Consider the following 225,904-nt stretch of genomic DNA (forward strand, 5'->3'; position numbering starts at 1 on the left):
CGGATTCATCGGCCTCGGCGACCAGCCAGTCGCCACCACCGAGCTTCGCGTTCGCGCCGGCGGCGAGCAGCTGGCCGCCGATCACGAAGGTCGGATCGATGCCGCCCTCGCCCAGCACACTGGCGGTGAGCGATGTCGTGGTGGTCTTGCCGTGCGTGCCGGCGATCGCGATGCCACGCTTGAAGCGCATGAGCTCGGCGAGCATTTCCGCGCGCGGCACGATCGGGATGCGCTGGTCGCGCGCGGCCATCAGCTCGGGGTTGTCGGCCTTGATCGCGCTCGACACCACGAGGCATTCGACGCCGTCGACATTCTTCGCGTCGTGGCCGCGATGCACCGCGATGCCAAGGCGCGCGAGGCGGCGCGTCACCGCGTTGTCGGCGTTGTCCGAGCCCGACACCTGGTAGCCGAGCGTGCACATCACTTCCGCGATGCCGCTCATGCCGACGCCGCCGATGCCGACGAAGTGCACGCGCGCGCCGCCGTCCGCGGCGTTGTCGAGCAGGCGGTGGCGGTGCGTGGCGATCATGCGGCGCGTTCCATGGCGATCTGTTCCATTACGAGGTCGGCCACGCGCGACGCGGCATCCGGCTTGGCGAGCGAACGCGCAGCGTCAGCCATCGGGCGGAGCGCGTTGCGCGTGTCGAAGGATTCGAGGGTGTCGGCGAGCGCCGCCGCGAGATGCTCGTCCTGACGCAGAAGGCGCGCGGCGCCGCGGTCGACGAGGAACTGCGCGTTCTTGGTCTGGTGGTCGTCCACCGCCTGCGGGAACGGCACCAGCACGCTGGCGACGCCGACCGCGCAGACTTCCGCGAGGGTGAGCGCACCCGCACGGCAGACAACGAGGTCCGCCCACGCATAGGCCGCGGCCATGTCGGCGATGAAGGGTTCGACGGATGCATCGACGCCTGCGTCGCGATATGCGGCGTTTGCCGCGTCGAGCATCCTTTCCCCGCACTGGTGACGGACCTGCCAGCGCGTGCGATCGCGCAACGATGCGATGGCAGCCGGCACCGCGCGATTGAGCGCCGCGGCGCCCTGGCTGCCGCCGAGTACCAGCAGGCGCAGCGGGCCTTCGCGACCATCGAAGCGCGCCGAAGGCGTCGCGACGTCGGCGATCTCGTTGCGCACCGGATTGCCGACCACGTCTTCGTTGGCGAACGTGTCCGGAAAACCGGTGAGCACGCGACGCGCCATCTTCGACAGCACGCGGTTGGTCATGCCGGGTGCGCGGTTCTGCTCGTGCACGAACAGCGGAACGCCGGCGAGCTTCGCGGCAAGGCCACCCGGGCCCGCCGCGAACCCACCGAAACTGATCACCGCCTTCGGGCGGCGGCGTGCGAGCACGGCACGTGCCGCGGACACCGCAGACATCAACTTGAACGGCGCGGCGAGCAAGGTCGCGACGCCCTTGCCGCGCACGCCACGGATCGCGATGGTGTCGACATCGATGCCGTGCTGCGGCACCAGGCGCGTTTCCATGCCACCTTCGCTGCCGAGCCAGCCCACTGCGACGCCACGACGGCGCAGCTCATGCGCGACGGCGAGGCCCGGGAAGATGTGCCCGCCCGTGCCACCGGCGAGGATCATCACGCCGGCCTGTGCATTCGCGTTGGTGCGCGCGTCGGTCATGCGCTGTGGCGCCCGAACAGCGGTTCGATGCGCGGACGCAGGCGATTGGTGCCGCGCGGGTCCGCGCGACCGATCGGTGCAGCAGCCGGCGTCGACGCTGTCGCAACGGCTGGGCGCGAGACGACATCCGCCTGGGCCGCCCCCGGTGCGACGCCGACGGTGTCGCGACGCAGCGCGACCTGGCGACGCGCGCGTTCGAGTTCATACGAGATGCGCAGCAGCAGGCCCATCGCCACCATCGTCATCGCGATGGACGAACCGCCGTAGGAAATGAGCGGCAACGTGAGGCCCTTGGTCGGCAGAAGGCCAAGGTTGACGCCGATCGACACCGTGCTCTGGATGCCGATCCACAACGCGATGCCGAAGGCGCAGTAGCCGGCGAAATGGCGGCGCATCTCGATGCACTGAAGGCCCACCCACAGCGCACGCGCGACGAGGCCTGCATACAGCGCGATGACCAAGCAAACGCCGACGAAGCCGAGCTCCTCGGCGATGACCGCCATGATGAAGTCGGTATGCGCTTCGGGCAGGTACGACAGCTTGTGCACGGACGCACCGAGCCCCGCGCCGAACCATTCGCCACGTCCCACCGCCATCAGCGCGTTCGCCAGCTGGTAGCCATCGCCGAACGGATCGGCGAACGGATCGGTGAACGAGGTCAGGCGACGCACGCGATACGGCTCGAGCAGGATCATCGCGCCCGCCATCGGCACCAGCGCGAGCACCGGGCCGACCAGGCGCGGCAGATTCGCGCCACCGAGCACGAGCATGCCGGCGGTCATCGCGAGGATGAGCGCGGACGAACCGAAATCCTTCTGCACCGCGAGCAGCACACCCGCGAACGCGAGCGCGACGCCGATGACCTTGATGATCGCCTTCCAGCTGGCACTGACCTCTTCGCTGAAGCGCTTGAGGTAGGCCGCCAGCCACACCACCATCATCAACTTCACGGCCTCGACCGGCTGGAAGTTGACGACGCCGAGATTCACCCAGCGCTTGGCGCCCTTCACCGTCACGCCGAGGCCCGGCACCACCACCATCAGCAGCAGCACGAGGCCGACGATCGGCATCCACTGCGCATAGCGTTCGACGGTCTTGAGCTCGAGCCGCATCACCCACGCCGCGGCAATGGAGCCGGCGAGCAGGAAGAACAGATGCTTGGTGAGGTAGTACGTCGGGCTCGCCGCCTGCGCGACCGAGCTCGAACCCACCATGACGATGCCCAGGCACAGCAGCCCGCCGATCAGGCCGAGCAGCCACGGGTCGTAGCGTCCGGTGATCGCGTCGAGGCGCGTGGCCTGGCGGGACATGTCCATCAGCGCACCTTCAGCGTCGCGAGGCCGATGAGGACGAGCACCACGGAGATGATCCAGAAGCGCACGATCACGCGCGGCTCGGGCCAGCCCTTGAGCTCGAAGTGGTGGTGGATCGGCGCCATCTTGAAGACGCGCTTGCCGGTGAGCTTGAAGCTGGCGACCTGGATCATCACCGAGAGCGTTTCGATGACGAAGATGCCGCCCATGATCACCAGCACCAGCTCCTGGCGGACGATCACCGCGATCGTACCGAGCACAGCACCCAGCGCGAGTGCGCCGATGTCGCCCATGAACACCATCGCCGGATAGGTGTTGAACCACAGGAAGCCGAGCCCGGCACCTGCGATCGCCGCGCAGATGACGATGAGTTCACCGGCGCCGGGCACCTGCGGGATCTGCAGGTAGTTCGAGAACACCGCGTTGCCCGACGCATACGCGAACACGCCGAGCGCGCACGCGACCAGCACCGTCGGCATGATCGCGAGGCCGTCGAGGCCGTCGGTGAGGTTCACCGCATTCGAGAACCCGACAATCCACAGGTACGCGATGAACACGAACGACACGCTCACCAGCGGCAGCGCGACCTGCTTGAACAGCGGGATGTAGAACGTCGTCGCGGCCGGCACGCTCGGGTCGGCGGTGTAGTAGAGGAACAGGCCGGCGCCGAGGCCGAACACCGACTGCAGGAAATACTTGGTGCGCGAGCGCATGCCGTTCGGGTCGCGGCGGACGATCTTGATCCAGTCGTCCCACCAGCCGATCGCGCCGAACGCCACCATCACCGCGAGCACCAGCCACACGTAGCGGTTGCGAAGATCGCCCCACAGCAATACCGACGCGAGCACGGTGAGCAGGATCAGCGCACCGCCCATGGTCGGCGTGCCGGCCTTGGAGAAATGCGACTGCGGGCCGTCGGTGCGGATCGGCTGGCCGCCGGCCTTGAGCTGGCCGAGGCGGCGGATTACGCCGGGGCCGACCCACAGCGAGAGGAACAGCGACGTCAGCGCGCTGAGGATGCCGCGGAACGTGAGGTAGCTGAAGAGCCCGAAGTGGCTCTGCAGCTGTTCGAGCCAGCGGGTGAGTTCAAGCAGCATGCGTATGTCCGTTGAGAAGGGCGGCGACGATGCGATCCATCGCACTGCCGCGGGAGCCCTTGACGAGCACGCGCACGTCGGCGGACAGGTCCGCACGCAGCGACTCGGCGAGCGATTCGTGGGTTTCGAAATGACGCGCACTCGCACCGAACGCGTCGGCGGCAGCGGCGCTCAGCGGTCCTAGCGTGTACAGCCTCGCGATGCCCGCTTCGCGCGCGCGCGTGCCGGCCTGCGCATGCAACGCGACCGCATCGTCGCCGAGTTCGCGCATGTCGCCGAGCACCAGCCACGCTTCGCCGGGCGTCGATGCCAGCGTGTCGATGGCCGCGGCGAGCGAGCCCGGGTTCGCGTTGTAGCTGTCGTCGATGAGCGTCGCGCCGCTGCGCAGGCGATGCGTGACGAGGCGGCCGGCGACCGGTCGCGCGGCCGACAGTCCGCTCGCGATCGTCGCCAGCCCGACGCCGGCACCGATGGCCAGCGACGCGGCGGCGAGTGCATTACGCACGTTGTGACGGCCCGGCATCGCGAGCTCGACCGCCGCCTCGCCGTCCGGCGTGACGAGCGTGAAACTCGAACCGGCTTCGGTCAGCACGATGTCGCGCGCGGTGACGTCGGCGCTGGTCTCGAGGCCGAAGCGGATGTGGCGACGTCCCGCCGCGCGTTCGGCGAAGAACGGCGCGAAGCTGTCGTCGGCGTTGATCACTGCGACGCCATCGGCGGGCAGCGCGTCGTAGATCGCGGCCTTCGTGTCGGCGACACCGAGCAGCGAGCCCATGCGCTCCAGGTGCGCCGGCGCGATGTTGTTGACGATGGCGACATCGGGACGCGCGATCGCCGTGAGATATGCGATGTCGCCCGGCTGGCCCGCGCCCATTTCGTAGACGGCGAACTGTGCGTCTTCCGGTGCGTCGATCACCGCGAGCGGGAGGCCGATCTCGTTGTTTCGATTGCCCGGGTTGCCGTAGGTGCGACCGGCGAGTTCGAGGATGGCGAGCGTCAGCGTCTTCACGCTGGTCTTCCCGTTGCTGCCGGTGATCGCGACGACCTTTGTCGATCGCGACGCCTGCAGGCCGCGCGCGATATCGGCAAGCGCGAGCTGCGTGTCGCCCACCAGCACCTGCGGCAGCGCGCCGTCGACGCGCGACACCAGCGCAGCGCCAATGCCCGCATCGGCCGCTGCGGCCACATGGTCGTGTCCGTCGAAACGCGCGCCCTTCAGCGCGACGAACAGGCTCGATGCACACACCGACGGCTCGACACAGGTCAGTCCGCGGGTGTCGGTCAGCAGGCGATCGACCACGATATCGTCGCCGGCGACACGGCCGGCGGTCATCGCGGCGATCTCGGACAGGCGTAGCGGCCTCATGCACGCACCTCCAGCGCTTCGCGCGCGATGCGGGTGTCGTCGAACGGATACTTCACACCGGCGATTTCCTGGTCGGACTCGTGGCCCTTTCCGGCGATCAGCACCACGTCGTCCGCGTCGGCACCTTCGACCGCGTGGTGGATCGCAGCGCGACGATCGCGCATCACGATCGCGCGGTTGCGATCGGAAAAACCCGCGAGAATGCCGGCGACGATCGCATCACCGTCCTCGCCACGCGGGTTGTCGTCGGTAACGATCGCGACGTCGGCCAGGCGCTCGGCGATCGCGCCCATCTGCGGACGCTTGCCGGTGTCGCGCTCGCCACCGCAACCGAACACGCAGATCAGGCGGCCCTTGGTGTGCGCGCGCAGCGTGGACAATGCCTGTTCGAGCGCATCGGGCGTGTGTGCGTAATCGATGACGACCAGCGGTTGGCCGGCGTCGCCGAGCCGGTTCATGCGGCCGTGGATCGGCTGCAGGCGCGACAGCGTGGCTGCGACGTCGGCCACGCCCGCACCGAGCGAATGCAGGACGCCCGCCACGGTCAACAGGTTGTCGACATTGAAGCGGCCGAGCAGCGACGACTGCACCGGCGCGCGCACGCCGTCGCCGACGAGATCGAACGCGATGCCGCCCGCGTCGAGCCTCACGTCATCGGCGCGCAGCGTCGCATTCGCCGCGCCGCGCGAGCTGACGCCGATGCCGCGCACGTGCGACGGCAAGGCATCGAACAATTGCGCACCGTACTCGTCGTCGAGATTGATCACGCCGGCCTTCAGGCCCGGCCAGCCGAACAGGCGCGCTTTCGCGGCGCCGTACGCGGCCATGGTGCCGTGATAGTCGAGGTGGTCGCGGGTGAGATTGGTGAATGCAGCGACGTCGAAACGCACGCCGTCGACGCGACCCTGGTCGAGCGCGTGCGAGCTTACTTCCATCGCCAGCGCTTGGGCGCCAGCGTCGCGCATGTCGCCGATCGACGCGTGCAGCTTGAGAACGAGCGGCGTCGTGAAACCGGTCGGCACGGCGTGGCCGTACAGGCCGACACCCAGCGTGCCGACCGTGCCCGCGGTGACGCCGCGCAGCGTCCACGCCTGCGCGATGAGCTGCACCGTCGACGTCTTGCCATTGGTACCGGTGACACCGACGACGGTCATCGACTCCGTCGCGCGGCCATGGAAGCGATGCGCCATCTCACCCAGGCGCGAACGCAGGCCCGGCACGGCGATCGCATCGGCCGGCGCGGGATGTTCGGCCGGTGACGGCGGCTCGAACAGGATCGCCGACGTGCCGCGCGCTTTCGCTGCATCGACAAAACCGAGGCCGTGCGCGCCGAAACCACCGATGGCGACGAATGCGTCACCCGCGTTGATTTCGCGGCTGTCCTGCACGAGGCCGGAAACGACCAAGTCGACGGGGATACCGTCGACGTCGGGAAACAGCTCGGCCAGTCGCATCGTGCGCGTCATGGCGTCACCGGCAGCGCGTCGAGTGGCGTGTCGACATCGTCGTCGGATGCGGCTGGAACCGTCGTCGCGACCTGTGTCGGAACGGCGTGGTCACCGTGCGCGTTCTTGTCCTGCGCGGCCAGCCACGTTTCGATGTCGTCCGGCGGCACGTCCATGAGGCGCAGCGAGCCTTCCATCACCGACTTGAACACCGGCGCGGATACAAGACCGCCGAAGTAGCCCTTGCTCGGATCGGGATCGTTGACGATGACGACGGTCGCGAAGCGCGGGTTGTCGACCGGCACGATCCCGGCGAAGTACGCGAGGTAGCGCAGCGAATAGCCGCCGCGGCCGTTGAACATGCGCGCGGTGCCGGTCTTGCCGGCGACGTGGTAGCCGAGGATCGCGCCCTGCGTCGCGGTGCCGCCCTTCTCGGTGACCGTCTGCATCATCTTCATGACCTCGTGCGCGACGGCGGGATCGAGCACCTGGCGCGTCGCGCCATGCTCGCCCTTGATGAAGGTCGGCGTGGTCATGACGCCGTTGTTGGCGATCGCCGCGTATGCGACGGCAATCTGCAGCGGCGTTGCCGACAGGCCGTAACCGTACGAGATCGTCGCCTTCGACGTACCGCTCCAGCGCGACGGCGCCGGCAGCACGCCGGCCGATTCGCCCGGGAAACCGCTGCCGGGCTTTGCGCCGTAGCCGAAGCGACGGATGAAGTCGTAGAAGTACTGGTCCTTGAGCTTGGCGGAGATCTTGGTCGCGCCGATGTTCGAGCTCTTGGTGATGACGCCGGTCACCGTCTGCAGGCCGTAGTTCTGGTGATCGCGGATCGTGTAGCGGCCCAGCTTGAGCCAGCCGGGCGACAGATCGATGGGCGTGTTCGGCGTGACCACGTGCGCGGTCAGCGCCGCGGCGATGGTGATCGGCTTCATGGTCGAGCCGGGCTCGAAAACGTCGGTCACGGCGCGATTGCGATGTGCTTCGCGATCACTCGTATTCACCGCGTTCGGATTGAACGTCGGTAGGTTGGCCATCGCCAGGACTTCGCCGGTGGCAACGTCGAGCACGACGATCGAGCCGCTCGCCGCGCCGTGCTCCATCAGCGCGTTGCGCAGCTCGCGATACGCGAGGAACTGCACGCGGCGATCGATCGTGAGCGTGAGATCGCGACCCGGCTCGGTGGCGCGCACGAGGTCGACGTTCTCGATGATGCGACCGTGGCCGTCGCGCAGGACACGCTTGGCGCCCGGCTTGCCGCGCAACCATTCGTCGAATGCGAGCTCGAGTCCTTCCTGGCCTTCGTCATCGACGTTGGTGAAGCCGAGCACGTGCGCCATCGCTTCACCCTGCGGGTAGAAACGGCGGTACTCGCGCTGGCTCGCAACGCCGGGAATGCCGAGCGCGAGGATCTTCTTCGCCTCGTCCGGATTGATGCGGCGCTTGAGGTAGAGGAATTCCTTGCCGGATTTCTGGCTGAGCTTGCGCTGCAGCACGTCCACCGGCACGCCGATCGCGTCGGCAAGCTGCGGCAGGCGATCCGGATTCTTCAGCAGTTCCTGCGGGTTTCCCCACACCGATTCCACCGGCGTCGACACCGCCAGCGGCTCGCCGTTGCGGTCGGTGATCATGCCGCGCGACGTCGGAATCGGAATCTCGCGCAACGAACGTGCTTCGCCCTGCGCGACGTAGAAGTCGCGGTCGAGCACCTGGATGTAGAACGCGCGCGCGACGAGTGCGAACGAGCACAGGCCCATCGCCGCGGCGAGGCACAGCAGGCGCATGCGCACATCCATCCGCGAACGACCGCCGCGCGACGCACCCGCACCTCCGAGCAGGGCGCGCACGCGACGCGCGAATTCGCCGCCCTTCGTGCGCTCGTTGCGATCGCGCCGGGAATCGCCCACGTTTCTCATGGGCGGATCACCACGATGTCATTCCCTTCCGGAAACTTCATGCCGAGGCGATCGCGCGCGACCTGGTCAATGCGATTGGACTCGGCCCACGTCGCCTGCTCCAGCTGCAGGCGACCGAATTCGATATTGAGGTCGTCGCGAGCGCGCTCGAGCTTGGACACCTGCATGAACAGCTGGCGATGGCGCTGCCGCGTCTCGACGATCGCAAGCGCCGTCACGACGTTCGCCACGATCAATGCGGCAAGGAGGACGCGCAGGATCACGCGGCCTCCGGCAATTTTTCTGCGACGCGCAATACCGCGCTTCGCGACCGCGGGTTCATCGCGGTTTCCGCGTCGTCCGCTTTCATCGCGCCCGAGATGTCGCGCAGCGTCGGCGTGAACTCGACTTCGACCGGCATGCGGCGATTGCCGGCCGGCGCCTTGGCATGGCGCGCGATGAACTGCTTGACGATGCGGTCTTCCAGCGAATGGAAACTGATCACGGCGAGGCGACCACCGGGCTTGAGGCGCGCCATCGCGGCATCGAGACCATCTTCGAGATCGCCGAGCTCGCGATTGATGTGGATGCGGATCGCCTGGAACGAACGCGTCGCGGGGTGGATCTTCTGGTCGCCACGCGGGACGACGGATGCGATGAGATCGGCGAGCTGCGCAGTCCGCTCGATCGGCGTTTCGCCACGGCGTGCAACGATCGCGCGTGCGATGCGGCGGCTCTGGCGCTCTTCGCCGAACGTCCACAGCACGTCGGCGATCTCGCGATCGGTCGCGGTGTTCACCCACTCCGCGGCGCTGATGCCCGACTCCGGGTCCATGCGCATGTCGAGCGGGCCGTCCTTGCCGAACGAGAAGCCGCGCTCGGCGACATCGAGCTGTGGCGACGACACGCCGAGGTCGAACAGGATGCCGTCGACACCACGTGCGGTCGCGTCCCACTGCGCCAGCTCGGCGAAGCTGCCGCGATGGATGGACACGCGCGGATCACCGCCGAACTCACGTTCGGCGACGGCGATCGCGTCGGGATCCTTGTCCATCACGAGCAGGCGACCTTCGGGTCCGAGCCGCTCCAGTACGCCGCGGGCATGCCCGCCGCGACCGAACGTGCCATCCAGATACGTTCCATCCCCAACGACACGCAGACCATCCAGGACCTGCGCGTACATCACCGGGAGGTGGCCTGCGAGCGCGGCGCGCTCCACGCCACCGGCCGTCACAGCGTCAGATCGAGCAACCCATCGCTCAGATCGTCGTCAGAGATCGTCTGGCGGATCTGCGCGTGGTGGGCCTGCTCGCTCCACAGTTCGAATTTGTCGCCCATCCCGAGAAGCACGGCGCGCTTTTCGATGCCGACCGCGGCGCGGTGGCTCGCCGGAACGCTGATGCGGCCGTTGGCGTCGGGCTCGACGAAGGTGGCCGCGCCGACCAGCTTCAGCTGGAAGATGCGGCTGGTGCGCTTGGTCTTGGGCAGCGCGTTGACCTGGTCGCGCACGCGCTCCCAGATCGGCTGCGGATAGAGGTAGAGCGAACCGGACTCGAACGGGTTGTACGTGAACACCAGGCGGCCGCCGCACTCACGCGCGATGACGTCCCGGTACGCGGTGGGAACCGCGAGCCGGCCTTTGTCATCGATGGTGATGGCGCTTTCGCCCTGGAACACGGACCCGTCCCCTTCCGGTCGCCCGTCTTCACGCGGGCTTGATGGCTACGGGAAAACCACGAAACACCCGGTTTTCCCACGTGGAGCCACCTTATGCCCCACCCAAAGGGTTGTCAACAATCCTCGACGGTCATTTTTGTAAGTGAAGTCAACGACTTGCGGCGTACTTGAGAGACTTGTTCAAGCTTTATCCACAAGCTGCTGTTTTGTCTCAAATGTTGAGACAACAATCACTTGCGAGTGGATCGTCACCGAGTGTCCACAGGCGCCACAGCCGGCTTCACGCGGGCGACCATTGGTCGGCACGCACCGGCTAGCGCTGCTTGGCTCAAGTGACTGATCGGAAAGGAAAGTGGCGGAGCCGGCCGGTAAGCCGGGTTCTGTCGTGGACAGTCATTCCTCTAGGCGACGCGTCACCGCGTCGCTCAAGCAACCTACCCGGAGACACCGCGGGCCGCGGCATCGTCTCCCTATTTGGTCTTGCTCCCGGTGGGGTTTGCCGTGCCGGTCCGTTGCCGGACTCGCGGTGCGCTCTTACCGCACCGTTTCACCCTTGCCTGTGCCCTTGCGGGCCATCGGCGGTCTCTCTCTGTTGCACTTTCCGTCGGCTCGCGCCGCCCAGGCGTTACCTGGCACCGTGCCCTGTGGAGCCCGGACTTTCCTCGGCATTCTTGCGAATGACGCGACTGTCTGGCCGACTCCGCCGCGCACAGTGTACCGGCGCGGCACACCTGCCCACGCCGCGCGCTCGGTCACCCTTCGCCGCCGTACAGCGCCTTGCGCGGCGCGCCGGTGAGTTCGGCGGCGATCTTGGCGGCCTGCGAGGGCTTGAGATGGGCGCACAGCGTCGCGTAGACGCGGCGGCCTTCGGCGAGCGTGGCGTCGGCGTCCTCGGGTGCGCCTTCGACCACCAGCACGAATTCGCCCTTGCGCTGGTTGGGATCGGCCACGACTGCGGCATGCAGCGCCGCCAGGTCGCCGTCGAGCACCGTCTCGAACAGTTTGGTCAGTTCGCGCGCGAGCACGGCACGCCGGTTACCGAAGACGTCGGCGAAATCAGCCAGCGTTTCCTCGATACGGTGCGACGCCTCGTAGAAAATCAACGTGCGCGGCTCAGCGGTCAGCGACGTGAGGCGTTCGCGTCGCGCACCGGATTTCGCCGGTAAAAAGCCTTCGAACGCGAACCGGTCGGACGCGATGCCAGCCACGCTCAGCGCCGCGATCGCCGCGCACGCACCCGGCACGGGCGACACGCGGAAGCCGGCCTCGCGCACCGCACGGACCAGCCGGAAGCCGGGATCGCTGACCAGCGGGGTGCCGGCATCGCTGACCAGCGCGAGGGACTGCCCCTCGCGCAGACGCCCGACGAGCTGCGCGACCTGCGCCTCCTCGTTGTGCTGGTGAAGCGCGACCATCGCCTTGTCGATGCCGAAATGGGCCAGCAACTGGCGCGTATGGCGCGTGTCCTCGGCGCAGATCGCATCGACCGAGCGGAGCACGTCCTGGGCGCGGGCGCCGAAGTCGCCGAGGTTGCCGATCGGGGTGGCGACGACGTGGAGCGTGCCGGGAGTCTGCATCGTGGTCCTGCACGGGGGCGCGGGTAGAATCGTACCCGGTCCCCGACGACGTCCGTGCGCATGCCCAACGCCGCTCCCCGCGCTTCGCTCCGCTCGATCACCCGTATCGCCACGCTGACGCTGGCGACCGTGCTCGTCTTCGGCTGCGCGCAGTCGCCCACGCGACCGGCCCAACCGGTCGAGACCTCCAACGCCGCGACGCGCGACGTGATCCGGCAGGCGAGCGAACTCGCCGCGGCTGCCGGCGCGCAGACGGGCACGCAGCGACACGACACCGACGCGCAGATCGACCGCGTGCTCGGCCAGCTTGACGACGCCACGCTGCAGCACGAAGCCGCGCGCCTGGCCGCAGAAGATCCGCTGTACGGCTATGTCGGGCGCGCATTGCTGCGTCGCGGCCTGCCGCTGCCGCATGCATTCGCGCGGGGCTGGAATTTCGACAATCGCCCGCCGGCCGAGAGCGACGGCTATCGCCCGCCGGTCAAGCTCGCTGTGCTGCTGCCGCTGTCGGGGCCGCTGTCGGTCGCCGCGCGTCCGGTGCGTGACGGTTTCCTCGCGGGCTACTACGGCGAAACGCGGCGTCGCCCCGACGTGCGCTTCTACGACACGGTCGGCACGTCGGCCGGCGCGATGTCCGCCTACGACCGCGCGACCGCGGATGGAAACGATTTCGTCGTCGGCCCGCTCGGCCGCGATGAAGTGGCGGCGCTGTTCGGTCGCGCCGAACTCGGCGTGCCCATGCTCGCGCTCAATCGCGGCACGCAGTCGACGCCGAAGGGCCAGTCGAGCTTCTCGCTGACCCCGGAAGACGAAGGCCTCGCCGCCGCCGACTTCCTGCTGCGTCGCAATGCACACAACGTGCTGGTGATCGCATCGAACGACGACAGCCAGCGCCGCGCGGTGGCCGCGCTACGCGAGCGGCTGACGGCACGCGGCGGCAACGTCGTCGCGGTGGCCAATGACGACACTGCAGACTTCGCGCCGGTCGTCGCCGGCAAGCAGGTCGACGCCGTCTTCCTCGCGACCAAGGGCGGCGTCGCGCGCGCCGTCGTGCCGCGCCTGTCGATCGCGAACCTCGGCGACAAGCCGCGCGTGGCGACGTCGCAAATTCTCTCCGGCACCGGCAAGGCGGAGGACGATCGCGTGTTGGACGGCATCGCGTTCCCGAGCGAATCGTGGGTCACGCACGGCGTGCACGGCCTCGCGACCGCCGAAGCCACCGGCGAGCGCCTGCCCAGCGCGAAAGGCCCGGCCGGCAGGCTGTTCGCCTTCGGTTTCGACGCCTGGTTGCTGACCGCCTATCTCGACTCGCTCGGCCACCGGGCCGATGCCGCGGTCGAAGGCGCTACCGGCGTGCTGCGCCTCGACGGCTTCGGCAACGTGCAGCGCACGCCGGCGTGGTCCACGTTCGCCAACGGCGATCCCGCGCCGCTGGCCGACGCCGCGCGCTGACGTGCCCGCGGCCGCGTCCACGCGCTCGCGCGGTGCGCGCGTGGAAGCAGCGGCGCGCGAGCATCTGATCCGCGCGGGCCTGGCGCCCGTCGCGACGAACGCGAACTACCGCTTCGGCGAACTCGACCTCGTGATGCGCGACGGCGTCGTGCTGGTGTTCGTCGAGGTCCGCTATCGCGCCGACGATCGTTTCGGCGGCGGCGCGCAATCGATCACGCATGCCAAGCGCCGCAAGCTGGTGCAGGCCGCGAGCGCGTTCCTCGCATCGCATCCGCGCTGGACCGACGCGCCGTGCCGGTTTGACGTCATCGACGCCAGCGGCGATGTCGAGCGGCCCACGCTCGCGTGGCTGCGCGACGCGTTCCGCGCGGACGACGCCTGATGCCGAGCTTCGTCGGCCATTTCGCCATTCCGCTCGCCGCGCGAATCGCCCGAACGATTCCGCCACGTTTGCTCGCCGCGGGATTCGTCGCGGCCATGCTGCCCGATGCCGACACGGTCGGCGCACTGTTCGGCGTTGAACGCGGAACGCTGTTCGCGCACCGCGGCATCACGCATTCGATCATCTTCGCGGTCATCGTCGCACTTGCGACTACCGTGCTGGCGCGTTGGCTGCGCTCGACGCCGCGCGCCACGTTCGCGTTCGTGCTCGCCTGCGCGTTGTCGCATCCGCTACTCGACGTATTCACCAATGGCGGGCCCGGCGTGATGCTTGGCTGGCCGTTGTCGACAGCCCGCGTTTTTGCGCCGTGGCGACCGATCGAGGTGTCACCGATCGGTGCTGCGTTCTTCAGCGCACGCGGGCTCGACGTCGTGTTGTCGGAACTCACCTGGGTGGTCGCGCCCGCTTTCCTGCTCGCGGTTGCCGCCCGCGCCGCGCGGCGGGCGTCATGAGCGGTTTGCCGGCTGCGCTCGATGCGCACCTCGCCTCGCTGCTCGGCGATGCCTGGCGCACCGACCCCGCCGAGCGCCTGACCTACGGCTACGACAACTCGCGACGCGAGGCGATGCCGGACGCAGTCGCGCTGCCCCGCGATCGCGACCAGGTCGTCGAGCTGGTGCGTGCATGCCGCGCGCACCGGGTGCCGGTCGTCGCGCGCGGCCGCGGTACGAATACGACGGGCGCGGCGGTACCCGTCCAGGGTGGCGTCGTGGTCTCGTTCGAGCGCATGGATCGCATCCTCGACATCCGTCCAGGCGATCGTTGCGCGATCGTCGAGCCCGGCGTGCTCAACGGCGACCTGCAGGCGGCGCTCGCACCGCATCGCCTGTTCTGGCCACCGGATCCCACCAGCGCCGCCTTCAGCACGGTCGGCGGCAACCTCGCCTGCAATGCCGGCGGCCCGCGCGCGGTGAAGTACGGCGCGAGCCGCGACAACGTGCTCGCACTCACCGCTGTCACCGGCACTGGCGAGCTCGTGGTTTGCGGCAGCGCCACCACCAAGGGCGCGACCGGCTACGACCTGCAACGACTGCTCGTCGGCAGCGAGGGGACGCTCGCGTTGATCGTCGAAGCGACGTTGCGACTGGTGCCCAAGCCCGCCGCGCGACGGGCGTTGCGCGCGATCTATCGCGATGTCGCGAGTGCAGCGGCCGCGGTCGCACGACTCATGGCGCAGCCGGTTACGCCGTCCATGCTTGAGTTCATGGACGCGCACGCCGTGCGACTGGCGCGCGACGTCGGTGGCGCGGACCTGCCGATGGATGCGGGCGCATTGCTGATGATCGAAGCCGACGGCGACGGTGCGCAGCTCGACGCCGCGATCGACGCGTTGTCGCGTGCAGCCTCGGGTGACGGCCTGCTCGCGCTCGATGCCGCGGCCGACGAAGCATCGCGTGAACGCCTGTGGGCCGCGCGCAAGGCGCTCTCGCCGTCGCTGCGCACGCTGGCCGCAGGCAAGATCAACGAAGACGTCGTGGTGCCGGTATCGCGAATTCCCGCGCTCGTCGACGGTGTGCAGCTGATCGCGCGCGACGCCGATCTTCCGATCGTCTGCTTCGGCCACGCCGGCAACGGCAACCTGCACGTCAACATCCTGTACGCGCCGGATGACGGGTCGCAGTGCGCGCGCGCCGACGCCGCGCTGTCGAAGGTCTTCGCACTCACGATATCGCTCGGCGGAACGCTGTCGGGCGAACACGGCATCGGCCTGGCGAAGCGCGAGTTCATGCCACAGGCCGTGTCGCCCGCGACGCTCGCCCTTATGCGCGCGGTGAAAACCGCGTTCGATCCGGACGGCATCTTCAATCCGGGCAAGTTGCTGCCGTGAAGCCGGCGCGTTCCGACGTCGCGCGGGCGCCGCTCGACGCACTGCTCGACTCCATCCGCGCATGCCGGCTGTGCGAAGCGCACCTTCCGTTGGGTCCTCGGCCCGTTCTGCGCGCATCGCCGACGTCGCGCCTGCTCATCGTCGGGCAGGCGCCGGGCACGCGCGTGCATGCCAGCGGCGTACCGTGGGATGACGCCAGCGGCCGGCGACTGCGCGACTGGCTGCAACTCGATACCGAAACGTTCTACGACGAAACACGCGTGGCGATCGTGCCGATGGGGTTCTGTTATCCCGGACGCGCAGGCAGCGGCGACGCACCGCCGCGTCCGGAATGCCGCACGACCTGGCACCCGCAGCTTCTTCCGCTGTTACCGGACATCGGCCTGACGCTGGTCATCGGCCAGTACGCGCAGGCCTACTTCCTCGGCGACCGCCGCAAGGCAACGCTCACGGAAACGGTGCGCGCATGGAGCGACTACGCACCGGACGCCATCCCGCTGCCGCATCCGAGCCCGCGCAACGTCGCTTGGTTCAAGGCGAACCCGTGGTTCGAGGCCGAGGTGCTGCCAACGCTGCGGGAGCGTGTTTGTTCGTCGCTACGGCGCGATCCGCCGCGTACAAATTGCAGCTAAGGTAGCGTCAACGAATCAAGGCTTCGTCATGCGTCGCGTCGCTCGCCTGGTAGCCATACTGCTGTTCATCGCTCCTCCGGTGCGCTCAGCCGAACGGACGCCGACGCCGACGCCGACGCCGACGCCGATGCGGGTGATGTTCGTTGGAAACAGCCTGACCTACGTCAACAATCTGCCGGGCGTTGTCGCTGCGTTCGCGCGTGCACAGCCAAACGGCGCCGTGATCGAAACGATCACGTACGTCGCACCGGGCGGCACCCTGCACGAACGCTGGACCGATGGCGTCGCCGCGGCCGCATTGCGCGATCACCGCGTCGATGTAGTCGTTCTGCAGGAGCGAGGTGGCGTTCTGGGCTGCGTCCAGTCGGATGTCGACCGGGTGTCCGTCGACTGCCGCGACGCTCTAACAGCGCATCGCGCGTTCGCAAAGCTCGCGCGTGAGGTCGGTACGCGCGTTCTGCTGCTGGAGACGTGGTCGACGAATGAAGAGGGCCAAGCGGCGCAGCACGCGGGTGCCTTGCGCGTTGCTGGACGCACCGGTGCGACCGTCGTGCACGCTGGTGACGCGCTGCAGGCAGAGGCGCGAGCTACGTCGCGCGCTGCGACGTTCCCGGATGGCGTGCATCCCTCGCTCGGCGGAACGCTGCTGATGGCCGCGCAGATCTACCGCGCGATCACAGGCGTTGCGCCCACGCCGCGTAGCTTGCGAATCGACGTGGCCTTACTTCCGATTACGACCGCGATCGATCCAAAGGTTCCGATGGAAACACAGCAGCCGACCAAAGCGCCGCCGGTCTATGTGCTGGAACACGATGCACTCGCGCCCATACTGGAACGCGCCGCGCGTTATCGCTGAGCGGGAGCCGCGAAGTGGTCGAAGCCCGAGCGATCGTGGCTCCATTCGTGACCGTTCGCATCGAGCGCGTCGACGCGACGTCCCTGAGCTACGATGCCGATCCGCGTAACTGCGACCGCTGACTTCGTCGCGACATCGGCAATGCGCCGTGCGTTGTCCGGAGCCGCGGTAAAACACAACTCGTAATCGTCGCCGCCGGTCGCCTGCAGACGTCGCAGCGACTCGCCATTGAACATCTCGCGCAGCGCATCGGATGCGGGCAGCGCGTCGACATCAATACGCACGGCCACCCCGCTGGCCCGGGCAACGTGGCCGAGGTCGGCAAGCAGCCCGTCCGACACGTCGATGCACGAGGACGCGATGCCCGACAGTGCGCGCCCGAGCTCGACACGAGGCGCCGGTCGGTCGAGACGATGCGCGAGCGCGTTCGCGTGCTTCTTGTCGATGTGCAGCGGAGGCGCGATCGGGCCGATGCCGCGTAGGGCGAGCGAGCCGGCTGCATCGCCAAGCGTACCGCTGATCCAGACGTCGTCGCCGACGCGCGCGCCGTCTCGACGCAATGCGCCGCCAGGCTCGACGAAACCATGCGCGGTGACGCAGATCGACAACGGCCCACGCGTGGTATCGCCACCGACAAGCGCGACGCGATGCATGGACGCAAGTTCAGCGAATCCGTCGAGGAACGCGTCGAGCCACGCGTCATCCGCCTCGGGCAACGACAACGACAGCGTGCACCACGCCGGTTCGGCGCCCATTGCCGCGAGGTCGGAAAGATTCACTGCGAGCGCTTTCCAGCCGATGTCGGCGGGCGCGGTGTCGAGCGGGAAATGCACGCCGGCATTCAGCGTGTCCATCGCGACGACCAACTGTCGGCCGGCGGGCACGTGGAGCAACGCGGCGTCGTCGCCGATGCCGAGTGCCACGTCATCACGCGCAAACACGCGACGACGGATGCGATCGATCAGGTCGAATTCGCCGGGCGCGTTCATGTCGATGTGCGCGTCGCGGCGATCTTGCGCGGGGTCAGCGCGGTCGACGCGCGGCCTGCACTTCCGGCGCGCGCCATTCGGCGGCGGCGTGGTCGAGCACGCCATTGATGTAGGTGTGGCCGTGCTCGGCGCCGAAGCGCTTCGCGGTTTCGATCGCCTCGTTGATGACGACGCGGTACGGCACGTCCGGACGCATGCGCAGCTCGTAGGCGGCGATACGCAGCACCGCGCGCTCCACCGGGTCGACCTGGTCGACATCGCGATCGAGGAACGGCTGCAGCGCTTCGTCCAGCGTCACGTGGTTCGCATCGACGCCGCGCACGAGGTCTTCGAAGTATTCGAGGTCGGCAATTTCGCGCGCCTGCTCGTGCGCGAACTGGGCGATCACGTCCGGGACCGGCGCGCCCGACAGCTGCCAGGCGTACACGGCCTGCAGGGCGCGGCGACGCGCGCGCGAACGCAGTACGGGATCGATGCCGTCGCGGCGGGGACTCTTGTTCATTCGTTCGCTCCGGGCAGCTGCGTCAGCAGGTGCGCCATTTCGATGGCGACCAGCGCCGCTTCTTCGCCCTTGTTGCCGTGGCTGCCGCCTGCGCGTGCTTCCGCATCTTCGAACCGGTCGACGGCCAGCACGCCGTTCGCGACCGGCACGCGATGTTCCAGCGCGACGCGCATCAGCCCGTCGGAACAGCCGTCGGCGACCTGTTCGTAATGCCGCGTGTCGCCGCGCACCACGCAACCGAGCGCGACGATCGCCGCATGCGAGCGCGCCTGTGCGAGCCGCGCCGCCGCGATCGGAATCTCCCACGCACCCGGCACGCGGATCACGTCCACCGCCGCGTCGTCGACGCCGTGGTCGACGAACGTCTTGCGCGCGCCGGCCACCAGCGTGTCGGTGATGCGCGGGTTCCAGCGGCTGGCGATGATGGCGTAGCGCGCGCCGGCGGGGCTGCGCAGGTCGCCTTCGAGATGCGGCATGGCCGGGGTTCCGGAGAGGGTCGGCAATTCTAACGGGTGGGGCCGGTCCGGCCGGTGAGACGCCGGCTCAGCGCGTCGGGTCGACGTACTCGGCGACCTCCAGCCCGAAGCCGGCGAGCCCGATCTGCTTGCGCGGCGTGCCGATCACCCGCAGCCGGCCGAGGCCGAGGTCGGCGAGGATCTGCGCGCCGGCGCCATTGCGCCGCCATTCGGCCAGCCCGCCGCGATCGGCCTCGCCCGCCGGCTGCTCGCGGATGCGGGCGAGCAGCGCATCGGCGCTGGCCGGCTCGGACAGCAGTACCAGCGCGCCGCGACCCTCCGCCGCGATGCGCGCAAGCACGTCGCCCACCGCCGGCCCGAAATCGGCGCGACGCCAGTGCAGCGCGTCGGCCAACGGGTTGAGCATGTGCACGCGCACCAGCGTCGGCGTCGCGGGGTCGATCTCGCCGCGGACCAGTGCGTAATGCAACGCATGGCTGACGCGATCGCGATAGACCGCGAGGTCGAACGGCCCGTACTCGGTGTCGATCGCACGCGTTTCCACGCGCTCGACGGTGTGTTCGTTCTCGAGCCGATAGCGGATCAGCTCCTCGATCGAACCGATCTTCAGGCCGTGCTCGCGCGCGAACACTTCAAGTTCCGGACGACGCGCCATCGAGCCGTCCGGATTGAGGATTTCGACCAGCACGCCGGACGGTTCCATGCCCGCGAGCAACGCGAGGTCGCTCGCTGCTTCCGTGTGGCCGGCGCGGCTCAGCACGCCACCGGGCTGCGCCATCAGCGGGAAGATGTGCCCGGGTTGGCTGAGGTCATGCGGCGCGGCATCCGGGCGCACCGCGGTGCGAACCGTGTGCGCGCGGTCGTAGGCGGAGATGCCGGTGGTGACGCCTTCCGCCGCTTCGATGCTCACGGTGAAGTTGGTGTGGTGCGGCGAGGTGTTGTCGCGCACCATCGGCGGCAGGCCGAGCTGGCGGCAGCGCTCGCGCGTGAGCGACATGCAGACCAGCCCGCGCGCATGCGTGACCATGAAGTTGATGTCCTGCGGCCGCACGAGCTCCGCGGCCATGATCAGGTCGCCTTCGTTCTCGCGATCCTCGTCGTCGACGATGACGACCATGCGGCCCGCGCGGATCTCGTCCAGCAGTTCGGGAATCGTCGCGAAGCTCATGCGCGCTCTCCGGTGAGCAGACGTTCGACGTAACGGGCGACTAGGTCGATCTCGAGGTTCACCGCATCGCCAACATTCGTCGAAGAAAACGCGGTATGCGCCACGGTATGCGGCACCAGCGCCACCTCGAAGCCATCGTCGTCGACTTCGTTGACCGTAAGGCTCACGCCGTCGACACAGATCGAGCCCTTCTTCGCGATGTAGCGCAGCAATGCGCGCGGCGCGGAGAAACGCCAGCGTTGCGCGCGCGCGTCCTCGTGCACGGACACTACCGCGCCGACGCCGTCGACGTGTCCACTGACCAGATGACCGCCGAGGCGATCGCTCGGCCGCATCGCGCGTTCGAGGTTCACGGGAGAGTCGACTGCGAGGCGGCCGAGCGTCGTGAGCGACAGCGTTTCAGTCGACGCGTCGGCCTCGAACGACGACGCATCGAACGCAACGACGGTGAGGCAGACGCCGTTCACCGCGATGCTCTCGCCGAGACGAACCTCGTCGAATGCGAGGGTGCCGGTGCCGATGCGCAGGCGGACGTCGCCACCGCGTGGCTCGACGGCGGCGATCGCGCCGACGCCTTCGATGATGCCGGTGAACATCAGCCGGCCTCCTGCATGGACGCGGCGAAGCTGGTATTGCGATAGCTGGGCATGAAACGTTTCTCGCGGAATGAAGTGGCGAAAAACGACCCAAGGCATGAGGCGCACGCACGCAAGGCCGAAGCCTGCATGCGAACGCCGTCTTCTTTCATCCGGACTGTGACCGTCGGCTCCGGCGTTCGACCGGATCTGCTGACCCTCCGCATCGCGAAGGCGCTCGCGGGCTCGCGCGTGTCGCGCCTACCGCCGGTGGGGAGTTCCGCCCCGCCCTGAAGACGTCATGGAAGCCGGCGAACCGGCCCGCGCAGTTTACCGCGGCGCGGCGCCCGGGCCGTCAAATCGCCAACCGCACGCCACGTGGAACGACGGCGCCCCTACGACTTGCGGCGCACGTGCAGGAACAGCGGCCAGGTGATGCGACGGACCGATGCCGGATCGCCCCATGCTCCGCGCAGGGCGTCCAGGTGCGATGCGACGGCATCCCCTCCGGTTCGCGCCTGGTGTTGTACGACGGCCGAGAAGCTCGAGAGATAGCCGATGAAACGTTCGAACGGCCAGTCGGCGGCGAGCGTCATCGGCGGCGTGTCGATGCGCTCGAATGGCCAGTCGTAGTCGGCGTAGTGGCGCTTGATGGACTCGCGCTCCGGCGGCCAATCGCCCTCGATGTCCGCGCGGAACGCCGTGACCGCCCCGTCCATGCCGTCGGGCACGTCGAAATCGTCGTAACCCCACGCCGCCAGCACGCCGCCGGGACGCAGCACGCGATCGCATTCGGCGAAGAACGCCGGCACGTCGAACCAGTGCATCGCCTGTGCAACCGCCACGAGGTCCACCGAGTGATCGAACAGCCATGTGCGCTCGGCCGGCTCGACCGTCAGCGTGACACGGTGGTTTTTCGCGTCATGCGCCGCGTGCTGTGCGATCTGTTGCGCGCTCGGGTCGGTGGCGTGCACGTGCGCGAACCGCGCCGCGAGGTCGCGCGTGGCTTGCCCGCTGCCGCAGCCCGGTTCCCAGACGTGCGCGGTGGCTGGCACGTGCGTGGCGATCACATCGAACAGTGCCGCCGGATAGTCCGGACGCGCCGCCGCATAGGCCTGCGCCACGCCCGAAAAATGGTCCTTCACGCTCACTGCGCGGGGCGCATCAACAGGCGCAGGTCGTTGCCGGTGTGGCGCGAGTCGACGATGCGCATCGCGAGGCGTTCGCTCATCTGCTGGACGTCGATGCCGTCGAAGAGTGGACGCGCGCCCGCGCCGAGCAGCACGGGCGCGACGTACAGCAGCAGTTCGTCGACGAGCCCGGATGCGACGAACGCACCGGCCAGCGTCGCACCTGCTTCGAGCTGCACCTCGTTGATGCCGCGGTCGCCGAGCAGCTTCATCACCGCGGCCAGGTCGAAGCGCCCGTCACGCACGGGTGCCGCGGCCATCTGCGCACCGCAGTCCTTCGGAACGCGCGCATCCGGCGCGTGGATGTACAGCGTCGGTGCATCGCCTTCGCGCACGTGCCCGCGACGGATGGTCGCCAGGCCCGGATCGAGGACGACGCGCAACGGCGGCACGAATGGCGTGTCGTCGCCGAGTCGCACGGTCAGTTGCGGATCGTCGGCGAGCACGGTGCCTGCACCAGTCATCAATGCGGAGGCGCGCGCCCGCCAACGCTGCACGTCGAGACGCGACGCTTCACCGCTGATCCATTTCGAATCGCCGCTGGCCAGGGCGGTGCGGCCATCGAGACTGGTCGCGAGCTTGACGCGAAGCCACGGGCGGCCGCGCTCGACACGCGACAGGAAACCGCGATTGAGTTCGCGCGCCTGCGCTTCCATCAGGCCGGCCTGCACCGCGATGCCGGCTGCGCGCAGCTTCTCGAAGCCCGCGCCGTCGACCTTGGGAAACGGATCGCGCATCGCGGCGACAACACGCACGACGCCCGCAGCGATCAGGCTGTCCGCGCAGGGCTCGGTGCGCCCGGTGTGCGCACACGGCTCGAGCGTCACGTAGGCGGTCGCGCCGCGCGCCTGCTCGCCAGCCTCGCGCAACGCGAACACTTCGGCATGCGGGCCACCCGCGCGCTCGTGGAAGCCCTCGCCGACAACCTCGCCGTCGCGCACCAGCACGCTGCCGACCATCGGATTCGGTCGTGTCGTGTAGGCGCCGCGTTCGGCGAGCCGCAGCGCGCGCGCCATCATCGCGTGGTCGAGGGCGGAGAACGCGGCGTCGGTCATGCGATGGGCTCGATGTCGGGACGATGCGACGCCTGCGGGCGTATCGCGGTCGCCGGAAGGTTGCGGGAGTCGGTCGAACGCTGCGCGGCAGTCGCGCCGAACCTCGTGCGCGGCGCGCGCGGACTCAACGGCGTCGACCCTTCTCGGGTTTCGGCTCGTCTTCGGCGAGCAGCGGCAACTGGCCTTCCGCCGGTGCGACATCGCGTTCGAGGCGATCGAGTTCCTCGCGGAAATCGGCAACGTCCTCGAACGCGCGGTACACCGACGCGAAGCGTACGTAAGCGACGTGGTCGAGCTTGCGCAACTCACCCATCACGAATTCACCGATGCGACGCGACGGCACTTCGCGTTCGGTGGTCATGCGCAACTGGTGCACGACCGAGCGCACGGCGGCCTCGATCTGTTCCTCGGCAACCTGGCGCTTCTGCAGCGCACGGTCGAAACCGACGCGCAGCTTGCGCGCATCGAATGCCTCGCGTCGGCCGTCGCTCTTAACGATCGCCGGCAGCTTGAGTTCGATCGTCTCCAGCGTGGAACACCGTTCGCCGCAGGCTTCGCAGACGCGACGACGACGGATCGTCGCGCCGTCTTCGGACACGCGCGAATCGATCACGCGGGTGTCCTGGTGCTGGCAGAACGGGCAATGCATCAGGGACGGCGGCGCGTGAGCGGCATCACACCGCCCCGGAAGTACTTCACGACCACGACGTCGGCGCTCGTCTTCGCGACGCCGTCGAAGCGCGCCGGCGCGAAGCGGCTGGCCAGCACCGTGCGCGCTGCCGCGGCGTCGAAGCCGGCGCTGGTGGAGCAGATCGGCTCGGCGCGGAGCGGCTTGCCGGTCTCGTCGACCAGAGTGGCCACGACCACGAGAACGTCCTTCGGTGCAAGGCCGGCGGGCATGACGGGTTTGTTCGCCCAATGCGCAACCGCGGCCGGCTCGCGTTGCGCGGCGACCGGCGTCGCGGGCCATGCGTCACCGAACAGCTGACCCAGCGTCTCGCCCGGGTGACGCGCCAGATCGCCGTCCTTGCATGCGATCGGACGATCGCGCTGGGCCGGATCGGTGTAGTCGCGGTGCGAGGAGATATCCGCGGTCGGATCCGACATGTCCTCGTAGGACTGTGCCGATGCCGCTGCCGGAAGCAGAAGGGCGGCAAGCAACAGGACGCGGATCATGCGTGCGCTCCGTACACCGGGAAATTCGCGCACTGCGACTGCACCGCATCCGCGACACGCGCGATCACCGCTTCGTCCTTCGGGTTGTCGAGCACGTCGGCGATCCAGTTGGCGAGCGCGATGCATTCAGCCTCGCGATAACCGCGGGTGGTCACCGCCGGCGTACCCAGGCGCAGGCCCGAGGTCACGAACGGCGAACGCGGATCGTTCGGCACTGCATTCTTGTTGACGGTGATATGCGCGCGGCCCAGGGCCGCTTCCGCGTCCTTGCCGCTGACGTCCTTGCCGATCATGTCGACCAGCATCAGGTGGTTCTGCGTGCCGCCCGAGACGATGTTGTAGCCGCGCTTGATCAGCGTCTCCGCCATCGCCTGCGCATTCTTCACGACCTGCTGCTGGTAGGCCTTGAAGTCGTCGCCCAGCGCTTCCTTGAACGCGACGGCCTTGGCGGCGATCACGTGCATCAGCGGGCCGCCCTGGATACCGGGAAACACGATGCTCTGCAGCTTCTTCGTCAACTCTTCCGACGGCGCCTTCGCGACGATGATGCCGCCGCGCGGGCCGCGCAGCGTCTTGTGCGTGGTGGACGTCACGACATGCGCGTGCGGCAGCGGCGACGGGTACACGCCCGCGGCGACCAGGCCGGCGATATGCGCCATGTCCACGAAGAACAGCGCGCCGACCGAATCGGCGATCTGGCGCATGCGCGCCCAGTCCACGACCTGCGAGTACGCGCTGAAACCGGCGACCAGCATCTTCGGCTTGTGTTCCTGCGCGAGGCGCTCGACCTCGGCGTAGTCGATGAAGCCGTTCTGGTCGACGCCGTACTGCACGGCGTTGTAGATCTTGCCGGACAGGTTGACCTTCGCACCGTGCGTAAGGTGGCCGCCGTGCGCGAGCGACATGCCGAGGATCGTGTCGCCGGGATTGAGCAGCGCGAAGTACACCGCCTGGTTCGCCTGCGAACCCGAATGCGGCTGCACGTTGGCGTAGTCGGCATCGAACAGCTGCTTGCAGCGGTCGATCGCGAGCTGCTCGGCGACGTCGACGTACTCGCAACCGCCGTAGTAGCGCTTGCCGGGATACCCCTCGGCGTACTTGTTGGTGAGAACGGAACCCTGCGCTTCCAGCACGCGCGGGCTGGCGTAGTTCTCGGACGCGATCAGTTCGACGTGGTCTTCCTGGCGTCGGGCCTCGTCCATGATCGCCTGGGCCAGTTCGGGGTCGAATCCTTCGATACGGGCGTCGCGAGCGAACATCAGGGGCTCCGGAGGGACATGGGCAGACGTGAATTCTAGCCCGGCGACACCCCGGCCCGGGCCCGCGAAGGACCGCCCGGCCTTATAATTTCGGGCTATTCCGAATCCCACGGCTCCTGCCCTGCGCAGGCGGCCGTCGCCTGCCCCACGCCGCGCCCGGCGCGCCGTGCTTCACCGGAGCCCCCATGCAATACATCTACACGATGAACGGCGTCAGCAAGACCGTTCCTCCGAAGCGCCAGATCATCAAGGACATCTCGCTGTCGTTCTTCCCGGGCGCCAAGATCGGCCTGCTCGGCCTGAACGGCGCCGGCAAGTCGACGGTGCTGCGCATCATGGCCGGCGTCGACACCGATTTCGCCGGCGAAGCGCGGCCGCAGCCGGGCATCAAGGTCGGCTACCTCGCGCAGGAGCCGGAGCTCAACCCGGAGCACACCGTGCGTCAGGCCGTGGAGGAAGGCCTGGGCGAGATCATCAACGCGCAGGCCGCGCTGGAAGCGGTCTACGCCGCGTACGCCGAGGAAGGTGCGGATTTCGACGCGCTGGCCAAGGAGCAGGAGCGCCTTGAGGCGATCCTCGCCGCCGGTGATGCGCACACGCTCGAGAACCAGCTGGAAGTCGCCGCGGATGCGCTGCGCCTGCCGCCGTGGGACGCGATCGTCGGCAAGCTGTCGGGCGGCGAGAAGCGCCGCGTCGCGCTGTGCCGCCTGCTGCTGCAGAAGCCGGACATGCTGCTGCTCGACGAACCCACCAACCACCTCGACGCCGAGTCGGTCGAATGGCTGGAGCAGTTCCTCGCGCGCTACACCGGCACCGTGGTGGCGGTGACGCACGATCGCTACTTCCTCGACAACGCCGCCGAGTGGATCCTGGAACTCGACCGTGGCCGCGGCATTCCGTGGAAGGGCAACTACACCGAGTGGCTCGTGCAGAAGGACGAGCGCCTCAAGCAGGAAGAGAACCAGGAGAAGTCGCGCCAGAAGGCGATCCAGAAGGAACTGGAATGGGCGCGGCAGAACGCGAAGGGCGGCCGCTCCAAGGGCAAGGCGCGCCTTGCGCGCATCGAGGAGCTGCAGTCGGTCGACTACCAGAAGCGCAACGAGACCAACGAGATCTTCATTCCGCCGGGCGAGCGCCTCGGCAACAAGGTCATCGAGTTCAAGAACGTCTCGAAGAAGTTCGGCGATCGCCTGCTGATCGATGATCTGTCGTTCTCGGTGCCGCCCGGTGCGATCGTCGGCATCATCGGCCCGAACGGCGCCGGCAAGTCGACGCTGTTCAAGATGATCATCGGCAAGGAAAAGCCGGATTCCGGCACGATCGAAACCGGCCAGACCGTCAAGCTGGCCTACGTCGACCAGAGCCGCGACGCGCTGACCGGCAACCACAACGTGTTCCAGGAAGTCTCGGGCGGCCTCGACATCCTCAACATCAACGGGATCGAGATCCAGTCGCGCGCCTACATCGGGCGCTTCAACTTCAAGGGCCAGGATCAGCAGAAGATGGTCGGCTCGCTGTCGGGCGGTGAACGCGGCCGACTGCACATGGCGAAGACGCTGCTGCAGGGCGGCAACGTGCTGCTGCTCGACGAACCGTCGAACGACCTCGACATCGAAACCCTGCGCGCGCTCGAAGACGCGCTGCTCGAATTCCCGGGCAACACGTTCGTGATCTCGCACGACCGCTGGTTCCTCGACCGCATCGCGACGCACATCCTCGCGTTCGAGGGCGACTCGCACGTGGAGTTCTTCCAGGGCAACTACCGCGAGTACGAGGAAGACAAGAAGCGCCGCATGGGTGCCGAAGGCGCGGCGCCGCATCGCCTGCGCTTCAAGGCGCTGAAGTAAACGCGACACCGACGCCCGCCTTCATGGCGGGCGTCTCGCATGCGGAGTCGGACATGGCACCGGACGTCAATCGAATGCTCGTAGTCGCCGCGGCACTGAGCGCGCTCGCGGCGGTGCTGCATGTCGCGGTGATCGCGGGCGGCCCCGACTGGTACCGCTTCTTCGGCGCGGGCGAACGGATGGCGCGACTCGCCGAAGTGCGCAGCCCGGTGCCGACGATCGTGACGCTCGGCATCGCGTCGGTGCTGGCGGTGTGGGCGGCGTACGCAGCGTCCGGTGCAGGGCTCATCCGGCCGCTGCCGCTGACCGCCGCAGCGCTCGTCGTCATCACCGGCATCTACGCGCTGCGCGGGCTCGCGATCGTGCCCGCCGCTGCGATGCCCGCATTGCGAACTCCGTTCAACCTCTGGAGTTCCGCGATCTGCCTCGCGATCGGCGCCGTGCACGCGATCGGACTCTGGCAGGTGTGGAAGCGACTCTGATTCGGACCATGGGAGATCCTCGATGAGCTTCATGACCGCGCTGCGCGCGCGCTGGCAGCAGGCGAACACGCTGGTGTGCGTCGGCCTCGATCCAGAACCCGCGAAGTTCCCCGCAAAGTTCGCGAACGATCCCGACGCGGTGTTCGCGTTCTGCCGTGACATCGCAGACGCCACTGCCGATTACGCCTGCGCGTTCAAGCCGCAGATCGCGCACTTCGCCGCGATCGGTGCGGAGAACGCGCTGGAACGTTTGATCGCGCACCTCAAGTCCGCGCATCCGGACGTTCCGGTGATCCTCGACAGCAAGCGCGGCGACATTGGCAGCACCGCGCAGCATTACGCGACGGAAGCGTTCGATCGCTACGGCGCGGACGCGGTGACTGTGAATCCGTATCTCGGACGCGACGCGCTGCAGCCGTTCCTGGATCGCGCCGATCGCGGCGTGATCATCCTGTGTCGCACGTCGAACCCCGGCGCGGGCGAGCTGCAGGACATGCTGGTCGGCGGGCGCCCGCTGTACCAGCACGTCGCCGAGAAGGCCGCGCTGGAGTGGAATACGAACGGCAATGTCGCGCTTGTCGTCGGCGCCACCTGGCCGGAACAGTTGGCGGAGGTGCGCGCGCTGGTGAAGGCCGTGCCATTGCTGGTGCCGGGCGTGGGTGCGCAGGGCGGCGATGCCGCAGCGGTGGTCGACAACGCGAAGACGCCGGATGGTACCGGCCTGATGATCAGCTCGTCGCGCGCGGTCCTCTATGCGTCGTCCGGCGAGAATTACGCAGACGCGGCCGCGGCCGCCGCGCGCGAGCTGCGCGACACCATCAACGCGAGCCGCTGACGTGGGCGAGGCGGTCGTCGTCGCACCACTGACGTCCAGCGATCGCGCCGACTGGCAGCGCCTTGCCGAAGGTTACAAGGCGTTCTACGCGACGCCGACCACACCGGCGGACTACAACGCCGCGTGGGCGCGACTGATGGCCTCCGACACCGTGCGCGGATTCGGTGCGCGGCTCGACGGCCGACTCGTCGGTATCGTCCACTTCATCTTCCATGCGAGTACGTGGGCCGATCGCGTCTGCTACCTGCAGGATCTTTTCACCGACGAATCCGCTCGCGGCCGCGGTGTCGCGCGTGCGCTGATCGATGCCGTCGCCGACGCCACCCGCGCGAACGGCGCGTCCCGCCTGTACTGGATGACGCAGGCGCACAACGCCACGGCACGCGCGCTGTACGACCGCGTCGCGATGAATCGTGGGTTCATCCGCTACGAGCACCCGCTGGGCTGATTCAGCTTCGCGGCGTCGGCGTGAGGTCGCGCGGCACGACCGGCTGCTAGCGTTCCGTCGAACGACGGAGACCGCCATGACGAACCGCGTCGCACCCGCGCTGCTACTTCTTGCCATCGCGTCGCCTGCACTGGCGCAGGAGGCTAGCTCCGCGTCGCGCCCCGAGTGGTGGGTGGACGTCAACGTCGCCTCGCATCACTTCGAGAGTGCCGACGACTATCTCGGGCCGGGCACGCACTTCAACCAGAACAATTACGGCGCGGGCGTGGAAGTGCAGTGGCAGCCGCGGCACGCGGCGTCGGTCGGCTATTTCCGCAACTCGGTGTACGAGGACTCGTGGTACGCGCTTTACCACTACACGCCGCTGTCGCTGGGCCGGCACGTGCGACTCGGCGCGATGGTGGGCCTGGTCAGCGGCTATCCCGGGTACAACAACGGCAATGCGGCGCCGGCGGGCGCGCTGGTGGCCAAGGCCGAATACCGCCGTGTCGGCTTGAACCTGATCTACCTGCCACGCATTCCCGGTTCGACGCCGAACACGCTCGGCCTGCAGCTCAAGTTCAAGCTGAGCCCGTGATCAGCTGACGCTGCGCCACCATGCGCGCAGCGACGCCACGACGAAGCGCGCCGCGATCACCATCGCGATGACGATGCGCAACGGCGCGCTGCGATGCGGGGCCTCGAAGCGCGAGAAGTAGCGCCACAGGCCGCGATGCTTGTGCCATTCGACGAAGAACGGCCGCGAGCGACTCGACACGCCGCGCAGGTGCACCACGCGCACGCCATTGGCGACGGCGACGGTTGCGCCGGCATCGCGCACGCGTCGGCACAGGTCGAGATCCTCGGCGTGCAGGCGGTAGCCTTCGTCGAAGCCGTGCACGGCGTCGAACAGCGAACGCGGCACCAGCATCAGCGCGCCGGACACGGCGTCGACGCGCTGCACAGGTTCGCCGGTCGACGGTATCGACAGGTCCGTGCCCTCGCCCGCCAGCATGCGCGCGAAGTCGGGATCGCGACGCCGCGCCGCGGCATCGGGGACGCCGTCTTCATCGACGAGCTCGCAGCCCAGCAACGCGGGCGCGATGCTGCCGGCGACGGTGCGCATGCGCGCGAGCGTGTCACGTTCGACCAGGCAGTCGGGATTGACGAAGGCGATCCACGGCGCATCCGTATCGCGCGCGCCCTGGTTGCAGGCGACGGCGAAGCCCGGGTTGTCGGGATTGGCGACGAACTTCAGGCGCGACTCGCGCGCCGCGAAGCGCTGCACGATTCCGAGCGTCCCGTCGTCCGATGCGTTGTCGACCACGCGGATCGCGGTGACACCGTCGGCCGTGCGCAGGCGTTGCAGGCAGAGTTCGATCGTCTCCGCGCTGCGGTAGGTGACGACCACGACGGCGATGCCATCACCGCTCATGGCACGACACCGAACAGATCGGCTTGCGCATCGCCGCTGGCACGTTGCGCGAGCGCTTCGACGATGTGGTCGCGTTGTCCGCGCAACGGATCGTCCATCAGGAATTCCGCGAGCCGCGTGTTCCAGTGTGGCCATCGCGCGGCGACGCGATCGAGATCGCCGTCCGACGGGCGGCCTTCGTCCACGCGACCGACGTAGGCCTGCATGCACAGCAGGTCGACGCCACCGAACGCCTGCAGGCGCAGGCAGAGATCGATCAGCGCCGCGTACCACGATGCGTAGCTGGTGGCGTCGATGCCGCCGACGGAGCGGGACGCGCCACCGCGGATCAGTACGGCATGTCCCACCGCGGCCGGCAGTGGCGCCGGTTCGAGTGCAGCTTCGACAAGCACGTCGGCCAGCCGCGCTGAATCGTCGGGGAGCGGCGCGACATCGCCCAGGCGCGGCCATGCCGCGGTCTCGCCCGCGTTGCTCCACGGTGTGACCGTCGACGCCTTCGGGTTGTCGTGCAGGCAGCGCGCCATGCGCGTCAGCCAGCCGGGCGCGGGCCGTGCGTCGTCGGCGAGGACCACGACATCGGCGTCGCCGCATGCACGCAGGATCTCGGCGAGATGCGCGGCTTCGCCGAGTGGTCGCGCGCGTCGGCTGTAGTCGGCGCTCATGCGTGTCGTCGCTCGCCATGCATCGATGACGGCCCGCACGCGCGGTCCACCGCATGCATCATCGGCGAGCCACACCCGCGTTCCGGCAGGCGTGGTGGCTTCGAGCGCGGCGAGGCAACCGTCGAGCGCGGCATCGTCGACGCCCACCGGGATCACCACGATGGGCAGGGCGTCGCCGTGCGCCGCCGCGGCCATGTCGGTCACCGTGTCAGCGCACCTCGATGCCGCCGCGCACCTTCTGCTTGCGGTGCAGCGGCTCCATCGCGCGGAAGCGTCGGGTGTAGTCGTCGGTGAGGTCGCGCACTTCCTGCGGATTGCGCACGACGGTCGGCGTCAGCAGCACGATGACTTCGTTGCGATCGGTGCGCGAGTTCTGTCGACCGAACAGGCCACCCACCACCGGGATGCGGCTCAGCCCCGGGAAGCCCGACGAACCGCGCTGCACGCCATCGCTGATGAGGCCGGCGAGCATCACCGTGTCGCCGCTCTGCACCGCGGTTTCCGTCTTCACCTTGCGGGTGTCGATGCGCACGTTGCCGTTGCGGTCGGCGACGGTGCCGGGCGAGCTCACTTCCTGCACGATGTCGAGGAACACCATGCCGTCGCGCGTGATGCGCGGACGCACCTTGAGGATGATGCCGGTGTCGAGGTACTGCACCTGGCTGTAGGTCACGCCGCCGGTGCCGGTGCCCGGATCGACCGTCACCGACGAGATCGGGATGCGACTGCCGACGTTGAGCGTGGCTTCGGCGTTGTTGCGCACGAACACCGACGGCGTCTGCAGCAGCTGCAGGTCGGTGACCTGGTCGAGCGCGTTGATGACGGCCGCGGCGTTCTTGCCGAGGAACGTCCACGCCAGGCCGGGATTGGTGACGTCGGCGGGGCGGATGCTGCCCTTGAGATCGCCCCAGATGTTGCGTCCGGCGGCATTCGGCAGGCCCGCGCCGCCGGACGATACCGGATCGCTCACCGCCTGTTCGAAGAACCAGTTGACGCCGTACTGCAGCGCGCCGCTCAACTGCACTTCGACCACCTGCGCTTCGATCTGCACCTGCATCGGCATGACGTCGAGGCGTTCGATCACGTCGCGCATCGACGCCCACGCCTGCGGCGTGCTGCGCACCAGCAGCGAATTGGTTTCGTCGACCGCGGACACGCCGACGTGCTGGCCGTCGACGTCGAACGTCACCGAGCCATTGCCGTTCTGGCGTGGATCGAGCGAAAGCGACGACGACATTCCGCCGCCCGTGGAACCGGTACCGCTGGTGTCGGACGACGTCGGCGTCTGGCCGATGCTGGCGCTGGAACCGCCGTCTGTGTCGCGCAATTCAGTCGAATCCAGCCCGGGCATCAGCGTCGGCTGCGCACCGGTGTCGCCACCGTTGCCGCGCGCGCCACCGCCGAATACTTCCGACAGGCGATCGGCCAAGTCCTTCGCCTTGATGTATTTCAGTTCGTACGAATACAGGCGCGGTTCGCTGCCGGCGCCATCGATGCGTTCCAGCCACTGCTGGATGTCGTCGAGATACGCGGCCTGCGGCGTGATGACCAGGATCGCGTTCGCGCCTTCCAGCGGCATGAAGCGGAACATGCCGGACACCGGCGACTTGCTGGTCTCGCCGAATACCTTCTCGAGATCGGCGACCACGCGCGACGCGCGGCCCGACTGCAGCGGGAAAACGCCGACCGACATGCCGGCCAGCCAGTCGACGTCGAACGTCTCGATCGTACGCAGGTAGTTCTCGAGTTCCGCGCGCGTGCCAGCCACGGTGATCACGTTGCGCGCGTTGTCGACATTGACGATGGAGTTCGGCCGCGCATACGGCTTGAGGATCTTCTCCATCTCCGTCGCCGACACGAACTTCAGCGGCACGGTGCGCGCTTCGAAGCCACGTGCGGTCGACGCGGGGCCGGTGCGCGGCGCGACGGTACCGGCCAGTGCCTGGTCGGCCGGCACGATGTTGTAGCGGCCACCGCTGTAGACCATGCGCGCGTTGTTCCAGCCCAGCACCATCTCGAGCAGGTTCAGCGCTTCGGCCGGGCTCACCGGCTTGGGCGTTGCGAGCGTCACCGTGCCCTGCACGCCCGGCGCGATCACGTAGTTCTGGCCGAGCATGTCGCCGAGGATGGCCTTGACCACCGCCTGCACCGACTCGCCCTCGAAGTTGAACGTCGCCGCGCCGCTGCTGCCGCCCAGGCGCGACGGTGGCGCACTGGCGACGCGGTTGTTGATGACGGTTCCCGTGCCGCGACGGATCTGTGCGCGCGGGCCCTCGTCGTGCGTCTCCAGCGGCGCGGTGGTGACGCCGTCGTGCGAGGTCACGACCGCGTCGGTCGGCGCGGACGACGTACCGGCGACGGGGCCGTCGAGTCGGCCGTCGCGACGCACGACCGGCGGCGTGACCGTGGTGCAGCCGGCGAGGATCGACACGATCGCGAGCGCGACGGTCGAATGGCGCAACGCCGGGCGGAGGACGGAGGTGGCAGGCAGGAAGGTCATCGCGGGACTCAGCGGGTCGACGGCGGCGGTGCGGCCGTCGCGGGCGGGTTGGCGTGCTGTGCCTGCCGGCGCATTTCCTCGCGGCGGGCTTCGATGCGCTGGCGGATCTGCTCGATCTGCGCGGGATCGGGCGCGGAGGTGGCGTCGGTCGGCGGCGCGGGTGCGGCGGCGACCGGCCCGGGCATCTGCACCGGATTGATCGGCGGCGCGGTCATCGGCGACGTCGGCGACGCGCCGCCCTTGCCGTCATACACGCGCAGCGTGAGTTCCTTCTGCCCCTCGGGGCCTTCGAACACGGCGCTACGCGGGTGCAGCGATACCAGACGCCATGCCGGGCGCGAATCCGGCGCATCGCCGATCTTCACCCGCCACGACTCGCTGCCGTCCGGTTTCTGCACGATCGCCATGCTCGTCTGCGGCGTGATCAGCACGCTGGTCAGCACCAGGTCGAACTCGGTCGGCGTGTCGGCGGCGCCGTTTTCGGCGACCAGCGAGAACGGATGCGGGCGGCGATCGGTCGCGAACAGTGGTCGCGCGGCGATCTCGCCGTACTGGGCGATCGGGCCGAGTGCGGGCGACGCGTTGTCCGCCGGCAGCGTGGGGATGCGGCTGCCCTCGATCGCACCGCCCTTGCCCTCGGGCAGGTGCGCGCCCATGCCGGCCAGCGCCAGCACCCAGGCGAGCAGCGCCCAACCGGCGAATGCGCCGAGCAGGAGCGTGCGCGGGGCGACGTGATCAAGGCGCACCGGGGCCTCCTGACGGCGGAGTCGCATCGGGCGGGTTGGCAGGCGTTGGTGCGCCCTGCGGCGCGGCCGGCACCGGCAACGGCGCGGGCGGCGGCAACGACGGCCCGGTGATCATCGAGCGCGGCGGTGCGGCAACGTCGGCGGGATTGGGAGGCGGCATCGTCGTCGCCGCGGGCGCGGGAACCGGGCCGGCCGACATCGGTGCAGGTGCCGGCGTGGTCACCGGCATCGCCGCGGATGATGGCGAAACGGCACCGTCAACGATCGCGCCGGCGGGACGCAGGTAGCCGACGAGGTCGAAGCTCACGTCGAGCCCGCCGTCGCGCGCGTTCGCTTCCATGCCACCGAAGAAACGCTGCGCGAGGATGTTGAGGTTCTCGACGAACAGTCGCGGCGTGCCGGCTTCCAGCGCGTGCAGCACCGCGGCGAGTTCCGGGGTGCCGCAACGCAGGCGCACCTGCACGGCGACGCGTGTGTACGTCTCGCCGGATTCGTTCTGCAACGGTGAGCGATTGCTGATCTGGCAGCTGCGATTGCCCGGACTCGCCTGCGCGACGACCGTTTCGAGCCGCTGCACGAGCCCGGCGACGGCGAGTTCCGGCGTCGCTTCGGGCAGGAAACCGGGGCGCGTCGCGAGGCGCTGCTGCGCTTCCTGCAGTCGACGCTGCACGGCGGGCGCCTGCGCGAGTTCGGCGCGAAGCCGCGCGTCGCGTTCCTGCAACTGCTCGATGCGTGCGCCGACCTCGCGCATCGGCACCGTCCACCATGGATGGATCAGCACGCCGTACGCGATCAGCAACGCGGCGACGAGCAGGCCGAGCGCCAGCCAGCGTTCGCGATCGGTCACGACCGGCGTCACTTCGACGCCTCCGTCTTTTTCGCGGCGCCGCGACCGAGTTCGGCGGTCAGCGTGAAGCGATCGCGGTTGGTCGCGGGATCGGGCTGCAGCGCGCCCGCCAGCGCGGGCGAACGCCACAGCGGCGCGCCTTCCAGGTTGTTCACCAGCGACGGCGCCTGGTTGCTCAGGCCGATCAGCGTCAAGCGATCCCCTTCCATGGCGAGCTTTTCGAGATAGGTGCCGTCCGGCAGGCGACGGCTCACTTCGTCCATCACCTCGATCGCGGTCGGCTGTTCCGCGCGGCGCTTGTCGAGGAAGGCCTGGCCGGCGACGAGCTCGACCAGCGCCTCGCGTTGCTGCGCAGCCATGCGTGCCGGCGCGCCGTGGGCGCGCACGTCGTGTTCGAGTTCGTCGGCGGCGCGGCGACGGTTGTCGAGCACCGTCACCAGCATGAAGGCGATCGCGATGACGCCGACACCGGCGAGCACGCGATTCCACACCTGCCACGGATCGCGCTGGCGACGACGCGCCGCGGGATCGAGCAGGTTGACGCCGCGCGGCGTGCCGTCGACATCCAGCACGTCCACGCCAGCGAGTCGTCCGGCAAGCGGGCCGAGTGCTGCGAGCATGGGTTCGGCGCGAACGCGCGGCGCCGCAACGAGTTCCACGTCGAGCTGGCCATCGGGGCGACGACCGGCGAGACGCGCGTCGTACAGCACGTCTTCCGCCGCGAACGGCGTCTGGCGGTCGAGTTCGAAGCGCATGACGTCGCGCAGGCGATCGCTAGCGGCGGACGGCAGCGCGAGTCGACGCACGAGCGCGGCGGTGGCCGGCAACACGAGCCAGCGCGGCAGGTCGACCGCGTTGGAGCTGAGGACCGTGGCGAGCGGGTCGTCGCCCGGCGCATCGGCCAGCGCCGGCAGGCGCCCGAGCTCGCGCAGTTCGCCGTCGCGCTGCAATTGCAGGCGCACGTCGCCGTCGGCGAGCGGCATCAGGAGAAGACGGCCGCGATCGACGCCCAACGCGCGGCGCACGCGCACGGGCAGCCACGCGGCGAGCGCATGGCCCCACCAGGCGAGCAACCCGCGCAGGCTGGTGGCCTGCGGGCCCAGGCGGGCGGCGAACCGCCCGAGGCCGCGCATCCGGCCCTCGAGAACCGAGGTCATGGTGACGGAACCCCCTCCTCCCAACGCAACGGTGTGTAGGCCATCCCCGGAATGGCGCTGCCCCCGGTGCGTACTACCGCGCCCAGCGTGGCGATGCGTCCGCCACGAAGCCGGGCCCGGCTCTCGATACTATACGTTCCGCTTCCGAACGCCTGCGAGCTTTCGCCGCCCGGAATACCCGGCAGGGGTTGCCCGCTGGACGGATCCCACGCCTCGCGTTGCTGGACGATCGCTTTGCCGTCCATGCCCATCGCGGTGAGCACCGGGGCCGCGGCGAATGCGGGTTCCGGGCGTCCACGGCCACTGAACACCGTCACGTAAGGCGCGAGCTTGCGGAAATCGTCGCCGGTGAAGCCCAGCACCTGCAGCAGTTCGGCGCTGCTCTCGAAGTCGGCGTCCTTCGCACCGTAGTCGAGGCCGGCGGACGCGTAGTCCTGGTCCTCCGCGCCGCCCGACGGCTGCGTGAGCTGGTCGACATCGCGCCAGTCGACCACGGCACCGGCGAGTTTCTCGGCCCGCGGGCGCTCGATGCCCACCGCGGTGAACAGCCCGACCAGCAACGGCGGATCGGCGTGGTTGAGATCGACCTTCGCGTCCTCGTCGACGATGCGGATCTCGACGTCGGCGTCGTCGAAGGTCCATTTGTAGGCGCGCCCATCGGGACGCCACTGCTGGCGCGGGTCAGGTTGCGATACGCGGGTGAGCGCGTATTCAAGTCCCGCACGCGCGATCTCGTCCCCCTGCACGCCGTCGACCAGCGCGCGCCCCTGCATGCCTTCGGTGCGCGCGGTAAGCGAGAACGCGCCGACCAGCGCGATCAGCAGCACCATCAGCCACAGCACCAACAGCAGTGCGGCGCCGCGCGACTGACGCGTCATCGCGTAATCCCCGTGGCGTACGCGGCGGCCAGGCGTGGCGCGACGTCGAGCACCGGCCACGGCTTGCCGTCAGCGCCGGTGACGCGGATTTCGACGAGCAGCGGAAGTTGCTCGGTGGTCGTCCAGTCGTCCTGCCATTCGGCGGGCTTGCCGTCCTCGGCGACACCGCGATAGCGGAACTCCACGCTGCGCAGGTTTTCGGCGAGAAGCTCGGGCGCGCGATCGGGGACCGTCGCCGCCGCATCGCCCGGCTGCACGACGGCGAGACCGAGCGTCAGCCGCACGCCGTCGCCCGACGGCATGCGCTCGACGCGCAGGTCGTGCACGCTCGGGCCGCCGCGGCCGATGTAGTCCGGCAGGTCGGAAACGAAGCGCATGCGCTCGCGATCGCCGGCGAAACGCATCGGTTGCCCCGTCGCCGAATCGATCTGGAACGGCACGGCGCGCGCGCTCGCGATGCGTCGACGCAGGAAGCCCTGCACCGCGCGGATGTGTTCGCTGCTCGATGCCATCGCTTCGCCACGACGCGCGGCGCTGGTCGCGCCGGTGATCGTGGCGAAGGCGAGCGTAAGCCCGAGCGCGAGCAGCACCGTCGCGATCAGGATCTCGACCAAGGTGAAACCGCGCGCGTGCTTCACGTCGACGGTGCTCCGCCGAGATTGGCCGGCACCAGCCGCAATGAATGCAGTTCGAGCCGCTCGCGCGGGCCGCCGTCGCCCCATCGCATGGTCAGGTCCAGCGCGAGCAGCACCGGCGCGTTCGGATCGACGGGTTGCTGCATCGCCGGCGTGTTCGCTTCGTAGCGGTGCACATGCAGCTGCCAGTGGTAGCGGCCATCCTCGAGTTCGCCGTCGCGATCGCCTTCGTGAAGCGGGCCGTCGGTGTCGACCTGGTCGAGCACGGACTGCGCGAGCAGCGCCGCGCGACCGGCATCGGCGGACCAGCGCACCTGGCGGCTCGAATTGGTCAGCGTGCCGAGCAGCAGCGTCAACGCGATGGCGAGCACGCCGAATGCGACGACGACTTCGATCAACGTGTAGCCGCGTTCGCGTCGCATCATCGCGCCTCCGCCTGCACCAGCTTCACTTCGCCGGTGAGCCATGCGACATCGATGTTCCATGCCGCAGCGTCGCGCGCGACCTGCACGCGGCCGCCGGTCGACGCGCCGTCGGCGAAGAACAGGATCGCGCCTTCGTCGGGTGACGGCCGCGTCTGCCGCGCGCCGACGAACGATACGCGCAGCGTCGATGGAATCTCGCCGTGGCGGCCTTCCGGCGCCTGCCACGCGTGCGTGCTCGGCTGGATAACGAAGCGCTGCGTCTGCCCGGTCGCGATCGCGCGCGTGCGGGTGAAACGCAGCTGCGAGGCGATCTGCTTCGCCGTCGAACGCAACTGCATGCCTTTGAAACCGCCGGTCATCGCGGTGGCGGCGAGCACGCTCATCACCGCGATCAGCACGATGACGATGATGATCTCGATCAGCGACATGCCGCGCGCACGTCGGGCGGCGGGTGCTGCCGTCCGTCGTGGCGCGATGCGGATCATTCGTTGCGCAGGTCGGTGTCGTAGCTCGAGCCGCCGGGCTTGCCGTCCTTGCCGAGGATGATCACGTCGAACGCGTGGCCATCGTCGCCCGGCGCCTTGTAGCTGATCGCATTGCCCCACGGATCTTTCAGCTCGCCTTCCTTCGCATACGGACCGAGCCAGCCGGTCGCGCCCTGCGGCGCCGCGGCGAGGTCGGACAGTGCCGTCGGATAACGACCCACGTCTTCCTTGTACTGCTCGATCTTCTGCGCGAGCGTCTGCACTTCGGACTTCGCGAGATTGGCCTTCGCGCGATCCGCGCCGCCGAGGATGCGGCTGCCGACGAACGTCAGCACCACGCCGATCAGCACGATGACGATGATGATCTCGATGAGGCTCATGCCGCGCTGCATGGCGCGCGGGGAGGGCGATCGGGTCAGGGAACGGCGATTGCGCATGGCGGGTGGATTCGTGGGGAAGGGCGACTGTTTACCAAATTCGTGACGTGAAGCGGGAATTCTGGCCGGGCTGTTCAGGTTTTCGCGTGGCGCAACCGCTCTGTGGATGGACCTGCGCGGAGGTCGTCGGTTCCCGACGTCGCAATGCGGGGGCGGATGGAGTCACGAGCGCGGAGTCGCGCTGTGGTGCCGGCATCGCACTGCCGGGTTCATCGCACGCCGGCTTCTTCGAACTCCGGCCCGGCGCAGCGCGCCGGACGTTCCGGCAGTCACGCGGCAGTGCCGCATCACTATCGCGTTTCGCCTCGCACGCCGGCTTCTTCGAACTCCGGCCCGGCACAGCGCGCCGGGCGTTCGCGACGCCACGCGGCGTGGCCGCGCAAGCGGGCATCGCTCACCCGATCTGCCCGGTGAGGTCGTACATCGGGACGAGGATGCCGAGGATCACCGTGCCGATCACGAACGCGAGCACCATCGTCACGATCGGCACCAGCGCCGCGAGCATGCGGTCCAGCGCCAGCCCCGTTTCATGCTCGAAGGTTTCGGCCGTGCGCAGCAGCATCGCGTCGAGCGCGCCGGATTCCTCGCCGACCTGGATCATCTGCAGCGCGAGTCGCGGGAAGCGCTTGCCGCGACCGAGCGCGGTCGACAGCGCGACGCCATTCTTCACTTCGTCGGCCGCTTTCTCCACATCGTCGGCAAGCACGCGGTTGCCGAGCACGTTGCGGCCGATGCCGAGCGCGGTGATCAGCGGCACGCCGTTGCGCACAAGCGTGCCGAGCGTTCGTGCGAGGCGCGCGACCTCGATGCGCGCGACCAGCAGCCCGGCGAACTTGCGGCGCAGCAACCAGCCGTCGAACGCGAAGCGGAATGCCGGATCACGACGCTTGCGTTCGATCCACCACAGCAGCGCCGCGGGCGCGGCCACGATGACGATCCAGAAATCGCGAACGAAATTGCCGACGCCGAGGATGATCTTGGTGAACAACGGAAGCTGCGCGCCCAGGCTTTCGTACATCTGCGCGAACTGCGGCACCACGTAGCCGAGCAGGAACAGCAGGCTCAGCGTGACCATCACCATCAGGATCGCCGGATAGATCATCGCGTTGATGACGCGGCCCTGCAGCGCGCGCGCGCGTTCGAGGTAGTCCGCCAGGCGCGCAAGCGTGTCGGACATGTTGCCGCCCGCCTCGCCCGCGCGAACCATGTTGATGTACAGGCGCGAGAACGTGCCGTGCTGACGGTCGAGCGCGGTCGACAGCGCCGCGCCACCGCGCACCGATTCGCGGATGTCGGCGATGGTGCGACGCGCGGCTTCGTCGTCGGGCAGTTCAAGGAGGATCGACAGCGCGCGATCGAGCGGTTGGCCTGCGCCGAGCAGCGTCGACAACTGCTGCGTGAACTGCACGAGCCGCGCACCGCCGAACGGCTTGGGCTTGAACAGGCCCTGCCAGAACGCAGGTCCGCCGCCTTCGCTCGCCGGTTTCGCTTCTACGGGAAGGTGCCCCTGCCCCTGCAGGCGCTGCACGACCTCGTCGACGCTCGCGGCCTCCATCTGCCCGTCGAGCATTTCGCCGCGCGGGTTGAGCGCCTTGTAGCGATACAGCGCCATGCGTCGCTCAGGCCTCTTCCGTCACGCGCAGCACTTCCTCGATGGTCGTCAGCCCCGCGAGCGCCTTGGCGATGCCATCCTCGTACATGGTGCGCATGCCAGCGGCGCGTGCGATCTGTTCGATCTCGCCCATGCCCGCGTGGCGCATCACCGCACGACGCAACTCGTCGTTCATGACGAGGAATTCCATGATCGTCGTGCGGCCCGCATAACCGGTCGGCGCCAGCGGCGACGGCTTCGGTCGATACAGGTAGATGTCGCCCTGCGGCTGCAGCCGGCGCAGGCCGAACTTCTCGATCTCTTCCGGCGATGCGGGATAGCGCTCGGCATGTGTCGGCTCGAGGCGACGCACCAGGCGCTGCGCGAGGATGCCGTTGATCGTCGACGTGAGCAGGTAGTCCTCGACGCCCATGTCGAGCAGCCGCGTGATGCCGCCGGCCGCGTTGTTCGTGTGCAGCGTCGACAGCACCAGATGGCCGGTGAGCGCGGACTGGATCGCGATGCGCGCAGTCTCGAGGTCGCGCATTTCGCCGATCATGATGATATCCGGATCCTGGCGGACGATCGATCGCAGCGCGTTCGCGAAATCGAGGCCGATCTGTGGTTTCACCTGGATCTGGTTGATGCCCTCGATCTGGTATTCGACCGGGTCTTCGACCGTGATGATCTTGACGTCCGGCGTGTTGAGCTTGCTGAGCGCCGTGTACAGCGTCGTCGTCTTGCCCGAACCGGTCGGGCCGGTGACCAGCAGGATGCCGTGCGGCTGGTCGAGCACGCGCTGGAATTCGGACAGGAAGTTGTCGGTGAAACCCAGCTTCTCGAAGCTCAGCACGATCGACTCGCGATCGAGCAGTCGCATCACCACGCTCTCGCCATGCGAGGTCGGCACGGTGCTGACGCGCAGGTCGAGTTCGCGACCCTGCACGCGCATCTGGATGCGGCCGTCCTGCGGCAGGCGGCGCTCGGCGATGTTGAGCCGCGCCATGATCTTGATGCGACTGATCACCGCCGCGGTGAGGTTGGACGGCGGGCTTTCGCCTTCGTGCAACACGCCGTCGACGCGATAACGCACCTTCAGCTGGTTTTCGAACGGCTCGATATGGATGTCCGACGCGCGAAGTTCGACCGCGCGCTGGATCACCAGGTTCACCAGGCGGATGACGGGCGCTTCGGATGCGAGATCGCGCAGGTGTTCGACGTCGTCGAGTTCGCCCTCGCCTTCCGCGGTGTCGACGATCGCACCCATCGCACTGCGGCCCTGGCCGTGCCAGCGCTCGACCAGCGCGTCGATTTCCGAGCGCAGTCCGACAACCGGATTCAGCGGACGTGCCAGTGCAAGCCGCAGCGCATCGAGCTGGTACGCATCCTGCGGATCCGCCATCAATACATCGATCGCGGTGTCGCCTTCGCGGATCGCGCACAGATGGAATTGCCGCATGAACTTCGGCGACAGCACGAGGTTCTCGGGCGGCAGGTCGGGCAGGTCCTTCGTGGCGATGATCGGCAGGTCGAGTACTGCCGCGACGGCTTCGGCGTGGTCGCGCTCGGACACCAGGCCAAGGCGACCCAGCAACGCGAGCAGCGAGCCGCCGGTTTCGGCTTCCAGGCGACGCGCGCGTGCGAGGTCGGCGTCCTTCAGGCGGCCGCGCTCGATCAGCAGCGCGACGATGCGCGCCTCGACGGGATCACCGCCGATGGGTTCCTCGATGGAGTCGACGACCGCGTTCACCCGCACCTCCCTGACGACGGCCGGACTGTAGCAGGCCGGCCGCACGCTCAGCCTTGCCGCGCGCTGTTCACGCGCGTGAAGTCCATGGTCCAGTTGGTCTCCCACGTGGCACCGCCATCCGCGGAAAACGCCTGCTCCCAGCGTGGATGGTCGGCGTCGACCGTCGTCCAGATGAAGCGGATGCGGATCGGTCGACCGTCCAGTTCAGCTTCCGCGAAGAACGTGCCGATGCCGGCGTCGAATCGGCCGACGACGGGCACGTCCAGCTCGCCCGGCGCACGCCCGTCGAGCCACCAGATCGACCACACACCGCGATCGCGGTCGAACGAGCGCAACGCGACCGCGCGGTAGGCGTCGCCGGGAAGTTCGAGCAGGTTGTCCTCGACGTTGCCGAAGCCGCCAAGCACCTTGCGGGTGGACATCGTGCCGGGGAATTCGACCCACTCGGTGCTGCCTTGCAGGCGTGCGGCGAGGCGGCGATGGACGACGGTCCATTCGCCGACGGCAAAGTCGAAATCGGTGGGCGGTGCGGCGTTGACGTCCATGTCGTTTCCTTTTGGTCAGTGCGCGCCGACCCACACGCGCGCGTTGCGGAACATCCGCAGCCACGGCGAGTCGGCCGGCCAGTCGCGCGGCGCCCAGCTCAGGTTCGCCGTGCGCAGCGTGCGTTCGGGGTGCGGCATCAGCAGGGTGACGCGACCATCGCGGCTCGTGAAGCCGGCGATCGCATCGTGCGCGCCATTCGGGTTGAGCGGGTACTGCGACGCCTGCTCGCCACGGCCGTCGACGTAACGCGCCGACACGGCGATCGCCGTGCGCGCGGCCGGGTCGTCGAAATGCACGCGGCCTTCGCCATGCGAGACGGCAACGGGAATGCGCGAACCTTCCATGCCCTTGAGGAAGATCGACGGCGACTCGTTGATCTGCAGCAACGCGAGGCGCGCTTCGAACTGCTCGCTGCGATTGCGCAGCAGGCGCGGGAAATGCTCGGCACCCGGAATCATCGGCGCGAGTGTCGACATCATCTGGCAACCGTTGCAGACGCCGAGGGCGAACGTGTCCTCGCGACCGAAGAAGGCGGTGAAGGCATCACGCACCGTGGCACGTTCCAGCGCACTGGTCGCCCAGCCGCGGCCCGCACCGAGCACGTCGCCGTAGCTGAAACCACCGCACGCCGCGAGACCGGCAAAATCAGCGAGGTTCACGCGCCCTGCGATCAGATCGCTCATGTGCACGTCGACTGCGCTGAAACCCGCCTTGTCGAACGCCCACGCCATTTCGATCTGGCCGTTGACGCCCTGCTCGCGCAGGATCGCCACCTTCGGCCGCGCGCCGGTGCTCACGTACGGTGCGGCGACGTCGTCGGCCGGGTCGAACGTCAGCTTCGGCACCAGGCCCTTCGCCTCGAAGTCGCGCGCGATCTCGCGCTCTTCGTCCGCGCAGTCGGGGTTGTCGCGCAGGCGCTGCATGGCGTGCGTCACCGACCACCATGCGTCGAACAGCTCCTGCCAGCTCCACTCGGCAATCGTCTCGCCCTCGCGACGCACGCGGATCTGCGCCGAAGTGGTGGGCTTGGCAACGCGCTGCGCGCAGTCGATCAGACCGTGCTGCGCAACGAGGTCGGCGAACTCCGCGCGATCCTCCACTGCGACCTGCACGATCGCACCGAGTTCTTCGTTGAACAGGCAACGGAACGGATCGTCGCCCCAGGCGTCGAGCGAAATGTCGAGGCCGGTACGCGAGCAGAACGCCATCTCCGCGAACGCGGCGAACGCGCCGCCGTCGGAGCGGTCGTGGTACGCGCGGATCAGGCCGGCCTGGCGCGCGGCGCGGATGAGCTCGAAGAACTCGACGAGGCGCTGCGGATCGTCGACATCGGGCACGCCGAAATCATCGTGCCCGGAGGCACCGGCGAACGCGGGGAACGCGGCGTCGCCACCGGACTGCGGATGGCATTGCGCGAGCACCGAACCACCGAGGCGCTGCTTGCCCGCACCGAGGCCGATCAGCCACAGGTCGCTGTCGACCTCGCGGTCGAGCAGCGGCGTGGACTGCAGGCGCACGTCGGTCACCGGCGCGAACGCGGTGACGACCAGCGACACCGGCGACACCGACTTCTGCGGCGCGCCGTCGGCATGCCACTGCGCCTGCATCGACAGCGAATCCTTGCCGACCGGGATCGCGAGTTCGAGCGCGGGGCACAGCTCCATCGCGATCGCCTTGACCGCGTCGAACAGCAGCGCGTCCTCGCCGGGGTGACCGCAGGCGGCCATCCAGTTCGCCGACAGCTTGATGCGGTCCAGTGATTCGACCGGCGCGGCGCACAGATTGGTGAGCGCTTCGCCCACCGCCATGCGCGCGGCGGCCGCGGAGTCGAGCAGTGCCAGCGGCGTGCGCTCCCCGAGCGCCATCGCTTCGCCGACGTAGGTGTCGAAGCCGCTGAACGTGATCGCGCAGTCGGCCACCGGCAACTGCCACGGACCGACCATCTGGTCGCGCGCGGTAAGTCCGCCGACGCTGCGATCGCCGATCGTGACGAGGAAGTTCTTGCAGGCAACGGTGGGATGCGCGAGCACGCGCAGGCCGGCGTCGCGCAGGTCGAGCCCGCCCCATTTCAGCGACGGCCACTTCGCCGGCGCCGCGTGCGCGGTGTCGCGATGCATCTTCGGCGGCTTGCCGAACAGCACGTCCATCGGGATGTCGATCGCCCAACCGGTTTCGCCGGCCGCGACGCGCTCGCGCGTCGCGCCATGCCCGACGACGAGTCGCTCGTCCGACGTCGCGTAGCCGACCACCGCGAACGGGCAACGCTCGCGTTCGCAGATGGCCGCGAATTCGTCGACGCGCTCCGGCGGCAGGCCGAGCACGTAACGCTCCTGCGATTCGTTGCTCCACAGCTGCATCGGCGACAGCGACGGATCGTCGCTCGGCACGCGATCGAGATCGATCACGCCGCCGAGGTCGCTGTCGTGCAGCAGTTCGGGAATGGCATTCGACAGGCCGCCCGCACCGACGTCGTGCGCGGTCGCGATGGGGTTGTTGTCGCCGAGGCCGACGCAGCGGTCGATCACTTCCTGGCAGCGACGCTCCATCTCCGGGTTGTCGCGCTGCACGCTGGCGAAATCGAGCGCTTCCTGGCTCTCACCCGACGCCACCGAGCTCGCGGCGCCACCGCCGAGACCGATCAGCATCGCCGGGCCGCCGAGCACGACGACGGCATCGCCGTCGCGCAGGCCGTGCTTCTGCACCTGGATGCGATCGATCGCACCGAGGCCGCCGGCGAGCATGATCGGCTTGTCGTAGGCGCGCGCGATGTCGCCTTCGGCAAGTTCGAAGCTGCGGAAGTAGCCGAGCAGGTTCGGACGGCCGAATTCGTTGTTGAACGCCGCGGCGCCGATCGGGCCGTCGAGCATGATCTCGAGTGCGGGCGCCATGCGCGGGTTGAGCGCGCGCGGCGCTTCCCACGGCTGCGGCAGTGTCGGAATGCGCAGGTGCGACACCGAGAAACCCGCGAGGCCGGCCTTCGGCTTGCCACCGCGACCGGTCGCGCCTTCGTCGCGGATCTCGCCGCCGGCACCGGTCGACGCGCCGGGGAACGGCGCGATCGCGGTCGGATGGTTATGCGTCTCGACCTTGATGCAGAACGCCGACTCGACCTCGCCTTCGCTGCGATAGGTGAAGTTCGGGCCGGACGGACGGAAGCGCCTGGCGCGATAGCCTTCGACCACCGCGGCGTTGTCGCTGTACGCGCTCAACGTGTGCGCAGGCGTGGTCGCGTGCGTGTGGCGGATCATGCCGAACAGCGACTTCGGGCGGTCGACGCCGTCGATCGTCCACGTCGCGTTGAAGATCTTGTGGCGGCAGTGCTCGGAGTTCGCCTGCGCGAACATCATCAGCTCGACGTCGGCCGGTGCGCGGCCGAGCGCGGAGTATCGGTCGCGGAGATACGCGATTTCGTCGTCGGCGAGTGCCAGGCCGAGTCGCGTGTTCGCGTTTTCGAGGTCGTCCAGCGCGATGCGTTCGAGATCGCCGCGCGACGGCGCTTCGAACAACGCGACGGCATCCTCGCGCGCGTCGAGCAGCGACTGCGTCATCGGGTCGTGCAGCACCTTGGCGAGCGCGCCCTGCGTGGTCGCGTCGGTCGGCCAGCCGGCGACGTCGATGCGCATGCCGCGCTCGACGCGCTGCACCGGCAGCCCGGCGCCCTGCAGCAGTTCGGTGGCCTTGCTCGACCACGGCGAACGCGTGCCGAGCCGCGGCGTCACGTAGCGCGAGACGGCAGCGTCATCGCGGTCGGCGAACGCATCGCCGGCTTCGAGGATCTGGCCGAGCTTGGCGGCGTCCGGCTGCGCGCCGGGCTCCGGCAGCACCCAGTAGGTGTGCCGGGTGCCGAGCAGGCGAACGTCGGGGTGGAGACTGCGGAGACGGGCTTGGAGCCGCTCCAGGCGAAACGGCGACAGGGCGGGTGCGCCCTCGAGGACGATCATGTCCGACGGACCGTGCGACGGCAGGGCCCGCAATTGTACCCGCCCGTGGCCGCTGGCCGGCCCGGCTTCAGCCGGCCGGCTTGGCCGGCTCCATCTTGTCGAGGATCTCGCGCAGCTTGTCCGGCGGGACGTAGCCGCCGAGCTGCGTGCCGTCGTCGGCGATCACCATCGGCGTGCCGGTCAGGCCGGCGCGCTGGCCGATGTCGTACTCCATGTCGACCGGGTTCCTGCAGCTGCGCATCGGCGGCAGGCGGTCGTTCTTGGCGTCGGTGAGCGCCTTCTTGCGGTCGGGCGCGCACCAGACCGACACCATCTGGCGGTAGTCCTCGCTGCCGATGCCGGCGCGAGGAAACGCCACGTATTCGACCGCGATGCCCTGGCGGTTGTACTCGGCGATCTCGCTGTGGAACTTGCGGCAGAAGCCGCAGCTGATGTCGGTGAACACCGTGACGCGGTGCTTCGGATTCGGCGGCGCGAACACGATACGGTCGCTGACGGGGATCTGCTGCAGCAGCTTCTGGCGCAGGTGGCCGAGCGACGCCTCGGTGAGGTTGTCCTGCTTGACCGTGTCGTACAGCGCGCCGCCGGCGCCGGGAATGAACATGTAGTGGCCGTCGTCGGTCACGTAGGCGACCTGGCCACCCACCACGACCTCGCGGAAGCCCGGCAGCGGCGCGGTGCCGACGTGTTCGACCACCGCGCGCGGCTCCAGCACGTGAATCGCGTCGACGGCCCGGGCCTCCGGCGTACCGGCGGCCGGTTTCACTTCGACCGTCGAGCCGGCGGTGCGCGCGAGCGGCGTCGCGGCGTTCGGCGCTTGCGCGGCCTTGTCGGACGGAACCTTGGCGCAGGCGGCGAGGCTGGCGATGCCGAGCGCGGCGATGACGAGCGAGGAGCGGAAAGGACGCATCGGAAACCGGGGCTGCGACAGGAGCCCGGATTGTGGCACGCAGGTGGCGAGCGGCCGTGAGGCGGGGTTGGCGGGGCTTCAGTGAGGAAACGAGGCGTAGTGCCGAGCGCTCCGGCAGGTCACGCGGCAGTGCCGCCCGTAGCGATCGATTTGCTCGTCGCGACCCGATCCCCACGAACACCCTTCCCGCGGCGCCGCGGCGGGCGTTCCGGCAGGCCACGCGGCAGTGCCGCCGTCGCGATCGATTTACTTGGCGCGACCCGATCTCCGCGAACGCCCGGCCCGCCGCAGCGCGGCGGGCGTTCCGGCAGGCCACGCGGCGGTGCCGCCGTCGCGATCGATTTACTTGGCGCGACCCGGTCTCCACGAACGCCCGGCCCGCCGCAGCGCGGCGGGCGTTCCGGCAGGCCACGCGGCGGTGCCGCCGTCGCGATCGATTTACTTGGCGCGACCCGGTCTCCACGAACGCCCTGCCCGCCGCAGCGCGGCGGGCGTTCCGGCAGGCCACGCGGCGGTGCCGCGTAAGCGGCCTGCCGTCACCCCCTCGGGTGATGTGTGCGATGGAGTTGCTTGAGCTTCTCGCGCGCCACCAGCGTGTAGATCTGCGTGGTCGACAGCGAGCTGTGGCCGAGCAGCATCTGCAGTGCGCGCAGGTCGGCGCCATGGTTGAGCAGATGCGTCGCGAAGCTATGGCGCAGGCCGTGCGGCGAAATGCGCGACGGATCGATGCCGGCGACCGCGGCCATGCGCTTCACCGTCAACCAGAACTGTTGCCGCGTGAGCGGCTCGCCGTGCGCATCGAGGAACAGGAACGGCGATGTGCGGCCTTTGCCGACGAATACGGGACGTGCCGTCGCGGCGTAGCGCTCCAGCCAGTGCTGCGCTTCCTCGCCCATCGGTACGAGGCGCTCGCGACTGCCCTTTCCGGTGACGCGCAACGCGCCCTGCCGCAGGTTCACCGACTGCGCGACCAGTCCGACGAGCTCGCTCACGCGAAGTCCGGTGGCGTACATCAGTTCGAGCATTGCCTTGTCGCGCAATCCTGTCGGCGCTTCGACGTCCGGCGCGGCCAGCAACGCGGTGATCTGCGATTCGGTCAGCGCCTTGGGCAGGAGGCGCGGCAGCATCGGCGTACCGAGCAGCGCGGTCGGATCGTCCGCGCGCAGGCGCTGGCGTATGCACCAGGCGAAGAAGCCGCGCAAGGCGGACAACAGGCGCGCGTTGCTGCGCGGCGAGTAGCCGTCGCGTGCGCGTCGCGCGAGGTATTCGGACAGGTCGGCGGGCGTGGCGGCGGCGAGCGCGCCGTCGCAATTGCGCCATCGCGCGAAGCCCCCGAGGTCGCGCCGGTAGCTGTCACGCGATGCCATCGACAGCCCGGTTTCCGCCCAGACCGCATCAAGATGGCGATCGATCAGCTGTGCATCCGACGCGCCGAGTTCCGGCATCGCCCTCGCTGCCTGTCGGCGCGCGGCCACCGCGCCGGCGCGTCGCGTTCCGCGGTCTGCATCCATGCGCGGCAGCTTAGCCATTATCCTGATCGCATGGCATCGACGACTTCCTCCACGCGCCCCTACATCGGCTGGCGCCTGTTCGCACTGGCGTACGACTTCTGGCCGGTCGCGGCGCTGTGGATGGTCGCGTCGCTGCTATTCAACATCGTCTATTCGATCGCGATGCATGCCGAGCGCGCATACGTCCGACCCGTATCGTGGACGGCGCTGTTGTTGTGGATCGTCTGCTGGCTCATTGCCGGCGTGTATGCGGTGGCGAGCTGGTCGCGCGGCGGACAGACGCTCGGCATGCGGCCGTGGCGCCTTCGCGTGGTCGGCATCGACGGGGCACCGGATAGACGCGCGCTGATTCGACGCTACGCAGTCGGCACGCTCTCGCTGCTGCTCGGCGGCATCGGCTTCTGGTGGGCGTGGTTCGACCGCGACCGCATGACGTGGCATGACCGCGTCAGCCGCACGCGGGTTGAGCGGATGGCGAAGCACGGTTGATTTCGAACGTCGTTGCGACGACGTGTCTGGTTGATGTCGTGGGTGGCGTCATCCAGTCGACCGGCATTCCGCGGCGCGCGCCGTTTGGCGCCGTGTATCGGTCGTCCACCCGCCCGATCGATGAGCTACGTGGTCAATGCGACGTGGGCTCGCAACGCCTGCGCGGCAGCGCGCTGCGGCTTGTCGCAAAGACCGCGCGGCAGCGCGCAAACGGTCCTGACTACCCCGATCGTCGGCGGAACAGGACGGACGAGAGCACCAGCATCAGGATCGTGGGGGCGACGTAGGCAACGCGGTAGTCCATCTGGAACGCACGGGCGGCGCGCACGAACGTTTCCTGCACCAGCCAGAAGCCCAGCGAGAACACGATGCCGAGGAACAGGCGACGGCCCATGCCGCCGCTGCGCAGCGTGCCGAACGCGAACGGCACTGCGGCCAGGCACAGCGCGAGTGCGTTGAATGGATAGAACCAGCGGCCCCAGTAGTGTTCCTCGAACTCGTTGGCGTCCAGGCCGTTGCGTTCGCGATATTCCATCGCTTGGCGCAATTCGTTGGACGCGAGATAGCGCGGGCTGTCGAGGTCGGCGGTCAGTGCCGCGGTATCGAGGCGCGACACCCATTGCTGTTCCGGAATCGTCTGGGTGCGCACGGACTTCGCGTCGAACATCGTGCGTTCGACGTTGCGCAGCAGCCAGCTGCCCGGACGGTGCTCGGCGACCGCGGCGTGCGAGATCGACTTCAGTCGTCCATCGGTCTCGAATTCGTAGAGGCGGACGTCGCGCAACTCCAGCCACTGCTTGCCGTTCTCGCTGCGTTCCTGCCCGCCCTGCGCGTTGAGGATGACTTCGCCCTCGCGTGCCCAAAGGCCCGAGTAGCGCGCGATCACCGTGTCGCGATTCGTCGCGGTCTGCTTGACGATGTTCGACATGCGGTCGCCCCACGGGCCGAGCGTCTCGCCGTCCACCACCATCAGCAACGTCAGGAACGCCACGGCGCCGGCGACGCTGATGCCGAGGCGTCGACGCGATAGGCCGAGTGCGCGCAGCGCGGTGAGTTCGGACGACGACGCGAGCTGACCCAGCGCCATGAGCGCGCCGATCACCGCGGCAGTCGGGAACAACGTGTAGGCACGACGCGGCGCGGTGTACGCAACATGCGCGACGGCCTTGCCGAAGCCGTAGTCGCCCTTGCCGATCTCGCCGATCTCGTTGACCAGCGCCAGCATCACGTCGAGGCCGAGCAGCACCATCCACGTCAGCAGCACCGTGCCAAGCACCGCGCGGGCGACGTAGAGGTCGTGGATCTTCGGGAACGGCTTCATCGCGCGACTCCGCTACGGCGCGGCGCACGCACGCGTCCATCCGTCAGGTACATCCATGTCCCCAAGGCGAGCAGAGGCAGCACCAGCCACCACTGGCCGAGCGCGACCGGAATCTTGCCCTTGGTGATCCAGTTGACGCTGGCCAGCGAGAGCATCGTGGCGACGAGGTAGATGAGGAAGCCGACGGCGATGCGGCCGAACCGGCCCTCACGCGGCGAGCTGCGCGCGAGCGGCACGGCAAGCAGCGCGAACGCGATCGCCAGCAACGGTGGCGCGATGCGCGAATGCAGTTCCGCCTTCGCCGCGGGGCGCGCGTCGACGAGCAGCCGCGGCGTCGACAGCATGCGCGGGTCGTTGGCGTCGTAGCGGCCCTTCGATGCCGGCATCTCGGCCTCGTTCGCGCGGTAGCTCATCAACCGGTAGTCCTGGTTCGGCCCCTGGCGCGGGCCTTCGACCTCGAAACCGTTGTCGAGCACCAGGATGCGGTGGCCGTCGTTGTCCACCTCGAGATGGCCGGTCTTGGCGGTCGTCACGTCGAGGCGGTCGTTCTTGTGGCGATAGATGAAGACGCGTTCGAACCGGGTGCCGTCGGTCGACATGCGGCTCACGAACACCACGCCGCCGTTGCCGATCGGCGTGAAGCGGCCGGGTTCGAGCCCGGCGACCAGGAGGTTGCGCGTGGCCGCGTTGACCATTTCCTTGGAGGTGCGCTCGGCCCACGGCGCCAGCCACAGCGAGCACACGGCGATGATCAGCGCGATCGGCGCGACCAGCCCGAACAGCGGCCGCAGCATGCGCTTCGGGCCGATGCCGACCGACGCCAGCACCGGCATCTCGGAATCGCGATAAAGGCGCCCCAGCGCGAGCATCAGGCCCAGCATCAGCGCCAGCGGGAGGATGATCGGCAGCCAGTTGAGGAACAGCAGGCCCAGCTGCGGCAGCAGCATGTCGGCGGGGAAGCGGCCCTCGGCGATGTCGCGCAGCACGTCGGCGAAGACCGCACCGAACGCCACCATCAGCAGCACGAGGGTGGTCGCCAGCACGGCCTGGACGAATTCGGAGAGCAGGTAGCGATCGAATTTCAGCATTCGCGGGGGCTGTTTTAGACTCGTCGTTCGTTCAACGGCCCGACGCGTCGCCAGATGGCGCGGTCGGGTTCGTGGCCCGGCAGTCGCCGGCGTCTTCGGCCCACAAGGGTCGGCGATTGTACGTAAATCCCTTTTCACACCCCCGGGAACCCTGGATGGCCCTCGAATTCGATCTCACCTCCGACGCGCCTGCTTCCGTCATCGCGGACTGCATCGTCGTCGGCGTGTTCGCCGACAAGTCCCTGACCGAGGCCGGAGCGGCGATCGACCGCGCCTGCGGCGGACGCCTGTCGGCGCTGATCGAACGCGGGGACGTCAGCGGCAAGGCGGGCAAGACCGCGCTGCTGCATGACCTCACCGACGTGAAGGCGCCGCGCGTGCTGGTCGTCGGCCTAGGCGACGCCGCCAAGTTCGGCGTCCCGCAGTACATCAAGGCGATCGGCGACGCCGCCCGCGCGCTCAAGGTCGGACCGATCTCCCACGCCGTCACCACGCTGCCGCAGGTCCCGGTGAAGGGGCGAGACACCGCCTGGGCCGTACGCCAGGCCGTCGCCTGCACCGACCACGTCGTCTACCGCTACACCGCGACGCTGGGCGAGAAGTCGCGCGCCAAGATCGAGTCGGGCCTGACCCGCCTCACCGTCGCCACCGACGACGCGCAGGCGCTCGCGCAGGGTCGCGCCATCGCAGCCGGCGTGCAGTTCGCCCGTGAGCTCGGCAACCTGCCGCCGAACATCTGCAACCCGGCCTACCTCGCGCAGCAGGCGCAGGAGTTCGCGTCGCGCTTCGCCGAGTGCTCGTGCGACGTGCTCGACCGCGAGCAGATGGAAGAGCTCGGCATGGGCTCGCTGCTCGCCGTCGCGCGCGGTTCGGCGAACCCGCCCAAGCTCATCGTCCTCAAGTACACCGGCGCGGGCGATGCGAAGCCTTACGTGCTGGTCGGCAAGGGCATCACCTTCGACACCGGCGGCATCAACCTCAAGGTGCAGGGCGGCGTCGAGGAGATGAAGTTCGACATGTGCGGCGCGGCGACGGTCATGGGCACGTTCGTGTCCGCAGTCGGGCTGAAGCTGCCGATCAACCTCACCGTCGTGGTGCCCGCGGTCGAGAACATGCCGGACGCCAACGCGTATCGCCCGTCCGACGTGCTGACGTCGATGTCGGGCAAGACCATCGAAGTCGGCAACACCGACGCCGAGGGCCGCCTGATCCTCTGCGACGCGCTCACCTACGCGCAGCGCTTCGAGCCGGCCGCGCTGGTGGACGTCGCCACGCTCACCGGCGCCTGCGTGATCGCGCTCGGCAAGTACGCCACCGGCCTGATGACCAAGGACGACGACCTCTCCGCCGAGCTGGTCGACGCGGGCGAGAACGTGTTCGACCGCGCCTGGCGCCTGCCCCTGTGGGACGAGTACCAGACGCAGCTCGAATCGACCTTCGCCGACGTCTACAACATCGGCGGCCGCTGGGCCGGCGCGATCACCGCGGGCTGCTTCCTCGCGCGCTTCACCGAGGGCCAGCGCTGGGCGCACCTGGACATCGCCGGCGTCGCCAACGACGAGGGCAAGCGCGGCCTGGCGACGGGCCGCCCGGTCGGCCTGCTGTCGCAGTGGCTGATGGATCGGGCCGCGCAGGCCTGATCGCGGAAGCCCCCGCCGGATGGCCCGCGCCGATTTCTACCTGATCACCACGCCGCGGTTCCGCTCGGAGCCGCTGCGCCTGGTCTGCGAACTCGCCCGCAAGGCGTACGACGCAGGCCTGCCCACGCTGGTGCTAGCGCGTTCGCAGGACCAGGCCGAAGCGCTGGACGACCTGCTCTGGGACATGGGCGACGAGGTCTACATCCCGCACCAGATCGCGGGCGCGGAAGAGGACGACGACGAAGCCGAGGTGCTGATCGCCTCGCCCGACACCGACGCCGCGCTGCGCCCGCTGGTCATCAACCTTCGCGATGCCGCGGTCGACGGCGCGTTCGATCGCGTGCTCGAAGTCGTCCCCGCCGACGAATCCGCCCGCGGCCCGCTGCGCGAACGCTGGAAGCAGTACCAGTCGCGCGGGCTGGAGTTGAAGAAGCACGACATGTGACGGCGGGCCTCCGGCCCCCTACGAATCACCGATCACCGGAGACACGACATGGAGTCACGTCTCGCTGCCGCCTTCGCGGTTGCGTTGCTGTTGAACGGATGCGCCACGCATGCCGCGTCGGTCGCGCCATACCTGCCGCTGGAAGCCCCGCCACCACCCGGCGTGGGCGTGGTTGCGCTGACGGCGGCGTCATTCGGCGTCCTGGTGGTCGATCACGGCTGCGTACGCGTCAAGAATGGCCGGAAGCTCCACACGGTCATCTGGATGCGGAACACGCGGCTCGGCCACGACGAGGCGGGCTATTTCCTCACCCGGATCGGTAGCGACCGGCGGTATCGCATCGGCAGCTACATCGAGTTCGGCGGCGGCGGTCTGGGCAGCGGCTCCCCGGACAGTGCGGATCCCGACGCCGTCCAACGCTGCGGCCCGCCCTACGCGCAGGGCTACCTGACCGACTGACGCCGCGCCCGCGCAAGCCCGTCCGGTATCCTGCGCAGTCCGCGCGGCGCAACGCGTCGCACGTCCCCTTCTGCACAGTTCCGCCTCCGCGGAGCGCCGACCGTTCGCCGCCATGTCCCTCGCCCCCGGTTACGACCCCACGCAGTTCGAAACGCGCCTCTACCAGCAGTGGGAGGCCAGCGGCGTGTTCAAGCCGCGCGGTACCGGCGAGCCGTATTCGATCCTGCTGCCACCGCCGAACGTCACCGGTACGCTGCACATGGGCCACGCGTTCCAGCACACGCTGCAGGACGCGCTGATCCGCTACCACCGCATGCGCGGCTTCGACGTGCTGTGGCAGATGGGCACCGACCACGCGGGCATCGCGACCGAGATGGTGGTGTCGCGCAACCTCGCGCTCGAAGGCAACGGCGAAACGCGCGATTCCCTCGGCCGCGAAGGTTTCATCGCCAAGGTTTGGGAGTGGAAGCAGAAGTCGGGCGACACCATCGAACGACAGATGCGCCGCCTGGGCACGTCGGGTGACTGGACGCGCAGCGTCTTCACCATGGACCCCATGGCCGCCGACGCGGTGCGCGAAGCCTTCGTGCGCCTGCACGAGCAGGGCCTGATCTATCGCGGCCAGCGCCTGGTCAACTGGGATCCGGTGCTGAAGACCGCGATCTCCGACCTCGAGGTGGTCAACGAGGAAGAGGACGGCTCGTTGTGGTCGATCCGCTATCCGCTGGCCGATGGCGCCACCTACGAATACGTCGAGCGCGACGAGGACGGCAACGAGGTGCTGCGCGAGATGCGCGACTACCTCGTCGTCGCGACCACGCGCCCGGAAACCATGCTCGGCGACACGGCGGCGATGGTGCATCCGGAGGATGAGCGCTACACCGCGCTGCACGGCAAGTTCGTCGAGCTTCCGCTGACCGGGCGCCGCATTCCGGTGATTACCGACGACTACGTCGACCGCGCGTTCGGTACCGGCGTGGTCAAGGTGACGCCTGCGCACGATTTCAACGACTACGCGGTCGGCCAGCGCCATTCGCTGCCGATGCTCAACATCTTTACGCCTGACGCGAAGATCCTCGACGGCGTGCTCGCTGACGAGATGGGCATTGCGGCTGCGTACCGCGGGCTCGATCGCTTCGACGCACGCAAGGCCGTGCTTGCCGACCTCGAAGCGCAGGGTCTCCTGGTCGAAACGAAGCCGCACAAGCTGCAGGTGCCGCGTGGAGATCGCACGGGTCAGGTGATCGAGCCCTATCTCACGGACCAGTGGTTCGTGAAGATGGAAACGCTCGGCGCGCGCGGTCTTGAGCTCGCGGAAACCGGCGCGGTGAAGTTCGTCCCGTCGAACTGGATCAACACCTACCGCCACTGGATGGAGAACATCCAGGACTGGTGCATCAGCCGCCAGCTGTGGTGGGGCCATCGCATCCCGGCGTGGTACGACGCGCACGGTCGCGTCTACGTCGGCCGCGACGAAGCCGAAGTGCGCGCGAAGCACGGCATCGACGCGTCGATGCCGCTCACGCAGGACACCGACGTGCTGGAGACGTGGTTCTCGTCGGCGATGTGGCCGTTCAGCACGCAGGGCTGGCCGAACGACGACCTGATGCGCGAGCGCGGCTTCGGCCGCTACGTGCCGTCGAGCGTGCTCGTCACCGGCTTCGACATCATCTTCTTCTGGGTCGCCCGGATGATCATGATGACCGACCACTTCACCGGCGACGTGCCGTTCAAGGACGTCTACATCACCGGCCTCGTGCGCGATTCGCACGGCCAGAAGATGTCCAAGTCCAAGGGCAACATCCTCGACCCGCTCGACCTCATCGACGGCATCTCGCTCGACGATCTCGTGGCCAAGCGCACGAGCGGCCTGATGCAGCCGAAGATGGCGGAGAAGATCGAGAAGGCCACGCGCAAGGAATTCCCGGACGGCATTCCGGCGTTCGGTGCCGACGCGCTGCGCTTCACCATCTCCGCGCTCGCGACGCACGGCCGCGACATCAAGTTCGACCTCGGCCGCGCCGAGGGCTACAAGAATTTCTGCAACAAGCTGTGGAACGCGACGCGCTTCGTGCTGATGAACACCGAAGGCTTCACCGCTTCGGGCGTGCCACAGCCGAAGACGGATGCCGAGCGCTGGATCCTCGCGCAGCTCGCGCGCGTCGCCGCCGAAGCCGAACAGCACTTCGCCGACTACCGCTTCGACCTGCTCGCGCAGGCGCTGTACGAATTCGCGTGGAACCAGTTCTGCGACTGGTTCGTCGAACTCGCCAAGCCCGCGCTCAACGGCGACGACGACGACGCCAACAGCACGCGCCACACGTTGCTGTTCGTGCTCGAGCGCCTCCTGTCGCTACTGCACCCGCTGATTCCGTTCGTGACGGAAGAGCTGTGGCAGGCCGTGGCGCCGAAGCTCGGCATCGCGGAAACGACGATCATGCTGCGGCCTTATCCGCGCGCCGCCGAACTGCCCGCAGGCGATGCACAGGCGGAAACCGCGGTCGAATGGTTGAAGTCGGTGATCTCGAACGTCCGCCGCATCCGCAGCGAGCTCAACGTGGCGCCGTCGAAGCAGGTACCGCTGCTACTCGCGGGCGGCGACGCCGACGATGCAGCGCGCGCGACGCGCTTCGCCTCGCAATTGCGCTTTCTCTGCAAGCTCGAGTCGATCGAGCGCATCGCCGATGCGGACGCTGCGCCGGCCTCGGCGGCCGGTGTCGTCGGCGAATTGAAGTTGCTGGTCCCGCTCGAAGGCTTGGTCGACCTCGGCGCCGAACGTGCGCGCCTGGACAAGGAGATCAAGCGCGTGGACGGCGAGATCGCCAAGGCGAAGGGCAAGCTGGCCAGCGACACCTTCGTCAGCAATGCACCGCCCGCGGTCGTCGAGCAGGAGCGCAAGCGACTGGTCGACTGGACGTCGCAGCGCGAGGCGCTGGCGGCGCAGCACGCGAAGCTGGGCTGATCGCGTCCGCGATCAGTTCGTCGCGGTGCCTTCCATCGGAACCGGCGCGCCGCGACCGCGGACCGCGCGCTTCTGCAACTCCTCCGGGTCCTGCACGCGCACCGTGCAATGCCCGGGATCGGCGAGCCGCACCGCGACGCCGTTGAGCACGATGTAGACCGGCCGCGGCGACGGCACGTTGCCGCGCGTGTAGAAGCTCGCGTTGTGTGCGGTCAGCACCACGGCATTCGCGCCCTTCGCGGCGCCGGCCTCGGACATCTCGCGCAGCGCGCGTTCGTAGCTCGCGGTGCCCATGGCGATTTCGCGCGCGTTCGCGACCGGCTCGCGGCCATCGCGCCCCTCCACGCTGCTCACACGTTGCAGCGGACACAGGGGCATCGACGACAGCACCGGGACGGACGACCCGGGCTCGCGTGCGGCGATCGGTAATGCGGCCAGCGCCAACACGGCGATGGAAGCGAAGGTTGCAACGCGCATGTCCGTATCCTGGCTGGCCCGTCGCGATCCTACGTCTCCGGCGGCAGCAACTCCATCGCCATCACGATCGCGTCCTCGCGCCCATCGCGCGCCGGGTAGTAGCGCGGACGGCGGCCGATCTCGTTGAAGCCTTCCTCGTCGTACAGCGCGATCGCGCCACGGTTCGACGGCCGCACCTCGAGGAAGATGCGCTGTGCGCCGCGCGAGCGGCCAAGTTGCACGAGCGAACGCAACAAGCGGCGTCCATGGCCCTGCCCCTGGAATTCCGGTGCGACGCAGATGTTCAGCACGTGCGCTTCGCCGGCCGCGAGGCTCATCAGGAAATAGCCGGCGATCGAGCCGCCGACGTCGAGCACCCATGCGAGGTAATCCGCGCGCAGGCAGTCGCGGAAGATGCCGGCGGTCCACGGGAATTCGTAGGCGCGGCGCTCGACGTCGAACACGGCGTCGACGTCCTGATCGCGCATCGGCCGCAGCGATGCGGGACGACTGCTCGCGGACGGCTGCGCGCTCATGCGTTACGCGCGGCCTTTCGCAGCGGGCGCAGTGCGCGCCAGAACGCGCGGCGCGTCGTCACGTCCCGCGGCGTGCCGGTCGATGCCAGCAACGATGCGATATCGGCCCCGCGCGCGGCACGTGCGAACGCAGCCGGCACGCTGCCGGGCGCGGACACCGTTGACGGCGACACTGACGCGCCGGCGTTGACCGGGCGCTGCAGCACCTCAAGGCCCATCGCCTGCAGCCATTCGATCTGCTGCGCGCTCCACGGCAGGCTCACACCGCCACCTCCGCCGGCCGCCGCGTGCGTCGCCACACCCAGTACGCGGGGCCCGACAGCGCGTAGAGGGCGAATACACCGAGCAGCACCGTCGGCGGGTCGATCGCCACCGCGACCAGCACCGCCACGACGATCACGATGGCGAGGAAGGGCACGCGGTCATTGCGCGGACCGCCGCCCTTGAAGCTGGAGTAGCGCATGCGGCTGACCATCAGCAGCGCCGCCACGACGGTCACGCCGAGCGCAACGTAGCGCAGGTCGCGCCCCGCGAATTCGAACTTGTCGCAGGTCCAGACGAAGCTGGACACCAGCCCCGCGGCCGCCGGGCTCGCCAGGCCGATGAACCAGCGCTTGTCGACCTGCCCGACCTGCGCGTTGAACCGCGCCAGGCGCAGCGCGGCACAGGCCGCGTAGAGGAAGGCCACGATCCAGCCCAGCTTGCCGGGGGTCGCGCCGTCCATCCGCATCGACGAGAGCGCCCAGTGGTACATCACCAGCGACGGCGCCAGGCCGAAGCTGATCAGGTCGGCCAGCGAGTCGTACTGCACGCCGAACTCGCTCTGGGTATTGGTCAGCCGGGCGACGCGGCCATCGAGCCCGTCCAGGATCGCCGCCACGAAGATCGCCACGCAGGCGTCCGGGAAGCGGCCCTGCGCGGCCGAAATGATGGCGAAGAAGCCGGCGAACATACCGCCGGTGGTGAAGAGGTTCGGCAGCAGGTAGATGCCGCGGGCGCGCGGTCGGGCCGTCGCGGGCGGTGGCATGGATTCCATTTGTTCAGTGTATCGCTTGCCCCGCCGCCCCGGCGGTGCTGCAATCGGGTCGGGATCCCCCGTCTTTCTGGAACTGCCGACATGCGCCGGCTCTCGACCCTTGCCCGCCTCACCCTGCCGCTTGCCCTGCTTGCCGCCCTGCCCGCCGTGGCCGGTCAGGTCTATACGTGGAAAGACGCCAAGGGCGTGACCCACTACGCCGACGCGCCGCCCGCCGGCCAGAAGATGGCGCCGCGCAATTACGGCGACCATCCGGTGACCCCGGCCGCGCCGAAGGCCGTCGCCAACGCCGACTGCAGCAACGCGCGCGGCAACCTCACGCTGCTTCAGGGCACCGGCAAGGTCGGCGTCGACGAGAACAAGGACGGCAAGGCCGACCGCGAGCTCACCGCCGCCGAGCGCGCCGCGCGCCTGAAGGTGGCCGAAGGCCAGGTCGAGCTGTACTGCGCCGGGCCGGCCGCCAATGCGGTGACGACCAAGCAGACCTGATCCGCGCGCGTCGCGCTTCGCGACGCGCCACGCGATCGACGTTTCGGGGCGGCTGCCACGCATCGCGTGGCAGAATGCCGGTCTTTCCGCGCCCGAAAAACCGCCGATGCGCCTGTCGCAGTTTCATCTCCACACCACGAAGGAAACGCCCGCCGACGCGGATGTCGTCAGCCAGCAGTTGATGCTGCGCGCGGGCATGATCCGCAAGCTGGCCGTCGGCCTGTACACGTGGAGCCCGCTGGGGCTGCGCGTGCTGCGCAAGGTCGAGCGCATCGTCCGCGACGAGATGACGAATGCGGGCGCGATCGAGATGCTGATGCCGTCGGTGCAGCCGCGCGAGCTGTGGGAAGAAACCGGCCGCTGGGAGAAGTTCGGCGGCCAGCTGCTCAAGATCAAGGACCGCAAGGACGCCTGGTACTGCTACGGCCCGACGCACGAGGAAGTCATCACCGACTTCGCGCGCCAGGAGCTGTCGTCGTACAAGCAGCTGCCGGTCAACTTCTTCCAGATCCAGACCAAGTTCCGCGACGAGATCCGCCCGCGCTTCGGCGTGATGCGCGCGCGCGAGTTCCTGATGAAGGACGCCTATTCGTTCCACGCGAACGACGAGGACCTGACGCGCGAATACCGGAACATGTACGACACCTACGGCCGCATCTTCACGCGGCTGGGCCTGAAGTTCCGCGCGGTGGTCGCCGACACCGGCGCGATCGGCGGCGCGGTGTCACACGAGTTCCACGTGCTGGCCGATTCGGGCGAGGACGCGCTCGCGTTCTCCACCGGCTCGGACTACGCGGCGAACGTCGAGCGCGCCGAAGCCGCGGCGCCGGGCCCGCGTCCCGCTGCGACCGAAGCGATGCGTCGCGTCGACACGCCGACGCAGAAGACCTGCGAGGACGTCGCCGCGCTGATGGGCATTCCGCTCCCGCGCACGGTGAAGTCGATCGCCGCGATGGGCGTCGACGCGGAAAACAATCCGCGCTTCATGCTCGCACTGGTGCGTGGCGACCACGCGGTCAACGAGATCAAGCTCGCCAAGCTGCCGGGCATGAGCGAATACCGCCTCGCGACCGAGGACGAGATCCGCGCGCACCTAAATGCATCGCCGGGCTTTCTTGGCCCGATCTCGCCGGCCAAGGACATCTTCGTCGTCGCCGACCGCGAGGTGGCCGCGATGGCGGACTTCGTCGTCGGTGCGAATGCCGACGGCTTCCACATCGCCGGCGTGAACTGGGGCCGCGACCTGCCCGAACCCGCGCTGGTCGCCGACATCCGCAACGTGGTCGAAGGCGATGCATCGCCGGACGGCGCTGGCACGCTCGGCATCGCCCGCGGCATCGAGGTCGGCCATGTGTTCCAGCTCGGCCGCAAGTACGCCGAGGCGATGAAGTGCACGGTGCTGGACGAGACCGGCAAGGCGACCACGCCGGCGATGGGCTGCTACGGCATCGGCGTGTCGCGCATCGTCGCCGCCGCGATCGAACAGAACCACGACGGCAACGGGATCATCTGGCCAGACGCGATCGCACCGTGGCAGGCGGTGGTCTGCGTGATCAATCCGAAGAACGTCGAGGCGGTGGACGACGCTGCGCTCGCGCTGTATCGCGACCTGCAGAAGGCCGGCGTGGACGTCGCGCTCGATGATCGCGGCCTGCGTGCGGGCCAGATGTTCGCGGATATCGAGCTGATCGGTATCCCGCACCGGATCGTGGTATCCGAACGCGGCCTGCAGGCGGGCACGTACGAATACCGCCATCGCCGCGCCAGCGAGGCCGAGCAGCTCGATCGCGACGCCGCGATCGCACGCGTGGCCGGCGCCTGATTATCTGCGCGCGTTTACGCGATTAATAACGATGGTTACGATGGGCCGTCCGCGATCGGGCGGCCCATTTTATTTCCGGTTATTGGAGGCAGCACCATGGCAGTCGATCTGAACAGCATGTCCGCGAAGGAACTCGAGGCCCTGATCAACCAGGCCAAGAAGCGGCGCACCGTGCTGAGCAAGCGCAAGCCCATCGCGACCGTGCGCAGCCGCCTCGAACAGATCGCACGCGCCGAGGGCTATTCGATCGCCGAGCTGTTCGGCGCGCGCGGTACCGCCTCGTCGGCCGACCCCGCGGCCCCAGGTGCGAAGGGCACGCGCAAGCCGTCGAAGATGGCGGGCATCAAGGTCGCACCGAAGTACCGCAACCCGGACAATGCGAGCGAAACCTGGAGCGGTCGCGGCAAGCAGCCGCGCTGGCTGCAGGCGCATACCGACAAGGGCCGCGCGCTCGACGAGTTCCTGATCCGCTGATCGCCCTTGATTCGCAACGACGCCGGCCCCGTGCCGGCGTCGTCGTTTCCGGCTCATCGAATGCTCACCCGTCCGCGGCGAGGCTTGCGGCCATGTCGATGACATCGCGCCTGCGCGGCTGGGCCCGCGCGCTCAAACGGGACACGCTGGTCGTGTACTTCGCCGCGCGCGACCCACGCACACCGTGGGGCGTCCGGTTGCTCGCACTGGGCGTCGCCGCGTATGCGTTGAGCCCGATCGACCTGATACCGGACTTCATCCCGGTGCTCGGTTATCTCGACGACCTGCTGATCGTCCCGCTCGGCATCGCGCTGGTGATGCGTTGGCTGCCCGCCGGGATAAAGGCCGATGCGCACGCGCGTGCCGCGGCGATGGCGGAACGCCCGACAAGCCGCGGCATGGCGATGGTGATCGGCGCGATCTGGATCGCCGCGATCGCGTTGGTCGCGACGTGGGGTTACGGCATCTGGCGCGCGCATCGCGCCTGAGTCAGAGGTTGCGTCGCGGCGGCAGCAACAGGTTGCCGAACAGCAGGCCGGCGACGAGCGCCGCGAGCGCGTTCATCACCGCCAGCATCGCACTCTGCCCCGCGCCGACGTCCTGGCTCTGGATCAGGCTCAACAGCCCACGCATGCTCGTACTGCCTGGCACCAGGGTGATGATGCCCGGCACGCGGATGATCGCGCCGGGGCGATGCCACCAGCGCGCGTAGGCGTTGCCCATCGCGGTGATCGACAGCGCGGCGATGAACACGCCAGCGGGGCTGCCCACCGTCGAACCCACGAAACGCGAGATCAGGTAACCCGCCGCCGCGGCGCCCATCACGCGCAGGTAATCGCGCGTACTCGCCCGGAACAGCACGGCGAACGCGAACGACGCCACCGCCAGCGCGACCCATTCCATCCACGCCGGCTGCGGCCGCGACGCATGCGCAACCGGATCCAGCCCGATCACCTCGAGCGCGTAGATCGCGACAAGCACGCCAATCGCGAGCTTGAGCACCGTCGTCAGCGCACCCGCGAAACGCGCGGTACCCGACACCAGCTGCTGGCCGGTGAGTTCGTTGACCGCGTTGGTGAGCGTGAGGCCCGGCAACAGCACGATCAGCGACACGATGATCACGGTGTTCTGGTTGAGCGGCGCGATGAAACTGCCCACCAGCACCGCGATCGTGCCCGCCAGCATTCCCGACAGCGCCTCGAAGCCGGCGCGCACGCGCGGATGCGTTTCGGCGAGCACGTCGAGCACGCCGATCAGCAGGCCGGTCAAACCCGCGACGCCGATGTCCAGCCACGGCAAACGCAACAGGCCCGCGACCGCCGCGGCCGCGAGCCCGAACGCGACGACTTCCGCGTACCGCATGAACGGCGTCGCCGGCGCATCGAGCGCGCGGAGTTGCACGCCGGCGTCGGCCAGGTCGAGCCGGCCCGCGAGCACGTCCTCGGCGATGCGATCGGTCTCGGACAGTCGATGCAGGTCGACGTCGCCGGGCGACAGGCGCAGCACGCGGGTGATGTCGCGCAGGCCGGTCGCGCGCCCGGGGTCGCTGAAGGTCAGGATCAGGCCCGTGGGGTTCGACCACGGCTCGCAGCCCAGCCCCAGCCGCGACGCCACGGCGATCAGCGCGCCCTCGAGGCGTTCGGCCGTGGTGCCGTAGCGGTGCAGGCGCGACGCCAGCTCGACCATGAAGTCGATTCGCGCGACGTAGGCGGCTTCGCTGAGGGGCGCGGTCATGGGTGAAGGATCGCATGCCTTCCGCGCACAGCCGAGCCGGTATGCTCCGTCACGCGCATGACAGACCCGACCTCCGCCCCACCCACCCTCGACACCAACGCCGATGACGGCGCCGTGCGTCTGGGCGGACAGTGGACGCTTGAACACGCCGAGCTGATCGGCGACGTGCTCGCCGCCGCGCCGTGCCCGGTGCAGCAGGTCGACGCGCGCGGGATCACCCGTCTGGATTCGCTGGGAGTGCTGCAACTGCTGCGCTGGTCGCGACGTTGCGGCGTCGAGTTCGAGTCATTCGACTTCCGCGACCAGCACCGCGCGCTGGTCGCGGCGATCGAGGACGTCGCCGACGACCGTCCGAAGCGCAAGAAGGAATACGGCCTGGTCGCCGCGCTCGGGCGACTCGGCTTCGCCGTGCTCGACAACGCGAAGGAAGCGGTCGCGCTGGTCGCGTTCCTGGGCGAGGTGCTGGTCAAGATGGTGCGCACGGTGAAGGAGCCGTCGCGGTTCCGGCCCATCGCGCTCGTGCACCACATGGAGCAGGTCGGCCTCGATGCGACGCCGCTGGTGGCGTTGCTGTCGTTCCTCGTCGGCGCGGTGGTGGCGTTCCTCGGCGCGAACGTGCTGCGTGACTTCGGCGCGGAGATCTACGTCGTCGAACTGGTGAACGTGTCGTTCCTGCGCGAGTTCGCGGTACTGCTGACGTCGATCATCCTCGCCGGCCGCACCGCCAGTGCATTCACCGCACAGATCGGCGCGATGAAGAGCCGCGAGGAAGTCGACGCGATCCGCACGCTGGGCATGGACCCGATCGATCTGCTGGTGATCCCGCGCGTGCTCGCCCTGCTCGCGATGCTTCCGCTGCTGACGTTCGTCGCGATGATCGCGGGCCTGCTCGGCGGCCTCACCGTCGGGGCGTACGCGCTCGACATTCCTCCGCAGCAGTACCTGGCGCGCATGCAGGACACGATCGAAGTACGGCATCTGTGGGTGGGCCTGTCCAAGGCGCCGGTGTTCGCGATGATCATCGCGCTGGTCGGCTGCCTCGAAGGCCTGCAGGTGGAAGGCACGGCGCAGTCGGTCGGCGAACGCACGACGTCGGCCGTCGTGCAGGCGATCTCGCTGGTGATCATCCTCGACGCGGTCGCCGCGCTGTGGTTCATGGTGATGGACGTCTGATGGCGACCACGGACGACGCGCCCGATGCGCACGACGCGCCCTCGCCGATCATCCGCGTGCGCGGCCTGGTCAATCGTTTCGGCGAACAGGTCGTGCACGACGGGCTGGATCTCGACGTCATGCCGGGCGAGATCCTTGGCGTGGTCGGCGGCTCGGGTACCGGCAAGTCGGTGCTGATGCGCTCCATCCTCGCCCTGCGCACGCCGGACGAAGGCGAGATCGAAGTGCTCGGCGTCGATGCGCGCAGCAGCGACCCGAGCGCGCGCCGCCAGATCGAACGCAATACCGGCGTACTGTTCCAGGACGGTGCGCTGTTCTCGTCGCTCACCGTCGGCGAGAACGTCGAGGTGCCGCTGAAGGAATACCACCGCGACCTGCCCGACTCGCTGCGCCACGAGATCGCGCTGCTGAAGGTGAAGCTCGCCGGCCTTCCGGCCGACGCGATCGACAAGCTGCCCTCACAACTGTCCGGCGGCATGCGCAAGCGCGCCGGCCTGTCGCGTGCACTCGCGCTGGACCCGCCGCTGCTGTTCCTGGACGAGCCCACCGCCGGCCTCGACCCGATCGGCGCCGCCGCGTTCGATCACCTGATCCGCACGCTGCAACAGGCTCTTGGGCTCACGGTGTTCCTGATCACACACGATCTGGACACGCTTTACGCTATCTGCGACCGGGTAGCGGTGCTCGCCGACCACAAGCTGATCGCGGCGGCGCCCATCGAAGAGATCGAACAGCTCGACCATCCCTGGGTGCGCGAGTATTTCCACGGCCCCCGCGCGCGCGCCGCGCAGGCCGGCCGCGAACGCACCCACAACGACTGACCGCACGACAGGACCGCGCCCATGGAAACCAAGGCCAACTACGTCCTCATCGGTGCCTTCACCATCATCGTGACGGCGGTGCTGCTGCTGTTCGCGCTGTGGGCCGCGAAGTACTCGTCGGAGAAGGACTGGCAGGAATATTCGGTCGTCTTCAACGAACCGGTGACCGGCCTGTCCGAAGGCAGCTCGGTGCAATACAACGGCATTTCCGTCGGCACGGTGGAAAGCCTGCGGCTTGCGCCGGAAGACCCGCGCCGCGTGCTCGCCACGCTGAAGATCCAGTCCGACACGCCGATCAAGACCGATACGCGCGCCAAGATGTCGCAGAGCGGCATCACCGGCCCGCCGTTCATCCAGCTCACCGGCGGCAGCCCGCGCGCGCCGCTGCTGGTCAGCGTCGATCATCGCGACACGCCGGTGATCGTCACCGAATCATCGGCGCTGCAGAACATCGCCGACACCGCGAACCGCCTCGTCGCCCGGCTGGACCAGGTGCTGAGCGAGAAGAACGTCCAGCACGTGTCGAACACGCTCAACAACATCGACGCGCTCACCGCCTCGCTGGCGTCCGAGCGCGAGGACCTGCGCGCGGTCATCGCCAACGCACGCGCATCGAGCGCCGAACTCAACGCGACGCTGGTGCAGGCGCACGGCGTGGTGAACGGCGTCGATCGCGATCTCGCGCAGAAGCTGCCGGGGCTGGTGAACAAGCTCGACGGCACGCTCGACAAGCTGCAGTCGGCGGCGAACGGCGCGAACGGCATCGTCAACGAGAACCGCGCGGCGATCCACAGCTTCGCCAACGACGGCCTCGGCCAGGTCGGCCCGACGCTGACCGAACTGCGTGCGCTGGTGCGCGACCTGCGCCAGGTCAGCGACCGCCTCGACAACGGCCCGACCAGCTATCTGCTCGGCCGCGATCGCCCGAAGGAATTCGAACCCAAATGAGTGCGCGCATGCCGACCAAGACGTCCTTCGCCCGCGTCGCAATGATCGCGGCCGTGTTCGCGCTACCGGCGTGCTCGCTTCTGGGCGGCAGCAAGGAGCCGCCGCAGCAGTTCGCACCCATGGCGCAGGTAACGCCGGACGCCGCATGGCCGCGCGTCGACGCGCAACTGACTATCGCACCGGTGCAGATCGCTCGCCCGTACGACAGCCTGCGCATCGCCGTGCGCCCCACGCCGCAGGAACTGCAGGTCTACAAGGGCAGCGTATGGGCGCAGCGCCCGTCGGACATGCTCACCAATTCGCTGCTGCGCACGTTCGAGGAATCCGGGAAGCTGCGCGCGGTCGCGCGCGCGGGCAGCGGCGTCAACGGGGATTACCGGCTGCTGATCGACGTGCGCCGTTTCGAGGCGGATTACGCGGGTGGCGCGACGCCGAACGCGACGATTGAAGTCAGCGCCAAGCTGTTGCGCCCCGATGCCACGGATGTCATCGCGTCCCGCACGTTCAGCGTCGCCGAACCGGTGTCCAGCACCGCGGTACCGCAGGTGGTCGACGCGTTCGATCGCGCGATGATCAAGCTCGATCGCGACGTCGTGGGCTGGACCCTGGTGACGATGAGCGGCGGCCGGTAACGTGATCCAGGCGTGTTGGGAGAGACACGACTGGATCAGCGACGCGTCAGAGGTTGAAGCCGCGCACGAGGAAAACCGCCATTTGATCACGGGTGACCACTGAGCCCGGGCAGTACAGTTTTGGCGCGGCGGAACATCCTGAGGTCACACCCTCCCTCGCCAACTGTTCAATCCATGGAGCAGCCCAATACTCCACGGGCACATCTTCGAACACTCCGATGGCGGCAGGAGGCTGATAAGAAGGACCGTGCACTGCGCGCAGGATGAAGACCGCCATCTGGTCGCGCGTGACCGCCGAGTCGGGGCAATAGAGACGCGGCGCGGCGGAACAACCAGTTGTAATCCCGTCGCGTGCCAATTGCTCAATCCATGGCGCAGCCCAATGGGTGGTCGGAACGTCCTGAAAGGTCCCAATTGCCGCGGAAGGCACGAACGAAGTGCCACGCGTCGCCCGCTCGAGGAACACGGCCATCTGGTCGCGCGACACCGGAGAGTCGGGGCAGTACCTCCTCGGCGACGCGCCGCAGCCCGAGGTCACGCCGGCCCGGTAAAGGCGGCCAATGAAGTTGTAGGCCCAGTGATAGGTCGGGACATCCGCGAAATCGGTCGATTGGGGAAGCTCGCGCATCCATATGCCACGACCATAGGTGAAGGCGAACAGTCGTGCGCCGCCATCACCGTTGCGCTCCAAGGTGACCTTGCTCACCGGAACACCGCCAAACGGAGAATTAGCGAGTGTCCATGTGTTGCCCCGATCAGTCGTGACGTAGAGACCCGCTGGAGTACCCGCGTACAGGACAGCCGAATTGTTGGGGTCGACGGCGATGCTGGTCATGCCCACGTAGTTCGGCAGACTTCCAGCCTGCCCGGGGTGATCAAGGGCCTGCCATACGCGCCCATCAGCGGAGTAATAGACCTTGGCAGCAGCGCGATCGTTCCCCGCGCCGTAGAGCCCGTTACTGCCCGGTACGGGATCGCGCACCAGATTCTGCATCCGTGCGCGCTCCGGCGCGCAGGAGCTACCTGAGCCGATCACGCAGCCATTCAAATCGCGCTGCTCCCAAGCACCCTGTCCCGGAACTGCTTCGCTCATGATGCGGCCGTCACTGGTGACGCCCAAGAGACTGCCATCGCTCCTGAACGCAACCGCCGCCAGCGACACAGAAAGTCCGACGCCTTCCCACGTCTCGCCGCCATCCGTTGAGACCATCGCTCCACCGGCGGTGGGAATGGCCAGCTTCGAGGTAGTCGCAGGATGTTGAGCGACAGGATAGCTGTTGCGGGTGTAGACGACGTTTGAGTTTTCAAGGCTGGGAAACACGAACCCGCCGGCCGCTATGCTCCCCGGGAACCAGTAGTCTCCTGACGCCCAGACCGGTGGTGGAAGGTCAATCAGCTGCGATTGCTGCACGTAGTTGCCGCCGCCCATGTAAACCGTCGGTGCGGACTCTCGACCGAAGAGCACCGAGCCTTCACCGACGTTGACGTGCGACCACGAGTTCGCCGAACCGTCATTCCCTACGATCGTCTCTCCGTAATAGGTGCTCGGGTTGTAAGAGACAGCTGCGTAGCTTTGATAGTCCCGTGTGGACCCGTCGATTATCTCGCCGGCGGAGTAACCGTCGACCATGTCTGCCCAAGTGACCGATGGGCCAGCGCCAGGCTGGTCGCAGGTGCTCGCTGGATAGGCCTGCAGCGCATCGCGCGCATTGTCCGTGCGTTTCACTCCGTCTGCACCCGCAGTGAACACGCGATTATTCGCGCCGCTCGCGTAGCCTGTTGCAAACGCAATGGCGGCGTTCGACTCGACGGCAGTGCCAGCCAAGCCGAACGTGGCGGCACCGTCGTCGGAGCGGTAGATCTGGCCTCCTGCAATCCAAACAACGTTTGCGTTGCGGGGATCGACCGCGAGTTGATATTCCTCGAAATAGTTGTACGGGGACGGGTTGGCGCAGTCACGACCGAAAATGCCGGGAAGCGCGATATTGAACGGGTTATTCGAGTTGACAGGCGGCGTGTTTTCCCCCGCCAAGGCACGCTGGAAAACCGTTTGCCACTGCACACCGCCGTCCGTCGAACGGTAGATTCGATCGATCAGTCGACTATGGCCTTGGGGAGTCTTGGTCGCCGCAACGTAAAGGACATTTCCATCGGTCGGCGCCACGGCGAGCTTCAGACGATCGCTGGTATCCGCAAGGCCGGACGACGTCAACGGCGCCAGCAGCGGGCTGTCGATCGGAGACCACAGCACCTGCGTGGCACAGACGGCGTAGAAGCGATTTCGGTCCGGTGCGAGTTCCAGCGCGCTGCAGTCATTGGCGGGCTGGCCGTTGCCTTTGAGAACCGCCGACCATGTGGAACCGCCATCGACGCTGCGAAGTATGCCGGCATCGCGCGATGCGGCGAGCAGCAGACCGCTTCGTCCCGCAACGGTGCGCACACGGTCGACTCGCTGAAGCGCTGCGGCATCCTTCGGGCTGGCCGGGCCCGGAATCACCTGGGACCACGTTGCGCCGGCGTCGGTCGACTTGAAGATGCCCGACGTGGGATACGTTTCGTCGCGATCCGCGTTCGAGTAGGCGTATAGCGTGTCCGCATCGGTCGCGGAAATCTCCAGACGGCCCAGCTGCATGGCGAGCTGGCTCACGAACGTCCAGCGGCCCCCCGCGTCGTCTGTGCGAAACACGCCGCCCATGGTGCTGAGGGCATACAGCCGCGATGGGCGAAACGGGTCGACAACCATACTCGACGTCGGGCCACCAACGCCGTTGGGGCCCAGGTACGTCCAGCCCGACTCCGGCTGCAGCTGGGAAGATGAGAGGCTGGCCGTTGCCGCCGTGTGTGTACGCGCCCCCGTAGCTTCTGTCGGCTGTCCCCATCCATTGGCCGATGAGCCGAATATCGTGAGGCCATACACAGCGATGGCAGACGCAAACGCCACGCCGCCGAAGGCCACGACAGCCGTCCCTACCACGCGTCGAACGCGCGTGCCCTTCTCCAAAAGCGCCATACCACCTCCCCAAGTGGACGCGCATCATCCCAAATGCAAGGAGATGGCGCCACCAGAGCGCCCAGCGCACGGGCTCGACGGCTCTGCTCTATCGACCCTGCACGCGCTTCAACGTGATCGGGGGACGCATCCCGCTAGACTGGTAACGCGATATCCGACCGACTTCGCTGTCGACCGACCACCGGGGCGCACTGGTCCGCAGCCTCGGAGAACGGGCTTGTTTTCTTCGCGGCGCGCGAGCCGCTAGAGATTGAAGTTCCTGACAAGAAAAACAGCCATCTGATCGCGTGTTACCGCTCCGGAAGGACAGAAGAGTTTCGGCTGTGCGGAGCAGCCCGAAGTCACGCCTTCGCGCGCCAACTGCTCGATCCAGGGAGCTGCCCAGAAGTCGGCGGAAACGTCCTGAAATACGCCAGAAGCCGCGGGAGGCTGATAGCCCGCGCCGTGCTTTGCGCGCAGCAGAAACACTGCCAACTGGTCTCGAGTCAACGTCGCAGCAGGGCAATAGAGCGCGGGTTGGACGGAGCAGCCGGTCGTAACGCCGTCCCGCGCGAGTTGCTCGATCCAACTCGCGGCCCAGTTGGTGGACGGAACATCTGCGAAAACGCCTGCAGCAGCCGGGGGTGTATAGCTTTGGCCGTGCACGGCCCGGATGAGAAATACCGCCATCTGATCGCGCGTGACCGTCTGATCAGGACAGTAGATGAGCGGCGATGTGCCGCAGCCCGAAGTGATGCCGGCGGCAAACAGGCGACCGATGTAATCGTACGCCCAATGGTTCGCGGGCACGTCCGCAAACAGCGTCGAGTACGGGAGCCATTGCGACCAAGCACCGCGTCCCACGGTGAACACGTATAGCAGCCGCTGCCCAGTTGCACTCTTGCGGACAACCAACTGACTCACGGGTATTGGACCAAAAGGCGTGGCGTACGGTACCCACGTCGCGCCACCATCTTGGCTGGCGAAGACGCCCCGCCCTGTACCCGCGTAGAGCCAAGCGGAATTATCCGGATCGACCGCGAGTCGCATGCTGCTACGCCCGTGCGGCAGATCGCGCTCGACCCCTGCTAGGGGTGTCCAAGTGACGCCATCCGCTGATCGGTAGATCCCCGGTGTGTCTGACGACACATCGGACTTGGAGGTAACAGCGTAGACATCCGTGCTGCCAGCTACCGGGCTAGCCACGAGGTCATCGATCGCCGGCCTGTCCCCGTTGCAAGTTCCGCTGGTGATCAAGCACCCCGTCAAATCGCGTTCCGTCCAGCTGTCGCTGTCCGGTGCGGTCTCCATCAGCAACGTCCCGCCCGAGCGCACCATGAGGAGACGACCGTCCGCCCGGAAGATCACGCGGGTCGCGTTCGTCACCGTGCTGGTGCGACGCCAGGTAACCCCGGCATCGTCCGAACGATTTACCCCATATTGGCTGACGACCGCGAGCTGGGAAGGTCGTGAAGGATTTTGCGCGGGATGTGGGAAGGACGCGCCGCGACCAACCTCGTTGTCATGCGCTGAATAGACGTATCCCAGCGTGTTGGAATAGCCCATCGTCGCAAACGTTTTCGTCCAGCTGCCGCCGGATCGGTCCAGACGATAAGCGTAGGGATCTGACGCGAGCAACAACCTGTCCACGCCACCAAGGGAGGGAAGGACAACTCGGCCTACGCTGGCATCGAGAAGGGCCCACGACGGGCTGCCTTCAGATCCCATGTAAGTGCCGCGCTCCAGCACAGCCGCAAAAAGTGCGCCATTGCCATCGGCCTCACCGTCCAGGACACGGCCGGTGGACAGCCCATGGTGCAACGTTGTCCACGCAACAGCCGGTGCGGGATTATTCGTCCCCTTGCAGGTCGAGGAAGGGTAGGTCTGGACGGCCTGTCGAGCATTCAGCGTCCGCATCAGACCCGAGGGGCCTGCCGCATACAGAGTGGAATCGACTGAATAAGTGGGCGAGAACGAGATCGCACTCTCGCCGATTCCATCCAGCAGCGACGCGCGCCCCATGGTGCGCCCACCATCGTCGGACCGATAGATTTCTCGGCCGCCTACCCACAGGGTTTCCTGATTAAGCGGATCCACCGCCAATTGGAAAACTTGGTAGCCGTCGCTATGGATGCCATCGCAGCCCTTATCGAAGTCCGCGGGCAGCGCAATGTTGAAGGGATTCGTCGTGGCTGGTCGATCGAAGCGAATCTCCCACGCGTTGCCCCCGTCGATGGAACGATATATCCGATTGATGCGCGAGCCGCCGCCGCCGTCGTTCCAGTACGTCGAGGCGGCATAGATCACATCCGGATTCGACGGAGCGACTGCGATCTTGAGCTTCGCGAAATCATCTGCATGGACGTTGTTCAGGACTGTCACTGTGGAGCCATTGAGCGGTGCGGAGACGACCGTGCCGCCACAGGAAGCGATGACACGCCCGCGCGCAGCGACAGCGATAACGTCTCCGCACGAGCTGCCCGGTGTCAGGTAATTGCCGACTTCCGTCCAGTGGGCACCTCCGTCGGCGCTGCGTATCAGCCCGCTTCCAGAAGCACTTGGCAGCGTCGCGAAAAGCAGTCCCGGAGTCTGGGCAACCGATCTAATCTGCGTAGCGCGCCCAGTTAGCACGTAGCCTCGAACTAGCGAGTCGTTGGCCACGCCCAACCGGGTCCAGTGCGCGCCGTTGTCGTGCGTTTGCATGACGTCCTGGAGCGCCAGATAGTCGCTTCCGGACCAGGCATACCAAGTAGCCGGGTCATTTGCGTCCTGTTCAAAGCGGGGCGAGGCAAACGGCAGTTGGACGACAAACGTCCAGTTGTCGCCGCCATCCACGGACTTGAACACCGCACCCAAGTCTGTCGCCGTCAAGACGAAACCGGAATCCACTCGGCTGGTCGAAATGGCGGATGTCGGGACGCCGATGTCGTCCGGGCCGAGATACGTCCAGCCACCGATGCTGTCCGCTTGCGCCGCCGAAGGCGTTCGCTGGGCGTTCGTCGACTTCTGCGTGAGAGGGGCAGAAGCGAGGCCTTCGCTAGCGGACGGAGACAGATGAGCCGACCCGCCGGCACTAGCGGCGAGCAGGACAATCAATGCAACAGAGCCGACCGCACCTGTCGCCGCGAGCTCCCCAAGCCCACGAATCAAACGCATAGCAACCATCGCGCGCCTCCCCAGGCGATTGCAAGCGCGGGAGTCTACCCGAGTGGCACCGCGCCGTTGCGGCGCGGTGCCAAAAGGCGACAATGACGCCTTATCCGCGGAGACGCACGATGGCTGATATGCCCGAGATCGAACGCGACGTGATGGAGTACGACGTCGTCACCGTCGGCGCGGGGCCGTCGGGCCTGGCGTTCGCGATCCGCCTGAAGCAGCTGAATCCCGAGATCTCGGTCTGCGTGATCGAGAAGGCGTCGACCATCGGCGCGCACATCCTCTCCGGCGCCGTCATCGAAACCGGCCCGCTCGACGCGTTGCTGCCGAATTGGCGTGACAACCCGCCGCCCGTGTGCGTGCCCGCGACCGACGACGAGTTCTGGCTGCTGTCCAAGACCGGCGCGCGCAAGCTGCCGGTGCCGCCCGGCATGAACAACCATGGCAACGTCATCGTCAGCCTGAGCGCGATGTGCGCGTGGCTCGCGCCGCAGGCCGAGGCGCTGGGCGTCGAGATCTATCCGGGCTTCGCCGCGAGCGAAACGTTGCATGACGAAGCGGGCGCGGTGGTCGGCGTGCGCATCGGCGACATGGGCGTCGCGAAGGATGGTTCGCACAAGCCGGGCTATACGCCGGGCATCGACATCCGCGCGAAGGTCACGGTGCTCGCCGAAGGTGCGCGCGGCCATCTCACCAAGCGACTCGTGCGCCAGTTCAAGCTCGACGAAGGCCACGACCCGCAGACGTATTCCATCGGCATCAAGGAGTTGTGGCAGGTGCCGGAAGAGCGCGTCACGCCCGGCAAGATCGTGCACACGCTCGGCTGGCCGGCCTCCAATGACATCTACGGCGGCAGCTTCCTGTATCACCTCGAAAAGGGCCGCATCGCGCTCGGCTACGTCAGCGGTCTCGATTACAAGGACCCGGAGTACAAGCCGTGGGAAGCCTTCCAGCAGTGGAAGAACCACCCTTCGGTGAAGCCGCTGCTGGAAGGCGGCAACATCGTGTCCGCCGGCGCGCGCGCGATCGTCACCGGCGGCTGGCAGTCGTTGCCGACCTGCGAAATGCCGGGCGCGATCCTGATTGGCGACACCGCGGGTCTACTCAACGTGCCGAAGATCAAGGGCACGCACCAGGCGATCCGCTCGGGCATGCTCGCCGCCGAACATCTCGCATCGACGCAACTTTCGCCGCAGGGCTGGGACGCGAAGTTGCGTGCGTCCGACGCGATGGCCGAATTGCGCGAAGTGCGCAACATCAAGCCCGCATTCAAGCGTGGCCTGTGGTTCGGCCTGCTCAACGCGGCGTGGGAGACCGTCACGCGCGGCAAGTCGCCGTGGACCCTGCGCAACAAACCGGACTGGTCGCAGCTCGAGAAACTTGCCGCGCACGAATCACCCAAGCGCGACTACGTGGAACGCACGCTCGCCCCGCGCGACCGCCTCGCCGGCGTCTACTTCGCCGCGACCGAACACGACGAAGACCAGCCCGTGCACCTCAAGGTGCTCGACACCTCGATCTGCGTCACCCGCTGCACCGTCGAATACGGCAACCCGTGCACGCGTTTCTGCCCCGCCGGTGTCTACGAGATCGTCGAGGACAAAGCCGCCGGCAAGCGCCTGCAGATCAACGCCGCCAACTGCGTGCACTGCAAGACCTGCGACATCAAGGACCCGTACGAGATCATCAACTGGGTGACCCCGGAAGGTGGTTCGGGTCCGAATTACCAGATGCTTTGATAGCAACGAAGTGGCGCGCACCGCGCAACAGCGATGCGCGCTTCTGGACTACAGACCGTATGCCCTGACCAAAAAAACGGCCATCTGGTCGCGCAAAACTGCGTTGTTGGGACAGTAGAGCTTCGGTGTCGTCGAGCAACCCGACGTGATGCCGTCGCTCGCGAGCTTCTCAATCCACGGCGCTGCCCAGCTTCCCGCCGGGACATCCTGAAACACTCCAGCTGCAGCCGGCGGCGAATAAGACGCGCCGTACTTCGCGCGAAGAATGAACACTGCCATTTCCGCGCGCGTGACGTTGCCCGAGGGGCAGTAGAGCGGAGGGGATGCTGAGCATCCGGCGGTAATTTGATCCGCTGCAAGCTTCTCGATCCAATTGATCGCCCAATAGCCGGCTGGGACATCCGTGAATCTGGAGGATGCGACCGAGGCCGGAGCGAATCCCGAGCCATACTTTGCGCGCAGCAGGAACACGGCCATCTGATCGCGCAGCACCGGTTGGGATGGGCAGAACACGGGCGCCCAAGGCGAGTTATCCCCGCAACCACTCGTGATTCCGGACACGTTGAGTCGTTTGATCTGGTCGTATGCCCAGTAGTCCGGTGGGACATCCGAAAAAACCACGACGCTCGGCGCGAATGTCGCGACAACAGGCATCGTCTGCCGGAGGCTGCGCGCGTTGTCCGCCTGATTGGCCACGCCGCAGGAAAAACCGCCGCACGCGGTAATATCTGGCGACGAGAACACACGGTACCGGTTCTGACCGCTATCGCCGTACGCCATGACGGTATAGAAATTGCCGCTTCCCGCGCCGGTCTTGTAACCAAACGAATAAGGGTAGCGACCGTATTCGCCGGCCTCGAGCGTGCCATTGCTGCCCTTGGCGGTCGCTACATCGTGAGCCGAACCCATGTTATGACCCAACTCGTGGGCTAGCGTTTCATCTCGACAGATGTAACCGTTGCTGGGAAATGTTCCGGGCTCTCCTGTGCCGTTACTGTCGCTTACGACCGACATTCCGAACTCGACGTCGCCGGACGTGATAGCCCGTTGTCCTTGACCGAGAATCCATGCCACGCCACAGCTGCCGTTCTCGGAGTCGTAAAAATTTCTAACCAGCGACACAAGATCCGCGCCGTACTGATTGCGGGCAAGGTGCAACGGCTCAAGCGCCGGGTTGATGTTCGTGGAGCTGCAGCTTGATGGGCCGCACGTGTAGCCAGTCAGGTCGTACAGCGTCTGATCATTGCTAGTGTTATCCGGGTAGTTCACTGGAACTGTCTTTACAAGCCGCACACGCGAGTTGATATTGCTGTTGAGGTAGGCCTGATTCGCGATGTCGACGATGTTGGTAAGACGCGTGTTCGCCTGCGAATCGCCGCCTAGACGCGATGCGAATCCGGTCGTGTATCCGAGCACGAGATCGACCACTGTCGGCGCCGCGATAGGCACGGCTTCGGCAACTGCAGACTGTGTGGTTGTCGAAATTCGCGCGCTAACGAGCGCGCTGGACCGTGGCGGGGACAGCGCATCGGTAATCTGCGGATTGGCGCCCGGAAGCGCCGCCACGACACTCGAATCCGTGGCGATGACATAGCTAACACCGCCCAGAGACGTTATCTTGAGGCTCGGCCCGCCGCCGTCGGGGATGGTGCCGAATACTGCTTTCTCGCCGAAGGTAATAATCGCTTCGGTGCCAGGCTTAGTCCCTGCAGGGCGGCCCACCCACGTCCAGTCGCCATTCGGATGCTCTACGTGATGATCGTAGCGAAGTCGGATCACGTGTCCGTCAGGCGCTTCGATCGACATCGTGCCGCCAATGGCGTTGAGCGCATGCTCCTCGCTTAGGAAGACTTGCTTCCATGTGTAAGCGCGTGTGCGCAGCTCCGCCGCGCCCACCGTGTAGGCGAGCAACTCGCCCCGGTCCGGTAGCGACGCATAGCGCTGCCCTTTGACGACATGACCACGGATCGCCGCGAGCGCCGACGCGGAACCTCCTGCGGAGCGTCCGGCGACGGCGGTGCTAGCCGCCGCGTGCGCCACCTGTCGTGAATCATCCGAGCGGACGCAGCCGGCCAGCAGAATGACCAAGGCGGCGAGAGGCAGAAGCTTGCGCATGACGGAAGCCCTATTGGCGGTAGGCAGCGGCGCTCCCGGAGAGCGCACGTTATGCGCCTACCCTAAGTCTGCCCGCGCACCCCTACAAGGCGATTCCGTCAGCCGCTAAGCGGCCCGACAGCCACACCGGTCCGTTCCGCCAACTCGTCCGCAGAAACGCCGGGGGCCAGTTCCACGAGCTTCAAACCCTGTGGCGTGACGTCCATCACAGCTAGGTCCGTGATGATCCGGTTGACGACGCCGACGCCGGTCAGCGGCAACGTGCACTCGGGCAGGATCTTATGCTCGCCGTTCTTCGCGGTGTGTTCCATCAGCACGACCACGCGCTTGACGCCGGCCACCAGGTCCATCGCGCCGCCCATGCCCTTCACCATCTTGCCGGGCACCATCCAGTTGGCGAGATCGCCCTTATCGGTGACCTGCATCGCGCCGAGAATCGCGAGGTCGATGTGCCCGCCACGGATCATCGCGAACGAGTCGTGGCTGCCGAAGAAGCTCGCGCCCGGTTGCGTGGTGACGGTTTGCTTACCGGCGTTGATGAGGTCTGCGTCGAGTTCGGCTTCGGTCGGGAACGGGCCAATGCCGAGCAGGCCGTTTTCGCTCTGCAACCAGACGTCCATACCGTCGGGAATGTAATTCGCCACCAGCGTCGGCAAGCCGATGCCCAGGTTCACGTATGCGCCATCGCTGAGTTCGCGTGCGGCGCGCTGCGCCATCTCGTCGCGGGTCCAGGCCATCTCAAACTCCTCCCTGGCGCACGGTGCGCTGTTCGATGCGCTTCTCGGGCGTTGCATTGACGACGATGCGGTCGACATAGATGCCGGGCAGGTGCACGTGATCAGGATCGATGTCGCCGATCTCGACGAGCTGCTCCACCTCCGCCACGCACACCTTGCCCGCCATCGCGCAGGCCGGATTGAAATTGCGCGCCGTCTTACGGAACACGAGGTTGCCGGCCTTGTCGGCTTTCCACGCCTTCACCAGCGAAACGTCGGCGTGCAACGCCGTCTCCATCACATACATCTGCCCGTCGAACTCGCGCGTTTCCTTGCCGTCAGCCACCACGGTGCCGTAACCGGTGCGCGTAAAGAACGCCGGAATGCCCGCGCCGCCGGCGCGCAAACGCTCGGCGAGCGTGCCCTGCGGATTGAATTCGAGTTCGAGTTCTCCGGAGAGGAACTGGCGCTCGAACTCCTTGTTCTCACCGACGTACGAGGAAATCATCTTGCGGATCTGCCGCGTCTCCAGGAGCAGGCCGAGGCCGAAGCCGTCGACGCCCGCGTTGTTGGAGATCGCGGTCAGCCCCTTCGCTCCGGAGTCGCGCAGGGCCGCGATCAGCGCTTCGGGAATCCCGCACAGGCCGAACCCGCCCACTGCGAGCGTCTGGTTGTCGGCCACGAGATCGGTGAGCGCCGTCTTCGCGTCGGGGTAGACCTTGCTTCGCGCGGCCATGCGGACACTCCGTGTTCTGGACTTGCGGATTCTAGCGATCGCGCTCCCGAGCCGCACCGTACCTTCGGCCGATGCCGCACCGCGGACGTCGTACGCCGTGGATCAAGAGCGTCCGTAGACGTCCTCGAGCCGCACGATGTCGTCCTCGCCGAGGTAGTGCCCGGACTGCACCTCGATCAGCTCGACAGGTTCCACGCCGTTGTTGCGCAGCCGATGCACGCTGCCGAGTGGGATGAACGTGCTCTCGTTTTCGTGCAGATCGAACACGCGGTCATCGCAGGTCACTTCGGCAACGCCCGACACCACGATCCAGTGCTCGGCACGCTTGTGATGCTTTTGCAAACTCAAGGCAGCGCCCGGCTTGACGACGATCCGCTTTACCTGAAAGCGCTCGCCCATATCGATCGAGTCGTAATTGCCCCATGGCCGGTACACCTTTCGATGGAACAGGTGTTCCTGACGTCCGGCGCTCTTGATCTGGTCGACGACTTTCTTGACGTCCTGCACGCGATCCTTGCGTGCTACCAGCGTGGCGTCAGGCGTGTCGACGATCACCAGATCCTCGACACCGATCGTCGCGATCATGCGGCGCTCCGAGGCTCGAACGAGATTGTTGCGGGTGTCGATCGCCAGTACGTCGCCCTCATGACGATTGCCGTCGGCATCGCGCGGGGCAGCCGCCCACAACGAAGACCACGAACCGATGTCGCTCCAACCGCAACTTACTGGAACGACCGCGGCGCGATCGGTCTTTTCCATGACCGCGTAGTCGATGGAGTCGCTCGGACTCGCAGCAAACGCAACTGGGTCAACGCGCACAAAATCGAGATCGCGCTTTGCGGCGGCGCACGCCTGCTTGCACGTCGCTAGGATCTCGGGGCGCAGTCGGCCCAATTCTTCGAGATAGCGGTCTGCGCGGAACATGAACATCCCCGAGTTCCAAGCGTATTCGCCATCAGCGACGTAACCCTCGGCGGTCGCCAAATCAGGCTTTTCCACGAAACGTTCCACGCTATAGACGTCGCGTGTGATCGCGCTGCCCCGGCGTATGTATCCGTAGCCTGTTTCGGGGTAGTCAGGACGTATGCCGAACGTGACCAACCACCCCTGATCCGCCACGCTGGCGGCCTGTTCGACGGCGGCCCGGAACGCAGCCTCGTCTTCAATCAGGTGGTCTGCCGGCATCACAAGCATGACCGCGTCGGAATCACGGGCGTTGAGATGCAGCGCAGCCACAGCGATCGCCGGGGCCGTATTACGGGCCTCGGGCTCGAGAAGGATGCCGCCGTTGGCAACGTCGATTTCCTGAAGCTGCTCCCCCACCATGAACCGATGGTCCTCGCTGCACACCGTTACCGGCGCCTGCATGCCGTCGAGCCTGCTCGCGCGCAGCACCGTTTCCTGGAATAGCGACCGGTCACCTATGAGGGCGAGGAACTGCTTGGGCTGGTTCTGGCGCGACAGCGGCCAGAGTCGGGAGCCGCTACCGCCGCTCAGGATGACGGGATGGAGCATGGGAGGTCCAACTTCCTTGGCCCTACAGGGTACCCGATCGATTTGGTGTGACTGCTGGACAGAGCGTGGCGATTACAAGGGTCGGCTAGAATTCCGATCCTGGGCCGACCGGCCCGACCGTTACTAGGAATCCGCCCGATGAAAATCCTCGTCGCCTACAAGCGCGTGGTGGACTACAACGTCCGCATCCAGGTCAAGCCCGACGGCAGCGGCGTCGTCACCGAGGGCGTCAAGCTGTCGCCCAACCCGTTCGACGAGATCGCGCTCGAAGAGGCGCTGCGCCTGCGCGACAAGGGCGTCGCGACCGAAGTCGTGGTCGCCACGATCGCCCCGGCCGACGCCCAGCCGCACCTGCGCAACGGCCTCGCGATGGGCGCCAGCCGCGCGATCCATGTGGTGGTCGACGCCGGCACCGACGTGCAGCCCCTCACGGCGGCGCGCGCCCTGCTCAAGCTCGTCGAGCGCGAGCAGCCGGACCTCGTCATCCTCGGCAAGCAGGCGATCGACGACGACGCCAGCCAGACTGGCCAGATGCTGGCCACGCTCTGGGGCCGCCCGCAGGCGACGTTCGCATCGAAGCTAGACGTCGCCGACGGCAAGGCGACCGTGACGCGCGAAGTCGACGCCGGCCTCGAGACGCTGGAAGTCGATCTGCCGGCGGTCGTCACCACCGACCTGCGCCTCAACGAGCCGCGCTTCATCAAGCTGCCGGACATCATGAAAGCCAAGAGCAAGCCGCTCGAGACGCTGCAGTTCACCGAGCTCGGCGTCGATGCGGGTGCGGGACTGAAGACCACGTCCTACGCGCCGCCGGCCAAGCGCTCGAAGGGCATCATGGTCAAGGATGCGGCCGAGCTCGTCGCGACGCTCAAGCAGCGCGGCCTGCTGTAACACCAGGCCAGGCGGCCCGCGCATCGCGCGACCGCCTGACATGTCGGTCCCGGATTGCCGGGACAACGGAATCCGAGGAACTCACGATGTCGAAGGTCCTGATCGTCGCCGAACACCTAGGCGGCCACCTCAATGCGTCGACCGCCAAGTGCGTCACCGCGGCGAAGGCGCTGTCGCCCGAGGCGATCGATGTGCTGGTGCTGGCGGATGATGCGTCAGCCGTCGCGGCCGAAGCTGCGAAGCTCGTTGGCGTCACGCGCGTGTTGGCGGTGTCCAACACCGCGAACGCCAACCCGATCGCCCAGGTACTTGCGCCACAGGTCGCGAAGATCGCCGCGGGCTACACGCACGTGTTTGGCCCGAGCACGACGTTCGGCAAGGATGTGATGCCGTGCGTCGCCGCGCTGCTGAACGCACCGCAGGTGTCGGACGCGATGGCTGTTGAAGGGCCGCGTACGTTCAAGCGCCCCATCTACGCCGGCAACGCGATCGTGACCGTCGAGGTACCGGAAGGCGTGGTTGTCGTCGCGACGATCCGTACTGCGTCGTTCGCGGAAACCGCGCGCGATGGCAATGCGCCGGTCGAAGCGATCACTGTCGACGCCTCGTTGCCGACGCATACACGCTTCGTCGGTCTCGCCGCCGGCTCGAGCGATCGTCCGGACCTGCAGAGCGCCAAACGCGTGGTTTCCGGCGGCCGCGGCGTCGGCTCGGCCGAGAACTTCAAGATCATCTACGACCTCGCCGACAAGCTCGGCGCGGCGGTTGGTGCGTCGCGTGCGGCGGTTGATGCGGGCTACTGCCCGAACGAGATGCAGGTCGGTCAGACGGGTAAGATCATCGCCCCCGAGCTCTACGTCGCAATAGGTATTTCCGGAGCGATCCAGCACCTCACCGGCATCAAGGATGCCGGCACCATCGTCGCGATCAATAAGGATGCCGACGCGGCGATTTTTGAAATCGCAGATATCGGGCTAGTAGGAGATCTGTTTCAGATCCTGCCCGAGCTGGGCGCTTTAATCGCCTAGCTTCGGCGTTTGTTATGCGACAAATCGCAACGCGTCGGCGGCCTATCGGCCGCAAGAGCGAGCGGGGCGCAACCACGCAGACCGCCTCTCATCCCGTACCGTAGCCGATCACTGGCGGGGCCTTGCGACCCTAGCGAGCCCGCTCCTGCGGCAGCGGGCCCAGCGGTTTTCCCGAGCGAGTCATCGATTGGCGCATGGCATCAGGCAACGGCGGGCCGCCATACGAATTGGCCTGCTCTACGTCCCAAGCATGCTGTTCGCGCGCCAACGCCGCGTTGGGCACCGGGGCGCGCGTTCCAGGAGCCAAGTGCTGCGTGGACACGAATCCTTGCCTACCATCGGCGGTGACGCGTGTTGAAGCATTGAGAGGCGGCTGCTCATAGCCACCGTTCGTTTCCATACCAGGCGTGTCGTACACACCGAAATTCTCGTCCGATCTGCGGTAAACGACAACCAGCCCCAAGATCGCCACAGTAACGGCGACCACTTTTAGCACGCTCTTCATTTGCGCCTCCAATTCACCCCCGCGCCGAGTAGGTCACGGGGGCGACGATCAGCTAAGGGGCGTCGGTGTAATAGTCCCACTGCAGGCCCAAAGCGCGAGTAAGGAACGCCGCCATCTGAGCGCGCGTCACCGCCGAATCGGGGCAGTAGTTCCCTCCGCCGCAACCGGCGGTGACTCCGGACTTAGCCAGCTGGCCGATCTCGTTGAAGAACGGGTGGGATGTCGGAACGTCATTGAAGCTCGCACTCGCCGGAGCGGGAGCGATCTGACGCTGCCAAAACACCCATACTCCTCTAAAACGCAGGTTTGCACTTACGGGCATCGCTAGGCGAACCGCGTAGTCCTGGTGCTGTCCGGAGGATATGTAGGTATCAACTACGCCGTTGAAGGTTGGGGCGAAGCCCGTCTGGTTGTACACCTGCGCGCCCGCGGACGTATAAGTCGAATTCGTAAGGCTTGCATACGAGGCTGTGCCCACCGTCCCGCCGTACAGCTGGTAATTGCGATTGACCGTGACGGTCAGATCGTTGGACGCGTCATTGTCATAATAATAGACGGCATAGCTAATGATCTTCGCGCCTTCGGGCAAGCCAAGCGGTGCCTCATACCAATGGCAGTAGGAGCCACCACTTCCCGTTGCCGTGTAGAAGTAGTTGGCGTCGTACGTCAACGGGCAGGCCGGATCGTCAGGCGAGAACATGTAGGCCGGAATGTAGTGCCCTTGCTGCTGCAGGCCATACGATTCTTCCGCCTGGACTACAGGCGCGCCCACCAGCGCGGACGCACATGCGCTAGCCACTACCCACTTTCTGAATGACATAGGATCTCTCCCCTGAAGGGCCCGCGAGGTGCAGGTCCGAAACCGAATGGTAGACTTTCGTCACGGTTTCTTAAGCTCAATTCGACCGTTAAAAATTTGTCTGCCGACGAGCGGGTGGGGACAGGATGAGATTGCAATCGCGGCACACGAGGGCAGCGCTCCGCTGGGTAGCGATACTTGCAGCCGGGGCGATAGCATCCGCATGTTCGGATCGGCATCGAATCGCGCAGGGGATCGATCTTTACGGTTCCGGCCGCGCCAAGGAAGCCGTCGCTGTCTGGCAGCCACTCGCCTCCGCTGGAAACGCCGATGCCGAATTTTTTCTGGCTACCGCGTACGCGGAGGGCAAGGGCGTGGCGCGTGACCCCCTACTTGCAATGGACCTCTATCGCAAGTCGGCGGAAGCCGGTCAAGTGCGCGCGCAATACAATCTCGGCGTGACCTACCTCAAGGGTGACGGAGTACCATCGTCGCCGCGTGAAGCACTGCGGTGGTTGAAGCAGTCCGCTATGGGTGGCTACGCCGACGCGCAGTATGCGCTCGGCCTGTTGTACGGCGACGGGATGGAAGACGTCGCGCAGAATCTCGAGCTCTCGCGAAAGTGGCTGACGAGTGCGGCGGCAAAGAACCATCCGCGTGCGCAGTTTCTTCTCGGACGCTTGTACCTCACGGGTAGCGGCGTAACGCGCGACCGGAAGAAGGCGACATTTTGGTTCGTGCGCGCGGCAAAAAACGGTGAGCCCGACGCCGTGTACCAGCTGGCTGTCATGCGCGACCCCGGGAATCGTATTCCGGGTGGGCGACAAACGTCAGCACTGAGCACGGCCGCGCGATCCGGATTTCCTAAGGCTCAATATGACCTTGCTACGTCTCTCTTGGCCGGCAAGGGCATGGCAAAAGATCTCGCAGCCGGCGCAGATTGGATGTCGAAAGCAGCTGACGCCGGCTACGCGCCGGCGCTATTCGACTACGGCATCATGCTTCGCGACGGCGTCGGACGCATGCGCGACAGCGCCGCGGCAGCCCACTATATCGAGCGATCGGCGAACGCAGGTTACGGTCCGGCGCAATATGAATTCGGTCGTTCATTGCAGTCTTCTCGCGAGGGCGCGCATCAGGCCGAAGCGGTCGAATGGCTGCAGAAGGCTGCAACTCAAGGAAATGCCGAAGCGATGAACGCCGTCGGCTACGCGTATTTCGACGGCGTCGGCGTGCAGCGCAACTTGGCGAACGCACGCGAGTGGTTTGAACGCGCCAGCGCGGCCGGACACGCTGAAGCGACGTACATGCTGGGGACCATGTATGCGAACGGCGAGAGCGTAGCGAAGGATGGCTCGCAGGCCATGAAGCTCTACTGCGCGGCGGCACAGCTAGGTAGCGACCGTGCCCGCGCTATGGTCGCCTCAAAACGCAATGGCGGACTGGCTTGCGAGCAGCGCCTGTAGCCCCATTTTGGAGCCGGCAGTGCGCGGCCAGCTGTGGTTCCGCGCACGCCGGGTTCATAGCCGCAGCTCGGCCTGATGCGCGAGAAACCACGAATAGGTGTCGCGAATTCCTACATCAAGGGACGTCCGCGCGTGCCAGCCAAGCGATGCAAGACGGGTGACATCGAGGAGCTTGCGCGGCGTGCCATCCGGCTTGGATAGATCGTGCGCAATTTTCCCACGGTATCCGACGACTTCGCTTACAAGATTCGCTAGCTCCAAAATACTGACATCGGAGCCCACACCAATGTTCACGGGATCGCTACCGTCGTAGTGGCGCATCAGGTACAGCGTCGCGTCGGCCATATCGTCCACGTGAAGGAACTCACGTCGCGGTGTTCCAGTCCCCCACAGAACGACGCACTCGTCGCCGCGCACATGCGCCTCGTGGAACTTGCGGATGAGCGCGGGCAACACATGCGAACTCTGCAGGTCGAAGTTGTCGCCGGGCCCGTAGAGATTGGTCGGCATCAGCGAGATCGCGTCAAAACCGTATTGCTGCCGGTAGGCCTGGCATTGCTTGATGCCCGCGATCTTCGCAATTGCGTACCACTCGTTCGTTGGCTCGAGCGGACCCGTGAGAAGTGCCTCCTCGCTGATCGGCTGCGGTGCAAGGCGGGGATAGATACACGACGACCCGAGAAACGCCAACTTCCGAACACCGCTGCGCCGGGCAGCGTCGATGACGTTGGACTGGATCATGAGGTTCTCGTGCAGGAATTCCGCTGGACGAGTCGCGTTGGCGTGAATACCGCCGACCTTTGCCGCGGCGAGAAAAACGAAGTCCGGACGCTCGAGATCGAAGAACGCCCGCACCTCCGCCTGTTCGGTAAGGTCCAGCTCTTTCCGGGATCGCACGAGCAAATTCGAATATCCGTCGCGTTCTAGGCGGCGAACGATCGCACTACCGACTAGTCCGCGGTGACCGGCAACAAAAATACGAGCGTCGAGCGGAAGCTCGGTAACCACCGACGTGCTACTCATAGTGATGGTACGCCCGGAAACCGGCCTCCCTCACGAGCGCATCACGTTGAGCCAACGCGAGGTCCTCGCGAACCATTTCGGAAACGAGCTCATCGAACGTGATCTTCGGCGTCCAACCCAGTTTTTCGCGCGCGCGCGTCGGATCACCCAACAGTGTGTCCACCTCGGACGGACGGAAATATCTCGGGTCGACTGCGACGACGCGCTGACCGACGCTCACGGCCGAACCCTCCGGTGCTGCGGCGACCACGCCATATTCATCGACCCCGGCTCCCCGCCACTCAATCGCGATGCCAAGCTCCGCCGCCGCGCGCGAGACAAACTCACGGACAGACACCTGATACCCCGTCGCGATGACGAAATCCTCGGCAACTTCTTGCTGCAACATCAGCCACTGCATTTCCACATAGTCCTTCGCATGGCCCCAGTCGCGCCGCGCGTCGAGGTTGCCTAAATAGAGGCAGCCCTGAAGACCCAGGTGGAGACGCGCGAGCGCACGCGTAATCTTGCGAGTAACAAACGTTTCGCCGCGCAGTGGTGATTCGTGGTTGAACAAAATCCCGTTGCACGCGTACATGCCATACGACTCGCGGTAGTTAACCGTGATCCAATACGCGTACAGCTTGGCGACCGCGTACGGCGAACGCGGGTAGAACGGTGTCGTTTCGCGCTGAGGGATTTCCTGGACCTTGCCGTAGAGCTCGGATGTCGACGCCTGGTAGAACTTCGTCTTCTTTTCGAGCCCCAGGATGCGGATAGCCTCCAGCAAGCGAAGCGTGCCGATGGCATCACTGTTCGCCGTGTACTCGGGACTTTCGAACGAGACCGCCACGTGACTCTGCGCGCCGAGGTTGTATATCTCGTCCGGCTGCACCTGCTGCACGATTCGAATCAGATTCGTCGCATCCGTCAGGTCGCCGTAGTGCAGCACGAACCTGACCGCATCTTCGTGCGGGTCCTGATAGAGATGATCGATGCGATCGGTGTTGAACAGCGAGGATCGCCGCTTGATTCCGTGAACCTCGTAGCCCTTCTCGAGTAGAAGTTCCGCGAGGTATGCACCGTCCTGGCCGGTGACGCCGGTGATGAGAGCGCGCTTCATGCGTGTCAGGTTTTGATGAACGGGCACGGCCCGGAGAGCCCGACAGCCTATCATTCTCGTGGGAAAACGGCGCGCCACAGCGGGTGCCAACAATGGCCAACTCTGGCAACATCTCGGATCCGCCCGGAAATGGCCGTCCCAGTATGTCGCTCGAGACTCTCGCCGCTGAATATGCGGCCCGTTACGGCGTCGCCGCCGGATTCTGCGAACGCTACCTGCGGGATCGATACGTTGATCGCGTCGGACTTGATCCGACGGATTTCGACGCGTCGCTGGGTCCGACCGAAAAGCTTTACCTCGAGTACGCGTTCGCGACGAACCAACGTGGCGCAGCAGCGTTGGCGCGCCATCCGCGCGATGAAGGTGCGCCGCGGCGGGTGCTCGATATCGGATGCGGATACGGCGGAACGGTACGAGCGTTTGCAGACGCGGGTGACGTAGCGCTCGGACTCGAGATCGACCCGCAACTTGCCGAGTACGCAGCGCTGAACGTGGAGGATCTTCCAGGCGCCGAGGTGCGCTGTGCAGACGTCATGGCGGCGGACCCGACCACGCTCGGTGAGTTCGACCTGATCTTCTGCAGCGACGTGATAGAGCACGTGAGCGACCCGGACACGCTCCTTCGCGCCGTGCCGCGCCTTCTCGCGCCAGGGGGCACGTTTGTCATGCACGTCCCCAACAAGGACAGCATCCACCAGGTTCTTTCTGACGAGCACTTCTGCCTGTTTGGCTTCACGTTGCTGGGACGTCAGGAAGGCCGTGAGCTCAAGCGCCAACGCCAGAAATGGGATGACCCCTATCACCATATGGGGCAACTTCTCCCGCTGCCGTACTACGAAAGCCGGCTTCGTGAGACGGGACTGGAAGTTGGTACTGAGGTCGCTCACTGGATCGCGAAGCGCGAGGGCGCGCTGGAACGACTTGGAGAAGCATTGAAAAAAATGGAAGAGGTCCAATCGGACTCGACATTGTCGTGGTTCACAAAACGGGCTCTGGCTGAGGCCTTTGCGCGGTACGTGAACGAGTTTATGACGGCATGGTGCGAGGCAAATTTCTCAGGCGACGAGCGCGCATTCGCACGCCGCTTTGTGGCGCCTACCTGGACTGTTTCGGCAATGAGAGTCGCTTGACCGCGGGCAAGAACACCCGCTTTAAGTCCGGCCACATTGACTGGGCGATACCAGAGGACGTCCAAGCATGCTGCAAAACGAACTACCCACGTCCGGTGTAACGGTCGAACAACACAACGTCGAGATCGCCGAAAATCTGCGCGCATGGGAGCGCAAGCCGTTACTGCGTCGCATCTACCGCGACATGCATTTGTCTATCGCGGCGAAATGTGCGCATGTTCCCGGGATTGCGGCGGAGCTCGGATCGGGCATCGGCAACATCCGCGAAGTGCTGCCCGGTTGTCTGCGGACGGATCTCTTCCCTAACCCGTGGCTCGACCAGACTGAAAACGCATACACGTTATCGTTTGACGATGAGAGCGTCGCCAATCTAATCCTCTTCGACGTATTCCATCACCTTCGATACCCTGGAAACGCGCTTCGCGAATTCCATCGCGTGCTCGCTCCCGGCGGTCGTGTGTTGGTATTCGAGCCAGCGATGAGCGCTCTCGGCCGTCTTGTATTTGGCGTTTTCCATCATGAGCCGATCGCGCTCAAGCAGCCGATTGCTTGGAACGCGCCTGAACATTGGTCTCCGGCCAACGTGGACTATTACGCAGCGCAAGGCAATGCGTCTCGCCTATTTCGTCGGGTCGGGGCGACGTTTGAAAAACTGCACGTTCAATCGATCAGCCGCTCTGCCCTTTTCTCGTATGTCGCGTCCGGCGGCTATTCCAAGCCACAGCTTTATCCGGAGTCCGCCTACGGCATAATGCGCCGCCTTGATCGGATCCTGGACACCTGCCCGGCGCTCTTCGCCACGCGGATGCTAGTCGTGCTTGAAAAGAAGGCGGCTATGGCGTCGGCTCTCTGAGCCGAACCCGCGTTGTAGCCGCCTCGCCCCACGCCGGGCCCGCATCCGGCCGTACCGCTTGGATGCGGAAAATGATTTCCGTGTCGCGCGTCGCCGACAGCGACAGTGGCGTCTCCCACCAGCCGGCGCCCGCTTCAGCCGAGATGTCGTGCGAAAGCACGTTATTGCCACCGATGCGGACCTCTTGGCGCAAACGGTCCGGGAAACCTCCGGGCGCGTATGCGTCTTCGACGCCGAGAAGTATCGAAGCATCTGCGCCGCCAGCGGCGCGTACCAAGCAGCGCACTTCTGCACGCTCGCCGGGTGCCGGGTCCGGATGTGCGACCTTGAAGCGAAATGTAGACGCCGCGCTGTCGACCAGTACTCCGGAAGCGAGCGAGCAACTCGCGCGCGCGTGCTCCAGTCGCAGTAGGAATGTATCGATGTGCATCGCAGGGTCGGCTGCCTTCACTGCAGCTTCCCACCGCGGTAGCACATGCACCACCGCGAACACGGCTGTCGCGGAAACCGCCGCAGCGGTCAACGCCCACGCCCGCGACACCTTCGCATGCGCGACATCCACAGCAGCCAGGCCTACGGCAAGCGCCTCAAGGGTGTTCGCGACCAGCATGAAACGCGCCTGCGTGGCGAACAGGACGTGCAGTGCCGCCTTCAGCGCAATCGCCGCGGCGATTGCGAGAACGGCTCGGTTGCGCGTTCTGACCGCGACCGCGACTGCAGCGAAAAACGCAGCGTGAAGCAGACAGAGACCGGCGAGGACCCACGGCCCGAGACGCTGCGCGAGCAAAAGCGCATCAGCTCGGCGGCTGGGCTTTTGTGCCTCGTCCAAGAGTGACCAGTAGACGAGGGTGCCGTCAGCGTTCACGGACGACGCAAACAGGGCACCGACGCGCCGTTGCAAATGAAAACCAGGTCGACGCTTGATCTCGTTCCACGCCATCGGCCCAGCCACCGCCATCAACTTCTGCGTGTCATCCTGCAACTCCGGGTGCTTCGCGGCCACGAATGCGTCGTATTGCAGCCAACCAAACCCGGCGCCAGGCATATACGAGCCGAGCATCGCGGCGCCACCGTGTGCGGTCGTCAACGCAAACCGGTCGGTTGCTGCGTGCCGTTGCCACGCGACTAGAGAAAGAAGAATGGCACCTATCCCACCGAATACGTACGCTCGCCGACGCCATTCGCGAGGCTCGCCCCAAGGAAAGACAGCGAGCAGAACCAGAGGAAATGCGGCGAGCCACATTTCCTGGCGAATGTATCCGGACAGTACCCACAGTACCGAAGCGGAAGCCGCAAAGCCGCGCTTCGCGCCAAATGCGTTTCGAACACCGATGCAAGCGAGCGCGAGGACGGGCAACTGCACCCAGTTGTCCTGGGCCACGACCCCCGAGAAGATGACTTGCGCCGGTTGGAGAGCGATTAGCGCCGCGACGAGCACCCGAGCCCACGTCGGGACTACACCGCGCAATACCACCAAGGGCAGCAACGGTAACGCCGACATCAGTAGCATCGTTGCAGTGCGCGCTACAGCAACTGGGTCACCCGGTACGACGCGGAGGATGACCCCCAGGAGCGTCGATGTTCCCGGGCTCAGCAGCAGCCAATGCCACGTGGGCGCGCCGAAGTCGCGCGACAGCATCGTCGCAAAATCGACCACACGCAGAAAATCGGACACAGGAATCGTCGGATAGCGCAACATCAAAGTAGCGCGCAGGGCCAAACCAAGAGCGACGACTACGCCGCCCACGCATGTCCACAACGTTTCGATTCTCGAGTTGTCGGCCATCGCTGATCTCACGTGAATTTCAAACGGCGGCTCGAGAACACGAGCATTGCCAGTAGCAGCGCGCCGTGCCGCCAACGCGAAATGTTGGTCGTCCCGTAAGTACGCTCGCGATAAGTGATCGGAACTTCGATCACGCGTAGCCCCATTCGCGAAGCTCCGAAGATCAGATCGAAGTCACCGAACGGATCGAACTCGCCGAAATACGCGCGATTGGCCGCCAGTCGAAGGTAGTTTTCCCTCGTGAGGACCTTGGTACCGCAAAGTGTGTCCTTGAAGCGCTGACCCAGGACAAACGAAAAGGCTGCAGCGAAGAAATGGTTCCCCAGGATGTTGAGAAAGCGCATCGCTTCTTTCTCCATGGGGTAAACGAGTCGCGAGCCGTTAATGAACTCGCCCTTTCCGGATGCGATGGCGTCGTAAAACTTCGGGAGATCTTCGGGCGGCACGGTGAGGTCGGCGTCGAGGATCATCAGGATCTCGCACGTTGCCATGCCGTATCCCTTGCGCACCGCGTCGCCTTTGCCTTTTCCGGCTTGCTGGCCTACGAGTATTCGCCGTTCGGGATTGGCCGCTTGCGCCGTCAAAATGCGCTGCCAGGTGTCGTCGGTCGAATTGCCTTCAATGAAGATGAGTTCGTCGTTCGGCCCCATCTGCGGAACGCGACGAACGATATCGTCGATATTGCCCGCTTCGTTTCGTGCGGGAACCACGACAGACACGGACGGAAGCTCCTGCAGAGCTCCAACAGGGCGCGGGCGAGCAACGAACAGGTTCACCAGCGTTAACGCGCGGATGCCGGGCAGCGGCGCCAGATAGCGATTTACGAGATCGGATATCAGAGGAATCCAAACGGGTATCAGCACGCGCTCGTCCTTGCGCACAAGCTCGAAATCCGTAAGACGAAAGAAGTTCTCGAGGTCGGTGTCGTCCAACCAATTCGACTCGAGCGTCTTGCGACGCAAACCCAGCGCCGTCGCGAGCGAAATGAACGGACGCCACAAGGCGCTGTAGGTTACGACGACGAGACGCGTGCGCGGATTCAGACGTTCGCGAAGACGCCCGAGATATGCCTGAACGTCCTTTTCGTAGTGGAGGTTGCCATTCAGTACCGCGTAATCGAGCGTCGCTGCATCTACGCCGTCGAGCGATTGCGAGACGCGTGCGATGTGGGACAGCGCGTTGCCGAGGTCGTCGGACATCGCGTCGATCTCCACGACGTTATCGGACGGGCGGGCATACATGCCGACGTAGCGTCCCAGCAATCGATACAGATACTTCCTCACGCGCGTCTCCCCTCAGCTTTTTTCGAACGATCGCCCGCGGCGATCAAAGATCTTGCAGCGACGTCCCGTCCGCGACCTGATACCGACCTACGAGCCACGTGAAGGCTCCCGGTAGCGTGGCCAGCGCGCTACCGAAACCAAACAGGATCGAGATCGCGAGCGCGGTCGCCTTCGGCACGCCGAGAACGGAAAGACCTAGGACCATCGCGCCTTCCCGAACACCCCATCCATTGACGGAGATCGGCAACATCGAAGCGAATACCGCCATCGAAACCACGGCTAGTACATCGACATAGCTGACCCGCATGCCCAGAGCCTCGGCGATCAATGTAACGGCTCCGTTTCCGGACAGGTAGATCGCGGCGCTCACGACGAACGCGATCAGGACGTGGCGGGACAGAAGGCTTCCGCGTACTGCGAAGACGAGCTCGATCAGCTTTCGCCGCTTGCCGTGCCCAGCGAGATCGCGCAACCAATTCAAGTGGCGCAGTCCCCACATGCAACCCAAGCCGCCGACAGCGCCGATGATCAGGGCCACGGCGAATAGCCGCAGCACGTGGGGAAGCAACGACCAGATGTGGGGAAGCCCCGCAGCCATCACGGCCACCACAGTCAACACGCCAACAAGGCGATCCAACAACAAGGACTGAAGCGCCGCGCCCAGCCTCGCCTGCCGATGCAGGACGAAACCGAGTCTAACGGCGTCTGTGCCAACCCCGGCGGGAAGAAATTGGCCAGCGAACGTTCCGGCATAGGTCGCCCGCATGAAGAATCCCAAGGGAAGCTCCATCCCGGAGGCGCGCGCGCACCGGCTCCACCGCCACGCTGACAGCGGCACGGTCGGCAGGACGACCAGGAATGCCGCAGCCAAGAGCGCGCGGTTTGCTCCTCGCACCGTCGCACCAACAGCGCGCCAGTCGGCCCACCACGCCAACGCGACCACGAGGCCCGCCGACAACGCCAGCTTGCCGAGCGCAATCACGACGCGGCGCCAGCGCGGCGCCTGCGCGCGATGTGGTGACGGCGAACTCACGTCGCCACCGGGTCTACGTCAGCGGCCGATTCGCACACGCACAGATCGCGCTTCAGAATGCGCACAATCCGCTCCGACGCATGGCCGTCGCCGTACGGCGACACGCCACGTGCCATCGCGCGATACGCGTCGGCATCGGTCAGCAACGATGAAGCCGCTTGCACAATGTCATCCGCATTCAGCCCCACAAGCCGCACCACACCTTCACGCACCGCCTCGGGCCGTTCGGTCTCGCGTCGCAGCACCAGCACGGGCTTGCCCAGCGCCGGGGCCTCTTCCTGCACCCCACCGGAGTCGGAAAGAATCAGAGTGGCGCGCTGCATGGCCGCGACGAACGGTAGATAGTCCAACGGCTCGCAAAGCGTGATACCTGGGCGGTCGCGCAACATCGCGTCCGTGACGCGGCGAACATTGGGGTTGGGATGGACGGGAAACAGAATCTCGACATCAGGATGCGCGTCCACGAGTCGGAGCAGCGCCACGCAGATCTCCTCCAGCGGAGCACCAAAGTTCTCACGTCGATGCGCGGTGACGAGCACTACACGCTTTCCGTCCGGAATCGGAACGCCAATTTCGTTGGGACGGGATGCGACCTGCTTGAGCGCATCAATCACGGTGTTACCCGTGACAGCGATAGCGTCCGCGGCGACGCCTTCGCGCTCAAGATTTTCGCGCGCGGAGTTCGTCGGCGCAAAGTGCCATCGCGCGAGACGACCGGCAAGCACGCGGTTCATCTCTTCTGGAAAAGGATTGCGTAGATCGCCCGTGCGAAGCCCAGCTTCAACGTGACCCACCGGAATACCATGATGGAAAGCTGCAAGCGCCACTGTCATAACAGTAGTGGTATCGCCCTGCACCAGAACTGCATCGTAGCGACGCTGCACCAGCACTTCATCGATCCGCGCGAGTATCCGGGCACTCAACTGGTTGAGCGACTGATTCGGGCGCATGAGATCAAGGTCGACGTCGGGCACGATGCTAAAGGCCGAAAGAACCTGATCGAGCATCTGTCGGTGCTGCGCCGTTGCAAGCACCGTGACGTCCGCCCATGGTTGCTCCCGAAGGGCCAGGATGAGGGGTGCCATCTTGATGGCTTCGGGGCGTGTGCCGACTACCGCGAGAATTTTCTTGGACTTCATGCTGCAACCGTCTTCTCACACGAATCTTCGAGTAGGACGCGCCAGTCCTCCAGAAAAGCGGAGGTGTCAAAGCGTTTTGCGGTGGTAGTCATGCGCGCGGAGGCTTCGTCGTAGCCTTCGAAAAGCGCCTGCAGCTTTCGCGCGCCGCCGGAGGCGTCATTGAGATCGTAAAGATGCCGCTCGTCGCCACCCACGAGCTCCATGTGTTCCGGCAGTCTGGATAGCAGGACAGGAACCCCGGCGGCGATGCTTTCGGCCGCTGCCAAACCGAACGATTCGCCCCACGAAGGTGACACCATGATCCCGCGCGCCCGTCGCCAGGCGGCAAGAAAATCGCCGGTATTCAGGAAGTCGAGCGGCGGCATCTGAAACGCCCGGCCACGGAGGCCCGCGCCCTCAATGCGCTCGCGCATGCCATAACCAGCCAACTCGGGGCCGAGGAAGACGGCTGCACATCGTTCGGTGCCGAGCTTGTCATGCTCCTGAACGAGATCGAGAAGGCCCTGCGGATTCTTCAGCTCGTCAAGCCGGCCGAAATAGAGAGCAGCTTGAGGGCGCCACGCCGGCAGCATGACGCGCCCCGAATCCGGACGCGGCGACACGCAGTTCCGCAACAACTTCAAGCGAGCATCGAGTGCAGGGCGCTCCGCCACGACGGTTCGGCGGAACGTTTCGGATGGAACGACGACACGGTGGACAATCGGGGCCAGCGCATCAAGGTAAACGCGATTCTGCGCGTACGGTGTGTGGCACTCGATGATCCATCGCGTCGTCGGCCGTTCGCTCTCGCTGATGAGTTCCGGCGAATCGATGACGAATACCGCGTCATATCTGCTCGCTTCAAGCTGATCGACGATGTTTAGTTGACCGTCCAGGCCGAGCGTTGAAATCGCGCGCCGGAACGGCGACAGCCCGCCGGCGTCGGCTCCGTAGTAAACATCGACCGAGACGTCAAGCCCCGCGTCCCGAAAGGCCTGCGCGCGATTGAGAAATACTCGCTCGACCCCGCCGTAGGTCGCCCATCGATATGCAAAACAAACCCTAACGGACATAGATGTCCCTCACGCTTGCCTGGCTCGACAGCTCCGTTAGGCGGTCAAAGCGCGCCTGCCACGTTGTCGAGCCGAGAAACGCTTCGAGCTCTTCCTCGCTGGACGCCGAGTCGGCAAGTTCGATACAGGCCGAGGACAGCGCATCCGCGCCTTCGACGACCCGGACACCGGGATAGTCACGCAGATGGGGGATGCCGGTGCAAACCACTGGCAGACCAAAATAGAGGTATTCATACACCTTGATCGGGTCGATCGCCTCAGCCAGCAAGCCAGGCCGGAACGGCGCGATCGCCACGCTCCATGCATTTGCGAACTGCCACAGATCCTTGGGCGGCACCTTGCCGACCATACGAACGTTTTCGAGCTGCTCGACCTCCTGCCGCACCCACGCCGGCTCGCCGTAACCGATGAATTCGAAGTCGAATTGCGGGAGCAGTCGCGCCGTCTCGAGCACTACTTGCCAGTCGAACCAAGCGTCCGTGAGGTGCCCGAAGTAGCCGACACAGCGTCGAACCGCACCGTCACGGGTACGACGAGCAGCGAACCTATTTTCCACCCCTAGCACTTCGGGCGTATAGCCGTTACCGATGACAGCGATATCGCGCCGCAGACCAGCGAATCGATCGGCAAGAGCAGGAGACACGGCCGCCACTACATCAGCGGCGAGCACCATTTCGGCCTCGGCCGCACCGTCGTACCAAGGCGCTTGCCCGACTTCATGAAACCCGCGCCAGTCGTCGAGGATGTCGTACACGATGCTAAAACCTCTCGCCCGCGCAACGGTGTGGAGGCTGACGAGTTCCGGGGCGGGAAGCGTGAAAACGAAGAGCGAGTCGCGGTCGGAACGAACATCAACTTGCTCCAGTCGATCCAGAAGAGAATACAGATCGACCTGCACTACGCCGGGATACACCTCTTGGTTCGACCTCTGCAGTCGCTCTTCTCGACTCCACTGCCACGCCGCAAAAATCACGCAGTAGCCGCGCGACGCTAGATATTTGGCGAGGTTGATCGGTCGCTGATTGACCAGCTCATCAAACTCGAATGCGGAAGGCACGATGGCGACCCGAACAGCGTCGTTCGCAAGCGCGGGCCAATCGAAATGCGATGGTGTGCCAAACGAATCGACAGGCCGAGTAGGCAGGCGGCGCGTGTGTCCGATAATCTTTCGGAGTGCGCTCGGCATGGACCAATACATCGAGCGAAGTGCGGAAGCCGCCAATTTCCTCCGCGCATCACCCCGTAGAACGAGAAGGCCACGCAAGACTCGAATCGGATGCGTGGCGCGCCACGACAAGCTCGACACTATCGTCTTGAGTTCACTAGTTACACCCGCCAGGTCTCGCTGCGCGACCAATAGACCATAAGACGCGGTCGCAGCCTCGGCCCGCGCCGCAGCAAGACGATCGACCAACACGTCGCGCGCAGCAGCCAACTCCTCCAACGCCACACCGCCAGCGGCTACCAAGCGGCGTTCTTGATCGAGGTGGTCGCTAAGCGCGCGCGCGTTCTGCTGCTCGGTTGCGAGTTCGAACTGCAATTGGGCGAGTTCCTCCCGAGCCTCCGAGAGGTCGCGCTCGACCGTCGCCAGGCGCTCACATTCAAGCCGATCATGTTCGGCCCTAGGTCGGAGATCCTGATACGCCAACGCTATCGGCGCCAAACGTTCGAGCTCGATCCGGTCACCTTCCACCTGCGAGCGCAACTGGTGAACGAGTTTATCGGCGACGCCAAGTTTGCCGTGCAATTCTGCCAGCTGCCCGCCTTGTTGCTCGCACATCTCACGAAGAGCCGCTATACGCCCTTCACGCTCGGAAACCAGTTGATTCGCTTCATCCGTCGACCAAGTATTGATCCAGTCAAACTGATTCTCGCGCCAATGTTGCGCGCGGGTTGCACCTCGCACCTCGTTGATCGCGCGATGCAACACGGCGCGATGCACAAGTGCAGTCTCCTCAAGCGTCCGCACGCGCTCTGGGTCGACCGTGTGCTTCGCAACCAAAAGGTGTCGAACCTTTTCAGCCCAAACGTGAGGCGCGGCATCAAGCTTTAAACGAACATGATCGGCCAACCCCGCCATCTGCGAGGTCACGACCATCTTCTCGTCGTATTCCAGACACAACAAAGGTTTTTGCAAACGCAATGCGAGAATCTGAGCATGAAGCCGCATGCAAATAAGCGCGTCACAAGAAGCGAGTTGCGACCACGCATCATCAGGCCGGCGAATCCGCACCGTTTCGTGCAGAAATTCGGGCAAAGCGGCCTGCAGGCGTTCCATGACGAGACAGTCAGCTTCGAAGCCCTCAGTCGCCTGAAAGCCGAGCCAGACGAGCGTGGTGGACGCAGGATCAACTGAGCAACGAATTGCGTTGGACAGCGAGTGCTCCCAGCTCGCTGGCGCCCAAGGCCGGACAGCAATCCCTAGACGACTACGAAGACCGGAAGATGGCGCTGTCACGAAATCTGGGATCGGGTTTGCCCACACAGGATCCGCACCGACATCGACCCGCCGCTCCACACCGATCGTGCGAACGAGCGCGGCCGACTCGTCGTCCCGCACGCTTACAGCCAGCGCGCGCTCGACGACGTGCCTAACAATCTCGCGGGGACCGTCACCCTCCAACGGGCCGATGCCATTCGCCCAGACGATATAGGGAACACCGAGCTGCTCCGCCATCAGGGCGGGGCGAGCGTATGCCGCAATGTCCCCAGAGTTGAAGCGAAAGAGCCCCGGCACGGTAAAGGAATGGTGTGTCTGGAATAAGCCGCCTCCGCCGATGACAACCAGATCGCAGCTCGCCATCCGTTGCGCGATGGCAGGAAGGTCCCGCGCGTTGACCGCGTCCAAGCCGTGGGTGTGGCGCGTGTGCTCAGGGTTTACGCTAGCTACGCAGACTTCGCCGCCGACCTCCGAGGCCCACCGCGCAATCGTTGCAAGCAGCAGCTCGTCGCCGACGTTTCCGGCGCCATACCATCCGTGCACGAACAGACGGACCGTAGCGGTCATTCGCGGACCCCGTCTGCAATTGCGCGTCGGCCAAAGCTCGGCTGCGGCGCCAGCCAGCCGTCACCCGAATGAGGCGGCACCAGCACGTCGAAATGACCCGCGTAGCCGACTCGGTGACTCCTTCGATATTCGCCGTTCACTATTTCGCCGACCCCTACCGCTACAACGTAGCGGCTTCCGCCAAAGTCAGCGCGCAAGGTCCATTCGACCTCGCATAGCCCAGCTTCGATCGGCGCGACCTCAAACCCAGTCGATTGCGTCGTCGCGCTCCACAGAGAAATTCCATCGACACTCGATATCTGCATCCCAAAGCACGGGTAAGCGATGTCGCGATTGGCCAGCATTCGTAGACGGATCTTGAATTCGGTGCCGTGCATTACCGCACTGCAAGGGTTCCCGAGCGCATCGACGAACGTGATCGTTTGAACGACGAGCGCCGCGTCCTGCTTGTCGTCTCCACCAGAGGCAATCGGTTCGCAAGCGCCGCCGTCACGACACGCGGACTCGATGACGTCTGCTTCGGCAAGCTCGGGGACAGCTACATCACCGCCTTCGTCCAGGACCAGATCGTCCGCATATGCCTTCACTACGTCGCGGCACGGCCCATCCAGAACGAGGCGACCTCGCTTCAGGAACAGCCCGCGGTCGCAATATTCGATCAGTGCGTTGGTCGAATGTGTAACCAAGAGAATTGAGACACCACGCTTCTGCAACGCGCGAATCCGATCCAAACACTTCTGCTGAAACGCGACGTCGCCAACGGCAAGCGCCTCATCTACAACGAGAATGTCCGGATCGACGTGAATCGCGGTTGCGAATGCCAACCGAACAACCATGCCACTGGAATAGGTCTTGATGGGTTGATCGAGGAAGTCTCCTATATCGGCAAACCTGACGATATCGTCGAACACGGCGTCGATCTCGCGTGCAGCCAGACCAAGAATCGCCGCATTGAGATAGACATTTTCACGGCCGCTGAATTCGGGATTGAAGCCCGACCCGAGTTCGAGCAACGCGGCAATGCGGCCGCGCGTACGCACGGTGCCCGATGTGGGGGATAGCGTGCCGCACAGTATCTGCAAAAGAGTGGATTTCCCCGAGCCGTTACGGCCGATGATTCCCACTGTTTCTCCCCGTTTGACCTCAAACGAGACGCCCTGCAAAGCCTCGAACGGGTGGTAATAGCGACGCGCGGAAAGTCCCAGCAGTTTTCGCACGCGCGGCAGAATGAACTGCTTGAGGCGATCGTGTGGCTTGGGGAAAAGGAGATACGACTTTCGCACTCGCTCAACCGAGATAACGGTGTCAGAGCACATCTGCGAAGCCCCGTCGAGTCGCTCGGAACCACGCCAGACCCGCCCATGCCACGAGCAAGCCAATAGCAACGCTGACTAGCCAACGTTGAACATCCAAGCCCGCTCCGGCCACCAGGACCGCGCGCGCCTGCTCAATGACATCAGTCAGGGGGTTGAGGTGCATCAATGTCTGAAGGTGGGTGGGTAGCACGCCCACCGAGTAAAAAACGGGGGACAAGAAGAGCAAGACGGTGGTAACGATACCGACCACCTGAGCAACGTCCCGCACATAAACACCAAGCGAAGCCAAAAACCAGCTGACGCCAAGAGTGAAAAGTATTAGGGGAAGCAATACGAGTGGCAGAAGCAGTCCGGTAACGGGCGGCAGACCGAAATAGAGCAAATGGAATACGTACCAGACGGACAGGCTAACTGCCGCGTGGAACAGCGCCGATAGCATTGATACGATCGGCAGCACTTCCAAGGGGAAGACGACCTTCTTAACGTAATTCACGTTACCGAGGACTAGGTTTGGCGCGCGGTTTATGCATTCGGAAAACACACTGAATACGACCAAGCCAGTGAAGAGCATCAACGCGAATTCAACGCGGTTTCCGGATCCGCCTGGCCACCTCGATTTGAACACGACGGAAAACACGAACGTGTAGACCGCGAGCATCAATAGCGGATGCAGGAACGACCACATAACACCCATGACCGATCCGCGATAACGACCGATCACCTCGCGCCGAGTGAGCGCGACGATGAGTTCTCGGCTTTGGAGCCAGCCGCGAGCAGGGCCGGCCAAACGTGACGCGTCTAGAAATTGCATAGGGTACGGATCGACTCAACCACGATGCGCGAGCGCTGATTGCACGTCGGACCTGAGGTCCGCCGCGTCTTCCACGCCCACACTCAACCGCACGAGGTTGTCCAACAACCCCAGCTGCGCCCGCCGTTCCGGCGGCACGGATGCATGCGTCATGATCGCCGGATGGTTGACGAGGCTTTCGACGCCACCAAGTGACTCCGCCAGCGCGAACAACTCCGTGCGTTCGCAGAAACGCTTTGCGGCATCGAGCCCGCCCTTCACGAAAATCGTCACCATCCCGCCAAAGCCATCCATCTGGCGCTTCGCGAGTTCGTGCTGCGGGTGCGACGCAAGGCCCGGATAGATCACGCGCTCGATCGCAGGATGCGACTGCAGCCACTCCGCCAGCGCCATGGCGTTCTCGCAATGCGCCTTCATGCGCAGGTGGAGCGTCTTGAGGCCACGCAATGCGAGGAAGCTGTCGAAAGGCCCCTGCACGCCACCGACGGCGTTCTGCAGGAACGCCATCTGCTCGGCGAGCTCGGTGTCGTCGCCCACCACCGCCATGCCGCCGACGATGTCGGAGTGCCCGTTGAGGTACTTCGTCGCGGAATGCATGACGATGTGCGCCCCGAGCGAGAGCGGGCGCTGCAGCATCGGCGAGCAGAACGTGTTGTCGACGACGACGATCAGGCCGCGCTTGCGGGCAATGGTCGCGATCTTTTCGATGTCGACCAGCTTGAGCAGCGGGTTGGTCGGCGTCTCGATCCACACCATGCGTGTTTCGGGGCGGATCGCTGCCTCGAACACGGCAGGATCGGTGAGGTCGACCCAGCTGAAGTCGAGCGCCGCGCTGCGACGACGCACGCGTTCGAACAGGCGATACGTACCGCCGTAGACGTCGTCCATGGCGATGACGTGGCTGCCGGCATCCAGCAGCTCAAGGATCGTCGACGTCGCAGCCAGGCCGGAGGCGAACGCGAACCCGCGGGTGCCGCCTTCGAGCGCGGCAACGCAGCGCTCGTAGGCGAAACGCGTCGGGTTGTGGCTGCGCGAATACTCGAAGCCCTGGTGCTCGCCCGGGCTGCTCTGCACGTAGGTCGACGTCGCGTAGATCGGCGTCATCACGGCGCCGGTGCTCGGGTCGGGCGACTGGCCCGCGTGAATGGCGAGCGTGCCCAGTCCAGGCGTGGAGCGGTCGTTGTGCATGCGGTCGCGAGGTCCTTACGGCGACCGACGATTCTACCACCGCCGGTTTGGCGCCCAACGGCGCCGTTCAGGCGACGAAGGTGGTCAGCGCGTGGCGCGTGCCCTGCGTGATCGGCGTCACCTCGTGGAGCAGCGAGCACGAGAAGACCAGGGCCGCGCCGGTCGCCGGGCTGTACGGCGCCGGGCCGAATTCAGGAAAGCGGAACTCTCCGCCCGAGTAGGCACCGGCGTCGAGGTTTACCGATATCGCGAAGCGCCGGTACGCGACATCGGGCGTGTCGTTGTCCCGATGGGCGTGGAAGTAGCCCGCGCCTTCCGCATAGGCGAGCAGCTTGAACGGATCGCGCCGCGCCACCTGGAACTGGAATACGCGCGCGATTTCCGGAACCACGCGGCGCAGCAGACGGGCCTGGACGGCCGCCTCCAGCGCCGGATCGCGGATCGGGCTTTCCCGGCGCGCCTTGATGTCGGGCGCCAGATGCGGCGTCCGGACGCCGTTCTCGATCACGAGCACGTGTGATGAATCGCCGCCCTCGCAGTCGCGTTCGAAATGCTCGATGAGCGCGACGCACAACTCCGGTTCAAGCACACGCGGCAACTGCAGGACAGGCGCGTTCGGTGTCGCGGGATGCTCATCTTGACGAGCTGCGTGCCCACCCCCGGCGTGAGGGCCGATGACACGCAAGTTGGCGTCGACGTCGAAGATCGTCGTCGCAAACAGCGCGCACCAGTCGGAGTCGGCCGCGGCGAGACGCCACCCGTCAGGCACCTCGCCGCGAACGTTCACCGCGAGAGCGTCCGCAGCCGGTGCAACGGCGAGACCGCGCAACGCCTCAGCCTCGATGCCCACCGCCAGCACCATGGCCCGGCCACCGAACACCTTGTGCAGCCTGACGCGTTCGCCGTCCCCGAACCGCAACCACACGTCCGGCAGGCGATCACCGGGCTGCGCGGTCGGCGGCAGCGCGAACGACGTCACTGCACGCGGCGACGCAGGTAGTTCAGCAGGTCGATGCGAGTGATCAGGCCGAGGAAACGCGGCCCGTCGGAAATGATCGCGACATGCCCGCGGTCGAACACGGGCAGCAGCGATTCGATCGGGGAACGCACGTCGATCTTGTCGAGCTTGCTGACCATCGCGGTCGACACCGGATCACGGAAGCGTTGCTCGTCGCCATACACATGCAGCAGCACGTCGGATTCGTCGACGATGCCGACGAGCTCGTCGCCATCCATCACGGGCAGCTGCGAGACGTCGTACAGCTTCATGCGCTGGTAGGCAGTGACGAGCAGATCCTTGGGGCCGACGACGACCGTGTCGCGCTGCGAGAACGGACGCAGGATGAGGTCGCGCAGGTCGCCGTGCTGCTCACGCTGGATGAAGCCGTTGTCGAGCATCCAGTAGTCGTTGTACATCTTCGACAGGTACTTGTTGCCGGTGTCGCAGACGAACACCAGCACCTTTTTCGGCGTTGTCTGTTCGCGGCAGTACTTGAGCGCGGCGGCGAGCAGCGTGCCGGTCGACGAACCGCCCAGAATCCCCTCTTTTTCCAGCAGTTCGCGAGCGGTGAGGAAGCTCTCGCGATCCGAAATCGCGTACGCCTTCCTGACGCGGGTGAAGTCGGAAATCGGCGGCAGGAAATCCTCGCCGATGCCTTCCACCATCCAGCTGCCGGACTTCTCCGACAGCGTGCCGCGGTTGATGTATTCCTCCAGGATCGAGCCGACCGGATCGGCGAGCACGAGCTCGGTATGCGGCGACTTCTCGGCGAAGCAACGCGACAGGCCGGTCATCGTGCCCGAGCTTCCGCAACCGAACACGATCGCGTCGACGCCACCGACATCCGCCATCTGCGCGAGGATTTCCGGGCCGGTGCCGAACTCGTGCGCGGATGGATTGTCCGGATTGCCGAACTGGTTGATGAAGTACGCGCCCGGCGTTTCCGCGGCGATGCGCGCGGCCATGTCCTGGTAGTAATCCGGATGGCCCTTGGCGACATCGCTGCGCGTCAGCACGACCTGCGCACCCATCGCCTTGAGGTTGAAGATCTTCTCGCGGCTCATCTTGTCGGGCACGACAAGAATGAGCTTGTAGCCCTTCTGCTGCGCGACCAGTGCGAGGCCGATACCGGTGTTGCCAGCGGTGCCTTCGACGAGCGTGTCGCCAGGCTTGATATCGCCGCGTGCTTCCGCGGCCTCGATCATCTTCAGACCGATGCGGTCCTTGATCGATCCGCCGGGGTTCTGGCTCTCGAGCTTCAGATAGAGCTCGCAGACGCCGGTATCGAGGCGCTGGGCCTTGATGACCGGCGTTGCGCCGATCAGCTCGAGAACGGACTGGTGTAAAGGCATGGCGGATCCGTGCTGCCGGGAAGCGCGCCATTCTACCGGCCGCCACGTCGGCGGCCGGCAGCCGTCGCCAACCCGCGGCTGGCGACGGCGCTTTGGATGTCCTCAGTGAAGCAGCGTGTCCGCCATTCGGACCAGCCGGTCCTTGGCGTGGAGCTTTTCGCGCTTCATCCGCGTGAGTTCGAGGTCATCGACGGGACTGATGCCGAGTTCGGCGTTCATGACCCGACGGTCGAGATCCTGGTGTCGCTGGTACAGCTGTTTGAACTCGGAATTGGCCTTGATGAGCCCATCGAGCTCGTTCGCGGATCGGTCTTCGAACATGCAAACCTCCTCGGCACATGCTTCCGGCGGCATCGACCGCCGGAGACGGTGATGGCCGCGTCGCACGACCGCGGAGTTGACGCGATGCGCGACCCGGCGTCGCGACGGGGCGGAACGGCCCCGACGAATCGACCGTACTCCCCCTTCCGGGCGCGCAGCAAGCGGCGCTAACCCGGTGCCGACAGCCGGTCGTCACATGCCTGAAGGTGGCGACAAAACGCCGTTAAAGCCGCTAAAAACGCGCTATTTCTGCGTGAGGACCACTTCGACGCGCCGGTTCTTCGCGCGACCCGCGGCACTGCCGTTGTCCGCGACCGGCTGGGCCGCACCGTGACCGGCGGCGTCGATGCGGACATTGCCGGCGCCGGCCGCGGCGAGTGCCTGACGGACCGCAGCGGCGCGCCGCTGCGACAACTGCTGGTTGGCCGCGGCGTCGCCCTGGTTGTCGGTGAAGCCGTCGATGCGGACGGCCGTTGCGCGCGAGACATCGATGTAATGCGCGAGCGCCTTGAGGCTGCCGGTCGCGGCGGCGGTGAGGGTCGCCTGGCCGGACGCGAACGCGTCGCCGGCCAGCGTGAACACCTCGCCGCGCGGATCGCGCTTCATCGGCGGAAGCTTGGCGTCGGCGACGAGTTCGGCTTCCTCGCGGGCGAGCTTCAGCTCCTTCTCGCGGGCGGCGGAAAGCTTGGCGGCCTGCGCGGTGGTCGCGCCCTGCAGTGCGGTTTCGGCGTCGACGCGGGCCTGCTCGGTTTCGGCGGCCTGCTGGCGCAGGCGCTCGGCCTCTTCCGCCTGCATCTGGGCTTCCATGCGCAGGCGGTCGGCCTCGGCGCGGGCGGCGGCGGCGTCGCGGCGGGTCGATTCCAGCTGCAGTTCGGAATACGTGCGTTCGAGGCGGTCGTTGTCGCGCTGCATGGCCTGCGCGTAGGCCGCGAGTTCGGCGGCGCGGACGCGACGCTCGGCCAGCGCTTCGGCGGCCGGGCGCTGCTTGCCCTTGACCGTCGCCAGCGCATCGACCGCCTGCTGCGCCTGCGCGCGTTCCAGCGGTGCGGCGTCGGCGAGACGCGGGTCGGCGGCCAGTACCTGCAGGCGGCCGGCGTAATTGCCGGCAGCGTCGGCTGGCGCGGTGGGAAGCCGGACGGCGGCGTCGGCCTCGATACCGAGCGTCGCCTGCAGTTCGGCGACCTCCGTCTGGCGCTGCGCCCGGGCCGCCGCGACCACCGACGCACGGCTGCGCGCGGCAGCGAGATCCGCATCGGCCGACGCCATCAGCGCGAGCCGGCGGGCGTCGTCATCCTTGCCGGCCGACATCGCGGCCTGTGCCTGCGATAGCTCCCGCTGCGCGGCCGCCAGCTCGGCGCCAGCGTACTGGTCCGCATCGACCTGCGCGGCCCGCGCCACCGCCTGCTGTGCCGCGGTCAGCTCGCCGGTCGGCGGTGGCAGCGTCGCGCAGCCTCCGAGTGTCGCGGTGAGAACGGCAGCAAGAAGCGCGTTGCGCGGATATGCGAAGCTTGGACGCATTGGGGACCCGGATCGTGGCGTTGGGGGACGCGCGGTCATTGTGGCCATGCCGGCTGTACCGGCGCAAACCTGCATTGCCATACGAGGAGACTGCATGGACATCGGCTACTTCCTGAAGCTGATGACGGAGAAGAACGCGTCGGACATGTTTCTGACGACGGGGGCTCCGGTCTATATCAAGGTGGAAGGCAAGCTTCAGCCGCTGGGCAATACGGGCCTGCCGTCGGGCATGGTCAAGAAAATTGCTTATTCGCTGATGGACGAAGGCCAGGTGCCGGAATTCGAGACCAATCTCGAACTCAACATGGCCTATGCGATTCCCGACTCGGGCCGCTTCCGCGTCAACGTGTTCAAGCAGCGCGGCGAAGTCGGCATGGTGATCCGCGCGATCAAGAACGTGATCCCGTCGATCGAGGAACTGCAGCTCCCGCAGGTGCTGAAGGAAATCATCACCTCGCCGCGCGGGCTGGTGCTCATCGTCGGCAGCACGGGCTCCGGCAAGTCGACCACGCTCGCGTCGATGATCGATCATCGCAACAGCAACATGGCGGGCCACATCCTCACCATCGAGGATCCGATCGAGTTCCTGCACAAGCACAAGAAATCGATCGTCAACCAGCGCGAAGTCGGCCTGGATACGCACAGCTTCCACGCCGCGCTGAAGAACGCGATGCGCGAAGCACCGGACGTCATCCTGATCGGCGAGATCCTGGACGCGACGACCATGGAAGCGGCGATTTCGTTCGCGGAAACCGGCCACCTCTGCCTGGCGACGCTGCACTCCAACAACGCCGACCAGACGCTCGAGCGCATCCTCAACTTCTTCCCGGAACCGGCGCACAAGAACGTGCTGATGAACCTCGCGCTGAACCTCAAGGCGGTGGTGAGCCAGCGCCTCGTCGTCGGCGTCGACGGTCGCCGCCTGCCGGCGACCGAAGTGCTGATCAACACGCCGCACGTTCGCGACCTCATGCGCCGCGGACAGGTGCACGAGATCAAGCAGGCGATGGAAGAGTCGCTGGAAGACGGCATGGAGACGTTCGACCAGTGCCTGTTCCGGCTCTACAAGGAAGGCCGCATCGACATGGAAAGCGCGCTGCGCGCCGCCGACTCGCGTGATGGCCTCGCGCTCAAGTTCCGCCTCTCCGAAGGTGCGGGCACCGAGCACGATCCCTACGCGGAGATGTACAACCCGGCGTTGTAAGCGCAACGTTCGACGCCAAAACGGCGGCCTTCGTGGCCGCCGTTTCTGTTTGCGCGATGCTGCCGTGTTTCAGGCGCGCTGGGTTTCCGGACAGTCCGGCTGGTTCTCCGGCCGCGCGATGTCGAACGCCGGCAGCGCGAGGCAGGCTTTCTCGATGCGCGCGATGGTCGCCCAGCGCTCGATGTCGACGCCGAAACGCCGCGCGTTGTAGAGCTGCGGCACGAGGCAGCAGTCGGCCAGCGTCGGCGCATCGCCTTCGCAGAATTCACCCGTGGCGGGATGGTCGACGAGCGACATCTCCATCGCCTCGAGGCCCTTCACGATCCAGTGCCGCACCCACTCGTCGCGTTCGGCTTGCGGCACGTTCCACTCGCGCTCGAAGTACTGCAGCACGCGCAGGTTGTTGAGCGGATGTACGTCGCAGGCGACCAGCTGCGCAAGCCCGCGTGCACGCGCGCGATCGCGCGCCAGCGAAGGCAGCAGCGGCGACTCCGGCCACGTCTCATCGAGGTATTCGAGGATCGCCATCGACTGGCGGTACAGCCGGTTGCCGTGCTGCAGCACCGGCACCAGTTCCTGCGGATTGGTCTCGTGGAAATCCGCCGCGTGCTGCTCGCCGCCGTCGCGCAGCAGGTGCACCGGCACGGTCTCGTACGGCAGCTCCTTGAGCGCCAGGCCGATGCGCACGCGATAGGCGGCGCTCGACCGCCAGTAGGAGTACAGGCGCAGCGGCTCGCTCACGACACGTCTCCGCGAAGGAAGGCAGTCACATTAACCGGCCGGCGCGAAGACCGCGTGCCGGCCATGCGCCGTCCGTCGTCGCTGCCGGTCAGCGCGTGTGCGCTTCGATGCGCTGCTCGATCGCACCGAAGATGCTCGCGCCGTCACGGCCGAACATCTCGATGCGCACGGTGTCGCCGAACGACATGAACGGCGTGGACGGCTTGCCCTGCTCCAGCGTTTCGACCACGCGCTTCTCGGCGAAGCACGATGCCCCGAGCGACGTGTCTTCGTTCGCCACGGTGCCCGAGCCGACGATCGTGCCGGCCGACAGCGGGCGCGTCTTCGCCGCGTGCGCAACCAGCTGCGCGAAGTCGAACTGCATGTCGACGCCAGCTTCCGGCGCACCGAACCACGCGCCGTTGATGTGCGTCGTCATCGGCAGGTGCACCTTGTTGCCCTGCCATGCGTCACCGAGCTCATCCGGCGTCACGAATACCGGGCTCAGCGCCGAGCGGGGCTTGCTTTGCAGGAAGCCGAAGCCCTTGGCGAGCTCGTCCGGAATCAGGTTGCGCAGGGAGACGTCGTTGACCAGGCCGATCAGCTGGATGTGTCCGGCGGTTTCCTCGGGCGTCGCCGCCATCGGCACGTCGTCGGTGATCACCACGACTTCGGCTTCGAGGTCAATGCCGTAGGTCTCGCTCGGCACGCGCACGGCGTCGCGCGGTCCGTAGAAGCCGGCGCTGGTGGCCTGGTACATCAGCGGATCGACGTAGAAGCTCTGCGGCACCTCGGCGCCACGCGCGCGGCGCACACGCTCGACGTGCGGCAGGTAGGCGGAGCCGTCGACGAACTCGTAGGCGCGCGGCAGCGGCGCGGCGAGCTCGGCCATGTCGACGTCGAACGCGCCGTCGGCGGTGCCCGCGTTCAAGGACTCGTAGAGCGCGTTGAGGCGCGGCGCGGTGTTCGACCAGTCCTCGAGCGCGCGCTGCATCGTCGGCGCGATGCCGTTCGCGCGCACGCCGCGTGCGAGGTCGCTCGAGACGACGATCAGCGTGCCGTCGCGGCCGCCTTCCTTGAGGGATCCCAGCTTCATCGCATGCTCCAGAGTCGGGCGCCCGCGGCGCGATGGTTTCAATTGTAACGGTCGCCCCGGAACGCGCGACGCGGGATCAGTCGTCGCCCTGGAACGCCTGCGCGCGGTAGGTGAGCACCAGCGTGTCGCGATGTCCGGCGTCATCGCCGTCGTCGGGCTGGATCGGCGTCGATTCGTGGATTACGCGGGTGTCGTCGAGCAACAGCGCCGACCACGGCTCCTCGAGCGTGAAGCGCTCGCCAGCCGGGCCGTTGGCGTCGAACACGCGCGTCTCGCCGCCCTTGATGCCGTGCCGGCCGACCAACACCACCGCGACGAAATCGACGCCGTCACGATGCGCGCCTTCCGGCGTCGGCCGGCCGAGTCCGCCGGCGGTGTCGATGCGGAACTGGTGCGCTTCGACGAACCAGCGTGGCTGAGGACGGATGGAGGCGAACATCGCGCCCAGCCCACGCAGCAGGCCGGCGAAACCCGGCGCGGCGATGACGCCATCGTCGATCGGGTCGAACCACCGGTGCATGCCGCCGTGCAGTGCGTTGTAGTCGAGTGGCTGCCAGTGCGCGCGGTGCGGCGCCTGCGCGATCGAATCGCCGTCGACGACGAAGCACGAATGCCGACGATGCCGGTAGCGGCCGCCGTCGCGCAGGTAGGTGTCCGGCGGGAGTGCGTCCCAGCTTGGCGCGAGCGCGTCGAGCGCCTCGACGGCGGATGCCGCGAGTGTCGCGATCGAAGCGGCATCGACCACTGCGTACCCGCGCTCGCGCAATCGTTCGCCGGCGACATCGAGTGGCACGACTGGCGGCGGAAAGCGGGCGACCATGGCGGCTCCTGATCCCGAAAACGCGAAGACCCGCACGCGGCGGGTCTTCGGTTGGCTTGTTCAGCCATGTATGGCAGCCCCGGATGGATTCGAACCACCGAATGCCTGAGTCAGAGTCAGGTGCCTTACCGCTTGGCGACGGGGCTATGTAACGAATTTTACCGCGATGGATGCTGACGGCAAGCCCGACAGCATCCAGTGAAACGCGATTAGCGCTTCGAGAACTGCGTGGCGCGGCGAGCCTTGTGCAGGCCGACCTTCTTGCGCTCGACCTCACGGGCGTCGCGCGTCATGAAGCCGGCGCGGCGCAGGTCACCCTTCAGCGCTTCGTCGTATTCGACCAGTGCGCGTGCGATGCCGAGGCGGATTGCACCGGCCTGGCCGGTGATGCCGCCGCCGGCGACGGTCACGACGACGTCGAACTGCTCGGTCGACTTCGTCAGCTCGAGCGGCTGACGCACGATCATGCGCGCCGTCTCACGGCCGAAGAACTCGTCCAGCGGACGCTGGTTGACGGTGATCTGCCCCGAGCCCTTGCGCAGGAACACGCGGGCGGTGGAGGACTTGCGGCGGCCGGTGCCGTAATTCTGCTGGGTTGCCATGTTCGTCTGACCTTAGATGTCGAGCGGCTGCGGCTGCTGCGCGGCGTGCGGGTGCTCGGCACCCTTGTAGACCTTGAGCTTGCGGTACATCGCGCGGCCCAGCGGGCCCTTCGGCAGCATGCCCTTCACCGCGATCTCGATCACGCGCTCCGGATGGCGCTCAAGCGCCTGGGCGAGCGATTCGGTCTTGAGGTTGCCGACGTAGCCGGTGAAGCGGTGGTACTTCTTGTCCTGCAGCTTGTTGCCCGTGACCGCGATCTTGTCGGCGTTGACGACGACGAGATAGTCGCCGGTGTCGACGTGCGGGGTATAGACGGGCTTGTGCTTGCCGCGCAGGCGGCGGGCGAGCTCCGAGGCCAGGCGGCCCAGGGTCTTGCCATTGGCGTCGACGAGGTACCAGTCGCGCTGGACGGTCTCGGACTTGGCGATAAAGGTCTTCATGACAAAACTCTTGGTGGGTGCATGGTCGGGCTGATTGGGAGCGCCGGATGGCGTCCGAACTTCGCCGCGCGTTGTGGGGACCGGGGTCCCGCGAACAAAGAAGCGGAATTCTAGCCGCCCGGGCCGGCTTCGTGCAAGCCGCGCCAAGACCGCGCTAGGATCGGCCGCCATGCCCCTGCCCCGACCGCCCTCGGCCGACCCGCTGGTCGCGCTGGCCGACCAGTGCGTGCAGTGCGGCCTGTGCCTGCCGGCCTGCCCGACCTACCGGCGCGACCGGCTTGAGACCGAATCCCCGCGCGGACGGATCGCCCTGGTGCGCGGCTGGGCGCTCGACGCGCTGGAGCCGACCGGCGCCGGCGACACGCATCTGGACCACTGCCTCGCCTGCCGCAGCTGCGAGGCCATCTGCCCGGCCGGGGTGCGCTACGGCACGCTCCTGCAAGCCGCGCGCGAGCGACAGCGCGATCGACGCAGGGTCGGCTGGCGACAGGCCGTGCTCGAAACCCTCGCCGCTCGACCGCGACTGCTCGCCGCCCTCATGACGCTTTACCGCGGTCTGCATCCGCTGCTTCCGGCCGCTTGGCAGCCGCTGCCGAGGCCGCCGCAGCCGAAGCAGTCCCGCACTGTCGTAAACGAAGCGGCGACACGCGCCGCGTTGTTCGTCGGCTGCGTCGCACGGGCGTACGAGCCAGCCGCCCGCGACGCCCTGAGCCGCCTGCTCGTGGCATGCGACGTCGAACTCGTCGCGCCCGACGCGCAGACCTGCTGCGGCGCCCTGCACGCGCATGCCGGTGCGAGCGAGGCCGCGAATGCCCTCGCCCGCACGAATGCGAACGCGTTCGCTGATGCACCGCTGGTGCTGACGCTCGCCAGCGGTTGCCATGAAGCGGTTGCCGAGGCAATGCCGGCGTCGAGCGAAACGCTCGACGCGATCGAGTTTCTCGCGCGCCACGCCGATCGCCTGCATTTCCGCCAGGCGCGCCATCGCGTCGCGCTGCACCTGCCGTGCACGCAGCGCAATGTCGTGCGTAGCGCGCCGGCATTGCGACGGCTGCTTGCACGCGTGCCGGATCTGGACATCGTCGACCTCGATGCCGGCTTCGGCTGCTGCGGCGCCGCTGGAACGGCGATGTTGACCGATGCCGACCGCGCTGCGTCGTTCCGCGCGCCGCTTGTCGCGCACGCCCATGCCGCCGGCGTGAGCGAGGTGCTGAGCGCGAACATCGGTTGCCGGTTGCACCTCGCGAACGGCACCGCGTTGCCGGTGCGCCATCCGCTCGAATTCCTCGCCGACCATCTCGACAGCGCGCGCGCATCACCGCAGTAGACTGCGCGCATGCAGACCCGACGTCTTTCGCCGCTCGATCGCTGGATCGACACCGCGCAGCGCGCGCTGGAAACCGTGGCCGGTGATCCGCCCGCGATGCGCGCGAATCCCGCCGCCACGCAGGGCGACCTGGTGCTCGACGACGCCGAGCGTCGCCACGCCGCCGGCCTCATGCGCATCAACCACGTCGGCGAGGTCTGCGCGCAGGCGCTGTACGTCGGCCAGGCGTCGGTCGCGCGCGATTCGCGCACGCGCGATCACCTTTTGCACGCGGCGCAGGAGGAAACCGACCACCTCGCCTGGTGTGCCGAGCGCCTGCGCGAACTCGATAGCCGGCCGAGCCTGCTGAATCCCCTGTGGTACGCGGGTTCGTACGCGATCGGGCTCGCCGCCGGCCTGCGCGGCGACGGTTGGAACCTCGGTTTCGTGGTCGAGACCGAGCGCCAGGTCGAAGCGCACATCGACGAGCACCTCGCCTCGCTGCCGCCTGCCGACGTGCGCAGCCGCGCGATCCTCGAGGTGATGAAGGACGACGAGATCCGCCACGCCGACAATGCCGAAGCCGCCGGCGCGCGCGTGCTGCCGATCCCGATTCCGCAGGTGATGGCTGCGGCGTCGAAGCTGATGAAGACGGTCGCCTACCGCATCTGACCGGGCAACCGCCGCAACGAAAAAGGCCGGCGAGCGCCGGCCTTTTCTTTACGTCGCGAACCTCGATCAGTCGACGAGGTTGCGGCCGTGGTAGAGCTCTTCGATCTCGCGCTTCAGGCGCGCTTCGATCTTCAGGCGATCCTTGAACGACAGGTTCTTCGCCTTCTCCTCGAAGAGATACGTGTCGAGGTCGAATTCCTTCAGGTGCATCTTCGTGTGGAAGATGTTTTCCTGGTAGACGTTGACGTCGAGCATCTCGTAGCGGTTCTTGATGTTCTTCGCCAGGTAATCCTGGATCGAATTGATCTTGTGGTCGATGTAGTGCTTCTTGCCCTTGATGTCGCGGGTGAAGCCGCGCACGCGGTAGTCGAGCACGACGATGTCGGACTCGAAGCTCTCGATCAGGTAGTTCAACGCCTTCAGCGGCGAGATCACGCCGCAGGTGGCCACATCGATGTCGGCGCGGAACGTCGCGATGCCATTGTCCGGATGCGTCTCCGGATACGTGTGCACCGTGATGTGCGACTTGTCCATGTGCGCGACGACCGCGTCGGAGATCAGCTCCTTGCCGGCGTCCTTGCGCTCGATCACCGGTTCTTCCGAGATCAGGATCGTCACCGACGCACCCTGCGGGTCGTAGTCCTGGCGCGCGATGTTGAGGATGTTGGCGCCGATGATCTCGGCGACGTCCGTCAGGATCTGCGTGAGGCGGTCCGCGTTGTACGCCTCGTCGATGTACTGGATGTAGCGCTGGCGCTCATCCTCCGATGCGGCGTAGGAGATGTCGTAGATGTTGAACGACAGCGCCTTGGTCAGGTTGTTGAATCCCTGTAGCCGCAGGCGCGGCAGTGGCTTGACCACGTGCGTGGATCCCGGTGAATGAACGAAGGCGCGGGATTATGGGGCAACTGGGGTGATGGGGGAACGAATGGCGCCCAACGCCATGCCATCAGGCTTGGAACCGCGGGCAAAAACGAAGAGTGACGGGATTGGCCCTTTGCGCCCAATCGTCTATATAGTCGGTTAATTCCCATAGAGCCCGGCCCATGTCCCCCGACCTGGCAACCCCGCACGTTCCGCGTCGCCCACAGAGCCCGTTGATGCCCGACAACGCGGCGATCGACCGGTTCCTCGCCCACTGTCACCGCCGTCGCTACCCGTCCCGCACGGACGTGTTCCGCCCGGGCGACTCGGCGACCACCCTGTACTACGTGATCTCCGGCTCGGTGAGCATCATCAACGAGGAAGAGGACGGTCGCGAGCTGGTGCTGGGTTATTTCGGCCCGGGGCAGTTCGTCGGCGAAATGGGCCTGTTCATCGAAAGCGACCGTCGCGAGGTGACCCTGCGCACCCGCACCGCGACCGAGCTGGCCGAGATCGGCCACGAGCGCTTCTACGACCTGCTGATGACCCGGCTGTCGACCGACGCGCCCAAGCTGCTGTATTCGATCGGCGCGCAGATTTCCCGTCGCCTGCTCGACACCAGCCGCAAGGCCGGCCGCCTGGCCTTCCTCGACGTCACCGACCGCATCGTCCGCACCCTGCACGACCTGTCCAAGGAGCCGGAGGCGATGAGCCACCCGCAGGGCACCCAGATCCGGGTGTCGCGCCAGGAGCTGTCGCGGCTGGTGGGCTGCTCGCGCGAGATGGCCGGCCGCGTCCTCAAGAAGCTCCAGGCCGACGGCCTGCTCCACGCACGCGGCAAGACGGTCGTCCTCTACGGCACACGCTGAGCGATGACCCGCTTCGAGGAAGCGCCCGACGGGATCCGCGTGCGTGACGCGCGGATCGGCGACGCCAGCGACGTCGCCCGCCTCCTCGAACTCCTCGGCTACCCCTGCAGCCGCGACGACGCCTCCGAGCGCATCGCGGTGGTGCTGTCCGACCCCCGCCAGCGGCTGCTGCTCGCCGAGATCGGCGGCCACGCCTGCGGGCTGGTCGGAGTGGAATTGCGCTATTCACTCGCCCGCGGCGCCGAACAGGCGCGCATCACCGCGCTCGTGGTGATGCCCGAATGCGAGCGACAGGGCGTCGGCCGTCGTCTGCTGCGCGAGGTCGAATCGATCGCGCGCCAGGCCGGCGCGGCGCGGATCGAGGTCACGGCGGCATCGAGCCGCGACACCGCGCACGCCTTCTATCGCGGCTGCGGCTATACCGACACCTCACTGCATTTCGCCAAACTGCTGGGCGACTGACACCGGACATTGGATTCGACGCGACACCACGCGCGTCGCACCAGGAGGCGGCATGTACACGGGAAGCTGTCATTGCGGCGCGGTGGCCTTTCGCGTCGACGGGACGATCGAGCGCGTCATCGAGTGCAACTGCTCGCACTGCAGTCGCAAGGGCATGCTGCTCTGGTTCGCCCCGCGCGACGCGCTGCACATCGAACGCGGCGAAGATGTGTTGACCGAGTACCGCTTCAACAAGCACGTCATCCAGCACCTGTTCTGCCCGACCTGCGGCTGCCAGCCGTTCGGACGCGGTACCGGCCCGGACGGCAAGCCGATGGCGGCGATCAACGCGCGCTGCCTCGAGGACGTCGACCTCGAGACGATCGAGCGCGTGCCGTTCGACGGCCGATCGCGCTGAGGCGACTCAGGCGTCCGCGCGCACCGCGTCGCCGGCCCGGCCCGGGCAGCCCCAGTTGAGCATCGGCGTACCGGCCGGCAGGCGTTCGCGGAAGAACGCGACGCCCTTGGGCTTGGGATTCACCACCACCGGATGCCGCGCCGCCTGCAGCAACGGCAGATCCGCGGTGCTGTCCGAATACGCAGCCGCGACGTCGCCGACGAAACCGGCGTCGCGCAGCATCGTCATCTTCATCGCGTGGTGGCAGTGGCGCGCTGCGCGAATGCCGCCCAGCACGCGCCTGACCTCGGTACCGATCACCGGCACGTCGTCGTGTTCGACGAACGCGAGGATCGAACGCGCCAGCCGCGGTGGCGCGCCGGTCGCCACCACGACGCGGTCGGCCGCCGCACGGTGCCGATGGAAAACCTCGAGCGCGACCGGTAGCAGGCGCGCGCGGATGCCATCGACGTTTTCGGCGACGTAGCGGTCGATCAACGCATCGAACGACTCGCGTTCGAACACGGTGCCTGCCCACACGAACGCACCGATGCCGTGTCGGCGTGTCGGCAGGAACGCGATCATCGGGCCGGCTATCGGCGCGATCAGCAGCGCGAGCAGCATGCGCCACGCGCTGCGACGGATCAGCCACGCGAACAGATGGCTGCCCGAATCGCCGTCGTACAGCGTGTGGTCGAAATCGAACACCACCAGCGGCGCCGTGTCGGCCACCGGCGGATAGCGCGGCGCATCGAGCGTCATGCGAACAACCGCTGCAGCGCCGCGCCGGGATCCTTCTCGCGCATGAAACTCTCGCCGACGAGGAACGTCTCGACGCCCGCGCCACGCATCTTGGCGACGTCGGCCGGCGTCGCGATGCCGCTTTCGGTGACGAGGATGCGGTCGGTCGGCACCGCGCGCTTGAGGTCCAGCGTGGTGTCGAGCGACACCTCGAACGTGCGCAAGTTGCGATTGTTGACGCCTATGAGCGGGCAGTCGGTCTGCAATGCACGTTCGAGCTCGTCGATGTCGTGCACTTCGACCAGCACATCCATGCCGAGCTCGCTGGCGAGGTTGCCCATCTCCACGAGCGGGCCATCGTCCAGCGCGGCGACGATCAACAGGATCGCGTCGGCGCCGATCATCCGTGCTTCGTACACCTGGTAAGGATCGATCGTGAAATCCTTGCGCAGGATCGGCAGCGTGCACGCGCGATGCGCGAGGCCGAGATAGAGATTGCTGCCCTGGAAGAAGTCGACGTCGGTCAGCACCGACAGGCAGGCCGCGCCGCCGGCTTCGTAACTGCGCGCGATCTCGGCGGGATCGAAGTCCGCGCGGATCAGGCCTTTCGACGGACTCGCCTTCTTCGCCTCCGCGATCACCGCCGGCATGCCGGCCGCATGTTTCGCGCGGATCGCATCGACGAAACCGCGCGCCGGCGGCATGTCGGCGGCGCGCGCCTTGAGGTCGGCCAGCGAACGAACGCGACTGCGCTGCTCGATCTCTTCCGCCTTGCGCGCGAGGATGGTGGTGAGGATGTCGCTCATCAATGCTTCCCGAAACCGTAGGCGCGCTCGACCCGCGCGACGCGCACTTCGAAATGTTCGTACCAGTGCGTGCGTCCGTACTCGCGCACCGGCGTGTGTTCCGCGTGTCGACGCCACGCGGCGATGGCCGCTTCGTCGGTCCAGTACGACAGCGTGATACCGAAGCCGTCATCGCCGCGTACCGATTCGACGCCCAGGAAGCCGGGCTGGGTCGCGGCGAGCGTGATCATGCGATCGGCCGCTTCGGCGTATTCCTGCATACCGACATCGTTGCGCTGCGAGGTGAACGTCACCATCCAGTACGGCGGCGCGGGCGTCTTGGCGAATCCTGTGCTCATGCGGCCAGCTCCTTCGTCGTCGCGACGAATTCGTGCAGCTTGTCGCGCGCAGCGCCGGAGGCGATCGTGCGACGCGCCAGCACGATGCCGTCGGCGATCGACTCGGAAAGACCGGCGACGTACAGCGCGGCGCCTGCATTGAGCGCCACGATCTCGCGCGGCAGGCCGGGCGAATCGTCGAGTGCGAGCATCAGCATCGCGCGTGATTCGCCCGCGTCAGCGACACGCAGGTTACGGCTGGCGGCCATCGAGATGCCGAAGTCCTCGGGATGCACTTCGTACTCGTGCACCACGCCGTCGCGCAGTTCGCCAACAAGCGTCGCGGCGCCCAGCGACAGCTCGTCCATGCCGTCGCGCCCCCAGACCACCATCGCGCGCTCGGCACCGAGTTCCTGCAGCACGCGCACCTGGATGCCGACGAGGTCCGGATGGAACACGCCCATCAGGATATTCGGCGCGCCGGCCGGGTTGGTCAGCGGGCCGAGGATGTTGAACAGCGTGCGCACGCCCATCTCGCGACGCACTGGCGCGACCTGCTTCATCGCCGGATGGTGCAACGGCGCGTACATGAAGCCGATTCCGGTGCGCTCGATACAACGCGCCACTTTTTCCGGCGAAAGCTCGATGCGCGCGCCCAGCGACTCGAGCACGTCGGCACTCCCCGAGCTCGACGACACGCTGCGTCCGCCGTGCTTGGCGACCTTCCCACCGGCCGCGGCGACCACGAACATGCTCGCCGTCGATATGTTGAACGTGCTCGCCCCGTCGCCGCCGGTGCCGACGATGTCGATCATGTGCGTGCGATCGGCGACATGGACCGGCGTCGCGAACTCGCGCATCACCTGCGCCGCGCCGGCGATCTCGCCAACCGTTTCCTTCTTCACCCGCAGGCCGGTAAGGATGGCCGACGTCATGGTCGGACTCACCTCGCCGCGCATGATCATGCGCATCAGGTCGACCATTTCGTCGTGGAAGATCTCGCGATGCTCGATCGTGCGCTGCAGCGCCTGTTGCGGCGTAAGCGGCATCTCAGCGCTCCAGGAAGTTCTTCAGCAGCGCGTGGCCGTGCTGCGTGAGGATGGATTCGGGATGGAACTGCACGCCTTCGACCGGATGCTCGCGATGGCGCAGCCCCATGATCTCGTCGAAGCCGCCGTCGGTGTCCTCGGTCCATGCGGTGATCTCGAGCGATGCGGGCAACGTGTCGCGTGCCACCACCAGCGAGTGATAGCGCGTCGCTTCGTACGCATCCGGCAGACCGGCGAACACACCCTGCCCTTCGTGGCGGATGCGCGACGTCTTGCCGTGCATGATCGTCTTTGCGCGCACCACGTCGCCGCCGTAGGCCTGCCCGATCGACTGGTGGCCGAGGCAGACGCCGAGCGTCGGAACGCGCGTACCCAGCTCCCGGATCACGTCGACGCAAACGCCCGCTTCGTTCGGCGTGCATGGCCCTGGCGAAATGACGATGCGCTCCGGTGCCAGGGCATCGATCTGTGCGACCGACAGCTCGTCATTGCGCACCACCTTCACCTCGGCCCCGAGTGACTGCAGGTACTGCACGAGGTTCCAGGTGAAGCTGTCGTAGTTGTCGATCATCAACAGCATGGGTCAATCCGCCAGCAGGAAGACCGCGTAGATGCGGTCGGTGTAGGTGACGTAGCCGGCTTGGAGCGACATGCGGCTGTTGGGGCTTGCAACGCGTGAACCAGTGACCTCGACCCGGTCGAGCTGTTCGCGTTCTCGGTTCCATTCGTACAGTGCCGGCCAGTCGCCTTCATTCACGCCGTAGTCGAACTGCGGCGCCACGTCGGAAACGCTGTAGATCGAGGCAATCTTCGCGCCATACGCCTTCGCGATCGTGTCGGCCTTTTCCTTCGTCGATGCGATTGCTCCGGCGCGAAGCGCCGCCCGCATTTTCGCTTCCGATGACAGTTCGGTGCGTACGTCGGACACCGACAGTTCCTGCGACGTGCGCAAGCCGGAGAGAAATGACTCGAGCGCCTCTTTGCGGTCGAACGTCGCGGTCAGCGAACGGCGAACTCGCGTGCCGACGAACATCTGGCTCCGCGTCTTGTCGTCGTACCGCGTCTCGGGCGCGATGGACAATGCGGTCGCCACGATGTCGCCATCTTCCAGGCCGGACTTTCGCAACTTCGCCACCACGCTGGCCAATCCGTCCTCGACTCGCTGGCGTGCGGCGCCCGCATCGACATCGATCGCGCTGAAGTTGACGTCGATCTTGAAACGATCCGGCACCGCTCGCGCCTGCGCATCGCCGTAGACGAGGATGTGGCGCGTCGGTGGCAGCGCGTTGACCTGCGCGTGCACAACCGTGGCCATGAGCAGCAGGGCGAACGTGGCGAACAATCGGCGCATCGATCTCTCCTTGGGTCGCGGGGTGGTCGCGGCGCGAGCCGCGGCAGGAAACGATCGGACAGCCACGGCGTGGCCGACTGCCTTGCGGCGGTCGGTTGCGAGGAGGCTGAACAGGGTTGGATCAGGACGTGGGGCAGACGGCACGCGCGGGTTCCTCGGATGGCGACGGGGCGGGGCGGACGATGGCGCGGGGCCACCATCGCCAACCGGCGTCGGCATGCGGGAACGGAACGGGCGCGGTGCGGTGCATGGGCCTACTGTAGCGGCTCGGGCCGGACGGCGCGACCGCATGGCCGTCGCGTCACGTCGACCGCACCCCGACGGCGCGCAGGATGTCGGCGTGCCGTCCCGCGGTGCTTAAATCACCGTCCGCTCCCCCGCCATCGCCCATGACCGACCGCACCGTCAAACCGTATACGCGCCCTGCTGGCGGCTGGGATTCGCTGCGCCGCTCATGGCAGGCATTGCGCGACGAGGGGATCGTCGCCGGCGGCACGCGTGCGCTGCTGCGCACCAACCAGGACCACGGCTTCGACTGCCCCGGTTGCGCATGGCCGGACCGCAATCCGAATTCGACGTTCGAGTTCTGCGAGAACGGGGTCAAGGCGGTGGCCGCCGAAGCGACGGCGCATCGCGTGACGCGCGAGTTGTTCGCGCAGCACACGGTCACCGAGTTGGCGGCGCAGACCGACCACTGGCTGGAAGCGCAGGGCAGGCTGACCGAGCCCATGCGGTATGACGCGGCGAGCGATCGCTATGTGCCCATCGACTGGGACGCCGCGTTCGCGTTGGTCGCACGGCATCTCAACGCACTCGCGAGCCCCGACGAAGCACTGTTCTACACGTCGGGCCGCACATCGAACGAAGCGGCGTTCCTCTACCAACTGTTCGTTCGCGAGTTCGGCACCAACAACCTGCCCGACTGCTCCAACCTGTGCCACGAGGCGTCGGGCGTCGCATTGACCGAGCAGATCGGCAGCGGCAAGGGATCGGTGACGCTCGAGGACTTCGAGCACGCGGATGCCATCTTCATCTTCGGGCAGAACCCCGGAACCAATCACCCGCGCATGCTCGGCGAGTTGCGTGCGGCGGCGAAGCGCGGCTGTCGCATCGTCGTGTTCAACCCCCTGCGCGAGCGCGGGCTGGAGCGCTTCGCGCATCCGCAGAGCCCGACCGAGATGCTCACCGGCGGCAGCACGAAGATCGCGACCGACTACTACACGCCCCGCATCGGCGGTGATCTCGCAGCGCTCACCGGCATCGCGAAGGCGCTGCTGGAACGCGGCACGCTGGATACCGCGTTCATCGACGCGTACACGATCGGCTTCGAAGCCTTTGCCGCGCATCTCGCCGCGCAGGACTGGATCGCCATCGAGACGCAGTCGGGGCTGACGCGCGCACAGCTCGAGGAAGCGGCGGCGATCTACGACGCCAGCCCGGCGACCATCTTCTGCTGGGGCATGGGCATCACCCAGCACCGGCGCAGCGTGGCGACGATTCAGATGCTGATGGCGCTGTTGCTGCTCAAAGGCAATGTCGGCCGACCCGGCGCCGGCCCGTGCCCGGTGCGCGGGCACTCCAACGTGCAGGGCGACCGCACGATGGGCATCTACGAAAAACCGTCGGACGCGTTCCTGGACGCGATCGCCGCGGAGTTCGGCTTCGCGCCGCCGCGTGCGCCCGGGCACGACGTCGTGTCCGGCATCGAAGCCATGCTCGATGGTCGGGCGACGGTGCTGTTCGCGATGGGCGGCAACTTCGCCGCCGCGACGCCCGATACCCAACGCACGGCGCGCGCGCTGCGCAATTGCGCGCTCACCGTGCACGTGTCGACCAAACTCAATCGATCGCATCTGGTGCACGGCGACGATGCATTGATCCTGCCGTGCCTGGGGCGCAGTGAGATCGACGAACAGGCGGACGGACGGCAGGCGGTCAGCGTCGAGGATTCGATGAGCATGGTGCATCTGTCGTCGGGCATGAAAACGCCGGCGTCGCAGCACCTGTTGTCGGAGCCGGCGATCGTCGCGCGACTGGCCACGGCGACCCTGCCGACGAGTCGCGTGCCGTGGATGGAGCTGGTCTCGCACTACGACCGCATCCGCGAACGCATCGAGCGCGTGGTGCCGGGCTTCGAAGGTTTCAACCAGCGCGTGCGACATCCCGGCGGTTTCCACCTGCAGCATCCGGCACGCGATCGCGTGTTCCCGACCACGACCGGGCGTGCGGGCTTCTTCGTGCATCCGTTGCAGGACGACGCGAACGTCGCGCCGTTCAAGCTGATGACGGTGCGCTCGCACGACCAGTACAACACCACGATCTATGGCCTGGATGACCGCTACCGCGGTGTGCTCGGCTTGCGCCGCGTGTGTTTCATCAATGCGGCCGACCTCGCGCGCAACGGCTGGAGCGACGGGCAACTCGTCGATATCACGTCCGTATGGCACGACGGCGAGCGGACGGTGCACGGTTTCACGCTGGTCGAGTACGACATTCCGGACGGCTGCCTAGCCAGCTATTTCCCCGAGACGAATCCGTTGGTGCCGCTCGACAGCGTGGCCGAACGCGCGGGCACGCCGACGTCGAAATCGATCGATGTGCGGCTCGCGCCGAGCGCCCCAGGCACTACCGCGTCGTGAACACCGCGGCTGGATTACGCACGCTGCGCGCGTTGCGCATCGACGCCGGCACGCGCCACGAGTTCGATGACCAAGCCGTCGTCGAAACACCGGTGGGCTTCGCCTACAACGGCATCGCGCATGCGGTGATGCTGGCCACGCCGACCGACCTCGAGGACTTCGCGCTGGGCTTTTCGCTGGGCGAAGGCATCATCGACGATGCGACGCAGCTGCAGATCGTCGAAGTGCGGCATGGCGTACAGGGGATCGCGCTGGAACTTGCGGTCCCCCAGGCGTGCTTCGATCGCCTCGCGTCGCGCAGCCGACAATTGGCGGGTGCAAGCGGATGCGGCCTGTGCGGACTCGAGTCCATCGAGCAGACGTTGCGGCCTGCGCCCACGGTTGGCGACGAACGACACGTTCGCGTCGGCGACATCGTCGACGGCATGCATCGCCTCGAGGCCGCCCAGCCGCTCAATCGCGGAAGCGGTGGCGTTCACGCCGCCGGCTGGATCGCCACTGGTTCGCTGTGCGTGCGCGAGGACGTCGGTCGTCACAATGCGCTCGACAAGTTGATCGGTGCGTTGGCGCGCGACCCGCGTCCGCACGGGTTTCTGGCGCTGAGTTCGCGTGCGTCGTACGAGCTCGTGCACAAGGCGGCGTGCGCGGGCATCGGCGTGGTCGCCGTGATCTCCGCGCCGACGACATTGGCGATCGCGCTGGCCGAACGTTGCAACGTCACGCTGGTGGCATTCGCACGCGGCGCGCAGATGAACGTGTATTCGCACGCCTGGCGACTGGACGACTGAGACCGCGCGTCGCAGAGCCCAACGGCTGACTCACTCAGCCAACGGCAGCGCCACGCGAACGCCGAGGCCCGGCCCGCGATCGACCAGCCGCACCTGCCCGCCATGCCGAACCACGATCGCGCGCACCAGGCTCAGCCCCAGCCCGATGCCCGGCGAGCCGCGATGCGTTTCCAGGCGCTGGAAACGGTCGAACACCCGCTCGCGTTCGGGCTCGGGAACACCCGGTCCCTCGTCGTCGACGGAGAGCAGCGCCATGCGGTCGTCACGCAGCAGGCCGATGCGCACGCGGCTGTTTTCCGGTGCGTACTTCAGCGCGTTGTCGAGCAGGTTGACGATGACCTGGAACAGCTGGTCGCGATCGCCGCGCACGAGGCACGACACCGCCTGCGACTCGAGATCCAGCCCACGCTCGAAGGCGCTCGGTGTGTAGAGCTCCGCGGCATCGGCGACGAGTTCGGCGAGGTCGAGCACCGGCTCATCGGCGACCGCCGGCTGCGCTTCGATGCGCGCCAGCCGCAGCAACGCGCCGAACGCCTGCAGCAGCTGGTCGGTTTCGACCAGCGCGGCGTCGAGCGCGCGGGTGCGTGCATCGTCGTCACGATGGCGCGCTTCCTCGAGCCGATTCCGGAGGCGCGTGAGCGGCGTGCGCAGGTCGTGCGCGATGTGGTCGGTGGCATGGCGCACACCGCCCAGCAGATCCTCAATGCGATCGAGCATCGCGTTGAAGCGTCGCGACAGGCGATCGAACGCGTCGTCGCTGCCGTCGACCGGCGCGCGCAGGCCGAGCTGTCCGTCGCCGACGCGCGCGGCGGTGTCGTCGAGGTCGCGCAGGCGGCGCGACACCCATCGCGACGTCAGCGCGCCGGTAAGCGCACCCAATGTCGCTGCGACCAGCGCGGCGGCGAGCGCGGTGCGCAGCATCAGCGCGAGGAAGCGATCCTGTGAGCGCGTGCGCTGGCCGGTGAGCAGCGTCCAGCCGTCGTTGAAGCGGTGCACGCGCGCGATCACGCGCACGCGGCCGGTGTCGTCGCGTTGCGCGAATTCGAGCCAGCCGCGCGGGTCGCGCGGCGCGGGCATGCGTGCGAGTGGACCGGCGATGCGGCGGCCCGCGGCGTCGAACAGGCCATACACCGCCGCGTCGTCGTCGGAGTCGACGCGATTGCGGACTTCGTCGATGAATTCCTTGCGACCATCGTCGCGCGCGATCTCGAGCAGGCCGGCTTCGTCGGCTCGCACGACGTCGCGCGTGTCCCCATCCAGCAGCGTGGACACGGTGAAACGCACGCCCACGCCGAGCACCACGAACGCAACGAGGAACGACAGCGTGACCGCGATGGCGAGCCGTGCGCTGGTCGATCGCAGCGAGACGATCACGCGTCAGGTACCGAGCCGGTAGCCCGCGCCGCGCACGGTGTGCAGCAGCGGTTTCGGAAAGCCCGCATCGATCTTCTGCCGCAACCGGCTGATGTGCACGTCGATGACGTTGGTCTGCGGATCGAAGTGGTAGTCCCACACGGCTTCGAGCAGCATCGTGCGGGTGACGACGCGTTCGGCCTGCTTCATCAGGTATTCGAGCAGGCGGAATTCGCGCGGCTGCAGTTCGATGCGTTTGTCGCCGCGACGTGCTTCGCGGCTCAGCAGGTCGAGTTCGAGATCGGCGACGCGCAACTTCGTCGGTTCGCTGCCGCCCGCGCCGCCGCGACGTGCGATGGAATCCAGTCGCGCACTCAGTTCCGAATACGCGAATGGCTTGACCAGATAGTCGTCGGCACCGGCGCGCAGGCCTTCGACGCGATGGTCGACGTCGCCGAGTGCCGTGAGCAGCAGCACCGGCACCTTGCTGCCCGCGCCGCGCACGGTCTTGAGCACGGTCAGCCCGTCGACGCCGGGCAACATGCGGTCGAGCACCAGCGCGTCGTAAGGCTCGGTGGTGGCCATGAACAGGCCGTCGCGACCGTTGTCGGCCTGGTCGACGGCGTGGCCGTCCTCGCGCAGGCCCTTGGCGATGAACGCGGCGGTGTGCGGATCGTCTTCGACGAGCAGGATGCGCATGAGCAGTACGACTTTGCGTCCGGTGAAAAAAGATACCCCGCCGGCGGGGACCGGCGGGGTATCGCGGACCCGGGGGTTTCGGGTCCGGGGGACGCCGTACTCAGCCCGTCTTCTTCTCGTCCTTCTTCGGGGCGGCCTTCTTCGCGTCCTTGGCGGCCGCGGTGGTCTTGGCCGGAGCGGCCTTGGTGGTCGCCTTGGCCGGCGCGGCCTTGGCCGTGGTCTTGGCCGGAGCAGCCTTGGCCGGCGCGGCGGCGGCGGTCTTCGGCGCTTCGGCCTTGGCCGGAGCCGGGGCGGCGGCGAACGCGGAACCGGTGAACGCGACGGCGGCGACAGCAAGCAGAGCGGTGCGGAAGTTCATGGTGGTGTCCTCACGACGAGTGATGGTGCGGAGTGCCGGCGGTGCGGTGCCGCCTTGGTGGACACGGTGCGCCGCGGCGGTTGGCCGGGCGATGGCCTGTGGATGAAAGTTCGGTAATGAAGCCGCGCAAGAAAAAACCCCGCCGAAGCGGGGCTTTTCCGGCATCGGGCGATCAGCCCTTGTTCGACGCCTCGGTCTTCTTCGCAGCGGCGTGGTGGTGGTGATGCTTCGCATGGTGCTTGGCGTGGTGCGTGCCTGACTTCATCGGCGCCGCCGGCGTGGCGGGCGTCGCCGGAGTGGCAGGGGTCGCCTGCGGGGCGGCGAACGCGGCGCCGGCGACGGTGGTCAGGGCAACGGTAAGCAGAGCGGTACGCAGCTTCATGGTGGGCTCCTGGAACTGGGTGGGATCGACCGGGCGGACCATCCGTCCGCCAACCCAAGGTGCCTCCGCGCGTTTGCGCGGGAGATGGCCCGTCCATGAATCTTTTTTAATGCGGACGCGCGGCTCGACTGCGCCTAGCCGACCGCAACGATTGAGAGTTGCGCGAGGTCTACTTTCGGTCGGCCCGACGGCGGTTGTGCTCAAGCAAAACGGGGCTTGGACCGTTGGCGCACTGGTTAACCATCTCTGGGACGTCAGCGGCGGCGACAACCGCATCTGACGAGATCGCAGCCAGCGGCTCAGGTCGGTGCGTGCCCGCCGCGCACGAGGTGGCGGTAGCGCAAGTTGAGCAGCACATAACAGATCATCGTCGCTGTCAGCCCCACCAGCATGCCGTCGAGCCCGAGCGGCAACATCAGCACCAGAGCCGTGAGGGCGAACACGGCCGCGGTGTTGGTCAGCAGGTAAGGCCGCAGCTCGGGCACCTCTATGTAGTAGCCGTACTGCTTGCCCATGAAGAACAGCACCGTGCCTGCGGCGGCCAGCTGGCGGAAGTCGCCCGGGTCGAGGTCGTCGAGGATCGCGTGCCGGATCAGCGAAGCCAGGATCGCGAGGCCGATGAACAGGAAGAAGTGCGAATAGAGGATCGAGTGCCCGGTCGCCAGCTTGCGATGTTCCAGCAGGTGGAAGCTGTCGTAGTAGATCCACCAGATGGCCGATACCATGACGAAGCCGCTGACGGCAGCGATGACGCTGGACCGGTCCCAAGCGATGCCCGCCAGCGCCGCGGAGATACCGATCACCGATTCGCCGAGCATGATGATGGTAAGCAGGCCGACGCGCTCGATCAGGTGCGGCGTGTGCGCCGGTACGACATGCAGCCGCCGGTTCAGCAGCACCAGGGCCGCCATGTCGAACACAATCCCGGCTTGGAAGATCAGGTAGCTCCACGGCGGCTCCAGCAGGACCGAGGAAAAGCTGATCACCGCGCCGACGGCGAATACGCTGCCCACCGTTGTCGCGATCCCACCCCGGTCGTGGTGCTTACGCTTGGAGGCGAAATACATCCCGGCGATGATCAGCCGTGCCCCGCAGTAGCACGCCACGGCCAGCGCGTAATGGCCTTGCACGCCGGCCGAGAACAGCGCGGAGATCACGATCAGCAGGAACATGATCAGCAGTGTCGACAGGCGATGCTGGCGGCTGTCGGTGTCGAAGCGATTGGCGTAGATGGTGTGGCCTGCCCAGATCCACCAAAGCGGCAGGAACATCAGCACGAAGTACAGGAACTGCTGCGCCGTGACGTGGCGTTCGTGCGCTTCGCTCAGGAGTTCGCTGACATCGGTCAGGGCGACGACGAAGATCAGGTCGAAGAACAGCTCCAGCCAGGTCGCGCGCCGGTGCGCATCGAAATACTTGAGTTCCTTCATGCGGCCACCGTAGCTCGTCGGGCACAGTCATCGTGGCATACGCCGGCGTGCATAAGGTCTGCCTGACAATTCTCCCAAGCCGGCGCCGCTTCGCGACCGGCTCAACTCACACGTTCAGCCGAACGTCCGCTTCGGGTCGGAAGCGGACGTCGGCATGCCACAGGCAGCGGCGCTATAAGAGAGCGGACGGCTAGAGGCGATCCCCCGAACATCTGGGCCGAAACCAGCGTTGGAAAGACATCAGGCGCGCTGCCAGACAAGGCAGCGGTTGTTCGCCGGCATTGCCACGTCGTCGACAAGCCGCAGACCAGCGTTCCCCGCAAGGATCCGCACCGACTCAACATCTCGGATCCCTGAGCGCGGATCACGCGCTTTTAGCCAAGCATCGAAGTCGCGGTTACTTGGGCTCGTGTAGATGCCGTCTTCGTTGAAGGGGCCGTACACGACGAGCACACCCCCATCGCCGAGTACGCGTCCGACGCCGTCGAAGAACTTCTCGACGCCTGGCCAGTCGACGATGTGCAGCGTGTTAGCGCTGAACACAGCGTCGTACGGCCCGGTCGGCCAATGCCCCAATACATCGAGCGGGATCGGCGTGGGCGTATTGGAAAGTTTCGCCTCGTCCAACCATTGCCGGATACCAGGCAACTGCGAAGGGAGATCGGCGCATTGCCACGACAACCATGGCATCGCGGCAGCGAAATGCACGGCATGTTGGCCGGTGCCGCTGCCGACCTCGAGCACGCTGCGGCGGTCTATGAAGCGGGTACGCAGCACATCGAGGATTGGATCGCGATTGCGCTCGCAGGCGGGCGCGAAAGGCTTGGTCGTCATGTTGCCAGCATGCCGCAGGCCCCGTGTGCGGCGAGTACGCCAATGTCCGCTTTCGGCCAAGAACGGACCGCCGTCATCAATTCAGCGTCACGCGACCGGGCGATTCATGATCAGCAGTTCTCCAGTCGGCTGCTTCGGGCCAGGTTGGTGGCCGACGGGATACGAGATTCGCGAACGTCGACGGTCAATCGGTAGTGCTTGCCCGGGCGAAACCCGACAGCACCTGCGACGCAAAGGCTTCGGCATCCATCGGCCTGCCGAGCAGAAACCCTTGGAGGGTGTCGCAACCCAGCAGCTGCAGCGCGCGGTCCTCGTCCTCGGTCTCAACGCCTTCGGCGGTCACTTGCATGCCTAACGCATGCGCAAGCTCGATGATCGCGTTGCAGATCGACAACGCATGCGGGTTCCGCGTCAGACCGCTGACAAAGCTGCGATCGATCTTGATCGCGTCGACTGGAAGCTTCGCGAGGTAGTTGAGAGAGGAATAGCCGGTTCCAAAATCGTCTATGTCGATTCTGCAGCCCAGTTGGCGTAGCGCTTCCAGCGTCGAAATATTCCGGTTGATGTCGTCCATCAGGACGCTTTCGGTCACCTCGATGTCCAACGGCCGACTACTGGCATAAGGCTCCAGCAGGCGTGTCGCTTCCTCGAGAAAATCCTTGTGTCGCAGTTCGCGCGCCGACACGTTGACGGCGATCGGTATGCCAGGCGAGTACGTGCGTCGCCAATGCAGCGAGGTTCGGAGAGCCTGCGCCATGACCCAGGCCCCGACCGGCACGATCAATCCAGTCTCTTCCAGGGCGGCAATGAAATGCAGCGGGGAGATCATGCCCTCGCGCGGATGACGCCAGCGCAGCAGCGCCTCGGCACCTGCAAGTCGTCGGGTTCTTGCGTCGAACTTGGGCTGGTAGTGCAGCTCGAATTGCTCGTGCTCCAGGGCTTGCCGCAGGTCGCGCTCCAAATCCACGGCGCGGGCAATCCGCACTCGGAGCGCCTTGTCGAACTCTGCGAGGCGCTGATCGCCCTTGATCGCAGACGACAAGGCGGAATTGGCATCACGTTCAAGCTCTTCAGGGCTTCCCGCAGCTCCGGCCGCGATGCCCGCCCGGAGGGTGATGTGAATCAGCTCCTCGCCAACGATCAAGCCGCGCTTTTCCAGATCTTCGAGGCGCACATCAAGTTTGGCTGCCTCCGCCTGAAGGCCTTGCTCCTGCTGCCAGGTCAGAAGAAACGAACCTTCAACGTGGGCGGTGAATCCACCCACGGCGTCGAGGCTCCTGCCCACCCGCGAGACAAGCTCATCCGTGAAAGCCCGACCACGTGCGCTGGCAATGCTTCCCAGGCGAGCGATCTTGACCGCCGCGATGAAGATGGGCGTGTCCGCGGCATGGCCACCAAGATGATCGAGGAATGCATGCCGATTTGGCAGGCCCGACACTGGATGATGAAGCGCGAGAAACCTCAACTGCTCGCGCTTGGCAAGAAATTCCAGGGCGAAGTCGATTTCATCGGCCAACCGGCGCAGCAATCCGATCTCGTCGATGTCGTAATCGAGCTGCTTGTCCGAATACAGGCTCAACAATCCCCAAGGTCTTTCGCCGAGGGGTAACGAGACCTGCGAGCGGATGCCCTGCGCGATCATGTCCTTGGCAACGCCCGATTGCAGGTCACGGTCGGTGTAATCGAAGACCGCTACGGCCCTGCAATGTTCGAAAGCGATCGCGCTTGGCGGGCCTTCCTCACGCGCCTTCGAGTGCGAATAGATGAGCGGGCCGCGAGCAACCGACTCCAGCAACTCGTCCGGGCCGCTGCGTGCGACGACCGTAAACGCGGTGCTGTCGCCGACGCGCTCTGCCACCACGGCCGCCTTGAAGCCTGCCTCGCCCACGGCCGCATCGCAGGCACCGTTCAGAAGTTCATCGCGGCTACTTGCTCTGAGCGCAATGTTGCTGATTGCGCTCAAGACGGCATGGATCCGATTGAGACGCTCGATCTTCTGGATGTTCTTGAGCTTTTCAGTCAGGTCCGGGCTCACGCCCCGATAGCCCGATACCTTTCCGTGTTCGTCGTAGATCGCGACGCCCGTGCTCTCGAGTGTTTTCCAGTACTTGTCGCGATGCAGCCACTGGAGGCGCCAGTTGCTGAAGGTGCCCCCGGCAGCGGCGATCCTCGGGAACTCCGTCTCGACTTCCTTACGGCTTTCCTCGCCGAGGAATTCCGGCACATAGACGCCAAGCAGGAACGCGGGGTCATACCCGAGGATGCCTTTGACCGCCTGATTGGAATACGTCAGTTTGATGTTCCGGTCGATCTCCCAGACCCAGTCCTTGCTCGTCTCGGCCAACGCCCGGAAGCGTTCCTTGCTTGTCGAAAGCTCGTTCTGCAGAGCTTCGATGTGTCTGCGCCGTTCGGCTTCGGTTCGGACGGCGCGTTCAATCGTCCACGGCAAACGCACGAGGTTCTGTTGCGCAACGTAGTCCGCGACCCCCTCGTCCAACGCGTGTATCGCGTCTTCTACGTCAGCCGACCGGCCAATCACGACCAAAGGCACGCCCGCGCAAAGCTCCGCGACAAGTTCCATCGCACGCTTGCGCTCCATGACCGGCGCGACATCGTCGAACAGTACGGCGACCGGATTTGCACCGCCTAGTTGCTGCCGTATTTCGCGTTCGCTGCCCGCGCTCAGCAGCCGGAATTGTTGCGGTGCGCTACGCAGCGCATTCGAGATCGCGGTCGTCGACTCGGCATTCGCGACGATAAGAATGTCCGCGGACATGTGCGACGCACTCCCCGGCCGTATCAGTGCTCAGTGGGAGAGTGCGCCTCGTCCGTTAACGCTTCGTTATTGGCGCTTGCGCGAGCGCGGCCCGGGAAGCGCGCGCCGCTCCAAGCGTGGCGAACACGGTTAGGACGTCATCGGCCTGCTCAGCCACGACGCGCCAGACGACCTACCTGCCTGATGCCCTCCAACGCGCGCTTGTTGAGCGGATGGCCAAAATTCACGCGAACAAAGTTCTTGAATCCGCCCGAGGCGGAGAACATCGGCCCCGGCGCCAGGCTGACGCCGAAGGCCATCGCGGCCTGACGCAGGTCGAGCGCATCCGTAGCTTCCGGTAGCTCGACCCAAAGGAAATAGCCTCCGCATGGGCGGCTGACCCGTGTCCCGGCGGGAAAGGCCTGCGCGATCGCTTCGGTGTACTCGTCGCGCTGCGCTTCCAGCGTTGCCCGAAGCTGGCGCAGATGCCGTTCGTAGCTCCCGCGTTCGAGATACCGGGCCAAGGCCAATTGCACCGGGATCGACGTGGCGAGGGACAGCGTGAGCTTGTGCTGCGCGATACGCGCTCCGAAGCGCCCGGGCGTCACCCAGCCAACGCGATATCCGGGCGCGAGCGTCTTCGAGAACGAGCTGCAGTGGAGCACCCATCCGTCGGTGTCGAACGCCTTGGTGACGGCAGGTCGCCGGCTACCGAAGTAGAGCTCGTTGTAAACGTCGTCCTCGATCAGCGGCACCTGGTACCTGGTGACCAGCTCGACGAGCGCGCGCTTCTTGTCGTCCGACATGGCGCTTCCGAGCGGGTTCTGAAAGTTCGTCATCACCCAGCATGCCTTCGGCTGGTGGCGCTCGAATGCCAGTTCCAGGGCTGCGAGGTCGATGCCTTCGCGCGGATCCGTCGCGACTTCGATCGCGTGCAGGCCCAAGCGCTCCAGCGCCTGCAGGCATACGTAGAAGCACGGCGACTCGACGATTACGGCGTCGCCCGGGTTGCACACGGCCGACAGGCACAGATTTAGCGCCTCCATCGCGCCGTTCGTGACGACGATTTCGTCCGGTCCCACCCGGACCCCATCGAGCATGTAGCGCAGTGCGATCTGCCGTCGAAGCTCGAGGCTCCCCGGCGTGAGGTCGTCGACCGTGCTCCACGGGTCCATGTGCGTCGCCGAGTTCGCCAGGACGCGGCCGAGTTTCTCCAGCGGGAACAACAATGGGCTGGGAAAGGCCGATCCCAGTGGCACCACGTCCCGGGTCATGGCCGAGCGCAGGATGTCGAACACCATCGCGCTGATCTCGACCGGTCGCGCCTCGCTATCCGGCGTGGACGCGGTCTCCGGCTGGGCTGGCAGCCGCTTGGGCTTGTCGACGACGTAGTAGCCGGAGCGCGGTCGGGACTGGATCAGCCCCTGCGCCTCGAGCAGGTAGTAGGCCTCGAAGACGGTCGCCGGGCTGACGTGCCGGGTGGCGCTCATCTCGCGCACCGACGTCAGCCGCGCGCCGGACTTCAGCAGTCCGTTGTGGATCGACGCCGCAATGTCGGCCGCCAATGCTTCGTAGCGCTTCATTCGAGGCTCGCACTCAGGCCATCCAAAACCCGGACTGATCCGGTTTTTTTCAGTAAATCTGCCACTGAAAAAACTGATCCGGTCGGACTAGCCTAGCACCTGCCAAAACGGTGCTTCGAAGGCCAAGCCATGAACGCTGACGTCCAGCTCAATCTCGCGCTGATCCTGTTCCTGCCCTGGTACTCGATCCTCGCCGGCCTGTACTGGTTCTACCCCCGGCAGCCGCGCACGCTGACCCGCTGGTCGTTCGACGTGGCAGCGCTGACGGCCACCACGCTGCTGTCGGCCGCGAGCATGCAGTGGGGCTACCTGCACGCCGATGTCTCGGCCGGGCCGATGTGGAAGCAGATCCTCGCGACGTCCGTCTGCTACGGCGTATTCCTCGCCGCCATGACCGCAGCGTTCTATCTGCGCCGGGCCTGGATCATTCGGCCCTATGACAGGCGATCGCAGAACGACATCACGCCTAACCTTCCGCAGGTGAACTCATGAAAACGCTTCTGGTCGTCGGCTTCCTTGGCCTGATCATCTACAACCTCGGTGCAGGCCTGTATTACATGCTGACCGACAAGGGCAGCAGCAAACGCACGGTCAATGCACTGACCAAGCGCATCGTGTTGTCGGTCGTGCTGATCCTTCTCGTTTGCGCGGGTATCTCGACGGGCTACATCAAGCCGCATGGTGTGGGGTCGAACCCGTCCGGCGCGCTGACTACGCCTCCGGTACATGCAACGACGGTTTGAACGGGAGCCGTCCAGACGGATGGGCCGTGACAGCGGACGGAACCCGTCCATCCATTTCTGCCGATGACGTCCGCCCACGGTCCGCAGCGGCGACCAGAACCGGCGCTGCAATCGAATGCGAGCACGTTGCTGAGATGCAAGGCCAGCATCCCGCGTAGCGTGCGCAACTACCTGGCGGTGGACGAAACCACTCTCCCGCGAGAGTGGTCGGCATCACGGCGGACGTCGCGATTTTCGCGGCTTGCCTGGCAGTCCGGGATGATCGTCGTCACTTGCGGCGAAGCACCCCGCTCACCTCGTCAGGGCCAGCATTGCATCGTCGATGCTGGCGGCGAGATCGGTGAACGAGTGATCGGCGTCGTGGCGGACACCATTGACGAAGAACGCGGGCGTGCCATTGACTCCACTGCGTACGCCGCCCAGAAAATCGGCTTGCACCTTCTGCGCATGCAACCCCGAAGCCAGCGCGTCCTGAAATTCCAGGGGTGACAGCTCGAGCGCGCTGACCAGCGTCAACAGCAACTCGGGACTGAGACGCGGCTGGTTGACGAAGATGGCCTCATGCACATCCCAGAAACGACCGTGACTGCCAGCGAATTCGGCCGTCTCGGCCGCCATGCGCGCCATCGGGTGTACCTCGGTCAACGGAAAATGCCGGAATACGAGACAAACCGTGCTGCCGTAGTGCATCAGGATTTGTTTGACCGGCAGTTGGGCGGCGGCGCAGTGGGGACATTGATAGTCGCCATACTCGACCAACGTCACCGGCGCCGTGGATGCACCAAGGATGTGATCGGAACTCGTCACCGGAACTTTGAGGACGGCCATCGTCATTCTCCCGGCTTCGGCATCGCGTCGAGCGCGTCAAGAATTCCATCTGCGCCCGGGTTCACTGCGATCGGCGAGCAGTAACTCCAAACGATTGTCTGCTTCTCGTCGATCACGAACAGGGCACGTTCGCAAACGCCTTCCGACGCCCGGTAGGCGCCATAGGCACGCGCCATCTCGCCCTTTGGCTCGAAATCCGCGAGCAGCGGAAAATGCAGGTTCCTGGCCTGCGCGAATGCCTGATGGCACCACGCACCGTCGACCGAGATGCCAAAGATCTCGGCACCCCGACTGCGGAATTCCGGAAGCACCTGGTTGTACAGCGCCATCTGGTCGCCGCAGACCGGACTCCAGTCCGCGGGGTAGAAAGCAAGCACGATGCGTTTGCCACGCATCTCGTCCAGCGAGAGCCACTGGTCGGGAGTCACGTGGAGCTTGAAATCTGGCGCCTGGACGCCGGGGCCAAGAATCGTCGACATGTCGTGTCCTCAAGAGGTGCCGGAGCCATTGCGGCGGGCTGATCCTCATCGCGCCGTTTCCTCAGCCGAAATACCAAGGCCAGCAGTGCGACACCGAACACGGACGACTATGCGCCCGCCCGCCCGCGGCCGAGGTGACGGCTTGCCGACGTCGAGCATGCAAGGCGTACCAACAACCGGCCAAGCACTCGGACAGCAATCAGCGGCGCTGCCGACAGCAGAACGCCGTTGCCACCGACAGTACGACGCCCGCGACGATCGGACACTGCCGCGAACTTTTCAGCTTGATCGCAGCGGCTGGTAGCACCACGCCGGAGACGGCCACGATGAAAAGAAGAACAGCACTGACAAGCCCGACCACAGCGTAACTGGCCGAATGACCCCTTTCGGCCAGAAGCGGACCCGGCCACTTCGCCGCGCAAGACGCCGGCATCCAGGCCCAGGAGGGACCAAGATTCCGTACCGCGACGTGTAGGTACAGCAGTGTCTTCCAACTGGCCTGCAATGCCTCGCGATGGCAAGCTTTCAGCGCCGTAGGGGTACGGCCTGCTCGACGCACCAGCGCGTCGACCGACCATTCAGGGGAAACGATGGAATTGCAGAATCCGTACAGCGCCGGCGACGCCGCCATCGCTGCCGCGCCGCGCGCGCAATACACAGGAGAGATGGCAGGCAAGGGGCGACGCTTCCTGACCATGCTGGTCGACAACATCCTCTACTACGCAGCCTGCGTCGCAGCGGTGATCGTCGTGATGACCTTTGCCGGCGCAGACGCGATCAACGGCGCGCGCGTCTACGCCGTCACCCTCCCGATGTTCGTCCTCTACTACAGCGGATTCGAAGCGCTGTTCGGCCGCACGCCGGGCAAGTTCATCTGCGGCACGCGCGTGGTCACCGAGCATGGCGCGGCGCCTTCGTTCGGTCAGGCTCTGGGTCGAACGATTTCGCGGATGATTCCGTTCGAGCCGTTCTCGGTGCTCTTCTCCGAAGAAGGCCGCGGCTGGCACGACTCGATCGCGAAGACGAAGGTCATCCGCGCGGGCTGAGCACGTCGGAGGCGCCTTTCGAACACTTCTCCAGAAGCAGCGCGGCATCGACAGACTGCAATGACTGTCCCGGGTCGGAAACGGACATCAGCCGATCATGGACCGCGACGCGGCGCACGGGCCGATTGCCTTACAGCCCCTTCGCCGCCTGTGCCACCGCGCGGAACAACGCGCGCCCCTTGCTCATCGTCTCTTCCCACTCGGCGGCGGGATCGGAGTCGTGGACGATGCCGGCGCCGGCCTGCACGTGCAGTCGGCCGTCCTGGATGACGGCGGTGCGGATCGCGATCGCGGTGTCGGCGTCGCCGTGCCAGCCGATGTAGCCGATGCTGCCGGCGTAGACGTTGCGCTTGATCGGTTCGAGTTCGCGGATGACTTCCAACGCGCGGATCTTCGGTGCGCCGCTCACGGTGCCGGCGGGGAACGTCGCGCGCAGGACGTCGGCGTAACTCAGGCCGTCCTTCAAACGCCCCGTGACTTCACTGACGATGTGCATGACGTGGCTGTAGCGTTCGATCACGAACTGCTCGCCGACTTCGACGGTACCCGCTTCGCTGACGCGACCGACATCGTTGCGGCCGAGGTCGATCAGCATCAGGTGCTCGGCGCGCTCCTTGGGATCGGCCAGCAGCTCAGCCTCGAGCGCGGTGTCTTCCTCGGGCGTCGCGCCACGGCGGCGCGTGCCGGCGATAGGGCGCACGGTGACGTTGCCGTCTTCTAGCCGAACGAGGATTTCGGGCGAACTGCCAACCACCTGCATGTCGCCGACGTCGAGGAAATACATGTACGGCGACGGGTTGAGCGCACGCAGTGCGCGGTAGACATCGACCGGCCGCGCGGTGAATGGCACCGACAGGCGCTGGCTCAGCACCACCTGGAAGATGTCGCCGGCGCGGATGTACTCCTTCGACTTCTCGACCGCGGCGATGAAGCCGTCGCGGGTGAAACCCGAGACGAAATCGCTTTCGTCGAGCGCCGCGGCATGCAGCGTTTCCGGATAGCCGGGGCCGCCCTGGCGCAGGCGATGCGTCAGCTCATCGAGACGCCGGTTCGCGCGCGCGAATGCATGCGGCTGCGACGGGTCGGCATGCACGATCAGGTACAGCCGGCCCTTGAGGTTGTCGAACACCGCGACTTCCTCGCTGAGCATCAGCAGGATGTCGGGCGTGCCGAGTTCGTCGTGCAATTGCGGCCGGGCGAAGCGCGGCTCGATGTACTGGATGCATTCGAAGCCGAACCAGCCGACCAGGCCACCGGTGAATTCCGGCAGGCCGTCGAGCTTGGGCACCGAGAACTGCGCGCGCAGCGCTTCGACTTCCGCGAACGGGTCGCCGACTTCGCGCGAGTCGATCAGTTCACCGTCTTCCGTAACGAACAACATGTTCCCGGCAAACGCATAAACGCGGCGCGCGGGCAGGCCGATGATCGAATAGCGACCGAACCGTTCGCCACCTTCCACCGACTCGAACAGGTAGGTATGCGGCCCGTCGGCGAGCTTGAGGTAGACCGACAGCGGCGTGTCGAGATCACTCGGCACTTCGCGCACGACGGGGATGCGGTTGTGGCCCTGTGCGGCCAGCTGCTGGAACGACTCGGACGATGTCACGCGGTGCTTCCTCGGAGAGACGACGGGTGCGATGGACGACGGTGGCTCAAGGCCACCATCGCCAACCCGTGGCGAGGACATGCAGGTGCGCGTGACGGTTCATGGGCGCGACTATAGCGGCTCGCCCTGCAACGCGCGATCCGCGGCCGGGTCAGGGCGATCCGCCATTGGTCAGGGTGCCGTGTGACCGCTGATCGCCGTGCAGCCCGGCGCCACACTGTTGAGGATCGCGCCGTTGGCGCACAGGGAGCGTGGCCTTGATCAATCCGCTGTTCGACCCGAAACACCGCCTGCGCAATGGATGGTGGGCGTTGCTGTTCTTCGTGGTACTCGCCGCATTTGTGATCCCGGCTCAGCTGTGGGCGACGCCGCGCGGCGCGCAGGTTCCGTTGCCGGCGCAGGCGTTGATGGCACTGTTCGCAACGGCCGCCTGCACTGCGATGCGACGCGAGCCGATGTCCGCAGTGTTCGGCCGCGCACGCGGCGTTCCGCGCAACGTCACGTACGGTGTGGTGGCGGGCTTCGCCCTGTGGTCGCTCACCGCGTCCATGCTGTGGATGACAGGCTGCGTCCGCTGGTCGGCGAATCCGGATGCCTTCGCCGTCATCGCACCCGCCCTGCTGGGTTGCGCGGCGACTGCCATCACCGAAGAACTGATTTTCCGCGGCTTCGTATTCCAACGCCTGGTCGACGGACTGGGCGCATGGCCGGCGCAACTGCTCATGGGCGCCTACTTCGTGCTCAACCACTGGAACAACCCGGGCATGACCGGCGTGACGCGCGTCATCGCCACCGTCGACATTTTCGCCGCGTCACTGCTGTTCGGCCTGGTTCGGTTGCGCACGCGCGGACTCGCGCTGCCGATCGCCCTGCATTTCGCGCTCAACGCGACGCAGGGCGTGCTGCTGGGCTTCGGCGTGAGTGGCAACGCATCGACGGGCTTGCTGACGCCGCACCTCGCCGGTCCGACGTGGTGGACCGGCGGTGCATTCGGGCTGGAAGCCAGCTTGCCGGGAACGGCCGTCATCATGCTGGCGACGATCGCGCTGGCGCGACGTCGCCACCGCCTCGTCGGAATGCAGACGCTCGACACCAGCCGCCTGCAACGCGCCTGAGCCGCGCGTGTCATCACGCTGTCACCGCCGACGCGGAGCATGGAAGGCCATTGCAGGGACGATCGCCGAGGCAGGATGCCTCCACTTCCCCGGCCGGTGCGTTCGCGCGCCGGCTTTTTCTTGGTCGGTCAGCGACGGCGCGCGTCGTCCACCGCGGACTTCATGCGTGTGATGACATCGGCGTAGTCCGGCGAGTTGAAGATCGCCGAGCCGGCGACGAACGTATCCGCACCCGCCGCGGCGATCTCGGCGATGTTGTCGGCCTTGACGCCACCGTCGATCTCCAGCCGCACGTGGCGGCCGCTCGCATCGATCATCGAACGCACGCGGCGCAGCTTGTCGAGCGCGGACGGAATGAAGGCCTGCCCGCCGAAGCCGGGGTTCACCGACATCAGCAGCACCATGTCGATGTCCGACAGCACGTAATCGAGCACGTCGACCGGCGTTGCCGGATTCAGCACGATCCCGGCCTGGCAGCCGAGCGACTTGATCAGCTGCACGGTGCGATGCACGTGCCGGCTCGCTTCCGGATGGAACGTGATCATCGACGCGCCGGCCTTGGCAAAGTCGGGGACGATGCGATCGACCGGCTCGACCATCAGGTGCACGTCGATCGGCGCGGTGACGCCGTGCTTGCGCAGCGCCTCGCAGACCAGCGGGCCGATGGTGAGGTTGGGTACGTAATGGTTGTCCATCACGTCGAAGTGCACCCAGTCGGCGCCCGCCTTCAGCACGTTGTCGACTTCCTCGCCGAGCTTCGCGAAGTTCGCGGACAGGATGGACGGGGCGATGACGGTCGATTGCATGGCGATCTCGGAGGTCAGCGACGCGGCTTGCGCAGCGCCTGGATGCGGTCGTAGGCGCCATTGATCTCGCGCGCCTTGGTCTCGGCGCGACGGCGCAGCTCGGGTGCGGCCGTGGCGAACTTGTCGGGGTGGTACTGCGACATCATCCGGCGATAGGCCTGGTCGATGTCGGCGTCGCTGGCGTCGTCCGGTACGCGGAGCACGCGGTAGGGGTCGTCGCGCAGGCGAAACCAGTCCGCGTCGAAGGCGTGGCCGATCAACAGGCCGAGCAGCGCGCCCAGCGGCGGTTCGGCGCGCAGCAGCGCGGCACCCGCGAAGAAGCCCAGCAATTTGCCGTACCACCGGGTCGTTCGCACGCGGCGGGCCCTGCCTGCAGGGTCGGGGATCGGGCCGGCAGTGTACCTGCAGCACGACGGCGGCCGGCGTACACTGCCCGGCCCGCCGCCGTCAGGCGGCCGTGCTCGACAGGCCCATGCGCCATTCGTTGCTGACGTCCGATCTTCCCGGGCTCCACCTGCGCCACCGCGGCAAGGTCCGCGACGTGTTCGACGTGCCGGCCGAGCGCCTGCCGACCGAAGCGCGTGATGGCGACCACCTGCTCATCGTCGCGACCGACCGCCTCAGCGCGTTCGACGTGGTGCTGCCCGACCCGATTCCCGGCAAGGGCGAGATGCTCTGCCAAATCAGCAACTTCTGGTTCGGCAAGACCGCGCACATCGTCCCCAATCACCTCACCGGCATCGACGTGGCGAGCGTGCTGCCCGAGGGTGTCGACGCGGCGCTGTACTCGAAGCGCGCAGTGGTGACCCGCCGCCTGAAGCCCGTACCGATCGAATGCATCGCGCGCGGCTATCTCATCGGCAGCGGCTGGAAGGACTACCAGCGCACCGGTCGCGTGTCCGGCATTGCACTGCCCGACGGCCTGCGCCAGGCCGAGAAGTTGCCCGAGCCGATCTTTACGCCGTCGACGAAGGCCGCGGTCGGCGACCACGACGAGAACATCGACTTCGACGCCGCGGTGCGCCTGTGTGGCGCCGAGCTCGCCGAAGCCGTGCGCGACGCGACGCTGCGCCTGTACGCGTATGCGGCCGACTACGCGGCGCAGCGCGGCATCCTCCTCGCCGACACCAAGTTCGAGTTCGGCACCGATGCCGACGGCCGCCTCTACGTCATGGACGAAATGCTGACGCCGGATTCGTCGCGCTACTGGCCGGCGGATTCGTACGAGGTCGGCACCAGCCCGCCGAGCTACGACAAGCAGTTCGTGCGCGACTACCTGGAAGCGGTCGGCTGGGACAAGACGCCGCCGGGGCCGACGCTGCCGGCCGAGGTCATCGAGAAGACGCGTGCGAAGTACGCCGAAGCGCTCGATCGGCTGGCGGGTATTTCGGTCGACTGAGGCGTCGCGGTTCCGTAGCGGCTGTCCCATTGCTGCAACGCCGGCGCGTGCGCCGCTGCGGCATCATCAACGCTCAACCCGGGACCGCGCCATGAACGCCACCGCCGACCGCCCCATCGACCGCTGGTTCGCGAGCTACAGCGACGACCACCGCAACCACACCAACCAGCACATCCACGTGCTGTGTGTGCCGGCGATCCTGTGGAGCGTGATCGCGTTGCTGTGGTGCATCCCGTCGCCGTCGTCGATGTTCAACGATGGCGTGTTCGCCGGCGCGGCGATGCTGCTGGCGGCGCTGTTCTACTACCGTCATTCGCGCAGCCTCGGGCTCGGCATGGCGATCGTGTTCGTGGCGCTCGGCCTGCTCACGCGCGTGCTGTTCATGGTGCTGGGCGCGAAAGGCCTGCTGACGCTCGCGTTCGCGGTGTTCGTCGTCGCGTGGATCGGGCAGTTCGTCGGCCACAAGATCGAAGGGCGCAAGCCCAGCTTCCTCACCGATATCACCTACCTGCTGATCGGTCCGGCCTGGGTGCTGGCCAAGCTCTATCGCCGCATGGGCATCGGCTACTGATGACGCGCAGCGCCGGCCTCGGCGGCCGCGACCTGGCGCTCGTCCTGCTGATCTGCCTGGCGTGGGCAGGCAACTTCCTCACGTCCGCGCTCGCGCTGCGGGAGATTCCGCCGTTCCTGTTTACGGCCCTGCGTTTCGCGATCCTCGGATTCGCGTTGCTGCCCTTCATCAAGCGCCCCGCCGAAGGCCAGTGGCCCCGACTGCTGACCGTCGCGCTGTGCCTGGGCGTGCTGCACTTCGGGTTGAGCTTCACCTCGCTCAAGCTCGCGGGCGACCTGTCGTCTCCCGCGATCGTGATGCAGAGCTACGTGCCGATGACCGCGCTGCTGGGCTGGTTCGTGCTTGGTGAGCGATTCGGATGGCGCACCTCGCTCGCGATCGCGGTGAGTTTCGGCGGCGTTCTCGTGCTGGGCTTCGATCCGATCGTGCTCGACCATCCGGCGTCGCTGGTGTCGATGCTGATCTCCGCGGTGTTCCTCGCGACCGCCACCGTGCTGATGAAGCGCCTGAAAGGTCTCGACGTGTTCAGCCAGCAGGGCTGGATCGCGCTGATCAGCATGCTGCCGTTGCTCGTGGTCAGCCACTTCGTTGAACCCGGCGCGATCGCGAAACTGCCGCAGGTGTCGTGGGTCGGCTGGGTGGGCGCGGCGTACGCGGCGTTCGTGTCGTCGCTGCTCGGACACGGCCTCTACTACGTACTCGTGAAGCGCCATCCGATCGCACAGGTCACGCCGTGGCTGCTGATCTCGCCAGTGCTGGCGGTGATTCTCGGCGTGCTGTTCTGGGGCGATCGACCGGGGCCGCGACTGCTCGTCGGCGGCGCGATGGTGCTGGGCGGCGTGCTGATCATCGCGCTGCGCACGCTGGCGAAGTCGCGCGAGGTCGTGCGCGATCCGGTCGAAATCTGATCAGCCCGCGCGCGGGAACATCGACGCCTTCGGCGCGAATGCGCGCGGCGCATAACCGAACGCTTCGCGCGCCGGGGTCGCATCGAACACGAGGTCGCGCCGCATGCGCTCGATCGCGGCGTCGCCGAAACCCGTTGCAATGCCGCGCGACTGCGCCATCCGCACCGCGAACTCGAACACCGGCAGCGGCAGCTCGAGCAGGTGTGCGGGCGGTTCCAGCACGCGCAGGACGCGGCGCACCATGTCGCGATACGCGAGTGTCTCGCCGCCGGGCAGGTCGAACGCGCGATCGTGCGCGGCCGTCGCGCCGATGCAGTCGACCGCGGCGGCCGCGAGATCGCCGACGTGCACCGGCTGGCGCAGGCCGGTCGCTCGGCGGGGCAACGGAAACCAGCGCATGCGATGCGCGATGCGCGCGATGCGACTCAACGTGGCATCACGCGCGGCGCCGTAGACCAGCGTCGGGCGCAGGATGGTTACCGCTGCGGCGCGTTCGCGTGCGGTGGTCATCAACCGGTCTTCCGCGAGTTGCAGGCGTTGCGCGACATCGCGCTCGTCCGCATCGACCGAATGCTGTTTCACCACCACGCTGGTCGACCCGAATGCGATTACGCGCGATGCCTGCGGCGCGCCGCGTGCATACCAGTAGGAGAACGCATCGAGCGGGCCGCAACTCACGATCGCATCGACTTCAGCCGGCAGCGCCGGCATTGCATCGAAGGCGCCCTGCAGCCACGTCAGCCCGGGCTCGTCGCGCTGCGGATTGCGCGACACGGCGGTGATGCGCCAGCCGGCGTTGCGCAGGCGGTCGATGAGTGGCTCACCGATCTGCCCGGTGCCGCCGAACACCAGCGCGTGCCGCATCAGTGCATGCCTCGCGCCAACGCCGGCCGCAGCCATGCGTATCCGAGCAACGCCGACAGCACCGATGCCGCAAGCACGCCCAGCACAGCCTCCTCGTAGCGCAGCGCGTCGTCATAGGCGAGCGATGCGATGAACAGGCTCATCGTGAACCCAATGCCGCACAGCAAGCCGAGGCCCAGCGTGGAGCGCACATCCATGCCCTCCGGCAAGCGCACCACGCCGAGCGCGCGCAGGCCGAGCGCCGCACCGGCGATACCGATCGGCTTGCCGACCACGAGTCCCAACACGATGCCGAGCGGCAACGCGTCGAACATGTCACCGATGGCGAGGCCACGCACCGCCAGGCCGGCGTTCGCGAACGCGAACAGCGGCAGGATCGCGTACGCCACCCAGGGGTGCAGCGCGTGTTCCAGCGTCTCGAGCGCCGAATGCTCGACTTCGTCGTCGATCGCATTGCGCTTGTCCACGTGCGGGATCATCAGGCCCGTCGCGACGCCGGCCAGCGTCGCGTGCACGCCGGACTTCAGCACGCAGACCCAAAGCACCACGCCCAGCACCAGGTACGGCGTAAGTGCGGTCACGCGCAGGCGGTTCAGCACGAACATCGCGAGCAGCGCGAGCGCCGCGAAACCGAGCGCGAGCAGCGACATTCCATGCGAATAGAAGACCGCGATGATCAGGATCGCGATCAGGTCGTCGACCACTGCGATTGTCGACAGCAGGAGCTTCATGCCGACCGGCACGCGCGGGCCCAGCAGTGCGAGCACGCCGAGTGCGAACGCGATGTCGGTCGCGGTGGGCACCGCCCAGCCGCGCATCGCACCGGCATCCCCGTGGTTGAACGCGACGAAGATCAATGCCGGCACCGCGACGCCGGCGACCGCGCACGCCAGCGGCAACATGAGCTGGCTACGCTCTGCGAGCTGCCCGCTGATGGCCTCGCGCTTGATCTCCAGCGCGACGAGCAGGAAGAAGATCGCCATCAGGCCGTCGTTGATCCACAGCAGCAACGGCTTGGCGAGGCCGATGTCCCCGATGTGCACGGCGAACGGCATGCGCCGGAACGCATCGTAGGCGCCCGCAAGCGCTGAATTCGCGCAGACCATCGCGACCACCGCGGCGGCGATGAGCACGATGCCGCCGGCCGCTTCCAACCGGAAGAAGTCGGCGAGCGCGCGCACCGCGCGCGGCCCGATGGCCGAAGGACTGCGCATTCCACCCATGCGGCGAGTATATCGACCGCGTTTGGTGCGTCAGCGGTGCAGCAGGAGGATCTCGAAGACGATCCAGCCGAGCAGCGCGACGGCGAGCACCGCGCCTTCGCCGCGCGACACGCGCATGTCGCCGCGCACGATCGGCAGCATCAGCGCGCAGAACACGAACGCCGCCGGCAGCTCGTAACGCACGAACGACGCCGGGATCGTCAGGCCGTGCGCGAGCAGCGCCATGCCGCCCAGCACCAGCAGGATGTTGACCAGACTCGAGCCGATCACGTGGCCGGCGACAAGGTCGCCGTGGCCGCGACGCGCGGCACGCACCGCGCCCGCCATCTCCGGCAGTGCGGTGCCGATCGCGACCGGCAACAGGCCGGTCACCAGCGGCGTCAGGCCGATCGCCTGGCCGAGCGCGGGCGCGTGCGCTACCAGGATCACCGCGCCGCAACCGAGGAACACCGCGGCGAGTACGACGAAGAGAAGATTGAGGCCGAGCGAACCGCCGGCCGGCGCCGCATTCTCGATCTGCCCATGCACTTCGGGTGCCTCGCTACCACCGCGCATCAGCTTGGCGACGAACACCACCACGAACGCGACCACCAGGATCACGCCGTCGAGCATCGAGAGACGCCCGTCGAGCGACATCAATAGCACCAGCGCCGTCGCCGCGAGCAACACCACCAGCAAATGCGCGAGCGCGCGCCAGCGCACCAGCACCGGCGTCACCATCGCGGCGACCGCGAGCGTCAGCCCGACGTTGACGACGTTGCTGCCCACCGCGTTACCCAGCGCGAGCTCGCCCTGCCCTTTGGCCACGGCATAGAAATTGACGACCAGTTCGGGAATGGACGTCGCCAGCGCGACGATCGCGATGCCGACCGCGAATGGCGGCCAACCGAGCCGTCGCGCCAGGCCCGCCGCGCCGCGGACGACGATGTCGCCGCCGATCGCCAGCAGTACGAGGGCGAGCAGGAACCACGACGCGGAATAGGAAAGGCTGGGCATGGGCGATCCTCAGGAACAGCCTTCAACGTAGTCGACCTGCGGTGCGACGCCCGCATGCCATTCGGTGACCTTGCCCTTCGCATCGGTCTCGAACACCACCGCACCGCCGTCGCCGGTCACCTTCAGATACTTGCCGCCGTCGACGTACTTGTGCGGCGTTTCGGTGACGCGACCCGCGTAGAGGCGCTTGATGTCGTCGGCGCTCATGCCACGACGACCGCCGCCCGGCGCCACTTCCTTGTCGTTGCCGACGTCGTAGCGGACGAACTTGCCGCCCTCGAACATGAAGGCGAAATACGACGGGGACTTGTTGCCGACCGGGTTGAGGTAGGTGCAGGCGTTGCCGTTGACCTTGCCGTTGAGGTCACCGCCCCAGGCCTTCTTCGCCTGTTCGACGTTCATGCCGAACTTCATGTCGCCGTAGCCGTCGAAATGCGCGAGGCCGCTGGCCGGGGGCGTTTCGTCGGCCGGATGGAAGCCGCCCGGCGCGCTGGGATTCGGTTCGCCGACGGCGATGCCCTGCGCGCCCGCGGGCGGCGCGGACGATATGCTGTCCGGCGTCGGCGCGGCGGGCTCGTTGCGCACCGCCGCGTCGGCGGCGGCATGGTCGGCTTCCGAGGACGCATCGGTTGACGGCGCTGCGGGGGTCGACGTCGGGGACGTCGCCGCGCGGTCGTCCGCGGGGCGGCCCGAGCAGGCGCACAGTCCGGCGACCAGGATCAGCGACACGGCATGCTTCATGGAGCGCTCCACGCAGGGGTTCGCGGCAGCCTAGCCGGCGGCCGTGAATCCCTCGCGAAGCGGCGCTCGGCGTCACGACGCGCACGTGCGATGGCCCGATCCCGGCGCGCGCCTCGCGTCATGCCGCGTCGGCTCAGCGCGCGTCGAAGTTCTTCTTCAGTCCGGACCAGCAGGCCTGGTAGTCGCGCTGGCGGTGCGCGGCGTCGATGGCCTGCTGCGTCGGGCGAATCACCATGCGCGCCTCGAACATGAAGGCCATCGTGCCCTTGACGACGTCCGGCTTCGACAGGTCGGCATTGCTGGCCTTGTCGAATGTCGCGGCGTCGGGGCCGTGGCCGGTCATGCAGTTGTGCAGCGACGCGCCGCCGGGCGAGAAGCCTTCGGCCTTGGCGTCGTACGCGCCATGGATCAGCCCCATGAATTCGCTGGCGATGTTGCGGTGGAACCACGGCGGACGGAACGTGTCCTGCGCCACCAGCCAGCGCGGCGGGAAGATCACGAAGTCCATGTTGCCGACGCCTGGTGTATCGCTCGGGCTGGTGAGCACCAGGAAGATCGACGGGTCTGGGTGGTCGAAGCTGATCGACCCGATAGTGTTGAAGCGGCGCAGGTCGTACAGGTACGGCACGTGGTTGCCGTGCCAGCCGACGACGTCGATGGGCGAATGACCGATGGCCGCGCGCCAGAGGTGCCCTTGGAATTTGGCGACCAGCTCGTAGTCGCCTTCGACATCCTCGAACGCGGCGTTAGGCGTGAGGAAATCGCGCGGATTGGCGAGGCCGTTGGAACCGATGGGGCCGAGGTCCGGAATGCGCAGGAACGCGCCGAAGTTCTCGCAGACGTAGCCGCGCGACGCGCCGTCGGGCAGCTTCACCGCGAAGCGGATGCCGCGCGGAATCACCGCGACCTGCTGTGGCTCCACGTCGAGCACGCCGAGTTCGGTTTCGATGTGCAGGCGGCCCTGCTGCGGCACGATCAGCAGCTCGCCGTCGGCGTCGTAGAACCAGCGGCCCTGCATGTCGCCATTCGCCGCGTACATATGCACGCCGATGCCCGACTGCGATGCGGCGCAGCCATTGCCGGCCATGGTGAACAGGCCATCGAGGAAATCGACCGACGCATCCGTCGGCAACGGCATCGGGCTCCAGCGCATCTGGTCGGGACTGACCGGGCCGGTGTCGAAATCGTTGTGGAACGTTTCCGACGCGCGACCTTCGTATCGCGCAAACGGGCCATGCATCGCCGCGGGCCGGATGCGATACAGCCAGCTGCGACGGTTGGCGTGGCGCGGCGCGGTGAACGCGGTGCCGGAGATCTGCTCGGCGTAGAGCCCGTGCGCGACGCGCTGCGGCGAGTTGCGGCCTTCCGGCAGCGTGCCGGCGCGCGCCTCGGTGGCGAATTCGTTGCCGAAGCCGGACTGGTAGCCGGTGGATTCAATCGTCATCGGAATGTTCCGTCGCGGATACGAAAGGCCCCTGCGAGCAGGGGCCGGTGGATCGTGTCGGTTACAGCACGCCGCGCTTCATCTGGTCGCGCTCGATGCTCTCGAACAGCGCTTGGAAGTTGCCTTCGCCAAACCCTTCGTTGCCCTTGCGCTGGATGATCTCGAAGAAGATCGGGCCGAACGCGTTCTGGGTGAAGATCTGCAGCAGCTTGCGCTGCTTCGTTTCGAGATCGGCGTCGATCAGGATCGCGTTGCGACGCAGGCGCTCGACGTCCTCGCCGTGGTTCGGCACGCGCGCATCGATCACGTCGAAATAGGTGTCCGGCGTGTCGAGGAAGGCGATGTTCTTTTCGCGCATCGCTTCGATGGTCGAATAGATGTCGTCGGTGAACAGCGCGATGTGCTGGATGCCTTCGCCGTTGTAAGCGCGCAGGTATTCGTTGATCTGGCTCTTCTCGTCGCTCGATTCGTTGAGCGGGATGCGCACGACGCCGTCCGGCGCGGTCATCGCCTTCGACAGCAGGCCGGTCTTGGCGCCCTTGATGTCGAAGTAGCGGATCTCGCGGAAGTTGAACAGGCGCTCGTAGTAGTCCGACCACTTCTGCATGTTCCCGAGGAACAGGTTGTGCGTGAGGTGGTCGATGAAGGTCAGGCCGAAACCGCGCGGGTTCTGATCGACGCCCGGGATCGCGACGTAGTCCTCGTAGACGTTCGCGCCGTCGTCGATCAGGTACAGCATGCAGTCGCCGATGCCGTTGATCTTGAGCGCATCGACCGCACCGACGCCATTGATTTCCTCACCGCCGTTCGAGGTTGCGTGCGCCAGCACCTCGGTAGTCGGCTTGGTGAAGCGGATCGCGAAGCCGCACGCGGACGGGCCGTGCGCTTCCGCGAACTTCGAGGCGAACGAGTTCGGCTCTTCGTTCAACAGGAAGTTGACGCCGCCCTGCCGGAACAGGGTGATCGCGCGGCTCTTGTGCTTGGCGACCGCCGTGAAGCCGAGGCGCTCGAGGTAGTCGCACATCGCGCCACCCTGGCCTTCCGGCGCGGCGAATTCGACGAACTCGAACCCGTTGATGCCCATCGGGTTCTCGAACGTGGTGACCTGCATGCCGAGATTGGGCTGGGCGCTCATGGGGGAGTCCTCGCGAAAGAAATGGGGCGCCGGGCTTGCGGCGCGGGGTCGAAGCTTTATAGTTTCAGATGAAACTACTTGCAAGGCGCGACGCAGCATGAGCCTGAACCGGGACGCCGCCACCCTCGACCTCGAGCACTTCCTGCCCTACCGGCTGTCGGTGCTGAGCAACCGCGTCAGCGGCGCGATCGCGCATATGTATTCCGAGCGCTTCGGCCTCGGCGTCACCGAATGGCGGGTGATGGCGGTGCTCGGTCGCTACCCGGACCTGTCGGCCGGCGAGGTCGCGCAGCGCACGGCAATGGACAAGGTGGCGGTGAGTCGCGCGGTCGCCGGGCTGGTCGAGGCGGGCCGGGTCGAGCGCGAGATCCACGACGACGATCGCCGCCGCTCGGTGCTGCGTCTGTCCGCCGAAGGCGTCGCCATCCACGACCAGGTCGCGCCACTGGCAATCGAATTCGAAAAGCGCCTGCTCGACGGCATGGCCGCGGACGAACGCGACGTGCTATTCCGTTTGCTCGACCGCCTCGACGAACTGGAGCTGCGCGCGGAAGCGGATCTCGGGACGCGCTGACGCAGCCCGATCGCGCAAAGAAAAAGGCGGCCCGGAGGCCGCCTTTTTCGTGTCACGTACCGCGCTTACTTGATGCCGTGCATCAGGCGCTGCACCAGCGGCGCGACCAGGAACAGCAGCACGCCGGAACCCGCGAGCAGCCAGAAGCCGGTCGTGTAGGCGTGCAGCGCGGACGCGGTGGTCATGCCGCCTTCGCCCGAGGCCTCGCCCGCGAAGATGCCGGCCAGGTTGTTGCCGATCGCGATCGACAGGAACCAGCAGCCCATCGCGAAGCCGGCCAGGCGCGTCGGCGCGAGCTTGGTCGTCATCGACAGGCCGATCGGCGACAGGCAGAGCTCGCCCACCGACTGGATCACGTAGACCATGAAGAGCGTCCAGAACGGGATCTTCAGCGTCTGCGCGTCGACGAGTTTGGTCAGCGCGAACATCAGCAGCAGGAATGCCAGGCCGTTGAAGATCAGGCCCAGGCCGAACTTGCGCGGGATCGACGGATTCGCCCGGCCCATCGCCACCCAGATCCACGCCAGGATCGGCGCCAGCACGATGATCGCCACCGAGTTGACCGACTGGAACCACGCAACCGGGAATTCCCAGCTGCCGAACTGGCGGTTGACGATCTTGTCGGCGAGGAAGTTGAACGAGCTGCCGGCCTGTTCGAAGAACGCCCAGAACAGCACGTTGAACACGAAGATGATCAGCATCGCGAACACCTTGTCGCGCGCGACCGTGCCTTCGCGGATCGCTTCGATCACCAGCATGACGGCCGGAATGATGATCAGCGCCATCAGGATGAACTGCAGCGCGTGCGCGCTGATGGTCAGCAGGAAGTAGAACGCGGGCACGCCGATCAGCAGGCCGCCCGCGGCGACCATCAGCACGCGACCGAGACCTTCCTTGCCCGCCGGCGGCAGGCCGATGCCCTTGAGCAGGCCGCGACCCGCCCAGAACCAGATCAGCGACAGGATCATGCCGACGCCGGCGGCGATGAACACCACCTTGTACGAGGGCATCGCGTCGGTGCCGAAGATCTTCTGGGCGAGGTACTGGGTGATGACCGGTGAGATCATCGCGCCCAGGTTGATGCCCATGTAGAAGATGGTGAAGCCCGAATCGCGACGCTGGTCGGTCGGCGCGTAGAGCTTGCCCACCATCGTCGAAATGATCGGCTTGAACAGGCCGTTGCCGACGATGACCGTGGCCAGGCCGAGCTTGAACACCTGTTCGTTCGGCACCGCGATCATGAACAGGCCGAGCGCCATGATCACCGCGCCCAGCAGGATCGAACGCTGGTAACCGATCAGCTTGTCGGCGATGAAGCCGCCGAAGATGGCGCCGGCATACACCAGTGCGAGGTACGCGCCGTACAACTCGCTCGCCGGCTTCTCGCCCGTCGGATCACCGCCGTGGAACTGCGCCACGACGTACAGCACGAGTGCCCAGCGGATGCCGTAGAACGCGAAGCGTTCCCAGAACTCCGACATGAAGAGCATCCACAGCGGACGCGGATGGCCGAGGACCTGGTTGAACTCGGGCGGCGTGGAATTCGGGCCGCCCGGCGCTTGCAGCGGCGGGCCCATCGGTTCTGCGGCGTTGGGTACTTGCGCACTCATTCGGTGATTCCTGGAAGACCTGCGTGGATGTCGCCGCATCGGGGGCTGCGGACGCGTGCAACCGGCCGAGGATGTCCGAACGGCCGTCGGGGCGTCAAACCGCGTTTCCGTGCTGCGATGCAGCAGCCTTCAGGCTGAATGGGGCGATGCGACGACCGCGTGCAGCGTCACGACGCCGCGGCGCTACCGCGCAGCGACGTCGAGCCCGATCCGGGTGCGCACCTCGAACAGCTCCGGAAAGAACGACAACTCCAGCGCCTGCTTGAGGAAACCGACCCCCGACGACCCGCCGGTGCCGCGCTTGAAGCCGATGATGCGCATCACCGTGCGCATGTGGCGGAAGCGCCACAGCTGGAACTGGGTCTCCAGGTCGACCAGGTCTTCGCAGAGCTGGTAGGCGACCCAGTGCGTCGTCGAGTCCTCGTAGATGCGCTCCAGCACCGGCAACAGATCGGGCTCGGACACATGGGTGACCGACCAGTCGCGCTCCAGCAGGCGCGCCGGCACCGCGTGGCCGTGACGCGCGAGGAAGCGCAACGCTTCGTCATACAGGCTGGGCGCGTGCAGCAGGCCGTCGAGCAGCGACTGCGCGTCCGGCTCATGCGCGAACACCTCGAGCATCCGCGCGTTCTTGTTGCCCAGCAGGAATTCGATGGCGCGGTACTGCAACGACTGGAAGCCCGACGACGGCCCGAGGATGTCGCGGAACTTCATGTAGTCGGCGGGCGTGAGCGTCTCCAGCACGGTCCACATCTCGGTGAGCTGGCGCAGGATCGCCTTGCAGCGCGCGAACACCTTCTGGCAGGCGCCGACGTCGTCCGCGCGCAGGAAACCGACCGCCGCACGCAGCTCGTGGATCATCAGTTTCATCCACAGCTCGCTGACCTGGTGCTGGCAGATGAAGAGCAGCTCGTCGTGCTGCGGCGGGTCCGACAGCGGCTCCTGCGCCGACAGCAGGCGGTCCAGCCGGAGATAGCCGCCGTAGGTCAGGCGGCCGGCCAGGTCGGTGTGGACGCCGCTTTCCAGCGGACGCTCGTTGTTCTCGATGCTCATGTCGGGGCCCCGTGCGGGCCGGCAGCGTAGCGCAGGCGACGACCGTCACGCTTTCGCAACGGAATCGCGTCACACTTCCGGCCGCTTCGCGGGCAGATGCACGCGGGCCGGGGCCGCGCCGATCGCGCGGGGATGCGGGAGGCGTCGCCTCCCGGCCACATGGGGAAACAGCATGGAACGGTCATCACGACGCCTCGCGGCGCTGGGCTTCGGCCTCGCCGCACTCATCGTCGGGCCTGCGCAGGCGCAGGTCGTCATCAGCCAGGTCTACGGCGGCGGCGGTAACTCCGGCGCCCAGTACAAGAGCGACTTCATCGAGCTGCACAACACCGGGACCTCCGCGGTCGACGTGTCGACGTGGTCGGTGCAGTACGCCTCCAGCACCGGCACCAGCTGGCAGAAGACGAACCTGTCGGGTTCGATCCCGGCCGGCGCCTACTACCTGGTCAAGGAAGCGGACGGCGCCGGCAGCCAGCCCGCGCTGCCCACGCCCGATGCGATCGGCACCCTCGCGATGTCGGGCACCGCCGGCAAGGTCGCGCTGGTCACCAACAATTCCGCCCTGCCCGCCGGTTGCCCGGTGGGCGCGGCCGACGTGGTCGCGTTCGGCACCGGCAGCACCTGCGCGGAGGGCACCGGCCCGACTGCGACGCTGAGCAACACCACCGCCGCGATCCGCAGCAACGACTGCGTCGACGGCAACAACAACGCCGGCGATTTCGTCACCGGCGCGCCGAACCCGCGCAACCGCGCGAGCGCCGCGCACCTGTGCGGCAGCACGCAGACCCTCGCCAGCATCGACGACGTGTCGGCGAACGAAGGCAACACCGGCACCGCCTCGTTGGTCTTCACCGTCAAGCTGACCCAGGCGGCCGGCGCAGACGGCGTGCAGTTCCGCTGGTCGACCGTCGACGGCACCGCGACCGCGGGCAGCGACTTCGTCGGCGTGACCGACGCGACCGCCACGATCCCGGCGGGCAGCGACCGCGTGCAGATCACCGTCACCGTCAATGGCGACGACGCGATCGAGAACGACGAGACGTTGCATGTCGTGCTGTCGGATATCACTGGCGCGACCGCCGGCGATGTCGACGGCCTCGGCACGATCGTCAACGACGACTTCCAGATCGTTGCGATCTCGCAGATCCAGGGCGCGGGCGCGCGTTCGCCGCTGGTGGGCCAGGTGGTCGCCACGCGCGGCATCGTCACCGGCCGCACCTCGAAGGGCTTCTTCCTGCAGAGCCGCGACGTCGATGCCGATGCCGATCCGGCCACGTCGGAAGGCATCTTCGTGTTCACCAGCGTTGCGCCGCCGGCGGCCGCGCAGGTGGGCCGCTGGGTCGTCGCGCGCGGCGCGATTTCGGAATTCGTTCCGTCGACCGATCCGGGCCAGCAGCCGCTGACCGAGATGGGCGGCGCGATCGTCGTTGCGCCGGTGGACGGTGCGACGTATCCGCTGCCCGCACCGGTCGAACTGACCACCACGTTCCCCGATCCGCACGGCGGCCTCGAGCAGATGGAACGCGTCGAGTCGATGCGCGTGATCGTGCACGACTTCGTCGCCAGCGCGCCGTCCGATGGCTTCGTCAACGAAGCGCAGGCGACGGGCAGCAGCAACGGCCTGTTCTACGGCACGGTCGCGGGCGTGCCGCGCCCGTTCCGCGAGCCGGGCATCCAGGCGCCGGACGCGCCGCCCGCCGGCACCATCCCGCCGATTCCGCAGTGGGACTTCAACCCTGAAGTGATGTCGGTCGACAGCGATGCGCTGGGCGGCACGTTGCTTGACCTCGCCGCCGGCGCGCATGTCGCCGACGTCGCTGGTCCGCTCAACTACAGCTTCCGCCGCTGGCAGATCCTGCCCGACTCGATCGGTGCGGTGACGCCGGGCCCGGCGCCGCGCGCGGCGATGGAAGCACCGGCCGACGCGTTCTCGGTCGCCGGCTACAACATGGAGCGGTTCTTCGACGACGTCGACGATCCGGGCAAGAGCGACGTGCGCCTCAGCGCCGCCGCGCTCGACCGTCGCCTGTCGAAGGCCTCGCTCGGCATCCGCGACTCGCTGCGCACGCCGGACATCCTCGGCGTGGTCGAGATGGAGAACCTGTCGGTGCTGCAGCGCATCGCCGACCGCGTCAACGGCGACGCCGTCGCCGCTGGCCAGCCGAGCCCGGCCTACGTGCCGTACCTGATCGAAGGCAACGACGTCGGCGGCATCGACGTCGGCTTCCTGGTCAAGACGGCGGACGTCGCGGCCGGCACGCCGCGCGTGGAAGTGGTCGACGTGCAACAGGTCGGCAAGGACACCACGTTCACCGCGCCGGACGGTTCCACCAGCCTGCTCAACGATCGCCCGCCGCTCGCGCTGCGTGCCGTCGTGCATTACGCCGATGGCCGCGCGTTCCCGCTCAACGTGGTGATCGCGCACCAGCGTTCGCTCAGCGGCGCGGAAACGAGCGACGCCGAAGGCGATCGCATCCGCAGCAAGCGCCAGCGCCAGGCCGAGTTCCTCGCGGCGTATCTCGACGCGCGCCAGCACGAAGCACCGGACACGCGCCTTGTCGTGCTCGGCGACTTCAACGCGTTCGAGTTCAACGACGGCTTCACCGATTCGATGGGCACCACCATCGGTGCACCGGCGCGCGATGAAGAAACTGCGGTCTACGGCGACGGCAACGACCTGGTCGAGCCGAACCTCGTCAACCTGACCACGGTGGAGCCGCAGGACCAGCGTTACTCGTTCTCGTTCGACGGCAACGCGCAGAGCCTCGACCACGTGCTGGTCAACGAAGACCTGGTCGTCGCCACGCGCGACATCGAAGTCGACCACGCGCGAATCAACGCGGACTTCCCGGAAACCAACCGCAGCGATGCGGCCTCGCCGTCGCGCCTGTCCGACCACGACCCGGTCGTCGCCTACTTCGTGCCGCGCCGTCGCGCGGATCTCGTGGTGAGCGCGCAGGCCGCCGCCGTGGTGCCCGGCCAACCGCTGCACTTCAACGTCCGCCTGCACGACGCCGGCCCGGAGCAGGCCGACTTCCCGGAGATCGGCTTCGAACTGGATGCCGAGCTGCCGGACCTCGCGGTCGCCGCGCCGGCAGGCTGGACCTGCGCGCCGAACGTGGTCGCGTCGGGCCATACCTCGGTCGACTGCCACGCCGACGCGCTGGCCGCCAATGCCGATGCGGACTTCGCGCTCACCGCGCAGGCCACGCCGGCGCTGCGTGGTCGCCCGCTGCTGCTGGTGGCCTCGGCCGACGCGCGTTCGCTCGATCCGGATACGTCGAACAACGCCGCGTCCGCGCAGCTGTCGATCACCCAGCGGGCCGACCTCGCGGTCGCGTTGACCGGCCTGCCGGTGGCGGTCGGTGGTCGTCCGGCGATGTACGCGCTCGGCGTGGTGAACATGGGCGCCGACACCGCGATCGCTCCGACGCTGACGATCACCGGCAACGTGCCGGCCGCCGGCACGGTGATGACGCCGCCGGCCGGCTGGACCTGCAACGTGGTCGACGCCAGCGCGGGCTTCCGCGCGACGTGCTCCGCGGGCACCCAGGTCGCGCGGTCGACGCGCAGCTTCGCCCTGCGGCTGGTGGCGCCCGCGCGCGCCGACCAGACGCAGATCGTGCTGCGCGCGCAGGTCAGCGCCGCGAGCCTCGACCCGGTGGCCGGCAACGACGTCGACAGCCTGACGGCGAAGGTGGTCGGCTCGCCGCACTGATCCCGCACCGCGGGTGATTTGCCGAAAGGCGCGGCTCCGGCCGCGCCTTTCGCGCATCTGCGTGCCGCAGCGCGCCATGCCGCTTAACGACCCCGCCGGTAGAATCGGACGCTTTCCGACGCACCGGACCCCACGGATGACGCTCGCCGCGAGTTTCGAAATCGAGTACCTGCAGTACCTCGGACCCGACGGCACGCCCGTCGCCGAATTTCCCGAAGCGTTCCGCGACGCCTCGCAGCTGCTCCCGCTGTTCAAGCAGATGCTGTTCGTGCGCACCTTCGACGCCAAGGCGATCGCGCTGCAGCGCACCGGCAAGCTGGGTACGTATGCGGCCTGCCTCGGCCACGAGGCCACGCACGTCGGCATCGGCGCGTCGATGCGCCCGGAAGACGTCTTCGCCCCGAGCTACCGCGAATACGGCGCGCAGTTCATGCGCGGCGTCAAACCGCGCGATGTGCTCATGTACTGGGGCGGCGACGAACGCGGCAACGACTTCGAAGGCCCCAAGAACGACTACCCGTGGTGCGTGCCGATCTCCACGCAATGCCTGATGGCCTCCGGCGCGGCGCTCGCGTTCAAGCTGCGCGACGAGCCGCGCGTCGCGGTCGCCTGCTGCGGCGACGGCGGCTCGTCCAAGACCGATTTCTACGCCGGGCTCAACGCCTCGGGCGCGTTCACTTCGCCGCTCGTGCTGTGCGTCATCAACAACGGCTGGGCGATCAGCGTGCCGCGCGGTGCGCAGACCGGCGCGAAGACGCTCGCGCAGAAGGGTCTCGCCGGCGGCCTGTACTGCCTGCAGGTCGACGGCAACGACCTCATCGCCGTCCTCGAAGCCATGCGCCGCGCCACCGAGCGCGCGCGCAGCGGCCAGGGCGGCAGCGTCATCGAGTTCATGACCTATCGCCTGCACGACCACACCACCGCGGACGACGCGCGTCGCTACCGCGGCGAGCAGGAAGTGAAGGACGCCTGGACCCGCGAACCCTTCATCCGCCTGCGCAAGTACCTCGTCGACCAGAAGCTGTGGGACGACGCGCAGGAAAAGGCGTGGATCGACGAATGCACGCAGCGCGTCGACGTCGAGATCAACGCGTATCTCGAAACGCCCGTACAGCCCGTTGAAGCGATGTTCGACTACCTCTACGCCGACATGCCCGAGGACGTTCGCGCCCAACGCGAATACGCGTTGTCGTTAGAGGGGCGTCGATGAGGTCGGCCATTGCGTCCCTGCTTGCGATTGCATTCCTCGCTAGTGCCGCCACGTCGGCAGCGCCGCGCGATACGCAGGACGCGCCGCGCGTCGTAAAAAAGGGCGACCGCTACTTCGTTGGCAGCAAGGAAGTCGAATTGAAGGACGGCGTGCCGTGGATGGACGGCAAGCCGATGGAGTCGTTCATGCTGGTCCGCAGCAGCGAACAAGTCGCGGAAGACCGGGTCGAGCTGCCTGGCGCGAACGTCGCGCGGACGATGCTGCATGTGCCCGCATCCCGTCTCGGCCCCGGCGTCGCGCTGCCTCGCTTGTTCGTCTTTGACGCCAGTACCGGCGCCATCGCGAAGGCCGAGCAGTTGCCCGCCCCGCTGATCGAACTGCTGTCGCAGAAGATTTTCCTGTCCAGCTTGGCCGGCATGCCGAAGGGCGCGAGTTCAACGCCGCTGGCGGCGTCACTTCGCCATGCCGTCGACGCCCGTGGTGTCCGCGTGTCGCCTGACATCGGTGCCGACGCACGAATCGTCGTGGTGCAGTGGTGGGCGGGCTGGTGCCACCCCTGTCTCGAAGAAGGCAAGCTGATCGCCGAACAATTCGTCCGCACGCCGATGCCGGACGTGAAATGGATTGCTGTCGAAATGGATCCGACGCGCACCGAGGCGTCGTACCGGGCCGCAGCGAAATCGACCGAGGCCGCACAGTGAACGCGCAAGTCCAACCCGCTCCGAACGCCATCACCCTGATCGAAGCGATCACGCAGGCGCTCGCCTACGAAATGCGCAACGATCCGTCGGTCCTCGTGCTCGGCGAGGACGTCGGCGTCAATGGCGGCGTGTTCCGCGCCACCGCCGGCCTGCACGCGCAGTTCGGTTCGCAGCGCGTCATCGACACGCCGCTGGACGAAACGACGATCGCCGGCCTCACCGTCGGTCTGGCCTCGCAGGGCATGAAGCCGGTTGCCGAAGCACAGTTCGACGGCTTCATGTACCCGATGGTCGACTTCATCGTCTGCCACGCCGCGCGCATGCGCTACCGCACGCGTGGCCGCCTCACCTGCCCGATGGTGCTGCGCGTGCCGTGGGGCGGTGGCATCCGCGCGCCGGAGCATCACTCCGAAGCGAACGAAGCGATCTTCACCAACGTGCCGGGCCTGCGTGTGGTGATGCCGTCGTCGCCGCAGCGCGCCTACGGCATGTTGCTATCCGCGATCCGCGACCCGGACCCCGTGATCTTCTTCGAACCCAAGCGCATCTACCGCCAGTACAAGGAAGTGGTGGCCGACGACGGCGAGGCGCTGCCGCTCGACGTCTGCTACGTGCTGCGCGATGGCACCGACCTGACGCTGGTGACGTGGGGCGCGCAGGTCAAGGAAACGCTCGAAGCCGCCGAGAAGCTCGCGGGCGAAGGCATCAATTGCGAAGTGATCGACGTCGCCACGCTGCGTCCGCTCGACTTCGCGACCATCGCCGAATCGGTCGCCAAGACGGGCCGCTGCGTGATCGTGCACGAAGCGCCGAAGACCGCGGGTTTCGGCGCGGAAATCGCCGCACGGCTGGCCGAGGAGTCGATGTTCGATCTGCTCGCGCCGGTCGAACGGGTCACCGGCTACGACACGCACATCCCGCTGTTCCGGCTGGAAATGAAGTACCTGCCGAGCGTGGATCGCATCGTCACCGCCGCCAAGCGCGCGATGGCGGCCGGCTGACCGATGCCCACGCCCAAGGGCGAAGCGATCGATCTCGCGACCAAGCTCGCCGCATTCGGCGAGCACTGGTCGCCACGCGTCGTCGCCGAAATGAACGACGTGCAGTTCAAGGTCGTGAAGCTCGAAGGCGAATTCGTCTGGCATGCGCACGATGCGACGGACGAAACGTTCATCGTGCTCGACGACGAAATGCAGGTCGGCTATCGCGACCACGACGTGACGCTGCGCGCGGGCGAGATGATCGTCATCCCGCGCGGCGTCGAACACATCACCCGCGCCGCGCGTGAATGCCATGCGCTCATCATCGAGCCACGTGGCGTCGTCAACACCGGCAACGCGGACAGTGACCTGACGGCGCAGAACGACGTCTGGGTCTGAACCCACTTACGGAACGAGCAACGCCATGAGCAACCAGAAGACCTTCCTGCTCCCCGACCTCGGCGAAGGCCTGCCGGACGCGACCATCGTCGAGTGGTACGTCAAGGAAGGCGACGTCATCCGCCTCGACGACAACCTCGTGTCGATGGAAACCGCGAAGGCGGTCGTCGACGTGCCCTCGCCGGTCTCCGGCAAGGTGCTGAAACTCGCCGGCGGCGCGGGCGATGTCGTCGTCACCGGCACGATGCTGGCGACGTTCGAAGTCGACCCATCGATGCCGCAACGCGCCGAGGGCCAGGACACCGGCCATCACCACGGCGGCGCGGCGACGCAGTCGCATGGTCACGGTGCGGGCGGCGCGGCGCCGGGCGTCGACAAGGTGGTCGCCTCCGACGATGGCGGCGTGCTCAGCGACGACGCCAAGCCCGCGCCGAAGGGCGAGCCCGGCGGTGAACGCAGCGATGCGGGCACGGTGGTCGGCGCGATGCAGAGTTCGGACGCGGTGCGCAGCGAAGCCGCTGTCGCGGTCGGCGGCGTCAAGGCGATGCCGGCGGTGCGCGCACTCGCACGCAAGATGGGCGTCGACCTGTCGCGCGTTCGCGCCACCGGCGCCGACGGCGTGGTGACGATGGATGACGTGAAGCGCGCCGCGGCCGACGGTTCCGCGCGTGCGGGCCAGGGCGCCGCTGCACCGCGCGCTGCCGATCGCGCGGCCGCGAGCGCGCCGCAGCAGCAGGCAGCACCGGCGCAGCGCAGCACGCTGTCGCAGTCGGGCAAGCCCATGCGCACGCAACCGCCGGGCGCGCAGGCGACGGGCCAGCCGGAACAGCTCAAGGGCGTGCGCCGCAACATGGCGCGCGTCATGGCGGACGCGCATGCGAAGGTCGTGCCGACCACGCTGGTCGACGACGCCGACCTGCACGCGTGGATCGGCAAGCAGGACATCACCGCGCGCCTGGTGCGCTCGATCGTCGCCGCGTGCAAGGCGGTGCCGGCGCTCAACGCGTGGTTCGACGGCGAGAGCCTGACACGTACGCTGCATCCGCATGTCGACATCGGCATCGCGGTCGACACCGACGACGGCCTGTTCGTGCCCGCGCTGCGCAATGCCGACATGCTCGACGGCGGCGGCATCCGCACCGCGATCCAGCGCCTGCGCGCGCAGGTGGGCGATCGTTCGATTCCGCCGAGCGAATTGAGTGGCTACACGATCTCGCTGTCGAACTTCGGCATGTTCGCCGGCCGCTACGCGACGCCGGTCGTCGTGCCGCCGTGCGTGGCGATCGTCGGCGCCGGCAAGCTGTGCCACGACGTGGTCGCGGTGATGGGCGGCATCGAAGTGCATCGCCGCATGCCGATCTCGCTGACGTTCGACCATCGCGCATGCACGGGCGGCGAGGCGGCCCGTTTCCTCAAGGCGCTGCTGGACGACCTGTCCGCGCCGCAGTAACGCAACACCGCACGTGATCCAGGCGGGCGCCTTCGGGCGCCCGTCGTCGTTTGGGTCGCGCGTCGCGCGCCGTGCGCGGCATTCGCATCGGGCAGCGGTCGCCGGTACGGCCGTCTTTCGGCATCGCCACGGACAACCGCACGTCGTATCGCGACCCGCCGGGACGACGAGCGACCTCGGTTCGACGCATCGCGACGACTACGCTGCGCGTTCCTCCCCCGGAGCCCCGCCATGGCCCATCGCAGCCGACTCGCCGGTTTCATCATCGACTGCAACACGCCCGACCTCGACGCCGCGGCGAAGTTCTGGAGCGCTGCGCTCGGCTGCGCGATCGACCCCGAAAACGCCAGCGACGACAGCGCCGAATACGTCAACTTCAACGACACGCCGGGCGGCCTGCACATCGAAGTGCAGAAGGTCGACCACCCCTCGCGCGTGCACCTCGACATCGAGTCCGACGACATCGACGCCGAAGCCGCGCGACTCGAAGCGCTCGGCGCGAAGAAGATCGCCTTCGTCAAACGCTGGTGGGTGATGGAGTCACCGACGGGACAGCGCTTCTGCGTGGTGCGGATGAGGGAGCAACCGGGGCGCAGCGAACCGAACCGCTGGCCGTAATGCGACGTCTCAGTCGCGAAGCATCGAGCACGTGACGCCAGCGCAGGCGCCGGTCGAGAGATCGAGTACGACCGAATGCCCTGCGTCGCCGCGCGGGAACGGAACGCCGCGCGGGAGCAGGAACACCGCCGAATCCGCGCCGGTCAAACCGGACGGAATGGTGAAGTCGTCGACGATCACGTAGGTGCCACCGCCGTTGAACCGCAGTCGGCCGACGGACACCGGCTGATGGCTGCGCGCGATCCAGTCCTGCAGATCGGCATCGCTCGCAAGGCGCAGGTGACCGGCACGCAACGCATCAACGAGGCCCGCCTTTCCCGCCCCCGGCTCGTCTGACGAGAGGGGCACCAGATCGTTTGTCGGCCTCGATACCGCCGCAGATGCTGCCGACGTCGACGTGGCGGACTCGAGTGCGGGCGCGGACGTAGCGGGTGGCGCAATCAACGGCACGGGCGCCCCACGCTGCATGGGTTCGGCGGGATCGGGCGCGGCTTCGGGCTGTGCCGCGAGCGCTGCTCCGGGCTGCACTTCAAACGGCGCCGCGGACGCGACCCGGACCGGCTCGCTTGGCGCAGACGGAGCGCGCGCGTCAGATTGCGGCGCCGCGCCGCGGATCAGCCAGAAGCCAGCGCCGACCACGGCGACGATCACGAGCATCGCGGCCAGCAGCATCGCGGAATCGTTGCGCGGCGGCGTCTCGACGACGACGGTGCGTTCTTCGGGGGCACTACCGTTCGATGCGTGCATCGGTCTCTCCTGATGGCACACGCATCGTTCCGCACTCGCTCCCGGTACGCAAACACCCAAACAGCGGATCCCGCACGCCGTGGAACGGCGTGAGCTTGCGCCCGGCATCAGGCGCTCCGTTGGCAGCAGCCCGCGGCGTGCCTATGCTTGGCGCGGGGAAATTCAGGGGATTCACGCCATGCCGTTTTTTGGCCTCGGCCTGCACGTGCTCGTCGCGCTGTACTTCGCCGCGCACGCCGTGCGCACAGGACAGGACCGCTACTGGCTGATGGTGCTGTTCGCGTTTCCGGGGCTGGGCAGCCTGGTCTACGCGCTGACGATCTGGCTGCCGCAGGCGCGCCATGCGCCGGAAGTGCGCGCGGCGACGAAGGGCGTGCAGCGCGTCCTCGACCCCGACCGCGAGCTGCGGTTCGCGCAGGAAGACTTCGACACGACGCCGACCACCGCGCATCGTGTCCGCCTCGGCGACGCATTGTTGGCGAAGGGCCGCGCCGACGAAGCCGCCATGCATTTCGAGAAGGCGGCAGTCGGCGTGCATGCGGACGATCCGGACATCCGCGTCAAGCTCGCCGAAGCCTGGCTTGCGTGCGGCCGCGCGCGCGAAGCGCGGGAGCAACTCGACGACGTCATCCGCAAGCATCCGCAGTACCAGTCGCCGCGCGGCCACCTCGCCTACGCGCGCGCCGTCGCTGCCGAAGGTGACCGTTCCAAGGCGCGCGACGAGTTCGACACGCTCACCGGCTACAGCGGCGATCTCGACGTGCACGCCGAGTACGCAGCGACGCTGGCCGGCTGGGGCGACCACGCGCATGCACGCGAGGTCTGCGAGAAGGCGCTGCATCGCATCAAGCGCATGCCGGCCTACCAGCGACGCATGTATCGCGACGCCACGTCGCGCATGAAGAAGCTGCTCGCCGAAACGCGCTGACGCGCCAGGGCGTCAGTACGCGAACTCCCGGAACACCGGGTCGACGCTGCCGTTCCACGCACCATGGAACAGCTCGAGCTTTCGCTCGGCGGCGGTGACGCCCGACTCGACGATGTCGACCAGCGGCGCGAGGAAGATGGATTCGTCGACGCCGTTGGCGTTGACGCGCGCGCGGCGACGCAGGCCCGCCGCGGAAATCTTCAGCGCTTCGCGCGCGAGGTCGAGCGCGGTGCCGCCGCGGAACGGCAGCTTCAACGCGTCGCGTGGCACGCCGTCGCGCAGTGCATGGCGCTCCTCGAGCGTGAAGTCCTTGACCAGATCCCACGCGGCATCGAGCGCCGCGTCGTCGTACAGCAGCCCGACCCAGAATGCGGGCAGCGCGCAGATGCGATTCCACGGGCCCGAATCGGCGCCGCGCATCTCGAGGTACTTCTTGAGCCGCACCTCGGGGAACGCGGTGGTCGAATGGTCGGCCCAGTCCTTCATGGTCGGGCGGTTGCCCGGATGCGCCGGCAGGCGGCCGTCCATGTAATCGCGGAACGATTGCCCGCTGGCGTCGATGTATTTGCCGTCGCGGTAGACGAAGTACATCGGCACGTCGAGCAGGTAGTCGACGTAGCGCTCGTAGCCGAAGCCGTCCTCGAACACGAAATCGAGCAGGCCGGTGCGATCGGCGTCGGTGTCGGTCCAGATGTGCGAGCGGTACGAAAGGAAACCGTTGGGCTTGCCTTCGGTGAACGGCGAGTCGGCGAACAGCGCGGTGGCGATCGGCTGCAGCGCGAGCGACACGCGGAACTTCTTGACCATGTCGGCTTCGCTGCCGACGTCGAGGTTGACCTGCACGGTGCAGGTGCGCGTCATCATGTCGAGCCCGAGCGATCCGACCTTCGGCATGTACTCGCGCATGATCTTGTAGCGGCCCTTGGGCATCCACGGCATTTCGTCGCGACGCCACTTCGGCTGGAAGCCCATGCCGAGGAAACCGAGGCCCATCGGATCGGCGACCTCGCGCACTTCGCGCAGGTGCGTGCCGGTTTCGCGACACGTGTCGTGCAGGGTTTCGAGTTCCGCGCCCGAGAGTTCGAGCTGGCCCGCAGGCTCCAGTGATACCGACGCGCCGCCACGGCTCAGCGCGATGACGCGTCCGTTCTCTTCGACCGGCGACCAGCCGAATCGCGTCAGGCCCTTGAGCAGCGCCTCGATGCCGCGCTCACCGTCGAACGTCGGCGCGCGCAGGTCGTCGGTGCGGAAGCCGAACTTCTCGTGTTCGGTGCCGATGCGCCAGGCCTCGCGCGGGCGCACGCCGGACGCGAGGAAATCCACGAGCTCCGCCCGCGATTCGATCTCGACATCGGCAACCTGGCTGGGACCGGACACATGCACCTCGACGCGTCCCGCGGCGCGGGAGGGCGGCCAGTCTAGCCGCGCACCGTGACGGCCGACGTCGCGCCGGCAGGGCGTCTGCGTTGCGCGCATGGAGCGGCGCTGCGGCCGCCTAGAATGGCCGCGATGCCCGACTCCGCCCTCCGCCGCCCGCGTCGACCGTGGGCCACGCTGCTCGCCGTGCTGGTCGCCGGTGCGGCACAGGCGTCGACGCTGGAGCGCGGCAACGGGCCGGAGCCGTCCACGCTGGATGCGCACAAGTGCCAGGAAGTCGCCTGCGGCAACGTGCTGCGCGACCTTTACGAAGGGCTGGTGACCGAAGACGCCGCCGGCCGGCTGGTGCCCGGCATGGCGCAGCGCTGGTCGGTGTCGCCCGACGGCCGCACGTGGACGTTCGTGCTGCGCGATGGGCTGCGCTGGAGCAATGGCGACGCGCTCGACGCGAATCAGATCGTCGCGAGCTTTCGTCGTGCGTTCGCGCCGGTGACGGCGGCACCGTTCGGCGAACTGTTCGACGCGCTGCATAACGCGAAGGCGGTGCAGGCGGGCGAAGTGCCGCCTGCTGCGCTCGGCGTCGACGCACCGGATGCGCGCACCGTGGTGTTCCATCTCGATCGCAGCGCGCCGTTGCCCGCTTTGCTCACGTTGCCGATCGCGTTCCCCGTCTACCTGCCTGCGATCGAACGCCTGGGCGCGCAGCACACGCGGCCCGGTGCGCTGGTCAGCAACGGCGCGTACACGCTCGCAGCGTGGACGCCGCAGGCCAATCTCGTCGTCGAACGCAATCTGCGTTTCCACGATGCGGCGAACGTCGCGATTGATCGGGTGCGGTACCAGGTCACGGAAGACGCGGCCGCCGAACTGCAACGCTTCGCCGCGGGCGACCTGCACATTACCGAGGTCGTGCCACCGCAGCCGATGGCGTCGCTGAAGAAGCGCTTCGGAGCGCAGATGCGGCTGTCGCCGTATCTCGGCGCGTTCTGGCTGGGGATCAACACGACGATCGCCCCGTTCAAGGACGGTAATTGCACACGCGTGGTGATGCCGCGCAATGACAAGGCGAATCACGGCCTGTCGCCCCTGCGCGATGGCTGCATCGATCGCGGCCACGCACTGCGTCGCGCGCTGTCGCTCGCGATCGATCGCGACCTGCTGGTGCGGCATGTCACCGGCTTCGGCGAACGCGCGGCGTACGGCGTGGTGCCGCCCGGCATCGCGGGTTACGCGCCTGCCGCGACGACGTGGTCGACGTGGACGCAGGTCGAACGCGAACGCCAGGCGCGCATGCTCTATCGCGCCGCCGGTTATGACGACGCGCATCCGCTCGAGATCGAGCTGCGCTACAACACGTCGACGCCCCATCGCCGGCTCGCGCTCGCAGTCGCCGCGATGTGGCGCCAGGTGCTGGGCGCGCACGTGCGCCTGCGCAACGAGGAGTGGAAGGTGTTCGTCGGCAACCGCAAGCAGCGCGTGATCACGCAGGTGTTCCGCGGTGGCTGGATCGCCGACGTGCCGGATGCGCGCAACTTCCTCGCGGCGTTCGGCAGCGATGGTCCGCTCAACTGGACGGGGCACGTCGATGCCGGCGTGGTCGAACGCATTGCGCGCGCCGACGCCGCGAGCAGCGACGCCGCGCGCAATGCATGGTTGCGCGCGGCCGAGACGCGACTGGTGCAGGCGGACGCGGTGATTCCGTTGTACTTCTATACGTCCAAACACCTGGTCGACCCGCGCGTGCACGGTTTCGAGGCGAACGCGCTCGACCGCCACGCCAGCCGCTGGATGCGCCTTCAGGACTGATGCCCATGCGACCGCGCCATCCCGAATTCCATCGCAGCCATCGCGCCGGCTGGTTGCGCGCCTCGGTACTGGGCGCGAACGACGGCATCGTGTCGATCTCCGGCCTTGTCGTCGGCGTGGCCGCGAGCGGTGCGTCGCACGCGGCCGTGCTCGCCAGCGGCCTCGCGGGCGTGGTGGCCGGTGCCATGTCCATGGCCGCCGGGGAATACGTCTCGGTGCAGTCGCAGGCCGACACGGAAGCGGCGGACCTTGCGAAGGAGCGCCGCGAACTCGCCGAAGAACCCGAAAGCGAATTGCGCGAACTGGCGATGATCTGGGAACGTCGCGGGCTGGATGCCGAGCTCGCGCGGCAGGTGGCCGAGCAACTCACCGCGCACGACGCGCTCGCCAGCCATGCGCGTGACGAACTCGGCATCACCGAAACGTTGCGCGCGCGACCATTGCAGGCGGCGCTTGCGTCCGGCGCGGCATTCGTCAGCGGCGCGGTGCTGCCCATCGTCGCCGCGTTGTTCGCGCCCGCGTCGCGCGTGGAAGCCGTGACGATCGCGGTGACATTGCTCGCGCTGACGTTGTCCGGTGCGCTCGCGGCGCAGGCCGGCGGTGCATCGACGGTGCGCGGCGCGATGCGGGTAGTCGGCTGGGGCGCGGTCGCGATGATGGCGGCATCGCTGATTGGGCGACTGGCGGGCATCGCGGCATGACGGCCGACATCGTCGTCCGCCGGATCCACGACGCATGACGAGGCGCCTGGTCGCGGCGCTCGCCGAAGCACTGCTCACGCTGTGGTTGCTGGCGACCTTGTGCTTCGCGCTGTTGCACGCGGCGCCGGGTGGACCGTTCGATACCGAAAAGGCGGCGCCACCCGAAGTGCAGGCGGCGCTGGCGGCGCAGTACCGGCTTGATCGCCCGGCCATCGCGCAGTACGCCGCATGGCTGGGCGACGTCGCGCACGGTGATCTCGGGCCATCGTTCCAGTACCCCGACTACCGCGTGTCGCAACTCGTCGCGCAGGCGTTGCCGGTGTCGGCGCTCAACGGCGGCCTCGCATTGCTGCTGGCATTGGTCATCGGCATCCCGGTCGGAATGCTTGCGGCGGTGCGCGCGGGTGGCGCGGTCGACCGCATCGTCATGGCGATCGCCGGGCTCGGGCTCGCGGTGCCGAAATTCGTCGTCGCGCCGATGCTGGTGCTGCTGTTCGCGGTGACGCTGCACTGGCTGCCCGCGGGCGGCTGGGGCGAGGCGCGCAACGTCGTGCTGCCGGTGATCGCGCTAGCCCTGCCGAACATCGCCTACTGCGCGAGGCTGACGCGTGCGTCGCTGCTTGAAACGCTGTCCGCCGATTACCTGCGCGCCGCGCGTTCGCGCGGGCTGTCGTCGTCGCGCGTGTTGGTCGCGCACGCGATGCCGTCCGCGCTGTTGCCGGTGATCGCGTGGCTATCGCCTGCGCTCATCAACATCGTCACCGGCTCGGCGGTGGTCGAACAGGTGTTCGGCATCCCCGGCATGGGCCGTTACTTCGTGCAGGGCGCGCTCAACCGCGATTACACGCTGGTGCTGGGCGTGGTGCTGGTCGTCGGCGCGTCGATCGTGGTGATCAATGCGCTGGTGGATGCGTTGCGCGCGTGGATCGATCCACGACTCGCTGACGGGCGCTGACGCCGCTCAGGCGGTGTCGAACTGCAGCCAGCCCGCGACCACCGCACGTGCCTCGTCGACGCCCTGTTTCGACTCGCCCGAATAGACCTGCGCGCCGACGGTGTCGCCGAAGCGGCTGCCCAGCTCGCGCTTCACCGCCTGCAGCGCCTGCATCTGCTGCCCGCGACCGAGCTTGTCGGCCTTGGTCAGAAGCGCATGCGCGGGCAGGCCGCGGTTGACCGCGTAGCCCAGCATCTGCAGGTCGTAGTCCTTCAGCGGATGGCGGATGTCCATGATCACCATCAGGCCTTTGAGCGCCTCGCGCGTGGTGAAGTAGCGGTCGATGAACGCCTGCCAGTGCGCCTGCAGGTCCTTGGGCACCTTGGCGTAGCCGTAGCCGGGCAGGTCGACCAGGTAGCGGTTCGACGGCGGCTGGTCGCGCTTGGGCTCGAAATCGAAGAAGACCAGCTGCTGGGTGCGCCCGGGCGTCTTGGAGACACGCGCCAGGCTGCCCTGCTGGCAGAGGGCGTTGAGCGCGGTCGACTTGCCGGCGTTGGAGCGGCCCGCGAACGCGACTTCGAAGCCGCCGTCGGGCGGCAACTGCGCCATGTTGTGCGCCGACAGCATGTAGCGGGCGCGCTGGAAAGGATTGGACATGCGACAAGGATCGCACGCCGGCCCGTCGCGGCCTCTCCTACCGGTCACCCGAGGCCGGTATCGTGGGATGCCGCGTTGACCCGCTACCCGGCCGGCACCGATAATTCCGCGGTTCCGGCGCCTGTTCGCGGCGCCATCCTCGCGTTTCTCCGGAGCTTCCTCGCATGCGCCATGCCCGTGTCTACGGCCTTGTCGGCCTCGCCGCCCTCGCGGTCGCCGCCGCCGCCGTCGCCCAGACCACGGTGACCCCGGTTCCGGACAAGGCGCCGGTGCAGGTCGCGCCGCTCGCCGCCGAGCACGCCACCTGGGGCGATCCGAAGAAGGGCCAGCAGAAGGCCGGCGCCTGCGCCGCCTGCCACGGCCTGGACGGCAACCCGGCGGTCGCCACGTATCCGCGCCTCGCGGGCATGCCGGAGCGCTACGTCGCCCAGCAGCTCGAGCTGTTCAAGGCGCAGCAGCGCACCACCGGCATGGCCTCGGTGATGTACCCGATCGCCGCCGTGCTGTCGGCGCAGGACATGCGCGACCTCGGCGCGTGGTTCCAGACGCAGAAGGCGGGCGCCGGCATCGCCGACGACACCGCGATCGCGGCCGGTCCGAACGCCGGCAAGAAGTTCTACGAAGTCGGCGAGACCCTGTTCCGCGGCGGCGACAAGGCGCGCGGCATCCCGGCGTGCATGGCGTGCCACGGTGGCGCAGGCCAGGGCAATCCGGGCCCGGCCTACCCGGCACTGGCCGGCCAGCAGGCCGACTACGCCAAGCGTCGCCTCGAGGAATACCGCACGGGCACCGGCGCGCCGCCGACCTACAAGAACTTCCACATCATGGCGACGATCGCCGGCAAGCTGACCGACGACGAGATCGGTTCGCTGGCCAGCTACATCCAGGGCCTGCACAACCGCGCCAACGATGCGGGCGCGCAAGGTGCGGCGCCGGTCGTTGCGTCGCCGGCCCCGGTCGCCGCCCCGGCCGCGGCCCCGACGACGACCGCTCCGACGCAGGCCACGGCACCGGCTGCGCCCGCCGCGCCGGTCGCGACCCCGACGCAGGGCTGAACTTCGCGTCGGCCGGACGGTCCGATGTGACCGACTGACCGTACCCTCGACGCCGGTCGTGCATTGCGCGGCCGGCGTTTTCGTATCCGCACTCCAAGGCCTCCGATGAATCGTCTGCTCCGCGTCGCTGCCGCCCTGCTGCTCCTGCTTCCGCTCGCCACGTTCGCCGCACCGAAGGCGCCGGTCGAAGGCGAGGACTACGAACTCATCGACGGCGGCGCGCCGTACCACGCGGTGAAAGGCCAGGTCGAGGTCGCCGAGGTGTTCGGCTATCCCTGCCCGCATTGCGCGCATTTCGAGCCGGTGCTGGAAGCATGGGTGCGCACGCTGCCGAAGCAGGCGCATTTCGTCGCGGTGCCGGCGGATTTCCGCGGTGACTGGATCCCGTTCGCGCGCGCCTATTTCGCGGCGCAGACGCTCGGCGTGGCGGAGCGCTCGCACTCGGCGATGTACAACGCGCTGCACATCGAACAGGCGCTGCCGATGAGCGACGCCTCGCCCGAGGAAATCGCCACCTTCTACCAGCGCTACGGCATCGCACCGGCGCGTTTCGTCACCGCCTACAACTCGCGTGCGGTGGACGCGGCGATGGCGCAGGCGCACGACTTCATCGTGCGCAGCCAGGTCGACGGCACGCCGACGCTGATCGTCGCCGGTCGCTACCGGGTGACGTCCAATTCGCGCGATGGCCAGCTCACCACCGCGCGCTGGCTGGTCGACCGCGAACTCGCGTCGTCGACGCGTCGATAATCCGATCTTCGATTCCGGAGTGTCCGCATGATCCGTCGTTCCGTTGTTGCTCTTGCATTCGTCGGCCTGGTCGCCCTGACCGGTTGCGAGAAGGTGCCTCCCAAGACCGCCACGCCGACGCCCAGCGCTTCGAAGAACGAATGGCGCGCGACCGCCGCCAATGTCGTCGAGGGCCGCGACTACGTGGCGATCAAGAACGGCGCGCCGTTCGAGCCGGAGGCCGGCAAGATCGAGGTCGTCGAGGTGTTCGGCTACATCTGCCCGCATTGCGCGCATTTCGAGCCGCTGCTCACCGCGTGGCGCGCGCAGCAGAAGGACGACGTCAAGTTCGTGACGGTGCCGGCGCCGTTCGGTGGCTGGTGGATGCCGTATGCGAAGGCGTACTACGCGGCGAAGGAACTCGACCTCGCCGACAAGACGCACGCCGCGGTGTTCAATGCGATCCACGTCGAGCACAGCCTGCCGGGTGAGCCGGCGATCGCGACGGACGCGCAGATCGCGCAGTTCTATGCGCGTTACGGCGCCGACGCCGCGGATTTCGCGCGCCGCATGGAAAGCGCGCCGGTCGCGCAGAAGCTTCGCGCGGCCGATGCCTTCATCGAGCGCAGCGGCGTGGACGCGACGCCGACCATGGTCGTCAACGGCAAGTACCGCGTGACCGGCAGTTCGCCGGAGGACACGCTGCGCATCGTCGACGCGCTCGTCGCGCGTGAACGCACCGCGCACTGACGTCGATACCGCGTAATCAATCGCCGCGCACCTCGCGGCTATGCTGTTCCAATCGACCGGCGCGCCACGGCCGCCGCTTCCGCAAGGAGATCGTCCCGATGTTGACCCGTTCCTTTCCGCGCCTGTCCACGCTGCGCTATCCGCTGCTGCTGACCGTCGCGCTGATGGCCACCGCCTGTGGCAAGAGCGGCGACGCGACCGCACCGACCGTCGCGGCCCCGGCCGATTCGACCGCCACGAGCGCGACCGCCGCCAGCACTACGGCCGCTGCACCCGCCGCCGCGACGCCGGCGCAGACCCGCACGCCCGGCCCGATCGTGCCGCCGCAGGGTCCGCCGCCGGTGCTCGGCACGGATTACGAGGAAATCGCGGGCGGCCAGCCGTGGCAGCCGGAGGCCGGCAAGATCGAGGTGGTCGAGGTGTTCGGCTACGTCTGCCCGGCCTGCGCGCGCTTCGCGCCGATCGTCGAGCCGTGGCACATGAAGCTTCCCGCCGACGTCAACTTCCACTACGTGCCGGCGCCGTTCGGCCCCGAGTGGGATCCGTACGCGAAGGCGTACTACGTGTCGGAACAGCTGGGCCTGGTCGAGAAGACCCACATGCCGCTGATCGACGCGATCCACGTCAAGGACAGCATGCCGGGTGAAGGCGATCCGCCGGACGAGCAGAAGATCGCCGACTTCTACGCCCAGTACGGCGCGAACCCGAAGCAGTTCCTCGACATGATGCACAGCTTCGCGGTGTCGACGAAGGTCAACCAGGGTCGCCAGTGGATGACCAAGGCGGGCGTCACCGGCACGCCGACGATCGTCATCGACGGCAAGTACCGCATCACCGGCGGCAAGACGCTGGAGGACGTGCTGCGCATCGCCGACCACCTGATCGCGATGGAACGCGCCGCGATGGCCGGCGGTGCACCGGCCGCGCCGGCTGCGCCCGCCACCGGCGGCTGACGGCACGGACGACACGTGGGCGAACGTCGGATCAAGTTGCTGAGTGCGAACATCCAGGCCGGATCAAGCACGCGCGGTTATCACGACTACGTCGCCCGCAGCTGGTCGCACGTGTTGCCGATGGGCGACAAGCGCGCGGCGCTGGACACGATCGCGCGCCTCGCCGGCGGCCACGACATCGTCGGCCTGCAGGAAAGTGACCCGGGCAGCCTGCGCTCGGGTTTCACCAACCAGACGCATTACCTCGCGCAACGCGCCGGCTTCGCCTACTGGAGCCACCAGCCGAACCGGCGCGTCGGCGGCGTGGCGTCGAGCGCGAACGGGCTGCTGAGCAAGCTCGAACCCACCGAAGTCGTCGTGCATTCGCTGCCGGGGCGCGTCAAGGGCCGCGGCGTGATGCTCGCGCGCTTCGGCAAATGCGATACACCACTGACGATCGCGGTCGCGCATCTTTCGCTGGGCGCATCGTCACGGCTCGCGCAGCTCGGATTCATCGCCGAGCTGCTCGCCGACGATCCGCACGCCGTGCTGATGGGCGACTTCAATTGCACGGTCGAAACGCCCGAGATGGACGTGCTGTTCAAGCGCACGCGGCTGCAGCCGTCGCCGCACGAGATTCCGACCTTTCCGAGCTGGGCGCCGCAACGCGCGATCGACCACATCCTGGTCGGTAGCGGCCTGCGCCAGCACGAACGGCGAGCGATGCCCGCCGCGTTTTCCGACCACCTCGCGCTGTCCGTCGAACTCGACGTGCCGGAGCAGTGCCTGCAGTGATGCAGCGACCCGCGGCGCCCGCGTTCGCGACGCCGCAACGAGATTCGACATGACCGACCTTCCGAACTGCCCCGCCTGCGGCTCCGGCCTGACCTATGTCGACGGCGCGATGCACGTCTGCCCCGAATGCGGGCATGAGTGGTCGCCGGGTGCGGACGCCAACGATGCGCAGCGCGTGCATCGCGACGCGGTCGGCAACGTGCTTGCCGATGGCGACTCTGTCACCGTGATCAAGGACCTGAAGGTGAAGGGCGCCAGCAGCGCGCTCAAGGCCGGCACGAAGGTACGCAACATTCGACTCGTCGACGAAGACCACGACATCGACTGCAAGATCGACGGCTTCGGCCCGATGAAGCTGAAGTCGGAGTTCGTGCGCAAGGCGTAACGCGACGTCAGTCGTCGTCGCGACGCATCGCGAGGTCGATGCGCTTGCGCAGTTCGTCGTCGGCGAACACATCGCGCAGCAACTTCAACGCATGTTCCAGGCGTGGGCTGTCGGCCAGCCGCATGCGTTCGATCCACCGTCGCGATGGCGTGTAATCGCCGAGATCGATGCCGGTCGCCTGGCGAATCTCCTCGAGCTTGCGCAGCCCTTCGCTCAGGCGCTCGCGCTCGCGACGCAGCGCCGGGTCGCCATCGGCCGCTTCGTCGCGCACGCGCTGCTGGCGCTCGAATTCGCGGCGATGGTGCGAGGCGAGCGCGGCGAGTTCGTCCGCATCGAACTTCGCGCGTGCGCGCATGAACGACGCGAGGAACGCGCGCGGCATCGGTTCGGGTTCGCGGGTGGCTGGGACCACGCGGCGGTGGATCACGCCCCCCGCGCGCAGTTCCCACAGGCCCCAGCCGACCGGCAACTCGCCCTCCTTCACCACGCCGGGTGCGGCGAACACGCACCAGCGGTCGCAGAAACGCGCGATGCGTTCGGCTTTGGTCGGGTTCTTCAGCTCGGCCAGCCAGTCGCCGCGCGCGCACTTGAATTCGAAGCCGGTGAGCTCGAAGCCGCGCGAGGCATGCAGCGACATCACCACCGCATCGGCGCGCGAGCCATGCACGCTGCCGGTCGCCTCGCGCACCTCGAACACGGTGACGAACTCATCGGCCGGATGCGCGAGCTTGAGCGCAACGCAGAGATCGTGGCTGGTGATTTTCGCGTCGCGCATCGGCGAGGCTTCGGCGGCAGCGGCGGACACGCGTATCTCGACGTTCGGCATGTCGAGCCAGTGTCAGCGCGACGCGTCTCAACACGCGCGACGCGATGGATCAGGCCGTCGTCGGCACCGGTGCATCCACCGGCGACAGCGGCAGCACGAGGCGCATGGTCGTGCCCTCGCCCGGAACGCTGTCGATGTCGAGACGGCCGCCCGCGGTTTCGACGATGCGACGGCACGACAATAGGCCCAGGCCCGTGCCCTGCGTCTTGGTGGTGAAGAACGGCGTGAACAGCCGCGGCAGCACGTCCGCCGGAATGCCGCAGCCGGTGTCCTGCACTTCGATGCGCACGACGTCGCCGGCGAGGTCGTGCTGCACGTCGACCGACACCGAGAGCCGCCCGGCCGGCTGGCCTTCCATCGCCTGCAGGCCGTTGAGGCAGAGGTTGAGCAGGCACTGCTGCAACGCCGTGGCGTCGATCGACAGGCGCAGCCCCGGCTCGATCGTCGGGAAGGTAACGCTGACGCTGCGCGGCACCGAACCGCCCAGCAGGATGCGTACGCTCGCGAGCACTTCGGCGACGTCGGCCGGGCGCGTGTCCTGATGACGGCCGCGCGCGTAATCGACCATCGCCTGCGCGAGGTCGTGGCCGCGACGCGCGGCTTCCTCGACCACGTCGGCGGCGCGCAGCGCCATGGCGCGGTCTTCCTTCGCGCGCAGCAACGTCGGCAGCAGGCTCAGCGGTTGCAGCACGTTGCGCAGGTCGTGGCTGAGGCCGGCGACCAGCAGCGCGAGTGCTTCGTTGCGTTGCGCGCGCATCAGTTCGCGATCGGCGCGTTCGCGGTCGACGATCGCCTCGGCCTCGCGCACCGCGCGCAAGACCGCATTCGCCAGGCGGCGCGGGTTCTGCTTCAGCACGTAGTCCGTCGCGCCCTGCTGCAGTGCGAGCACCGCGGCGTCCTCGCCCATCGCACCGGACAGGAACACGAACGGCAGGCGCGGCGCCTGTTCGCGCACGATGCGCAGCGCACGCGCCCCGGAAAACCCGGGCAGGTCGGAGTCGGAGATCACCAGGTCGGGGGTGGACGTGGCGAGCGCGTTACGCAATCCGTCTTCGTCGTCGACGCGATCGAAGGCGTGGGCGACGCCTTCGTCCTCCAGCAACGTGGAGAAGAGCTCGGCGTCTTCCGCCGAATCCTCGATCCACAGGATGCGCAGTGCGCGGTCCATTTCAGTGCTTGTCGTCCGGTGCTTCGTTGAACACGCCCCAGAACTGGCCGAGCGTGCGCACCGCGATGAAGAACTGTTCGACATCGACCGGCTTCACCACGTACGCGTTGACGCCGAGGTTCCAGCTGCGCGCGAGATCGTTCTCCTCGCGCGACGACGAGAGGATCACCACCGGCAGGGTGCGGAACTGCGGGTCCTCGCGCAGCGTGCGCAGCACTTCGAGGCCGTCCATGCGCGGCATCTTGATGTCGAGCAGCAGCACGGCCGGCAGGTCGTTCGTGCGACCGGCGAACGCCCCGCGGCGGTAGAGGAAATCGAGCACCTCGACGCCGTCTTCGACGTGGACGATCGGATTGGCGAGGTTCGCCTCGCGCAGCGCGTCGAGCGCCATTTCGGCGTCGGCGGGACTGTCTTCGGCGAGCAGGATGGTGCGGAGCTTGTTCATGCGGTTTCCCCTGGAATTCGAGCCGGTGCGTCGAGCATTTCGGGCAGTGTGAAATGGAACGTGGCGCCGCGGTCGGGTTCGGCTTCCGCCCAGACCTCGCCGTCGTGGCGCGCGACCACGCGCCGCACGCTGGCAAGGCCAATGCCCGTGCCCGGGTATTCGCTCGCCTTGTGCAGGCGCTGGAACACGCCGAACAGCTTGGACGCATAGGCCATGTCGAAACCGGCGCCATTGTCGCGCACGATGAAATGGTGCGCGCCGTCGGATCGACGCTCATGTTCGACACGGATCACGGGTGGCGTGCGATGCCCGCTGTACTTCACCGCATTGCCGAGCAGGTTCTGCCACACCTGCCGCATCATGTTTTCGTCGGCGATCACCACCGGCAGCGGTGCGATTTCCCACCGGATCGCCGGCGCGTCGGGCTTTTCGGCCGCGCGCGTGGCATCGAACATCGAACGCAGGTCGGCGATCAGTGATTGCAGGTCGACCGCCTGCAAACGGATCGCGTTGCGACCCAGGCGGCTGTAGACGAGAAGATCGTCGATCAGCGACCCCATGCGGTTCGCCGAGTCGGAAATCACCTTGAGGTAGTGACGCGACTTGTCGTCGGCCGCCGCGCCCAGATGGCGGTCGAGCTTGTCGGCGAAACCGGCGATGTGGCGCAGCGGCGCGCGCAGGTCGTGCGACACCGAATAGCTGAAAGCCTCGAGTTCGCGGTTGACCTCCGACACCTGCCCGACCTTGCCTTCGAGCTGGCGGTTGAGCTCGCGCACGCGCTCCTCGGCGGTCTTGTGCACCGTGAGGTCGCTGGCGGTCAGCAGCACACCGGGAACGCCGCCGCGCGTGGCCGTCATGCGCACCGCGTTGACCACCATGTAGCGCGTCTGGCCGTCGGTGGTGGTCTGGGTGAGCTCGAAATCCCACAGCTCGCGACCGCGCCCGGCGACGTCGCGCAGGCGCTGCAGGAACACGGCGTCGCTCCACGCGCCGCCGCCGACATCGGTAAGCGCACGCCCGGCCACGTCGCGCGGGTCCAGGCCGTACAGCTCGCGGAACGCGTCGTTGGCGAGCACCAGCGCGAGGTCGGCGTCGACCAGCGCGATCGGTTCGCGCACCGACTGCAGGATCGCCTGTGCGCGTTCGGCCACTTCGCGGCTGCTCTGTTCCTGCTCGATGCGTCGATCGGTTTCGCGCTTCCACAGCAGCGCGATCGCGACCAGCAGGATGAGCTGCGCGAGCGCGGCGCCCGCGCCGACCCACAACGTGCGTTCGCGCGCGTTCGTCGATGCGGCGTCGCGTTCGGCGGCGAGCCGCGTTTCCTCGGCGATGACCTGGTTGGCGAGTTCGCGGACGGGCGAACGCGTCGTCATTTCGCGCGCCATGGCCTGCAGCGCGCGCGGGTCGGCGGACCGGCCGATCCGCTCGGCGTAGGCCATGCGCTGTTCGATGCGCTCGCGCAGCTGGCCGACGCGGACCTGCTGCGAGGGGTTGTCGCGCGTGATCGTCTGCAGCCGATCGAGGTCGTGCGGCGCGTTGGCGAGCGCATTGGTGAGGCGTTGACGCACCAGCGGGGTGTCCGCGCCGACGACCAGCGCGAGCGCGGCGGATTCGGCGTCGCGCACGTCGGTGATCACGCTGCGGGCGGTGGCCTCGACCTGGTAGCTGTGGGCCAGCCAGCGCGCGGCGTCGTAGGCGGTGCGGTTCATCGCGCGCTGCACGAGGAACGGGGCGAGCACGATGACGGCGATGCCGACGAGCACGAGCCAGGCGCGCAGGCCCGCCTGGGTCAGGAGGGGCATGGGGGGCCACGAACGGGAGGTGGTCGGCGATGGTACCTGCCCGCCCAAGCGGCCGTGCGTGTCGCCGCCGTAAAAAAAAACGGCCGGTGGAAACCACCGGCCGTCGGTACCGCAGGGAACGGGTCCCGTTAGAACTTGTACTGCAGGTCGAGGTACCAGAAGCGCCACGGCAGGTCGTAGGTGCCCGCGTCGTAGCCGTTCAGCGAACACGTCACGCAGATCGGCGCGTCCTTGCCGAACAGGTTGTTGACGCCGAACGTGAGCTTGAGGCCCTCGGCGCCGAACGCGCGGTTCCACTCGGCCTGGACGTCGTGGTACGTCGTCGCGCCGAGGTGGTTGAAGCCGGCGCTGGACGGGCAGCCCGAAGCCGGGGTCTTCGCCGCGTTCGCGCAGGCTTCCTCGACGTCGCTGATGTAGCGGATCGCCCAGTTGACGTTCCAGTCGCCCATCTTCCAGCCGAGCTGGGTGTTGGCCTGCCACGACGGGATCGCGCTGTCGCTGACCTCGATGCCGACTTCCTGCTGCGTCTTGTTGCCATCCTTGTCGACCGCACTGAAGCCGATCGTGTGGGTGGCCTGCAGCGAGACGCTCGGCGTGCCCCAGCTCATCTCGTGACCGACCCAGTTGGCCTTCAGGTCGATGCCGCTGGTGGTGATGGTGCCGAGGTTGTCGAGGAAGTCGGTCGGCGGGTTGAGGTTGCCGCCCGCGCCGCGGGTGAAGCCCGAGCACGCCGTGCCGGAGATCGAGCCGTCATAGCAGCCGTTGAGCAACGCCTGGATGTCCGGCGCCTGGATCGCGTCGGTGACCTTGTAGTGGAAGTAGCTGGACTCGAGGTCGAAGCGCGACGACCAGTCGCTGGCGAACGCCGGCGACCACACGAAGCCGAGGTTGTAGTTCTTCGACTTCTCCGGCTGCAGGTCCGGATTACCGCCGGTGAAGGTGGTGATCTGCGTGTTGGCCTGCTCGAACGACGTCGACACGCCCGCGGCATTACACGCCGCGCGGTACTGCGGGTCGCCGCCCGGATTGCCGGTCGGGCCGCAGGGGTCGACCAGCGTCGCGCCGAACTGGGTCAGGCCGTACAGCTCGCCGAGGTTCGGTGCGCGGAAGCCTTCCGAGTAGGTGCCACGGACGACGAGGTCCTTGATCGGCTGCCACTTGAAGCCGACCTTGCCGGTGGTTGCGCCGCCAAAGGTCGAGTAGTCCGAGTAGCGCAGCGCGAAGTCGGTGCTGAACACCTCGGCCCACGGCACCTGCAACTCGCCGTAGATCTCGTTGACGGTGTACGACGCCGACACCGGCGCGGCGAACGAGTCCTGCGACTCGCCGCTCTGGCGCAGCGGATCGGGGTTGAACTCGCCGTCGTACTTGCGATGCTCGGCGCCGACCGCGAAGCCCGCGTGGCGGTCGCCGATCTGCCACAGGTCGCCGGTGACGTTCGCGCTCAGCAGGTCGAGAACCTGCTTGCTCGAATCGCGCTGGTCGGTGGTGATGTAGTCGAGCATGGCCTGCGTCATCGGACGCGTCTGGCCACCGAACAGGTCGAGCGGCACGCAGCCCGGCACGGCGGCGCAGATGTTCACGTCACCCAGTGCGAGCTTGAGCTTGGCGACGTTGAAGCCGTTGAGGAACTGCTGCTCGGCCTTGTTCTCCGAGTGCGCGTAGTCGACGTTCCAGTCGAAGTTGTGCTCGCCCGCCTGGAACGCGCCTTCGAAGCCGAGGCCCACATACCAGGTGTCGACGTCCTGGCGGAACATGCGCGGCCCGAGCTCGAGCGGACGCTTGGTCACCCACCCGAAGTTGGTCGCCGGATCCAGCGTGATGCCGGTGGGGTTGTACGGGTTGTTGGCCGCGATGCTGATGGTGTCGGCGATGCCGCCGGTACCCGCGAACGGGCCGACGAAGATCGGCTCGGGCGCCGCCTGGTTCTCGGAAACGCGGTTGTTGTAGAGCGCCTTGGCATGGAACGACAGCGAGTCGTTGATGTCGTAGCGCGCACTACCGAACAGCGACTTGCGCTTGGACGGCGTCAGGATCAGGTTGTACGGCGCGAAGTTGAAGCGGTCCGCACTGCTGAAGTTGTGGTACGTGCCCGGCGCGGTGGTCGGGTTGCCTGCGTTGTAGTTCGGCAGCGCACCACCGTTGAGCGTGATGTCGAACCAGTCGTTGCCCTGCGGATCGCAGAAGCCCGGCGTGCCCGGCGTCGCGATGCGCGGATCGCAGAAGGTGTAGCGACCCTGCGGAACGGCCGAGCTGCCGGCGCCGAGGCCCGCGCCCGGAACCGGGAACGAGGACTGGTCCCACTCCGCGGAGCTGATGCCCTTCTGCTCGACATACGCCGCGCTCAGCACGCCGGTGAAGTTGTCGCTGCTGCCGCCGACGGTGATGTCGGCTTCGGTGTCATCGCCGCCGTGGCCGTAGCTGCCGGCCTTCACGTGGACCATCGCGCCGTCGAACTTCTTCTTGGTGATGATGTTCACGACGCCCGCGATCGCGTCGGAGCCGTAGATCGCCGAGGCGCCGTCTTCCAGCACTTCGATGCGTTCGACGATGGCGAGCGGGATGGTGTTGAGGTCGGCCGAGCCGCTCACGCCGGACGCGGAGGACTCGTTGACCCAACGGATGCCGTCGACGAGCACCAGCACGCGCTGGCTGCCGAGATTGCGCAGGTCGACCTGCGCCGAGCCGGCGCCGATGCCGCCGCCGCTGGCCGGGTAGCCGAAGTTGCCCGACGAGTTGAACTTGGCGTTCAGCGCCTTGCCGCTGGCGGTGAGCGTCTGCAGGAAGTCACCGATCGAGGTGGCGCCGCTCTGGTCGATCTGCTGGCGCGTGATGACCGCGACCGGCTGGCTGGTCACCTTCTCGGTCTGGCGGATGCGCGAGCCGGTCACCGTGACCGAATCGAGCTGCTGGGCCTTGTCGGCCGGGGTCGGCGCGGGGGTCTGGGCGGCGGCTAGGCCGGGCAGCGCGACGAGCATGGACAGCTGGATGGCTTTCGCCAGGGAGTGACGCCGCAACGCTTTCATCGATCTCTCTCTCCGTAAGAAATGCACAAAGCAGGGCCCCGCCGCATTCGTTGATGCGACGTCACGTGCTTGTAAAGGTTTCGTGAACCTGCGACAAGCGCCGAAGTTCAGGATCGGCCTGTCGCGCCGATAAGCGGTGCAGTTCACGAGGGCGATTGGCGCTTCGTCACACCGGTGGCCGGACACGGTTTCGATGCGCGTTTTGCGTGTGTCCGGCGCTGCGGCATGCGTGCAGTCGGCGGCACTACCGTGCGGTCGCGTCCCGCGGTCATTCGCTCGATACGCTCGTCGGTTCTCCGTCGCACAAAGCGTCCCGCGCGACAGGTCGACGCGTCGCCCGCCGCCGCCTGCGACACCGAACCGACGCTCGCGTTACGTGAAGCCGATGCGCACGGCCGATTCAGCGTGCATCGCTATAGTCCGCCGATGCGTCGCCTCCCCCTGCTGCCGTTATCGTCGATTCTCGCCCTCGTGCTCGCCGGCACCCTGCCTGCGTGCGCGCAGATGCCGCCGCCGGATGCCAAAGCCGCCGGCCCGGCCACGCCCGTCGCGGCGGTGGCGGCGGTGCTGCCCGCGGCGCGACTGGATCCACAGCTCGCGCGCGTGCGCGAAGCGCTCGCCGCCGCGGAAGCCGGCACGTTCGACGCCGCGGCCTATTCGGACCTCGTGCGGCATCCGCTTTACGGCTGGATCGAGTACGCGACGTTGCGACGCGACCTCGCGTCGCTGGACCGCGCACGCGCCGACAGCTTCCTGAGCCGCTATGGCGGTCAGGCGGCGGGCGAAACCTTCCGCGCCGCATGGCTCGCGGAAGCGACGCGTCGTCAGGACTGGGCCGCGGTCGACGCCGCGTGGAAACCGACGATCAAGGATGTCGGGTTGCGGTGCAGCGCACTGCAGGCGCAGGCCGCGCTGGGTCGCACCACGCCGGACTGGACGCAACAGGCGCAGACGATCTGGCGCGAAGGCGCCGAGTCGCTGCCGTCGCAATGCGACCCGGTGTTCAGCGCACTCGACGCACGCGGCGGCCTGACGCCCGAGCTGCGCTGGGAACGTCTGGAAAAAGCCGCCGAGGCCTGGCAACCCGCAGTGATGCGCACTGCCGCGCGCGGGCTGCCGGCTGACCAGGCCGCGCTCGGCAACGATTACGCATCGTTCGTCGAAGCGCTCAACGACCGCGCATTGCAGTGGCCCAAGACTGAGCGCAGCCGGCGCATCGCGTCGTATGGGCTCGCGCGCTACGCGAAGTCGGTGCCGCAGGACGCGCAGGCGCAGCTCGACAAGTTCGGGCCGACGCTGGGCTTCACCGAGGTCGAGCGCGGTCGCGTGCTGTACCAGGCGGCGCTGTGGACCGCGTCGTCGTATGAGCCCGGCGCCGCGCAGAAGCTCGCCGCCGTGCCGGCGTCGGCTTACGACGACCGCCTGCGCGAATGGCGCGCGCGCGAAGCGATCGCGCGCTCGGACTGGGCGGGTGCGCTCGCGGCGATCCGCAGCATGACGGGTAAGCAGCGCGACGATTCGCGCTGGCAGTACTTCGAAGCACGCCTGTCCGAACTGCAGGGCGACCGCGCCACCGCGCAGCGCCTGTACCGCGCCGCCGCGGCGAAGCCGGAATTCCACGGCTTCCTCGCGGCCGACCGCATCGGCCAGGCGTACACGCTGTGTCCGTGGATTCCCGGCGATTCGCCGTCGACGCGTACCGCGGTGTCGGCCGATCCCGCGTTGCAACGCGCGTTCGCGTTGTGGGACATCGACCGGCCCGGCTGGGCGACGGCGGAATGGAATGACGCACTCACGCGCTTCGATGCGTCCCAGCGCATCACCGCGGTCGAACTCGCGCAGCAACACGGCTGGTTCGATCGCGCGGTGTTCTCGCTCGGCAAGCCGGATCCGGAAGAGCTGCGCCTGTACACGTTGCGCTTCCCGATCCACCACGAAGCGACGATCCGTCGCGAAGCGCAGAAGAACGGCCTCGATCCCGCGTGGGTCGCCGCCGAGATCCGTGCCGAGAGCGTGTTCAATCCGAAGGCGCGCTCGGGTGCGAATGCGATCGGGCTGATGCAGCTCATCCCGTCGACCGGCGCCGCCACCGCGGCGCGCGTCGGCATGCCGTGGGGCGGCGAGTCCAGCCTGTACGACCCGGACACGTCGATCATCCTCGGCAGCGCCTACCTGCGACAGCTGCTCGACGGCTACGGCGAAGGCAAGCCGTACTACACGCTCGCCGGCTACAACGCCGGGCCGGCGCCGCTCGCGCGCTGGAAGTCGCAGCGCCCCGGCATGGATCCGGATTTCTGGATCGAGACCATCACCTACAAGGAAACGCGCGACTACGTGGCGCGCGTGCTCGCCTTCAGCGTGCTCTACGACTGGCGCATGACCGGCGACGCACTGCGCATCAGCGACCGCCTGCGCGGCAACTTCGGCGGCCAGCGCACGTCGTTCTCGTGTCCGCTGGCGACCACGCCGCCGGCACCGCAGGCGCTACCGCCGAAATCGCGTCGCGGCTGAGGCATCCTTGGCGCTCCCGCATGCACGGAGAACGCCATGGGACTGCTCGACACCCTGATGGGCCACGCCGGCGAGAAGGACATCGCCGACCTGCAGGACGAATTCGGACCGCTGCTCGCAAGCGGTGAGGCATTGCAGCGCGCGTTCGGCTTCGTGCGCGATCTCATCGTGTTCACCGATCGGCGCATGGTCATCGTCGACAAGCAGGGCATGACCGGCAAGAAGACGCGCTACCTGAGCATTCCGTACCGCGCGATCGTGATGTATTCGGTCGAGACCGCCGGGCATTTCGATCTCGACAGCGACCTGTCGATCTGGGTCTCCGGGCAAGCCGAGCCGATCACGCGCGCACTGGGCCGCGGCACCGGTGCGCGCGACATCGTCGCGATCCTCGCGCAGGCCACGCGCTGAGCATGAAGGTCTACCTCGTCGGCGGCGCGGTGCGCGATCCGTTGCTGGGTGCGACGCCCGGCGACCGCGACTTCGTCGTCGTCGGCGCGACGCCACAACAGATGCTCGACGCCGGCTACAAGCCGGTCGGTCGCGATTTCCCGGTGTTTCTGCATCCCAAGACCGGCGAGGAGTACGCGCTCGCGCGCACCGAACGCAAGAGCGGCCGCGGCTATCGCGGCTTCGTCGTCGACGCCGATCCGTCGGTGACGCTGGAAGAGGATCTGCAGCGACGCGACTTCACCATCAATGCGATCGCGCGCGAGATCCGCGACGACGGCAGCGAAGGCGACATCGTCGACCCGATCGGCGGCGTGCGCGACCTGGAAGGCCGCGTGCTCCGCCACGTCGGCGACGCGTTCGTCGAAGACCCGCTGCGCGTGCTGCGCGCGGCGCGTTTCATGGCGCGACTTGCGCCGCTGGGCTTCACCGTCGCGCCGGAAACCATGGAGTTGATGCGGCGCATGGCCGCGTCCGGCGAACTCGCCGACCTCACGCCCGAACGCGTGTGGCAGGAGTTGCGGCGCTCCGTCGCCAGCGCGAAACCGTCCGCATTCGTGCGCACGTTGCATGACGCCGGCGCGCTGGGCGCGATCCTGCCGGAAGTCGAAGCGTTGTACGGCGTGCCGCAACGCGCGGAATACCATCCCGAAGTCGACACCGGCGTGCACGTCGAAATGGTCTGCGACATGGCGGCGATGCTCGCGCCCGGCGACGATGTCATCGGTTTCGCCGCGTTGACGCATGACCTCGGCAAGGCGCTAACGCCCGACGACGTGCTGCCGAAACACATCGGCCACGAGCACGCCGGCGTTGCGCCGCTGCGCGCGCTGTGCGATCGCCTGAAAGTGCCGACCGCGCACCGCCAGCTCGCGACGTTGGTGTGCCGCGAACACCTCAACGTGCACCGCTTCGACGACCTGCGCGCCAGCACTGTGCACGACCTGCTGCAACGCTGCGACGGTTTCCGCAATCCGCAACGCATCACGCAACTCGCGATCGCCTGCGAAGCCGACAAGCGCGGCCGCCTCGGCCTCGAGGACGAACCCTATCCGCAGCGCGACGCGCTGATCCACGCGCTCGACGCCGCACGCGGCGTGCGTGCCGATGCGTTGGCGAGTGAAGGCCTTGAAGGCCCGGCACTCGGCGAGGCACTGCGGCGCGAACGCATCCGTGCGATCGCGCAGGCGACGGGCAAGAAGCCATGACGCGTGGGTCGCGCCGCATTGAATCGCCGCGAAACGAAAACGGGCGGCCGAAGCCGCCCGTTCCGACGACGGCCCGTACTCAGAACCGCCAGTCCACCCGCGCGTAGTAGCTGCCGCCGTTCATGCCGAACGGAAGCGTCTCCCAGCCGTAGGTGAAGCCGAGCTGCGGGAACGGGAAGCCGCCGTTCCGGTCCCACTTGTCGGGGTAGGTGTCGAAGATGTTGTCGGCGCCCACGGTCAGGCTCACTGCCGGCGTGAAGCGGTAGCGCACGCTGGCGTCGAACAGCCACTTGCCGCTCCACGTCTGCTTGATGCCGGGCGTGAAGCCCTCGCCCGACACCGAACCGAAGTAGTTCGCGCGCGACATCAACTGCCACTTGCCCTGGTCGTACAACCCCTGCAGCACGTGGTGGGCGCGCGGCTGGCCTTCCTCGATGAGCGTGACCTGCGTGTCGTCGAACAGCTGCGACGGCGACAGGATCGGCGACTGCGAGCGGCGGTCGGTCACTTCGGTGCGGTTGAAGTGCACGAGCGCGGTCAGGTTGAGCTTGGCGCCGCTGGCGAATGTGGTGTCGTGGTTGGCGACGAAATCGACGCCCTCGGTCTTGGTGTCGATCGCATTGGTGAAGAACAGCACCTGGCCGACGCCGATGGGATCGAGGATCGCGCTGATCGGGCAGTTGCTGTTGGTCGCGTTGCACGGCAGCCCGTCGGTGCCGGTGGTTTCGGGCTGGATGTTGGACGAGAAGATGATGCGGTCGTCGATATCGATGCGGAACACGTCCATCGTCAGCGAGAAGCGATCGGTCGGCTTCCATACGAAGCCGAGGCTGCCGCTCTTCGACGTTTCGTCCTTCAGCGGTTCGATGCCGAACGCGCGGGTGACGTCGCTGTCCTGCCGCGCAGTGAGCGTGTCGGTCAACACGCCTGCCGCGTTGAGGTTGGTCGAGCGCTGGCTGTAGAACAGCTGCTGCACGCCGGGCGCGCGGAAGCCCGTCTCGAGCGTTCCGCGAAGCGCGAAGCGCGGCGATGCATCCCAGCGCATCGAGAGCTTGCCGGTGGTGGTGTTGCCGAAGTCGCTGTAGTCCTCGAAGCGCACGGCGCCGGCCAGCAGGAAGTTTTCGGCGAGGTTGGTTTCCGCGTCGAAATAGATCGCCTGGCTGTGGCGACCGTCGTCGACCGCTTCGTTCGGCGAGAAGCCGGGGAAGCCCTGCATGCCTGGCTGCGCGATGTCGCCGGTCTGTCCGCGGATGACGATCGCGCGGTTGTCGGTGCGGCCGTAGGTGTAGGACACCGGGTCACCGGGCGTGATGCGGTAGTCGTCGCTGCGCCATTCGTAACCGGTGGCGAGGTAGAGCGGACGCCCGCCGAAGCCGTCGACGCTGCCGTTGAAGTCGAGGTTGAACGTGGTCTGGTCGGCCTGCAATTTGCCGGTGTCGGCCTCCCTCGGCGAATCGGCGTAGATGCCGCCACCCGCCAGCGGTTCGTAGTACCAGCTCACGTTGACCGAGTTCGATTCGTGGAAGCCGAACCGGCTGCGCCCGCGGTTCACCGACACGTCCCAGTCCCACGTGCCGGCGAGCGGCGCGCGATAGCCGACGGCGAGCGACGTGTCGTCCACCGTCGTGCGGATGTTGGGCAGGAAGCCGTCGGGGTAGTACTCGGGCACCGTGCGGTTGTCGCCCGCGGTGCGGAAGAAGCCGAACGAGCTGCCCTTGCGATGCGACAAGCCGCCGAACCAGTACAGTTCGCCGGCGCCGAGTGGGAGGCCGCCGTTGAGCCAGAAGTAGGCGTCCTTGGCTTCGGCGTCGCCGAGATGCTGGGTGACACGCGGCGGGCTGACACGCAACTCGTCGGGGCCGGCGCGATTGGTTTCGCCGCGGTCGCGGTATTCGCCGGTGAGGTTGAGGTAGCCGTCCGCGCCCAGCGCGACACCGGTGTTCGCCGACACGGACAACAGCTCGCCGTCGCCCTTGTAGGTCTGCCCCGCCTGCACCGACACATCGGTGTGATCGGTCTGCTTCCTCAGGATGATGTTGATGACGCCGGCGATCGCGTCGGAGCCGTACTGCGCCGCCGCGCCATCGCGCAGCACTTCGATGTGGTCGACCGCACCGAGCGGGATGGCGTTGATGTCGGTGCCGGCGGAACCGCGACCGATCGTCTGCTGCACGTTGACCAGCGCCTGCTGGTGACGACGCTTGCCGTTGACGAGCACCAGCACCTGGTCGGGGCCGAGCGCGCGCAACGTGGCGGGTCGCAGGATGTCGGTGCCGTCCGACACCGTGGTGCGCGAGAAATTGAAGCTCGGCTCGAGCATCTGCAGGATCTGGCCGACCTCCTGCGCACCGGTGGCTTCGAGTTCCTCGCGACGGATCACATCGACGGGCGCGGCGGTGTCGGCGGCGGTGCGGCCGCGCACGCGCGAACCGGTGACCTGCACCGTGTCGAGCTGCTTGGCGGATGCATCGGGGGTGGGCGTGGCGTCCTGTGCGAACGCGGGCAGCGCGGCGACGGCCAGCGCGGCGACGATCGCCTGCGCGAGGCGATGACGTTGAGCGGTCATACGAATTCCTTTCGATGGCTGAGGACGGACTTCCCCTGTCAAGTCCGGGCCAGACCTTCCCTTATCGCCCGCGGGCGCGCAAGCCCGGGGGAACCCTCAACGTCCGTACGTCGGCCGATGCGCCTTGACGGCCATCACGACACCGAGGCCCGCGAGCAGCGAGACGGCAGACGTGCCGCCATAGCTCAACAGCGGCATCGGTACGCCGACCACCGGCAACAGGCCCGCGATCATGCCGCCGTTGACGATCACGTAGACGCAGAACGCCATCGCCAGCGCACCCGCGATAAGTCGCGAATAGCCGTCGCGCGCTTCCACCGCGATCCACAGGCAGCGCGCGATCACGAACATGTAGAGCGCGATCACGGTGATCACGCCGATCCAGCCGAACTCCTCGCTCAACACCGCGAACACGAAGTCGGTGGTGTGTTCGGGCAGGTAGTTCAGATGCGATTGCGAACCGTGCATCCAGCCCTTGCCGGTCAGGCCGCCCGCACCGATCGCGATCTTCGACTGGATGATGTTCCAGCCTGACCCGAGCGGATCGGATTCGGGATTGAGGAAGGTGAGGATGCGGTCCTTCTGGTACGGACGCAGCAGGAAGAACCAGGCGACCGGCGCCGCGCTGGCAACGCCCGCACCCGCGGCAGCGAACCACCACCACGACAGCCCCGCGAGATACAGCACGAACGCACCGCTGAGCGCGACGAGCATCGCGGTACCGAAGTCGGGCTGCTTGAGGATCAGCAGCGTCGGCACCGCGATGATCGTCGCCGCGACCATCGTCACCTTGAAGCTCGGCGGCAGCGGGCGACGGTTGAGATACCACGCGACCATCATCGGCAGGCTCAGCTTGAGCACTTCCGAGGGCTGGAAATAGAACACGCCCAGGTTGATCCACAGGTTGCCGTGCTTGCCGCTGCCGATCAGCAGCACGACGAACAGCGGCACGATCGACGCACCGTACAGATACGGCGTCCAGTTGCGCAGCTGGTGCACCGGGATGCGCGAGATCGCCCACATCGCGCCGAGACCGAGGCCGTAATGCGCGCCGCGCGCCATCACCATGCGCACCGAGCCGTCGCCGGCGCTGTAGATCACCGCGAGCCCGATCACCATCAGCGCGAGCAGCGCGCCGAGCAGCGGCAGGTCGAGCGTGCGCGTGAAGCGCTGCGTCATGTCGTACAGCCAGCGCAGCAGGATCATCGCGCGCCTCCCTGCAACGACTTCAGCACCGCCAGCGCGCGTCGCGACGCCGCCTCACCGCGCGCGACCGCCACCGGCTTGGCGGTCGGCAGCGGCTCTGGCGACGCGGGCGCGGGTTCTTCGTCATCCGGTTCCGGCACGGCCGCAGGCGGCGTACCCGGCTTCGGCGGTGGCGCGGGCGTCGGGATTTCCGTCGGCGGCACGTAGTCGAGCGGCGCGCCGCCCTGCGGCGAACGGGCCACGCCTTCTTCCGGCTCCGGCATCTTGCCGATCAGCCACGCATCGAACACCTTGCGTGCGATCGGCGCGGCCGACGACGCACCGAATCCGCCGTGCTCCACCGACACCGCGATCGCGATGCGCGGGTTGTCCGCCGGCGCATACGCGACGAACAGCGCCTGGTGCCGCAGGTTGTACGGCAGCGCATGCGGATCGACGTTGCGACCGGCCTGTCGACCGACCTTCTGCGCGGTGCCCGTCTTGCCCGCCATCAGGTACGTCGCGCCACGCGCGATGTTCGCCGCGGTGCCGCCGCCATGCACGGTGGCGACCATGCCGTCCTGCACCGCATGCAGGTGCTGTTCGCTTTCGGTGATGCGCGCGCCCGGCGGATGCGGTGTCGCGCGCCACGGGCCGTTGTAACCGTCGCGCGTGGACATCACCAGGTGCAACGGATTCAACGCGCCACCGTTCGCGATCGCCGCCGTGCCGCGCGCGAGCTGCAGCACCGTTGCCACCCAGTAGCCCTGGCCGATGCCCGCGATCACGGTTTCGCCCGCGTACCACGGGTCCTTGCTGCGCTTGGCCTTCCAACCCGGCGACGGCACGATGCCGACGTTTTCGCCGAGCAGGTCGATACCCGACTTCTGCCCGAAACCGAACTTGCGCATGTAGGCATCGAACTTGTCGATGCCCATGTCGAACGCGAGCTTGTAGTAGTAGAAGTTGACCGACTGCGCGATCGACTTCTTGAGATCCGTCCAGCCAGCCGCGCCGTGCGCGTCGCGATAACCGCGCTTCTGGCCGGGGATATGGAATTCGCCGGTGGAAAACACCGCCGTCTCCGGCGTGCGCAGGCCGCTGTCGAGGCCGGCGAGTCCGAACAAGGGCTTGATCGTCGAACCCGGCGGGCCACCGCCGAGCACCGGGCGATTGAAGAGCGGTCGAGACGGATTCGTCGTCAGCGACTTGTACGCCTTGTGCGTGATGCCGTTGACGAACAGGTTGGCGTCGTATGACGGCAGCGACACCATCGCGAGCACGTCGCCCGTCTGCGGATCGACCGCGACCGCCGCGCCGTCCATGTCGCCGAACGCGGTGACCATCGCCTGCTGCAGGTCGATGTCGATCGACAGGCGCAAGTCGGTGCCCGGTTGCGCGGGCACGCGACCAACCGTGCGCAACGGGCGGCCCTCGACATTCGTCTCGATTTTCTCGTAGCCGATGTGCCCGCGCAGTTGGTCCTCGTACGCGCGTTCCAGCCCGGTCTTGCCGATGTGCGTGAGCGCATCGAACCCCGGGCCGAGATTCTTCGCATCCGCCTCGTCGACGCGACCCACGTAACCGATCACGTGCGCGGTGAGTTCACCGTAGGGATAGCGGCGGTTGAGGTACGAGACGAGTTCGATGCCCGGATAGCGCCAGCGGTCGACCGCGAAGCGCGCGGCTTCCTCGTCGCTCAGGCGCATCTTCAACGTGATCGGCTTGAACCCGCGCGAACCACGTCGCGCGTCGTCGAAGCGTTCGACGTCTTCGGGCGCGAGCTCGATGATCTTCGCGATGCCCGGCAGCCACTTCGCCGAATCGCCCGCTTCGCTGGGGGTGACGTCCAGGCGCCATGCCGGCACGTTGTCGGCGAGGATGCGGCCCTTGCGGTCGTAGATGAGCCCGCGGCCCGGAACGATCGGTTGCAGCTTGATGCGGTTGGCTTCCGAGCGCGTCACGAAGTCATCGTGCTGCAGCACCTGCAGCCGGAAATACCAGCCGCCGAGCCCCAGCAGCGCACCGAGGATGCACACCAGCGCGAGGAAGGCGCGACCGCGGAACTGCGCGGCTTCCGCGCCCGCATTCTTCATGCGGCGGTTGCGACGCTGGCCGAGCGCGATGCGCGAACGTTTCATCGCCGGCGTCGCCACGCACCCAGGCGCAGTGCATCGAGCACCAGGAACACCGGCGGCCACAGGAACATGGCCGCGAGTGGCGCGAACCAGTACGCCATCGGCAACGTCGGTTCACCGAGCGCCGCATGCAGGCCCGCGCTGACGATGCGATCGTTGAGCAGCAACGCGCCCAGCGTGAGCGCCTGCTGCGAGAGCGGGAAGAACCGCAGGCGCGCGCGGAAGCGCTGCACGATGAAGGCGAGGATGACCAGCCGCAGCGCCTGCTCGCCAAGCAATCCGCCATAGACGACATCGGCGATCAGGCCGACCACGAACGCGAAGCCAAGGCCGACACGATCGGGATCCTCGATCAGCCAGTACGCGAGCACCAGCGCGATCCAGAACGGCCGCAGCGGCGCGACGGTGATCGGCAACGGCAGCAGGCCGAGCAACAGCGCGACGATCAGGCTGACGTAGAGGATCCAGCGGGGATAAGCGCGCATCAGCGACCTCCCGGCGGCGGATTCGCCGGCGTCTGCGATGCCGGCGCGGTGTCCGGTGCACGCGACGGCGTAGTGCGCGTTTCGGTCGGTGGTGTGGCGCTGGTCGACGCGGGCTGCGTTGCGGTCGTCGTTGTCGGCGCCCCACCCGGTTCGCCCGCCATTCCCACCGCCGATGCGGGCCCACCCGTGGTGGCCTGCGGTGGCATCGGCGGGGGCGGCAGGCTGATGCGGTTGGAGCGCAACAGCAGCACTTCGCGACCGCGGTCGAGTTGCGCAGCGGGGCGCACGTCGCCCTCGAGGAACGCGCGGCTTTCGTCGGGACGCAACGCGACAATGCGACCGACCGGGAAGCCCGGCGGAAAACGTCCGCCAAGCCCCGACGTCACGATCGTGTCGCCCACCTTGATGTCGCTCGACAGCGGAACGTTCGCGAGAGAAAGAAGATCGCTGCGACCGGTTCCGTAGGCCACCAGGCGCACGCCATTGCGCGCGAGCGCGACCGGCACCGCGTGGTCGGGATCGGTGATCAGCAGCACGTCCGAATGCAGCGGACCGACGTGCGTCACCTGGCCCAGCAGGCCATATGCGTCGATCACGCTTTGTCCCTCGCGCACCGAGTCGCGCGAGCCGGCATCGAGGACGACGCGCTGGTGCGTGGGATCGAGGTCGACGTCGAGGATCGGCGCAAGCTGCACGTCGAGCCCGCCGCGTTGCGCGGCATCGAGCAAGGCACGCAGGCGCGCGTTGTCGGTGATGACGGTGGAGAGTCGCGCGACGCGCGCCTGCGAGATCAGCAGTTCGCGACGCAACTGGTCGTTGCGATGCGCGAGCTGCGCGACGGTGGCGACGTTGTCGACCGTGCTGTCGGCGACGCGACCGGGAAGTCCGGCAACGGCGCGCACCGGTTCGACGACCACCCCGACCTGCTCGCGCAGATGATGCATCCAGCCGCCGCGATGATCGAGCACCGCCAGCGTGACCCCGGCCGCGAGATACGCGAGCAGGCGCAGCGTTCCAGCGGCATCCCCGAGTCGGGCGGGAGCGGACGGTGCAGGCACGTGCGGACGGGGCCGGATCGTCAGGTGGAGTTCGCGATCCCTGCGGACACGGCGAATGCCGGTCCGCGTTGCGGGGGCGGCGTCGATCGCGATCGCCGCGCCCCCGTGGTCGCGGCCTTATTCGGGCGCGAAGAACTCGTTGCCGTGCATGTCGACCAGCTCGAGCGCGCGGCCACCGCCACGTGCGACGCAGGTCAGCGGATCGTCCGCCCCCTGCACGTGCAGGCCGGTTTCCTCGCTGATCAGGCGGTCGACGTCGCGCAGCAGCGCGCCACCACCGGTGAGCACGATGCCGCGCTCGGCGACGTCGGCGCACAGCTCGGGCGGGGTCTGCTCGAGCGCCAAGCGGATCGCGGCGACGATGCCCGCCAGCGGCTCGCGAAGCGCTTCGAGCACTTCGTTGCTGCTGATCGAGATCATCTTCGGCACGCCCTCGGCGAGGTTGCGGCCGGAGACCTCGAGGGTGCGGACGTCCTGCTGCGGGAACGCGCAGCCGATTTCCATCTTGATGCGCTCGGCCGTCGCTTCACCGATCAGCGTGCCGTAGTGGCGGCGCACGTAGTTGATGATCGCTTCGTCGAAGCGGTCGCCGCCGATGCGCACCGACTGCGCGTAGACCACGCCGTTGAGCGCGATGACCGCGACTTCCGTGGTGCCGCCGCCGATGTCGACCACCATCGAACCGCGCGCCTCGGTCACCGGCATGCCGGCGCCGATCGCGGCGGCCATCGGTTCCTCGATCAGGTAGACGTCGCGCGCGCCGGCCTCTTCGGCCGACTCCTTGATCGCGCGGCGCTCGACCTGGGTGCTGCCGGCCGGCACGCAGACCAGCACGCGCGGGCTCGGGCGCAGGAAGCGCGACTTGTGCACCTTGCGGATGAAGTACTTGAGCATCTCTTCCGTGTAGGTGAAATCGGCGATGACGCCGTCCTTCATCGGTCGGATGGTGGTGATGTGTCCCGGCGTGCGGCCGAGCATCTGCTTGGCCTCGGCACCGACCGCGGCGACCGACCGGCTTCCGCCGACCATGCGGTCCTGGCGCACTGCGACCACGGACGGCTCGTTGAGCACGATGCCCTGGCCGCGGACATAGATGAGGGTATTGGCCGTGCCCAGGTCGATGGACAGGTCGTTGGAGAAAATGCCGCGAAACTTCTTCAACATCGGGGGAATGGCCCGCAAATAGAGTGGCGCGAGGGGGCTGCGCCGAACAGGCGCGAGAGGTGCGCCAGCCTAGCAACGCCACCCCCGTGGGGCAAGGAATCACCGGCCGATCGCGGCGTTTTCTGCCGTGCCGGGTCACACAGCGGCGGTGGTCACGATTCAGGGGCCGCCAGGACCGGCTGGCGCTGGCCGCCGCGGGGCCCCAGCCGCTACCCTACGCGCCGCGCCGCGCTGGCGCGGTGACTCTCTTTGGGGACGTATTCGATGTCAGCCTTGATCTGCGGCTCGCTGGCCTACGACACCATCATGGTGTTTCCGGACCAGTTCAAGAACCACATCCTGCCGGACAAGGTGCACATCCTGAATGTGTCGTTCCTGGTCCCGCGCATGCGCCGCGAGTACGGCGGCTGCGCCGGCAACATCGCGTACAACCTCAAGCTCATCGGCGGCGATCCGATCCCGATGGCGACCGTCGGCCAGGACTTCGCGCCGTATCGCGCGCACTTCGAGAAGTGCGGCATCCGCCTCGACCAGGTGCGCGAGATCGAGGACATGTTCACGCCGCAGGCGTTCATCACCACCGACCTCGACAACAACCAGATCACCGCGTTCCATCCGGGCGCGATGAGCCGGTCGCACGACAACCACGTGCGTGACGTCGCGGGCGTCAAGTTCGGCATCGTCGCGCCGGACGGTTACGAAGGCATGCTGCAGAACGCGCAGGAATTCCACGACTGCGGCATCCCCTTCATCTTCGATCCCGGCCAGGCGATGCCGCTGTTCAACGGCGACGAGTTCCGCCGCTTCATCGAACTCGCCGACTACGTGGTCGTCAACGACTACGAGTCGAACCTGCTGCAGGAACGCACGGGCTGGAGCGAGGCGACGATCGCCTCCAAGGTGCGCGCCTACATCACCACGCGCGGCCCACGCGGCTCGCAGATCCACACCACGACCGAATGCCACGAGATCGCCCCGGCGCGCGAGCGTGCGGTGGTGGATCCCACCGGCTGCGGTGACGCGTTCCGCGCCGGCCTGATCCTCGGCCTCATGCGCGGCATGGACCTGCCCACCTGCGGTCGCATGGGTTCGCTGATGGGCGCGCTGAAGGTCGGGCATCCGGGCACGCAGAACCAGCGTTTCACCTACGACGAATTCGCCGCCGAGTTCCACGACCAGTTCGGGTATTCGCTGTGAACCGCGGGGTGATCATGAAGCGCTCCATCGCGCTCGTCGCGGCGGCGCTGCTGGGCGCCACCTCGACCGCCAGCGCACGCGAAGTCGCTGCGCAATGCAGCGCCAGCGTCAACGGCGTCGCGTACTACTCCGACCTCTTCCAGTACGACCTGGGCGACAAAGAGCCATCGCAGTTCGGCGACATCTGGAATTCGCCGCAGGAAAAGGACTTCACCGCATACCTTCGCCGCACCTACGGCGCGACGGGCGACGAAACGGTGCACTGCAGCGTCGACGACGACGGTGAGCGCGAGGAAAGCAACAGCTTCACCTTCAACGGCACCACGGTCAGCACGGTGCAGACCGGGTACGTGCCACAGGGGCACTGAGCCGGCGTTCGCGCCGGATACCTGACGCGATGCATGGCGCTCGTTGCGGGCGCCGAACGAAACAGCCGTGGCGTCGACCGGCATTCGCGACCATCACCGCCCGACCGCACGTCAGCGGATGCCGTGCCCCACCGAAGCGGGGCACGGCGATTTACATCACGGCTCGTAACAGCACGCGCCGGACGGCAGCGCACCGAACTTGCAGTGCGCATGCACGCGGCAGCCGCTGGCCGGGTTGCTGAAGCTCAGCGCCTGCACGGAGCCGGCCACCAGCGCGCCTGCCACCACCATCATCACCATCGCGGTCTTGATCTTCGCTTTCATCGTTCTTTCCCTATCGATGCGACGGCATAGCGCGCGTCCGTGCGCCTTATGGCCGTCAAGAGGTGATCCAAGTCCCTGGTGTTGAGTTCGCCCGCGTGCGCATAGGCCACGCGACCGTCGCGATCGAGCACGACGATCAGCGGTATGGCGTGCACGCGGAACAGCGAGCCGATCCGTGGCGTGGACGGCACGATGGGAAAACCGAAGCGTTGTTCACTGACGTAGGACGCGCGCTCGGCCGCGGAAGCGCCGCTGATGCCGAGCATCTCGACCTGCAGGTGCTCGCGCGCGATCGCCGCTTCAAGCCGGCGCACGGTAGGCGCCGTGGCGAGGCAATGCGGACACCACGGCTCGAAGAAATACAGCACCTGCATTCGGTCGCGCGGTGCACCGAGCACATGCGGCGCGCCCGCCGCGTCGCGTGCCGCCACGACCGGCATCCAGTCGCCTACGTTGGGGCGCGCGCTTTCTTCGACGAACGACGCGAAGCTCGATCGCAACGTGCGGTTTTGCACCGAAAGCGTCGCGACCAGCGCACACGCGATGAGCAACGCAACGGTGAGCAGTACGTCCTTGCGCACGACGCCTCCTGGCGAGCGTCACCACGTGAAGTGGTGACATGCCAGGAATGAACGCGCCATTCGTTCGTGCGTTGACGGAGATTTTCCACGGCCGACGAACGGCGCGCGGCAACTTGATACGAAACATCTGCGATGCACGACACGCGATGCCCGCAGCGCGACATCACGCCCTGTTGCGCGTCACCAACTGCGCGTCACCAACCCGGCATCTTCGACGCGTCGAGACCACCGACTTCGAACAGCGCGGTCTGCGTGGGTGCGCCCTTCAGCGGCACGCTGATCTCCAGCGTCTTCGCCTTGCGCACCGTGCGCCACAGCGCGCGTTCGTCCTCGACAAACATCGCGATCGCTTCGTCGGTCTTCGGCCGGCTGCCGGCCATGCTGCGCGCCACGCCGTCGACTTTCATCTTCAGCGAACAGCCGCCGTAGCAATTGAAGTCGCCGTTATCGAGGACGAGGTAACTGCTGCGACCCCATGACGGATGATCGCGGAAGATCAGCCGCACGTGCGTACTGCCGGCGCCGGTGTCGATCGCGTTCTTCGAATAGATCGACGCGTTGAGCTGCTTGCCCTTGCCGACCGGCGTGGTCTGGTAGGACCACAAGCCCGCGAGCCGCGCCGACTCCGCCTGCTCCGCGGCCTTCGACTTCGCATCCGCGCACTGCGTGGCGAATTTCTTCACCGCGTCGCTCTGCGGATACCGGAACCCGAGCACATCGCAGGTCGCGCGCGCGAGCGTCCAGTTCGATGCGGCGAGCTGGCCCTCGAGTTGCTTGGCCATGTCGGCTGCAGCGGCGGCATCCTGCTGCGCCTTCGCCTTCGCGGCGGCGTTCGGATCCGGCGCTGGCCCGCACGCGGCGAGCACCAGCACCAGCACGGGCGGAAGGGCGCGCATGCGACGCATCGTTCGGTCTCCTCGACGGTGGATGCCGACAATACCAGCCGCACGCCTGCGGCGACGTCGTCGCGTCAGTGCTTCGTGCGCAGGCCCGTGAGCAGGCGACGGAACCACGCGCCGCTCTGCACCTCGGGCGAGCCGGGGCATTGCACGAGATACGGCCGACCGGTCATCGAACTCTTCGATGCGGCGAGGTCGATGAACGCTTCGGTGCTGGTGATCGCGTCACGACGCAGGAGGTAGTCGTACTTGTCCTGCAGGTGCGCGCGCGCCTTGTGCGCGTCGTACCAGCTGCCGTTGCGGTTGAAGCGGCAGCCCGAATGGTCCAGCGCGTCGAAGAGCTGCGCGATCTCGCGCTGCGCGGCCGGGGGCGGCGCCGCGAATGCGGTGGAGGCGACGGCGGACAACACGAGCGACAAGACGATGCGACGCATGACTTCTCCTCCCGGCCGTGCCGGCAATGCGACCTTACGCGAGCCTCGCTGAACCCTGCATACGCGAAAGCCGCCGACCTCGCGGTCGACGGCTTCCGTGGACACCGCCAGCCGATTACTGCTTCGTCTTGCCGGCCTTGGCGTCGGCGATCACCTGCTCGACGCTGCCCGACGTGATCGGGTGATAGCCGGCCTTCGCCTTCGCGTAGATCTGCTCGGCCAGCTGCAGGCCCTGCGGCGTTTTCACCAGCTCGCCGTACGTCGGCATGATCAGCTTGCGACGACCGACGCGCGCCAGGAACTCGGCGATCGCGTCGTTGGCCTGCGTGTAGCCGCTGCGCACGGCGAGCGGATACCAACGCTGCGCGATCTCGCCATTCGGCGTGCCGGTGAAGTGGAACACGCCATCGAGCGCAGCGAGCTGCTCGGGCTTCATCACCGGCGGCAGGCCTTCGATGAAGTGCACGTACTCGAACGTCGTCCACTTGGAGATGGCGGCGGCGGTCGGCAGCGTGCCGTTGTCGAGGTATGCCTTGCGCACCGCGTCGACGGCGTTGAAGCGCGGGCTGGTCACCTGAGGCGCGGTTGCCGGAATGCCGGGCTCGTGCAGCCATGCATCGAACTCGGCCTGCGTGACCTTGCCCGGATACTTGTCGAGCAGGTTGGCCTTCGCGTAGTCCGCGAACTGCTCGGTGGTGATCGACTGGAACGAGAAGTGGTCGAAGTAGCCGCGCAGGAAGTTGTCGAAGTCCTGGCGACCGAATCGCGTTTCGAGGAATTCGGCGAACCACGCACCCTTGGTGTAGACGGTGCCGGTGAGGTTGTCGTCCGGATCCTTCAACACCCCTTCCTTGATCGCCAGCGGCTGGCGGTCGAGGTTGTCGTTGGTGAATTCTTCCTTCAGCTCGTTGCGCGCGACGATCTTCTCCATGTCGGCGCGTTCCTTGCCGTAGAGCTGCTCGACGATGCGCATCTCGACGTAGGTGGTGAAACCTTCGTTGAGCCACGCGTCACGCGAACGCGCGAAGGTGACGAGGTTGCCCGACCAGCTGTGCGACAGCTCGTGCGCGATCAGCGACACCAGCGACTTGTCGCCGGTGATCGCGGTCGGCGTGGCGAACGTCAGGCGCGGATTCTCCATGCCGCCGTACGGGAACGACGGCGGCAGCACGAGGATGTCGTAACGACCCCAGCGATAAGGGCCGTACAGCTTCTCGGCCGTCTCCATCATCTTCTCGGTGTCGGAGAACTCGTTCGCGGCCTTCGGCGCCATCGTCGGCTCGGCCCACACGCCCGAACGCGGGCCGGTCGGCTTGAACACCAGGTCGCCCGCGGCGATGGCGAGCAGGTAGGACGGAATCGCCTGCGGCATCTCGAACGAGTAGTCGCCGTCGCGCACCGCCTTCGGATCGTTGTTCGCGCTCATCAGCACCATCACGTCCTTGGGCGAGGTCACGTGCGCGGTGTAGGTGAAGCGCACCATCGTCGTGTCCTGCAACGGCACCCACGAACGCGCGTGGATCTGCTGCGACTGGCTGAACATGAAGGGCAGCTTCTTGCCCTCGGTCATCTCCGGCGTCAGCCACTGCAGGCCCGACGCGGTCGGCGCGGTGTGGTACGTGATGCGGATGCGCTTGTTGCGCTCCGGGGCGGCGATGGTCAGCTTGCTGCCCAGGATCTTGTCGGCCGGCGCCTGCACGAAGGTGAGGTCGCGCCAGTTGCCGTCGGCGCGTTCGCCGACGACCTTCTCGACGCTGATGTCGCGCGTATCGAGAACCAGCTTGCCCCACTTCGGGTCCAGCCAGTCCAGCGTGTAGGTCACGCTGCCGGCCAGCTCCTTCTTGTCGAAGTCGACATTCAGCTCGAGCGCGATGTCCTTGGTCTTGACCTTGTCCGGTTCGGCATAGGAATGCTCGTCTAGGCGCGGCGCCTCGGCGGTCGCGGCCGGCGCGGCGGCGGCGGGCTTGGCGGTGGTGGTCGAGGCATCGCGGCGGCAGCCGGCCAGCAACAGGCCGGTCAGCGCGACGCCGAGCACGGTGAGCGTGAGAAGGGGGATGGGTCGCATCGTGGGGTCCCGTCGGAGATCGGGGCGAGTGTACTGCGCGTCGTGTCACCGGGCGCTGGACTTCCGGCACGGGTCGCCGTGACCGCGTTCGCGCATCCTCGCGCGCCGCTCTCCGTCGCGCACGACGGCGTCGCCCCTGCCATCGGTCATGGCGACGCGAGCTAAACCCGGATGCGCCGCCGCGCATCTCCTGCACGACGCCTTTCCAGAGTTCTCGATGACGCCGCTCCGCATTGCCCTCGCGCTCGCCGCGACCTTCCTCGCCTCGCCCGCGTTCGCGCAGGACGCCACCCGCATTCCGCACGTCGAAGGCGACATCGTCGTCGACGGCAAGCTCGACGATGCCGCGTGGTCGCAGGCCGTGCCGATCGATCTCGGCTACGAGATCTCGCCCGCCGACAACACGCCGGCGCCGGTGAAGACCACCATGCGCATGGCGACGACGCGCGACGCGCTGTACCTGTCGTTCCACGCAGTCGAGCCGAACCCGAAGGACATCCGCGCGCACCTCACGGACCGCGATGACGCCTACAACGACGACTTCGTCGGCGTAATGCTCGATACGTTCGACGACCACCGTCGCAACTACGAGTTCTTCGTCAATCCGCTCGGCATCCAGATGGACCTGATCCGCGAGGAAGCCACCGGCAACGAGGACGATTCCTGGGACGGCCTGTGGTCCAGCGCCGGCCGCATCACCGACGACGGCTACGACGTCGAGATCCGCATTCCGTTCTCGACGCTGCGCTTCCGCGACAACCCGGGCCCGCGCCGCTGGGGCGTGATCGCGTTCCGCAACTACCCGCGCAACGTGCGCCACCAGCTCGCCAACGTGGTGGTGCCGCGCGGCGGCAACTGCCTGCTGTGCCAGGCGGCGAAGGTCGAGGGCATGGAGGACGCGCAGCAGGGCCGCAGCCTCGAGATCGTGCCGACGCTCACCGTCACCGACTCGCAGGTGCGCGACAGCCGCGACGGCCCGTGGCATGGCGAAGGCGTGCAGATCGAGCCGGGCGTGGACGTGTCGTGGGCGCCGTCGCCGAACCTCACGTTGAACGCGACGATCAACCCGGACTTCTCCCAGGTCGAATCCGACCAGGCGCAGCTCGACCTCACCAGCAACTTCGCGTTGTACGTGCCGGAAAAGCGCCCGTTCTTCATGGAGGGCGCGGACTACTTCAACACGCCGTTCCAGGTGCTCTATACGCGCCAGATCGCCGACCCCGACTTCGGCGTACGCACCACCGGCCGCACCGGCAGCGGCGCGTTCGGCGCCTTCGCCGCGCGTGACTCGATCACCCAGCTGCTGGTGCCGGGCGTGCTCGGCTCCGGATTCGACGTGCTCGACGAACCCACCGACGTGTTCGTCGGACGCTACCGCCATGACCTCAATGCCGGCCTCAGCCTCGGCGTGATCGCCACCGCGCGCCACGGCGACGACTACCGCAATGACGTCGCGGGCGTCGACGGCCGCTGGCAGTCGGGCAAGAACACGGTGATCGCGCAGCTGCTGCGCAGCACCTCCGAATATCCGGCCGCGCTCGGCTTCGACGACAACGCGCCAAAGGGCAACGCCTTCCGCGCCGAGTACATGTACGACAGCCGCAACATCTTCCTCGACACCTGGCACGAGCAGATCGATCCCGGCTTCCGCGCGGACCTGGGCTTCATCGGCCAGGTCGGCTACGACAAGTCCCTGCTCGGCGGCGGCTACAACTGGTACTTCGACAAGGACTCGAAGATCACCAAGGTCCAGTTCTATTCGGACTTCGACATCACCCATCGCTTCGATGGCCAGCTGCTCGAACGCGAACTGGAAGCGCAGCTGCAGGCCAACGGGCCGTGGCAGAGCAACTTCGGCATCCACGGGCTGACGCGCGCGCGCTTCTGGGACGGCCAGCTGTTCGACGAGTCCTACGTCGATGTGTTCGGCAGCATGACGCCGCGCTCGGGTGTGAAGTTCGGTGGCAAGTTCCGCACCGGTCCGCAGATCGACCTCAACGCATCGCGGCGCGGCCAGGGCCGCTACATCGACGTCTACGGCAACTTCGCGTTCGGGCGCGGGCTCAGCATCGACACCGACCTGTTCCAGCAAAGCCTGCGCCGCGACGGCGGCACCGCGTTCGAAGCGACCGTGTTCGACCTGCGCTTCGGCTGGCAGTTCGATCCGCGCCAGCGCCTGCGCATCGCCGTGCAGGGCAGCAACGTCGACAAGGACCAGGCCCTGTACGTCGATCCGGTGGAAGAGCGTTCGCGCGACATCGGCGCGCAGCTGATCTATTCGTACAAGGTCAATCCGCGCACCGCGATCTACGCGGGCGGCACCGTCGGCGCATTCCTCGACGACGAGAACCGCGACATGTTCGCGAGCGAACGCGGCCTGTTCGTCAAGCTGAGCTACGGCTGGCAGCCGTAAGCGATGGCGCCGGCATCGCCGCGATGGTGCGGCGATGCATGCAGTGAAACGAAGCGTCCGTCAGCGCACTGCGCGACGGACGCGATTGCGCATCAGGCCTTGTAGCCGGTATGGATCGCGACGATGCCCGCCGACATGTTGCGGTACTTCGTTCGCACGAAACCCGCGTCGTCCATCATCGACTGCAGTTCGCGCTGCGGCGGATGCTTGCGGATGCTTTCGGCGAGATAGCGGTAGCTGCCTTCGTCGCCCGCGATCATCGCGCCGAGCTTGGGCAGTACGTTGAACGAGTGGAAGTCGTAGATCGGCCGGAACCAGTCGGCGGTGACCTGCGAGAACTCGAGCACGCGTGCCTGCCCGCCCGGACGCAGCACGCGATGCATCTCGCGCAGCGCGACGTCCTTCTCGGTGACGTTGCGCAGCCCGAACGCGATCGTGACCAGATCGAAGCGGCCGTCCGGGAACGGCAGCGCCTGTGCGTTGCACTGCACCCAGTCGAGGCCGCGCACGAGGCCGCGGTCGGTCAGCCGGTCACGGCCCACGCGCAGCATGTCGCCGTTGATGTCACCGACCACCACTTCGCCGGCGTCGCCCACGCGATCCTTCAGCAGCACCGCGATGTCGCCGGTGCCGCCGGCCAGGTCGAGCACGCGGTCGCCGCGCTTGGCCTGCGCCGTCGCGACGAAATAGCGCTTCCACAACCGGTGGATGCCCAGCGACATCAGGTCGTTCATGACGTCGTACTTCGACGCGACCGACGAGAACACCTCGCCGACGAGCTTCTGCTTCTCGCCGACAGGCACGTCGCGATAGCCGAAATGGGTGGTGCCGGGACGCGGGTCTTCGCTCATGCGGCGATTATCGCATCGCCGGGCGCCCGGCCGGGTCGACGCCGCGCTGACGCGGCGGCCACGCGCGCCGGCCGATGCTGTGCTCGGAGGGTTGTCCATGTCGACCGTGCACCACCTGAAAGGCGCGGAAGCGCTATCGCTGACCAAGGCCGCCGACCACCTGATCGAGGAGTGCCGCATGGTGCTGCCCGGCGTGCAGGCGCTGTTCGGCTTCCAGCTCATCGCGGTGTTCAGCGACCGCTTCGACACCGACCTGAGCCGGACCGAGAAGCTGATGCACCTCGGCTCGATCGCGCTGGTCGTCGTCGCCATCGCATTGATCATGACGCCCGCCGCCTACCATCGACTGACCGCACCCGACCGCATCAGCGCGCACTTCCTGCGCCTGTCGACGCGGCTGCTGATGGCGGGCATGCCGTTGCTGATGCTCGCGCTGGTGCTCGACGCCTACCTCGTCGGCCGGCTGATCGACGGCCCGCGGATCAGCCTCGCCATCGCGACCACGCTGTTCGCCGTGTTCGTGGCGCTGTGGTTCGTGTTGCCGATCGTCAGCCGGCTGCTGCGACTGGATGCGACGGCGCCGCCGTGAGCACATCGGCGCGCTAACCTCGGCGCGACGCCCCCGCGCTCGGCGGAGCCCGCGATGCATTCGACGCCCGATCACGAAACGCGGCACGCCGCCGGCTCCGGGCTGGCCGTGCATCGCCACGCCGGCGCCTACGCCGCCCTGGTGCGCGAGGGCGATCATGTCGAGGTTGGCCTGGAGGGTCCGCGACGCTGCGAGCCCGGGCTGATCGTCGTCCATCCCGCGTTGCAGGCGCACGGCAACCGCTTCGGCCGCCATGGCGCGCGCGTACTCAATGCGCCGGTGCCCGACGACGTCGCGAGCGGCGTGTTCCGCGTGGCGTCGCTCGCGGAGGCCTGCGAAACGTTCCTGCGCGCGCCGCACCGCGTGACCGCCCTGCTCACGACATGCACGGCGGTCGATGCGCGTGTCGACCTGCCGGACTGGCAATGCGCATTGGTCGCGCGCCTCAGCGACGACGCCGCGTCGATCGGCGAGATCACGACCGAACTCGACATCACGCCCGCGCATGCCAGCCGTGCGATCGCCGCGGCGTACGGACTGTCGCCGCAACGCCTGCGGCGCGAGATCCGCTGGCAGCGCGCGCTGAGGCTGTTGCGCGGCGAAATGGCGCTGGCGCAGGTGGCGATCGATGCGGGCTTCGCCGACCAGCCGCATTTCAACCGTGTGTGCCGGCAGGAAACCGGCCTGGCGCCCGCCGCGCTGCGCCGCCACCTCAACTGCGTTCAAGACCACGCCGCGACCGTTTGATCGAATGGTGCATCGCCGCTGCGTGACGCCACCATGCCCCGCCCCGCCCCCCTGCTGACCGCCCTGCTCCTGCTCGTCGCCCCGCTGCACGCGGCCGAACCGTCCGCCACGCAGGCGGCGATCGACGCGTCCACCACCGCCATGCTCGACGGCGACGCGCCGCGCGCACTCGCCGCGCTTGCCGCCGTACCGGATGCGCAATGGAGCGGCAAGGACGCGGACTATCGCCACTGCCTGCAGCAGCGCTTCGACACGACGCCGCCGCAGGCATCGACGTCGATCAGCGATCCGCTCGCACGCGACGTGCTCGCCATCTACCAGCGCTACTGGTGGTCCGCGCTGCGCGAACCCGCCAAGCGCACGGATGCCGACGCGGTATTGCTCGCCGACCTGCGCAAGCGCATCGGCACCGACGCGGCCAAGGCCACCACGCTCGACGATCTCGACCCCATCGTCGAGCGCGATCTTGCCGCGCGCGGGTGGCACGTGTTGCAGGGCGTGACGCCGCCACTGCGCGAGCTGATGCTGTGGCAGCGCCAGCAGACGCGACAGTTTGTGGTGCCGCTGCCCGACGGCGCGCAACCGGTCGACGTCGATCTTCTCGACGGCTTTGCGAGTTACGGCTGGTCATCGTTCGCGCGCTGCGATCGCGGCTCCAACGGCGGTTGGACGACCGACACCCGGCTGTTCGCGGTGCTGCCGCTGTACGACGGCGGCGTCGATGGCGAAGACTTCCGCGTGGTCTTCCTCGCGCATGAAGCGCAGCATTTCGCCGACAAGCACCGCTTTCCGGGGCTTGCGAACTGGGAACTCGAATACCGCGCCAAGCTCGTCGAGCTCGCCATGGCCGACCGCGTGCGCGAGCGTCGCCTGCACTACTTCATGAGCTCGCAGGGCGACGACCCGAGCGTGCCGCACAACTATGCGAATCGTCGCGTCATCGAAGACGTGCGGGCGAAACTTGGCGCATCGCCCGATACGGTTTCAGTCACCGCGCTGCAGGCCGCCGCGCGCGACGTGCTACAAGCCGACACGCAACGCCGCCTCGCGGCAATGCATGCAACGCCCGCCGCGCCGAGTACGGGTCAGAGGATGTAACGCGAAAGATCCGGATCCTTCACCAGCTCGCCGAGGTGCGCGTCGACATAGGCCGCGTCGATCGTAAGCGAGTCACCGCCCCGGTCCGGCGCTTCGTAGCTCAGCGTGTCGAGCAGGCGCTCCAGCACCGTGTGCAGGCGGCGCGCGCCGATGTTTTCCTGGCGTTCGTTCACCAGCGCCGCGAGTTCGGCGAGGCGCTCCACAGCGTCCGGCGCGAATGCGAGTTCGACGCCTTCCGTGCGCATCAACTCCACGTACTGCGTGGTGAGCGACGCGCGCGGCTCGGTCAGGATCTTGACGAAGTCGTCCTTGGAGAGCGACGACAGCTCGACTCGGATCGGGAACCGGCCCTGCAATTCGGGTATGAGATCGCTGGGCTTGGCAAGGTGGAACGCGCCCGACGCGATGAACAGGATGTGGTCGGTCTTCACCGATCCGTATTTCGTCGCCACCGTGGAGCCCTCGACCAGCGGCAGCAGGTCGCGTTGCACGCCTTCGCGTGACACGTCGCCGCCGGTCGCGCCGCTTTCGCCGCGCTTGGCGATCTTGTCGATCTCGTCGATGAAGACGATGCCGTGCTGCTCGCAGGCTTCGATCGCCGCGTCGCGCACGTCCTCCTCGTCGACGAGCTTCGCCGCTTCCTCCTCGACCAGCTGCGAACGCGCGGCCGCGATCGCAAGGCTGCGACGATGCGTCTTCGCACCGGCCACCTGCGAGAACATCTGCCGAAGCTGCTGGCCCATCTCCTCCATGCCCGGCGGCGCCATGATGTCGACGCCGACGTTCACCGCTGTCTCGATCTCGATCTCGCGCTCGTCCAGCGCGCCCGTGCGCAACTGCTTGCGCAGCTTGCTGCGCGTGGCGTCGTACTTCTTCTGCTCGTCCGCGTCGTCCTGGTGCGCCTGCGTGTCCTCGAAGCCGAACACGGGCCCCTTCTCGCGACGCGGCAACAACGCATCGAGGATGCGTTCCTCCGCGCGCTCCTCGGCCTGCGTGCGCACGCGCGTCTTGGCCTGCTCGCGATACATCTTGACCGCGGTGTCGGCGAGGTCGCGCACGATCTGCTCGACATCCTTGCCGACGTAGCCGACCTCGGTGAAGCGCGTGGCTTCGACCTTCACGAACGGCGCGTTCGCGAGCGTGGCGAGGCGGCGCGCGATCTCGGTCTTGCCGACGCCGGTCGGGCCGATCATCAGGATGTTCTTCGGCATCACTTCGTTGCGCAGCTCCGGCTCGAGCTGCATGCGCCGCCAGCGGTTGCGCAGCGCGATGGCGACTGCGCGCTTGGCGTCGTGCTGGCCGACGATGTGGCGGTCGAGTTCCTGCACGATCTCGCGCGGGGTCATGGTGGCGCTGCTGGTGTCGGGCTTCACGGGAATGAGCGATCCGGAATTCGGGGTGGGCGGAGGTCGGCGCGACGCGCTCAGATCTCTTCGACGACGATGTTGCGATTGGTGTAGATGCAGACGTCGCCGGCGATGTTCAACGCCTCGGTGACGATGTCGCGCGCTTCGAGCGCGGTGTGGCCGATCAACGCGCGCGCGGCCGACAGCGCGTACGCGCCACCCGAACCGATCGCCACGATGCCGTCCTCCGGCTCGATCACATCGCCGGTACCGGACACGATCAGCGACGTTTCCTTGTCGGCGACGCACAGCAATGCTTCGAGCTTTCCGAGGCGACGCTCGGTGCGCCAGTCCTTGGCCATCTCGACCGCCGCGCGCGTCAGCTGGCCGTGCTTCTCCAGCTTGGCTTCGAACAGCTCGAACAGCGTGAACGCATCGGCGGCCGCACCCGCGAAACCCGCGAGCACCTGGCCGTCGCGACCGAGTCGTCGCACCTTGCGCGCGTTGGCTTTCATCACGGTGTTGCCGAGCGTGACCTGGCCGTCGCCGCCGACGGCGACATGGCCATTGCGACGCACCGACAGGATGGTCGTCGCGTGGAAGACGTTGGGATTCTGGCTGGGGTCCATGCGGTCTCCGGAGCGGACCGCGGACGCGGTCGGTTACCGGCAGCGCCGGCGTTCAACGGAGATGAGGGTCGCCCGTGCGGTGTTCAAGCGCTGTCGTCGGGCGTCTCGGCCTTGCGCCGCCGAGCGCGCGGGTGCGCGGCGTCGTAGACCTTCGCGAGGTGCTGGTAGTCGAGATGCGTGTAGATCTGCGTGGTCGAGAGGTCCGCGTGGCCGAGCAGTTCCTGCACGCCGCGAAGGTCGCCGGAGGATTCGAGGATGTGGCTGGCGAACGAGTGCCGCAGCATGTGCGGGTGCACCTGCTTGAACAGTCCCTGCCGTTCGGCGAGCTGACGCACGCGCAGCTGCACCGCGCGCGTGGTGATGGGTGCGCCGCCGCGGCCCGGGAACACGGCATCGTCGGATTTCGCGCCGGTGGATGCGCGCCAGTCGATGAGCGCCGCGCGCGCATGCGAACCGATCGGCACGGTGCGCTCGCGCCGGCCCTTGCCGTGCACGGTCACGAGGCTGTCGTCGAGGTCGATCTGCGCCCAGCGCAGGCCGCACAGTTCCGACACGCGCAGGCCGGACGAATAGAACAGTTCGAGCAGTGCGCGATCGCGCAGGCCGAGCGGTGCGTCGACCGGCGTTTCGACCAGCGTCTTCGCTTCGTCCGGGTCGAGCACGCGTGGCAGTTTGCGCGGCGCTTTCGGCGCACGCAGGCCGGCGACGGGATTCGCGGCGATATGCGCGTGGCGCAGCATCCAGCCGAAGTAGCTGCGACACGCGGACAGCCGCCGTTGCAACGTTTTCGGCGCACAGCCGCGGCGGTGTTCGTCGGCGATGAACGCGCGCAGGTGTTCGCCGTCGAGTGCTTCGATCGCGATCGATCGCGGCGTGGTCCATGCGACCAGCGACGTCAGGTCGCGGCGATACGCATCCAGCGTGTGCACGGACACCTGGCGTTCGCCCGCGAGATGCGCGAGGAACGCATCGACGGACGCCGGCATCGCGACGTCCGCGGTGGCGACGTCAGTCGACATACCTCGACAGCGCCGCGCCGAGCGACTCGCCCATCATGCGCAGGAACAGCGTGCCCATGCCGGGATAGAAACGGTTGGGATCGCGGCTGCCGACCGCGATCATGGCGAAGCCCTGCGCCGAGAACAGCGCGGTGGACTGCGCATCGTCGACGCGATCGCCGTACAGCACGTCCTGCTTTGCCGGCTGCAGGCGACCGCACAGCGGTTCGTCGCCCGCGAGGAAATCGGCGAACGGCTTGAAGCGCATGTCGCCGGGGCCGATCACGTCGAGCCAGTCGCCGGCTTCGACGCCGTCGATCGGCTTGAGCAGCACGATGCGCACGAGGTCGCCGCTGAAATCCTCGGCGAGCGACGCCGCCATTGCGCGCAGCGTGTCCGCCGCGTTCGTCTGCCGCATCAGCCCCAGCGTGAGCTGGTGGATGCGCACCGACAGGCGTTCGTTTTCCTGCGCGTTCGCGAACAGTTCCTGCAGCCGACGCGTGAGTTCGCGGTTCTTCTCGCGCAGCACTTCGAGCTGGTAGCTCGCCAGCGACGCGGCCGGGCCCGATTCGCGCGGCACCACCAGCGACGCGGCGAGGTCCGGGAACTGCCGCAGGAAGTCGGGATGCCGCCGCAGCCACGTCGCGACTTCGTGCGCGCCGAGTTTTTCGCTGGTGTCAGTCATTCGAGCCAATCTCCTTCGAAAACGAATGCCGCCGGGCCGGTCATCGCGACGGACGCGTCGTCGTCCGGCCACTCGATGCGCAACGTGCCGCCAGGCAGCGCGATGTCGACCGCGCGCTCGATCCAGCCACGACGCATCGCGGTCACCGCCGCCGCGCAGGCGCCGCTGCCGCAAGCCAGCGTTTCGCCGACGCCGCGCTCGAACACGCGCAGGCGCAGATGGGTGCGATCGACGACCTGCACGACGCCGACGTTCACGGAATCGGGAAACGCGGCGCTGGCCTGCAAGGCCGGGCCGAGTGTTTCGACCGGTGCGGTGTCGACATCGTCGACGCGGACCACCGCGTGCGGGTTGCCCATCGATACGGCGGAAAAACGGACGGCGCGACCATCGATGTCAACGCCGTACTCGTCCGCGACGTCAAAACCGGCGAGCGGAACGTCCGCCGGATCGAAGCGCGGGCGGCCCATGTCGAGGCGCACGCGATCGGCGTCGACGAACTCGACGGCATGGCGACCGGCGGGGCTGGTGACTTCGAAGCGATCGGCGAGTGGCGTCCCGCGCGCGGTCGCATCGCGACGCAGCCACGCGGCGACACAGCGCGCGCCATTGCCGCACTGGCCGGCGCGGCTGCCGTCGGCGTTGAAGATGCCGTAGCGCGCGACCACGCCGGGTGCGTCGGCGGGTTCGATGGTCAGGATCTGGTCGCAGCCGACGCCGGTGTGGCGGTCGGCGATCGCGCGGCACAGGGCCGGCGACGGTGGATCGCGGCCGTCGCGCAGGTCGAGCACGACGAAGTCGTTGCCCGCGCCGTGCATCTTGGAAAACCGCATGGCGTTATCGCTGCGGTGTCGGGCTCGGCGGCGGCGGGGCGTCGCCCGCGTCGGTACCGTTGCCCTGCGGCGGCGTCGCGTTCTGCGTGTCGTTCAGCGTCTCCGGCGTCGGCGGTGTGGCCGGCGGCGACTCGGCGGGCGGCGCCTGTTCGGGCGGCGGCGCGGTCGGCAGGATCAGCGGGCCCTTGTTGCCGCAGGCGGCCAGACCGAGGGACAGGAGGGCGACGACGAGGATTCGGGGCTTCATGCGGCGAGTGTAGCGCGTGGCCGCGACGCCTCCGTGCTCACGCCGACGCGGGCATCACCACCACGCCATCGCGACGGCCGCGAAGGGCGCGTCGCGCGGCCAAGGCGATCGGCACGCCGAACAGCAGCGTGTGCGAGGCGAGGTCGAGCACCGTCGCCAGCGGCTTGAACGTGACCGGGCGCGGATAGGCCGACAGCGGCAACACCGCGAGCCGCATCACCAGGAACACGACCACGCCGAACGCAATGCCGGCGACGAGCGGGTGCGTGACCAGCGCCGGCATGCGCCGTGCGGCGAACAGGAACAACCCCGCCCACAGCAACGCGAGTCCGAAATGCGAGACGAGGCCAATCGCCGCGGTCGACAGGCCACCTTCGTAGGCCGCGTTGCCCAGCCAGCCACTGGCGATGGTCTGCAGCACGCGTTCCGGGCCGACACCGTTGGCACCGGCGAAGCAGAGCGCGAAGGTCAGGTCGAGCAGACCGGCGAGCAGGCCGCCGGCAAGGATCGGGCGCAGGGACGGCTTGGACATCGGGCACTCCGCGGTCGGCGAAACGATGCGCCACCCTGCCATCGCGAACGAGTCGGCGGCGACCGTGCGTCGGGTCGCCGCGCGTTGCGTCGTCGCGTTACTTGGTCGCGGGTTCCGCCACGCCGAGGCGGTCGAGCGCGAACGCGTACATCTCGGCGAGTTCGCGGTAACGACGGAAGCGCCCCGACTTGCCGCCGTGGCCCGCATCCATGTTGGTGCGGAACAGCACCGGCGCGTCGGCGGTGTTGAGATCGCGCAGGCGGGCGACGTACTTCGCCGGCTCCCAGTACTGCACCTGCGAATCCCACAGCCCGGTGCCGACGAACATCGCCGGATAGGCCTGCTTCGACAGGTTGTCGTAGGGCGAGTACGACAGCATGTAGTCGTAGAAGTCCTTCTTCTCCGGATTGCCCCACTCGTCGTATTCGTTGGTGGTGAGCGGGATGGTCGGGTCGAGCATCGTCGTCACCACGTCCACGAACGGCACCTGCGAGAGGATCAGGCGGTATTTGTCCGGCGCCATGTTCGAGATCGCGCCCATCAGCAGGCCACCGGCGCTGCCACCGTACGCGGCGACGCGATCCTTCGCGGCGTAGCCCTCTTTCACCAGCACGTCGGTGACGTCGATGAAGTCGGTGAAGGTGTTCTTCTTGTTGAACAGCTTGCCCGCCTCGTACCAGCGACGCCCCATCTCCTCGCCACCGCGGATGTGCGCAATCGCGTAGACCATGCCGCGGTCGAGCAGGCTCACCACCGGCAGGTTGAAGTTCGGGTCCATCGACGCGCCGTAACTGCCGTAGCCGTACTGCAGCAGCGCGGCGGTGCCGTCCTTCCTGAAGCCCTTGCGATAGACGATCGACACCGGGATCTTGGTGCCATCGCGCGCGGTGGCCCACACGCGTTCGGTGACGTACTTCGATGCGTCGAAGCCGATCACCGGTTGCTGCTTGAGCAACGTGCGCTCGTTCGTCCGCACGTTCACTTCGTACGTCGTCGCCGGGGTGGTGAGCGAGGTGTAGGTATAGCGCAGCCAGTCCGTCTCGGGCTCGGCGTTCGTCGACAGGCCCATGCTGTACGCCGGCTCGTCGGCCTTGACGTAGTCCTGCGTGCCGTCCGCCTTCAGCACGCGCAGGCGCTCGAGGCCGTCGGAGCGTTCGGCGATGACGGTGAAGTCGCGGAACAGCTCGAAGTCGTCGATGAAGACGTCGTCGCTGGTGGCGATCCACTCCTTCCATTCCTTGCGCGAACGCGCGTCGGTCGGCGCCGTCATCAGCTTGAAGTTCTTGGCGCCCGCCTCGTTCGTGCGGATCACCCAGCGGCCGTCGTAATGGTCGGCGCTGTATTCAACGTCGCGCTCCCGCGGCGCGAGCACGAAGAACTCCTTCGGATCCGCGGCCGGCGCGCAGCGCATTTCGTCGGAGACGGTGCTGCTCATCGAGATGCAGATGAAGCGGTCGTCGCGTGTGCGCTCGATGCCCATGTAGAAGCTGTCGTCTTCTTCCTCGTAGACGACGGGATCGTTCGCGACCGGCGTGCCCAGTACGTGCTTCTTCACGCGAACGGTGAGCAGCGTTTCCGGGTCGTTCTCGATGTAGAAGACGGTGCGGTTGTCGTCGGCCCAGACGATGTCGGGCGACACGCCATGGATCTCGTCGGGATAGACCTCGCCGGTCTCGATGTTCTTGAACCGCACGATGTACTGGCGGCGGCCGACCGTGTCGTCAGCGTAGGCGAGCAGGCGGTTGTCCTCGCTGACCTCGTAGATGCCGACGCTGTAGTAGTCGTGGCCGTGCGCGAGCGCGCTGACGTCGAGCAGCACCTGCTCGTCGGCGAAGTCGCCGGCGTCGTTCGCCTGCTGGATCGACGCGGCGCTCAGGCCCTGCGCGTCTCGGCGTCGCGCATGCACCGGATAGTCCTTGCCGGGCTCGAAGCGCGAGTAGTACCACCAGCCCTTGTGACGGAACGGCACCGAGCTGTCGTCCTGCTTGATGCGGCCCACGATCTCGTCGTACAGGCGATCCTCGAGCGGCTTGAGTGGCTGCATGTACGCGTCGACGTAGGCGTTCTCGGCCTTGAGGTAGTCGAGCATCTCGGGGTTCTTGCGCTTGTCGTCGCGCAGCCAGTAGTACTCGTCCTGCCGCTCGGCGCCGAACGGCGTTTTCACGACGTGCGGCTTTTTCGCGGCGTCGGGTGCGGCGGGCAGGTCTGCGGCGTGATTCGTCGTCGTCATGAGCGCGAGGGCCAGGAACGTCAGGAAGGCGCGCATTGTGCGGGTCCTTTCGACAAAGAAAAGAAAAGGCCGCCCGAAGGCGGCCGTACGGTTATCCGGTTTCGCGCGGGGCCGTCACTTCGCGGCCAGCGTCGACCACAGGAAGGTGTAGGCCAGTGCGTTCATGTGCGCCAGCTGCGCGTTGTCCGCCGCGCCACCGTGGCCGCCCTCGATGTTCTCGTAGTAGCGCACGTTCTTGCCGGCATCGAGCATCTTCGCGGCCATCTTGCGCGCGTGCGCGGGATGCACGCGGTCGTCGCGCGTGGACGTCATGAACAACGTCGGCGGATAGCTCTTCGCCGGGTCGAACAGGTGATACGGCGAGAAGTGCTGGATGAAGTCCCAGTCCGCGGTGTCGGGATCCCCGTACTCGGCCATCCACGACGCGCCGGCCAGCAGATGGCTGTAGCGCTTCATGTCGAGCAGCGGTACCTGCACGACGATCGCACCGAACAGCTCCGGATACTGCGTGAGCATGTTGCCCATCAGCAGGCCGCCGTTGCTGCCGCCCTGGATGCCGAGATGCTTGGGCGAGGTGACGCCGCGTGCGATCAAGTCCTGCGCGACCGCCGCGAAATCCTCGTAGGCCTTGTGGCGGTTGGCCTTGAGCGCGGCCTGGTGCCAGCGCGGGCCGTACTCGCCGCCGCCGCGGATGTTGGCGACCACGTAGACGCCGCCCTTCTCCAGCCAGCCCTTGCCGACGCCTCCGGAATACGCGGGCGTCAGCGAGATCTCGAAACCGCCGTAGCCGTACAGCAACGTCGGCGTGCTGCCGTCGGGCTTCATGTCCTTGGGGTGGACGATGAAGTACGGCACCTTCGTGCCGTCCTTCGACGTCGCGAAGTGCTGTTCGATCACATCCTTCGACGCGTCGAAGAACGTCGGCATCGTCTTCAGCACTTCGGGCTGCTGGCCGATGGTCGCGAGCGAGAGCGTGGTCGGCGTGAGGTAGTCCGTCGCCGTCAGCCACACCGCGTCGCTGTCGTCGGGATCGACCGCGGTGACGCCGAGCGTGCCGAACGCCGGCGCGCCGGTGAATTCGCGGCGTGCCCAACCGTTTTGCAGCGGGGTCAGCACGCTCAGGCGGTTCTTGACGTCCTCGAGCACGTTGAGCACGAGGTGGTGGCGCGTCCACGTGACGCTCGCCAGCGAGTTGTGCTCGTCAGGCGCGAACAGCACCTCGAAGTCGCGCTTGCCCGCCATGAAGTCGTCGAACTTCGTGACCAGCAGGCTGCCGGCGGCGTAGGTCGTGCCGTTGACGGTGTACGGGTCGCGCAGTTCCAGCGTGAGCCATTCGCGGTGCACGTTCTTCTGCGCGGAGTTCGGCGCGTCGACCTTGGCGAGCGTGCCGTCCTTGCGGCGCAGGTACAGCTCATCGTTGTAGAAGGCGATGGTGCGGCTGACGAAATCGCGCTCGAAGCCCGGTGTGCTGTCGTGCAGCGCCGCGATGTACATGTCGTCGCTGGTGCCTTCGTACACCGTCTTCGCCGATGCGAGCGGCGTGCCGCGCGTCCACTCCTTGGCGATGCGCGGATAGCCCGACGGCGTCATCGAGCCCGCGCCGAAGTCGGTGTACACGTAAACGTGGTCGCGATCGATCCAGTCGAGGCCGCCCTTGGCTTCGGGACGGAAAAAGCCGCCCTGGACGAACGACTTGGTCGTCAGGTCGAACTCGCGGGTGACGTCGGCATCGGCGCCGCCATTCGACAGCGCGACCAGGCAGAGCCGGTCGTCGGGCTTGAGGCAGTTCGCGCCGTGGAACACCCACTTGGCGTTCTCGACCTTGTTGAGCGCATCGATGTCGAGCACCGTTTCCCACTGTGGGTGCGGCTTGCGGTATTCGTCGAGCGTGGTGCGACGCCAGACGCCGCGCTCGTGCTGCGCGTCCTTCCAGAAGTTGTAGTAGTACGCGCCGATCTTCTCGACCGCGGGAATCTTCGCGTCCGAATCGAGGATCGCGCGGATGTCGCCTTCGAGCTGCTTGAACTGCGGCGTCGTGGCGAGTTCGGACTCGGTCCTGGCGTTGTGCTCGCGCACCCACGCGAGCGGGCGCTCGCCGGTGACGTCTTCGAGCCAGAGATAGGGATCGGGGGTCTGCACGGCGGCCTCCTGCGCGCTAGCAGCGCCTGCGGTGGCCAGTACGGCAGTGAGCAACACTCCGGTCGTACGTCGCGTCATCGTCGGCGGGTTTTCGGGAAAGCCCGGACGCTAGCACAGCCGCCGGAGGCGGCTCGGGCGCGGGTCACGCCGCGCGACGTGCCTCCGTGCGACGCGCCGGGCGCGCGCGGCGACGCGCCTGCGGCCGGGTGCGCCGCGATGTCGAGCTGATGGAAACGGGCTCCAGCTCCGCCGCGCGGCGTGGCAACGCGAAGCCATGCAGCCCCCACCACGCCACCGCCGGCATGCCGACCAGCCACATCGGCAACCAGCCGAACGCCGACATGCCGCGTGCGGCGGGCAGCAACGTCACCAGCACGGCGCCGATCGCCAGCGCGGTGCAGAGGACTTCGTCGAGGAGGGACAACGGGGCGCGGGCTTCGGTCGACATGGCGATGGCTGCAGAAGACGGGAGGCCACCATCGGCGGGCGGGGTCTCACGGGCTGCGATGCCGGATCCCGGTCGACGGACGGCTCGGAGCGACGCCGCCGCGAGCGGTCCGCGCACGGCGGATCGCGACGCACGCCCCTGCATCGCGACCGATCAATCGGAGAATCGCGACCGGGCCGTCGACCCGATCGCCTCAGCGCCCGTACTTGCCAAGCGAGAGCTCGAGATGGGTGATGGCCTGCTGCCGAAGCGCCGCCGGCTCGATGATCTCGGCGTCGGCGCCGTAGTGCATGACGTCCATCAGCAGCTCGCGCTCGTTGCTGTAGGGCACTTTCAGCTCGAAACGGCCGTCGGGCAGGAAACGGCCCTGCTGCTGCGAATGCCAGTGCTCGTCGGCCACCCAGCGTGCGGCCTTGGGCGAGAACACGATCGTCGCCCAGCCCTTGGGTGCGCCGCTGAAGATGCCGTAGCTCGACGACAGCTGGCGATCGAGCTCCTCGTCGGGCACGTCCTTCGCCGGGTCGTCGGACACCTTCGCGCTCTGGATGCGGTCGACCGCGAAACTGCGCAGCGCTTCGCGCTCGTGGTCCCAGGCGTCGAGGTACCAGTTCTCGCGGTAGTGCGTGAGGCGCTGCGGCGACACGATGCGCCGGGTCTTCTCGTCGGTCGAACGCGCGCGGTAGTCGAACACCAGCTGGCGGCGATCGAGCACGGCGGTGGCGACGTTGCGGAAACTCGCTTCGTCCAGGCGACGGCGACGGTGCGGAATGACGCGCACCCGCTCCACCGGCACTCGCCGTCCGCCGGCATGTTCGCCCAGGAGTTTCTCGATGCGCTGCTGCAACGGTGCGAGCGCGTTCGACAGCACGCCTCCGCCGGAGCGCACCAGCAGCTGCTGCGCCGCGAGCAGCGAATACAGCTCTTCCGACGACAGCCAGAGGCCGGGCAGCTCGAAGCGCGTGCCGTCGCTGTGGTCGTAGCGGAAGCCGGCCTCGCCGTTGCCCTGCACGGGCGCCATCAGGTAGTCGCGCAGGTAGGCGAGGTCGCGATAGACCGTGGCCCGCGAGCACTGCAGCTCTTCCTGCAGGCGTTGCACCGTCACCGGATAGCGCGAGGCGCTGAGGATGCGGTGCAGGGCGTGGATGCGTTCGATGCGTTCCATTCGGGCTCGAAGTCTTGGGGCCGGGGCCGATGCCAAGCATGGCACTGCCGTCGCGCCAGCGGCTAGGGCCGGCCGGGGCGCAGTCTCGACGCGGCGGCGGTCGCGGGATGTGAAAGGTTGGGTGTGAACGACAGGGCGGCGGCGCGGTGGCTCTCGGGCACAATGTCGCGATGCGAGGCCCATCAGAACCGGTGATCGACACGTCCCCGACGCCCGGCGACGAGGTCCGCACCACCACCTGCTACATGTGCGCCTGCCGCTGCGGAATCAAGGTCTGGCTGCAGGACGGCCGCATCCGCTACATCCAGGGCAACCCCGAACACCCGGTCAACAAGGGCGTGCTTTGCGCCAAGGGCTCGGCCGGGATCATGCAGCACTACTCCCCTGCCCGGCTCTCGCGGCCGCTCAAGCGCGTGGGCGAACGCGGCGCGGGCGAGTTCGAAGAGATCAGCTGGGACGAGGCGCTGGAGCTCGCGACTTCCTGGCTCGCGCCGATCCGCGAGCGCAACCCCGACGAGCTCGCCTTCTTCACCGGCCGCGACCAGAGCCAGGCACTGACCGGCTGGTGGGCGCAGCAGTTCGGCACGATCAACTACGCGGCGCACGGCGGCTTCTGCTCGGTGAACATGGCCGCGGGCGGGCTGTACACGCTGGGCGGCAGCTTCTGGGAATTCGGCGAGCCGGACTGGGAGCGCACGCGCTACCTGATGCTGTGGGGCGTCGCCGAAGACCACGACTCCAACCCGATCAAGCTCGGCCTCGGCCATCTGAAAGCCAGCGGCGCGAAGATCGTCTCGGTCAACCCGGTGCGCACCGGCTATGGCGCGATCGCGGACGAATGGATCGGCATCCGCCCCGGCACCGACGGCCTGTTCGCGTTCGCACTGATCCATGAGCTGCTGCGCACCGACCGCATCGATCTCGACTACCTCGTGCGCTACACGAACGCGCACTGGCTGGTGATCCGCGATCCGGGCGCAGCGGATGACGGGTTGTTCGCACGCGACGCCGAAGGTCGCGCACTTTGCTTCGACCGCGCGACCTCATCGCTCGTCGACGCGAACTCGATCGACGTGCAACCCGCGGTCGTCGGCGAACACACATTGGCCGATGGCCGCACCGCGGTGCCGTCGTTCCAGCTGCTCGCCGAGCGTTATCTCGATCAGCAGTACGCGCCGGACGCGGTGAGCGAACGCTGCGGCATCCCCGCCGACACCATCCGCCGCATCGCGCGCGAACTGGCCGAAAACGCGTTCGACCACGAACTGCGCCTGCCGATCGCATGGACCGATGCCTGGGGCCGCGAACATTCCGAGATGGTCGGCCGCCCGGTGTCGATGCATGCGATGCGCGGCATCAGCGCGCACAGCAACGGCTTCCACACCTGCCGCGCGCTGCATGTGCTGCAGCTGCTGCTCGGTGCGGTCGATACGCCCGGCTCGTTCCGCTACCAGCCGCCGTTCCCGAAGCCGATCCCACCGCCGAACCGACCGGGCCGCACGCGTCAGGCGAACGGCGTGCTCGACGCCGCACCGCTGGGTTTCGTGCACGGCCCGGACGACCTACTCGTCGACGAGAACGGCGAGCCGCGCCGCATCGACCACGCGTTCTCGTGGAACTATCCGCTGGCCGCGCACGGGATGATGCACACCGTCATCCGCAACGCGTGGTCGGGCAATCCGTACAAGATCGACACGCTCATGATGTTCATGGCGAACATGAGCTGGAATTCGTCGATGAACACATCGGAGACGATCCGCTGGCTCACCGACAAGGATGACAACGGCGAGTACCGCATCCCGCGCATCATCTATTGCGATGCGTTCTCGTCGGAGATGGTGGCGTACGCCGACCTCGTGTTCCCCGACCCGACGTATCTCGAACGTTTCGACTCGATCAGCCTGCTCGACCGCCCCATCTCCGACGCCGACGGCGCGGCCGACGCGATCCGCCATCCGCTGTTCGACCCGGCGACGCAGCACGATTCCGAGGATCGTCCGCGCGACGTGCGCGGCTTCCAGAGCGTGCTGATCGACCTCGGCGCGCGACTCGGCCTGCCCGGCCTGGTCAACGACGACGGCATGCCGCGCTACCGCGACTACGCCGACTACATCGTGCGCCACGAACGCGCGCCAGGCGTCGGCCTGCTCGCCGGCTGGCGCGGTGCGGACGGCTCGCTCGAAGCCAAGGGCGCGCCGAACCCGGCGCAGCTCGATGCCTACATCGCGAACAACGGGTTCTGGCGCAGCGAGATCCCCGAGCACGCACGCTTCTTCAAGATGGCCAATCGCGGCTATCTCGAATGGGCGCAGCAGATGGGCTTCCTTGGCAGCACGCAGCCGATCGTGTTGCAGCTGTATTCGGAAACGCTGCAGAAGTTCCGTCTTGCTGCGCAGGGACACGGTGCGAACGTGCCGCCGCCGCAGCATCGCGAACGCGTCGCCACCTATTTCGATCCGCTGCCGATCTGGTACGAGCCGTTCGAACAGGCGCAGCAGGGCGATGCCGGCGATCGCGAATTCCCGCTCAGCGCGATCACGCAGCGCCCGATGTTCATGTACCACGCCTGGCATTCGCAGAATGCGTGGCTGCGGCAGATCGCGTCGCGCAACTATCTCTACCTGCATCCCGATACCGCCACGCGCCACGGCATAAAGGATGAGGACTGGATCGATGTCACCTCGCACCACGGCACCATCACCGTGCAGGCGAAGACGGCGTCGAACGTGCAGCCCGACACCGTGTGGACCTGGAACGCGATCGGCAAGCGCCGTGGCGCGTGGAAGTTGCCGAAGGACACGCCGGAAGCCACCAAGGGCTTCCTGATGAACCACCTGATTTCCGACATCACGCCGCACGGCGATTACGCGAATGCCGATCCGGTCACCGGGCAGGCGGCGTGGTTCGACCTGCGCGTGCGCATTGCACCAAGTGCGATCGTCGATGGCCAGTCGCGGCCGCAGTTCGCTTCGATTCCGCATGCGCCGGTCGACGACGCGCCGCTGCGCTACGGCGCCGACTTCCGTCGTCAGCGCGACACCCGCGAGGCGTCATGACACCACGAAAGATCATCGGCTACGCGCTGGTCGCGCTCGGTTTCCTGCTGATCATCCTGCTCGGCTACGGCGTGATCGAGCCCTTCGGCGACGTGTCGAAGGCGAACGATATCGGCGGCCTGATGCGCGTGGTCGCGCCAAGTTTCCTGATCCCGCTGGCGATCTTCCTGGTCGGCATCGCTCTGGCGCGCGGAGGGCGTCGCCGGTGACCATGCTGCCGCCTCCGACGCCGAAGAAGCTCGGCCTGGTCATCGACCTCGACACCTGCGTCGGCTGCCACGCCTGCGCGGTGAGCTGCAAGGAGTGGAACGCGGGCGGTTTCGCCGCGCCGCTGCCGGACGAGAAGCCCTACGGCGACAAACCGACGGGCGTCTGGTTCAACCGCGTGCACAGTTACGAGCTCGCCGCGGTGCTGGTCGACGATGCGACGCCGGCGCCCGTGGTATCGGATACGACGATGCGCGACGCGAAGCCGTCGTGTGGCTCGATGTCGATCGTCGCGGAAGCCGCGCAACCGGCGATGACGCTGCATTTCCCGCGCTCGTGCCTGCATTGCGAGGAGCCCGCGTGCGTGACCGTCTGCCCGACCGGCGCCAGCTACAAGCGCGCGGAAGACGGCATCGTGCTGGTCGACGAAGACAAGTGCATCGGCTGCAAGCTCTGCTCGTGGGCCTGTCCATACGGCGCGCGCGAATACAGCGCGGTCGAAGGCGTGATGAAGAAATGCACGCTGTGCATCGACCGCATCTACAACGAGAACCTGCCGGAAGCCGAGCGCCAGCCCGCCTGCGTGCAGGCCTGCCCGACGCGCGCGCGCCACTTCGGTGACCTCGCCGATCCGGAGTCGAAGGTGTCGAAGCTGGTCGCCGAACGCGGCGGTGTCGACCTGATGGCGTCGCTCGGCTACAAGCCGACCAACAAGTACCTGCCCCCGCGCCCGCGACGTGCCGCAGACGCCGCGCCGGTCGTCGCCGAAACGCTGTACACGCAGGCGCTGCCGCCGGTGCTGCGCTGGCTCGACCGCGTGCTGTCGCGCTGAGGTCCGGATGCACCCTGCACTGTCCGTCATCTTCTTCACCACGCTGTCCGGGCTCGGCTACGGACTGCTCGCATGGAGCGGGTTGGCCGCGCTGGTCGGTACGTCGCCACGCACGCTGCTCGGCGCGCTGGTGCTCGGAATGCTGATGTCGATCGCGGGCCTGCTGTGCTCGGTCGGGCACCTCGGCAAACCACTGCGCGCCTGGCGCGCGTTCTCGCAATGGCGCACGTCGTGGCTGTCGCGCGAGGGCGTGGTGTCGCTCGCGACGTTCGTGCCGGCGCTGATGCTCATCGCGGCGTTGCTGCCACGGTTCGTCGCGACGGGCATGGGCGCCATGCCCGAAGCGGCGGGCGTCGTGCTCGCAGGCGCGGCCGTTCTGCTGGTGATCGGCGCGCTCGCCACCGTCTACTGCACGTCGATGATCTACGCGTCGCTCAAGCCGATTCCGGCGTGGACGCATCGCGCGGTCGCGCCGGTCTACCTGCTGTTCGCGGTGACGACAGGGGGCCTCGCGTTCCTCACGTTGCGCGCGATCTTCGGCGCGTCGCCCTCGCGCATGGCGCTGCTGCTCGCGGTGGTCGGCCTCGGCGCGCTCGCGCTCCTGAAACAGCGCTACTGGAACGCGATCGACAGCACGCCGCTGCCGGTAACGCGGGGAGACGCCGTCGGCCTTCCGCAACGCGACGTCACCGTGTTCGAGCGCCCGCACACCGAGGGCAACTTCGTGACGCGCGAGATGGTGTTCGTGCTCGCGCGCAAGCATGCGACGCCGTTGCGTGCACTTGCCATCGTCGCCTTCGCGATGGTGCCTGCGCTGGCGCTCTCGCTTGCCTGGGTACTGCCGTTCGCCGCTATCGCACTGCTCGTCATCGCGACGCTCAGTGCACTGCTCGGCGCGCTGGTCGAACGCTGGCTGTTCTTCGCGGAAGCCAGACACGTGGTGTCGCTGTACTACTGAGGCGGGCGCGGCGCGCGTCGTCGATGCCATCCATCGCCACCGGAGGAACGTGATGTCCGACGAAACCCTTATCCGCGCACTTATCCAGCGCTGGCACGCCGCCACGGCCGCCGGCGACGTGGACACCGTGCTGACGCTGATGACCGAGGACGCCGAGTTCATCGTGCCGGGAAAGCCGCCCATGAAAGGCCGGCGCGCGTTCGAAACCGGCCTGCGTTCGCTGCTGCAAACGCACCGCATCACGTCCAGCGGCGACGTGCAGGAAGTGCGCGTGTCCGGCGACCTCGCGTTCGCGGTCACCCGCCTTTCGGTGCGCGTGGCGCCGATCGAGGGCGACGGCAATGGCACGTCGCGGTCGGGCTACGCGCTGTCGATCTTCGCGCGCCAACCGAACGGCGACTGGCAGCTCGTGCGCGACGCGAACCTGCTGCCGGCGCCGGGCTGACCCTGCGCAAAACGTGCCTGGTCGGGCGACGTCTCAGGACACGAACGCGCCGGTATCCGGTTCCGAAGACGACGCGATGAGTTCCGCGGCGCCGTGCGCAAGCAGGTCGCGCGCGACGTGTTCACCGAGCGCCTCCGGCGCGTGGACATCGCCATCCGCCGACGCGCGCACGTGGCGGCCATCGAGCGCGGAACCGACCAGCCCTTCGAGGTGCATGCGCGTGCCGTCAAGCACGGCGAACGCGGCGACCGGTACGTGGCAGCTGCCGTGCAGCGCGCGGTTCATCGCGCGCTCCGCGTCGACGCAGGCGCGCGTCGTCGCGTCGTTGAGCGCGGCGAACAGTGCGATCGTCGCGGCGTCGTCCGTTCGACATTCGATGGCGATCGCGCCCTGCGCGGGCGCCGGCAACCAGTCGGGCGCGGCCAGGCGCGCGCGGATGCGGTCGTCGAAGCCGAGACGCTGCAGGCCGGCGCAAGCCAGCACGATGGCGTCGTAGTCGCCGGCGTCGAGTTTGGCCAGGCGCGTGTTCACGTTGCCGCGCAGGTCGCGCAGCACGAGGTCGGGACGACGTGCGCGCAGCTGCGCCTGCCGACGCAGCGACGACGTGCCGACCACCGCAGCCTGCGGCAGTGCGTCGACACCGTCGAAACGGTTGCTGACGAACGCATCGGCGTAATCGGCGCGCGCGAGGATCGCCGGCAGCGTGAAACCCGGCTCCAGGTCCATTGGCACGTCTTTCAGCGAATGCACGGCGCAGTCGGCGTCGCCGCGCAGCATCGCGAGCTCGAGCTCCTTCAGGAACAGGCCCTTGCCACCGATGGCGGCGAGCGAACGGTCCAGCACTTCATCGCCGCGCGTGCTCATAGGCACGAGTTCGACGATCAGGCCGGGATGCGCGGCGCGCAGGCGCTCGGCGACGTGTTCGGTCTGCCAGAGCGCGAGCGGGCTCTTGCGGGTGGCGATTCGGAGCACGCCGGGCGTCGGGGAAGAAGTCACCGCGGCATTGTCGCGGATCGGGCGGCGCGGCCCAACCGCGATGCGTTCACGCCGTCAGCGCGGCCGGCTGGTGATGAGCGCGAGCATCGCGCCGACGAGTCCGACCAGCACCGCGCCCGCGACGCCATGACCGCGCAGCGCGCCCATGAACGCGCCGCAGCTGGCGCCGACCAGCGCGGCGATCGCGACAATGATGACGCGCGAGACGATTCGGTCGCGGGACGCGCCGTGGCTATCGGCCGCCTGCTGCACCCGGTGCATCGCGAGCAGGCGCTCGGCCGCGGCTTCGGCCTCGGCCGGGTCCAGGCGCGGCGGCGTGGACGGCGCGCCCACGTCAGAGGTGGGCGAGGCGCTCGCGCAGCGAGGCGACGCAGCGCCGGCTCACTTCCAGCGGCTGCCGACCATGGCGCAGAACCGCCTGCACGTGGCCGTCCGGGCTGCGCTTGAGTTCGACCAGTTCGTGGCGCGCGACCAGGCAGTTGCGATGGATGCGCACGAAGCGATCGCCGAATTCGATTTCCAGCGAACGCAGGGATTCCTCGATGAGGTCCTCGCCGCGCGCGTGGTGGACGACGACGTACTTTTCCTCGGCCTGCAGGTAGTGGATGTCGTCGATCGGGATCAGGCGCAGCGAGCCGCGAAGGCGCGCACACAGGTGCGTGCGCTTGCGGGTCATGCCGTCGCCATTCGTGCGCACCGACGTGAGCCGGCGCACGCGGTCCAGCGCGGCGGCGAGCCGCTCGGGCCGCACCGGCTTGACCAGGTAGTCAAGCGCCTCGGCCTCGAACGCCGACACCGCATGCGCGTCGTAGGCCGTGCAGAAGATGACCGCCGGGCGCGGCTCGCTGGCGGCGAGATGGCGCGCGGTTTCCAGCCCGTCCATGCCCGGCATCGACACGTCGAGCAGGACAAGGTCCGGATGATGTTCGGCGCATGCCTGCAGCGCCTGCGTGCCGTCGGACGCGGTCGCGACCACGTATACGCCGGGCTGCTCTTCAAGCAGCGCGCGCAGGCGGTCGCGAGCCAGCGGCTCGTCTTCGGCAACTACCACGTTCAGCGTATCCACGTACCCCTCCGTCGATACCCCCCCGGCACCGATATTAGCCTTACCGCGGGTCTGTGGAAGCGTTGCGTCAACGAGTTTCTGAACCGGTCGCAAGAATCCGGTCGAACCACCCGCGCAATGCATCGATTTCCTCGACGCAGACCTGGTGCGCCATCGGGTAGGCGTGGAACTCGGCCTGGAAGCCAAGTGCGCGCAGACGCCGTGCCGCATCCTCGCCCGCAGCGTACGGCACGACGGGGTCCTGGCGCCCGTGGGCGACGAATACGGGCTGGCTGCGCGCGGCGACCGGCGTGTTGTCCAGTCGAGCCAACGCATCCACGCCAAGCGGCAGGTAGGTCGACAGCGCGACCAGCCCCGCGAGCGGCTCGGTACGACGCAGGCCGGCGGCGAGTGTCACCGCGCCGCCCTGCGAGAAGCCGGCAAGGATGATTCGCGACGCCGGCACGCCGCGCTCGATCTCCCGCGCGATCAGCGCTTCGACGCGCGCGACGGATTCGTCGACACCCTTCGCATCCGCACGACCGGTCAGGTCGAAGCTGACGATGTCGTACCACGAGCGCATGCGCATGCCGCCGTTGATGGTGACGGCCTGCACCGGCGCGTGCGGGAACACGAAGCGGATCGCCGGCCACTGCGGGCGCACCAGCTCCGGCACCAGCGGCATGAAGTCGTTGCCGTCCGCGCCAAGGCCGTGCAGCCAGATCACCGACCACTGCGGCGACGGGCCGGTTTCGGTCTCGATGCGTTCGGGCAGGTCCATCGCGCGTCTCCGGTGCGGGGACGCGGACTATAGCGGCCCCACGCGGCCATGCGTGCGCACGCGCCGGCGCAGCGGCCGCTGGCGTGTGCGGCGGTGCGGTGCGTCGTCATCGGCCATCGACCGGCGCGACTCCACGCTGCGCCGGCACGCATCGCCCGGATGGCCCATGTCACCCAATTTCCTGTTCGCTACCGGCATCGAGAACAGCAACCCGACGATCCGCGGCGGCACGCATCGCGTCGACGAACTCGACAAGTGCGGGCACTACGACAAGTGGAAGCTCGATTTCGACCTGGTGCAGGACCTCGGCGTGCAGGTGCTGCGCTACGGGCCGCCGATCCATCGCACGTGGCTGGGTGCGGGGCGCTACGACTGGTCGTTCGCCGACGAGACCTTCGAGGACCTGCGACGCCGCAACATCGCGCCGATCGCGGACCTCTGCCATTTCGGCGTGCCCGACTGGATCGGCAACTTCCAGAACCCTGATTTTCCCGACCTGTTCGCCGGCTATGCACGTGCGTTCTCGGCGCGCTATCCGTGGGTGCAGCTCTACACGCCGATCAATGAGATGTACATCTGCGCGACGTTCTCGGCGCTGTACGGCTGGTGGAACGAGCAGCTCGCGAGCGACGCCGCCTTCGTCACCGCGCTCAAGCACATCGTTCGCGCGAACGTGCTGGCGATGGGCGCGATCCTCGATACGCGGCCGGACGCGATCTTCATCCAGAGCGAATCATCCGAATATTTCCACGCCGAAAACCCCGCGGCGATCCAGCCGGCCGAGGTCATGAACGCGCGGCGTTTCCTCTCGCTCGATCTGAACTACGGGCGACGGGTGAACTCCGAGATGTACGAGTACCTGCTGGACAACGGCATGACCCGCGACGAGTACCACTTCTTCATGGGTCATCGCTACAAGCACAACTGCATCATGGGCAACGACTACTACGTCACCAACGAACATCGCGTCTGCGCCAACGGCAGCACGCGCCCCGCGGGCGAAGTATTCGGCTACCACGTGATCACGCGGCAGTACCACGACCGCTACCGCCTGCCCGTCATGCACACCGAAACCAATCTTCGTCAGGGCCCGAACGGCGACGAGGCGGTCAACTGGCTGTGGAAGGAGTGGGCGAACGTGCTGCGCGTGCGCAACGACGGCGTGCCGATGGTCGGTTTCACCTGGTACTCGCTCACCGACCAGATCGACTGGGACACCGCGCTGCGCGAGGACAACGGCCACGTCGTCGAGGTCGGCCTGTACGACCTCGATCGCAACATCCGTCCGGTCGGCGCGGCATACAAGCAACTCATCGCCGAGTGGCAGGACGTGCTGCCGACCAACAGCGTCTGCCTGCAGGTACCGGTGTCGATGCCGGCCGACTACGCGAGCGCGCACGACGACCAGAAGCAGGACGACGCGGCCGCCAAGCGGGACGACCCGGCCACCGCCGACGCCAA

At 67.2% G+C, this 225,904-nt stretch carries 213 protein-coding genes, 1 tRNA gene, 1 other RNA gene, 1 pseudogene and 1 riboswitch (2 of these 217 running past the window's edge); of the genes and pseudogenes, 78 read left to right on the forward strand and 138 right to left on the reverse strand.

Annotated elements, in window-relative coordinates; translation table 11 throughout:
- From murC to rsmI, 12 genes are all read right to left on the reverse strand, one after another.
- Positions 1-529: the start of a UDP-N-acetylmuramate--L-alanine ligase gene (murC, locus tag ACKTTN_RS00955; protein ID WP_407908005.1), read on the reverse strand. Its footprint begins 908 nt before the window's first position; 529 of the gene's 1,437 nt are visible here — the first part of the coding sequence; its start codon is at positions 527-529; its stop codon lies beyond the left edge, outside the window.
- A complete protein-coding gene (gene murG, locus ACKTTN_RS00960; protein ID WP_407908006.1) occupies positions 526-1,632 on the reverse strand; it encodes an undecaprenyldiphospho-muramoylpentapeptide beta-N-acetylglucosaminyltransferase in 1,107 nt (368 codons plus the stop codon). Before murG ends, murC begins: the two co-directional genes overlap by 4 nt.
- The gene (gene ftsW, locus ACKTTN_RS00965; RefSeq protein ID WP_407908686.1) at positions 1,629-2,951 is read right to left on the reverse strand and encodes a putative lipid II flippase FtsW; all 1,323 of its coding nucleotides are present in this window, start codon (positions 2,949-2,951) and stop codon (positions 1,629-1,631) included. The genes murG and ftsW overlap by 4 nt, the downstream gene beginning before the upstream one ends.
- Entirely contained in the window at positions 2,948-4,042 is a 1,095-nt protein-coding gene (mraY, locus tag ACKTTN_RS00970) for a phospho-N-acetylmuramoyl-pentapeptide-transferase (RefSeq protein WP_407908007.1), read from the reverse strand. The genes ftsW and mraY overlap by 4 nt, the downstream gene beginning before the upstream one ends.
- Positions 4,032-5,408 carry a UDP-N-acetylmuramoyl-tripeptide--D-alanyl-D-alanine ligase gene (locus tag ACKTTN_RS00975; protein ID WP_407908008.1) on the reverse strand — a complete coding sequence of 459 codons (1,377 nt, stop codon included), beginning with the start codon at positions 5,406-5,408 and terminating at the stop codon, positions 4,032-4,034. Before ACKTTN_RS00975 ends, mraY begins: the two co-directional genes overlap by 11 nt.
- Entirely contained in the window at positions 5,405-6,874 is a 1,470-nt protein-coding gene (locus ACKTTN_RS00980) for a UDP-N-acetylmuramoyl-L-alanyl-D-glutamate--2,6-diaminopimelate ligase (RefSeq protein ID WP_407908009.1), read from the reverse strand. Before ACKTTN_RS00980 ends, ACKTTN_RS00975 begins: the two co-directional genes overlap by 4 nt.
- Positions 6,871-8,652, reverse strand: a complete 1,782-nt coding sequence (locus tag ACKTTN_RS00985; protein WP_407908687.1) for a peptidoglycan D,D-transpeptidase FtsI family protein — start codon at positions 8,650-8,652, stop codon at positions 6,871-6,873. The genes ACKTTN_RS00980 and ACKTTN_RS00985 overlap by 4 nt, the downstream gene beginning before the upstream one ends.
- Before the next feature lie 116 nt (positions 8,653-8,768).
- Positions 8,769-9,032 (reverse strand): cell division protein FtsL, encoded by a 264-nt coding sequence (gene ftsL, locus ACKTTN_RS00990; RefSeq protein WP_407908688.1) that lies wholly within the window; start codon positions 9,030-9,032, stop codon positions 8,769-8,771.
- Positions 9,032-9,985, reverse strand: coding sequence for a 16S rRNA (cytosine(1402)-N(4))-methyltransferase RsmH (rsmH, locus tag ACKTTN_RS00995; protein WP_407908010.1), 954 nt, complete (start codon positions 9,983-9,985; stop codon positions 9,032-9,034). The genes ftsL and rsmH overlap by 1 nt, the downstream gene beginning before the upstream one ends.
- Positions 9,982-10,428 carry a division/cell wall cluster transcriptional repressor MraZ gene (gene mraZ / locus ACKTTN_RS01000; protein ID WP_407908011.1) on the reverse strand — a complete coding sequence of 149 codons (447 nt, stop codon included), beginning with the start codon at positions 10,426-10,428 and terminating at the stop codon, positions 9,982-9,984. The genes rsmH and mraZ overlap by 4 nt, the downstream gene beginning before the upstream one ends.
- A gap of 353 nt (positions 10,429-10,781) precedes the next feature.
- An RNA gene (gene rnpB / locus ACKTTN_RS01005) (RNase P RNA component class A) lies at positions 10,782-11,130 on the reverse strand.
- 50 nt (positions 11,131-11,180) lie between these two features.
- Entirely contained in the window at positions 11,181-12,005 is an 825-nt protein-coding gene (gene rsmI, locus ACKTTN_RS01010; RefSeq protein ID WP_407908012.1) for a 16S rRNA (cytidine(1402)-2'-O)-methyltransferase, read from the reverse strand.
- 60 nt (positions 12,006-12,065) lie between these two features.
- Here rsmI and ACKTTN_RS01015 point away from each other — a divergent pair, with 60 nt between their 5' ends.
- The 6 genes from ACKTTN_RS01015 (at position 12,066) to ACKTTN_RS01040 (ending at position 17,215) form a co-directional block, all read left to right on the forward strand.
- Positions 12,066-13,457 carry a penicillin-binding protein activator gene (locus ACKTTN_RS01015; RefSeq protein WP_407908689.1) on the forward strand — a complete coding sequence of 464 codons (1,392 nt, stop codon included), beginning with the start codon at positions 12,066-12,068 and terminating at the stop codon, positions 13,455-13,457.
- Between the two features lies 1 nt (position 13,458).
- Positions 13,459-13,839: a YraN family protein gene (locus ACKTTN_RS01020; protein WP_407908013.1), complete on the forward strand. Its 381-nt coding sequence runs from the start codon at positions 13,459-13,461 to the stop codon at positions 13,837-13,839.
- Positions 13,839-14,351, forward strand: a complete 513-nt coding sequence (locus tag ACKTTN_RS01025) for a metal-dependent hydrolase (RefSeq protein ID WP_407908014.1) — start codon at positions 13,839-13,841, stop codon at positions 14,349-14,351. Before ACKTTN_RS01020 ends, ACKTTN_RS01025 begins: the two co-directional genes overlap by 1 nt.
- Positions 14,348-15,727 (forward strand): FAD-binding oxidoreductase, encoded by a 1,380-nt coding sequence (locus ACKTTN_RS01030; RefSeq protein WP_407908015.1) that lies wholly within the window; start codon positions 14,348-14,350, stop codon positions 15,725-15,727. Before ACKTTN_RS01025 ends, ACKTTN_RS01030 begins: the two co-directional genes overlap by 4 nt.
- Positions 15,724-16,359, forward strand: coding sequence for a uracil-DNA glycosylase family protein (locus tag ACKTTN_RS01035; RefSeq protein ID WP_407908016.1), 636 nt, complete (start codon positions 15,724-15,726; stop codon positions 16,357-16,359). Before ACKTTN_RS01030 ends, ACKTTN_RS01035 begins: the two co-directional genes overlap by 4 nt.
- Positions 16,360-16,495: 136 nt before the next feature.
- A complete protein-coding gene (locus ACKTTN_RS01040; protein WP_407908017.1) occupies positions 16,496-17,215 on the forward strand; it encodes a hypothetical protein in 720 nt (239 codons plus the stop codon).
- On the opposite strand, the gene thiL is transcribed toward ACKTTN_RS01040, so the two are convergent.
- The 10 genes from thiL to glyA form a co-directional block, all read right to left on the reverse strand.
- Positions 17,206-18,204, reverse strand: coding sequence for a thiamine-phosphate kinase (gene thiL, locus ACKTTN_RS01045; RefSeq protein WP_407908018.1), 999 nt, complete (start codon positions 18,202-18,204; stop codon positions 17,206-17,208). The genes ACKTTN_RS01040 and thiL overlap by 10 nt on opposite strands.
- Positions 18,205-18,238: 34 nt before the next feature.
- Entirely contained in the window at positions 18,239-18,706 is a 468-nt protein-coding gene (gene nusB / locus ACKTTN_RS01050) for a transcription antitermination factor NusB (RefSeq protein ID WP_407908019.1), read from the reverse strand.
- Positions 18,703-19,182 carry a 6,7-dimethyl-8-ribityllumazine synthase gene (gene ribH / locus ACKTTN_RS01055; RefSeq protein WP_407908020.1) on the reverse strand — a complete coding sequence of 160 codons (480 nt, stop codon included), beginning with the start codon at positions 19,180-19,182 and terminating at the stop codon, positions 18,703-18,705. Before ribH ends, nusB begins: the two co-directional genes overlap by 4 nt.
- Positions 19,183-19,249: 67 nt before the next feature.
- The gene (gene ribB, locus ACKTTN_RS01060; RefSeq protein ID WP_407908021.1) at positions 19,250-20,350 is read right to left on the reverse strand and encodes a 3,4-dihydroxy-2-butanone-4-phosphate synthase; all 1,101 of its coding nucleotides are present in this window, start codon (positions 20,348-20,350) and stop codon (positions 19,250-19,252) included.
- The gene (locus tag ACKTTN_RS01065; protein WP_407908022.1) at positions 20,347-20,946 is read right to left on the reverse strand and encodes a riboflavin synthase; all 600 of its coding nucleotides are present in this window, start codon (positions 20,944-20,946) and stop codon (positions 20,347-20,349) included. Before ACKTTN_RS01065 ends, ribB begins: the two co-directional genes overlap by 4 nt.
- A gap of 136 nt (positions 20,947-21,082) precedes the next feature.
- Positions 21,083-21,227, reverse strand: a riboswitch (FMN riboswitch).
- 93 nt (positions 21,228-21,320) lie between these two features.
- Positions 21,321-22,076: a class I SAM-dependent methyltransferase gene (locus ACKTTN_RS01070; RefSeq protein ID WP_407908023.1), complete on the reverse strand. Its 756-nt coding sequence runs from the start codon at positions 22,074-22,076 to the stop codon at positions 21,321-21,323.
- Entirely contained in the window at positions 22,073-23,170 is a 1,098-nt protein-coding gene (gene ribD / locus ACKTTN_RS01075) for a bifunctional diaminohydroxyphosphoribosylaminopyrimidine deaminase/5-amino-6-(5-phosphoribosylamino)uracil reductase RibD (RefSeq protein ID WP_407908024.1), read from the reverse strand. The genes ACKTTN_RS01070 and ribD overlap by 4 nt, the downstream gene beginning before the upstream one ends.
- A 124-nt stretch (positions 23,171-23,294) precedes the next feature.
- Positions 23,295-23,819, reverse strand: a complete 525-nt coding sequence (nrdR, locus tag ACKTTN_RS01080) for a transcriptional regulator NrdR (RefSeq protein ID WP_407908025.1) — start codon at positions 23,817-23,819, stop codon at positions 23,295-23,297.
- Positions 23,819-24,346 carry an energy transducer TonB gene (locus ACKTTN_RS01085; protein WP_407908026.1) on the reverse strand — a complete coding sequence of 176 codons (528 nt, stop codon included), beginning with the start codon at positions 24,344-24,346 and terminating at the stop codon, positions 23,819-23,821. The genes nrdR and ACKTTN_RS01085 overlap by 1 nt, the downstream gene beginning before the upstream one ends.
- Complete coding sequence (glyA, locus tag ACKTTN_RS01090) at positions 24,343-25,605, reverse strand: serine hydroxymethyltransferase (RefSeq protein WP_407908027.1); 1,263 nt, start codon at positions 25,603-25,605, stop codon at positions 24,343-24,345. Before glyA ends, ACKTTN_RS01085 begins: the two co-directional genes overlap by 4 nt.
- A 185-nt stretch (positions 25,606-25,790) precedes the next feature.
- On the opposite strand from glyA, the gene ettA reads away from it, so the two are divergent.
- From ettA to ACKTTN_RS01115, 5 genes are all read left to right on the forward strand, one after another.
- Positions 25,791-27,452, forward strand: a complete 1,662-nt coding sequence (gene ettA / locus ACKTTN_RS01095; protein WP_407908028.1) for an energy-dependent translational throttle protein EttA — start codon at positions 25,791-25,793, stop codon at positions 27,450-27,452.
- Positions 27,453-27,505: 53 nt separating this feature from the next.
- Positions 27,506-27,934, forward strand: coding sequence for a hypothetical protein (locus ACKTTN_RS01100; RefSeq protein WP_407908029.1), 429 nt, complete (start codon positions 27,506-27,508; stop codon positions 27,932-27,934).
- Between the two features lie 22 nt (positions 27,935-27,956).
- Positions 27,957-28,769, forward strand: coding sequence for an orotidine-5'-phosphate decarboxylase (pyrF, locus tag ACKTTN_RS01105; protein WP_407908030.1), 813 nt, complete (start codon positions 27,957-27,959; stop codon positions 28,767-28,769).
- Positions 28,687-29,217 (forward strand): GNAT family N-acetyltransferase, encoded by a 531-nt coding sequence (locus ACKTTN_RS01110; protein ID WP_407908031.1) that lies wholly within the window; start codon positions 28,687-28,689, stop codon positions 29,215-29,217. The genes pyrF and ACKTTN_RS01110 overlap by 83 nt, the downstream gene beginning before the upstream one ends.
- Before the next feature lie 76 nt (positions 29,218-29,293).
- On the forward strand, positions 29,294-29,794 hold the full coding sequence (locus tag ACKTTN_RS01115) for a hypothetical protein (RefSeq protein WP_407908032.1): 501 nt from the start codon (positions 29,294-29,296) through the stop codon (positions 29,792-29,794).
- Here the strand turns inward: ACKTTN_RS01115 and ACKTTN_RS01120 are convergent, their stop codons facing one another.
- The 17 genes and pseudogenes from ACKTTN_RS01120 to xerD all read right to left on the reverse strand — a co-directional run bounded on the left by ACKTTN_RS01120 (position 29,795) and on the right by xerD (position 49,670).
- Complete coding sequence (locus tag ACKTTN_RS01120) at positions 29,795-30,631, reverse strand: glycosyltransferase family 2 protein (RefSeq protein ID WP_407908033.1); 837 nt, start codon at positions 30,629-30,631, stop codon at positions 29,795-29,797.
- A complete protein-coding gene (locus ACKTTN_RS01125; RefSeq protein WP_407908690.1) occupies positions 30,628-31,488 on the reverse strand; it encodes a glycosyltransferase family 2 protein in 861 nt (286 codons plus the stop codon). The genes ACKTTN_RS01120 and ACKTTN_RS01125 overlap by 4 nt, the downstream gene beginning before the upstream one ends.
- A gap of 13 nt (positions 31,489-31,501) precedes the next feature.
- Positions 31,502-33,793 carry a type II secretion system secretin GspD gene (gene gspD, locus ACKTTN_RS01130; RefSeq protein ID WP_407908034.1) on the reverse strand — a complete coding sequence of 764 codons (2,292 nt, stop codon included), beginning with the start codon at positions 33,791-33,793 and terminating at the stop codon, positions 31,502-31,504.
- Positions 33,794-33,801: 8 nt separating this feature from the next.
- Positions 33,802-34,539, reverse strand: a complete 738-nt coding sequence (locus ACKTTN_RS01135; protein WP_407908035.1) for a hypothetical protein — start codon at positions 34,537-34,539, stop codon at positions 33,802-33,804.
- Between the two features lie 205 nt (positions 34,540-34,744).
- Positions 34,745-35,398, reverse strand: a pseudogene (gene gspM, locus ACKTTN_RS01140) (type II secretion system protein GspM); the annotation flags it as partial.
- Positions 35,395-36,543 carry a PilN domain-containing protein gene (locus ACKTTN_RS01145; RefSeq protein WP_407908036.1) on the reverse strand — a complete coding sequence of 383 codons (1,149 nt, stop codon included), beginning with the start codon at positions 36,541-36,543 and terminating at the stop codon, positions 35,395-35,397. The gene ACKTTN_RS01145 and the pseudogene gspM, both read right to left, overlap by 4 nt.
- Positions 36,540-37,421, reverse strand: coding sequence for a type II secretion system minor pseudopilin (locus ACKTTN_RS01150; RefSeq protein WP_407908037.1), 882 nt, complete (start codon positions 37,419-37,421; stop codon positions 36,540-36,542). The genes ACKTTN_RS01145 and ACKTTN_RS01150 overlap by 4 nt, the downstream gene beginning before the upstream one ends.
- Positions 37,418-38,059, reverse strand: a complete 642-nt coding sequence (locus tag ACKTTN_RS01155; protein WP_407908038.1) for a prepilin-type N-terminal cleavage/methylation domain-containing protein — start codon at positions 38,057-38,059, stop codon at positions 37,418-37,420. The genes ACKTTN_RS01150 and ACKTTN_RS01155 overlap by 4 nt, the downstream gene beginning before the upstream one ends.
- Complete coding sequence (xpsI, locus tag ACKTTN_RS01160) at positions 38,056-38,478, reverse strand: type II secretion system protein XpsI (RefSeq protein WP_407908039.1); 423 nt, start codon at positions 38,476-38,478, stop codon at positions 38,056-38,058. Before xpsI ends, ACKTTN_RS01155 begins: the two co-directional genes overlap by 4 nt.
- The gene (xpsH, locus tag ACKTTN_RS01165) at positions 38,478-38,966 is read right to left on the reverse strand and encodes a type II secretion system protein XpsH (RefSeq protein ID WP_407908040.1); all 489 of its coding nucleotides are present in this window, start codon (positions 38,964-38,966) and stop codon (positions 38,478-38,480) included. The genes xpsI and xpsH overlap by 1 nt, the downstream gene beginning before the upstream one ends.
- Positions 38,963-39,403, reverse strand: a complete 441-nt coding sequence (gene gspG, locus ACKTTN_RS01170; protein WP_407908041.1) for a type II secretion system major pseudopilin GspG — start codon at positions 39,401-39,403, stop codon at positions 38,963-38,965. The genes xpsH and gspG overlap by 4 nt, the downstream gene beginning before the upstream one ends.
- 394 nt (positions 39,404-39,797) lie before the next feature.
- Positions 39,798-41,015 (reverse strand): type II secretion system protein XpsF, encoded by a 1,218-nt coding sequence (gene xpsF / locus ACKTTN_RS01175; RefSeq protein ID WP_407908042.1) that lies wholly within the window; start codon positions 41,013-41,015, stop codon positions 39,798-39,800.
- Between the two features lie 7 nt (positions 41,016-41,022).
- Entirely contained in the window at positions 41,023-42,723 is a 1,701-nt protein-coding gene (gene gspE / locus ACKTTN_RS01180; protein ID WP_407908691.1) for a type II secretion system ATPase GspE, read from the reverse strand.
- A gap of 68 nt (positions 42,724-42,791) precedes the next feature.
- Positions 42,792-43,289 carry a DUF1579 family protein gene (locus ACKTTN_RS01185; RefSeq protein WP_407908043.1) on the reverse strand — a complete coding sequence of 166 codons (498 nt, stop codon included), beginning with the start codon at positions 43,287-43,289 and terminating at the stop codon, positions 42,792-42,794.
- A gap of 15 nt (positions 43,290-43,304) precedes the next feature.
- Positions 43,305-47,231 carry a phosphoribosylformylglycinamidine synthase gene (gene purL, locus ACKTTN_RS01190; RefSeq protein ID WP_407908044.1) on the reverse strand — a complete coding sequence of 1,309 codons (3,927 nt, stop codon included), beginning with the start codon at positions 47,229-47,231 and terminating at the stop codon, positions 43,305-43,307.
- 67 nt (positions 47,232-47,298) lie between these two features.
- Positions 47,299-48,141, reverse strand: a complete 843-nt coding sequence (locus ACKTTN_RS01195; RefSeq protein WP_407908045.1) for a DsbC family protein — start codon at positions 48,139-48,141, stop codon at positions 47,299-47,301.
- A 536-nt stretch (positions 48,142-48,677) separates the two neighbouring features.
- Complete coding sequence (gene xerD / locus ACKTTN_RS01200) at positions 48,678-49,670, reverse strand: site-specific tyrosine recombinase XerD (RefSeq protein ID WP_407908046.1); 993 nt, start codon at positions 49,668-49,670, stop codon at positions 48,678-48,680.
- A 12-nt stretch (positions 49,671-49,682) separates the two neighbouring features.
- On the opposite strand from xerD, the gene ACKTTN_RS01205 reads away from it, so the two are divergent.
- The gene (locus tag ACKTTN_RS01205; protein WP_407908047.1) at positions 49,683-50,141 is read left to right on the forward strand and encodes an RDD family protein; all 459 of its coding nucleotides are present in this window, start codon (positions 49,683-49,685) and stop codon (positions 50,139-50,141) included.
- A 220-nt stretch (positions 50,142-50,361) separates the two neighbouring features.
- Here ACKTTN_RS01205 and lptG read toward each other — a convergent pair whose 3' ends face one another.
- Both lptG and lptF read right to left on the reverse strand, forming a co-directional pair.
- Entirely contained in the window at positions 50,362-51,462 is a 1,101-nt protein-coding gene (gene lptG / locus ACKTTN_RS01210) for an LPS export ABC transporter permease LptG (protein WP_407908048.1), read from the reverse strand.
- Positions 51,459-52,550, reverse strand: a complete 1,092-nt coding sequence (gene lptF / locus ACKTTN_RS01215) for an LPS export ABC transporter permease LptF (protein WP_407908049.1) — start codon at positions 52,548-52,550, stop codon at positions 51,459-51,461. The genes lptG and lptF overlap by 4 nt, the downstream gene beginning before the upstream one ends.
- A gap of 155 nt (positions 52,551-52,705) precedes the next feature.
- Between lptF and ACKTTN_RS01220 the strand changes: the two genes are divergently transcribed.
- The 4 genes from ACKTTN_RS01220 (at position 52,706) to ACKTTN_RS01235 (ending at position 58,056) form a co-directional block, all read left to right on the forward strand.
- Positions 52,706-54,190 carry a leucyl aminopeptidase gene (locus ACKTTN_RS01220; RefSeq protein WP_407908050.1) on the forward strand — a complete coding sequence of 495 codons (1,485 nt, stop codon included), beginning with the start codon at positions 52,706-52,708 and terminating at the stop codon, positions 54,188-54,190.
- 19 nt (positions 54,191-54,209) lie between these two features.
- The gene (locus tag ACKTTN_RS01225) at positions 54,210-54,635 is read left to right on the forward strand and encodes a DNA polymerase III subunit chi (RefSeq protein WP_407908051.1); all 426 of its coding nucleotides are present in this window, start codon (positions 54,210-54,212) and stop codon (positions 54,633-54,635) included.
- A gap of 48 nt (positions 54,636-54,683) precedes the next feature.
- Complete coding sequence (locus ACKTTN_RS01230) at positions 54,684-55,094, forward strand: hypothetical protein (protein WP_407908052.1); 411 nt, start codon at positions 54,684-54,686, stop codon at positions 55,092-55,094.
- Positions 55,095-55,206: 112 nt separating this feature from the next.
- Entirely contained in the window at positions 55,207-58,056 is a 2,850-nt protein-coding gene (locus tag ACKTTN_RS01235; protein WP_407908053.1) for a valine--tRNA ligase, read from the forward strand.
- Positions 58,057-58,068: 12 nt separating this feature from the next.
- Here ACKTTN_RS01235 and ACKTTN_RS01240 read toward each other — a convergent pair whose 3' ends face one another.
- Genes ACKTTN_RS01240 through pssA form a run of 4 tightly spaced genes read right to left on the reverse strand, consistent with a single transcriptional unit; the run spans position 58,069 to position 60,084 of the window.
- The gene (locus ACKTTN_RS01240; protein ID WP_407908054.1) at positions 58,069-58,533 is read right to left on the reverse strand and encodes a hypothetical protein; all 465 of its coding nucleotides are present in this window, start codon (positions 58,531-58,533) and stop codon (positions 58,069-58,071) included.
- 29 nt (positions 58,534-58,562) lie between these two features.
- On the reverse strand, positions 58,563-59,048 hold the full coding sequence (rimI, locus tag ACKTTN_RS01245; protein WP_407908055.1) for a ribosomal protein S18-alanine N-acetyltransferase: 486 nt from the start codon (positions 59,046-59,048) through the stop codon (positions 58,563-58,565).
- Positions 59,045-59,311 (reverse strand): hypothetical protein, encoded by a 267-nt coding sequence (locus ACKTTN_RS01250; RefSeq protein ID WP_407908056.1) that lies wholly within the window; start codon positions 59,309-59,311, stop codon positions 59,045-59,047. Before ACKTTN_RS01250 ends, rimI begins: the two co-directional genes overlap by 4 nt.
- On the reverse strand, positions 59,308-60,084 hold the full coding sequence (gene pssA / locus ACKTTN_RS01255; protein WP_407908057.1) for a CDP-diacylglycerol--serine O-phosphatidyltransferase: 777 nt from the start codon (positions 60,082-60,084) through the stop codon (positions 59,308-59,310). Before pssA ends, ACKTTN_RS01250 begins: the two co-directional genes overlap by 4 nt.
- Positions 60,085-60,165: 81 nt before the next feature.
- On the opposite strand from pssA, the gene ACKTTN_RS01260 reads away from it, so the two are divergent.
- The 4 genes from ACKTTN_RS01260 to ACKTTN_RS01275 all read left to right on the forward strand — a co-directional run bounded on the left by ACKTTN_RS01260 (position 60,166) and on the right by ACKTTN_RS01275 (position 63,357).
- Complete coding sequence (locus ACKTTN_RS01260; RefSeq protein ID WP_407908058.1) at positions 60,166-60,573, forward strand: DUF4124 domain-containing protein; 408 nt, start codon at positions 60,166-60,168, stop codon at positions 60,571-60,573.
- Between the two features lie 106 nt (positions 60,574-60,679).
- Entirely contained in the window at positions 60,680-62,395 is a 1,716-nt protein-coding gene (locus ACKTTN_RS01265; protein ID WP_407908059.1) for a proline--tRNA ligase, read from the forward strand.
- Positions 62,396-62,491: 96 nt separating this feature from the next.
- Complete coding sequence (locus tag ACKTTN_RS01270) at positions 62,492-62,869, forward strand: H-NS histone family protein (protein WP_407908060.1); 378 nt, start codon at positions 62,492-62,494, stop codon at positions 62,867-62,869.
- Positions 62,870-62,961: 92 nt separating this feature from the next.
- Positions 62,962-63,357, forward strand: a complete 396-nt coding sequence (locus ACKTTN_RS01275; RefSeq protein WP_407908061.1) for a YkvA family protein — start codon at positions 62,962-62,964, stop codon at positions 63,355-63,357.
- Position 63,358: 1 nt separating this feature from the next.
- Here ACKTTN_RS01275 and ACKTTN_RS01280 read toward each other — a convergent pair whose 3' ends face one another.
- On the reverse strand, positions 63,359-64,603 hold the full coding sequence (locus ACKTTN_RS01280) for a threonine/serine exporter family protein (RefSeq protein WP_407908062.1): 1,245 nt from the start codon (positions 64,601-64,603) through the stop codon (positions 63,359-63,361).
- 57 nt (positions 64,604-64,660) lie between these two features.
- On the opposite strand from ACKTTN_RS01280, the gene ACKTTN_RS01285 reads away from it, so the two are divergent.
- From ACKTTN_RS01285 to ACKTTN_RS01300, 4 genes are read left to right on the forward strand one after another with little or no spacing between them, the layout of a single operon-like run.
- Positions 64,661-65,776 carry an ABC transporter permease gene (locus ACKTTN_RS01285; RefSeq protein ID WP_407908063.1) on the forward strand — a complete coding sequence of 372 codons (1,116 nt, stop codon included), beginning with the start codon at positions 64,661-64,663 and terminating at the stop codon, positions 65,774-65,776.
- On the forward strand, positions 65,776-66,597 hold the full coding sequence (locus tag ACKTTN_RS01290; protein ID WP_407908064.1) for an ABC transporter ATP-binding protein: 822 nt from the start codon (positions 65,776-65,778) through the stop codon (positions 66,595-66,597). The genes ACKTTN_RS01285 and ACKTTN_RS01290 overlap by 1 nt, the downstream gene beginning before the upstream one ends.
- Before the next feature lie 21 nt (positions 66,598-66,618).
- Entirely contained in the window at positions 66,619-67,545 is a 927-nt protein-coding gene (locus ACKTTN_RS01295) for an MlaD family protein (RefSeq protein ID WP_407908065.1), read from the forward strand.
- A gap of 8 nt (positions 67,546-67,553) precedes the next feature.
- Positions 67,554-68,177, forward strand: a complete 624-nt coding sequence (locus ACKTTN_RS01300; RefSeq protein WP_407908066.1) for an ABC-type transport auxiliary lipoprotein family protein — start codon at positions 67,554-67,556, stop codon at positions 68,175-68,177.
- A gap of 46 nt (positions 68,178-68,223) precedes the next feature.
- Here the strand turns inward: ACKTTN_RS01300 and ACKTTN_RS01305 are convergent, their stop codons facing one another.
- Together ACKTTN_RS01305 and ACKTTN_RS01310 are read right to left on the reverse strand one after the other, a co-directional pair.
- Positions 68,224-70,920, reverse strand: a complete 2,697-nt coding sequence (locus tag ACKTTN_RS01305) for an S-layer homology domain-containing protein (protein WP_407908067.1) — start codon at positions 70,918-70,920, stop codon at positions 68,224-68,226.
- Positions 70,921-71,430: 510 nt separating this feature from the next.
- Positions 71,431-74,331, reverse strand: a complete 2,901-nt coding sequence (locus ACKTTN_RS01310) for an S-layer homology domain-containing protein (protein ID WP_407908068.1) — start codon at positions 74,329-74,331, stop codon at positions 71,431-71,433.
- Positions 74,332-74,441: 110 nt separating this feature from the next.
- On the opposite strand from ACKTTN_RS01310, the gene ACKTTN_RS01315 reads away from it, so the two are divergent.
- Positions 74,442-76,061, forward strand: a complete 1,620-nt coding sequence (locus ACKTTN_RS01315) for an electron transfer flavoprotein-ubiquinone oxidoreductase (RefSeq protein WP_407908069.1) — start codon at positions 74,442-74,444, stop codon at positions 76,059-76,061.
- Between the two features lie 48 nt (positions 76,062-76,109).
- Here ACKTTN_RS01315 and ACKTTN_RS01320 read toward each other — a convergent pair whose 3' ends face one another.
- The 4 genes from ACKTTN_RS01320 to ACKTTN_RS01335 all read right to left on the reverse strand — a co-directional run bounded on the left by ACKTTN_RS01320 (position 76,110) and on the right by ACKTTN_RS01335 (position 81,143).
- Positions 76,110-78,176, reverse strand: coding sequence for a reprolysin-like metallopeptidase (locus ACKTTN_RS01320; RefSeq protein ID WP_407908070.1), 2,067 nt, complete (start codon positions 78,174-78,176; stop codon positions 76,110-76,112).
- A 98-nt stretch (positions 78,177-78,274) separates the two neighbouring features.
- Positions 78,275-78,913 (reverse strand): CoA transferase subunit B, encoded by a 639-nt coding sequence (locus ACKTTN_RS01325; protein WP_407908071.1) that lies wholly within the window; start codon positions 78,911-78,913, stop codon positions 78,275-78,277.
- Position 78,914: 1 nt separating this feature from the next.
- Positions 78,915-79,628: a CoA transferase subunit A gene (locus tag ACKTTN_RS01330; protein WP_407908072.1), complete on the reverse strand. Its 714-nt coding sequence runs from the start codon at positions 79,626-79,628 to the stop codon at positions 78,915-78,917.
- Positions 79,629-79,730: 102 nt separating this feature from the next.
- Positions 79,731-81,143 (reverse strand): mannose-1-phosphate guanylyltransferase/mannose-6-phosphate isomerase, encoded by a 1,413-nt coding sequence (locus ACKTTN_RS01335; RefSeq protein ID WP_407908073.1) that lies wholly within the window; start codon positions 81,141-81,143, stop codon positions 79,731-79,733.
- 138 nt (positions 81,144-81,281) lie between these two features.
- On the opposite strand from ACKTTN_RS01335, the gene ACKTTN_RS01340 reads away from it, so the two are divergent.
- Together ACKTTN_RS01340 and ACKTTN_RS01345 are read left to right on the forward strand one after the other, a co-directional pair.
- On the forward strand, positions 81,282-82,034 hold the full coding sequence (locus ACKTTN_RS01340) for an electron transfer flavoprotein subunit beta/FixA family protein (RefSeq protein ID WP_407908074.1): 753 nt from the start codon (positions 81,282-81,284) through the stop codon (positions 82,032-82,034).
- A gap of 86 nt (positions 82,035-82,120) precedes the next feature.
- Positions 82,121-83,062 carry an electron transfer flavoprotein subunit alpha/FixB family protein gene (locus ACKTTN_RS01345; protein WP_407908075.1) on the forward strand — a complete coding sequence of 314 codons (942 nt, stop codon included), beginning with the start codon at positions 82,121-82,123 and terminating at the stop codon, positions 83,060-83,062.
- A gap of 130 nt (positions 83,063-83,192) precedes the next feature.
- On the opposite strand, the gene ACKTTN_RS01350 is transcribed toward ACKTTN_RS01345, so the two are convergent.
- Entirely contained in the window at positions 83,193-83,567 is a 375-nt protein-coding gene (locus ACKTTN_RS01350; protein WP_407908076.1) for a hypothetical protein, read from the reverse strand.
- Between the two features lie 52 nt (positions 83,568-83,619).
- The gene (locus ACKTTN_RS01355) at positions 83,620-84,387 is read right to left on the reverse strand and encodes an S-layer homology domain-containing protein (RefSeq protein ID WP_407908077.1); all 768 of its coding nucleotides are present in this window, start codon (positions 84,385-84,387) and stop codon (positions 83,620-83,622) included.
- Positions 84,388-84,512: 125 nt separating this feature from the next.
- Between ACKTTN_RS01355 and ACKTTN_RS01360 the strand changes: the two genes are divergently transcribed.
- Positions 84,513-85,832: a tetratricopeptide repeat protein gene (locus tag ACKTTN_RS01360; RefSeq protein ID WP_407908078.1), complete on the forward strand. Its 1,320-nt coding sequence runs from the start codon at positions 84,513-84,515 to the stop codon at positions 85,830-85,832.
- Positions 85,833-85,886: 54 nt separating this feature from the next.
- On the opposite strand, the gene fcl is transcribed toward ACKTTN_RS01360, so the two are convergent.
- Both fcl and gmd read right to left on the reverse strand, forming a co-directional pair.
- The gene (gene fcl, locus ACKTTN_RS01365) at positions 85,887-86,855 is read right to left on the reverse strand and encodes a GDP-L-fucose synthase (protein WP_407908079.1); all 969 of its coding nucleotides are present in this window, start codon (positions 86,853-86,855) and stop codon (positions 85,887-85,889) included.
- Positions 86,848-87,957, reverse strand: coding sequence for a GDP-mannose 4,6-dehydratase (gene gmd / locus ACKTTN_RS01370; RefSeq protein ID WP_407908080.1), 1,110 nt, complete (start codon positions 87,955-87,957; stop codon positions 86,848-86,850). Before gmd ends, fcl begins: the two co-directional genes overlap by 8 nt.
- A 92-nt stretch (positions 87,958-88,049) precedes the next feature.
- On the opposite strand from gmd, the gene ACKTTN_RS01375 reads away from it, so the two are divergent.
- Positions 88,050-89,087, forward strand: coding sequence for a methyltransferase domain-containing protein (locus ACKTTN_RS01375; RefSeq protein WP_407908081.1), 1,038 nt, complete (start codon positions 88,050-88,052; stop codon positions 89,085-89,087).
- Positions 89,088-89,154: 67 nt separating this feature from the next.
- Positions 89,155-89,940, forward strand: coding sequence for a methyltransferase domain-containing protein (locus ACKTTN_RS01380; RefSeq protein WP_407908082.1), 786 nt, complete (start codon positions 89,155-89,157; stop codon positions 89,938-89,940).
- On the opposite strand, the gene ACKTTN_RS01385 is transcribed toward ACKTTN_RS01380, so the two are convergent.
- The 13 genes from ACKTTN_RS01385 to ACKTTN_RS01445 form a co-directional block, all read right to left on the reverse strand.
- A complete protein-coding gene (locus tag ACKTTN_RS01385; protein ID WP_407908083.1) occupies positions 89,921-91,726 on the reverse strand; it encodes a hypothetical protein in 1,806 nt (601 codons plus the stop codon). The two genes, ACKTTN_RS01380 and ACKTTN_RS01385, sit on opposite strands and share 20 nt — an antisense overlap.
- Positions 91,727-91,734: 8 nt before the next feature.
- Positions 91,735-93,009 (reverse strand): glycosyltransferase family 2 protein, encoded by a 1,275-nt coding sequence (locus ACKTTN_RS01390; RefSeq protein ID WP_407908084.1) that lies wholly within the window; start codon positions 93,007-93,009, stop codon positions 91,735-91,737.
- A gap of 43 nt (positions 93,010-93,052) precedes the next feature.
- Complete coding sequence (locus ACKTTN_RS01395) at positions 93,053-94,042, reverse strand: lysylphosphatidylglycerol synthase transmembrane domain-containing protein (protein ID WP_407908085.1); 990 nt, start codon at positions 94,040-94,042, stop codon at positions 93,053-93,055.
- A complete protein-coding gene (wecB, locus tag ACKTTN_RS01400) occupies positions 94,039-95,181 on the reverse strand; it encodes a non-hydrolyzing UDP-N-acetylglucosamine 2-epimerase (RefSeq protein ID WP_407908086.1) in 1,143 nt (380 codons plus the stop codon). The genes ACKTTN_RS01395 and wecB overlap by 4 nt, the downstream gene beginning before the upstream one ends.
- Positions 95,178-96,233: a glycosyltransferase gene (locus tag ACKTTN_RS01405; protein ID WP_407908087.1), complete on the reverse strand. Its 1,056-nt coding sequence runs from the start codon at positions 96,231-96,233 to the stop codon at positions 95,178-95,180. The genes wecB and ACKTTN_RS01405 overlap by 4 nt, the downstream gene beginning before the upstream one ends.
- Entirely contained in the window at positions 96,223-99,240 is a 3,018-nt protein-coding gene (locus ACKTTN_RS01410; protein WP_407908088.1) for a polysaccharide pyruvyl transferase family protein, read from the reverse strand. Before ACKTTN_RS01410 ends, ACKTTN_RS01405 begins: the two co-directional genes overlap by 11 nt.
- Positions 99,237-100,556 (reverse strand): ABC transporter ATP-binding protein, encoded by a 1,320-nt coding sequence (locus tag ACKTTN_RS01415; RefSeq protein WP_407908089.1) that lies wholly within the window; start codon positions 100,554-100,556, stop codon positions 99,237-99,239. The genes ACKTTN_RS01410 and ACKTTN_RS01415 overlap by 4 nt, the downstream gene beginning before the upstream one ends.
- Complete coding sequence (locus ACKTTN_RS01420; RefSeq protein ID WP_407908090.1) at positions 100,546-101,367, reverse strand: ABC transporter permease; 822 nt, start codon at positions 101,365-101,367, stop codon at positions 100,546-100,548. The genes ACKTTN_RS01415 and ACKTTN_RS01420 overlap by 11 nt, the downstream gene beginning before the upstream one ends.
- 15 nt (positions 101,368-101,382) lie before the next feature.
- Positions 101,383-102,555, reverse strand: a complete 1,173-nt coding sequence (locus tag ACKTTN_RS01425) for a cystathionine gamma-synthase (protein WP_407908091.1) — start codon at positions 102,553-102,555, stop codon at positions 101,383-101,385.
- Between the two features lie 67 nt (positions 102,556-102,622).
- The gene (locus tag ACKTTN_RS01430; RefSeq protein WP_407908092.1) at positions 102,623-103,534 is read right to left on the reverse strand and encodes a 2OG-Fe(II) oxygenase; all 912 of its coding nucleotides are present in this window, start codon (positions 103,532-103,534) and stop codon (positions 102,623-102,625) included.
- Complete coding sequence (locus tag ACKTTN_RS01435) at positions 103,531-104,907, reverse strand: pyridoxal-phosphate dependent enzyme (RefSeq protein WP_407908093.1); 1,377 nt, start codon at positions 104,905-104,907, stop codon at positions 103,531-103,533. Before ACKTTN_RS01435 ends, ACKTTN_RS01430 begins: the two co-directional genes overlap by 4 nt.
- 102 nt (positions 104,908-105,009) lie before the next feature.
- Entirely contained in the window at positions 105,010-105,228 is a 219-nt protein-coding gene (locus ACKTTN_RS01440; protein WP_407908094.1) for a YdcH family protein, read from the reverse strand.
- 243 nt (positions 105,229-105,471) lie between these two features.
- On the reverse strand, positions 105,472-106,746 hold the full coding sequence (locus ACKTTN_RS01445) for an OmpA family protein (RefSeq protein WP_407908095.1): 1,275 nt from the start codon (positions 106,744-106,746) through the stop codon (positions 105,472-105,474).
- Positions 106,747-106,840: 94 nt separating this feature from the next.
- Between ACKTTN_RS01445 and ACKTTN_RS01450 the strand changes: the two genes are divergently transcribed.
- On the forward strand, positions 106,841-107,950 hold the full coding sequence (locus tag ACKTTN_RS01450; RefSeq protein ID WP_407908096.1) for a PilT/PilU family type 4a pilus ATPase: 1,110 nt from the start codon (positions 106,841-106,843) through the stop codon (positions 107,948-107,950).
- A gap of 69 nt (positions 107,951-108,019) precedes the next feature.
- Here the strand turns inward: ACKTTN_RS01450 and maiA are convergent, their stop codons facing one another.
- The 6 genes from maiA to rplM form a co-directional block, all read right to left on the reverse strand.
- Positions 108,020-108,691, reverse strand: coding sequence for a maleylacetoacetate isomerase (maiA, locus tag ACKTTN_RS01455; RefSeq protein WP_407908097.1), 672 nt, complete (start codon positions 108,689-108,691; stop codon positions 108,020-108,022).
- Positions 108,692-108,779: 88 nt separating this feature from the next.
- A complete protein-coding gene (locus ACKTTN_RS01460) occupies positions 108,780-109,766 on the reverse strand; it encodes a fumarylacetoacetate hydrolase family protein (protein ID WP_407908098.1) in 987 nt (328 codons plus the stop codon).
- A gap of 76 nt (positions 109,767-109,842) precedes the next feature.
- Positions 109,843-110,586, reverse strand: a complete 744-nt coding sequence (locus tag ACKTTN_RS01465; protein WP_407908099.1) for a 2OG-Fe dioxygenase family protein — start codon at positions 110,584-110,586, stop codon at positions 109,843-109,845.
- A 71-nt stretch (positions 110,587-110,657) separates the two neighbouring features.
- Positions 110,658-110,732 (reverse strand) — tRNA-Gln (locus ACKTTN_RS01470).
- Between the two features lie 63 nt (positions 110,733-110,795).
- Positions 110,796-111,188, reverse strand: a complete 393-nt coding sequence (rpsI, locus tag ACKTTN_RS01475; protein ID WP_407908100.1) for a 30S ribosomal protein S9 — start codon at positions 111,186-111,188, stop codon at positions 110,796-110,798.
- Positions 111,189-111,200: 12 nt separating this feature from the next.
- On the reverse strand, positions 111,201-111,629 hold the full coding sequence (gene rplM / locus ACKTTN_RS01480; RefSeq protein WP_407908101.1) for a 50S ribosomal protein L13: 429 nt from the start codon (positions 111,627-111,629) through the stop codon (positions 111,201-111,203).
- A 169-nt stretch (positions 111,630-111,798) separates the two neighbouring features.
- Here rplM and ACKTTN_RS01485 point away from each other — a divergent pair, with 169 nt between their 5' ends.
- Together ACKTTN_RS01485 and coq7 are read left to right on the forward strand one after the other, a co-directional pair.
- Positions 111,799-112,956: a (Fe-S)-binding protein gene (locus ACKTTN_RS01485; protein WP_407908102.1), complete on the forward strand. Its 1,158-nt coding sequence runs from the start codon at positions 111,799-111,801 to the stop codon at positions 112,954-112,956.
- A 9-nt stretch (positions 112,957-112,965) separates the two neighbouring features.
- Positions 112,966-113,607, forward strand: coding sequence for a 2-polyprenyl-3-methyl-6-methoxy-1,4-benzoquinone monooxygenase (gene coq7, locus ACKTTN_RS01490; protein ID WP_407908103.1), 642 nt, complete (start codon positions 112,966-112,968; stop codon positions 113,605-113,607).
- A 66-nt stretch (positions 113,608-113,673) separates the two neighbouring features.
- On the opposite strand, the gene speD is transcribed toward coq7, so the two are convergent.
- Positions 113,674-114,468 (reverse strand): adenosylmethionine decarboxylase, encoded by a 795-nt coding sequence (gene speD, locus ACKTTN_RS01495; RefSeq protein WP_407908104.1) that lies wholly within the window; start codon positions 114,466-114,468, stop codon positions 113,674-113,676.
- Between the two features lie 185 nt (positions 114,469-114,653).
- Between speD and crp the strand changes: the two genes are divergently transcribed.
- Genes crp through ACKTTN_RS01510 form a run of 3 tightly spaced genes read left to right on the forward strand, consistent with a single transcriptional unit; the run spans position 114,654 to position 116,199 of the window.
- Entirely contained in the window at positions 114,654-115,340 is a 687-nt protein-coding gene (crp, locus tag ACKTTN_RS01500) for a cAMP-activated global transcriptional regulator CRP (protein ID WP_407908105.1), read from the forward strand.
- A 3-nt stretch (positions 115,341-115,343) separates the two neighbouring features.
- Positions 115,344-115,802 (forward strand): GNAT family N-acetyltransferase, encoded by a 459-nt coding sequence (locus ACKTTN_RS01505; RefSeq protein ID WP_407908106.1) that lies wholly within the window; start codon positions 115,344-115,346, stop codon positions 115,800-115,802.
- A gap of 52 nt (positions 115,803-115,854) precedes the next feature.
- Positions 115,855-116,199 (forward strand): GFA family protein, encoded by a 345-nt coding sequence (locus tag ACKTTN_RS01510; protein WP_407908107.1) that lies wholly within the window; start codon positions 115,855-115,857, stop codon positions 116,197-116,199.
- Between the two features lie 6 nt (positions 116,200-116,205).
- On the opposite strand, the gene ACKTTN_RS01515 is transcribed toward ACKTTN_RS01510, so the two are convergent.
- The 6 genes from ACKTTN_RS01515 to ACKTTN_RS01540 are packed head-to-tail and all read right to left on the reverse strand — an operon-like array spanning position 116,206 to position 120,661.
- The gene (locus ACKTTN_RS01515; RefSeq protein WP_407908108.1) at positions 116,206-116,940 is read right to left on the reverse strand and encodes a haloacid dehalogenase-like hydrolase; all 735 of its coding nucleotides are present in this window, start codon (positions 116,938-116,940) and stop codon (positions 116,206-116,208) included.
- Positions 116,937-117,725, reverse strand: a complete 789-nt coding sequence (gene trpC / locus ACKTTN_RS01520; RefSeq protein WP_407908109.1) for an indole-3-glycerol phosphate synthase TrpC — start codon at positions 117,723-117,725, stop codon at positions 116,937-116,939. The genes ACKTTN_RS01515 and trpC overlap by 4 nt, the downstream gene beginning before the upstream one ends.
- Positions 117,725-118,063, reverse strand: coding sequence for an antibiotic biosynthesis monooxygenase family protein (locus ACKTTN_RS01525; protein ID WP_407908110.1), 339 nt, complete (start codon positions 118,061-118,063; stop codon positions 117,725-117,727). The genes trpC and ACKTTN_RS01525 overlap by 1 nt, the downstream gene beginning before the upstream one ends.
- Positions 118,060-119,091, reverse strand: a complete 1,032-nt coding sequence (trpD, locus tag ACKTTN_RS01530; RefSeq protein ID WP_407908111.1) for an anthranilate phosphoribosyltransferase — start codon at positions 119,089-119,091, stop codon at positions 118,060-118,062. Before trpD ends, ACKTTN_RS01525 begins: the two co-directional genes overlap by 4 nt.
- A 1-nt stretch (position 119,092) precedes the next feature.
- Positions 119,093-119,671 (reverse strand): anthranilate synthase component II, encoded by a 579-nt coding sequence (locus ACKTTN_RS01535; RefSeq protein WP_407908112.1) that lies wholly within the window; start codon positions 119,669-119,671, stop codon positions 119,093-119,095.
- Between the two features lie 3 nt (positions 119,672-119,674).
- Positions 119,675-120,661 (reverse strand): SIMPL domain-containing protein, encoded by a 987-nt coding sequence (locus ACKTTN_RS01540; protein WP_407908113.1) that lies wholly within the window; start codon positions 120,659-120,661, stop codon positions 119,675-119,677.
- Between the two features lie 170 nt (positions 120,662-120,831).
- Here ACKTTN_RS01540 and ACKTTN_RS01545 point away from each other — a divergent pair, with 170 nt between their 5' ends.
- Both ACKTTN_RS01545 and fdhD read left to right on the forward strand, forming a co-directional pair.
- Positions 120,832-123,081 carry an FdhF/YdeP family oxidoreductase gene (locus tag ACKTTN_RS01545; protein WP_407908114.1) on the forward strand — a complete coding sequence of 750 codons (2,250 nt, stop codon included), beginning with the start codon at positions 120,832-120,834 and terminating at the stop codon, positions 123,079-123,081.
- Positions 123,078-123,869 carry a formate dehydrogenase accessory sulfurtransferase FdhD gene (gene fdhD / locus ACKTTN_RS01550; RefSeq protein ID WP_407908115.1) on the forward strand — a complete coding sequence of 264 codons (792 nt, stop codon included), beginning with the start codon at positions 123,078-123,080 and terminating at the stop codon, positions 123,867-123,869. The genes ACKTTN_RS01545 and fdhD overlap by 4 nt, the downstream gene beginning before the upstream one ends.
- A 30-nt stretch (positions 123,870-123,899) precedes the next feature.
- Here fdhD and ACKTTN_RS01555 read toward each other — a convergent pair whose 3' ends face one another.
- The 8 genes from ACKTTN_RS01555 to ACKTTN_RS01590 all read right to left on the reverse strand — a co-directional run bounded on the left by ACKTTN_RS01555 (position 123,900) and on the right by ACKTTN_RS01590 (position 133,263).
- The gene (locus ACKTTN_RS01555) at positions 123,900-125,243 is read right to left on the reverse strand and encodes a sensor histidine kinase (RefSeq protein WP_407908116.1); all 1,344 of its coding nucleotides are present in this window, start codon (positions 125,241-125,243) and stop codon (positions 123,900-123,902) included.
- A 3-nt stretch (positions 125,244-125,246) separates the two neighbouring features.
- Complete coding sequence (locus ACKTTN_RS01560; protein WP_407908117.1) at positions 125,247-125,921, reverse strand: winged helix-turn-helix domain-containing protein; 675 nt, start codon at positions 125,919-125,921, stop codon at positions 125,247-125,249.
- A gap of 100 nt (positions 125,922-126,021) precedes the next feature.
- Positions 126,022-126,279, reverse strand: a complete 258-nt coding sequence (locus ACKTTN_RS01565; RefSeq protein ID WP_407908118.1) for a hypothetical protein — start codon at positions 126,277-126,279, stop codon at positions 126,022-126,024.
- 172 nt (positions 126,280-126,451) lie between these two features.
- Positions 126,452-126,661, reverse strand: a complete 210-nt coding sequence (locus tag ACKTTN_RS01570) for a hypothetical protein (protein ID WP_407908119.1) — start codon at positions 126,659-126,661, stop codon at positions 126,452-126,454.
- Between the two features lie 299 nt (positions 126,662-126,960).
- On the reverse strand, positions 126,961-128,091 hold the full coding sequence (locus ACKTTN_RS01575; protein ID WP_407908120.1) for a low temperature requirement protein A: 1,131 nt from the start codon (positions 128,089-128,091) through the stop codon (positions 126,961-126,963).
- A gap of 240 nt (positions 128,092-128,331) precedes the next feature.
- Entirely contained in the window at positions 128,332-128,925 is a 594-nt protein-coding gene (locus ACKTTN_RS01580; RefSeq protein WP_407908121.1) for a DUF938 domain-containing protein, read from the reverse strand.
- Between the two features lie 184 nt (positions 128,926-129,109).
- Positions 129,110-131,701: an EAL domain-containing protein gene (locus ACKTTN_RS01585; protein WP_407908122.1), complete on the reverse strand. Its 2,592-nt coding sequence runs from the start codon at positions 131,699-131,701 to the stop codon at positions 129,110-129,112.
- A gap of 149 nt (positions 131,702-131,850) precedes the next feature.
- Entirely contained in the window at positions 131,851-133,263 is a 1,413-nt protein-coding gene (locus tag ACKTTN_RS01590; RefSeq protein ID WP_407908123.1) for an aminotransferase-like domain-containing protein, read from the reverse strand.
- A gap of 129 nt (positions 133,264-133,392) precedes the next feature.
- Here ACKTTN_RS01590 and ACKTTN_RS01595 point away from each other — a divergent pair, with 129 nt between their 5' ends.
- Positions 133,393-133,755 carry a hypothetical protein gene (locus tag ACKTTN_RS01595; protein WP_407908124.1) on the forward strand — a complete coding sequence of 121 codons (363 nt, stop codon included), beginning with the start codon at positions 133,393-133,395 and terminating at the stop codon, positions 133,753-133,755.
- A complete protein-coding gene (locus ACKTTN_RS01600; protein WP_407908125.1) occupies positions 133,752-134,006 on the forward strand; it encodes a twin transmembrane helix small protein in 255 nt (84 codons plus the stop codon). Before ACKTTN_RS01595 ends, ACKTTN_RS01600 begins: the two co-directional genes overlap by 4 nt.
- A 291-nt stretch (positions 134,007-134,297) precedes the next feature.
- On the opposite strand, the gene ACKTTN_RS01605 is transcribed toward ACKTTN_RS01600, so the two are convergent.
- Together ACKTTN_RS01605 and ACKTTN_RS01610 are read right to left on the reverse strand one after the other, a co-directional pair.
- Entirely contained in the window at positions 134,298-134,834 is a 537-nt protein-coding gene (locus ACKTTN_RS01605; RefSeq protein WP_407908126.1) for a DsbA family protein, read from the reverse strand.
- A 2-nt stretch (positions 134,835-134,836) separates the two neighbouring features.
- Positions 134,837-135,313: a redoxin domain-containing protein gene (locus ACKTTN_RS01610; protein ID WP_407908127.1), complete on the reverse strand. Its 477-nt coding sequence runs from the start codon at positions 135,311-135,313 to the stop codon at positions 134,837-134,839.
- Between the two features lie 590 nt (positions 135,314-135,903).
- On the opposite strand from ACKTTN_RS01610, the gene ACKTTN_RS01615 reads away from it, so the two are divergent.
- Complete coding sequence (locus ACKTTN_RS01615; protein ID WP_407908128.1) at positions 135,904-136,359, forward strand: RDD family protein; 456 nt, start codon at positions 135,904-135,906, stop codon at positions 136,357-136,359.
- Positions 136,360-136,489: 130 nt separating this feature from the next.
- On the opposite strand, the gene trpE is transcribed toward ACKTTN_RS01615, so the two are convergent.
- The gene (gene trpE / locus ACKTTN_RS01620; protein ID WP_407908692.1) at positions 136,490-137,896 is read right to left on the reverse strand and encodes an anthranilate synthase component I; all 1,407 of its coding nucleotides are present in this window, start codon (positions 137,894-137,896) and stop codon (positions 136,490-136,492) included.
- A 326-nt stretch (positions 137,897-138,222) separates the two neighbouring features.
- Between trpE and ACKTTN_RS01625 the strand changes: the two genes are divergently transcribed.
- Complete coding sequence (locus ACKTTN_RS01625; RefSeq protein ID WP_407908129.1) at positions 138,223-139,080, forward strand: CPBP family intramembrane glutamic endopeptidase; 858 nt, start codon at positions 138,223-138,225, stop codon at positions 139,078-139,080.
- A 128-nt stretch (positions 139,081-139,208) separates the two neighbouring features.
- Here the strand turns inward: ACKTTN_RS01625 and rpe are convergent, their stop codons facing one another.
- Positions 139,209-139,886 (reverse strand): ribulose-phosphate 3-epimerase, encoded by a 678-nt coding sequence (rpe, locus tag ACKTTN_RS01630; RefSeq protein ID WP_407908130.1) that lies wholly within the window; start codon positions 139,884-139,886, stop codon positions 139,209-139,211.
- A 14-nt stretch (positions 139,887-139,900) separates the two neighbouring features.
- Entirely contained in the window at positions 139,901-140,242 is a 342-nt protein-coding gene (locus ACKTTN_RS01635; protein WP_407908131.1) for a J domain-containing protein, read from the reverse strand.
- Positions 140,243-140,358: 116 nt separating this feature from the next.
- Between ACKTTN_RS01635 and ACKTTN_RS01640 the strand changes: the two genes are divergently transcribed.
- The 3 genes from ACKTTN_RS01640 (at position 140,359) to ACKTTN_RS01650 (ending at position 142,764) form a co-directional block, all read left to right on the forward strand.
- The gene (locus ACKTTN_RS01640) at positions 140,359-141,285 is read left to right on the forward strand and encodes a phosphoribosylaminoimidazolesuccinocarboxamide synthase (RefSeq protein WP_407908132.1); all 927 of its coding nucleotides are present in this window, start codon (positions 140,359-140,361) and stop codon (positions 141,283-141,285) included.
- Between the two features lie 91 nt (positions 141,286-141,376).
- The gene (locus ACKTTN_RS01645) at positions 141,377-141,856 is read left to right on the forward strand and encodes an Mpo1 family 2-hydroxy fatty acid dioxygenase (protein WP_407908133.1); all 480 of its coding nucleotides are present in this window, start codon (positions 141,377-141,379) and stop codon (positions 141,854-141,856) included.
- A complete protein-coding gene (locus ACKTTN_RS01650) occupies positions 141,856-142,764 on the forward strand; it encodes a DMT family transporter (protein ID WP_407908134.1) in 909 nt (302 codons plus the stop codon). The genes ACKTTN_RS01645 and ACKTTN_RS01650 overlap by 1 nt, the downstream gene beginning before the upstream one ends.
- Here ACKTTN_RS01650 and ACKTTN_RS01655 read toward each other — a convergent pair whose 3' ends face one another.
- The 6 genes from ACKTTN_RS01655 to hppD form a co-directional block, all read right to left on the reverse strand.
- Complete coding sequence (locus tag ACKTTN_RS01655; RefSeq protein WP_407908135.1) at positions 142,765-143,628, reverse strand: NAD-dependent epimerase/dehydratase family protein; 864 nt, start codon at positions 143,626-143,628, stop codon at positions 142,765-142,767.
- Entirely contained in the window at positions 143,628-144,842 is a 1,215-nt protein-coding gene (nhaA, locus tag ACKTTN_RS01660) for a Na+/H+ antiporter NhaA (protein ID WP_407908136.1), read from the reverse strand. Before nhaA ends, ACKTTN_RS01655 begins: the two co-directional genes overlap by 1 nt.
- Positions 144,843-144,881: 39 nt before the next feature.
- Positions 144,882-145,847, reverse strand: coding sequence for a sodium:calcium antiporter (locus ACKTTN_RS01665; RefSeq protein WP_407908137.1), 966 nt, complete (start codon positions 145,845-145,847; stop codon positions 144,882-144,884).
- Positions 145,848-145,856: 9 nt separating this feature from the next.
- On the reverse strand, positions 145,857-146,588 hold the full coding sequence (locus tag ACKTTN_RS01670; protein ID WP_407908138.1) for a lectin: 732 nt from the start codon (positions 146,586-146,588) through the stop codon (positions 145,857-145,859).
- Positions 146,589-146,721: 133 nt separating this feature from the next.
- Entirely contained in the window at positions 146,722-148,032 is a 1,311-nt protein-coding gene (gene hmgA, locus ACKTTN_RS01675) for a homogentisate 1,2-dioxygenase (RefSeq protein ID WP_407908139.1), read from the reverse strand.
- A gap of 61 nt (positions 148,033-148,093) precedes the next feature.
- Positions 148,094-149,167 carry a 4-hydroxyphenylpyruvate dioxygenase gene (gene hppD, locus ACKTTN_RS01680; protein WP_407908140.1) on the reverse strand — a complete coding sequence of 358 codons (1,074 nt, stop codon included), beginning with the start codon at positions 149,165-149,167 and terminating at the stop codon, positions 148,094-148,096.
- Positions 149,168-149,264: 97 nt separating this feature from the next.
- Here hppD and ACKTTN_RS01685 point away from each other — a divergent pair, with 97 nt between their 5' ends.
- Complete coding sequence (locus ACKTTN_RS01685; protein WP_407908141.1) at positions 149,265-149,741, forward strand: MarR family winged helix-turn-helix transcriptional regulator; 477 nt, start codon at positions 149,265-149,267, stop codon at positions 149,739-149,741.
- Between the two features lie 65 nt (positions 149,742-149,806).
- Here ACKTTN_RS01685 and ACKTTN_RS01690 read toward each other — a convergent pair whose 3' ends face one another.
- A complete protein-coding gene (locus tag ACKTTN_RS01690; protein WP_407908693.1) occupies positions 149,807-151,318 on the reverse strand; it encodes a peptide MFS transporter in 1,512 nt (503 codons plus the stop codon).
- A gap of 216 nt (positions 151,319-151,534) precedes the next feature.
- A complete protein-coding gene (locus ACKTTN_RS01695) occupies positions 151,535-152,404 on the reverse strand; it encodes a tryptophan 2,3-dioxygenase (RefSeq protein WP_407908142.1) in 870 nt (289 codons plus the stop codon).
- 172 nt (positions 152,405-152,576) lie between these two features.
- Here ACKTTN_RS01695 and ACKTTN_RS01700 point away from each other — a divergent pair, with 172 nt between their 5' ends.
- From ACKTTN_RS01700 to ACKTTN_RS01730, 7 genes are all read left to right on the forward strand, one after another.
- Positions 152,577-156,122, forward strand: a complete 3,546-nt coding sequence (locus ACKTTN_RS01700) for a lamin tail domain-containing protein (protein WP_407908143.1) — start codon at positions 152,577-152,579, stop codon at positions 156,120-156,122.
- A gap of 136 nt (positions 156,123-156,258) precedes the next feature.
- Entirely contained in the window at positions 156,259-157,332 is a 1,074-nt protein-coding gene (pdhA, locus tag ACKTTN_RS01705; protein WP_407908144.1) for a pyruvate dehydrogenase (acetyl-transferring) E1 component subunit alpha, read from the forward strand.
- A 137-nt stretch (positions 157,333-157,469) separates the two neighbouring features.
- The gene (locus ACKTTN_RS01710; protein WP_407908145.1) at positions 157,470-158,033 is read left to right on the forward strand and encodes a hypothetical protein; all 564 of its coding nucleotides are present in this window, start codon (positions 157,470-157,472) and stop codon (positions 158,031-158,033) included.
- Positions 158,030-159,034, forward strand: coding sequence for an alpha-ketoacid dehydrogenase subunit beta (locus ACKTTN_RS01715; protein WP_407908146.1), 1,005 nt, complete (start codon positions 158,030-158,032; stop codon positions 159,032-159,034). The genes ACKTTN_RS01710 and ACKTTN_RS01715 overlap by 4 nt, the downstream gene beginning before the upstream one ends.
- A 3-nt stretch (positions 159,035-159,037) precedes the next feature.
- Complete coding sequence (locus tag ACKTTN_RS01720; RefSeq protein ID WP_407908147.1) at positions 159,038-159,412, forward strand: cupin domain-containing protein; 375 nt, start codon at positions 159,038-159,040, stop codon at positions 159,410-159,412.
- Positions 159,413-159,437: 25 nt separating this feature from the next.
- Entirely contained in the window at positions 159,438-160,862 is a 1,425-nt protein-coding gene (locus tag ACKTTN_RS01725; RefSeq protein ID WP_407908148.1) for a dihydrolipoamide acetyltransferase family protein, read from the forward strand.
- Between the two features lie 231 nt (positions 160,863-161,093).
- Complete coding sequence (locus ACKTTN_RS01730) at positions 161,094-161,480, forward strand: VOC family protein (protein ID WP_407908149.1); 387 nt, start codon at positions 161,094-161,096, stop codon at positions 161,478-161,480.
- A 9-nt stretch (positions 161,481-161,489) separates the two neighbouring features.
- Here the strand turns inward: ACKTTN_RS01730 and ACKTTN_RS01735 are convergent, their stop codons facing one another.
- On the reverse strand, positions 161,490-162,152 hold the full coding sequence (locus ACKTTN_RS01735) for a hypothetical protein (RefSeq protein WP_407908150.1): 663 nt from the start codon (positions 162,150-162,152) through the stop codon (positions 161,490-161,492).
- A 253-nt stretch (positions 162,153-162,405) separates the two neighbouring features.
- Here ACKTTN_RS01735 and ACKTTN_RS01740 point away from each other — a divergent pair, with 253 nt between their 5' ends.
- Entirely contained in the window at positions 162,406-163,155 is a 750-nt protein-coding gene (locus tag ACKTTN_RS01740) for a tetratricopeptide repeat protein (protein WP_407908151.1), read from the forward strand.
- Positions 163,156-163,167: 12 nt separating this feature from the next.
- Here the strand turns inward: ACKTTN_RS01740 and ACKTTN_RS01745 are convergent, their stop codons facing one another.
- Complete coding sequence (locus ACKTTN_RS01745) at positions 163,168-164,532, reverse strand: glutamate--cysteine ligase (protein WP_407908152.1); 1,365 nt, start codon at positions 164,530-164,532, stop codon at positions 163,168-163,170.
- Positions 164,533-164,664: 132 nt separating this feature from the next.
- Between ACKTTN_RS01745 and ACKTTN_RS01750 the strand changes: the two genes are divergently transcribed.
- The 3 genes from ACKTTN_RS01750 to ACKTTN_RS01760 are packed head-to-tail and all read left to right on the forward strand — an operon-like array spanning position 164,665 to position 167,994.
- Positions 164,665-166,338, forward strand: coding sequence for a peptide ABC transporter substrate-binding protein (locus ACKTTN_RS01750; protein ID WP_407908153.1), 1,674 nt, complete (start codon positions 164,665-164,667; stop codon positions 166,336-166,338).
- 5 nt (positions 166,339-166,343) lie between these two features.
- Positions 166,344-167,039, forward strand: a complete 696-nt coding sequence (locus ACKTTN_RS01755) for a VIT1/CCC1 transporter family protein (protein WP_407908154.1) — start codon at positions 166,344-166,346, stop codon at positions 167,037-167,039.
- A gap of 34 nt (positions 167,040-167,073) precedes the next feature.
- Entirely contained in the window at positions 167,074-167,994 is a 921-nt protein-coding gene (locus ACKTTN_RS01760) for an ABC transporter permease subunit (protein WP_407908155.1), read from the forward strand.
- 6 nt (positions 167,995-168,000) lie between these two features.
- Here ACKTTN_RS01760 and yihA read toward each other — a convergent pair whose 3' ends face one another.
- Positions 168,001-168,630, reverse strand: a complete 630-nt coding sequence (gene yihA / locus ACKTTN_RS01765; RefSeq protein ID WP_407908156.1) for a ribosome biogenesis GTP-binding protein YihA/YsxC — start codon at positions 168,628-168,630, stop codon at positions 168,001-168,003.
- Positions 168,631-168,794: 164 nt separating this feature from the next.
- Here yihA and ACKTTN_RS01770 point away from each other — a divergent pair, with 164 nt between their 5' ends.
- The 6 genes from ACKTTN_RS01770 (at position 168,795) to ACKTTN_RS01795 (ending at position 173,276) form a co-directional block, all read left to right on the forward strand.
- Positions 168,795-169,685 (forward strand): c-type cytochrome, encoded by an 891-nt coding sequence (locus ACKTTN_RS01770; protein ID WP_407908157.1) that lies wholly within the window; start codon positions 168,795-168,797, stop codon positions 169,683-169,685.
- A gap of 105 nt (positions 169,686-169,790) precedes the next feature.
- Positions 169,791-170,435 (forward strand): thiol:disulfide interchange protein DsbA/DsbL, encoded by a 645-nt coding sequence (locus ACKTTN_RS01775; protein ID WP_407908158.1) that lies wholly within the window; start codon positions 169,791-169,793, stop codon positions 170,433-170,435.
- Between the two features lie 27 nt (positions 170,436-170,462).
- Complete coding sequence (locus tag ACKTTN_RS01780; protein ID WP_407908159.1) at positions 170,463-171,164, forward strand: thiol:disulfide interchange protein DsbA/DsbL; 702 nt, start codon at positions 170,463-170,465, stop codon at positions 171,162-171,164.
- A 98-nt stretch (positions 171,165-171,262) separates the two neighbouring features.
- A complete protein-coding gene (locus ACKTTN_RS01785; protein ID WP_407908160.1) occupies positions 171,263-172,117 on the forward strand; it encodes a thiol:disulfide interchange protein DsbA/DsbL in 855 nt (284 codons plus the stop codon).
- A gap of 36 nt (positions 172,118-172,153) precedes the next feature.
- The gene (locus ACKTTN_RS01790) at positions 172,154-172,891 is read left to right on the forward strand and encodes an endonuclease/exonuclease/phosphatase family protein (RefSeq protein WP_407908694.1); all 738 of its coding nucleotides are present in this window, start codon (positions 172,154-172,156) and stop codon (positions 172,889-172,891) included.
- A gap of 49 nt (positions 172,892-172,940) precedes the next feature.
- Positions 172,941-173,276, forward strand: coding sequence for a zinc ribbon domain-containing protein YjdM (locus ACKTTN_RS01795; RefSeq protein WP_407908161.1), 336 nt, complete (start codon positions 172,941-172,943; stop codon positions 173,274-173,276).
- Positions 173,277-173,283: 7 nt separating this feature from the next.
- On the opposite strand, the gene ACKTTN_RS01800 is transcribed toward ACKTTN_RS01795, so the two are convergent.
- The 5 genes from ACKTTN_RS01800 to ACKTTN_RS01820 form a co-directional block, all read right to left on the reverse strand.
- A complete protein-coding gene (locus ACKTTN_RS01800) occupies positions 173,284-174,081 on the reverse strand; it encodes a hypothetical protein (RefSeq protein WP_407908162.1) in 798 nt (265 codons plus the stop codon).
- Positions 174,082-174,151: 70 nt separating this feature from the next.
- Positions 174,152-175,270: a sensor histidine kinase gene (locus ACKTTN_RS01805; RefSeq protein WP_407908163.1), complete on the reverse strand. Its 1,119-nt coding sequence runs from the start codon at positions 175,268-175,270 to the stop codon at positions 174,152-174,154.
- 1 nt (position 175,271) lies between these two features.
- Positions 175,272-175,715, reverse strand: a complete 444-nt coding sequence (locus ACKTTN_RS01810) for a response regulator (protein WP_407908164.1) — start codon at positions 175,713-175,715, stop codon at positions 175,272-175,274.
- Positions 175,712-177,517 (reverse strand): sensor histidine kinase, encoded by a 1,806-nt coding sequence (locus ACKTTN_RS01815; protein ID WP_407908165.1) that lies wholly within the window; start codon positions 177,515-177,517, stop codon positions 175,712-175,714. The genes ACKTTN_RS01810 and ACKTTN_RS01815 overlap by 4 nt, the downstream gene beginning before the upstream one ends.
- 128 nt (positions 177,518-177,645) lie before the next feature.
- Positions 177,646-180,543, reverse strand: coding sequence for a TonB-dependent receptor plug domain-containing protein (locus ACKTTN_RS01820; protein ID WP_407908166.1), 2,898 nt, complete (start codon positions 180,541-180,543; stop codon positions 177,646-177,648).
- A 504-nt stretch (positions 180,544-181,047) separates the two neighbouring features.
- On the opposite strand from ACKTTN_RS01820, the gene ACKTTN_RS01825 reads away from it, so the two are divergent.
- From ACKTTN_RS01825 to ACKTTN_RS01835, 3 genes are read left to right on the forward strand one after another with little or no spacing between them, the layout of a single operon-like run.
- Entirely contained in the window at positions 181,048-183,054 is a 2,007-nt protein-coding gene (locus ACKTTN_RS01825; RefSeq protein WP_407908695.1) for a lytic transglycosylase domain-containing protein, read from the forward strand.
- Positions 183,055-183,090: 36 nt separating this feature from the next.
- Complete coding sequence (locus tag ACKTTN_RS01830) at positions 183,091-183,465, forward strand: PH domain-containing protein (protein ID WP_407908167.1); 375 nt, start codon at positions 183,091-183,093, stop codon at positions 183,463-183,465.
- Positions 183,466-183,467: 2 nt separating this feature from the next.
- A complete protein-coding gene (locus ACKTTN_RS01835) occupies positions 183,468-184,712 on the forward strand; it encodes a multifunctional CCA addition/repair protein (protein ID WP_407908168.1) in 1,245 nt (414 codons plus the stop codon).
- A 79-nt stretch (positions 184,713-184,791) separates the two neighbouring features.
- Here the strand turns inward: ACKTTN_RS01835 and ACKTTN_RS01840 are convergent, their stop codons facing one another.
- From ACKTTN_RS01840 to ACKTTN_RS01865, 6 genes are all read right to left on the reverse strand, one after another.
- Complete coding sequence (locus ACKTTN_RS01840) at positions 184,792-187,278, reverse strand: TonB-dependent receptor plug domain-containing protein (protein WP_407908169.1); 2,487 nt, start codon at positions 187,276-187,278, stop codon at positions 184,792-184,794.
- Between the two features lie 96 nt (positions 187,279-187,374).
- Positions 187,375-188,484, reverse strand: a complete 1,110-nt coding sequence (gene rodA, locus ACKTTN_RS01845) for a rod shape-determining protein RodA (RefSeq protein ID WP_407908170.1) — start codon at positions 188,482-188,484, stop codon at positions 187,375-187,377.
- On the reverse strand, positions 188,481-190,604 hold the full coding sequence (mrdA, locus tag ACKTTN_RS01850) for a penicillin-binding protein 2 (protein ID WP_407908171.1): 2,124 nt from the start codon (positions 190,602-190,604) through the stop codon (positions 188,481-188,483). Before mrdA ends, rodA begins: the two co-directional genes overlap by 4 nt.
- Positions 190,601-191,086, reverse strand: a complete 486-nt coding sequence (gene mreD, locus ACKTTN_RS01855) for a rod shape-determining protein MreD (protein WP_407908172.1) — start codon at positions 191,084-191,086, stop codon at positions 190,601-190,603. Before mreD ends, mrdA begins: the two co-directional genes overlap by 4 nt.
- Positions 191,086-192,144, reverse strand: a complete 1,059-nt coding sequence (gene mreC, locus ACKTTN_RS01860) for a rod shape-determining protein MreC (RefSeq protein WP_407908173.1) — start codon at positions 192,142-192,144, stop codon at positions 191,086-191,088. The genes mreD and mreC overlap by 1 nt, the downstream gene beginning before the upstream one ends.
- A 117-nt stretch (positions 192,145-192,261) precedes the next feature.
- Entirely contained in the window at positions 192,262-193,308 is a 1,047-nt protein-coding gene (locus ACKTTN_RS01865) for a rod shape-determining protein (protein WP_407908174.1), read from the reverse strand.
- Positions 193,309-193,572: 264 nt separating this feature from the next.
- Between ACKTTN_RS01865 and ACKTTN_RS01870 the strand changes: the two genes are divergently transcribed.
- Complete coding sequence (locus ACKTTN_RS01870; protein WP_407908175.1) at positions 193,573-194,505, forward strand: carbohydrate kinase family protein; 933 nt, start codon at positions 193,573-193,575, stop codon at positions 194,503-194,505.
- A gap of 14 nt (positions 194,506-194,519) precedes the next feature.
- The gene (locus ACKTTN_RS01875; protein ID WP_407908176.1) at positions 194,520-194,873 is read left to right on the forward strand and encodes a hypothetical protein; all 354 of its coding nucleotides are present in this window, start codon (positions 194,520-194,522) and stop codon (positions 194,871-194,873) included.
- A 156-nt stretch (positions 194,874-195,029) separates the two neighbouring features.
- Here the strand turns inward: ACKTTN_RS01875 and ACKTTN_RS01880 are convergent, their stop codons facing one another.
- The 5 genes from ACKTTN_RS01880 to ACKTTN_RS01900 all read right to left on the reverse strand — a co-directional run bounded on the left by ACKTTN_RS01880 (position 195,030) and on the right by ACKTTN_RS01900 (position 199,176).
- Positions 195,030-195,197, reverse strand: a complete 168-nt coding sequence (locus tag ACKTTN_RS01880) for a hypothetical protein (protein ID WP_407908177.1) — start codon at positions 195,195-195,197, stop codon at positions 195,030-195,032.
- Entirely contained in the window at positions 195,194-195,778 is a 585-nt protein-coding gene (locus ACKTTN_RS01885) for a TlpA family protein disulfide reductase (protein ID WP_407908178.1), read from the reverse strand. Before ACKTTN_RS01885 ends, ACKTTN_RS01880 begins: the two co-directional genes overlap by 4 nt.
- A gap of 194 nt (positions 195,779-195,972) precedes the next feature.
- A complete protein-coding gene (locus ACKTTN_RS01890) occupies positions 195,973-196,674 on the reverse strand; it encodes a hypothetical protein (protein WP_407908179.1) in 702 nt (233 codons plus the stop codon).
- A 74-nt stretch (positions 196,675-196,748) separates the two neighbouring features.
- Positions 196,749-197,111, reverse strand: coding sequence for a YfeK family protein (locus ACKTTN_RS01895; protein WP_407908180.1), 363 nt, complete (start codon positions 197,109-197,111; stop codon positions 196,749-196,751).
- 115 nt (positions 197,112-197,226) lie between these two features.
- Positions 197,227-199,176: a M1 family metallopeptidase gene (locus tag ACKTTN_RS01900; RefSeq protein WP_407908181.1), complete on the reverse strand. Its 1,950-nt coding sequence runs from the start codon at positions 199,174-199,176 to the stop codon at positions 197,227-197,229.
- Between the two features lie 217 nt (positions 199,177-199,393).
- On the opposite strand from ACKTTN_RS01900, the gene ACKTTN_RS01905 reads away from it, so the two are divergent.
- Positions 199,394-201,589: a carbohydrate binding family 9 domain-containing protein gene (locus ACKTTN_RS01905; protein WP_407908182.1), complete on the forward strand. Its 2,196-nt coding sequence runs from the start codon at positions 199,394-199,396 to the stop codon at positions 201,587-201,589.
- A gap of 92 nt (positions 201,590-201,681) precedes the next feature.
- Here ACKTTN_RS01905 and ubiE read toward each other — a convergent pair whose 3' ends face one another.
- Positions 201,682-202,440, reverse strand: coding sequence for a bifunctional demethylmenaquinone methyltransferase/2-methoxy-6-polyprenyl-1,4-benzoquinol methylase UbiE (gene ubiE / locus ACKTTN_RS01910; RefSeq protein ID WP_407908183.1), 759 nt, complete (start codon positions 202,438-202,440; stop codon positions 201,682-201,684).
- Between the two features lie 97 nt (positions 202,441-202,537).
- Here ubiE and ACKTTN_RS01915 point away from each other — a divergent pair, with 97 nt between their 5' ends.
- The 3 genes from ACKTTN_RS01915 to ACKTTN_RS01925 are packed head-to-tail and all read left to right on the forward strand — an operon-like array spanning position 202,538 to position 204,874.
- Positions 202,538-203,029, forward strand: a complete 492-nt coding sequence (locus ACKTTN_RS01915) for a DUF6328 family protein (RefSeq protein WP_407908184.1) — start codon at positions 202,538-202,540, stop codon at positions 203,027-203,029.
- A gap of 54 nt (positions 203,030-203,083) precedes the next feature.
- Complete coding sequence (locus ACKTTN_RS01920; RefSeq protein ID WP_407908185.1) at positions 203,084-203,776, forward strand: helix-turn-helix transcriptional regulator; 693 nt, start codon at positions 203,084-203,086, stop codon at positions 203,774-203,776.
- Between the two features lie 33 nt (positions 203,777-203,809).
- Positions 203,810-204,874: a hypothetical protein gene (locus ACKTTN_RS01925; protein WP_407908186.1), complete on the forward strand. Its 1,065-nt coding sequence runs from the start codon at positions 203,810-203,812 to the stop codon at positions 204,872-204,874.
- On the opposite strand, the gene hslU is transcribed toward ACKTTN_RS01925, so the two are convergent.
- The 11 genes from hslU to ACKTTN_RS01980 form a co-directional block, all read right to left on the reverse strand.
- Positions 204,862-206,220 carry an ATP-dependent protease ATPase subunit HslU gene (gene hslU, locus ACKTTN_RS01930; protein ID WP_407908696.1) on the reverse strand — a complete coding sequence of 453 codons (1,359 nt, stop codon included), beginning with the start codon at positions 206,218-206,220 and terminating at the stop codon, positions 204,862-204,864. The two genes, ACKTTN_RS01925 and hslU, sit on opposite strands and share 13 nt — an antisense overlap.
- A gap of 77 nt (positions 206,221-206,297) precedes the next feature.
- Positions 206,298-206,849 carry an ATP-dependent protease subunit HslV gene (gene hslV / locus ACKTTN_RS01935; protein WP_407908187.1) on the reverse strand — a complete coding sequence of 184 codons (552 nt, stop codon included), beginning with the start codon at positions 206,847-206,849 and terminating at the stop codon, positions 206,298-206,300.
- Positions 206,850-206,932: 83 nt separating this feature from the next.
- Positions 206,933-207,868 (reverse strand): tyrosine recombinase XerC, encoded by a 936-nt coding sequence (gene xerC / locus ACKTTN_RS01940; protein ID WP_407908188.1) that lies wholly within the window; start codon positions 207,866-207,868, stop codon positions 206,933-206,935.
- Positions 207,858-208,532, reverse strand: a complete 675-nt coding sequence (locus ACKTTN_RS01945; RefSeq protein WP_407908189.1) for a DUF484 family protein — start codon at positions 208,530-208,532, stop codon at positions 207,858-207,860. Before ACKTTN_RS01945 ends, xerC begins: the two co-directional genes overlap by 11 nt.
- On the reverse strand, positions 208,529-209,365 hold the full coding sequence (gene dapF / locus ACKTTN_RS01950; protein WP_407908190.1) for a diaminopimelate epimerase: 837 nt from the start codon (positions 209,363-209,365) through the stop codon (positions 208,529-208,531). Before dapF ends, ACKTTN_RS01945 begins: the two co-directional genes overlap by 4 nt.
- Positions 209,366-209,369: 4 nt before the next feature.
- Positions 209,370-209,612 carry an LPS translocon maturation chaperone LptM gene (lptM, locus tag ACKTTN_RS01955; RefSeq protein ID WP_407908191.1) on the reverse strand — a complete coding sequence of 81 codons (243 nt, stop codon included), beginning with the start codon at positions 209,610-209,612 and terminating at the stop codon, positions 209,370-209,372.
- Positions 209,613-209,649: 37 nt separating this feature from the next.
- Positions 209,650-210,144 (reverse strand): hypothetical protein, encoded by a 495-nt coding sequence (locus tag ACKTTN_RS01960; RefSeq protein WP_407908192.1) that lies wholly within the window; start codon positions 210,142-210,144, stop codon positions 209,650-209,652.
- A gap of 97 nt (positions 210,145-210,241) precedes the next feature.
- On the reverse strand, positions 210,242-212,410 hold the full coding sequence (locus ACKTTN_RS01965) for a S9 family peptidase (protein WP_407908193.1): 2,169 nt from the start codon (positions 212,408-212,410) through the stop codon (positions 210,242-210,244).
- Between the two features lie 78 nt (positions 212,411-212,488).
- Positions 212,489-214,591 carry a prolyl oligopeptidase family serine peptidase gene (locus ACKTTN_RS01970; RefSeq protein ID WP_407908194.1) on the reverse strand — a complete coding sequence of 701 codons (2,103 nt, stop codon included), beginning with the start codon at positions 214,589-214,591 and terminating at the stop codon, positions 212,489-212,491.
- A gap of 64 nt (positions 214,592-214,655) precedes the next feature.
- Positions 214,656-214,961, reverse strand: a complete 306-nt coding sequence (locus ACKTTN_RS01975; RefSeq protein WP_407908195.1) for a hypothetical protein — start codon at positions 214,959-214,961, stop codon at positions 214,656-214,658.
- 193 nt (positions 214,962-215,154) lie between these two features.
- Positions 215,155-216,123 (reverse strand): helix-turn-helix transcriptional regulator, encoded by a 969-nt coding sequence (locus ACKTTN_RS01980; RefSeq protein ID WP_407908196.1) that lies wholly within the window; start codon positions 216,121-216,123, stop codon positions 215,155-215,157.
- A 170-nt stretch (positions 216,124-216,293) separates the two neighbouring features.
- Between ACKTTN_RS01980 and ACKTTN_RS01985 the strand changes: the two genes are divergently transcribed.
- From ACKTTN_RS01985 to ACKTTN_RS02005, 5 genes are read left to right on the forward strand one after another with little or no spacing between them, the layout of a single operon-like run.
- Positions 216,294-219,179: a molybdopterin oxidoreductase family protein gene (locus ACKTTN_RS01985; protein ID WP_407908197.1), complete on the forward strand. Its 2,886-nt coding sequence runs from the start codon at positions 216,294-216,296 to the stop codon at positions 219,177-219,179.
- Positions 219,176-219,388, forward strand: a complete 213-nt coding sequence (locus ACKTTN_RS01990) for a hypothetical protein (protein WP_407908198.1) — start codon at positions 219,176-219,178, stop codon at positions 219,386-219,388. Before ACKTTN_RS01985 ends, ACKTTN_RS01990 begins: the two co-directional genes overlap by 4 nt.
- Positions 219,389-219,390: 2 nt before the next feature.
- Complete coding sequence (locus ACKTTN_RS01995; RefSeq protein ID WP_407908697.1) at positions 219,391-220,218, forward strand: 4Fe-4S dicluster domain-containing protein; 828 nt, start codon at positions 219,391-219,393, stop codon at positions 220,216-220,218.
- A gap of 7 nt (positions 220,219-220,225) precedes the next feature.
- Entirely contained in the window at positions 220,226-221,176 is a 951-nt protein-coding gene (locus ACKTTN_RS02000) for a dimethyl sulfoxide reductase anchor subunit family protein (RefSeq protein ID WP_407908199.1), read from the forward strand.
- Between the two features lie 52 nt (positions 221,177-221,228).
- On the forward strand, positions 221,229-221,621 hold the full coding sequence (locus ACKTTN_RS02005; protein WP_407908200.1) for a YybH family protein: 393 nt from the start codon (positions 221,229-221,231) through the stop codon (positions 221,619-221,621).
- Between the two features lie 33 nt (positions 221,622-221,654).
- Here ACKTTN_RS02005 and hemC read toward each other — a convergent pair whose 3' ends face one another.
- The 4 genes from hemC to ACKTTN_RS02025 form a co-directional block, all read right to left on the reverse strand.
- Positions 221,655-222,593, reverse strand: coding sequence for a hydroxymethylbilane synthase (gene hemC, locus ACKTTN_RS02010; RefSeq protein WP_407908698.1), 939 nt, complete (start codon positions 222,591-222,593; stop codon positions 221,655-221,657).
- Between the two features lie 78 nt (positions 222,594-222,671).
- Positions 222,672-222,950, reverse strand: a complete 279-nt coding sequence (locus ACKTTN_RS02015; RefSeq protein ID WP_407908201.1) for a hypothetical protein — start codon at positions 222,948-222,950, stop codon at positions 222,672-222,674.
- A 1-nt stretch (position 222,951) separates the two neighbouring features.
- Complete coding sequence (locus tag ACKTTN_RS02020; protein ID WP_407908699.1) at positions 222,952-223,674, reverse strand: LytR/AlgR family response regulator transcription factor; 723 nt, start codon at positions 223,672-223,674, stop codon at positions 222,952-222,954.
- 76 nt (positions 223,675-223,750) lie between these two features.
- A complete protein-coding gene (locus ACKTTN_RS02025; RefSeq protein WP_407908202.1) occupies positions 223,751-224,443 on the reverse strand; it encodes an alpha/beta hydrolase in 693 nt (230 codons plus the stop codon).
- Between the two features lie 166 nt (positions 224,444-224,609).
- Here ACKTTN_RS02025 and ACKTTN_RS02030 point away from each other — a divergent pair, with 166 nt between their 5' ends.
- Positions 224,610-225,904, forward strand: partial view of a family 1 glycosylhydrolase gene (locus tag ACKTTN_RS02030; protein ID WP_407908203.1) — the 5' portion only. The gene runs 22 nt beyond the window's last position; 1,295 of the gene's 1,317 nt are visible here — the first part of the coding sequence; its start codon is at positions 224,610-224,612; its stop codon lies beyond the right edge, outside the window.

Origin of the sequence: Lysobacter claricitrinus, assembly GCF_045866565.1 — a bacterium.
In the GTDB taxonomy this organism is placed as follows: domain Bacteria; phylum Pseudomonadota; class Gammaproteobacteria; order Xanthomonadales; family Xanthomonadaceae; genus Cognatilysobacter; species Cognatilysobacter claricitrinus.

Excerpts from the sequence above, each read along its gene's own strand:
- ACKTTN_RS01505 (WP_407908106.1), top strand. The coding sequence starts at position 115,344 with ATGACCCGCTTCGAGGAAGCGCCCGACGGGATCCGCGTGCGTGACGCG.
- ACKTTN_RS01460 (WP_407908098.1), bottom strand. The coding sequence starts at position 109,766 with ATGAAGCTGGGATCCCTCAAGGAAGGCGGCCGCGACGGCACGCTGATC.
- ACKTTN_RS01385 (WP_407908083.1), bottom strand. The coding sequence starts at position 91,726 with ATGGCCGACAACTCGAGAATCGAAACGTTGTGGACATGCGTGGGCGGC.
- ACKTTN_RS01220 (WP_407908050.1), top strand. The coding sequence starts at position 52,706 with ATGGCCCTCGAATTCGATCTCACCTCCGACGCGCCTGCTTCCGTCATC.
- ACKTTN_RS01825 (WP_407908695.1), top strand. The coding sequence starts at position 181,048 with ATGCCGCCGCCGGATGCCAAAGCCGCCGGCCCGGCCACGCCCGTCGCG.
- ACKTTN_RS01485 (WP_407908102.1), top strand. The coding sequence starts at position 111,799 with ATGCCCCTGCCCCGACCGCCCTCGGCCGACCCGCTGGTCGCGCTGGCC.
- nrdR (WP_407908025.1), bottom strand. The coding sequence starts at position 23,819 with ATGCATTGCCCGTTCTGCCAGCACCAGGACACCCGCGTGATCGATTCG.
- ACKTTN_RS00975 (WP_407908008.1), bottom strand. The coding sequence starts at position 5,408 with ATGAGGCCGCTACGCCTGTCCGAGATCGCCGCGATGACCGCCGGCCGT.
- ACKTTN_RS01915 (WP_407908184.1), top strand. The coding sequence starts at position 202,538 with ATGTCGACCGTGCACCACCTGAAAGGCGCGGAAGCGCTATCGCTGACC.
- ACKTTN_RS01965 (WP_407908193.1), bottom strand. The coding sequence starts at position 212,410 with ATGCGCGCCTTCCTGACGTTCCTGGCCCTCGCGCTCATGACGACGACG.
- ACKTTN_RS01980 (WP_407908196.1), bottom strand. The coding sequence starts at position 216,123 with ATGGAACGCATCGAACGCATCCACGCCCTGCACCGCATCCTCAGCGCC.
- ACKTTN_RS01840 (WP_407908169.1), bottom strand. The coding sequence starts at position 187,278 with ATGACCGCTCAACGTCATCGCCTCGCGCAGGCGATCGTCGCCGCGCTG.
- rpe (WP_407908130.1), bottom strand. The coding sequence starts at position 139,886 with ATGCAATCGACCGTCATCGCCCCGTCCATCCTGTCCGCGAACTTCGCG.
- ACKTTN_RS01580 (WP_407908121.1), bottom strand. The coding sequence starts at position 128,925 with ATGACGACCAAGCCTTTCGCGCCCGCCTGCGAGCGCAATCGCGATCCA.
- ACKTTN_RS01065 (WP_407908022.1), bottom strand. The coding sequence starts at position 20,946 with ATGTTCACCGGCATCATCGAAGGCGTCGGCGCGATCGCCGCCGTCGAG.
- ACKTTN_RS01830 (WP_407908167.1), top strand. The coding sequence starts at position 183,091 with ATGGGACTGCTCGACACCCTGATGGGCCACGCCGGCGAGAAGGACATC.
- ACKTTN_RS01030 (WP_407908015.1), top strand. The coding sequence starts at position 14,348 with ATGAGCGGTTTGCCGGCTGCGCTCGATGCGCACCTCGCCTCGCTGCTC.
- ACKTTN_RS01815 (WP_407908165.1), bottom strand. The coding sequence starts at position 177,517 with ATGCCCCTCCTGACCCAGGCGGGCCTGCGCGCCTGGCTCGTGCTCGTC.
- lptM (WP_407908191.1), bottom strand. The coding sequence starts at position 209,612 with ATGAAGCCCCGAATCCTCGTCGTCGCCCTCCTGTCCCTCGGTCTGGCC.
- fcl (WP_407908079.1), bottom strand. The coding sequence starts at position 86,855 with ATGAGTAGCACGTCGGTGGTTACCGAGCTTCCGCTCGACGCTCGTATT.
- ACKTTN_RS01735 (WP_407908150.1), bottom strand. The coding sequence starts at position 162,152 with ATGCTGCTGGCCGCGATGCTCGTGATCGTCGCCGTGGTCGGCGCTGGC.
- ACKTTN_RS01690 (WP_407908693.1), bottom strand. The coding sequence starts at position 151,318 with ATGGGCCCGCCGCTGCAAGCGCCGGGCGGCCCGAATTCCACGCCGCCC.
- ACKTTN_RS01645 (WP_407908133.1), top strand. The coding sequence starts at position 141,377 with ATGAACGCCACCGCCGACCGCCCCATCGACCGCTGGTTCGCGAGCTAC.
- ACKTTN_RS01205 (WP_407908047.1), top strand. The coding sequence starts at position 49,683 with ATGGCATCGACGACTTCCTCCACGCGCCCCTACATCGGCTGGCGCCTG.
- xpsI (WP_407908039.1), bottom strand. The coding sequence starts at position 38,478 with ATGCGACGCGAACGCGGCTACACGTTGATCGAAGTCGTCGTCGCATTC.
- yihA (WP_407908156.1), bottom strand. The coding sequence starts at position 168,630 with ATGTCCAATCCTTTCCAGCGCGCCCGCTACATGCTGTCGGCGCACAAC.
- ACKTTN_RS01320 (WP_407908070.1), bottom strand. The coding sequence starts at position 78,176 with ATGCGCAAGCTTCTGCCTCTCGCCGCCTTGGTCATTCTGCTGGCCGGC.
- ribD (WP_407908024.1), bottom strand. The coding sequence starts at position 23,170 with ATGACCGACGCCGCGTTCTCCGCCCTCGACCACGCGATGATGGCGCGC.
- ACKTTN_RS01685 (WP_407908141.1), top strand. The coding sequence starts at position 149,265 with ATGAGCCTGAACCGGGACGCCGCCACCCTCGACCTCGAGCACTTCCTG.
- ACKTTN_RS01600 (WP_407908125.1), top strand. The coding sequence starts at position 133,752 with ATGAAAACGCTTCTGGTCGTCGGCTTCCTTGGCCTGATCATCTACAAC.
- ACKTTN_RS01605 (WP_407908126.1), bottom strand. The coding sequence starts at position 134,834 with ATGGCCGTCCTCAAAGTTCCGGTGACGAGTTCCGATCACATCCTTGGT.
- ACKTTN_RS01650 (WP_407908134.1), top strand. The coding sequence starts at position 141,856 with ATGACGCGCAGCGCCGGCCTCGGCGGCCGCGACCTGGCGCTCGTCCTG.
- mrdA (WP_407908171.1), bottom strand. The coding sequence starts at position 190,604 with ATGAAACGTTCGCGCATCGCGCTCGGCCAGCGTCGCAACCGCCGCATG.
- ACKTTN_RS01730 (WP_407908149.1), top strand. The coding sequence starts at position 161,094 with ATGGCCCATCGCAGCCGACTCGCCGGTTTCATCATCGACTGCAACACG.
- ACKTTN_RS01865 (WP_407908174.1), bottom strand. The coding sequence starts at position 193,308 with ATGTTGAAGAAGTTTCGCGGCATTTTCTCCAACGACCTGTCCATCGAC.
- trpC (WP_407908109.1), bottom strand. The coding sequence starts at position 117,725 with ATGAGCGACATCCTCACCACCATCCTCGCGCGCAAGGCGGAAGAGATC.
- hslV (WP_407908187.1), bottom strand. The coding sequence starts at position 206,849 with ATGGACCCCAGCCAGAATCCCAACGTCTTCCACGCGACGACCATCCTG.
- ACKTTN_RS01890 (WP_407908179.1), bottom strand. The coding sequence starts at position 196,674 with ATGCGCGCCCTTCCGCCCGTGCTGGTGCTGGTGCTCGCCGCGTGCGGG.
- ACKTTN_RS01465 (WP_407908099.1), bottom strand. The coding sequence starts at position 110,586 with ATGGTCGCCCGCTTTCCGCCGCCAGTCGTGCCACTCGATGTCGCCGGC.
- rsmI (WP_407908012.1), bottom strand. The coding sequence starts at position 12,005 with ATGCAGACTCCCGGCACGCTCCACGTCGTCGCCACCCCGATCGGCAAC.
- ACKTTN_RS01100 (WP_407908029.1), top strand. The coding sequence starts at position 27,506 with ATGGCACCGGACGTCAATCGAATGCTCGTAGTCGCCGCGGCACTGAGC.
- ACKTTN_RS01270 (WP_407908060.1), top strand. The coding sequence starts at position 62,492 with ATGGCAGTCGATCTGAACAGCATGTCCGCGAAGGAACTCGAGGCCCTG.
- ACKTTN_RS01285 (WP_407908063.1), top strand. The coding sequence starts at position 64,661 with ATGACAGACCCGACCTCCGCCCCACCCACCCTCGACACCAACGCCGAT.
- ACKTTN_RS01355 (WP_407908077.1), bottom strand. The coding sequence starts at position 84,387 with ATGTCATTCAGAAAGTGGGTAGTGGCTAGCGCATGTGCGTCCGCGCTG.
- pyrF (WP_407908030.1), top strand. The coding sequence starts at position 27,957 with ATGAGCTTCATGACCGCGCTGCGCGCGCGCTGGCAGCAGGCGAACACG.
- ACKTTN_RS01340 (WP_407908074.1), top strand. The coding sequence starts at position 81,282 with ATGAAAATCCTCGTCGCCTACAAGCGCGTGGTGGACTACAACGTCCGC.
- ACKTTN_RS01900 (WP_407908181.1), bottom strand. The coding sequence starts at position 199,176 with ATGCGACCCATCCCCCTTCTCACGCTCACCGTGCTCGGCGTCGCGCTG.
- ACKTTN_RS01570 (WP_407908119.1), bottom strand. The coding sequence starts at position 126,661 with ATGAAGCTGCGTACCGCTCTGCTTACCGTTGCCCTGACCACCGTCGCC.
- ACKTTN_RS01990 (WP_407908198.1), top strand. The coding sequence starts at position 219,176 with ATGACACCACGAAAGATCATCGGCTACGCGCTGGTCGCGCTCGGTTTC.
- ACKTTN_RS01695 (WP_407908142.1), bottom strand. The coding sequence starts at position 152,404 with ATGAGCATCGAGAACAACGAGCGTCCGCTGGAAAGCGGCGTCCACACC.
- ribB (WP_407908021.1), bottom strand. The coding sequence starts at position 20,350 with ATGAGCTTCGCGACGATTCCCGAACTGCTGGACGAGATCCGCGCGGGC.
- ACKTTN_RS01085 (WP_407908026.1), bottom strand. The coding sequence starts at position 24,346 with ATGATCCGCGTCCTGTTGCTTGCCGCCCTTCTGCTTCCGGCAGCGGCA.
- ACKTTN_RS01750 (WP_407908153.1), top strand. The coding sequence starts at position 164,665 with ATGCCCGACTCCGCCCTCCGCCGCCCGCGTCGACCGTGGGCCACGCTG.
- ACKTTN_RS01425 (WP_407908091.1), bottom strand. The coding sequence starts at position 102,555 with ATGCACAACGACCGCTCCACGCCTGGACTGGGCACGCTCGCCATTCAC.
- ACKTTN_RS01875 (WP_407908176.1), top strand. The coding sequence starts at position 194,520 with ATGAAGCGCTCCATCGCGCTCGTCGCGGCGGCGCTGCTGGGCGCCACC.
- ubiE (WP_407908183.1), bottom strand. The coding sequence starts at position 202,440 with ATGAGCGAAGACCCGCGTCCCGGCACCACCCATTTCGGCTATCGCGAC.
- glyA (WP_407908027.1), bottom strand. The coding sequence starts at position 25,605 with ATGTTCGCTCGCGACGCCCGTATCGAAGGATTCGACCCCGAACTGGCC.
- murG (WP_407908006.1), bottom strand. The coding sequence starts at position 1,632 with ATGACCGACGCGCGCACCAACGCGAATGCACAGGCCGGCGTGATGATC.
- ACKTTN_RS01440 (WP_407908094.1), bottom strand. The coding sequence starts at position 105,228 with ATGTTCGAAGACCGATCCGCGAACGAGCTCGATGGGCTCATCAAGGCC.
- ACKTTN_RS01870 (WP_407908175.1), top strand. The coding sequence starts at position 193,573 with ATGTCAGCCTTGATCTGCGGCTCGCTGGCCTACGACACCATCATGGTG.
- ACKTTN_RS01415 (WP_407908089.1), bottom strand. The coding sequence starts at position 100,556 with ATGTGCTCTGACACCGTTATCTCGGTTGAGCGAGTGCGAAAGTCGTAT.
- ACKTTN_RS01810 (WP_407908164.1), bottom strand. The coding sequence starts at position 175,715 with ATGAACAAGCTCCGCACCATCCTGCTCGCCGAAGACAGTCCCGCCGAC.
- gmd (WP_407908080.1), bottom strand. The coding sequence starts at position 87,957 with ATGAAGCGCGCTCTCATCACCGGCGTCACCGGCCAGGACGGTGCATAC.
- lptF (WP_407908049.1), bottom strand. The coding sequence starts at position 52,550 with ATGCTGAAATTCGATCGCTACCTGCTCTCCGAATTCGTCCAGGCCGTG.
- ACKTTN_RS01380 (WP_407908082.1), top strand. The coding sequence starts at position 89,155 with ATGCTGCAAAACGAACTACCCACGTCCGGTGTAACGGTCGAACAACAC.
- ACKTTN_RS01805 (WP_407908163.1), bottom strand. The coding sequence starts at position 175,270 with ATGGACCGCGCACTGCGCATCCTGTGGATCGAGGATTCGGCGGAAGAC.
- pssA (WP_407908057.1), bottom strand. The coding sequence starts at position 60,084 with ATGGAATCCATGCCACCGCCCGCGACGGCCCGACCGCGCGCCCGCGGC.
- ACKTTN_RS01115 (WP_407908032.1), top strand. The coding sequence starts at position 29,294 with ATGACGAACCGCGTCGCACCCGCGCTGCTACTTCTTGCCATCGCGTCG.
- ACKTTN_RS01565 (WP_407908118.1), bottom strand. The coding sequence starts at position 126,279 with ATGAACTTCCGCACCGCTCTGCTTGCTGTCGCCGCCGTCGCGTTCACC.
- ACKTTN_RS01595 (WP_407908124.1), top strand. The coding sequence starts at position 133,393 with ATGAACGCTGACGTCCAGCTCAATCTCGCGCTGATCCTGTTCCTGCCC.
- rpsI (WP_407908100.1), bottom strand. The coding sequence starts at position 111,188 with ATGGCAACCCAGCAGAATTACGGCACCGGCCGCCGCAAGTCCTCCACC.
- ACKTTN_RS01110 (WP_407908031.1), top strand. The coding sequence starts at position 28,687 with ATGCGTCGTCCGGCGAGAATTACGCAGACGCGGCCGCGGCCGCCGCGC.
- ACKTTN_RS01780 (WP_407908159.1), top strand. The coding sequence starts at position 170,463 with ATGATCCGTCGTTCCGTTGTTGCTCTTGCATTCGTCGGCCTGGTCGCC.
- crp (WP_407908105.1), top strand. The coding sequence starts at position 114,654 with ATGTCCCCCGACCTGGCAACCCCGCACGTTCCGCGTCGCCCACAGAGC.
- ACKTTN_RS00985 (WP_407908687.1), bottom strand. The coding sequence starts at position 8,652 with ATGGATGTGCGCATGCGCCTGCTGTGCCTCGCCGCGGCGATGGGCCTG.
- mraY (WP_407908007.1), bottom strand. The coding sequence starts at position 4,042 with ATGCTGCTTGAACTCACCCGCTGGCTCGAACAGCTGCAGAGCCACTTC.
- ACKTTN_RS01290 (WP_407908064.1), top strand. The coding sequence starts at position 65,776 with ATGGCGACCACGGACGACGCGCCCGATGCGCACGACGCGCCCTCGCCG.
- ACKTTN_RS01120 (WP_407908033.1), bottom strand. The coding sequence starts at position 30,631 with ATGAGCGGTGATGGCATCGCCGTCGTGGTCGTCACCTACCGCAGCGCG.
- ACKTTN_RS01420 (WP_407908090.1), bottom strand. The coding sequence starts at position 101,367 with ATGCAATTTCTAGACGCGTCACGTTTGGCCGGCCCTGCTCGCGGCTGG.
- trpD (WP_407908111.1), bottom strand. The coding sequence starts at position 119,091 with ATGCCGCTTACGCCGCAACAGGCGCTGCAGCGCACGATCGAGCATCGC.
- ACKTTN_RS01305 (WP_407908067.1), bottom strand. The coding sequence starts at position 70,920 with ATGGTTGTCGACCCGTTTCGCCCATCGCGGCTGTATGCCCTCAGCACC.
- pdhA (WP_407908144.1), top strand. The coding sequence starts at position 156,259 with ATGACGCTCGCCGCGAGTTTCGAAATCGAGTACCTGCAGTACCTCGGA.
- ACKTTN_RS01760 (WP_407908155.1), top strand. The coding sequence starts at position 167,074 with ATGACGAGGCGCCTGGTCGCGGCGCTCGCCGAAGCACTGCTCACGCTG.
- ACKTTN_RS01405 (WP_407908087.1), bottom strand. The coding sequence starts at position 96,233 with ATGTCCGTTAGGGTTTGTTTTGCATATCGATGGGCGACCTACGGCGGG.
- purL (WP_407908044.1), bottom strand. The coding sequence starts at position 47,231 with ATGATCGTCCTCGAGGGCGCACCCGCCCTGTCGCCGTTTCGCCTGGAG.
- ACKTTN_RS01960 (WP_407908192.1), bottom strand. The coding sequence starts at position 210,144 with ATGTCCAAGCCGTCCCTGCGCCCGATCCTTGCCGGCGGCCTGCTCGCC.
- ACKTTN_RS01775 (WP_407908158.1), top strand. The coding sequence starts at position 169,791 with ATGAATCGTCTGCTCCGCGTCGCTGCCGCCCTGCTGCTCCTGCTTCCG.
- ACKTTN_RS01590 (WP_407908123.1), bottom strand. The coding sequence starts at position 133,263 with ATGAAGCGCTACGAAGCATTGGCGGCCGACATTGCGGCGTCGATCCAC.
- dapF (WP_407908190.1), bottom strand. The coding sequence starts at position 209,365 with ATGCGGTTTTCCAAGATGCACGGCGCGGGCAACGACTTCGTCGTGCTC.
- ACKTTN_RS01410 (WP_407908088.1), bottom strand. The coding sequence starts at position 99,240 with ATGACCGCTACGGTCCGTCTGTTCGTGCACGGATGGTATGGCGCCGGA.
- rplM (WP_407908101.1), bottom strand. The coding sequence starts at position 111,629 with ATGAAGACCTTTATCGCCAAGTCCGAGACCGTCCAGCGCGACTGGTAC.
- rimI (WP_407908055.1), bottom strand. The coding sequence starts at position 59,048 with ATGAGCGCGCAGCCGTCCGCGAGCAGTCGTCCCGCATCGCTGCGGCCG.
- xerD (WP_407908046.1), bottom strand. The coding sequence starts at position 49,670 with ATGGCTAAGCTGCCGCGCATGGATGCAGACCGCGGAACGCGACGCGCC.
- ACKTTN_RS01895 (WP_407908180.1), bottom strand. The coding sequence starts at position 197,111 with ATGCGTCGCATCGTCTTGTCGCTCGTGTTGTCCGCCGTCGCCTCCACC.
- ACKTTN_RS01975 (WP_407908195.1), bottom strand. The coding sequence starts at position 214,961 with ATGTCGACCGAAGCCCGCGCCCCGTTGTCCCTCCTCGACGAAGTCCTC.
- ACKTTN_RS01280 (WP_407908062.1), bottom strand. The coding sequence starts at position 64,603 with ATGACCGCGCCCCTCAGCGAAGCCGCCTACGTCGCGCGAATCGACTTC.
- ACKTTN_RS01300 (WP_407908066.1), top strand. The coding sequence starts at position 67,554 with ATGCCGACCAAGACGTCCTTCGCCCGCGTCGCAATGATCGCGGCCGTG.
- ACKTTN_RS01670 (WP_407908138.1), bottom strand. The coding sequence starts at position 146,588 with ATGAAGCATGCCGTGTCGCTGATCCTGGTCGCCGGACTGTGCGCCTGC.
- coq7 (WP_407908103.1), top strand. The coding sequence starts at position 112,966 with ATGCAGACCCGACGTCTTTCGCCGCTCGATCGCTGGATCGACACCGCG.
- ACKTTN_RS01540 (WP_407908113.1), bottom strand. The coding sequence starts at position 120,661 with ATGCCGACGCCGGTTGGCGATGGTGGCCCCGCGCCATCGTCCGCCCCG.
- ribH (WP_407908020.1), bottom strand. The coding sequence starts at position 19,182 with ATGCCGCATCTCGAAGGCGACCTGCGCAGCCCCGCCGGCGCGCGCTAC.
- ACKTTN_RS01585 (WP_407908122.1), bottom strand. The coding sequence starts at position 131,701 with ATGTCCGCGGACATTCTTATCGTCGCGAATGCCGAGTCGACGACCGCG.
- ACKTTN_RS01560 (WP_407908117.1), bottom strand. The coding sequence starts at position 125,921 with ATGCGCATCCTGCTCGTCGAAGACGATCCGCACACCGCCGCGTTCATC.
- ACKTTN_RS01225 (WP_407908051.1), top strand. The coding sequence starts at position 54,210 with ATGGCCCGCGCCGATTTCTACCTGATCACCACGCCGCGGTTCCGCTCG.
- ACKTTN_RS01575 (WP_407908120.1), bottom strand. The coding sequence starts at position 128,091 with ATGAAGGAACTCAAGTATTTCGATGCGCACCGGCGCGCGACCTGGCTG.
- ACKTTN_RS01315 (WP_407908069.1), top strand. The coding sequence starts at position 74,442 with ATGGCTGATATGCCCGAGATCGAACGCGACGTGATGGAGTACGACGTC.
- ACKTTN_RS01920 (WP_407908185.1), top strand. The coding sequence starts at position 203,084 with ATGCATTCGACGCCCGATCACGAAACGCGGCACGCCGCCGGCTCCGGG.
- ACKTTN_RS01275 (WP_407908061.1), top strand. The coding sequence starts at position 62,962 with ATGTCGATGACATCGCGCCTGCGCGGCTGGGCCCGCGCGCTCAAACGG.
- ACKTTN_RS01640 (WP_407908132.1), top strand. The coding sequence starts at position 140,359 with ATGCGCCATTCGTTGCTGACGTCCGATCTTCCCGGGCTCCACCTGCGC.
- ACKTTN_RS01905 (WP_407908182.1), top strand. The coding sequence starts at position 199,394 with ATGACGCCGCTCCGCATTGCCCTCGCGCTCGCCGCGACCTTCCTCGCC.
- hppD (WP_407908140.1), bottom strand. The coding sequence starts at position 149,167 with ATGAGCGCCCAGCCCAATCTCGGCATGCAGGTCACCACGTTCGAGAAC.
- ACKTTN_RS00980 (WP_407908009.1), bottom strand. The coding sequence starts at position 6,874 with ATGACGCGCACGATGCGACTGGCCGAGCTGTTTCCCGACGTCGACGGT.
- ACKTTN_RS02005 (WP_407908200.1), top strand. The coding sequence starts at position 221,229 with ATGTCCGACGAAACCCTTATCCGCGCACTTATCCAGCGCTGGCACGCC.
- ACKTTN_RS01970 (WP_407908194.1), bottom strand. The coding sequence starts at position 214,591 with ATGACGCGACGTACGACCGGAGTGTTGCTCACTGCCGTACTGGCCACC.
- ACKTTN_RS01835 (WP_407908168.1), top strand. The coding sequence starts at position 183,468 with ATGAAGGTCTACCTCGTCGGCGGCGCGGTGCGCGATCCGTTGCTGGGT.
- ACKTTN_RS01260 (WP_407908058.1), top strand. The coding sequence starts at position 60,166 with ATGCGCCGGCTCTCGACCCTTGCCCGCCTCACCCTGCCGCTTGCCCTG.
- ACKTTN_RS01610 (WP_407908127.1), bottom strand. The coding sequence starts at position 135,313 with ATGTCGACGATTCTTGGCCCCGGCGTCCAGGCGCCAGATTTCAAGCTC.
- ACKTTN_RS01435 (WP_407908093.1), bottom strand. The coding sequence starts at position 104,907 with ATGCCTTTACACCAGTCCGTTCTCGAGCTGATCGGCGCAACGCCGGTC.
- xerC (WP_407908188.1), bottom strand. The coding sequence starts at position 207,868 with ATGTCGACTGACGTCGCCACCGCGGACGTCGCGATGCCGGCGTCCGTC.
- ACKTTN_RS01880 (WP_407908177.1), bottom strand. The coding sequence starts at position 195,197 with ATGAAAGCGAAGATCAAGACCGCGATGGTGATGATGGTGGTGGCAGGC.
- ACKTTN_RS01040 (WP_407908017.1), top strand. The coding sequence starts at position 16,496 with ATGTTCGTTGGAAACAGCCTGACCTACGTCAACAATCTGCCGGGCGTT.
- ACKTTN_RS01525 (WP_407908110.1), bottom strand. The coding sequence starts at position 118,063 with ATGAGCACAGGATTCGCCAAGACGCCCGCGCCGCCGTACTGGATGGTG.
- ACKTTN_RS01335 (WP_407908073.1), bottom strand. The coding sequence starts at position 81,143 with ATGCTCCATCCCGTCATCCTGAGCGGCGGTAGCGGCTCCCGACTCTGG.
- ACKTTN_RS01240 (WP_407908054.1), bottom strand. The coding sequence starts at position 58,533 with ATGCGCGTTGCAACCTTCGCTTCCATCGCCGTGTTGGCGCTGGCCGCA.
- thiL (WP_407908018.1), bottom strand. The coding sequence starts at position 18,204 with ATGAACGCGCCCGGCGAATTCGACCTGATCGATCGCATCCGTCGTCGC.
- hmgA (WP_407908139.1), bottom strand. The coding sequence starts at position 148,032 with ATGACGATTGAATCCACCGGCTACCAGTCCGGCTTCGGCAACGAATTC.
- ACKTTN_RS01700 (WP_407908143.1), top strand. The coding sequence starts at position 152,577 with ATGGAACGGTCATCACGACGCCTCGCGGCGCTGGGCTTCGGCCTCGCC.
- ACKTTN_RS02025 (WP_407908202.1), bottom strand. The coding sequence starts at position 224,443 with ATGGACCTGCCCGAACGCATCGAGACCGAAACCGGCCCGTCGCCGCAG.
- ACKTTN_RS01995 (WP_407908697.1), top strand. The coding sequence starts at position 219,391 with ATGCTGCCGCCTCCGACGCCGAAGAAGCTCGGCCTGGTCATCGACCTC.
- ACKTTN_RS01375 (WP_407908081.1), top strand. The coding sequence starts at position 88,050 with ATGGCCAACTCTGGCAACATCTCGGATCCGCCCGGAAATGGCCGTCCC.
- nhaA (WP_407908136.1), bottom strand. The coding sequence starts at position 144,842 with ATGCGCAGTCCTTCGGCCATCGGGCCGCGCGCGGTGCGCGCGCTCGCC.
- ACKTTN_RS01665 (WP_407908137.1), bottom strand. The coding sequence starts at position 145,847 with ATGCCCAGCCTTTCCTATTCCGCGTCGTGGTTCCTGCTCGCCCTCGTA.
- ACKTTN_RS01450 (WP_407908096.1), top strand. The coding sequence starts at position 106,841 with ATGGACATCGGCTACTTCCTGAAGCTGATGACGGAGAAGAACGCGTCG.
- ACKTTN_RS02000 (WP_407908199.1), top strand. The coding sequence starts at position 220,226 with ATGCACCCTGCACTGTCCGTCATCTTCTTCACCACGCTGTCCGGGCTC.
- wecB (WP_407908086.1), bottom strand. The coding sequence starts at position 95,181 with ATGAAGTCCAAGAAAATTCTCGCGGTAGTCGGCACACGCCCCGAAGCC.
- ACKTTN_RS01535 (WP_407908112.1), bottom strand. The coding sequence starts at position 119,671 with ATGCTGTTGATGATCGACAACTACGACAGCTTCACCTGGAACCTCGTG.
- xpsH (WP_407908040.1), bottom strand. The coding sequence starts at position 38,966 with ATGATCCGCATCGCGCCACGACGGACGGCAGCACCCGCCGCCCGACGT.
- ACKTTN_RS01545 (WP_407908114.1), top strand. The coding sequence starts at position 120,832 with ATGACCGACCGCACCGTCAAACCGTATACGCGCCCTGCTGGCGGCTGG.
- ACKTTN_RS01350 (WP_407908076.1), bottom strand. The coding sequence starts at position 83,567 with ATGAAGAGCGTGCTAAAAGTGGTCGCCGTTACTGTGGCGATCTTGGGG.
- ACKTTN_RS01185 (WP_407908043.1), bottom strand. The coding sequence starts at position 43,289 with ATGGACGTCAACGCCGCACCGCCCACCGATTTCGACTTTGCCGTCGGC.
- ACKTTN_RS01755 (WP_407908154.1), top strand. The coding sequence starts at position 166,344 with ATGCGACCGCGCCATCCCGAATTCCATCGCAGCCATCGCGCCGGCTGG.
- ACKTTN_RS01820 (WP_407908166.1), bottom strand. The coding sequence starts at position 180,543 with ATGAAAGCGTTGCGGCGTCACTCCCTGGCGAAAGCCATCCAGCTGTCC.
- ACKTTN_RS01325 (WP_407908071.1), bottom strand. The coding sequence starts at position 78,913 with ATGGCCTGGACCCGCGACGAGATGGCGCAGCGCGCCGCACGCGAACTC.
- ACKTTN_RS01230 (WP_407908052.1), top strand. The coding sequence starts at position 54,684 with ATGGAGTCACGTCTCGCTGCCGCCTTCGCGGTTGCGTTGCTGTTGAAC.
- ACKTTN_RS01725 (WP_407908148.1), top strand. The coding sequence starts at position 159,438 with ATGAGCAACCAGAAGACCTTCCTGCTCCCCGACCTCGGCGAAGGCCTG.
- xpsF (WP_407908042.1), bottom strand. The coding sequence starts at position 41,015 with ATGGCGCTGTATCGCTACAAGGCGCTCAACCCGCGCGGCGAAATGCTC.
- ACKTTN_RS01145 (WP_407908036.1), bottom strand. The coding sequence starts at position 36,543 with ATGACCTCGGTTCTCGAGGGCCGGATGCGCGGCCTCGGGCGGTTCGCC.
- ACKTTN_RS01445 (WP_407908095.1), bottom strand. The coding sequence starts at position 106,746 with ATGCGTCCAAGCTTCGCATATCCGCGCAACGCGCTTCTTGCTGCCGTT.
- ACKTTN_RS01770 (WP_407908157.1), top strand. The coding sequence starts at position 168,795 with ATGCGCCATGCCCGTGTCTACGGCCTTGTCGGCCTCGCCGCCCTCGCG.
- ACKTTN_RS01510 (WP_407908107.1), top strand. The coding sequence starts at position 115,855 with ATGTACACGGGAAGCTGTCATTGCGGCGCGGTGGCCTTTCGCGTCGAC.
- ACKTTN_RS01615 (WP_407908128.1), top strand. The coding sequence starts at position 135,904 with ATGGAATTGCAGAATCCGTACAGCGCCGGCGACGCCGCCATCGCTGCC.
- ACKTTN_RS01945 (WP_407908189.1), bottom strand. The coding sequence starts at position 208,532 with ATGACTGACACCAGCGAAAAACTCGGCGCGCACGAAGTCGCGACGTGG.
- hslU (WP_407908696.1), bottom strand. The coding sequence starts at position 206,220 with ATGACCCCGCGCGAGATCGTGCAGGAACTCGACCGCCACATCGTCGGC.
- ACKTTN_RS01515 (WP_407908108.1), bottom strand. The coding sequence starts at position 116,940 with ATGACGCTCGATGCGCCGCGCTATCCGCCGGTGGCCGACACGGCGCCG.
- rodA (WP_407908170.1), bottom strand. The coding sequence starts at position 188,484 with ATGATCCTGCTGCGCTGGCTGTACGACATGACGCAGCGCTTCACGCGC.
- ACKTTN_RS01235 (WP_407908053.1), top strand. The coding sequence starts at position 55,207 with ATGTCCCTCGCCCCCGGTTACGACCCCACGCAGTTCGAAACGCGCCTC.
- nusB (WP_407908019.1), bottom strand. The coding sequence starts at position 18,706 with ATGAACAAGAGTCCCCGCCGCGACGGCATCGATCCCGTACTGCGTTCG.
- ACKTTN_RS01345 (WP_407908075.1), top strand. The coding sequence starts at position 82,121 with ATGTCGAAGGTCCTGATCGTCGCCGAACACCTAGGCGGCCACCTCAAT.
- ACKTTN_RS01740 (WP_407908151.1), top strand. The coding sequence starts at position 162,406 with ATGCCGTTTTTTGGCCTCGGCCTGCACGTGCTCGTCGCGCTGTACTTC.
- mreD (WP_407908172.1), bottom strand. The coding sequence starts at position 191,086 with ATGCGCGCTTATCCCCGCTGGATCCTCTACGTCAGCCTGATCGTCGCG.
- ACKTTN_RS01720 (WP_407908147.1), top strand. The coding sequence starts at position 159,038 with ATGCCCACGCCCAAGGGCGAAGCGATCGATCTCGCGACCAAGCTCGCC.
- ACKTTN_RS01785 (WP_407908160.1), top strand. The coding sequence starts at position 171,263 with ATGTTGACCCGTTCCTTTCCGCGCCTGTCCACGCTGCGCTATCCGCTG.
- ACKTTN_RS01795 (WP_407908161.1), top strand. The coding sequence starts at position 172,941 with ATGACCGACCTTCCGAACTGCCCCGCCTGCGGCTCCGGCCTGACCTAT.
- ACKTTN_RS01150 (WP_407908037.1), bottom strand. The coding sequence starts at position 37,421 with ATGACGCGTCAGTCGCGCGGCGCCGCACTGCTGTTGGTGCTGTGGCTG.
- ACKTTN_RS01195 (WP_407908045.1), bottom strand. The coding sequence starts at position 48,141 with ATGCGTCCTTTCCGCTCCTCGCTCGTCATCGCCGCGCTCGGCATCGCC.
- ettA (WP_407908028.1), top strand. The coding sequence starts at position 25,791 with ATGCAATACATCTACACGATGAACGGCGTCAGCAAGACCGTTCCTCCG.
- ACKTTN_RS01330 (WP_407908072.1), bottom strand. The coding sequence starts at position 79,628 with ATGGCCGCGCGAAGCAAGGTCTACCCCGACGCGAAGACGGCGCTCACC.
- ACKTTN_RS01265 (WP_407908059.1), top strand. The coding sequence starts at position 60,680 with ATGCGCCTGTCGCAGTTTCATCTCCACACCACGAAGGAAACGCCCGCC.
- ACKTTN_RS01360 (WP_407908078.1), top strand. The coding sequence starts at position 84,513 with ATGAGATTGCAATCGCGGCACACGAGGGCAGCGCTCCGCTGGGTAGCG.
- ACKTTN_RS01125 (WP_407908690.1), bottom strand. The coding sequence starts at position 31,488 with ATGGCCGCGGCGGCGCACGGCGACGCCCTGCCCATCGTGGTGATCCCG.
- gspD (WP_407908034.1), bottom strand. The coding sequence starts at position 33,793 with ATGACCTTCCTGCCTGCCACCTCCGTCCTCCGCCCGGCGTTGCGCCAT.
- ACKTTN_RS01295 (WP_407908065.1), top strand. The coding sequence starts at position 66,619 with ATGGAAACCAAGGCCAACTACGTCCTCATCGGTGCCTTCACCATCATC.
- ACKTTN_RS01985 (WP_407908197.1), top strand. The coding sequence starts at position 216,294 with ATGCGAGGCCCATCAGAACCGGTGATCGACACGTCCCCGACGCCCGGC.
- ACKTTN_RS01015 (WP_407908689.1), top strand. The coding sequence starts at position 12,066 with ATGCCCAACGCCGCTCCCCGCGCTTCGCTCCGCTCGATCACCCGTATC.
- ACKTTN_RS01925 (WP_407908186.1), top strand. The coding sequence starts at position 203,810 with ATGCCCCGCCCCGCCCCCCTGCTGACCGCCCTGCTCCTGCTCGTCGCC.
- lptG (WP_407908048.1), bottom strand. The coding sequence starts at position 51,462 with ATGAAGCCGTTCCCGAAGATCCACGACCTCTACGTCGCCCGCGCGGTG.
- ACKTTN_RS01025 (WP_407908014.1), top strand. The coding sequence starts at position 13,839 with ATGCCGAGCTTCGTCGGCCATTTCGCCATTCCGCTCGCCGCGCGAATC.
- gspG (WP_407908041.1), bottom strand. The coding sequence starts at position 39,403 with ATGCGCAATCGCCGTTCCCTGACCCGATCGCCCTCCCCGCGCGCCATG.
- ACKTTN_RS01310 (WP_407908068.1), bottom strand. The coding sequence starts at position 74,331 with ATGGTTGCTATGCGTTTGATTCGTGGGCTTGGGGAGCTCGCGGCGACA.
- ACKTTN_RS01655 (WP_407908135.1), bottom strand. The coding sequence starts at position 143,628 with ATGCGGCACGCGCTGGTGTTCGGCGGCACCGGGCAGATCGGTGAGCCA.